This is a genomic window from Pelagicoccus sp. SDUM812002 (genome assembly GCF_031127835.1).
Taxonomy (GTDB): Bacteria; Verrucomicrobiota; Verrucomicrobiia; order Opitutales; family Opitutaceae; genus Pelagicoccus.
In genome coordinates this window covers 631,152-858,826 of sequence record NZ_JARXHX010000001.1, presented here as the reverse complement: position 1 = coordinate 858,826, position 227,675 = coordinate 631,152, and the positions used below count along the sequence as shown (strand labels likewise).

Below are 227,675 nucleotides of genomic sequence, written 5' to 3'. Positions count from 1 at the left end.
TGGGCCTTGGCCATGTTCACCAGTAGCATATTTTCGATCCCCCTCCTTCCTTGTATCGTAGTGATTGGCTGCGTGGTGGTCTTTTACTCGTTAACAGGTGGCAAGTGGGCGGTCATGGCGACTGACTTTGTGCAGAGCTTGATTATGATTCCGGTGACGATTTTGGTGGCGGGGCTGTCGCTTTGGCACATGGGCGGATGGGATGCATTTGTCACCTCATTCTCAGACCCTCGTTTCGCGTCGGATTTTAGTTTCGTGAAGGACTCGGATCAGTTCCCAGATGCCAAGTTTTCTTGGTCATGGATATGGGCGATCTTTTTCATGCAGATCCTGTCGCAGGTTGGCTTGGGATCGGCGAGTCGCTATTTTTCTGCCAAAGACGAAAGAGAGGCGAGTAGAGGCGCGTTACTGGCATTTTTCCTTATGTTCGTGGGGGCAGCGTTATGGTTTTTGCCTCCCATGGTGGCTCGGTTTCTTTATGAGGAGGAGGTGTTGGCAATGGATGTTTCAGACCCCGCTGCTGCTTCCTATGCCTTCATGGCGTTAAAGGTTTTGCCGCCCTCGATGGTCGGTATCATGGTCGCGGCGATGTTTTCTGCCACCATGAGCAGTATGGATTCCGGGTTGAACGAGCAGACTGGTATCATTGTACGTAACCTACTGCCGCGAGTTAGGGCTCGCTTAGGAATGGGGAATATGGGGGATCGAGCTAACCTGTTAGCCTGCAAGCTAGTGACTGCGCTTTTAGGTGTATTGGTTGTTGGATACGCAGGAGCTTTATCACAACAAACTGAAATTCGTCTCTTTGACATATTTTTCTTCTTGGCTCCGTTGATTAGCATGCCGATGGCCTTACCCTTGCTCGCAGCACTCTTTATCAAGCGAATTCCGTATTGGTCCTATTTTGTGATATTCGCTTTTTGTGCAGCTCCTTCATTGTGGTCCCTTGTTGACGCAGAGTTAGGCGGTGAGGCGTGGTCGGTGCAGGAGCGCACGCTTGGCGTCTTCGTAGGGTTCGGGCTTTCTCTAGTGATCTGCCGTCTCGGCTACCGGGGTGACAAGGTGACAAACTACTCGAAGCGTTCCGACGCTTTTTTCGATAAGCTATCGAAACCTGTGGATTTTAAGGATGAAATCGGGGCATCGAAGGATAAGGATCAGCTAACTTTGATGGGACGGGTTTGCTTGTTAGCAGCTGGACTTTTGTGTTTGTTATTCTTTGGAGCGGGAGAATGGGCCGATGTTTTTTCAGTCACGTTTTTGGTCGCTTCTGTTGCTGCGGTGGGTGGCCTCCTACTGCTGGCAGCGGGGCGGGAGCCATCGAGTGAATGAGGTGCATGGCCCCACTCAAAGGTGACTTTTTTAGCTGGGCCTTTATTGGATTCGACGCCATTCCAAATGGCTTGGATCTATCCGGTGAGTCCAAGTCCATCTGGCTCAGAAGGATCAAGCTCTATTTGGGGAGCACCTTCGGTATCGATTTATAAGGTTTGATCTCAATTCCCTCTGACTAAGACATCCTCTATCGCTGAGTTCCCATCGATCGATGGTAGATGGAATCAATGTATGTCGTATTTTTTATCGAGCGTTTCGGCGGTCCAGAATCCTGCCTTTCCTTGGCTGCTAGCTCGTACTTTGGCGACCTGCTCTGGAGTGACAACGGAGGCCTGGTTTCCGAAGGCGTTGCGAACATAGGTAAGCACTGCCGCTATTTCTTGGTCGTCAAGTAAGCCGTTGAATTGGGTCATTGGAACATGGCCAGCGTAATTTGTCCCCTTCACTTCAATGGGTCCCATCAAGCCGTGGAGGGTGAGATCGATGAGACGCTCAGGATGTCCGTTGGTCCACTCTGTGCCGGCGATCGGGGGGAAGGAAGCGGCGGGCAGACCTCCGCCATCCTCTTGATGGCAGGTAATGCAATGTCCCTCTCGGCGGTAGATTTCGTACCCGATTTCCCAACGTTGTTGCTCGGTATTAGTAAGATGTGCGGGTGCTGTTACTTCTTTGTTCTCAATTTTGACCTCTGGAGTCCCTCCTAGATTGACCAAGGCTTGGCTGTAGGCTTGTCGTGTCCATTTGTCGAGCGGTTGTGAACCGGCCAATTCGACGATGCTTTTTGATTCGGGAATATCGAGACGTGAGGCGGCTATCAGCGCTTCAAGTCGAACGCGCGGATGCGTGTCTGAGGCGGCGCGCGCTAGCAAGTCGGCATGATCTTCGAGCATATGGCTGTTGTAGCGCAGAACTCGAACGGTTGCAGAACGGATATGGTGGGAGTCTGAATTGAGAAGCTCTCGGAGGAGGTCGGTGTTTGTTTGATTGAGTCCCCAGCTGGTCCAGAGGGCTTCGAGTTTGTGATGTCCTTCACGCGGGTCGTTTGTATCCAAATTTACAATCCAGTCGATCAAGACAGGCAGGACCTGCTCGGGCGGCCTGCCTCTGAGCTCTCTCCTGATTCTATAGCGGGTGCGTAGTTCCGGGAGAGAGAGGCTTTCAACGAGTTGGGTAACGCTGGCTTCGGTTAGATTGAAATTAGGAACGAGGGGGCGATTTTTGTGGGTGATGCGATAGATACGTCCATGGGCGTGGTCGCGCAGGGGATCGCGAGCGTTATGCTGCATGTGCCCTATGAGTTGATTGTGCCAGTCAACGACGTAAAGTGATCCGTCGGGAGCAAATTCGAGATCGACGGGACGAAAATTAGGATCGGTCGATTGGAAGAGGTCCTGCCGGAAATCGCTTATGTAGCCGGCCCCCGAGTCGGAGATGCTATGTTGCTTGGCGCCGAGGAAGCCAATGCAATTGTTGAGTAGGTAGTCGCCTTGTACCTGCTCTGGAAAGTGTCGACTGGATACAAACTCGAGTCCGGAAGTGGGACGAACCCGGTGGGTGTCTGGAACGATACTCTCGGTGCCGACGATGAGTTGGCCGTAGCTGGGTTTAACTTGAACGGGCAGCATCCAGTACATATCTGGTTCCGAGGTGCTAAGGAAGAATTCTTGGCCCCACTGGTCATGGGCGATGCCCCATGGATTTGAGGTATGGGTTTGGACTATTCTTTCCAACTTTTGCCGTTGGGGACTGAATCGGTAAAATCCGCCGTTGACGGAACGGATGGGGCCATAAGCGGTTTCGACATTGCTGTGGAGGAAGACGCCTTCACCCATATAAATGGCTCCGGAAGGATCAGCAGTGAAGGCTGAGATAGCGTGGTGGGTGTCGTGCGTATCAAATCCGGACAGGAGTATTTCTCGATGGTCGGCATGGTCGTCGCCGTCGCGGTCTAGCAGCCGCACGAGGTTCGGAGCTTGCGAAAGGTAGACTCCCTCTGGTCCCAACTCGAATCCGATGGGAAGATGTAAGTTTTCTGCGAATACGGTTTCCTTGTCAGCTTTTCCGTCGCCATCGGTATCTTCGTAAATGAGGAGCTTGTCGTTGGGCTGTGGGTCACCGGGGCGAAAGTGCGGGTAGCTCGGTAAAACTGAGACCCATAGCCGACCTTGGTTGTCGAAAGAGAGTTGGGCTGGGTTTGCGAGGTTGGGGAATTCTTTCTCGGAGGCGAAGAGTTCTATCTGGTAGCCGTCGGCGAGTGTGAAGGAATCGAGGGCATCCTGACCGTAGCGATAGGAGTTATTGGCACGTTCGGGCGCGTTTGATTTTATTTCGCTGAGAGTGCGAGTAGAGCGATCGGCTGAGGCGAGGTCGAATGTTTGACCTTGAAGCAAGGCGTGGATGGCGAGGTCGCGGTTTGCGGTCAGCTGACGGACCTTCTCAACCTCTTCCGGGTAATTCTCTACTCCGAAAGGTTCGAAGCGACGTCCGTAGGCGTGAATGCCATTTGGCATTTTGTAGTCGTGGAACCAATACCAATCTTTTTCGAGGACCAACGCTGTTAGATCGTCGGCGCGGTTCGCCAGCTTTGGGGACCTCTTCGATTCCGGAAAGAGTAGGGATGCCAGCAGCGGCGCGAGCTGTCGGTAGCCGGAATCGTTGAGGTGCGCTCCGTTTACGGTTAAAGGCTCCGAAGTCGAGTCGAAGAGCTCCTTTGTAGGCGTGAAAAGGTCGATGAAGACGATTCCCCTTTCGTCCGCAACTTCTTTGATAGCTTGGGTGTAGATCGCCAAGTTTGCGTTCTCTTTTTTACCGTTGGGCAGGTCGTGAGTATCGCTTAGATTCTGGAAGGCGATTGGCGAGGCAAGTGCAAGTTGCGGTGGCGCGCTGGCGTTGTAGCTTGTGTTCAGGCTGTGATCGACGAAAGCAGAGAGTTCCCGTCGAAATGATTCCAGTCCCTCGGGCCCGTTGAAGGATTCGTTGTACCCGTAGCAAGCTAGGATGATATCAGGCTCTAGCCCGGCGAGCCACTCGTCTTCGGTAGGGTAATGGCCTTCTCCGCTGTGATGCTGAAGGTTTGGGTGGAATTCCGCCGCTCCAGGAAAGGCCCATTGGGAGTTTCGCGAGGGGTGGGGACGGAATCCTGGGGTGGATCCTGAGCGAGAGAGGTTGCGGACTGTTAATCCGCTATTTGGGAAACGGAGGTGTAGTTCTGTCTCGAAATGGCCGTGGTGAAGCATTCGCTCGCTTAGGCCGTTTCCCAAAACGACTAGTCTAGCGTTTTTTTTTACGTCGATGGAAGATGTCGGGTTTGGCGTCTGCTTCTCGAGCGTATCCAGTTCTTCGGGACTCAAAATAGAGCGCGCGGAATGTCCGATACGGTAGTCCGAGACTAGAAGCTTACGTTTTTGAAAATAGCCTTTATCTTGGAATCCGTAAAAGGATGGGTCGAAAGGGTCTATGTAGTCGACGTTCGCTTCTGCGGGTACCGGAAGATCGAGCAGGTCGTAGGCGGCGTTGACGAAGAGGCGTCGGAGGTCCACGTCTTGCAGGTCGTATGCAGCTCCAGCGGTCGTGGCGAAGCAAAGGCCTTTATCATCGCCACTCGGAGTGGGGTAGGACTTCAGCCACGCTAGGGGCATCATGGGATCATTTTTCGGCCCATTGAGGATCTTAGAATCAGGTTCGAGGGTTTCGGTGACGGCTCCACGCAACAGCACGGTCGCAGCTTTTTGGTCGAGGTGGGCAATGCCGTAGATGTCAGACCAAGTGAAGATGTCGCCGACCGAGTTAAGAATCGGGTGTTTGGCATTTTCTGCTTCGACCATGGCGCGGCCGCCTTCGACTTTATGTTTCCCGTGGTGGTTGAGCCAATTCTCGCCTACCACATTTTTGCCGAAATTTTGCCAGTCATACCCTCCGTATTTGTTTTCGTTGTTGAAGGCGTGAGTTGCGGTGCGGAAAGCGATGATTGGTTTGGCTGAATTAAGGAAGTCGAGTATGGGCTGGAGTTGTTCGCCAGGAAGGCGGCGCCAGCGGGTGCCGAGTATCATCAGGTCAGCATCATACAGCGCCTCCAGTCCGGGGATATTCTGAGTGTGGTTGGGATCGATGTATCCATTTGCTGGATCGATTGCGAAAAGAACAGTGCAGTGAAAACCATGACGTTGGCTTAGTATTTTTGCCAGCATGGGACATGACTCTTCCGATCGATATTCTTCGTCGCCGGAAACGAGAACGATGCGTTTACCATTGTCTAACGAAGCGGGCGGCTCGAACACGAGTCGGTCGATGCCATTGGCCAGGCTGAATGTAGCTAAGGAGAGGGCGAAGGCTAAGAGTGAAGTGGCGAGTATTCGGGGCATATTGGGAGCGATTATTGCAATAGCCTCTCAGAATTAGAGCGTTTTGCAAACGAGTTGTTTCTCGTCCTATCGAATGATGCCCGCCTAGAGTCGCCGCTCCCCGGCGTATTTACTGTCTTATTCAGGTCTTCCCCAGCCATACCTTGCCGTCTTCAAACATTAGATACAGGCAGGGGACGAGGATCAGGATGATCGATGTAGCGAAGACGATTCCGAAACCGAGCGAGATGGCCATTGGGATGAGGTATTGGGCCTGCATGGACGTCTCGGTGATGATAGGTATCAAGCCGCAAGCGGTCGTCATGGTGGTTAAGGCGATGGGGCGAAAGCGCCGTAAGCCAGCTCGGTGGATGGCTTCGAAGGGGCTGACGTTTTTCCGCTGCCGGTTGGCGTAGTCTATCATGATGAGCGAATCGTTCACTACGACTCCGGAAAGGGCGATCATCCCCATGAGGCTGATGAGCGAGAGGTCGTAGCCGAGGATGATGTGGCCGATAGCGGCCCCGATCGCTCCGAAGGGAATAGCCACCAAAACGATGAGTGGCTGCACGTAGCTTCCAAACGCGACGGCAAGCAAGGCGTATATGACGAACAAGGCTAATCCGAGACCTCCGTACAGCGCCCCTGTCGACTCTCTCATTTCCGCCTGGCTGCCTTCGAAGGTCCAAGTGAGCCCGGGGAATTCTGACCTGATTTCTGGTAGTACTTCGTTTTCAAAGGCGTTTATCACTTGTCCGAGAGTACGCTTGGGCTCCACGTCCATGGAGACGGTTACGACCCGACGGCCGTCTCTTCGATTGATGGATGAAAAGGCTTCACTGTAGCTTACGTCCGCTACGTCGAGGAGGGGGACCTCAGTTCCGTCCGGGGTTTGGATGACGAGGTCTTCGAGGTTGTGGATATTCTTGCGCTCTGGAAGGGGCAACTTGACGCGGACTTCGAATTCGTTTGTTCCGCGGAGTTGTCGGGTTGCCAGGGCGCCGTAGAACGAGGCACGAATCTGTTCTCCGAGATCGTCTTGCGTGAGGCCGAGGGCCCGACCTTCAGTTCGAAGCGTAAAGTCGATTTGCCGTTTCCCTTTGTTGTAGTTGTCGCTGGCGTCCCTCGTGTTATCGAAACTCTCGGCTCGTTCCACGAATGCCGCGGTTGCCTGTTCGAGCGCAGCGATATCGTTGTGGCTGAGGTCGACGCTGATGTCTTGTCGATAGCCACCGGGACCGCTCTCCGCTTCGAAAGTAACTTGGTCTACGCCCGGGATGTCCCCAATTTCCTGTCTCCAAAGATCAATGACTTCTCGAGCGGTACGGTCGTGTTCGTCGGGAGGGCGCATTACGATTTCGACGTCGACGAAGCTACCTCCGCGAATGTTAGTTTTCACACCTTCGGCCACTTCGTGGAGGTTGTGCTCGTCGAACATACGGAGCGTAGAAGCGGTGACGTCTTGGGCGACTTGCCACGCTTGGTCCGGTGTCACTCCCACAGGGAGGCGGATGCCAGCTTCAATCTCGTCCGCCGAAACTTCTGGCATGTTGATCATGCCCATGTGGGAGCTGGTTGCGTAGCTGCCGACGATAATGAAGAGGCCGACGGCGGCGATAATGGTAATGTATCGAGCTTTCAAGCACAGCTCCAGAAAACGACGGTAATAATTGTTGACGAATCCGTCGAACTTGCGGGCGAATCTTTGCTGCAGGTTGTGGAGTTTGGAGCCGATCTTGGTTCTGGAGCCTTCTTTCGCGTGGGCGAGGTGGGCGGGTAAGATATAGAGTGCCTCAAATAAGGAAACGGCTAGGACGATGATCACGACGGCAGGGAGCGGCCACCAAAAGAGCCCGGTTTCGCCAGGTATGAAAAGCAGAGGCACGAATGCTACGATATTTGTCAGGATACTGAAAATGACGGGGCCAGATATGTCTTTTGCCCCATGAATCGCTGCATCCAAGAAGTTCATACCTTGCTGCCGTTGTTCGTGGATGTTTTCTCCCACCACGATGGCGTCGTCGACAACGATTCCCAGCACGACAAGGAACGCGAACATGGAAACCATGTTGATACTTACGTCTACTAAGGGCAGGAACAGAATACCGCCGATGAAGGAAATTGCCATGCCGGCCATCACCCAGATCGCGAGTCGGAACTCTAGGAAGAGGGAGAGAATGGCGAGCACTATGAAGATGGCAATCGCTCCGTTTTTGATAAGAAGGGAGAGGCGTTGGCGATAGTCGTCGGCTGCGTTGCTGTCGATACGCCAGTTTACGCCGGGAGGCAGCGTAGACTCGAAGTTCGCCATGATCTCGTTGACCGCTTCTGAAATTTCCAAAGGAGATTGGTCGCCTATCCGGTAGATTTCTACTTGAGTGGAAGGCGTTTGGTTAAACTGCGAAGGAAAGCTGCCTTCCTCGAATCCGTCTGTTACGGTGGCGAGGTCCGAGAGCTTAACACTGGTTCCGGATTCAGAACGTAGAATCTCGATCTCGCCGAACTCTTCAGCCCATTGTTTCCGGCCCGAGAGGCGTAGGAGGATTTCACCGGTTTCAGTTTCGACGGTACCAGCGGCTACGTCTTCGCTCGATTGCGAAATGACATCGGCAACCTCTTGTAGTGTGATTCGGTAGGCGCGTAGCGTGGCTCGCGGGATTTCGACGTGGGTGACGTAGTCGTTTGAGTTCTGCAGTTCAATTTGCGTGATACGCGGGTCGCTCAGCATGCGGTCGCGCAGCTGCTCAGCGAGTTTACGGAGACTCCACTGGTCGGTGTTGCCATAGAGGACGATGTCGAGCACGCCTCGTAGGTTGGACTGTAAACTGACCCGTGGTTGGTCGATATCGTTTGGAAAGGTGCGAATGCGATTGATGGCCTGATCAATGTCCTGGAAGGCTTGCATCCGATTCGTTCCCTGTACCAGCTCTATGGATACGGAACCGGAACCTTCGCGAGCTTGGGAGGTGAACTCTTTTATGCCGTCAACGCTACGGATGGTCTCTTCAATCGGTAGGATTATGCCTTGCTCTACTTCGGTTGGCGCTGCGCCGGGATAGCCGACTTGCACCTGCACGATGTCGAGTTGGAAGTTTGGGTTAACCTCCTTCTGGATGTTGAAAGCAGTGAACACGCCTCCGGCGATGAGGATGACCATCAACAGATTCGCGGCGACCGGGTTGCGGGCCATCCATGCGATGGCTCCGCTGTTCAAATCTCTCTCGCTTTGCTCTTCGCTACTCATTCCGAATCGGAGGGAAGGGGTTCATCTTTGGTGCGCAAAGCCGCGCCTTCGACGACAGAGCTGAGCCCGGTCGTGACGATATCGGCATCTTGCATGAGCCCTTCGGAGATGTAGACGTGGCTGGCATCTTGAAAAACGACCGTAACCTCCGTTATGCGGAGTTCTCCGTCTTCTTTGAGCCAGACTGTTGCGTCCTGGCGAAGGTAGCTCCTGTCCATGCGGAAGACGTTCTCGATGGGCTTTCCTTCGATGATGACCTCTAGCAGGGAGTCCAGAATCAGAGGAGGCAGGTCGCTACCGCTCTCCATTGCTAGTGGATCGGCCACCTCGATATTGACGCGGGCTAAACGCGTGGTCGAGTCCAAGGCTCCAATGTATTGATCCACAATTCCACTACGTTTGGTATCGCTAGGCCAGGCGATACGGTTGCGGAGAGTGGCTGCGGACCCGCTTGGTTTATCACTGTCGGAGAATTTGATGTAGTTCAGCTTGTCGAGCGGGACGGTGGCAGTGACCCAGTAGGCATCGGCTCCGACGAGACGAGCGATCGTGGAGCTGCTGCTTATCTGGGATCCGACCGCGACCTCCCGAGATAGAACCTGGGCGTTGAAGGGAGCGCGGATTGTGGTCCTCTCCAAATCGAGGAGTGCCTGATCGACGGCCGCTTGAGCCGCTTCGACTTCAGCCCTGGCAGCCTTTAGTTGCGGTTCCCTAAGCGCTAGGGAGTTGTCCGAATTCGAGACGTTGCTTCCCAGCAACTCGTAGTCTTGTTGGGCGACCTTTTGGTAGCCCGACTCCATGGCGAGGTTCGCCTCCGCTTGGTGTAAGGCACTGCGGCGCTGAGCTACAAGATTTTGATAGTCGATGGGATCGATCTTGAGGAGGATGTCTCCTTTTTGAACGAATCTTCCCGCTTCGAATCTGGGGGCGATCTCTACAATTTCGCCGCTGACGCGGGGGCTAAGGAGTACGTCGTTTTTTGCCCGTACTGTTCCCATTACTACAATTTTGGGACTGAACGTACCGTAATCTGGAGAAACAGTTTCCACCAGCATGGGAGTACGTTTGCTAGCGGTAGTTCGCTGGGCAATGGGCTCAGTGCTAAGGATGAGCCAGCGGATAGCGAATGCGAGCAAGACGATGGACAAGCACACGATAGCGGTTAGCTTCCAGTTCACGGACTTGGAACGAGTGCTCTGTTTTTCTTTCGGACCTGGCATGGCGGATTTTGGCTTAGCGGGCGGATTCTAGGCTATTGACAAGATCGGTAGAGACGGGGCCGGCGAGGGCTCGGTAGAGCGCTATTCTGTATTCGATCTTGATGCGTTGCGCTTCGACGAGGTCGCGTTGCAGGGACTGAAGGTCGATCAAAGCAGTAACGAGATTTAGATAGTCAGAAACACCGTTGGTGTATTCGCTTTGAAGTTGCTGGTAGGCGTTTTGGGCGAGTTCGACTTGTCGACTTTTGCTCGTAATTCTTTTCGATTGCGCGGTTTCGAGAACGAGGGCGTCTTCGACTTCTTGCAAGGCGACGAGAACGCGTTGTTCGTATTCAGCGAGAAGACGCCGGACAGTGGCTTCGCTCTGCTTCACGATGGCACGGCGATTGCCTCCATCGAACAAAGGAGCGAGGACCTCTGCTGCGAGTTCGCGTATCCACGTTTCGAATATATCGCTCCAGTTCGTTGTCACCGAGGAAATTGAAGCACCAATGCTGAGGGTGGGAAACCGGTCCGCGATGGCGCTTGCGAGCTCGCTGTTCGCTGCAGCGACGACCTGAAATACGGCGCGAACATCCGGTCGCTTAGTCACCAGCTCGGAGGGAACACCGGTCGCGGGCAAATCGGGTACGGCCGGGAGGTGAGCTGAGGAATTGCGATCAGTATTGGAGGATTGCTGGGGAGTCTCGCCCAGCAAGATCGACATCGCGTGTTCGTAGACAGCAATTTGAGCCTCGATGACGATGGCTTGCTCAAGGGAGTTTTCCACCAGTTGCTCCTGTCGCAAAATGTCGGAACTGCGAATGAGCCCGCTGTTGAAGCGGTTCCTAAGGGATTCGAGGACTTTTCGGTTTGCCTCGACTTGGCTGGCTATTAGATCGCCTTGGAGATGTTGTTCGACGAGCTGGAAGTGTAGGGTCGCGACCTCGGCGGCGAGGCTCAACGCGGCGCTTTGGTAGTCATAGTAGCTGGCTGTTAGACGTGCCTGCTCTGCCCTCGCGGAAGACCGGACGCGACCCCAGATATCGACTTCGTAAGCAGCCTCGAGAGTCGCTTGGTATGACTCGCGGGCCGGACCGTCTTCCGGTTTAACTTCGGTTGCCGAGACGCTGGCATCGAGGTTAGGGTAGAGATTGGCTCGCGAGCGAGTGACGATCGCTCGGGCTTCTTCGACACTTTGCCAGGTGGCCTCCAAGCTTCGGTTCGCAGCTAACGCCTTTTCCACACGCTTGTTGAGAACCGGATCCGCGAAAGCTGTCCACCAATCCGAGCCCTGAATTTGAGAGCCGTTATGGCTGAAGGACCCGGGTAACGCGAGGTCGCTTTCGAACTCAGACCTAGTGGACGAGCAAGCGCTGGCTAATGCGATGACCAGTAGCATTGATACCGCTTTGAGAAATCCTCTGTGTCTCAGATGTTGCATTCCGCTTGGTTGGATCGGTTCGTCACTATTGGGCAGGTAGATCTCTGCTACCAGTTGTACGCAATGGTCCCCCTGTCGCCTATTCTTAGAAACGGTTGCGAGGTTCGTCTTACGGGATGGTGTTGGGTTCCTGCTAAGCTGACGAAGGAACCGTTCCCCTGATTTTCAGGACCGCCAGATTTGTCCGTATCAGGCTGATTTAGCGACTGAGTAATGAGATGGCCTCACCATTATTTAGGTATCTTCCATGGGGCTAGAAGGAGCGAGGCAGATTCTTCATTCGATGTGTCAAACCGCAATGTGTCCCTACAAAGAGGCATACATTGCTTTGCGAAACGATAGGAAATTCGTGGCGGCGACTGTAAACTCGCAGATCGAGCTATTTTTGAGTGATGTTTGAGTATTGATATTTTCGATACTCACGAGGCGTGCATCCGCAGTTGCGCCGAAAGGCTTCTTTGAAGCGTGACAAAGTGTTGAAGCCGGAGGCCATCGCTACGTCTAGGATTTTGCGATCAGTTGTGACCAACAGGCGCTGAGCATGGGAAACGCGATGATGGGTGATGTAGTCAACCAAGGTGGTGCCAAAGGCTTTTTTGAAAAGGTTCATCGCGTAGTTGGGATGTAAATCAACGGACTTACCAATTGATTCAGCCGACAAAGGTTCGAGGTACCGCTGTGCGACAACTCTGGCAATTCGTTCAACCTTCTGATGTTGAGATTCGATTAAATGGGACTTCGCTGTCTTTGATCTGCTGGGTTTTGAATAGGCCGATCTGAGCGCTTTAGCACTCCTAGCCATGCGGGCGAGCTTAGCCTCCATCTCGAGCAAAACGATGTTTTGGAGCGTAGGTTCTTCGTCGTTAAGATCATCTTTCCATTGCAGGAACGATTTCTCTTCGTGGGTCGATTTTCCCTTCATGCTCTGCTGCACAACTTTCCCGTGAAGGATGGACTGAACGAATTCTTCGGGGAGTCTAAATTGAAGAAACCAAGTGAGTGGAATCGTAACCACGAGATAGTCGCAGTCTTCGCTGAAGCTGAGGACTTGGTGTGGAATGGAAGCCCAGAAGGCGAATAATTGCTCGGATTGAAAACGGATCCTTCTACCTCCGTGCATGTATTCGACCCAACCATTCAAGATTAGGTTTAGCTCTATTTCGTTGTGGGTATCTGGACGCGGCATGCGCTCTGGTTTCCAGCTAACGCAGGTCAGGCCGTAGGGTTCGAAGTGAGAGCGTCTGGGGTCGGAGTGATCCAAGGTCGGTAAAACAGAAATCTTAGGATAGAGTCGGGAAATGTATAGAAACGGAAAGAAAAGTTAGGCTACAATCAAGTTTTATGCTCGGTGGGTAACCAATGCAGCTGGATCTCCCAATTAACTTTTCCCCCTTTGGTTCCTATGAGGTGTATTGCTCTTTTGAGTTTCTTATTTGCGTTTTGCGTGTGTGGTTTTTCGTCAACCAAGCAACGTGTGATCATACTTACCGATATGGGTGCTGACCCTGACGATGAGCAGTCGCTGGTTCGCTTGCTCGTGTATGCGAACCAAATCGATATCGAGGGAGTCGTAGCGACCACCTCATGCTGGCATCGAAACGGAATCCGGCCTGACTTTATCGACACCATTTTGGATGCCTACGAAAGGGTTCAGCCGAATTTGTCGAAGCATGAAGATGGCTATCCAACAGCGAAGGCTCTTCGTGGAGTCGTGAAGCACGGATCGCCCAAATACGGTATGACAGGGGTAGGCGAAGGAATGGACTCGGAAGGGTCGGAATGGATTATTCAACAATGGGAAGCCGACGACGAGCGCCCGCTTTGGATCTCTGTGTGGGGTGGCCCGAATACCTTGGCCCAAGCTCTTTACAAGATCGATCTGACCAGGTCTGAGGACGAAGCGAAACGATTGATTTCCAAGCTACGCGTTTATACGATTTCCGATCAGGACGACAGCGCGATGTGGATGCGTGAGGAGTTTCCCGACTTATTCTACATCGTGACGCCAACGGACGACTATGGCAAAGCGACTTGGATCGCGATCAACAATAACCACGATGGAAGCGATAATGTATTGGTGAGCAATCCATGGCTCGCCGAGAACATCCAGCAAGGGCACGGCCCGTTGGGCACAAAGTATCCCGACACAGCCTGGGGAATGGAAGGCGACACGCCTGCGTTTTTGGGACTGATCCCCAACGGGTTGAACGCTCCTGAGAATCCCGACTGGGGCGGTTGGGGCGGTCGCTACGAACTGAGTATCCCAGATATCGATGACTTTGAGGACGGAGGTTCAGTGGTTGTTCCTTCACCTGAGACACGTCCTATTTGGACGGATACCTCTGACACCTACACTCCGTATCGCGCCAGCGAATACAAACGGGCGATCGAGAAAAGCGAGAATAGTTACAGTGGAAACGCAGTGACACTATGGCGGTGGCGTGACGATTTTCAAAACGATTTTGCCGCGCGTATGGATTGGTGTGTCTTGAGTTTCGAGGAGGCGAATCACCCGCCAGTGCCGCACTTGAATCACCCAGAAGAGATTACGGTAAAGTCGGGACAGGGCGTGACTTTGGACGCTTATGGCAGCAGCGATCCCGATGGAGATAGTATCAGCTACCTTTGGTTTAACTATCCGGAGGCTGGGACGTATAATGGAACCATGACGACGGGAGGAGCGGAAAACGTTGACCGGTTTAACTTCACAGCTCCGCAAGTAGATCAGGTGGTCACGGCTCACTTTATTTTGAGGGTGACCGACAAGGGAAGCCTCGCACTTTCACGCTACCAAAGAGTGATTGTGACCTTCGAGCCGTAGAAGCTGTCAGCCGACTAATTGAACTGTGGTGAAAACGTTACGAGCCTGAACTCGAGCCGATATATAAAATACTTCTTCTAGGCGCTGGCACTTTACGTCGTGCCCAATCCTTGCTGCTGCAAAGCGGCCGTGTACAAGCCGAGTTGGATCCTGATTTAGGTGAAGAGCTAATTTCCCTTTTTGAACATCGGGTCCTCTGGATTGCCGCCTGAAAGAAGGTAGGCGACAAGATCTTGAAGCTCCTCCGGATTTAGTCCGTTGATTAGTCCTTGCGGCATCATAGATTGTTCGTGCGGTTCGATGGAGACGACGCTGTTTTTCCTAACTCCTCTTTTCTCGTCAGGTAACATTGGGTTCGTCATGATCGAATAGTGCGTGCTATCTTCCTCAACGATCCGTCCGATGATGTCAGTGCCGTTCTTGAGAGTGATCCGTTCGAAGCCGTATTGGTCGCTAACGACTTTGGATGGTTCGATGATGCTCTCTAGGAGATCGCGAATGCTGTAGCGATTGCCAGCACCTGATATGTCGGGACCGATTCCACCGCCGACGTCGTTGAACTTATGGCACATCACGCATGCGGTGGAGAGGTACATGGACTTGCCGCGTTCGAAGTCCCTGTCAGTAAGCTCGGATGGAATTTGGGACATGGCGCTGTCGACTGTGTAGATTTGCCCAGGGCCTTCGGGCGGAATCGAGCCTTGAACGAATACGTGGGCTGCTGGCTGGGAAATGCTCTCAAGGTTCGCGTATCGAGCTTCTGGAGCAATTGCTTCGAGAGCGTCATTGCGGATATTCTTGAGGAATCCTGAAAAGCTCGCTCCACCTTTCCATTCGTGGGTAGTGGCGAACCAATTGAAAAATTCCCTGCGGAGTTCGGGCGTCCAGCCAGCTGTCGCATTCTTTATCGCATAGGCTATGAAGATTTGCTGGCGGTCGGGGCTATGCTCTTTGACTCGCTTGATGCTGTTTGAGTAGCGACTGTTGCGGGCGATGAGCGATTCGCCTCCTAGTTCCTCGCTGGTAGCGACCTGTGGTTCTTCTACCCTGAGAAGCGGTACTGCCTTTTCCACTACAGTGGGCGAGTCGAGGTAGACAAGGAGAGATAAAAGCTCGCGGTCTATGTTTCGAGAGTCTTGTGGAAAGAGAGGATCGAGCGTTTCGACGATGTATTCTTTGGTGTTGGCGTCGGGTTCACCCATGCGAGTGAAAGTGAGTTGCCATGCCCTGAGGTAGGGGAGTTTTTGATCTTCCGGTAGCGTCTTAAAATCGAGCTTCAGAAGAGAATCGACGATTTTCCCCTGGTACTGCGTTTCTCCAACGCGAGCTAGGGCAATGAGAGCTTCAATCTTGGCGGTAGGGTTTTCTTCTTCGAGCGCCTGCTTTGCCCAGTTGCTGGTAGGTTGGTGTTCGAGCGAAACGCGGGCTGCCCAGCGGATGAAGCGGTCGGGGTCGGATAGGTGCGGCCATACTTCATCGACGGCTTCGTGGCTGGCGTTTGGCGTATGGTAGGTTTCAAGTTCGCGGCGGAGAATCGCGGCCTTTGTTGGGGCGATCGCTTTCACGGGTGCGGTGCTTTCTATACCAATGTAGGATATGCGGAATAGGGCTGACTGGGTGAGACGACCGCCAACGGCGAAGTAGAGGGCGCCGTCGTGTGGATTGACGATCACGTCTGTGAGCGGAAGTGGTTTTCCAGCGGCGAACTCCTCTTTGATGCCGCGGAAGGTTGCTCCGTCTGGCTCGTGGTGAATGGCATATAGGGTGCCGAAGGTCCAGTCTGCGGCGAAAAGCGCCCGCTGGTATTTGGCCGGGAATTTGGTTCCCGTTCCCATGGTGGTGCCGGTGGGAGAGCCCGGTCCGATGTTGATTGTAGCAGGAAGGCTATCGGCGTAGTAGGCGGGCCAACGTCCGGCCCCGCTTCGCCAACCAAAGTCGGCTCCGTCAACAGCGTGGTTGATGCGAGTGGGCATGTACCATGGCGTCCCTTGATCCCACTCCATATCGGAGTCAAAAGTGAAGAGCTCGCCGTTTTGGTCGAAGGCGATATCGAAGATGTTGCGGAAGCCGTGAGCAAATAGGGTCAGTTCTGAGCCGTCGGGATTGCAGCGAGCGATCCATCCGCCCGGTGCGTAGCGGCCTTTGGCATGCCCGCGGGCGTCCCACATTCGTGGAAGGAGGTGGTCTTCGTCCCACTCCACTCCTCGTTGGCTGCCGAGGGTGGCTGGCGGCTCAGTGAAATTGCCGGCGCAGATGTAGATGTATTTCCCGTCTGGGGATACGACCATAGAGTGAGGTCCGTGTTCGCCACCGCCGACTAGGGGAACGAGAAAGTCAGCTTGGTCGAATTGATCGTCGTTGTTTGAGTCTTTCAGTCGCCAGACGCCTCTCTTCCCGTCGGTTTCGCCCACCATGACATAGAGAGAGTCAAATGCGTATAGGACACCGTGAGCACCTACTTCGCTTTCGGGGATACCCGGGCCGAGTGCGGGTAGCGTTGCTTTGATAGGCTCGACTTGAGTCGTTTTGCCGTCGGCCAAGGTAAGGCGATAGAGCGAACCGTATTGGTCGGCTGCAATGATGCGGCCTTTGGGATCGACGGTGAGTCCGACCCAGGACCCTTGCGTGTCTTTGGGAACTGAATACACGAGATCGACTTTGAAACCATTGGGTACAGCGATGTCGACGGGATCGATCTGAGCGCTGTCGTCGACGTCGTGCTGCGCTTGACCGAGTAGAAAAGAGCTAAGTGTTGACAGCCCTACCAGTACGGTGGCGCTTCGCTTGATAATGGATGTCATTTCGAGTATTTGTTAAATTAGGCCGGTCCAACGAGGGGTATTTAATGCCGGTCGAGTGCTGTCAGAGTGATGTCTCGGAATTGGATGGTCATGGGTTGCCCTTTGTGCAGTTGGAGAGCGATGATGCCGTCGGTCGCAGCTTTTTCGGGATCCGCGTCGAAGACTTCTGCGGTAAGCACCCCGTTCAGATAGTGGCGTAGATGGGCGCCGTCTGCGATGATTTTAAAAACGTTCCAATCACCAATTTTGTAGGCGGCGAGAATTTCTTCTCGGGTAGAAGCTTGCTCCATGACCTCGACGGTTGCCTTGCTCTTAGAGGTGTCTGTTTCAGATTTCGGGAAAATGCGGATCTTTTGCCCAGGCGCCATGAGGAGTCCTCGACCTCTCTCTTCGTAGAGCATGCCGGTATACTTTCCGTTTAGGTCGATGTCAGCCTGGTATCCGCCTACACTGTATCCAGAATCCTCTATACGACGAGCGCGATATTGGATGCCTGAATTCGCCCAACCTGCTTCGTTTTGGCCGGTCAGCTTAAACTGAAGGGAAAGTTCGAAGTTTTCCGGGGCATCTCCTTTCCAGATTAGGAAGGTGTTCGATTCGATGGGTGCGTCAGGCGTTGTTTGTCCGGAAATGAGGCCGTTTTGTACCGACCAGCGGGTAGTATCACCTTCCCATCCAGCTAAATCTTTTCCGTTGAAGAGAGCTTCTGCTTCGGAAGTGGGTTGGTGGCAAGCTACGGTGAGAATGGCGGCGGCAAGGCTGCCCGTCATCGGTTTTCTGATGGATGAAAAGTTCATGTGTTTTTGTTCAGTAAATTTAAGGGGTTAATGGCCAGCAGCGGATATACACTTGCTCAAGTGAGCGTATCCACTTTCTGCGATGTCCCAAGCGAGCGAGAATTCGCGCCAGACGTTTATTGCGTTGGCGAAATCGGGATCGGCACGGCTGAATGCTTCGATGGTCATCCAACCGTCGTATCCGACTGATTTGAGCGTTTTTATGGTTTCAAGGAAGTCAATGTGCCCGGAGCCTGGCGCGCCGCGGTCGTTTTCGCTTAGGTGAACGTGGGCGAGGTGAGGGGCTATGGTCTTGATGGCGTCGGGAAGCGATTTTTCTTCGATGTTGGCATGGTGGGTGTCGAACATGCCTTTTACATGGGAATGGCCGGTGAGTTCGACGAGCTTGACCAGCTGCTCCATGGTGTTGCAGAGGTAGCATTCGAAGCGGTTCAGGGCTTCGGGGCAGAGGATCACATTAGCTTGTTTTGAGTATTCGGCTGCAGAATACAGGACTTCAGCACTGCGTTTGTACTCGTCTTCCTCGATGTTTGATCGAGTGAAGGTGGCGAAGGCGGAGTGGAGTGGACCTGCTAAAATGTTGGATCCGCAGTCGGCGCAGCGATCGATATTCCACTTGATCTTGTCGAGTGCTTTGGAGCGTACACTAGCGTTGGGGCTGACAGGGTTTGCTTCAGCGTCGAGGGTGGTTACGTTGGTGATGTCCATGCCGATCTCTTTGAGATGGGCTCCAAGGTGAGTGTACGCTGCGGTGTCTGCGTTACCGTTATAGATTTCGATCCCGTCGTAGCCGATTGCCTTAAGCCGTTCGATGTGCGGGTAGTGCTCCTCAGTTACGGATGCGGTCCAGTTGAGAAGATTGAATCCTAGTTTTGGCATGGCGATTTATTGGGGAAGGGAGAAGGGCGATGTTGGGGCGTCTCCCTCTTGCGGAAAATGAAGCGGGCCTTAGGTTTTCTTGACCTTTAGCCAGCGACCAGACTTTGCCGAGCGTAGGACTGCGTCGGTGACGTAGTCGGTGGCAAGCCCATCTTTGAAGGTTGGTCCGGCAGGTTTGCGTTTGCTGAGTGAGTCGATGAAATCGGCAACTTGGTGAGTGAATGTGTGCTCGAATCCGATTTGGCAACCAGGTATCCACCAGTTACCTACATATGGGTGTTCACTCTCGGAGAGGTGGATGGAACGCCAGCCGCGAACCTCGGCGTCGTCGCGGTGGTCGAACCATTGAAGTCGGTGCAAGTCATGGAGATCCCAAGCGAGGGAAGCGTGTTCCCCGTTGATCTCGAGTGTATTCAGAGCTTTGTGACCGCGGGCGTAGCGAGTGGCCTCGAAGGTGGCTAGGGAGCCGTTTTCAAATCGTGCGAGGAAGGCGGCTGCATCGTCGATTTTGACTTCTTGCTTTTTGCCGGTGAGGGCGTTCTTGCGCTTTTTGACGAAGGTTTCTGTCATGCCGCTTACGGAATCGATGTTTCCGTTGAGCCATATAGCGGTGTCGATACAGTGGGCTAGGAGATCGCCGGTGACACCGCTTCCGGATACGGATGCGTCGAGGCGCCAGGTGCCTGCGCCGCCTTGTGGGACATCCGCATTGATAGTCCAGTCTTGCAGGAACTTCGCGCGGTAGTGGAAGATCTTTCCGAGCTTTCCGGAGTCGATCAGGTTCTTGGCCATCGTGACCGCCGGGGCGCGACGGTAGTTGTACCAGACCATGTTGCGCACGCCTGCTTTTTCAACGGCAGCGACCATTTTGCGAGATTCTGCGGGGTTCATGCCGAGAGGCTTTTCGCAAATCACCATTTTACCTGCTTTTGCGGCTTCGATCGCCATCTCTGCGTGTACGTCGTTGGTGGCGGCGATATCGACGAGGTCAATGTCGGGCCGCTCGATCATTTTGCGCCAATCGGCTTCGACAGATTCGTAGCCCCAGTTGTCGGCGAAGGATTTGGCCTTCTTGACGTCGCGTCCGCTGACGGCTTTGAGGATGGGCTTTCGCTTGAGGTCGAAGAATTGCGGGGCTTGGCGGAAGGCGTTGGTATGAGCCCGGCCCATGAGGCCGGTACCAATGAGGCCAATGTTAAGTGTCTTCATACGAGTTTTGGTAAGGGGTATTTTGACTTGGGGCTACGCGTGCCAGCCGTGGTTACGACGTACTTCGATCATGGCGGAGAGGATGTCGTTCCAAGTTTGTTGCTGCTCCATGATTGTATTTGGAAACATGCACCCATCCCAGCAGATATGATTGAACGCTTTGGTGACTTGGCCGCTTTCGTCGCGGAGCCAGTAGCCGGAATCGCGAGCGATGTTGAGCTTGCCGTGCGGGTCGGTGGCGACGCAGTGGCGGCCGGTTTTTTCGTGACTGCCGGAGCCGAAGACGGTGCCGTCGTTTTGGGCAACGTGAAAGTCAAAGGTCCACGGACGAAGGGCGTTGGTGAGCGTCTTCATAGCTTCGTGGAAAGGGTCTGGCTCCCAATGGAAATCGCTAGGTACGATGCGGTGCTCTTCCGCGTTTTCTCCCAAGGTGTAGAGGAGGGTGTGCGACATGTCGGCTTGGAAGCCGACGGTCTCTGGCATGCCGACTTCTTCGAGGAGCGCGATCATGTGCTTCCAGCTGTGCATGCCTGCCCAGCAAATTTCACCCTCTGCGGCGAGTCGCTCACCGACGTCCTGCGCGATCTTTCCCGCTTGGCGGAAGGATTCGGCGATTAGCGAGGTGTTGGCTTTCGGATCCTTAGCCCAATCGGTCACCGAGGCAGCCGAGTCGATGCGAACTATTCCGCTACTGCGAACTCCGTGCTCACGAAGTTTGGCCGCGATGTTGATCGACTTGCGCACGTGGTCGAGCCAAGCGTCGCGAGCTGTTTGGTCGCCCATGGCTGATGCGTCGAACCAAACGGGTGCCACGACGGAACCGACGGCGAGTCCTTTGGCGGCGATCTTGTCACCGAGGGCTTTGATGCCGTCGTCGTCGATGTCGATATCGACGTGTGGGTTGTAGAGGAAGAGATCGACGCCGTCGAACTTGACGCCTTCTACTTCTGCGTTGTCAGTGTTGTCGAGCATCTCGTCGAGCCCGATAAGGGGCTCGGAACCGGGACCTTTTCCTACGAGGCCGGGCCACATGGCGTTGTGAAGCTTAGGGAAATTATTTTCGGGCATAATACTGTAGGGAGATTTAGATTACAGGAGTGGGACTCTTCGCACGGTGGGGAGACGAGAGAAGAGCTGGGGTTTGGGGGAGGAGCAGACTAGAACGTGTTGTTTCGATAAGCGCCCATCGCTGGGGCGTCAGGATTGGCTTCTGGGCCAAAGTAACGAAGGCAGACGAGGGGCTCGGTACCACTGGTGTTTTCGAAAGTTACACCTGCCTTGGCTCCCTCCTCCGTACAGAAGTATTCGTCTTCGGTGAGCTCGTGGAAGCGAATCATCTTTGGGCTGACCAGGGGTTCGCCATTGATGGTGCCTTTGCCTTGAACGCAGATGAGGCCGTACGCACCGCTGTCCTTGATGGTGGCTTTGCATTCCGGATCGACGGTGAGTTCTTTAGCGGTGAAGTACTGGTATTTGTCCACCTTGCCGTAGACAATCCAGCGATCGATGTAACCTTGTTCACGTGTGTCTGCGACGGGAACGGGCTCGAGGTAGTGGTTGTCCTTGAAGTTTGGATCCACGTTCTTGTCCCAATCGAGCTGGTCGACGATGAAGTCGATGTCCTGGTGCTTGTCTTCAGGCATGTCCTTGACGAGGAGGCTCCACGGTACTTCGCGACCTTCAACGAGGTTTTGGTACATGCCAAAAACATCACTACCCCACTGCGGCTCGTAGGTACAGAGGCTGCCCGGAGCGTGAAGGATGCAGGGGTCGATCAACCAGCCGGTGCCTGGCTTGAGACGGTAGGCTTTTGAGAGGTCTAGGATGCCGTTGTCGCCTTTGTTCCAATCAGATATACACTTGCGGACTTGCTCCTTGGTCGTACCCGGTTCGAAGCCCATAAAGGTGTAGGGGAAATTGTTTCCAACGTTGTTATGCTGGGGCGGGAAGTAGTAGGACTCTGGCTTTCCTTCTTGGCCAACGAGCTCAGCTTGAGCTGCGTTCTGGTGCATGTGGTGCGGAATTGGGCCCATGTTGTCGAAGAATTTTGAATACACCGGCCACTTCTCGTATTTGTCCCAGATCGCTTTTCCGACGAGGGTCGCTCCGCAGGCGTCGACTGCGTCCTTAAGGGTGAATTTCTCCTTACCCACTACGCAGTAGCTGAGGCCTTCGTCGTCCGCCCGGCCTTCGTTCGCAGTGACGGTAGTGGATGCGAACCAGCGTTCGTCGATACCACCACGGTTAAGCCCGTAGGCGTAAGTGTCGTCCGGATGGAGCTTGATGCGCAGCCCGGGCTGAAGGAAAGATCTTGGGACCCAAGCGGGAGCTAGTCGAAGGAGACCTCCGGTGCGTGAAATTTCTGCTTCGACGACAGATTGCAAGTTGGCTGAGACAGAGCTCAAGTCCTTGATGGTATTGACAGCCATAGGATAGGGTGGGGGTTGAAGTGGGGGGACGTGACACTGCACGTTTCGAAGGTAGCACTCTACCGATTTTAGTGTTTTTCGACTAGAAACGAAGCGGCTTTTTTTGGTAGAGAAACGGCATCAAGGTTTGACCCGAGAAACAAAAATAGGACCGACCTCAATATGACGAGGTAAGTATCCTAATTGTAGGATGGTTTAAAAGCGGCTCCGGTATTGTTTAGGCGTTTCTCCCGTTACCCGCCGAAATTCTTTGCCGAAGTGACTTTGGTCAGAGAAGCCGAATTCGGAAGCGATTTCAGCAATGGACTTGCTGGAGGTGACGAGTGCGGTGCAGCTCATGCGCACGCGGATACGGCGAATGTAGTCATGTGGAGTGTGTCCGTAAACGACGCGAAATTGGCGCTCAAGCGCTCTGACGGAGAGATTGCAGGTCGCGGCGAGCTCTTTGTTGGTGATCGGCTCTTTATAGTGTTTTCCAATGTAACGTACGGCCTCGCCGACTTGAGTACCGGTGGCGCGAGTGGTGGCGTCTTCGCTTTTAGGGCGAGTGATGCCAGCGTTTCCGACGATGTCACCCTTTTCATCATGTAGTGGAATTTTGGATGTGAGGCACCAGCGGGCGGTGTGGTCGAAGCGTCCGACGAGTTCGAGGCGGGAGAGAATGTGTTCGCCACGAAGGACCCGTTCGTCGTCGATGCGGTATTGGTTAGCCAGTGTTTCGCCGCAAAGATCGTAGTCGTTGTGTCCGATAATTTCCGAGCGATGCTTAAAGCCGAAGTTGATAATGAAAGACGAGTTTACCCAGAGGTAGGTGCCTTCGTTGTCTTTGATCCAAAGAGGGGTATCTTCAAGATAGTCGAAGAGTTCGACGATCTCGGGAACGACGATTCCGATGCGGGCCAGCTCACCCCCAAGGGTCTCTTTCGGCTGTGAAGTCGGATTTGGCATAGTCGCTGGAGACTGATTTCTTATATCAAGAGCAAGATCGGGCCGTCGAATCTTTTCTCAAAGCTGAACGGCACCGGTATCAAAGCTTTGAGGTACTTTCTAATATCTCTTCAGTCGATGGTCGTGACCTGAGGCCTGATTTGAGGTTCTGTTGTTCAATCGGTTATGCATTCAAATACTCTAACTAGGGCAAAGTTGAACTCTGGTTGGGCGTCATTCCTCGTTTGTAGCTGAAGCCAGAAGGCGAGACGCTATGAGAAGATGGATCAGACGCACTTAAGGTTGGTTTTGAGAAGATGGGTAGAGTCGGGCTCGACATCATCTCGCTGGCAGAGACAGGTACCTTGAGGCCGTGCTATAATTTGTGGTCGCTTTAAAACCTAAGCTAGGAGATGGGCGGGAATGACAGTTTTCTGGTTTTGAAGTCCAGCGGAAGACACGCTGAATTCAGCGATAAATTCAAAATAGGACGTTGACATCCAGTTATGGGTGGTTGAGTTAAATTTCTTAATTGGATGAAATTGTCCAATAAGAAACTCAACTAGCGACTTTGTCATGAAATACGCGAAACATTGGGCTTTTTTGGCCTTTGTCTTAATCGGCTCGTTCGCCGTCTTGAGCTACTATGGGGTAGAGATCTACCGCAAGGCGCCGCCTATTCCGGAGAGGGTGGTCACCGAATCGGGTGAAACGCTCTTCACTAAGGAAGACATTCAAACGGGACAAATGGTTTGGCAGTCGATTGGTGGCCAAGAAGTAGGGAGTATCTGGGGACATGGTTCCTATGTGGCTCCGGATTGGAATGCGGACTGGGTGCACCGCGAGTTGCTCATGCTGCGGGACGCTTATGCTCAGGACCTGTTTGGCGTGGACTACGAGGCTCTCTCCTTGGAAGATCGGGCGGGCGTCGATTTAAAGGTTAGAAAGGATGTCAGGTCGAATGGATACGATTCGGATACCGATACTCTGGTCGTTTCTGAAAAGCGTGCGGTCGGTATCAAGGCTCAGTTTCGCTATTATGCAGCGGTTTTCGGCAATGCGGAATCGTTCGAAGCGGACGTTGTCCCGTATGCGGATGGAGGGTACAGCCCAGTCGACCTGCGGGACTTTTATGCGGTGGCCAAGAATACGATTAAGAGCGATGAGCGGCAGTTCGCGTTGAACGCCTTTCTGTTTTGGACCTCTTGGTCAACGACTACGGTGCGGGACGAATTTTCTGCGGCGGACGCGTGGAATGATGACAAGGCGATCAGCTATACGAATAACTGGCCGGCGGAACCGGCCATCGGAAACGCTCCGAGTTCAGGCGTGTTAGGTTGGTCGATCGCGAGCGTGATCGTTTTGTTGATCGGGGTTGCGATTCTCGCATGGCGCCTGTCGGTCGAGCATGGCGAAGAGGGGATGGAGCCTACGGCCACCGCGCCGAAGCTTGCGGAACGTATCACTCCATCGATGATGGCTACGGTCAAATACTTCTGGGTGGTCGGTTTGCTCATCCTTTTTCAGGTGGCGATGGGGATTGTGACGGCCCACTACGGAGTCGAGGGAGATGGGCTTTTCGGGATCCCGATCGCGGAGTGGATTCCGTATTCGGTCACGCGTACTTGGCACACGCAGCTGGGTATCTTCTGGATTGCAACGGCTTGGTTGGCGACCGGCCTGTTTCTCGGTCCTGCCGTTTCTGGATACGAGCCGAAGTTTCAGCGGCTTGGGGTGAATTTCCTTTTCGTTTGTTTGCTGATAATCGTAGGGGGGTCGTTCTTCGGCGAATGGCTTGCGACGCGTCAAGAAATGGGCTTGAACATTAATTTCTGGTTCGGGCATCAAGGTTATGAATACGTCGATCTCGGTCGGTTCTGGCAGATCTTTTTGCTGGTAGGCTTGTTCCTATGGTTTGGCTTGATGCTGCGTGCTATCTGGCCGGCGTTTCGCCGCCCGGGTGAAAATCGGCATTTGATCGCCTTGTTCCTGATTGCCTCGGCAGCGATAGCGATCTTCTACAGCGCGGGACTGATGTGGGGAAAGCACACGCACTTGGCGCTGGCCGAATATTGGCGTTGGTGGGTGGTTCACCTTTGGGTTGAAGGGTTCTTCGAGGTGTTTGCCACGGTCGTGATATCTTTTCTCTTCGTGAGGCTGAAGCTGATCGGTGTTGGCTTCGCGACGAAGGCCTCCTTGGCGTCGACATCGATCTTTCTCTTTGGAGGGATCATCGGCACCTTCCACCACCTGTACTTTACGGGGACTCCAACGGCGATCCTGGCACTTGGGTCGGTGTTTAGCGCCTTGGAGGTTGCTCCGCTGGTCTTGATCGGGTTTGAGGCCACGGAGAGCTTGAAGCTGTCGCGGGCCACGGAATGGGTGAAGGACTACAAGTGGTCAATCTACTTTTTCGTGGCGGTCGCGTTCTGGAATTTGCTCGGTGCCGGTGTATTCGGATTCCTGATAAATCCACCTATCGCACTCTACTATATGCAAGGTTTGAATACGACTCCGGTACACGCGCACACCGCATTGTTCGGAGTGTACGGTATGTTGGGGATTGGCTTGATGCTGTTCTGCCTCAAGTCCTTGCGTCCGACGACGGCGGAGGAGGAACGTCCGCTCAAATTCGCCTTCTGGAGTTTGAACGTTGGTCTTTTAGCGATGGTGCTGCTCTCTCTCTTGCCGATCGGAATCTGGCAGGTCTGGGCGAGTATGGAGCATGGCATGTGGTACGCGCGCTCCGCGGAGTTTATGCAGCAACCGGCCATGGAATGGCTGCGTTGGGGCCGCGTGCCTGGGGATGTTATTTTCGCGGCGGGCATTGTTGCCTTGGTCTGGCACGTGATGAAGGTGACGTTTTGGGGAAGGCAGCCGGATTCAGTTTGCTGAGAATTTTTCGGAAAAACGAGTTGCAAGGGGGCAGCCGTAGGGGCTGCCTCCTTTTTTCGCTGACCGCGGCTGGTCAAGGTTGCGTTTGCTCTTGCTTGCCGTCGTGTTGACCTTGTTGCGGAGACGGCGATACTTTCAAGGAAAGATGGGAGAGTATAAAGACGAACGGAAGCCTGAGGCCGCGATTTGCTGCGTACGGTGTGGCGTGGAAATGACGGCAACGGAACGCGAGAACGGTTGGACGGTTTGTGACAATTGCTATTCGGTTCGTGGTTCGTGCTGCCCTGAGTTTGGCCCGGATGATTTGACAGGTTGCGGTGAAGACGGCGGTGTCGAGGGCTCGTGAGCGGACGCGGTTCAGTTTGGAGTCATGTATTCCTGGGAAGCGGACTGCTTTTGATTGGCATGAACCTCCGGCCAGCGATCACGGGGATCGCGCCTTTGGTTGATCGAATGATTGCTGATGGGGTGAGCGTGGAAACGATCGGCATGCAAACAACCTTGCCTCTGGTGCTGTTTGGTGGAGCGAGTATCTTGGCGGGAGCAGTCGGCAGTTGGCTGGGCTTTGCCCGTGCCTTGGCGTTGGGGCTTGTAGTCCTGTCGCTGGGGTGCTTTGCCCGTTCCTGGGGACTGGAAGGAGCGGCCGCGGCCGCTAGAGTGGGCGGTCCGCTGATGGTCGGCTTGGGAATCGCCTTTGGGAATGTGCTTTTGCCGGGCTTAGTGAAGAGTCGCTATCCGGATCATTTGGGCGTGATGACGAGCCTTTACTCGACGGCGATGAATGTGGGAGCGGCGTTAGGCTTCGCTCTCGCGGTGCCTATGGCGGATGCGTTTTCCGGTGGCTGGAGCGCGTCGCTGGGATTTTGGGGGCTTGTGGCCCTGACTCCCTTTGTATTCTGGATTCCGCAGGTTATGCGGAAGCCGGCCTCGCGGGAGTATGTGAATCCGCTCGGACCGTTAGCTCGTCTTGTTCGAGACGCGAGGGCGTGGCAGGTGACGACCATGATGGGGCTGCAGTCCCTCTTGTTCTATTCCAGTTCGGCTTGGTTGCCAGTGGTCTTGCAGACGCGTGGCATGAGTGAGTCGGCGTCGTATGGATGGCCCACGGTGATGCAGCTCAGTGGCTGCGCGGCGAGCCTGACTCTTCCGGCTTGGGCGGGCAGGCTTCGTTCGCAAAGCGTTTGGGCTTCGGCTTGTGGCGTTTTGACGGCCGCCAGCATTTGTGGGGTCTTGTGGTTGCCGCTTTCGCTGGTGGGGATGGCGACGATTGGCCTGGGGGTCGGTTTGAACGCCGGGTTTGCTATGGTGCTTCTGCTGATCGCAATGAGGAGCAAGGACGCGCGGACGACGGGATTTCTCTCGGCGATGGCTCAAACCTTCGGGTATTTGATTGCAGCTCCCTTTCCTTGGCTCCTGGGTTGGTTGAGCGAGGCTAGCGGTAGCTGGGCTGTGGCGTTCGGTTTCTTGCTGCTGCCCGCGGCTGGGGTGGCGATCGCTGGATACCTGGCTGGGAAGCCGGGGAACGTAAGGTAATTTTGGGTACAGGCATTCGCGTACAGCATGTTAGCGACGACGCAAGTCGCGACCGAGATGAGAACCCTTTCAATCTTCGATTTCAGGCATGGAACAGGGCGGGCTGAATGCCTTGCTGGTCTCCAGTGGGGGCGGGGGAAGCTTGCGGTACGCTTCCCGAACAAGTTCCGCGAGTTGGGAGCGGTGGCAGTACGCATCCTCTTGGCAAAAGCATCCAAGGTTGACGCGAGTGGTTTGGCAGGTGGCAGCGAGCAGAGCGATGACGTGCTTAGGCTCGGGGGACTTCATTTCGCCTCGATAGCGGCGAGCGAATTGCGGGTAGCTGATCTCTTTCGCACGGTAGGCTTGGTAGAGCGCTTTGCTGGGTGCCAGCTGAGGCAGCCAAACCTGGAAATAGCCCCTACGCCAGCGATCTTCTATCCGAATGCCCCGAGGCGCTTGGCGAGCGACGCCGATGGATATTCCTGGCAGCTCCGTTCCCTTGCCGTACGGATAAAGATGAAGATTCATTCGGAACGGGTTGATACCCCGCCGCTTGCGGCGAGACTGTTTGGATGAGTCAGTATGTGCACAAGAGCCACAACGTTTCGGTATTGCTCTACCACCTTGTCTTTCCTGCGAAGTACCGGCGAGTGGTGATCGACGATTCGGTGGACCTTGAGCTTAAGGAGGTGTGCCTTGAGATCGAGAAGCGCTACGAGCTCAAGTTCCTTGAGATCGGCAGCGACGGCGACCACATCCACTTTCTGGTGCAGTCTGTTCCTAAGAACAGCGTTACTGCTCTGGTGACGCTTATCAAAAGCCTCACCGCGCGGCGCGTGTTCGAACGGCGTCCCGAGGTGAAGAAGCAGCTCTGGGGCGGTGAGTTCTGGAGCGATGGCTACTTTGCGAGCACGGTGAGCAAGCACGGTGACGAGACGACGATAGCGAACTATGTGAGTTCGCAGGGTTCGGATGAGTATCGAAAGTTGCACGAGGATCATCAGCTCAAGTTGTTCTAGTCTTTTAAATACCCCGCTGCTTGCGGCGGGGATTCTTTATTTCTTTAATAAAATAGCGTAATACGATATAAAACTTGGCAAGTCTGGGTGGGGCGTCAAGCTTAGGCTCCTGATGAGAGGCGAGTATAGTTCGAAGGGAATGGAAACGCGGTGCGCCCACCTAGGGGGACGTCCGGATGGGAATGGGCCGTTCGTGCCGCCCATCGTACAAAGCACGGTTTTCAACCTTGGCAGCGCGGCCGAGGCGGAGGCAATTTTTTCGGGAGAGCGTGAGGGCTATGCGTACACCCGCTTCGGCAATCCGACTGTGGAGAAACTTGCCGAGGCTGTGAGTTCCTTGGAAGGCGGAGCGGGCGCATTGGTGACGAGTTCGGGAAATGCGGCTACCTTGTGCGCGGTCACGATTGCCATGGCGGGACGTAGTAATAAATTGGTGACACATCCTGATGTCTATGGAGGCAGCCATGAGCTGCTTAGCATATTGTCGGAGACTTATCGGTTGCCAGTGGAGGTGGTGGACCCGGCCGACGAGGCTGCATGGCTGAACGCGGTTCGGCAGGCGGGAGCGGTGTTGCTGGAGACGCCTTCCAATCCATTGATGCGATTGATTGATTTAAGAACGACTATCGAGGCTGCTCACGGGAATGGCGCTGCTGTCATAGTCGACAACACCGTGGCCACTCCCTACAACCAGCAGCCCTTCTCCTTTGGGGCGGATTGGGTGGTGCAGTCTACGACCAAGTATTTGAATGGGCACTCCGACGTGGTGGGCGGATGTTTGGTCAAGCGCGACGAGCTGACCGCGCAAGATCGGCGGGTTCATAAAAATTTGGGAGGAACGGTGAACGCTATGGAAGCGTGGATGGTGCTGCGTGGGATGCGAACCTTTGCCCTGCGTATGAAGGCTCACAACCGGAATGGCGCTGCGGTCGCCGAGTGGCTGAGCGGTCATCCGGATGTAACCAAAGTACATTACTCGGCGAGAAGCGAAGGTAGGCAGGGGGATATCTACGAGCAGCAGATGACAGGGGGAAGCGGGTTTATCGCTTTCGAACTCGCGGGGGGAGGCGAGGCTGCGGAACGCTTTCTGGACCGGATGCAACTGATCACGCATGCGGTCAGCCTTGGCGGTATGGAAAGTTTGGCTACGCGGCCTGCCATGTCGAGTCACCGCGGCATGACGACGCAAGCTCGGAAGAAGGCGGGAATCGCGGATGGCTTGATTCGGCTATCGGTCGGAACGGAGGCTGTCGAAGATTTGACAGAGGATTTGCGGCAGGCATTGGGACGCTAGCGGAATCTTCGATGAAGAGGATGAAAACGCTCGAATTTGTTTCGTTGATCCGAGCGTTAAGAAAGGGATAAAATGAAATTGAAAAAATGGTATGTTTCGCAGGGAGCAGGTTCGGTGCGCAAGCGAATCGCAAAGCGCGTTGAAGAGCTGGAATCGTTGTTGGCCAACGAACCATGGCTTCCATTCAGTTTGAGGGGATTGTTGGCGACTGAATTGCCTCAGATCTTAAAGACGGTTCGTTCGGGCCGGATGACTTGGCGAAAGCGAGTTTCGAAACAGCTGCTAGTGGCATCGTTAGCAAGCTGGGTCTATGGACCTAGCCCTTTAGAATCTAAGACGATTGCGGGTATTCAAGCGCTGGAGTTGGAGATAAACGGCTCTGTGTCGCTCGAACGAAAGAATGAGCCTTCTGAAGGGGACGATTTGGGCGAAACGCATGCCTCGCTTTAAAATGGGTTAAGCTGTTCTCCGCGTCTGGCTCAGCAGCAGGGCCACGGTGAGCGCGGTGAGTCCCGCTAGGATCGCTAGGAGCGCGGATAGGTGCGGTAGGGCTGGCCATCCCGATAGGGATGCTAGGGGCGGGTAGAAGAGCGCTGCTTCGCTAATAAGGAAAGCGACGAGATAGGCGGCGATTCCTGCATAGCTGGTTCGCGAGCGACGTATCCAGTTATTGGAGAAACCCCAAGCGATGAGAGCAGGGGTGACAACGCCGAGAAAGACCAAATGCATGAATCCGATGGCGGCGGAGCGATGAACCGCGATGGAGTCGAGACCTGGCAGGCTGCCCGCGAATTGGAATGCGAATTTTAGGATGAGGCAGACGAGAGCGACTCGAAGGAGGAGTCTTTCCCGTTGTGGAAGGGGTGAAATGTAGTTTGCGTCCAGATTGTGGATCCGCGAGAGGACGATGCCGCAGCCAACAAGTTGGAGGATGGAGCCGAGCAGTGAAGCGAGATTCACAAGGTATGAAAATTCGGCCCAGATGGCAGCTTGGGCGAGGGAAAGCAGGCAGCCTGCGGTCAAATAGGGATAGGCCGCGGCGAAGGCGTACTCGACATTTGCCCTGTGCTTTGCATTTGCGAGGGATACTACGGTTGCGAGCAGAAAAAAGATGAACCAGCCATTGTACTGGAAGTGCATGTAGAAATAGATGGAAAGCGTATACCAGGGGGAGTCACGCAAATCGAGGGCGCCTAAGGGGCCGAGCGAGAGGGGGCCGAGGCTGGAGATCACCATGAAAACCAAGGCGGTCCGCAGGTACCGGGCTCCGAGCCGTGGCAGCGTGTTTTCTTGAAAAATCTTCCAGCCGAACACGAAGGTGGTTGCCATGTGGAGTGTGGAAAAAGCGATGCTCCAAAGGGCGTAGCCTTGGAAGGGGAACGAAAGGAGCATGCCGAGGTTGGCAACCTGAAGCAGGTAGAATACTTTCCTAAGGGTGGGGATCTGCCGGTCGGTGGCGAAGTGTTTAAGGGTGATGGCGAGAAGGGCGTTAAAGACCCAGGCCAGGAAGGCGGTGTGCGAGTGAGCGTGCAGGAAGTGACGGTAGTTCACCCCGTCAAGCGGATCCAGGACTTGGAGGCGGAGGAATAAACCGAGGGACGCAGCGACTAGCAGGAATGCGAGTCCGGTGATGAATACAGTGCGGGCAAGCTTTTCGCGGGCGGAGTGATTGCTCATCTGTCAGGCTAGGATTCGAGCGAGCCTCGCGACGGTTCCTTGGCTGGAAACGAAAGCAAGCGGAGGTCGTTGCCCGTCGGGGACTCGTGGATACGTAGTCCGAATTCAGGGATGACGGCAAAGATGTGGTCGAAGATATCCGATTGGATGTCTTCGTACTCGACCCATTTTGTGGTTGCCGTGAAAGCGTAGACTTGGATGGGGAGTCCGTGGCTGGAGGGCTCGAGCTGTCGCACAAGAATGAGCATGTTCTGGGCGATTTGCGGGTGGTTCTTCAGATAGGACTTTAGGTAGCCGCGAAAGGTGCCGATATTGGTGAGGCGTCGCCCATTGAGCGGGGAGGAGAGGTCGAGCTCAGTTTCGGAATTCGACTTTTCCAGTTCGGAGAATTTTTCCTCGAGGTAGGGCGCAAGCAGCTTTGCTTTGCGGAGACGTCGTAGCAGCTCTTCGTCGAGGAAGCAAACGCTAGATGTATTGATGTGGATACTACGCTTTATTCGCCGCCCACCCGATTCCGACATGCCCCGCCAGTTTTTGAAGGAGTCGGAGATTAAGGCGTAGGTGGGAATGGTGGTGATTGTCTTGTCCCAGTTTTGCACTTTGACGGTGGTGAGGCCGATGTCGATGACATCGCCGTCCGCGCCGTACTTGGGCATTTCGAGCCAATCTCCCACGGAGAGCATGTTGTTGGCGGACAGTTGGATGCCGGCGACCAGTCCGAGTATCGGATCTTTAAATACGAGCATGAGGACTGCAGACATTGCTCCGAGTCCGCTCAGCAGGATGACGGGAGATTCTCCCATCAGGATAGAAATCGCTACGATGACAATAACGATGCTAGCGACAATCTTTAAGGTCTGTGAAATGCCGCGCAGTGGAAAATGAATCCGTTTTCCGCTAGCGAGTACGAGGCTTTGCATCGCGTCCAGGAGCGCGTAAAAGGCTAGCAACCCAAAGAGTAGCATCCAGAGTTGGAGGCTGGTTTGCAAGGTGTTTGCCAAAAGTGAGGTCTCGGGAAACCAAAGGCCGACTTGTATGTGGGCTACTGCTCCTTGGAGCACGAAGGCCATGCGAGACAAAACGCCGTGGCCGTAGAGCGTCTTTCGCCAGCTCCTGCGTTCCCGTGACTTAATCTTTTCAACAAGCCTGAGGACAAAACGATGCAGCAAGAGGTGTAGAATGACGCCTACTGTCAAAATCCAAGCTAATACGATCCCATTGTAAAGGAGCGCTGAATACTCGGGAGCTTGGCTTTCCAGCCAAGAAAGCAGGGTTTCTCGTAAGTTGGTTCGAAAGGTGTCCATCTGAAAGTTCGTTTACTGCAGCAGATGCTCAGCGAGGTTTGCGAGAAGAAAGCGCTGGCGAATGCGAGGGTGACTTCAACGGTATTCTAGCGTTTGGAATGGAGCCGCGAGGGGGGGCTTTGAGTGTGTGGCAAATGGCATTCGACGGAGTCATTGCGCTTCCGCCTGAGAGCGGTTGGAAACTGTTAATGGGCTTGCCTTTAGAATGCCGCCACGAGGCTTGGGTAGCGCCGGCTCGGGTCGTTTGCGACGATGCAATCCGCCGCCTACGTATCGTAGCGAGGGGCGCGAGCCCTTCGAAGCGACAATTTGAGTCCTATTCGATGAATGAAATTCTGGAATGGAACGATATCCATTTGGCAGGTTACTTGAAGCAATTAGGATATGCGCTAGTTTATGGCTCTGGTGGCGTTGAAGAATCGTTCACCGCAGGTCTTCTCATGGTGTACCGCCAAGTCGATCGTAACCCCAACTCCTAAGTATTATGAATCCGATTGCGTTGCGATACAGTAGCTGTGGCTTTTCAGCCCTTGCATGCTCCCTCTTTGTTTGCTTGGCATCACCAAGCGTATCCGAAACTTCAGCGCAGGAACTGCCAGTCGAACAAGCGGTGTTGACGAGCGCTCCCCAAGTGCCACCTCCGATTGAACGGGATCATCCCGCGAAAGTGGTTGTGGAGTTGGAAACAAAAGAGCAGGTGGGGCGGCTTGCGGATGGAGTCGAATACACCTTTTGGACCTTTGGCGATTCGGTGCCGGGTTCTTTTATCCGCATCCGCGAGGGGGACACGGTGGAGTTTCACTTGAACAACCATCCGGACAGCAAGATGCCGCATAACATCGACTTGCATGCTGTCACGGGTCCGGGAGGTGGGGCGGAAAGCTCGTTCACTGCTCCCGGCAAGTCCTCCACGTTTTCCTTCAAGGCCCTAAATCCGGGACTGTATGTTTACCATTGCGCGACGGCACCGGTGGGCATGCATATCGCGAATGGAATGTATGGTCTGATCCTTGTCGAACCGGAGGAAGGGTTGCCGCCAGTGGACCGCGAATACTACGTCATGCAGAGTGAATTCTATACCAAGGGTGACTATGGCGAAGCGGGCTTGCAGCCTTTCGACATGGAAAAGGCCATCGAAGAGGACGCAGACTATGTGGTATTCAATGGTTCTGTAGGGGCCCTGACTGGCGACAATGCAGTGACTGCCGAAGTGGGAGAGACGGTGCGGCTTTTTGTGGGCAACGGAGGGCCTAATCTTGTATCCAGTTTCCACGTCATCGGTGAAATCTTCGACAAAGTTTATGTGGAAGGAGGAACCAAGTCGATCAACGAAAATGTGCAGACGACGCTCGTTCCTGCCGGAGGCTCTGCGATCGTGGAGTTCACGCTAGAGACCTCGGGGAATTTCATCATGGTCGATCACTCTATTTTCAGGGCCTTCAATAAAGGGGCGCTCGGCATCCTGACAGTGGGTGGCGAGGAGGACCATGACGTTTATTCGGGGAAACAAGAGGAAGGGATTTACCTGCCAGAGGGTGGCGGTATCCAGGAAATGCCTACGAAAGAAGCTGGGGGAGTCGCCAGTATGACGTTCGAAGAAAAAATGGCGATGGGCGAGCGGGTCTATTCACAGAACTGTCTGGCTTGTCACCAAGCCAACGGACAAGGGATTCCGCCCGCATTCCCGCCTTTGGCAAACTCAGACTACATCGCGGCTGACCCGAGTCGCCTGTATTCTGTAATAAAAAATGGACTACAGGGGGAAGTGATGGTTAATGGTGTGAAATACAACGGGATCATGCCGGCCGTCAGGCTCAATAAGCAGCAATTGGATAGTGTGGTAGCTTACGTGCTGAACAGCTGGGGCAACGAATTCGGAGAAGTCGAAGCCTCGGAATAGGGGTACCGAGTTTTCGTTTTATTCGGTTTGCCGGGGGACCCAGTTCGCTTGCCTTCTGGTTAGCGAGCTGGCACTGTTCTTCTCTATTGTTTCTGTCCTTTGCGGGCGGCTTCGTTGAGTAGGCCAATGAGGTCTGGTCCGACGAGTCCGAGTTCGTCTTGATGGACTCGGATCAGCTTGCTGAGAATTTTTAGGCCTTTGGGGGTCAACCTGATCTGGGCCACGCGGCGATCCTCTTCGGATGCCTTCTTGCGTACGAGCTCTGAGGCCTCCATGCGACGTATGAGGCCACCAGCGGAGTGGTGTTCGATTTGCATCTTTTCCGCGAGTTCTCCAACCGTGACCCAGTCGCGAGCTGGGAACCCGTGAATGGAGAGCATGGCCTGGTATTGCTGGGGAGTGACTCCGTGTTCGATGGCTGCGGCTTCGCTGAAGCCAAGAAACTTTCGCAGGCGGTAACGAAACTCCGACAGGAGTTCGTAGTCTTCTTTTTTCAGTTTGGCGGCTTGCTTGCGTTTTGGCATATCCAGTTCGAGTACTAGCGAGCCATCGTTCGTTGTCTAAACGAAACGCGCGTACTGATTTGTGAAAAATGGGTAGAGCCAAACGTTTCATAAATCACCGGCAGCGCTTAAGAAGGCAATGTACGCGGTTCGCCTGGCGATTGCGGCTGGCCTCACTCGAATCCCGAAATGGGGTCTCTTCGTCTGCAGGAAAAGAAGTTTCGAAGTAAATAGGATATTGACATCCAGTTATGAGCGATGGCAGATATGAAGAGTAATAGGATAAAGAGATCCAAATTAAAGATGCTAAGATTATGAGTCACGTACCGAATGTATTTTCGCCGGAAGGCACAGCGCTAATTGACCGTACGGTCGGGGAGTTGGTGGCGGAGCGTCCTGGGCGTTCGCGCGTTTTCCAGGGTTTGGGGATGGACTTTTGCTGCCAAGGCAACAAGACGCTGGCGCAGGCTTGCGAGAAGAAGGGCTTGAAGCCGGAGTTTGTCGCCCAGTTGCTCGACGAGGAAGGCAAGGGCAAGGCTGACGAAGGGGACAATCCCGCGAGCCTGCCGCCTGCGGAGTTGTGCAGCTACATTGTAAGTACTCACCATCAGTTCTTGAGGGACGAACTGCCGCGTTTGTTTGCCATGTCGCAACGAGTCGCTCACGTGCATGGTGGCCACACGCCTTCTCTCGTGGAAGTGTTTGAGGTGTTCGCTGGGCTTGCCAAGGAATTGGAGGACCACATTGGCAAGGAGGAGAAGGTTCTCTTCCCGGCTGTCGAAAACCTCGCTTCCGCGGAAAAGGCAGGACAGGTTTCGTTGAATGCTCCAGTAGAGGCGATGCTGCGCGAGCACGACGACGCGGGAGAGGCCCTGGCCAAATTGAGGGAGTTGACCAATGGGTTCACGCCTCCGCCAGATGCGTGTAACACCTATCGGGCTTTGTTCGCTGGGCTGGCAGATCTGGAGGAAGACCTGCACAAGCATATCCATCTGGAGAATTCTGTTCTGTTTCCGCAGGCTCTTGCCCTAGCGAGCTAGGAATTTAAGAAGGTAGGGATGCTAACCGAGTTGCACGACGATGAATTTGTATGGCACGTTGATCGTTCTGCACCTGCTGGGGGCTAGCATCTGGGTAGGCGGGCATTTGGTGCTCGCCTGCTCTGTATTGCCCAAAGCGTTACGAACGCGCGATGCCGGCGCGGTCCGGCGTTACGAAGAAGGTTACGAGAGGGTTGGCATTCCGGCTTTGATCGTCCAGGTGATCACCGGAATCTGGCTGTCGCATATCAAGCTGCCGGATCCTAGCCTGTGGTTCGACTTTTCGAACCCTGTGGGGCGATTGATTGGGATCAAGTTGATCCTGCTCGCCGCGACGGTGGGCCTGGCCATCGACGCTCGTTTCCGTATTATCCCGAAGCTTAGCGACGAGAATCTTGTGTCGCTCGCGTGGCACATCGTGCCTGTGACGTTGGTCGCTGTGCTATTTTTGATCGTCGGCGCTTCGTTTCGAATCGGCTGGATGTATTGAGTCCGGAGAAGGCTTACTGATTTCCTCATGCTTTTCGTTTAGCAAGGTAGATAGCGATTGGATAGTCGTAATGGTAACGCTCGCCGGCGCAGCGCGAGCGGATTGCATAGGAGTCGCGGCCGATGTCCTCGATGACGAGGCTACGGAAACGTTCGCCGTCCTTTTGATTGGGAAACGACGATTTGAGTTGTTCGTCCAGGTCAACGGTTACGTCGTAGGTCTCGATAGCTTGAAGTTCGAATCCGGCGGTTTCGATGAACTTTTGCATTTCGGTGTCGGTAAAGGCAGACTGAGGGGAGGGGTCGCGTAGTCGCTCCAGTTCGTTGAATGCTTGCTTTGCTCGTGCGGGAGGCTGCATGTCGGCGAGTACGATCTTGCCGCCTGGTTTGCAGACTCGAGCCATTGCGGCAAGGCATTCGTCCGGAAATTCGAAATGGTGAATTGAATACCGAGTCACGACCATATCGAATTGGGCTTCTTTGAAACGTAGCTTCGCTGCGTCGCCGATCTCGAAGGTGGTGTTGCTGGAAGCGTTTCTGTTTGCGAGGTCGACCATGGCCTGAGTCAGGTCGATGCCGGTTACGTGGGCCGCCTTTTTCGCGAATGCGTTGCTTACCAATCCAGGCCCGCAAGCGATGTCCAGAACGTGGTCTAAGGGGTGTACTTTTGCGATCTCGACGAGCCTGTCGATGGCGTCCGAGTGTGCGGGCATCCGAGTGAATGGGACCGCTTGCCGCGTGAATTGGTCAATCGTAGTCGCGTGAGCGGAGTTTTGAGCTTTCTGCTTGTGCATGTTTGTTTCGGTTCTAGTTGGACTTGATGATAGCGAGTTGGCGTATTTGTTTCAACTTGTTGGTTGATCAAATTTATGCTATTTCCGGCCAAGACTCTCTATGGAAAACCGCGTAAATCAGGCGCATCAATTGTCTCATGACCGAATCGACGCTGCGTCCGGAGTCGGCTTCTCCTTCTTCGACTCGAGCGATCGAAGGAACCGATTCGTATGGCATCGGCATGCAAAGCATCAGTTGCTCGTTGTAACTTCGGGTGTGTCGATGTTGCAAACGGAGCGTTGCACGTATCCACTGCACAAGACGCGCGCTGCTTTGATCCCCGCCGGTATCAAGCATGAAACTACAGTAAACGTGGGCTGCGAATTTGGGAGTTTTTTCATCGCTCCCGAGTTGGCTCCCGGATCGGACGAGGAGTGTTATGCGATACGGGTTACTCCTCTATTGAGCACGCTCGTCGATGAAGGGCGGAAGTGGAACGAACTGGACTGTTCGGGTGGCGAGGCGAGCCGGTTCTTTGCTTACTTGTCGGATGTCGTTCGCGGGTTGAGTTGCAAGATGGAGGGGCTTGTATTGCCTTCGCCGCGAGACAATACGGTAAAGGATCTCGTTTCGTTCGCCTTTGAGCGGCTTGAGACGGTGGTTTTGCCCGATGTGGTTGAGACGTTAGGGGTTCGGGAAAGGACCCTTCGGAGGAAGGTGCAAACTGACTTGGGAATGAGTTGGAGGAGCTTTATTCGCTTGGCTCGAATCGTAAAAGCGTCTCAGATTTTGGATACGAGTAGCGCTTCGATTTCGGACGTAGCTTTCGGGGTTGGGTTTGGAAGCTTGAGCGCCTTCAATAACGCTTTTTCGGATTTGACGGGACATTCTCCTTCCCGGTGGCGGAATCGTGGCGGGAACCCCTAGTGGGCGCACATTTCGCGAGCTTAGCGGATGTTGGGAAGGACGGCTTTGACTTGGGCAACAAGCGGTTCGCTTTCCTTCGAAGGCTCGGCAGGTATCAGGTGGAGGCTTTGCGTTTCTGTGGGGGTCGCCTCGGAAGGTCGATTCCGAGGGGGATGGACTTCGACTGTGTCTTGAGTAGATCGGCCACGAGAGTATTGGCAAATGCGGATTCGACTGTTTTGACAGCATCGTTCAAGCCGCTGTGCATAGGGCACAGGCAATTGCCGTGTTCCTTCAGGCCGAGCGGGCAGCTATGAATGCGTTGTATCGGGTCGACGGCGTTGATGACATCGAGGACTGTCAATCCTTCGGGGGGAACATTGAGGCGAATGCCCCCACCGGTTCCGCGTTGGCTCTTGGTGATGCCCGATTTCGCGAGGAGCTGCAGGACCTTGGATTGATAGTCGAGCGGGGTCCGAGTGCCTTCCGAGATCTGCCGAGTGGTTTGAGATTCGTCAGGAGTTTGCACGAGCCAGACAACGGCTCGAAGGGCATACTCGGCAGTATCGGAAATGACTTTCATAGATTTTGTAACTGGATGAGATTATCCGAATGAGCAAGTTTTACTTTCAGGGTACGTCAATGCGGACGGTCTCGGCCAGCTATCCCCAAGGATCGAGTTCTAGAAACAGCAGCACCGATTTTGGTGATATCGGTTGTTGTAGCATCATGAGGACAGACCTTGTTGGTTTGGACCGTGAAGGTTTGGCAATTTCAGAGGAGCTGAATCTCGATAACGTTGTTTGAATTAATTGTGTGTCGTGGTGAAGGGCGTCTGGATCCGACCGTGCCTTGATCTAGATCAAGGTAAGTTTTGGGAAAAAGCCGTATCTTGTGCGAGAAGCCAGTAATTAGGCGAACCCCTTCCTCATATGAAACTATCCGAATTAATTAGTAAGTCCGTTGTCGCGGGCGCCTGTGCGCTCGCTAGTGTTGCAATGGCTCAAGATGAACTACCGGTTGAAAACGCGGTACTAACGTCTGCACCGAATGTGCCTCCGCCCATCGAGCGCGACTATCCCGCGAAGGTGATCGTCAACCTGGAAACGCTCGAGCTAAACGCCCGGCTGGCGGACGGGGTCGAGTATACCTTTTGGACGTTTGGGGGAGAAGTACCCGGATTGTTCATACGCGTTCGCGAAGGTGATTTTGTCGAATTTCACTTGAACAACCACCCGTCGAGCAAGATGCCGCACAACATCGATTTGCACGCGGTTACGGGCCCTGGCGGAGGCGCTGCGTCTTCATTCACGGCGCCCGGTAAAACGACCCAGTTTTCCTTTCAGGCAATAAATCCGGGCTTATTCGTTTACCACTGCGCGACCGCTCCGGTGGGCATGCATATCGCGAATGGAATGTACGGATTGATCCTCGTGGAACCTGAAGAAGGCCTTCCTCCTGTGGACAAGGAATACTACGTGATGCAGAGCGAATTCTACACGAAAGGCGCTTATGGCAATGAAGGCCTGCAGCCCTTCAGCATGGAGAAGGCTTTGACGGAAATCCCCGACTACGTGGTCTTCAACGGGTCTGTGGGAGCAATGGTGGGTGACAACGCCATCACTGCGAGTGTGGGGGAAACGGTACGTCTCTACGTTGGAAATGGCGGCCCGAATCTTGTATCCAGTTTTCATGTCATTGGTGAGATATTTGACAAGGTCTACATCGAAGGCGGCACGAAATCAGTAAACGAAAACGTGCAGACGACGTTGGTTCCGGCTGGCGGGTCGGCGATGGTGGATTTCAAGTTGGAGACGACGGGTACCTATATTCTGGTAGACCACTCTATCTTCCGCGCCTTCAACAAAGGCGCGATCGGTATGCTCAAGGTCGACGGGGAAGAGAACAAGGACATCTACTCCGGTAAACAAGAAGAGGGCATCTACTTGCCGGAAGGTAGTGGGATCCAGACGATTCCAAATGGAGGAGACGCCGTTGCCACGGGGGCGTTGAGCTTTGACGAAAAGATGGCTTCCGGCGAGCGTATCTATGCGTCAAACTGCGCGGCTTGTCACCAGCCGAACGGTTCGGGTATTCCAAGCGCGTTTCCTCCACTGGCGAATTCTTCCTATTTTAACGAAGCTCCCAAGAAGGTAATCGATGTAGTTGTGAATGGATTACAAGGGCCGATTGAGGTTAATGGAAAGAAGTATAACGGGGTGATGCCTGCGGTTAACCTGAGCGACCAGCAAGTCGCTAGCGTCGTGACCTATGTGCTGAACAGTTTCGGAAACGATCTAGGCGAAGTTTCGAGCGCGGATGTGATGGAGGTGAAGAGCGCTCACTAGCGCAGGAAGTGATTTTAAGTCGGATAAACAAGTCGAAAGGCGGTCCTGTCAAAGGGCCGCCTTTTTCTTGGTTCATCTGAAGATTCCAGCGTAGCTTGCTCTCGCAGACGGTCGCCTTGCGAATAAAGCAGCCTGCTGCAAGCAGACGGGGTACATATACTCAATCAGCAATCGAAAGACGCCCCTTGCCGCTACTGTAGGACAGGGCGCCTATCTGCCAAACTCATTTGTCGCCTCGTCGCAGCGACCAGCAAACCCCGGCAAACTACGGGGAATTTAACCCCGAGAGATTTAATGTGAGTCCCCGTAGGTTTGTTTTTATAACCGCGAAGGCCGCAAAGAATCTAGCGAAGCAACTTGCTTCTATCTCCTTCCCGTACTTCGCGTTCTTGAGCGCAGCGGGCGGTTTGTGAAATGCTCCGCGCTACGTTGTCCAACCGAGGCTCGATTAGAGTTCTTGGAGGTAGGACGCTAGGCCGTCGCGGTCTTCGATAAGGATCTCGCTGGTGTTGACCGTGATGAGGCCTTCCTTGCGGAAGCGAGCGAAGGCGCGAGAAAGGGTTTCGCTGGTGACGCCGAGGCGGCTGGCGAGCACTTTTTTGGAGAACGGAAGGTTCACGGTATCGCTCTCGCTTTCGAGTTGGCGAAGCAGCCAGTTGGCGAGGCGGCACTCGATTTGCTTGAACTTAAGGTCCTCGATCATCTGCACGAGGTGCTTGAGGTGCAGGCTCATAGAGGCGAGCATGCTCATGGCGAGGTCCGGGCGTTCGGCGATAAACGAGCGAAATGAATTTTTGGATACGAGGATTACCTGAGTGGATTCGAGGGCGGTGGCGGTCGCGGGGTAGGTCTCGAGAGTCGACAAGGTGGCTTCTGCGAAGCAGTCGTGTGGACGGAATAGACTGATAACCTGTTCCTTCCCCTCCCTGCTTACGCGGCTAAGGGAGATGGAGCCCGTGTGCACGATGTAGAAGCCTTTGGCGACTTCGCCTTCGTGGAAGAGGATGCCGTTTTTAGCCAGCTTCACGATGCGGCAAAGTTGGGCTAGCTCGCTGAGCGATGGCGAGTCGAGGCGCTTGAAGAGTTCGCTTTGCCTTAGGCTGTGGGCAATGGCTGTGAGGACGGCTTGGTTCGAGGGCTTTTCTTCGACTGGAGGTGTTAGGGTAGAGGTAGGCATTGGGCTAGGGATTGAGCTTTGCTAGTTTTTCGAGGGTCGGTTTGTCGTCCGCTCCGAGCCCGTTCTGCTGGTGGACGATTTCGCCTTGGGCGTTGAGGAGTGTGATGATGTTGGAGTGTGTGTAGTCGCCGGTAGGCGTCTTGGCGTAGCGCACGCCGAGCAGGTTTGCCAATTCGAGCACGTCGCCGGGAGCTCCGTGCAGAAGGGTCCAACGCTCGGTGTCGAGCTCTTGCTCCGCAGCGTATGCGGCGAGGCGTTCCGGGGTGTCGCGTTCGGGATCGATGGATACGATCACGAAATTGGCGTCGGAGTCCTTCGGGAGTTGCGCTTCGATGGATTTGAGGTCAGCGAGCAGGCGGGGGCACGCGTATTGGCAATGCGTATACGCGAGAGCAACAAACTGTGGCTTTCCGGCGAGGTCTGCGAGGGCGATGCTCTTTGCGTCCTGGGTTTGCCACTCCGAGGGAACTTGGTAAAGGGAGAGGTCGGTCGGGGCGATCTTGGCGAGTTCGGCTTCCCATTTTTCTTGGGCGATGCGACAGCAGGCGTGGTTCGCCTGAAGCTCGGGCGGGGCGTCCGGGTGCATGGGGCAGCTCGCCTCGAGCGCGAAGGGAACGGTGAGGGAGATCGAAAGGGTGAGGTATTTTAGGAGGTTCATTGTGGGGCGGAGTTGTTTGCTTGGGGGAGGTCCTTGGCGCAGCGAAAGCCGAGGTTGTTTACGGAGTATTTCGCTTGGAGGCTGCTGCGGAAGCCATAGCGCATGAAGGCGGCGTAGTCCTTGAAGTCGGAAGCGCCTACGGATGCGCTGCCGCAGAAGAATTTCCGCTCGAGGCTGGTGTCGCCTCTCGATTCGCCGGTGGTGAGGGAGGTATTAAAGTCTTCGACCCATTCCCAGACGAGACCGTGCAGGTCGTAGATGCCGTGTAAGTTTCGGAAATTTCCAGGGGTTTGGTCCGCGTATCCAAGGTTTGGGCGCCCGTACCATTCGAGGATGCGTTGGTGGTACCCGGGATCTTCGCGTCCGTTGGCGGAGGTTTCGCTGGCGAGCGCCGCGTACTCCCATTCTGCTTGGGTGGGCAAGCGTTTGCCCGCCCAACGAGCGTAGGCGCGGGCGGCGTACCAGGGAATATTGACCACGGGATAGTCGGCGTAGGGCTCCAACTCCGTTCCGAGAGCCGTGTCGCTTTTCCAATGATGCAAGTAGGTTTCGTCGGCGAAGAGGAGAGCGATTCGCGATCGTTGCCAGCGAGGGTTTTCGATGACGAACTCCAGGAATTGGCGATTGGATACGGGACGCTCGTCGAGCTGGAAGCCTGCGACGCTCACTTGCTTGGGTGTGTCTGGAGCGCTGAAGAGCGGTTCGTATTCCCCGGCTGGAATGGAGCGCATGGGCGTGGGATCGCTGGGACCGGCGCCTGCTTGCGCGGTTGCCGTATTCGCCGAGACGAATCCGAGCAGACAAAGGACGGCGAAAAGTCGAGCTAGTGGGAACATGGGGTGTCGTCGGGGTCGGGAGTCCTAGTTTTGGGGGCGACGAGGGCTAACCAGGCCAAGGCTACGGTTAGCCAGAGGGCGGCGGTTGTATAGAGGTCTATTATACGCGAACCGGGAGTAGTGTCCATCAGAAGCCTGCTTATGCTTCCAACGATAAGGAGAGCGATGCCAAGCAGCAGCGGTTTGACGCTGCTGCGCGCGAGCTGGACGCTGCCGCTGTGCCCGAAGACAACGCGAGTGGAGACGAGCAGGATGGATCCGGTGAGGCCTACGATGAAGAAGATGTGCAGTGCAGCGGTTCTCAGGTGAGGGTAGAAGGCGACTAGCAGGAAGCTCGCGATTAGCGACAGGCTGCAAAGGACGAGATGAAGCCGCTGGCTGGAGGGAGCTTTTGAGGGTTTGAAGACAGGCGTTTCAAAGACGATGTAGAGCCCGCAGGCGACTGCTCGCAGGGAATAGGCGATACCCGATTGGCCTCTCAGCTCGAGGGGGATTGAGATGAGGAAAAGGACAATCGTGGCAAGGGCCCAAGCGGCTCTCTTTAACCAAGGAAGACTGGGGCGAACGCTTTCGGGGAAGTCTTGCGGGTTGTTTTCGGCTCCGGTGAGTTTGGGAAAGAAGAAGGCGCCGATGCCGACGAGGGGCAACGCTGGGAAGGCTTGGAAGAGCAGGATGCGAGAGAGCGCGTAGGAAGTCGCTCCGCCATTTCCGAGCGAAAGTTGAAGCAAGAAGGCGCTGCCGACCGCCGCGCTTATCAAGCCAGCCAAGCCAAGCAGGAAGCCCGGCGGCGGCAGGTCGTTCCGTTTGGCGAATCCGTAGCTTGCGGCGGCAAAGAGAGTCGCGAGTTGCAGGAGAAAGGCGCTGTCGGCCAGGGACGGGTTCAGGAATGAGAGAAGCGAAGCTGCCAAGCTCAAACCTAGCTGAAGATGGATGAGGAGCCGTGTCGGCCCCGGGCACGATAAGAGTCGAGGGCCTGCGGTAAGAAGGAAGCCAATGACGAAACACCCAAGAAAGCCGTAGCACATGAGGCGAATGTGGGTGTCCAGCGGGTAGCTCGTGACGATCCCGAGCTCGAACAGGGGCCACAGTGCGACTCCAACGATCCCGAGAGTCATGCCAAGCGGGAAGAAAATACGAAATGGCTCGGCGTGGGCTAGGTCGCAGAAACGGGGTTGGGGGGATTCCTTGCTAGGTTGTGGCTCTTTCATCAAACGTTGTCCTCCTGTGGCCCTTTAAAATGGACAAGTTTATCCAAATTGAAAGAAAAAAGATGTATTGGAGGAACGTCCAAAGAGACATGCCAATAGCAATAGCCGCAAAGGAACCTTACTGCACAAGAATCTCTGGGTGGGCTTTTATGAATTTCAGCCACGCCTTTTCGATGGGTGTCTTAGGTGAGGTTTCGCCGTTGCAGACTTGGATGAAATGAGTTTGCTCCGGGTGGATTGGTTCGAGCTGGCCACGGGATATGGCGAGCATATAGTGTCCGTAAGCTTCAATGGAGTAGCGCGAAATCGGGTCGTAGCGCTCCTCGTCGGGAACGGAAAATCCTCCCTTATCCAGCACCGCAAGGTGGTCTTCTGGGAAAACGTTAGCGACGGTTGAGAGCTGGCGGCGAAAGAACTCCAGGAGAATGGGATCGCTCAGCACCCCCGTATGGGTATTATTGATACCGATTTGCTCGCAGGATTCCTGTTGTGCTTCGACGCGGAGCTGGCTCGAGACGCTGACGACGCCGTCACTGTTTTCACCGAGATTGAGAAGGCCGTCGTTACGATACGCGTAGATAAGCTGGTGTCGTGTCTGCTCGGGTAAAGGCAAGCGGAAGAGTTGAGCGATGTATTCGTTTTGTGGATTAAGATCTCGCCAGGCGGGCAGCACGATGAAGCCGCGCTTTTCTCCGATGGCACTGGCGGCATGGCCATTGAATGGGCTTGCGATGGTTACGAAGAGATCAACCTGGTTTTCCTGATCGTCGCCTTGATAAAGGTTCAAAGCTTCGCGAACGACGATTCCGCCCATGCTGTGGGCGACAACGATAAACGGCTGCTGTGTGGTTTGCACGAGCTTGCCGGACAAAAAGATGCGGTAGAACATATCCGCCTGCTGATTGAGATCGCCTCCGGAAGGATAATAAAAGAACCAAGGGCGGTAGCGAGTACGGTCGAGGAGAGCTAGCAGCGGTTCAAAAGAACGAGGCGTACCGCCAATGCCGTGAACGAATATAACGGGAATCTTATACGATAAATCCTCCTCAAGCGTATAGAAGAGTGTGGGAGCCGATTCTAGGAAGGCCGCCGGATCGTACATGCCCAAAGTCGCCATACCAGGATCGAAGATCGGGTCGTCCAGAATGCGGATGGCGTTGCCAGGATAAAACACGGACTGGCGGGCAGGCGGCGTCGCAGAGAGAGGAAAGTCCTTTACCCAATCGACGTGCCGAGCCTCGCCGAGCTGGAGACGAACGTGGCTCAAAATATTTTGCGGGGCAGTCTGCTCATCCAGCGAGACGGAGACGCGGCCCACCGTCTCGTGCGCTTCGAAAAGGCCGTCTCGGTCCAGGTCCGCGAGGGCAAGGAAATCGTACTCCCCTTCCGGAAGGTTAAGTCCGAAGTGGGTTCCCGAGCTAACGAACTGCATGGTGTCCACGCGCTCGTGCGCTTGGTACTTGCTGGAATACGCCGCTACCGCCAAGTCGTGCGACTTGTAACGGTTGGATGGATCCGCGGTGTCGCCGATCACATAGAAGCCCTGATTATCGATCATGTGCTTCAAGTTGAGCTGGCTTGGATCCGAACTTTGGATACGCTTGTAACTCTTGTGTACGGAAGTGTATTTTAGGTAGGTGCAGGACGTTAAAAACGCGACGAGCAGGCCGCCCGTCAGTAGTGGGAAGAACTTTTGGAAACGCGCTTTTAGCGAAGAAGGGTACTTTGTCATGAATCAGAAACCGGATTGTCGGGATCATTTTAGAAGCGCAGAATGATCCATCCCCTTCACACTTCAATCCGATTTCCGGAGAGTATAGATGTGCACCGATAAGCCGCAAACGGATTCAGTCCGATGGGGGTGTCGCCCGTGCACGGAAACGATTCTTTATCCCGGTAAATAGTATCGAATTTCAGTCACTGTATTGGAGCTTTTCGATAGAAGTAGCTATTTGGGGCGGGTGAAAACAGCATTTGAATCAACTAATTATCCGGAGTACGTAGGCCAATTCCATATAACTGCTTCTCTGGTTTACCTCCGAAATCAACCCTATCCAAGGTCAGTAAAAAATCGTTCTTGGTCACCAATGCACCACCTCGACGTTAAATAAGTTACTCTTATAGAGTGACTTAAGTGGTGGGTCGAGATTGGAACATAGCATTTATAAGCAATGATTTAAAAGTAGGGAAGGTGTCGGCAGGTGTGTTTAGCTGGCTGAGAATTTATTCGTCGATACGAGGCTACATCCAGAGCCTTGCGGGCCTGCTCTGACGTTACCTCAATTGATTTCATTTCCCGACAATATTCGTTCAACAGTTTATAAAGCCGCTCCTTCAGGTTTTGAGTCTGATTGGTGTTGTAGGTTTTCAGTGGCTTACAGTTTGAATAGTCCAAGCTTAGTCAGGTTTAAACTCCTGTTTGCTGCCTATCTACGTTTCCAACCTCAGCAGTTGTCGGATCAAGGCGTCTGCTATCGCAACTCTGAGAAAAACAGGATTGACTAAATATTCAAATAGTTGAATATTCTAGCGTATGAATTGCATTTCCGTGTACAAGTGTCTTTGCGATGAAACTCGATTGCGGATCTTGAATTTGCTGAGGGAGGGACCGCTTTGTGTTTGCCACGTACAGGAGGCTTTGCAGCTGCCCCAGTCGAAGATCAGCAAGCAGCTCGCCTTCATGAAGCGGAACGGGTTACTGCAGTCGCGCCGGTACAACAACTGGACGGTTTACGAGATTCCCGAGGAGCGGAATACCTTGCTGGAGGAGAATCTTCGTTGCCTGCAAGACCTGCTTTTCAGCGACGCCCAGTTCAAGCGGGATCGCGGCCGACTTTCCAAGATCGACACCTCCGTCGCTTGCGTGGCTGCCGAGCAGTGCTGCGAGTCGAAGATCGATTGAAAATTGCCTGTCTAACTTCAAATCTCCGCAACTCGATATGGACAAACTGAAGATCCTCTTCCTCTGCACGGGAAACAGTGCCCGCAGCATTCTGGCTGAATACATCCTGCGCAAGCGAGACCCGATCCGCTTCGCTTCCTTTAGTGCTGGAGCGACTCCGAAGGATCAGCCGCATCCAATGGCCCTGAAGGTGCTGAAGGAGCAATTTCATATGGATGTGTCGGAGGCTCGCAGCAAGTCGTGGGACGAGTTCAAGGGCGAGCGTTTGGACATCGTGATCACGGTTTGCGACAACGCCCGCGAGAGCTGTCCCGTTTGGCCGGGGCAGCCGATCGTTGCTCACTGGGGTTCGCCTGATCCCGCCGCCTTTGTCGGCTCGGATGAGGAGACGTATCGTTTTTTCAAGGACGTTGCGATTCAGATCTCTCGCCGCATCGACCTGCTGACCGCATTGCCTTTCGAGAAACTATGGCAGAATTACCGCCTCAAGTTCGAAGAGGACGTGAAGCGGATCGGCGAGCAGGAGACGTTCGAGCCAGCCGAGTAGCTGGATCTAGTTTCTGGCAAGGAGAGCCTTTTGCAGTTCGAGCTTGCCGAGGCTGAGCTTGTAGCAGTCCTCGAAGCGTTAGCAGTGGGTGCAGGCTTCCCACTACTCGTCCTTCACGTCAACGGCTAGCGTGGGTGGCTCGAAGGCGATTGTTTTACCGACTTCCAGCGGAGAGCGTGTCCTTCTAGCGTGCCGACTCGGCTCACAAGGAGATCTGGGAAAAGGTTTCCGTAGCAATAGGAATTTGTATTAGATTTCATGTTACACTCCTATCGTTGATGGTTGTGATTGAGCGGCGAGCCAGCGTTCGCAGTCGATCGCGGCGCGGCAGCCCATGCCTGCGGCGGTGATGGCTTGGCGATAAACGGAGTCTGAGCAATCGCCTGCGGCGAATACGCCTTCGACGTTGGTGGCTCCGGTTTCAGGGACAAGATTGAGGTAGCCAGCATCGTTCATATCGAGCTGCCCTTCGAAAAGCTTGGTGTTGGGCACGTGGCCGATGGCGATGAAGACGCCGTGGCAATCCAGGACGCTTGTTTCGCCAGTGACCTTGTCCCGTAGGCGCACGCCGAGGACTTCCTCATCGCCAAGGATTTCATCGATCTCGTTGTTCCAGATAGGCTCGATCTTTTCGTTTCCGAGGGCTCTTTCCGCCATGATGGGCGAAGCTCGGAGGGTATCGCGTCGGTGTACGATATAGACCTTGGAACCAAATCGGGAAAGGTACATCGCCTCTTCGCAAGCGGTGTCTCCACCGCCGACGACTACGAGGGGCTTGTTTCGGAAGATCGGCAAGGCCCCATCACAAGTCGCGCAGTAGGTGACGCCGCGGTTCTCTAGTTCCTTTTCGCCGGGAACGCCGAGGTGGCGGTGGCCCGCTCCGGTTGCGACGATTATGGATTTTGCTTCGAGCGTCTTGTTGCCGGTCTTAACTTTGAAAGGACGTTGCGATAGGTCGACGCTTTCAACTGTCGCAGCCAATTGGATACGCGTGCCGAAACGTTTGGCTTGCTTTTGCATTTCCTGCATCAGCTCAAAGCCGTCGATTCCTTCGGAGAATCCGGGAAAGTTTTCCACGACGGTGGTGGTCGTGAGCAAGCCGCCGGGCTGCTGACCAGTGAGCATAAGCGGTTCGAGGCCTGCTCTGGCGGTATAGACCGCGGCAGTCCAACCGGCGCAGCCAGATCCAATGATGATGACGTTTTCCGTTTGAGAGGAATTGATAGGTTTTACTTAGGGGAAGAGTTTCTTGCGGAACCAGAAGGCGACATTGACTAGAGCAATCATTACGGGGACTTCGACTAGCGGACCGATCACTGCGGCGAAGGCGACGCCGGATCCGATGCCGAAGACCGCGACGGCGACCGCGATGGCGAGCTCGAAGTTGTTGCTCGCGGCCGTAAAACTGAGCGTTACGCTTTGGCGATAGTCGGCGCCGACCATCTTCCCCATGAGGAAGCTGACTACGAACATGATGAGGAAGTAGATGGTCAACGGGACCGCGATGCGGAGCACGTCGAACGGAAGCTCGAGAATGGTGTCTCCCTTGAAGGTGAACATGAGCACGATGGTGAAGAGCAAGGCGATCAAGGTGATGGGGCTGATCTTCGGGATGAACACGGTTTCATACCAGTCGCGACCTTTGAGCTTCACGCCGATGAAGCGGGTCAGCATGCCGCCGAGGAATGGGATGCCCAAGTAGATGAACACGCTTTTTGCGACATCGCTCATGGTGATCGCAACTACGCTTCCTTCGAAGCCCAATATATCGGGTAGCCAAGTTATGAATACCCATGCGTAAACGCTGAAAAAGATGATCTGGAAGACGCTATTGAAGGCGACGAGTCCGGCGGCGTATTCGTTATCGCCTTCGGCGAGTTCGTTCCAGACGATGACCATCGCGATACATCGGGCGAGGCCAATGAGGATCACGCCAGTCATGTACTCTGGGTGTCCGCTCAGGAAGGCGATTGCCAAGCCGAACATGAGCACTGGACCGATTACCCAGTTTTGGATAAGCGAGAGGCCCAGTACCTTCACGTTGCGGAAGACCCGCGGCATTTCCTCGTAGCGAACTTTGGCGAGGGGCGGATACATCATGAGCACGAGTCCGATTGCGATTGGGATGTTGGTGGTGCCGACTTGGAATTGATCCAGGAAGCTGGTGGCTCCGTCCCAAGTCGCTCCGAGGGCGACTCCGGCGGCGATGGCGAGGAAGATCCAAAGCGTTAGGAAGCGGTCTAGAAAACCGAGTTTCTTGCGGGTTGGAGAGCAGGCTCCGGGTACTGTTTGGCTGGCTGGCTTCATTTTAATTGCTAGGAAATTATAATCAGAATTACAATACGGACGCGACGACGATCAAGGGGACCACTAGTATCAGAACCGTAAGTTCGGTGGGTGTGATTTTCATTGGCCAGTTGTGTTTCATGTCCGTTGGCGGTTGGGAGTTTACAGGTATTGGCTCAAGGCGTTCAGCAGGTAGCCGGTCGCGATGATGGCGAGAGTGGTGATTCCGAAGAAGACGGCGATAAGCGGGAGACGCATGGTGCGGCGGAGCATGATCGCCTCCGGCAGGCTGAGGGCTGCCATCGCCATCATGAAGGCGAGCGCCGTCCCGAGCGGAATGCCTTTCTCGAAGAGCACGACCGCGACGGGCACGATGGCGGCGCTGCTGCCGAACATCGGAACGCCGAGCACGGTCGCGATGGGTACGGAGAAAATGCCGGTCGCATCCATCAGGCTGTGAATCGTGTCCTGCGGAACGTAGTTGTGGATGAAGGCTCCGATGGCCACGCCGACGAGCACCCAGATCCAGATGCTGCGAATGACGCTGACCGCTTCGTCGACGCCGAACTTCAGGCGCTTGGCGAAGGTGTATTCAATCTCGTCGTCGGTATCATGGGCGGACTCGATGATGTCGGTTTCGAGATGACGTTCGAGTTTGAGGCGACCGAGTATCACGCCGGCGAATACGCCAATGAGCAGTCCGCTGGTTACGTAGGCGACGGTTACGGGAATGCCGAACTCGCTCGCCATGAGGATCACTAGATACTCGTTGATGATTGGCGAGGTGACGAGGAAGGAAAAGGTGACTCCGAGCGGCACGCCCGCCTTGAGCAGGCTGATGAAGATCGGGATAGAGGAGCAGGAACAAAAGGGGGTTATAGCTCCGAAGAGCGCGGCGACGACGTTTGCCCAAACGCCGCCTTTGCCCATCCAGAGCTTGAGCTTTCGCTCGGGAAGCCAGGTGCGCAGGATGCCGATGGTGAAGATCATCACCGCGAGCAGCAGGAAGATCTTGACCGTGTCGTAGAGGAAAAAGTGGACGGCCGCGCCGAAGCGGGACTCGGGGTCGAGGCCGATCCACTGGTAGACGAGTGTGTCTATGCTTTTTAGCAGCACCTTCCGCCCTTGCCGTCGCTATCGCAGCAGCCTTGCTGGGACTTTTGGTCCGCCTTCTCCTTCATGGCCCCGTCGAGCTTGTTCACGATGCGGGTGAAGAAGCCTTTCTTCTCGGGGGCTGGTTGTTCGGCCTTAGGCGGTTGCGAGGTCGTTTTGTTTTCGCTCATGATGCTTGTCTCCTTTGTTGGTACTTACTTTTTCGCGGGCTCGGTGAGTCCGGCTGCGTAGGCTTCGAAGACGAGCTTGATCTCGTCGCGAATCCGCCGGAAGGCGTCGATCAGCTCCTCGCCGTCGCGCTGGGCGTGTGGAGGATCTTCGAAGCCCCAGTGGTAGCGATTCACGTTGCCCGGGAAAATGGGGCAAGCATCATTGGCGTTGCCGCAGACGGTGATGACGGTGTCGATACCTGCATCAAGAAAGCGGTCGAGGTGCTTCGACTCGTGGCCGGAGACGTCGATGCCGATTTCGGCCATGACTTCGATAGCTTGCGGGTGGACATAGCCGGAAGGTTTCGCTCCTGCGGAGAAAACGTCATGCGCATCGCCGAGAGCATTGCGAAGGATGCCTTCAGCCATGTGGCTGCGACAGGAATTGCCAGTGCAAAGGATAAGAATCTTTTTCTTGGACATGTGTGTGTGTTAGTTGGAAGGAACGCACCCGAAGCAGGCTCGCTCCCCGATACAGCAATCCACACCTAAAAACACAGTCAGTCAATGGCATATTCTGATAAATGAATATTCAAAAGTCTGACTTCTAGACCTCTTCGCTTCAGCTAACGCTACCTATCGATCTTTAGCGGCTGCGCCTCTTCGTAGCGTCCGCTGGTTTGACGTATTTTGTTGGATGCGTGTGGGAAGGTTGAGAACATTGCCTTTTCCAGTTCCAAGCCTGAGGGCGCTGGACGGGGCTATTTTCGCTTTACGCTCCCTTCTGCTGTTAGGTGGCCGGGCAGTGGCGTGTGTGTAACGAGTGGGTTTCCTACGGATCTAACATCTTCCACGGTGTAGAATGGTTTGGGCTCTCGTTTGCTGAGCAAAGAGATTAGGTGTCCAAGTTTCTTACGTTTGGAAATTGCAATTACGATACCGACCGAACCGCGAGATCCGTTCGCGTCGACGACTGTTACGCCATAGCCTTCGGAGTTGAGTTGCTGGGCGATTGAAGTGGCATTTCCTTGGGCGATGATTCGCACAAGTTGGTAGCCAAGGGCAAGTCGTTCTTCGATGATCATTCCGAGGTAGGTACCTGCCGAGAAGCCGAAGGCCCAGGCGAGGACGCTGGCAACGTTACTCAGGTTGTTCATGACTTGAGTAATTGCTAGCAGCCAAATAATCACCTCAACGAAGGCGAATACGGGTACGATCTTCTTATGTCCGCGGAAGATGAGGATGTGGCGTAGGGTCGCGAGTGATACGTCTGCGAGTCGAGCTGTAAATATTAGCAGGGGTATGATTACCCATGCCATGTAGTCAAAATGTTCCATTGATATAGGATGGCTGCATGCAGCCAATTGATTTCGAATTTGATCTTACGGAAGAATTGCGTTGTTTTTTATAAAAAGAATGAGCGACAGTGTTCTGTCGCTCGTCGTTCCTTTTTGTACTGAGTTTCTAAATTCAAGCGGTAGTTAGCTTTCGCAGCTCTGCAGGAATGCGTGCGGATCGTCTCATCCGGCTGAAGATTTGTTCTCGCTTAAATCGTGCGAGGCGAACGCGACGGCGTAACTGGCGTTCCGCTTTTCGCAGTGTAGCACCGAGCGCGGTATATGGGTTCTCCGATTCCGACGCGGCAACGATATCGGGACCTCTTTGTTTGATGATCGCCCTCGCAAGGAATCGCTTTTCGTGGGCGCCTCCAGAGTCGAGGTTCAATTCGATTCGAATACGTATAATATCGCCGTAGTGAGGAAAGAGGCGTCCGAATTTAGAGTTTACGAAGGTTGTAATGGATTCGCTCGTTTCAAGGTGATTACAGGTTATTATAATTTTTTTCATTTTTTAGTTATTTTGGGTTTTCTGGAATGATTGATTGATTGATTGGATGTGGCGCTTGATATGCGCCTTTGTTTTCTGTCTTCCAGTGATCGATATCGTTAGCGCTTTTGTCATCGGCGCATAGTGAGTCTGTTGGTTGCACGTAGCTGTGCCTCCGGTTGTTGTATTATTTTTGCGATTATGTAGGTTTGTTTACCAATAGGAGATTCTATTTCGAACTCATCGCCTACCCGGCGACCCAGTAGGTCGCTGCCGATGGGGTCGAGTACTGAAAACTTGTTCAATTTGAGGTTAGTGTCCTTGGGGAAAACGAGTGTGAATGTCTGCCGCTCCGAGGTGTATTGGTTGATAATGGCGATTCGGCTGTTCATTGTGACGACATTCCTTGATATGTTGTTCGAGGCGACGATCGTAGCGTTATCGAGTGCTATAATCAGCGGGTTGGACTCGTTTTCATTGATTTGCTCGATGTAGCTATAGCGCTCATCGATCAGTTTTCGCAGATTTCGTGCGTCGTAGCGAGTTATGCAGATCGGTGAAGCATTTTCTATTGTCATTGGTTTTCCTATTGTTGAGTTGATATTTCCATAATATCTCCTTTTCGGATTTTCGTCTATGACTAAGAATTGAATGAAAACATAGTATTTTACTATGTAATGTTTTTAGGTTACATCCACCGCACTTCTACGAAGTAGGCGCGAAAATGGGGAGATGTTGATTGCAACTGTAGAAGAGCTTGGACTTTTATGCGGGGGCATCGCAAAGCCCGCAGTTTATGCTTTTGGCGGTCTCTCCTTGGCGGAGAAGTCGTACGGGAGGATGCGATGATCCCTCGCGGATCGCAGGCGATGCTTGGCAAGTGAGTCAGGGACGAGCCGCCACGCGATTGGCATCCTCGAAATAAAGTTCTCCTGATCAACCGTCTTCGTGCAGCGTCCGTTAAGGGATCTGACGCTGCGTTAGATTCCTTCTGGCAGGCTCAGGTTCTGCGGCAAGCTCGGAGTGTTGGCGCCAGTGGGAGTAGATTCGTTCAACCTAGCGAGACTATCCATTGATTGGGAGTATCGGTTCGTCTCGTTTTCATCTTTCTGAAGATTTAGGGAGAGGTCGTGCCAAAGAGCTGCGCGTAGACGTGTTCCGTTATCTTGGCAGCCAGTGGATTTTTAACACGCCGCTCTCCTGTGATCGCGTAAAAATCGCTTCCACATTCCTCGACCTTTGCAATGACCCTCAAGCCGAAGTGCTTGAGCGCAGCATCTTCGACAATGGTGTGGACCGTGGTAAAGGCGAAGCCTCCGGAAGAGGCTACTTGCATCAAGGAATAGTCTTCGAATTCACCGACAATGCGCGGGCGGATTCCCACCTTGTCGAACCAGGCTTCCAGGGTCCACCGCATCCCCATGTTTTCGCTGGGCAAGAAAGCGGGCGCGCCATTGAGGGATTTGGGGAAGTTTCGTCGCAGTTTTGCCGAAAGCTTCGGTGCCGCGCAAAAGGTCACGCCGGAGCGCCCAAGGAGGTGATTGTAGGTTTTCGCTTTCATACTGCTCGTGGCCGGTTCATCCGCAAGAACCAGATCGAGTCGGTGCGCCTGCAGTTTTTCGATCATCACGCTCAGTTCGCCCTGGCGAGTGACGACATGGGTAGGGCTGGAGTGTTCGTACACGGGTTTGAGGCATTCGAACGCAATAAGTTTAGAAAACGAATCGGTCATACCCACATTCAGGCGGAGCGCTCGACTGCTCGTCCCTTGGCTGATTGCGTTGGTCAACTCTCTGCCCGTCGCGAAAATCTCGTCGGCGTAGGTCAAGGCAAGCTGTCCCTGTTCCGTGAGAACAAGGTTTCGTCCTTTTCGGTGAAACAGTTTTTCTCCTAGCGAATCCTCCAAAAGCCGAAGCTGGGCACTTATCGAAGGCTGAGAAACCCCAAGCTCCTCAGCTGCGATTCGAATGCTACCTGTTTTCGCGACCGCCCAAAAGTAGCGTAAGTGGTGATAGTTGAGGAAGTCCATGGAAAAAATCACTAGTAGGTAAAAGCTAACTAATCAATAATATTATAGTTATAGACTAATTGAGTGAAATCGAATAGGATAGCGAGGTAGCAGAAAATCGAATAGAAAAATGAGAATAATAAATAGCCCAACTTGCCCTTCCATTCATGTAACAAGTGAGGACAAGATCCGATTACAGAAAGTGATCCAATCGCTCAAAAGCGAACGCATGAGTTGCGATGATTGTTCCGCTCTAGAGCTTGAACTGAAAAGGGCCATCGTGATCGAATCCAGGCACGTGCCGCGCAATATTGTGACTATGCATTCCCGCGTTGGGCTCATCGATTTGGATACCTCAGAGAGGATGGTGTTCACTCTGGTCTATCCGGAAGAGTCCAATGTGGAAGACGGTAGGATATCGGTGGTCGCTCCGCTAGGATCGGCAATGCTTGGATGCCATACAGGTGACGAATTTGAATGGGGGGCTCCAACTGGCTCTAGGCGTTTCATAGTCGAAAAAGTGATGTATCAACCTGAATCAAAGAAACGGAGGCGTGTCAAAAATCGCCCCTGATACAGTCGTTGAAGTGCGAGCCTAGAGCGAGCAAGTGAAGCCGAATATTAATTTTAAATATAATGGATAGAATAGTTATAACATGCAATAATCGACCGGTAGGCGAATTGGTGACGACGTTCGTTGAATCTAAGTTCGTAACTTTGTTTGATCGCTATGACGAGATTGTCCGTGTTCGCGTCGAGTTGAATTTGGATTCTAGAAATGCGAGCAAGCTACATTTCAGATCTAGAGTCGTCGTCGAATTGAGAGAATTCGACATTGTTGCGGAGTCAGAGTCTGAGGACGCCCATGTGGCGATTTATGGTGTGTTCCGGAAAGCGGAAAGCCAATTGCATCTTCGATCTCGGGAAACGCTTTTCGAAAGAGACGAAGGTTTCGCTCGAGGAGAAGTGGACTTCGAGGCTATGGAGTTGCCGGGAGTGTCTTTAAGTGTCGCCTTTAATTCCCATCTGTATGGCTGGCGCTTGCGCCACGCCGCATTTGCCAGGGCTTTTCTTGCAACGCGGAGCGGCGCAAGCGCCGTCCCAACAAGGCACTATTGCGGCGGGGAGCGACACTTTAAAACACACCCGGAGTTGCCGGGAGAGCGGTTTTCGTCGTGGACTATTTTATGATTTGAGCAGGGAGCTTGGAGTGGTCATTTTTCCCATTTTCATATTCCGGCTTTCTGTCGTTTGCACTCGGCTAGAATCGTTTTCGAGAAAAAGTAAAGCTGTTCGATGATTTTTTCTTTTTATATAATGAGTTTTATTGGCTCTCGATATCTATCGAGGCGGCCGATGAAAAGCTGTAAGGAATAGGTGCATGATAGTGAAAAGGATTATAGAACGAGATCGCCGAGTTGCTGCATTGCTGGAAGCGAAGGGAGATGGCGAAAACGTTGGAGCGATCACGGGTGACCGTGGCTCAATTGGTTACGTTTTATCGAAGCGCGGTCAGTCGTTTGCTTCCTTCGCTCTTCGTTAGGTACAGCGAAACTGAGATACTTGCGCCCACTTACCTCTTCATTGAAAAGAAGCAGCTCCTTGCGGTCCTCGATGAGATCGGTGGCTATCTGCATGACAATTCGGTTCCATTGATTCATCGAAAAAGCAAAGGGCTTGGGCAATTGCTGGATCTATCTCTCACTACGTACGATAAGTTGGTCGACGAGCAGGGTAGCGTTGAGCGGGAAATAACGCAGAAGGCGAGATATAGTTCTGGATGCTTATCTGTGTTCGCCTTTTGTGGGATCTCTCTAGCAACGTTCGGATATTGGTGTGTCTAGGGCATGCCTCAGGCAGGATTGACAAGCTGGAAGTAGGGTGAAGCTGGCCGCCCGCTACTGGACCCCAAGCAGCCCACCGGTCGCAAGCTACTTAGTTTCCGGACTTGGAAAAGCCTAATCCCTTCAGTAAATTATTATCAGCCACCTGCTCAAATTATGATAAACACTCCATCTATTCATCCGGAAGTTCGAATCGGCCACGTTCATCTCAAGGTCGCCGATTTGGAGCGTGCCCTGGCGTTTTACTGCGACGTTATCGGCTTCCAGTTGACGCAGCGTTACGGTCGCGACGCAGCCTTCATTTCGGCGGGTGGATACCATCATCACATCGGATTGAACACGTGGGAGAGTCGCGGCAGCGCTCCTCCACCGCGCGGTAGCACGGGCCTCTTCCACCTCGCAGTTCTTTACCCGACACGCGCTGAGCTTGCGGACGCTCTGCTCCGCCTGAAACGCACAAGCGTTCCGCTGGATGGTGCGTCGGATCACGGCGTAAGCGAAGCACTCTATCTACGCGATCCTGATGAGAACGGCGTCGAACTTTATTGGGACCGATCGAGAGAGCAGTGGCCGCGGACAGCCGATGGTGGATTGGAAATGATCACGCGTCCGCTCGATCTCGATAATCTACTCGCCCAAGCAAAGACCCGCTCGCCGCAAAATAGAAGCTCATGAGTGGACAATGTAGATTCATCAGGACTCTTCAGTAGGCAACCATTGATGAGGGCACCGCTTTTTTCGTTTACGATTCGCACCTAGCGAGATCAGGTGACGATTTTCGGTAATCGTTGAGAGTCTCTCTAGAGTCGATACATAGGATAAAACTAACAGATCTATCGATTAAGAGTCATAGACAATACTTCTAAAAAAGTATATTGTATGAACGTAAACATGATTCGAATGGAGGAAATGGAAACTGTACATGCTCTAGCTCGTAGTTCTGTGTGCGAACGTATGCAAATCCACCAGGAAGTCGTTACGTCCAACTCCCAGATCACGGGCATCAATATAGACACGAACGCGAGGCAGGGATTCTGTATTGCTCTACAGGGTAATGATGAAAGGAATTGGGACGAAATCTCTGCGTTCGATCAGATATGTTTTCAGATTTTGGGATGTCGAGTTGGCGACGAGTTTGACTGGCCTATACTGGGAGGGTTTCGTCGGTTTTCCATCGCAGGAATTCGTCTCCCACTCAAGTTCGGAGAACATTCAGTCTGTTGAGATGATAGTCAGCGAAGTTGGATTTCGCCTCAAGGTGCGTTTTAGAAATTTCGTCTTGCATGACGGTTTCGTTTTGGCGTGTCCGGATTGAGACTGTTGGTTGCCATAGGCAAAGGACTGACGGTTGCAGGTGCGCGTCTAAATGATGAGGCGTATTCGTCTGCGTGTGTTTTTATATAAATTAGAATAATAATAACAATGAGCATGGGTACGTCGAATTTTCTGTCACTGTCTTTTGGAGTTTTCTTGTTAGGAGGTTTTGGAGATGCGGAATTAGTGTTTTCGAACGGTGTTTTTATGCCGCCTACTATGCCGGATAACTTCGTTCGTGTTTTACCTCTTTTGTATGGGAATTTTGTGGGGATTGAATCCCGTGAAATGCCTTGGGGCGGGGGAGATTCCTGTCCGAAGGAATTCCTAGTAGGGGTTCTATGACCTCCAGGAAGGAGGCTCAATCGTTTGATATGGAACTTTAATATATAATATAATGAAACAAGTAGCAGTAAATATAAATAGTAATGACATCGTTGTAACGAATTCGTTGAGGCGTTTTGTGGAAGAGCGAACTAAGTTGATTCTTTCTCGAAATTCGGCTTTGATCGACTTGAAGGTAGAGCTTGGTTTGGATGAAGAGGCCGGACCTGAAGCAAGTGTTTTCGCGCTGGGATTCGCTGTACTTCCCGATCAGGAGGTGATCGCTTCTAGTGTTTCCAAAAATACTTACTCCGCTCTTGGTTCGATGATTCATAAGCTTGAGTATGAGCTGCGCGATGTACGGCGATTGAAGCAGTTTCAATCTAAGCCTATCGATAGAATAAAATTCGGTTCTAAGATCCCGAAAGAAAGGTTTTCGCGACCTGGTTTTTCGAATGATAGAGAGTTGAATAATTCCAACTCGTTTCCAGTGAACCAGGAAGCCCATTAGTTCATCGCCGTATTCGAACGGCATTCCGAATTCGCAAAAATGGCTACTGGATCTGGAGGAGGTCCAGTGGCTTTAATTTTTATACGTTGGATTTCTGTAATTCAAAATAGCTGTTTGTCGTACCAGTGGTCGCAAGGCCTTTTGCGGCAATATATTACCATAACCTATCTGAATAGATATAGCCCCTTTCTTGGAAGAAGTATAGCGGGTTTATCCGCCCAAAATTGAAATAGAAATGAATGTTAACCCAAGTATCTTCTTGTCTAAAAATGATTATCAAGCTCTAAGCCTATTGCTTCGGGCTATTAAATTTTCGCAGGGTTCTGCGCTGAAACTCAAGGAGGAGCTCGCACGAGCGATCGTGCTCGGTAGTTCCGAAGTTCCTGCCGATTCGGTGGGTTTGAATAGTGAAGTTCATCTTAAAGACCTCGATCGCGGAGAGGTGGAAACCTATATCCTTACTCTGCCTTCGAAGGCCGACCCCGACCGGAATCGAGTCTCAGTTCTGGCGCCTCTTGGAGTTGCTTTGCTCGGCGTTAGGGCGGGTGATTTGTTTGAGTGGTATACGCCAGGTGGCTTGCGTCGGTTAAAGGCTCTCGAGGTCTGCCGGGAACAGGAAAAAGTGGAGACGCATGGGCCTTACAGCCTCACTTCCTAGCCCTTGGCGTTTCCGGATGACTACAATGAAAAAGAAGCAATTTGGTAGGACGGACTTAAGAGTGTCGGAACTTTGCTTGGGTACTGGCAGGGTCGGGTACTTTAGTGAAAGGGCGAACGCGTTTGAGGTTTTGGATACGTTCGTCGAGAATGGAGGTAACTTTATTCAAGCAACATCTCATGCTTACCTGCCATCTCTGGAGTGTCATCCTGACAAGTCGGAATCTTTGGTCGGGGAATGGTTGAGGGCTAACTCCTCATTGAGGGGTGAGCTTGTAGTGTGCGTAAAGATACGTTGCCCACACGGTCTCGGCGGACTAGATCTAGAGAATTCGATTCGTACTCAAATCGAACTCGCCTTGCGGCGAACCGGCACGAGTTATATCGATGTTGCCCTGTTGGACTGGTCGAATGGCTTCTTTCCGACTTACGAGGTCATGTCGGTATTGGAGAGGCTTTCTGGTTACGGGCTGCTTCGTTACGCAGGATCGATCGGTTTTCCCTGTTGGAGGATTGCGGAGTGGTTGGGGAGAGGCACGCAACCTTGGCGGATGAGGCTCGAGTCCGCACACCTAGACGGGCCGTTCACGCAGTGTTGCTTGGAAGAACTTTCTCGCGAGCATAGGATTTCGTTGGTCGTTCGATGGCCTTTTGTAGACGGGTACGAGCCTTTGTTCGAAGTGGCGAGGAGAGTATTTGGCATAACTTCGTTTCAAGTAGGGATGGCGTGGTTATTTTCAAGGCCGAGCATTTGTTCCGTTCAATTTAGCCCGAAAGTAAAGTCGCAGTTGCTTGCTGCGATCGATGCCACTAGAGTGGATCTGAACGAAAGCGAGTTAGGTGTGATTCAGGAGGCGTACCTGCAGTGCGCTTTGCCTCCTCGTTGCCCGCGTGTCGAAGAGTTTATCCTTGATGATAGTGGCGATTCCAAAATGCCCTATTCGTTTACGAAATTGGACAGCCTATGACATTTAGACACTAAAGGACCGAAGGCGGTATTTCCTTCGGCTAAAGTGGTGGGATCTTTAAGGTTCCGCCGACGCTAGATCAGGTGTCGATTGGTATTGTTTTCGTTGCGTTTGACGAAATCTATACTAAGGTTACTCACAGGTTTCCGGTTTGCTTTGGGAACTGGAAGTTTTGGGTCAGCATGCTTTTGAGGGATTCGGGCAGTCGCTCTTCGAGTCCCTTCATGCACCCGATCACCGCGTTCTGGAAGTCGCGTATCTTTTCGTAATACTTTTTGTAGAGGCATTGATTCTTGACCCACTTCCAGACTCTCTCGATCAGGTTTAGGTTAGGCGAGTAGGCGGGCAGGAACAGCAATTCGATATCCAGCACCTTGGCAAGGAACCGGTGGCGCTCGCAGGCTTGGTATCGGGCGTTGTCGAGCACTACGGTGATCGCCCCGCTGGGATGCTTCTCGCGCAGCTTGTAGAGTGTGCAGGCCGCGGTCAGCGGGTCGAATTTTCCGTCCGTGGCAATGAACTCGAGATCCTCGCCTGCCGAGTCCAAGGCCCCGAGCACGCTGAGCCTGCCGCCTCCGCCGGAGGTGCGTATCCGCAGTCTTCCGACCGACCAAAGTCTCATTCAGGTAGGGCCCGCGCGCGAAATGCGAGGCGTCGACGAAGTATACCTTGCGAAGGCCCTTGCGGACTTCCTCAAGCTTCGGGCGCAGGCTTTGTTCGAAAAAATCCATCTGCAGCTGGGGATCGCTTTTTCCTGGGACCGACCCCGGTTTGAGGCGCTTGAAGCCGAGCCTGCCCATCACGTTCCTGGCGTGGCTTGGGCAAAGGTTACGCCCCGAGGTCGCAGCCATCCTGGCAGCCGCTTCGTTTGAGGTGGAAGGCGGCGATTGCTTGAAGGACTCGCTGATCGCCTCGTAGGACGGCTCCAAGAAACTCGACGGGCGGTATTGACGATCCTCGACGACCGACGCGATGCTGAGCTCGCGGAACTCCTTGCAGTAGGCGCGGACCGTCCTTTCGTTGGCATCGATAACCTTGGCCGCATCGGATTGGGTCAATCCCTTGGCGACCATAAGAAGCGCCGTGAGCTTCTTTCGCGGCAGGGACTGCAAGCCTTCGATCGATAGGGCTTCCTCGATGTCTTCGTATTGCGACTGCGTGAAACTGATCTTATTCATTTTATCTCTGGTTGCTCGTGTATCCACATCGCAGCTACGATTCAATGTTTTAGGGTGATTCAAACCGGAAATCTGTGCATGTCTTCAGTATAGGTAGTCCCATTTTTTGTATTATAATATTTATTGTTTTGGTTAGGCATGACCGCCGAAACGGACAAAGTCGTCTAGATCTAGATACTCGAAGAGCGTACTCACATCGGGGCGTGCTGGTTCGAGGGATTGCGAAAACTCTGCAAACCAGGCACGCGCTTCTGGACTCAGTCCGGGGAGCGTTTCGAGCCACTGACTCCAGGCTTGGATCTGGAAGGCTTGCAGGGGCCGATGGCTATTTGCTTGCACCCACTGGAGGATAGCCCAGTCGCCAGAGCCATCGCGGACCTTGTCGAGAAAGGCTTCGGGGCTGATTCCTGTGAGGTCGAAAAACTGCTGGTCGAGCAGGCTTTCCGAACCGTAAACGTAGACACCGAGCTTGCCGGCCAAAGTTGCCCTTGCCTTGTCGATCAGGCGCGGTAGGTGAACGAATCCGCCTAGACGGACTCGAGCGCTGCGAGGCGGGACCTGAGTCAAGTCGTTCCCGATATTGAATTTTCGTGATGTATTCATAGATATTATACAGTTGAATTGCGCGGGGCAGTGGCTAGGCCGTAGCATTTATCTTCGGTTCGTTTTTGAACCTGTCTTTCCTTAATCATTGAGCGTGCCAAATTCTTCTCAAAATTCATAAGTAAAAGACTGGCAAAGGGTTATTACGTTCTAGGTTGAGCGTTGAAGTGTCGAAATATTGGGTAACACGAAATATAGAGCCGTAGTGGCACGAAATGTCGTGAAGTATTAGGTAGCGGAAGGTGAGATTGCCGAAGTGTTGGAGGATTAAGCAGACCCCATTGGTGCCGTGTGCCTTGTCGGAGAGAATAGGACTGCCTTCGACCAATCTCGGTTGATTATCCGTATATATGGTAAGGGAAGTAGATCCGGTTATGTCTTATGGCGTTTGATATTGATTGCAGCCCAAACTGAAATCTCCGCGTTCGAAGAGAGAAAACGCAGGAAACTATATAAGGAATCCAGGATCATGAAAACTCTGCTCGTCATCATCGCTAGAACACGGACCACGCGGTCACTCACCCGCCACCAATCACAACATTTTATCGACGATTGGCTCTCCCGTCGGCCGGATGATTATATCATTCACCGCGATCTGGCGAACGACCCGCCGGCGCATATTACAGAGAAATGGATTGCCGCCGTTTTCACTGACCCGATCAGCTGACCGACGAGATGAAACGGATGCTTGAATGGTCCGACTTGGCGATTGCTGAACTGGATTCTGCGGATATAATGGTTTTGGGTGCTCCGATGTATAATTACGGAATGCCGAGTGCTCTCAAGGCGTGGTTTGACCAAGTCGTCCGCATCGGGAAGACCTTTACGTTCGACTTGGCACGAGGGGGATGACCGCTGGAGCCAGTTATGAAGGGCAAAACGCTCGTGGTCCTGAGTTCGCGGGGTGAGTATGGCTTTGCCTCGGAAGGAATACGCCATCCCATGAATCATCTTGATCCCCATATCGCCACCTGTGCCCATTACGTTGGCGTCGCACCAGATGCCATTCGGACGATTTCAATTGAGTATCAGGAATTTGGTGATGAACGGCATCGCCAATCTCGAATCCAAGCCGAAAGACAGGTCGAAACTCTGGTATCTAAGCTTGGGTAGTTTTAACTAAACTCTAATGCAGGGAAACTCACCCGATCAAAAACAAGACCGAATAACAAGTTAGTTGGCATAATTCGGGTAATCGCTGCCACTTTCGTGGCGAATATGACCACGAAAACCGTCAAACCAACAGCAACCGTTGGTAGAGTGCCTTGCGTATTACATCAATGTGTTCTTTGGTTGTTGTTGAATCCGTGTTCATTATTTGGGGACAAAGTATGATTTTCTTATCGTAGCTGTGCCTGAAGACATGGGCGGCTACGCGCTTTTTATGTAGGACCGGCATGGTTGGTGCACAGTGCTCACACTCGATTCGTCGACGTGGTAGCGTCGCATCTCGTTGGAAGAGGGAACATGGGTCAGCATCATCGCGGGAAATAGAGACCGCCACCTTGGCTGTTTCGAGGCACTGACGGATCTTCGTGACATGGCGTTTGGGATGCGGCGGGGGCGTGCGTTTCAGTTGATCCACAAAATCCGTGATATCAACGCGTACTTGCCAAACTGCCGACGAATGACCCCAGTCGCCTTGGTTCTTTGTGTTACAATAACGGAGGGCGATTTCCAAGCCACGGCGTGCTCATGCTTCTCGACCCAACGACTTGACCCTTGAATTACGGGTTGAAAGCCAGCTGTAAATACTTAGCCTTTCGTACTCCAACTGTAGACGATGCCTCTTTCATCTTTAATCTCCTCACCGAAACGCCTCGAGGTCCTTTCCCGCTACAATATCGTAGGTGCGAATTCAGAGCCGGGGCTTGATCGTATCACAAAACTTGCTGCTACCATCTTCAAGACCCCGATAGCAGTCATCAGTGTTGTCGACGATCGGCGTACTTGGTTCGTATCGAGGCATGGTATCGATATCACGCACTTGGAGCATGAACCAGGTTTGTGTTTATCCGTAATTGAGAACGAAGGCGTTTATGTCGTTCCAGATACGCATCGTGACAAGATCGCTTGTAATCATTCTTTGGTGACAGGGAAACATGAAGTTCGATTCTGCGCAGCGGTCCCGTTGACAAGTCCAGATGGATCTATCCTTGGCGCGCTGGGTGTCCTTGATCGTATCCCGCGGTCTTTCGAAAAGGATGATATCGAACAACTGGAGAGTCTCTCTAGATTGGTTATTAGCGAGTTGGACTTTCGACTCTCGTCGCGCAAATTACAAGAGCTGGAAGATAAGCAACAACGCCTTGTTTCGCGACTGCACGAAGCTCGAGATGCCGCAGAAGAGAGCGAGGAGCGATTTCGAGATTTGTTCGATGAAGCTCCAATCGCCTATGTTTACGAGGATTTGGAGTCTCGCTGGGTTAGGGCCAATCGGGCGGCTCGCCGAATGTTGGGAATCAAGGCTGAGGAGGTAGCTGGTTTTATTGGCAAGACTCTGGTCGCCGATACCAAGGAAAACCAAGCTCGACTGCTCGAAGCGTTCGATTCCGTTGGCAAAGGCAACGACCAGGCGGGGGTTTTGATCGAGCTGCGCCGCAATGACAATGGAGAGCCTGTCTGGATCGAATGGTGGTCTAGGCCGGACCCCAGCGGCAAGTTTTCCCGTTCTATGGCCATAGACGTGACCGAGCGAGTGAGAATGCAGCAAGTAAAGGAACGGCTAGAATCGGAGAATTTGTACCTGCAGGAGGAATTTCAACGAGAGCACAATTTCGGTGAAGTTGTTGGCAGTAGCCGAGCTCTCTGCGCAGCGCTGAATCAAGCGGAACAGGTTGCGTCTACCGACTCTACCGTGCTAATTCAGGGTGAGACCGGGACAGGCAAGGAGCTTGTAGCCAGAGCGATTCATCAGCATAGCGAACGGGCCAGCCAAGCTATGGTAAAGGTCAATTGTGGAGCGATCAGCTCTGGTTTGGTAGAAAGTGAACTTTTTGGCCATGTTAAAGGCGCCTTCACCGGAGCAGTGAAAAACCGGGATGGTCGATTCAAGGTCGCAGACAAGGGCACGCTTTTCTTAGACGAGGTAGGTGAGTTGCCATTAGAGACTCAAGTTAAACTGCTGCGTGTTTTACAGGAGCAAGAATTCGAACCAATAGGATCAAGCGAAACCGTAAAGGTGAATGTTCGTGTCATTGCGGCAACCAATCGCGATCTCGCCGAAGAAGTTGAGAAAGGCTTTTTTCGTCGCGATCTCTACTACCGTTTAAACGTAGTTCCGATCCGGATACCGCCTTTGCGGGATCGAGTGGGCGACGTCCCACTGCTTGCTCGCTTTTTTCTAGAGAAGCTAGCGAAAAGTCTCAATCAACCGGTCAAACGCGTATCTATAGAAACGATACGCCGCCTCGATGCGTACGAATGGCCCGGAAATATTCGCGAACTGCAAAATGTTTTAGAGCGAGCCGTCATCCTATCGCGTGGTCTCGAAGTAGAAATCGGACCTGGATTCCTCGGCGACGCTGTGCCAAAGCGAAGCGACTCGCTTGTTTCGAATCATTCAAATACTGGGGAGTCTTTGACGCTGAAGGATATGGAGCGAAGGCATATCGAAGCGACTCTTGAAAGAACTGGTTGGCAAATCGAAGGCGCGCGCGGTGCGGCGAAGGCGCTGGGAATTAATCCTAGCACTCTTCGTAGTCGCATGGCGAAGCTAGCTATTAGCCGTCGCTAAGGTACCAAGATCTTTCCTCGATATTTCGCGGATCCCGCGACTATTGGCGGGTTGTATCAGCTTCGCGAATTGGAAGGAAACGGAGATGTTTTTTATCTCGTTGCCAGTATGCTGCTTACCTCGTCACCGAGGCGATTGGTACGGAATCTGGTTATACTGCGATGAACAGCAATCCGCTGATTCGAACTTAACAATTCAAATATGATCAGAGTTACTTCAATCACCGAAGAAAACACGGTAACGCTCAATGTAGAAGGCGAGCTGACGACTGCGACTATGGACCCCTTGAAATGGGAACTCGATCAAGTCGGCCGCGGAAAGGTTATCCACGTTGACCTAGCAGCTGTCGATCACGTCGATCGGCATGCGATCAAGTTCCTGTATTCCTTGCGAGCGCGGGGCATACCCCTTCGCAACTGTCAGCCCTATTTGTCGGAAGCTCTTCTTCGTTTTTAGAATGCAACTACAAAACCCGCGCTACAATGAACCTCCAGGAGGACGATCGAGAAATGAACGAGCAAGAAGCTGCTAAACGGAGAAGAAGACTTCACCCACAGTCGGAGAAGGTTTGCTTGCCGGGTTTGGAGCTACGGAACCAGCAGCGTGCAATAGATGATTTTTGCTTTTTAAAATAGCAGGTTTTAGAACAGTCAGAAAAACTCAATACAACCCGACCACGATGCTGACCGAACGATATAGGCCTTTTACTGTGGAGTTGCCGGACCGTTCGGTTCGAGACTGCTACTCGCCAGCGTCAATTGCACAGCAATACTTCACGAACGGAGAGGTTTTAACCGTAGAGGAATTTGTATCCAAATCACGAAACGCCCTACAGGAAGCCTCCTCCAAAGTAGAGGAACAATTTGGCTACGTATGCAGTGGGGCTGCTGCTTCGATCGCGAATATCGAACACTGGAGCGCAGCGTTGAAACCGAATGCGAAACTGAGAATAGTAAAGGTCTAGTTTTTGCTTTGCTCCTACGCGGTTCTTGAGGCGTGCTTCGGACGAACACCCAATCTGTAATCGGGGTGGAAAGAGGCCTAGGAAGGATAGTCTTTTTGAGATCCTAGAGTTTGGATGAATAAGCAGCAGCTATTTTTGGAACGGATCCTCGAATGGCGGGCAATGGGAACATCCAGCCCGTTCGTCAAGCAGCCTGAAGAAATAGCGGAGAGCTCGCTGGATAAGTGATCGGAGCTTGGTACTTGGGGTAGGACTTTGGTCTTTGTTTGCTTTCATATTTTCGACTTACCTAAGCAATCATGTTTTTGAGGTCTGAGCTGTAAGTCGGGTAGGCCCAGAGGACAGACTTCAAGTCTTCAACGGTGAGGTTCTTTTTGATCGCAAGCGCAAAAAGGTTGATCACTTCAGCAGCTTGGTGACGCAGTAAATGGGCTCCTAGGATACGGTTGCTTTCGTTTTCGATCAGGACTTTGAAATAGGAATGGGATTCGCCGATACGCAAGGAGGAGGGCCAACTCGTTGTGGCGCCCTTTTGGATACGAAAGTCGAATCCTTGGCTGCTAGCTTCTTCTTCGGACAGCCCCACTGTTGCTAGATTGGGAATCGTGAATACAGCGCTGGCGACCGCATTTAGGTCGAGCGGCGATCGATTGCCATGCAGTATGTTTTCTGCTGCTACGATTCCTGCTTGATCGGCGACGGTCGCGAGTTGGTAACCGGTATCTGCTACGTCGCCGATGGCGTAGATATTCGGGTGGGAGAGGCTTTGCAGGTAGCGGTTGACCGCGATTCCGCGCGCCGTGGTTTGAACGCCGGTGCTGGCTCGGTCAAGGAAGTCTAGATTGGGAATACGGCCGCTAGCGTTGATAATGCAGTCGGCTTCAATGGTAGAGCCGGAAGTGGATGTGAGTTGCAAGGCGTTGGCGGTCTTTTCGATGGACTTCGCGACTTGATTGGGAAGGAAGCGAATTCCTGAGGCGGCCGTTGCTTGCAGGAGAGTAGCAACAGCGTCGGAATCGAAGGATTTGAGGGGCTGCGAGCTACGGTGCAGAATGGTCACTTCGCTCCCAGCTTGAGCGGCGACATGGGCGAACTCGAAAGAAATGTATCCGCCGCCAATGAAGAGGATGCGGTTGGGAAGAGAGGGAAGCTCGAGGAAAGTGTCGCTGGTTCCGGCTAGCTCGGCCCCGGGGATGTCAAGGGGGCGGGGAGAGGAACCGGTAGCGATAATTATGTGGTTGGCGACTAGGATTGAATCATCAACTTGAATGGTACGCTCGTCGATTAGATGGGCAGTACCGCGAATGGGGGTGACGCCTGCTTGGCGATATCCGTTGAACGATCCTTCGGGTATGCCGTCCAGGAATTCGTTCTTCAGCGATTGCAAGGCTGCCCAGTTCGTTTGCGGGGAAGCGACGATACCTTTTCCAACGAGGTGACGAGCGCTTGCGACCGCTTCCGCATTGGCGACTAAATATTTTTTGGGTTGGCAGCCGCGCAAGGCACAGGTGCCGCCGAATTCTTGACGGTCGACGACGGCGACCTTTTGTCCGCCAGCTTGAAGTCCGCGTGCGGCGTAATAGGCGGATGTTCCCGACCCGACTATAACGGTGTCGAAGGTGAAGTCTTTCATTGAAATTTTTTAGTTTAAGCGCTTCCCGTTATTAACATTGGTGCGTATAGAAATTTAGAATACGGATGAGCCTTTTTATTTTATAGAATGGAAAGCCGTGCCCTTGGGTTGAGGCAGGGCACGGCGAGGTTGGGGTTAGCGTTCCCAGCGGAACTTTCGGTCGGATTCCTCAATTTCGACGTCGTTGATGCTGGCTTCGCGGACCTTCATCAGTCCGTTCTCTGAAAACTCCCATTGTTCGTTGCCGTAGGCCCGAAACCATTGGCCCGCCTCGTTGCGGTATTCGTATTCAAACTTCACTGATATGTGGTTTCCGGTGAAGCTCCAGAGTGTCTTCTTTAAACGATAGTCGAGCTCCCGTTCCCACTTGCGTGCGAGGAAGGCTCGGACTTCGTCGCGACCATTCAGGAAGTCGGAACGGTTACGCCAACGAGTATCCGGCGTGTAGGCGAGCGATACCTTTTCAGGGTCCCGGCTGTTCCAAGCATCCTCTGCGGCTTGAACCTTCGCGAAGGCGCTCTGTTGAGTGAAGGGCGGCAACGGTGGCCGCGATATGGTTTCGTTTTGGAAGGTCGTTGTCATGGTAGCGGATTCTCCTTTCGGTGTTTTTCCGAAGCCTGGCTTAACGCTTTTTGCGTGCTGGGCTCTTGGTTTCTGGGCGGAAGGGAGTGACCTTGGGCTCGCCCGTTGCGGTGCGGATCTTTTCGAGGGCTTCCTCTGTTGACCAGATGGTGTTGGCGATCATGCGGTAGTTGATGTAGGCTGCTTTGAATCCGTCGAACTCGTCAACGATTGCAGCGCCTGTTGCATCGGGTACGACAGCCACTTGAAAGCCCTGCTCCATGAGTTCACGCATGTGGGACTCCGTGCAAAGGTTGGCCGACATGCCACCGAGAATGACTTTACTGATGCCACGTTTGCGTAGTTGTAGCACGAGGTCATTGGATTCTGGGCCATAGACTTTGTGGGGACTCGTGACCAGGGTGCTCTCGTCTTCGATGTAGGGCTTGTAGTGTTCAAGCCAATCCGCGCCGGATCCTTCTACGCCGTCGGTAACCAGCGGGCCTTCGCGATCGAACATGCCGATTTTGTGCATGAGCGTCTCGAGAGTGCCCTCGTGCTCCCAAACGTGGTCGTGTGGGTAGTAGTAGTGTGGCGAAATCGCTACCAGCATGCCGCGAGCCTTGGCACTGGCGAAGAGTTGTCCGATGTGTTCGACCGTATTGTTCTCAGTCACATTCTTTCCGACGACTCCCCAGGTTACTCCGTCAGGACTCAGGAAGTCGTTTTGCGGATCGGTGATGACAAGAGCCGTGTCGGATAGGTCTACGTCCATCCCTAGATTAGGGAGCTGGGCGTGGGTCGTTTGAGTTATGGCGACTCCGGATAGAATCGCGATGAACGCGTATAGATTTTTCATATTGATGATGTTGGTTATGTGTTGTGGTTGTTGGTTGCCTTTATTGAATGGCGGAAAGCCTGAGTCGCTAGGTTCTGCATTGAGTGAAGTCGGACGCCTGGTTTCTTTTGGCGATCCAAGAGGCGAGTTGATCTGAGTCACCGTCTGATTCCCAAACTTTGCGAAGGAATTCTGCGGCATGGATATCATATTTTCGGAGGAACTCTCTGTCGGTAGATGACGGATACATGATTTCGCTGCCGCGTTTTCCTGTCAGTTTGCAGTGCACCTCCAGGGCAATTCGAGGTAGGTCAGGAAAGGCTTCGCATGTAGCTTTTGGCGAGGGGAGGGGTGGTTGTCCGGTTGCTGAATGTTCTTGGGCCGAACCCTGAATTTCTAGGAAATATGATCTCCGAATATCTTGTATAAGCGCGACCGTCGGGAAGTCTGGCTCGCCTGTGCGACCGAAGTCGTTGGCGTAGTCGAAAAGCTCTTTTTCGTTGCTCCCGATTGATCGTAAGAACCTGATTTTGATTTCGTTGAAGAAAAAGTTTGGATCGCGAAATCCTTGAGAGTAGAGATCGATAGCGTTTGTCCAAATCTCCTGTAGTCTCTTGTGGTAGCTGTAATGGTGCATTGCTCGATTGCCTCCTTGGGGCTCGAGGAGCGGTTTGATTCTTTGATTTTCTTATGAAAATTCTAAACGTTCTCCAATTCATGGATACGTTGCTTGAGGCCTTCGATGATCGGGGACATTTCCTCCTGCGAGTATCGAGGCGTGATGTACTGCGGGCAGTTCCAATCGTAGGATACAATGTCTATGACGAAGACGCGTTCGGTTCTCCCGAGCGAGGTGTTGCCTATTTTGTTCAGGATCTCTTGTGGGGCTTCGGAAATCTTTTGAACTTGAGCGGTCCCGAGAATCTTAAGTCGAGTGCGTGATGGGTAGTCCATCAGGAAGAGGGAAACGCGACTGTGTAGAGACAGATTGCCGGCGCTGATTAGTTGGCGGTTTCCCTTGTAGTCCGCGAATGCGATTTGCGAAGGGCTGATGACTTTCAGAAATCCCTCAGGTCCTCCTCGGTGTTGGATATAGGGCCAGCCGTCTTCGTTAACACTAGCCATGTAGAAAGAGTTACGTCCTGCGATAAAGCTTTGCTCGTTTTCTCCCAGAGCATCGCTGTCTGGTCCGCTTTCGACCTGTTGACGACGGCCATAGTACGTTTCTTGTGTATGCTGTACGGACGGTGTGAGAGCGATTTCCATGAATTTTCTGGCCATTGTTATTGAGTTGTTTGTGCGGCAGGGACAGTGGATGCCCCTGCCGCAATTGGTTGGGTGTTAGGTTGGAAAGAGCCTTGTCGCTTTAGGCTGTCTGACGGGCGCAAGCTTCCACTGCCGGGAAGTCATTCTCGGTCTGAGCGAGTCGGTTGAAGTAGTTGGTGTAGATGCTGACAGCCACATTGAGCGCTACTTCTGCGATTTCTTCATCGCTTATTCCCGATTGCCGAGCGACGAAGAAGCTCTCGTCGCTTACTGCTCCTCGAGTGTCGAGGATGTCTTGAGCTAGGTTGAGCAAGGCTTGTTCCTTCGCATCTGGAGCTACGCCACAGCGTGCGTCTGTGATCTCCTCGCTCGGGATTTTCAGCGATCCGCTGATCGCCGTATGGGCGCGGAGGCAGTAGTCGCACTGATTCGCTTCGGCGAGGAGCAATGCAATCTTCTCACGCGTCGATGGACGTAACATTCCTTTGGATACGGCGCCGCTCAGGGCTAGGTATCCCTCGAGTGCGACTGTACTGTTGCCCAAGGCCTTAACCATGTTTGGAACGAGTCCGAGCTTGGACTGCACTGCTTTGTAGAGTGAAGCCGTGCTGGGTGTTGCTGAGTTTTCTTCGATTAGTTTTATTCTATTCATGTTATTGTATTTTTTGCTAGATGATGGGTTCGTTCTTTTGGTGGAACTGTATCTTTCTATAGGATTCGTGATAGGAACTCCTTGAGATAGATCTTCCTGAGCTCTCGAGTTCGACTTGGGGCGGGTTTCGAGCGTTGGAATGCTGCGGTTGCGAGATTCGGTTTCGAATATCTATGGCGGCATGCGGCACGGCAGTTCGGCGTGAATTGTTCGAGCGTATTAGCGAGAGTAAGGAACTCTTAGGCTGCCTCGCAGGTTGGCGTGCGTGGCATGTCAGCAAGGCTGTGGCTCTTTGGATTTGCCTAGGATCGAGAAGAATTTTCCCTCTGGGTTTAGCATGAGCGCGAGAGGCACCATGTAAGCGTAGTGGCGTACGAGCGTAATGACGGGTAGAGCTTTATTGAGATCCCATCCGGCAATGCCTGCTCCGAGCAGAGGCAGCATGAAGAACCATACTATGAGTACGGTCTGAGCAGTTGTGTAGGCAAACGCTCGAAACCATTCCGGTCCGAAGAGCGATGGCCGCAAGGCTGCATAGATGACGGAAAGGGCGATGCCGTTTCCGTAGTGCACAGGGAGTCCGGCTACCAAGCCAAAGCCGAGCTTTTGGCCGATAAGTCCGGGAATGTCCCACCAGCTTCCAGTCATGAGGAAGCCAGAGATGTCGAAGAGAATCGTGCCGAGAATTCCAGCGACGATTGAGTTGTTCCAGTTTATCTTCATTGTGTATTAGGTTTATGGTTACTTGAAAAAGTGCTATCTAGAGCCGGTCTCGAATTTCCTGGGCAGGCGGGTGGTCGAGCGGCGTATTTGCCAAGTTGTTGAGCAAGGCGGTAAAGTGCATCTGGGCAACAGCGGCGACGATCTCCACGATGGTCCTCTCGCTCCGGACGTGTAGGCGAAGCTCTTCGAGTTCGGTTGCCTTTAGGTGCCCGTGCCTGTTTACGAGCCGTCGAGCGAACTTGAGCGCGGCTTCGTGTAGTGGAAAATCGGATAAGCCACAACGAGCTCGCTTGATTTCCTCGTCGCTAATTCCGAGCGACTTAGCTCGTGATGAAGCCGCCGACACGTCGTAGGAGCTGCTTGTCAGTTCTCCGATCGCGAGAAATAGCTTAGCCTGTAGCTCGGGCGTGAGGCTGCATTTGTCCAATGCGTTCCCGAAAACGAGAAATGCTTCCAGGATTAGGGGAGCGTTGGCGAGTATTCGCAAGAAGCTCTCGAGGCTACGATCTCCGCCCATCAGGCTCTGCAATTCCAAACGTAGCGGAGCAGGGAGGCTGTCGATAGTTGCGGCATTTATGGTTGGTCCGTTTTCGAACATGCCACCCATTTATCATAGGCCGCGCCAAGTTTTTCTTCGTGTTTATAAGTTGCTGGTTAACAGCTGCTAAAGGATTTTTGTGAGAGCTATTGTGGGCCGGAAATATTAGGTACCACGAAATGTTGGGTTGTGAATCCACGAAATATGGTGACTCTTGGGGCATGAGAGACGCACTTGCAAAAGGCTTGGAGTCGTTGGCGGACTTGTTGCTGAAACTGCCTCAGGAGCACAGTCGCGAGCGGCTGTTAAGCATGGCTGCTCGGGAAATTTCCGACTGGGACGAAGTGGCCTTAGTCCGCGTCTGGCAATTGCGCGACGGCGATATCTGTGAGCGTTGCGCTCTCTCGAACGAGTGCCCGCAAAACGTAAAGTGCATGCACCTGGTGGCGAGCAGCGGTCGTTCATTAGCCAATCCAGGCGAGGTATGGAATCGTCTAGATGGGCGATTCTCCCGTTTTCCGATTGGCGTTCGAAAAGTTGGGCACGTGGCTCAAACCGGGCAGTCGATTACGGTTAACCTCAGTGAGGATCGCAGCTGGGTGGTAGATCCAAAGTGGGCAATTGACGAAGGCGTAAGAGCGATCAACGCGCAGCCATTGCTGTTTCGCGGAGAGATACTAGGTGTACTCGGAATCTTCGTACGTCGCGAAATCGACAGGGACCTTGCCCGGTTCCAGAGGATGGTGGCGGATCATTTGGCCATGTCCATTTCGAACGCGGAGGCATTCGAAAAGATCCGGGAACTACAGGGACGCATGGAGTTGGAAAATGAATACCTGCGCACAGAGGTCGAAGAGATTCGCAGCTTCGGCGAAATCGTAGGACGCAGCGAACCGGTGCAGCAAATCGTATCGAAAATCGAGCTAGTGGCTCGCACGGATGCCAGCGTACTGGTTACTGGCGAGTCGGGTACAGGCAAGGAGCTTATCGCTCGAGAGATCCACAGGCGGAGCCAGCGTAAGGACGAGCCAATGATCCGTGTGAACTGCGCCGGGATCCCCGCCAGCTTGTTCGAAAGCGAGTTGTTCGGCCACGCCAAGGGCGCGTTTACTGGGGCCTTGCGCGATCGGCCGGGGCGCTTCGAGGCGGCTGCAGGCGGAACGCTCTTCCTCGACGAGATCGGAGAAATGCCCTTCGATCTTCAAGCCAAACTTCTCCGCGTGCTTCAGGAGGGGCAATACGAGAGAGTGGGTGAGGACCAAACCCGTCACGTGGACGTGAGAATAATCGCTGCCACGAATCGTGACCTGAAATCCGAGGTCGAGGAGAAGCGTTTCCGCGAGGACCTATTCTACCGTTTGAACGTGTTCCCGATAGAGGCGCCTCCGTTACGGCATCGCCGGGAGGATATCCCCGCCCTCGTTGCTCACTTCGTCAAGCACTTGTCGAAGCGACACGGCATGAAGAGCCCAAGCGTGCCGAAAGCGCAGCTGCAAGCACTGGCTTACTACAGCTGGCCTGGCAACGTGCGAGAACTGCAGAATCAGGTGGAGCGAGCTTTGATTACGAGCGTGGGCAAGAGCTTGCGTTTCGAGGTGTCGGGGATGGGGAATGCCGGTGCGGGAAACTCAGCTGGAGTTGATTCCGATGCGGAGATCTTGAACGAAAGCCAGATGGTCGAGCTGCAGCGCCGCAACATCTTGAAGGCTTTGAAGCAAGTGAATGGACGAGTATACGGAGACGACGGGGCTGCTGCGATGCTTGGGCTGAAACCGAGCACTTTGGCGTCCCGAATGAAGAAGCTCGGAATAGAGCTGAGGGCGAAGCGGCGACCGTGGGACGAGTAGCTCAACTGTATCCAGGGCAGCGTAATGTGAACTGGATACAGTTGCGACAAGCTCACCAGAAGGTGTAGCGTATCGTCCCGAAGGTTTGCGAACTCGCTTGCCCTTCGAACTGCCGGCTCCGTCGAGTCACGCTAACGGCGAGGCGACCGAACTTCATGGTACGCTCGAGTCCGAACTCGAACTCAGAGACGATACTCGACTTCCTTACGCTATCGTATCCAGCGGGGAGAGGGCCGTTGAGGGTCCTGTCCCTGCCCACGTGCGACGCCGTGACTCGGGAGAAGTACCGCGTGGACGCTTGCTTCGAGCGACTAGTGCCTTTGCCCAGACTGGCGACGAGTCCAAGCTTTAGATTCGTGTTGGCCGTCCCCAAGGTGGCTTGCTGCGAGCTCGACAAGGTGAACCGGTAGTCGCGGGCAACCCGTCTAGTGTAGATTCGGCTTTCCCGTTCGAGGGTTAGGTCGATGGCGATTTCGTTCTCTATCTGGTGATCCCAGCCCCTTGGCTCCTGGCTGCTGATCAATTTGTGGAACGATCGCTGCAATTCTCCAGCAAGCGAGTTTGGGCCGAACGTTCCTGCGGTGATTGCTACCCTATTTCTTCTCTCCGTTGAGGCTCGCTCGTGGGAGAGGCGTATGTAGCTCCAACCGGCGTAGGGGCGGTCGTTTGGAATATAGCGGGTCTCTGACAAGTCGGATGGCGTATAGATTTTCTGGCCGACCGCGACACTGTTGAATATTGAAATGTGCTGGCTATTGAACCCCAGGACTCCGGGTGTTGGTGGATTGTAGACTTCATCACCAGAATACTCGGTAGCGTAAGAAGAATACGATCGTATCCACTTGGATATGACTACCTCCAAACCGGAGCTGTAGTTTTCGTCCGTTCCTGCAACTGCGTCGTTTTGCAGTTGCACTGATACCAGTTTGCCCTGGGAAGCGTCCAAAGGTATCCGCGCGAGCGATACGAGCCAGAGAGCCAGTAATAGATATGCCGTTTTCATCGCTGTAAGGGCGTTAGGCCGTTTGCGCTTTGCGGTACCCAAGCTCTTGGCCGAAGGCCTCGCGGAGCTTGTTCCTTGCGCGGGACATGTGGCTAAGGACGGTGCCGCGCGGCATGCCCAATTTCTTGCCGATCTCGATAGCCGTATAGCCTTCGAGCACGTTCAGCTGGATGGCGGCGCGTTCGGATTTGGAGAGCGTCGAGAGCGTAAGGTCCAGGTCCAACCCGTATCCCGGCGTTTCGCTGCGTGAAGGCTCCGGAGCGTTTTCCAGAGGGCTGAAGCTGACGACTCGGTTGCGTCTTACTTGATCGATGAACGTGTTCTTGATCGTTCTGAAAAATACGTTCTTTCCGTCCACTTGACCGTATTTTCGGGAGAGCTTCATCCATGCTGATTGGGCGATGTCCTCAGCGTCCGCCTTGTTCCTCGTGAGGGACAGGGCGAAGCGAGTTCCTTCGTGAAGAAGCTCCTTGTCGGTGTAGGTGGCGCGAGTTGGCTTGCGTGTGTTCATGTTTCTTAGGTGGCGTTGATTTCTCGTGGTTTCCCTCGGTTCGTTCCGAAGGAAATGATTGCCCTCCCTTTAACATGCGATGCGCCAACCCTGACGCTAGTTCTGTAAGTAACTGACAGTTAGTTGTTAAAGAATTAACTGGGGTCCAACTCGACCTCGCGAAATATCGTGATAATCGAATTGCTGTGGATTAGGGGCACGAAATATCGAGGCGTGGAGCGTTCTATCGCCTCTACCTATTTTTCTCGAGATCCAGTGAGGGGTGTTGAGCCTCGCAAGCGTTTCCGCTTGGCTTCGGCTCCCGCGCAGCCAGGAGATTTCCAAACCAAAGACGGCAGCCCTCGGAGGAGGACTGCCGTCTCGTATTCCATGTATCCAAAAGGTGGATTAACTCGATTCTCGACCCATGCGTTTCCTGGAAAGGATTCGAAAACCGACGATCGCAAACGCTCCCAGAAACCCGATGTATTGAGTGGAGTCAGGTACCTGCTCGACGGATATGCGGGCGATCTGATCGCCTGCGAACAGGTTGTTCGACAGGTTCGTTCCGGTGGCGAGGGACCTCCCCGAGAAATTGTCCAACCCCTCTTGGCCTAGAAGGGAGATAGAGCTGCCAGTCGTATCGGTGCTGATGCCTCCGAGCGCGGAAAGCGGAGCGCCGAGGAAATCGTTTTCCTCCGTTCCAGCATCCCATATGTCGGAACCGAAAAGGTTGATTTCGAATCCATCCTGGAACTCCCCGAAAATACTGAAAAGTTCGAATTGGGACGGCGACGGGTTGCCGAAGAAAATGTCGTTCGAAGGAACGAGCATCGTGGCGAAGCTGAGGTATCGATTGAGGGATGGGTCCAATTCGATCGTGAAGGATTGGGATTCGCCCGGCGCGAACAGGACGCCCGGGGGAGCTCCACTTCCATCTTGAAGAAGGACGCGTGACTTGCTGCCGGAAACGTTAGAGATACTGGACACGAGGCCACTTGCATCTCCTCCCTCGGCGAGCGCTTCGATGCTGTCGGGGGCAGACAGGCCTGAATCGAACGTATCGTAAGACCCGTCGTGGAATCCGAAGAACACGGGCGTGAACCAGAGCCCGTCGGGCTGGCTCACGTTCTCGACGTTTACTCGGACCGTTAAGGCATGAGCGCTGATTCCGGCCAATGTGAATGCGATAGCGATGCCGCGTATAGCGACACGACTAAGATAGTTTAGCTGTGTATTCATTATTACATTTATGAGACAAGGTTTTTAGACCGGTCGTTAAGGAGGGCATCTTTGCCCGGCGCCGCGTTTCCATACGGATAAGCTCTCTTGTTGGCTCAAATAAAAATAAAATTTGTTCAAGGCGGGATAGAGCGAAGAAAGAAGGAGGCTGTTATGCAGCCTTTTGGAGGCTGGCACGTATTGTAGTGTATCTAAAAATACAGTACAAATGAAGAAAAGAACGATAATCTATACGGCCCTAGCTGTTGCAGTAGGGCATAGTAACTTAATAGCGGAACAATACTCCGCTCAGCTATCTGGAGGCCCCAAGTTGAGGGAGGGAATCGCCGCCAGCGCTACGCTTCCACTTTATTCCGGTTCGCCAGCGTATGCCCGCCAGCACTCGGAAATAGTCGCGAAGGGCAAGGGGCGCAAGCCTTCCAGGATCGTCGAGGTCAGCCAAGGACAGAGAGGTGGCCGACCTCGGAAAGAACGGTGCGCGCCGCGAACAAACGGAGGCAGTGCCAACCCGAAAACACGCTCCCGTATGGGTTCCTAGAATACGATATCAGAAATCATGGAACAGACATTGCTTGTAATAAACGCCAGCGCGCGATCATCTCGTTCGCTTTCTCGAAGGCTGACCCAGCGTTTTGCTGATGCTTGGCTTTCGAGACTACCGAATAGCGAGGTTATTCATCGCGATTTAGCGGAGAATCCTCCGCCTCACGTAACGGAGGATTGGATTGCGGCTGTCTTTACGGCGCCCGAAAAGCGAACTGACGAGATGAAGCGAATCCTGGCATGGTCCGACGAGGCGATTGCTCAGATAGATGCGGCTGATATAATAGTTCTCGGTGTCCCGATGTATAATTATGGAATGCCCAGTGCACTGAAAGCGTGGTTCGACCAGGTTATTCGCATTGGCAAGACTTTCACTTTCAATCTAGCGCGCGGAGACTATCCTTTAGAGCCAATCATGAGCGGTAAGAAGCTCGTCGTTTTAAGCTCGCGAGGAGAGTTCGGCTTTGGGCCTGGAGGAATTCGCGAGCAAGTGAATCATTTAGATCCGCACATCGCAACCTGCGCTCACTACATCGGAGTTGCGAGGAATTCCATCGAAACGATATCCATAGAGTATCAGGAATTCGGTGACAACAGGCACCGTCAATCTTGCAGGGATGCCGAAAGTCAAATTGACGATCTTGTATCCGACTTAGCGCGAGAATCCGAATAAACCGAACTGCTGGCCTTTGGTGAGCTGCTCGAAGAGTTCAGGGTCTTTCAAAAATTCGGCTGCATCCTTTGATAGGTCACTCAGGGAATTAGAAAATGCTTTCAGCCTGTTGATCTCGAGCTGAATTCGGTTACGTTGGAGAACAAGAAAATCGATTTCCTTTTGACAACTTTCGACCGACTTCAGGTCCATGGTTTTGAGCGAAGTATGGATCATGTCGTTGCGTTCCTTGATCAGCTTGCGGACGCGATCCATCCATTCCGCTTTCGCTTTCTCTTCAGCGGGATGCGAAAGTTGAATTCGAATTTTAAATGGTTGGATTTATCGCCAGCTTGGATTGGGTCCAACTCAGATACGACCTCTTCGAAAAAGCGGGTCGATATCCCGCCAGAGTTTGTTGGTCGGTCTGAGGCTGTTTAGCGGAATTGAGAGTTGCTTCTATTTTGGATTTGGCGACCAGGTCTTTCAGTAGCAGTTCGAAGAGTTGGAATCGCAGCAAGTTTCGACCGATCTCTTGGCAGAGGCGGTCGTGAGCCTTATCCAATTCAACTGATTCCAACTTTCATATCGGTCACGCCCGGCCCGTTTATGGTTTTGCGGTCGGAGGGGTAGGTGCAATTTTGGAAATCGGGCTCGGGGCTGTACACGGTATCAAGGTGCCCATGGAGCAGGACGCGCGGAGTCTGCGGTCGTTCCTGCTTCCTGAGCAAGGCGAGCAGGGACTGGCTTTGCGGATCTCGTAGGACTCCCGCGTCGACAGGAAGCTGGGAGTCGAGGGTATCGGTTAAGGTTTGGGCGGCTTGCTCGAGACACGCGGGGTTGTGTGAGCCTGAATTGAGGTTTGCCCATTTGATGAGCTGCTCTTCTAGTTCGGAGCGATATCTGCCCGTGCCTTTTGGCAGGCGAGGTGTTCGCTGAAAGTCGCCTTGTCGCAATGGCGGATCATCGCCCCAGCTTTCCCACAGTCAAATTTGCGCGACAAGCTTAAGCGGTCGCGAGGAGAGGTGTTTACAGCTTAAGTTGTATGTTTGGCTTCTAGCTCCCGGACTAGCTATCTGTATGATTGGAGTTCGCCTACGAGATACTCCACAGGAACGCAGTGCGTTTCCAAGTATTAAGGGGAGTAGTTTCTAGGGCACTTAGGATGAATTGAGGAGAACCTGGTTTTTCCACTCCGATTGTACGAATCTATTCGAGGTGGAAGGATTCGGACATTAGATCTCCAAACTTGAAGTGACGACCCCGAAAGGGAAGGTTTTGTGGTGATAGGAGCGGCAGAGTTGGGCAAGGCTTGGTTTCTGTCGGCTATCCGGGGCCGCATGGCTTTTGTGAGTGCCTTTACCTTAGAGGGTGAAATCTATTTGGTTTGATGACTGCGTTTTCGGTCCAATGGATGGTGGAACGTCAAAGGTTGGTGCTGCAATTTCTTTATTCGGACTTTGTCCAAAGCCTCGCATTGCCACTTTCGCTACACGTCGGCAAGCTTTGCTCGTTGTGGTGACCTCTGGTATCTGGAAATGAAAAGACTGAAGGTGGTATTTCCTTCGGTTTGGTGGTGGAATCTAGAAGATCCGGACATCGCTTAAAAGAGGTGTCGATCGGTGTTGTTTTCATTACTTTGAATGAAAAGAAGATTGCCTATTGTGGTAGTTTAAGTTACTGTCAGTGAGTAACTTAAATGGTGGGAGATCCGAGGCTCGATCATAGCGTTGATAAGCAATGGTTTAAAAGTAGGGAAGGTGTCGGAAGGTGTTTTTAGTCGGCAGAAAAAATATTCGTCGATGCGAGGCTACATCCAGAGCCTTGCGGGCCTCCTCTGACGTTTCTTCAGGCAATTAGCTTTAAGGTGATAGCGTAGGCTGCCATGGTCGCGAGGCTGGAAAAGGCTAGGGAGGGCCAGAAGTTGAGGCCTCTTTGGAGGAGGATCGGTAGGAGGATGAAGAAAGCTAAGGATGGCAGCACGAGCCAGAAGATGTCTTTGCTGAGATCGAAGATTTGAGTGGTATCCTTTTTTTCTGTGTAGATCCAGATGATCGACAGCAGCGAAACGAGAGGCAGCGATGCGAGGGTTGCCGCCCAAATGCTGGAGCGTTTTGAAATCTCGGAGATCACGGCGATGAGAATCGCTGAAGTGAAGACTTTGGTGAGAAAATAAATCACGGTGAGTCGGGGCTGATTATTTCAGATAAAAGCCGCTCCCGGCTTATCGGGAACGGCTTTGAACTTTTTCTTAGCTCGCGGCGGCTTGCTTGCCGAAGCGGGCGTAGAGGCTGGGAACGACGACCATGTTGAGGAAGGTCGAGGTGATTAGGCCTCCGAGGATGACGATGGCCATGGGAGCTTCGAGCTCCTTGCCGGGTTCCCCGACGCCGAGGGCGAGCGGGATGAGGGCGAGAGCGGCGGTCAATGCCGTCATGAGGATCGGGTTGAGCCTTTCAAGCGAGCCTTGCTTCACGGCTTCGGCCAAGGGCTTCCCTTCGCTCATGAGCGTCTGGTAATGCGAGATGAGCAGGATGCCGTTTCTCGCCGCGATGCCGAAGAGCGTGATGAAGCCGACGAGCGAGGCGATGCTCACGATCCCGTCCGTCAACTGCACTGCCCAAACGCCGCCGATCAGGGCGAGCGGTAGGTTGACCAAGGCGAAGAGCGTGTCGCGGACGTTGCCGAACTGATAGTAGAGTATCAGGAATATGGCGACGAGTGACACGAGCGAAAGAATCCCGATGGCGCGACTGGCGGCTTGCTCGCTTTCGAACTGGCCGCCGTATTCGACGTAGTAGCCTGCGGGAAACGTCACGTTGTTGCCAACGCGATTTTGGATGTCGGCGATGACGCTGCCGAGATCGCGTCCGGCGACGTTGGCTTGCACGACGAGCTTGCGTTGGGCGTTTTCGCGGCCGATCTGGTTTGGCCCCATGTCGTATTCAACTTGAGCAAACTCAGAGAGCGGCAGCATGTCCCCGCCTGGCGTATTCACCAGAGCGTTACGGATCGTCTCGATACTGTCGCGGCTGGAGCGCTCGTAACGGACGACGATGTCGAAGGCTTTTTGCCCTTCGAGAACGCGTCCGGCGACTTCGCCGTTGAAGGCCACGTCTATCATTTCGCCGAGTTGGCCGGAGGTCACGCCGTGCAGGGCCATGGCTTCGCGGTCGAAGCGGATGGCGATTTGCGGGGTGTTGACCATGGGCTCGACGGCGAGGTCGACGATTCCGGAGACTTGCTCCATCTCGCCTTCGACGAGACCGGCGACGCGACGCAGCTCATCGAGTTCAGGCCCGAAGAGCTTGACGGCAATGCTGGCTCGCGTGCCGGAGAGCATATGGTCGATGCGGTGGCTGATCGGCTGACCAACAGTGAACTGGGCTCCTGCGATTCTGGCCAAGGCTTGCCGCGCTTCTTCCATGGCGACTTCCCGGTCGACGGCTTCGATATCGAGCACAACTTCCATCTCGCCCGCGTTGACCGGCTGGGCGTGCTCGTCGAGTTCGGCGCGTCCGGTGCGGCGCTGCACACTGAGCACGCCGTCCACTTCTAGGATCGCCTTTTCCACCATACGTCCGAGTTCGTCCGACTCGTCGAGCGAGGTGCCTGGAGCGGTGACGTAGCTGATCGTTAGGGCTCCTTCGTTGAACTCAGGCAGGAAAGAGCGCCCCAGAAACGGAGCGATGGCGAGGGCGCTGACGAAAAGAGCCAGCGAAGCGAGAATCGAAAGCCACGGCGCTGCGAGAGCGATGTCCAAGGTTTTTCGATACATGGGCTTGAGCAGTCCGGCGAGCCACCCTTCGCTTTCCTTGCTAATGTTTCGGGCGGAAGGAAGCATCAAGGCGGCGAGCACGGGCGTCACCGTCAAGGCGATGACCAAGCTCGCGAAGATGGAGATGATATAGGCAAATCCCATCGGCTGCAGCAATCGTCCTTCGACTCCGCTCAGGAAGAACAAAGGCAGGAAGACGATGGTGATGATGAGCGTGGCGCTGACCATCGGCTTTCGAATCTCCTTGGACGCTTGCAGGACGACCGCGTTGACGGGCTGCTTCTTTTCCGGAGGCAGGCGGTGGTTTTCGCGTAGGCGGCGAAACACGTTTTCCACGTCGATAATCGCGTCATCCACGAGGGCACCGATGGCAATGCCGATGCCGCCGAGCGACATGGTGTTGAGCGAGACGCCCATCCAACGGAAGACGAGAAAGGTAGCCGCGATGGAGAGCGGAATCGCAAGGACCGAGATGAGCGTGATGCGGAAGTTTCCAAGGAAGAGAAACAGGATCACCACCACTAGGATCGCCCCGTCTCGCAAGGCTTCCAGCACGTTGGCGACGGCTACGTTGATGAAGTCGGCTTGGCGAAAGGAGTCTTGTTGGATAACGACACCTTCGGGCAAAGACTTCTGGATATCGGCCAAGGCGGTTTCGATGCCTTCGGTTAGGGTCAGGGTGTTCGAACCTGGTTGCTTCGTTATCGAGAGCACGACAGCGGGTTCGCCGTTGGCGGAGGCCGTGCCGAAACTTAGCCCGGGGCCAACTTCGACGGTAGCAATGTCTTCCATGAGAATGGAGGCTTGTCCTTGTCTAGCCACTACGGACCGCGCGATCTGGTCGACGGTGTAGGCGCGGCCGAGTCCGCGGATCTGGTACTCTTTGCCTTTTGAGCGCAAGACGCCGCCGCTGGCGTTTTCCGAAGCTTCGGTTGCCGCGTGGTAGGCTTGCTCGAGCGTGATGCCGTAGGTGGCGAGGCGTTCGGGATCGATGTTGATCTGGTACTCCTTGACCTTGCCGCCGATAGGCACGACTTGAGCGATGCCGGGAACGGCTAGTAAGCGACGGCGAATCGACCAGTCAGCCAGCGTGCGTAGTTCCATCTCAGATACATTTTCTCCGTCCGCGTACAGACCGATGAGCATGATCTCGCCCATGATCGAAGCCATGGGAGCCATGACCGGTTTGGGAATGTCAGGCGGCAAGGCGCCGAGGGCGGCCTGCAGTTTTTCCGATACGATTTGCCGGGCGGCGTAGACGTCCATTTCCCAGTCGAATTCCACGTGCACGATGCTGATCCCCGGAGCGGAAAAGGAGCGAACGCGGCGAACGCCGGTGGCGCCGTTGACGGCGGATTCCAGCGGAAAGGTTACGAGGGCTTCGACCTGCTCGGGAGCCATGCCGTGGGCTTCGGTGAGAAGCGTGACGGTCGGCGCGTTGAGGTCGGGGAATACGTCGATAGGAAGTCGGAAAGCGGTGAAGAAACCGCCCGCCAGCAGAGCTATCGCGGCGATGAGCACGAGGGCTCGGTTCTTTAGCGAAAAGCCAATGATTGCGTCAAACATAGGTGCAAGGTCTCCTTAGTGCGCGTGGCCATGGCCCATTTCGCTGGTTGATAGCGTGGCGAGACGGATGAAGGTCGCACCCTTGGTCACGACTCGCTCGCCTGCTGCTATATTAGAGAGAGCTTGCACGTAGCTGCCGTCGCTGGCTCCAAGTTTTGGATACCGTTTCTCGACGGTTTCGCCTTCGGTTTGCACGTAGACGATGGGAATGCCTTCCTCCTCTTGGATCGCGGCGACCGGTACGGCCACACCTTCGCCTGCCGCTTGGCCTCCGAGCAATTGCGCGGCGACTTTGCTGCCGTCCACGAGTTGGCGGTTCGGGTTGTCGATCTGGAAACGCACGCTGGCGAGGTTGCTGCCTTTGACGGATAGCGGGGTTTGGGAGATGAGCTTGCCATTCAACTCGGACACACGATAGCTGTGCGAATTGCTGGAGCTGCGGAAGGTGGCGTCGACGATTTGGCCGAGCGTTTCGAGGCGCGATGGAAGCACGTGCGCTTCGAGCACGAGTTGGTCCGGATTGCTGATGAGCGCCAGCGCTTGCCCTGCTTCGACGCGTTGGCCGGGCTTGACGTAGATCTCGGAAATCACGCCTGCGATGGGCGATTTGGCGATGGCTCGCAAGCTCGATGGGTCGCCAAAGGCCGTTTCGCCTCCGATTTGCTGGAGTGCTGTTTTGAGGGTTTGGAGGCGGATGCTTGCTTCCTGTACCCGTCTTTCCGATACGGCGTTTTGCTTTTGCAGCGCAGTGACGCGGTCGAGCTCCGCTTGGGCGAGTTGATAGTCCTCGCTGAGCTTGGCCAGTCCCGCTTGCCAGGACGAGTCGGGCTCGATGACGAAGAGCGTGGCGTCGCGGTTGGTCTCGGCTCCGACTTCGATTGCCGCTCCGTCTTTAAGGAAGCGAACGATGCCGCTCGCTGGAGCGGGCAGGAGGGCCTCGCCCGAGCTTGGGAGCGAGAGCGTCGCGGTGGCCGCAGTCGCTTGGTAAACGGTGCGGGCTTGGACTTGCTCCAGGGCGTAGTCGATTTTCCATTGCTGTTCCTTGAGGAAGGAAATGGCGTTCGGGTCTTCGGCATCTTCCTCTTCCTCGTGAGGCGGATGGTAGCCCGGCGCGTGAACCTCAACTCCTTCGAGGATTTGCACGTCTTCAAGCTGAGAGCTTTTGAGATGCAACTCCATGCTGGCTGTATCTGCAAACGGCACTGTGATGATTGGCAGGAAAATGCCGTCTCGAGCGGGAGCGTCCTCGATTTCCGAATACGTTTGGCCGCTAGCGGAGATTAGTCTGACTTCGAGCGATCCTTTGGTGATAGGAGTGAAGTCGGAGGTTCGCGTGAGGTGGATGATGAGTTCGGTTGGAATGCCCTTAATCAAGGGCTCGTATTCCATGAATAGTTCGGACTTTTCCGTGTACTGGGTGACGGCGATAGCGGCTCCGTGTCCGTGCCCATGGTCGTCGTGGTCGTCATGCCCATCGTGGTCGTCATGTCCTGTATGATCGTCGCGCGCAGCCTGCGAGGCGCTTCCGTGATCGTGTCCGTGGTCGCCATGATCGTGTCCGTGGTCGCCGTGATCGTGTCCATGACCGCCACAGCCGGAGAGAAAGGCGAGAGTCGCAATGGATAGAGGGGCGGCGACACGAGCGTGTTTTAGTTTGAAAAATTGAATGTGTTTCATTTCGAAAATAATTGTTTTGTTTGTAGTGGTGTCGCGGTGACGCTCGCCAATTCGATGGCGGCGAGGCGGAGGTCGCGCTGCAGGTCGATCTCGTGCTCGGCGGCTTCGAGATAGGCTTCGACCGTATCCAGGTACTCGAACAGGCTTGATTCGCCCGCTTCGAAACTGGCTTCGACTGAGACGAGCAAGGCTTCGGCATTGCGGGTGACCGACAGAGTCTCCGCGAGGCGTCGCCAGTTTTCGTCGCGCGCTTTCCATTGGAGGAAGGCAGCGCTCGCTTGGGCTTCGACCTTGCGTTGGATTTGCCGGTAGGCGACTTCCGCTCGGAGCGATGCGGCGGCGGCGATGTTGCTCGCCCCCTGTTTTCGGTCGAAGATTGGCAGCTCTACGGACAGCCCGAGGTAGACGCCGTCGCGACCGATGTTGTCCTCCTTCTGCGCGGCTTCGATCGACACGTCAGGCAACCCTTCGCGTCGAGCGGCCTTTTGCTCCGCCTGTTTCCAACTGACGAGGGCTTGAGCTGCTCTTAAGTCGGGGCGGTTCTGCAGGGCGGTTTCCTTGGCTTGGGATTCGGAGCTGATGCCGCTGCCCAAGCTCGCAATCGAATTAAGCGCTGGGCTCGCAGTGGAGTCGCCGAGCAGAGCCGCAAACCGGCTGCGGATGGAGAGCTGGTCGGATTGGAGCCTGCTCTCCCCGAAGGCGTGACGAGCGATCGCCAGCTCCACGCGTTGCAGGAGCGTAGGTGGAGCGTCGCCGGTTTCGACGGACGCTGTGGCCACTGCTTTGGCTCGGTCGAGCGCGACGTGCACTGCTTCGTGTCGCTGTGATTCGAGTTGGTTGGCTTCGTACTCGACGAAGAGCGTGGCAACCTCTTGAGACAGCTGGCGACGTTGGTCCTCGATCTGGAGTTGAGCCAATTCCCCGCGCAGCTCGGCGGCTTCGACGCGGGAGGCGCGTTTCCAGATGAAGTCCAGGGGTGCGGCGATACCGAAGGTCGTTTCTCGAGAGTCCGAGGTTGCCCCCGATCCGTCCAAGGTTTCCCGCTCGTAGAATAGCGATGGGTTTGGCAGGGCGGCCGCTGCTTGGCGGTAGCTCTGAGTTTCGCGTCGGGCGGCCTCGCTGAGGTCGCCGACCTCGGCGGTTTCGATCGCTTGATCGATTGCCCGGTCGAGTGGAATATCCGCAGCATTGGCAAACGGAGTCAGCAGGAGCTGAGCGCAGGCGATGGCGGCTAGTTTAGCGCGGCGTTTGGAACGGTCTTTCCGATCCGACTCGCCACAGGTGAGCTTTTCTAAGTGCATAAAATTTGAAGCGTTGTTTCGTAATGAGAAAACAATGACAGCGATTCTTTCGGCTGTCTTTGTCGGGCGAGTTTTCGGCCGAGCTTGCTAAGCAAGCACGAGCGGCCGATCCCGTTTAGGATACGAAACGAAGCTTCAAACTGTGAGGCGAATGCAGGTGGCGAATCGCCTGAGCGGGTCGTCTAGACCCGGCGGACCTCGGGTATGGGGTTCCCAGAGAAGAGAGGTGTTGCTCGGGGCGGAAACGCTGGGCGTCCACTGTTCGATCGGCAGAAGAGTCGCTACCAAACCCGGAGCGACGCTGGCGAGCGGCTGAGCCTTTGCAAGGTCGTCGCCGGTTGAAATAGTCTCGTGCGTACAGGGCTCATGGTGTTCGCCCGAAGAGGCGTGCTGGCTGTGCTCATCCGAATGGTCGTGCCCATGGTCGTGGTGGTGACCATGTCTGTGCTTGCTGTGAGGATCGTTCCCGTGTTGGCCGTGGGAAAGCGTACCGTCGCAAAATCCCCCTGCAAATACATGAATCGGACCAGACTCATGTTTGCAAAGCTGCACGACCTGCCCCGCCGGGAAAGCGAGCAAGATGGTCAGTATTGCGGAGAACAGCCAGTTTATAGGAATGACAAGGTCGTAGGTGGGGTCACGAGCGAGGTCAAGCAGGACCGTCTCCGGGAAACCAACGGGAGCGAGCAACGATTTCTTCGGAAATCCCGCTTTATCAAAACCCAGTCGAGGAAAACGTTAAGAAGATTTCAGGCCCGCGTAGGCTTTGCAAAACTCTTGCGAACGGAGTTAAATAGGGTCGATCGCAATACCCTTGCGATTTTAGTAGGCCTCTATCCCCTGCAGATCACTCGTTTTAACGGGATTCATGCTTGAGGGGAAAGGACTCGAACTTAGGGCGGATTTTGCCCGGCTTCTCTGCGATACGCCGTGGCATTTTTTCGATTCTCGAAAAAATGGTGGGAGATCCGAGGCTCGAACTCGGGACCTCTACCATGTCAAGGTAGCGCTCTAACCAACTGAGCTAATCCCCCATTTATTTGGACTTCTGAAATTGCTCCCAGTGGCCCGAAATTTGAAGGCCAGAAGTTGGTATTGATCGAATTCTTGGGCAAGAACAAATTTCGCTAAATTTCAGGCGTGATTTTCGGGGGTAGGACAGCCAATTTCTGAAGTGTCCCTATAAACTACCGCCATGCTTCAATACCTGAAAATCACCAATCTCGCCTTGCTGGAATCCGCTTCGATTGATTTTGAAACGGGATTCACCGTGGTGACGGGGGAGACGGGCGCGGGCAAGAGTGTCTTGTTGGGTGCGTTGAGCCTGCTCTCTGGGGCTCGCACGGACAAATCGGTGATTCGCTCGGGGACGGAGCAGTGCGAGGTGGAGGCGGCCCTTTGGTTTGAGGAGTCGAAAATGATCGATTCGATGCTCGAGCGGATGGATTTGCCGTTATGCGAGGAGGGAATGCTCGTATTAAAACGTTCCTTGCACGTTTCGAAACCGTCCCGCATTTCGATAAACGGAAGCTTCGCTACCCTTACGAATTTGCAGGAGCTGGGGGAATTGTGGATCGATTTCCACGGACCGGGAGAGCCGCAGCGCCTCCTGAAGAGTGAGTGCCAGCTTGAGTTGATCGACCTTTACGGTGGGCTCGAGGATGACGCTGCGGCGTACGAGAAACGTTATCGGGAATGGCGTTCGATTTTGGGAGAGATCGAGGAACTGCAGGGAGCCTCGCAATTGGCTCCGGACCAGATCGACTTCATCAAGACGCAACTGCAGGTCATCGATGCCTTGGAGCTGTCACCCGATTCGATAGAACAACTGGAACAGGATTTTAACCGTGTTTCGGGAGCTCAAGAGCTCTTGGAACTGACTGCTGAGCTGAGCAACGGTTTGAGTGGGGATGAAGGCGCATTGAACCTGATTTCCCAATTGTCACGAGCGGCTGAACAAGCGGCGGAGCTCGACCCGAGTTTGTCTGACTTGGCCGAGCGATTGAATGGGCTGATCATCGAAACTCAGGAGTTGGGTTCGGAATATGAGCAGCTCGGTTCCTCGTTGGAGTTCGAGCCAGAGTTTGCCCAAGAGGTAACGCAGAAGATGAACGACTGGCAGGACCTGCGGCGCAAATATGGTCGTGATGTCGGCGCGGTTCTCGCAGCCCGCGACGAGATGGCGAAGCGGCTGGAGTCGCAGGGAGATATACAGGGAAGCCTAGTGCGTTTGAATGCGGAGGCTGACAAGGTCGAGAGCGATTTGAAAGGTCTCGCTTCGCGTCTCACTCAAAAACGACTGAAGGCAGGCAAAGAGCTCGCGAAGAAGGCGGAAAAGAAGCTGCTGGAGCTCGGTTTTAAGAAAGGGCGATTCGGTATCCAAATGTTGGACCAACCCAGCCTGAAGTCTCACGGAGACAGCTTGCCCGACCTTCTCTTTTCACCAAATGTGGGCGAGCCGATGAAGTCCCTTTCCGATGTAGCGTCCAGTGGCGAACTTGCACGTGTGATGTTGGCCTTGAAGACTATTCTCGCTGACGTCGATAGCGTGCCCGTGCTGGTCTTTGACGAAGTGGATGCTAATGTGGGTGGCGAGATTGGTCGCATTGTCGGCCAGAAGCTGAAAGGGATTGGAGATAACCATCAGGTAATTTGTATCACCCACCTGCCGCAGGTGGCAGCTCTTGGGAAGCAGCACTTTCTGGTGGAAAAAGACCAGAGCGGAAATCGGGCGACGGTAAAGATCCGCAGGATGGATACGGAATCCGATCAACGCGTTGAGGAGCTCGCTCGTATGTTGGGAGACCGACAAGCGAAGTCCGCCTTGTCGCATGCTCGGGAGTTGTTGGCGCTGTAGCGATGATGGGTGTCGATATCAGCTATCGCGGACGAGGTGAAACTCGTCCCTCCACGATCTCATGAAGCTTGCAGGTAAAACGGCTTTGGTCACGGGGGCGAGCCGGGGGATCGGGCGAGCGATTGCAGAGTCTTTCGCGGAGGCGGGTATTCACGTTTATGGGACGTCGAGAGATCCTGATGCAGTTGATTGGCCGAGTGGCATTTCTCCGATGCGAATGGATATTTCTAGCCCTGAGACTGTGCAGCAGGGTTGGGACGTCGCGCAGCTGCGCGAATCGCGGTTTGATATCGTTGTCAACAACGCTGGAGCAGGGGCTTTTGGCTCGTTTGCGGATTTCGATTTCGACCAATGGGAGGAACAGGTAGCGACCTTACTGCTGGGCTCCATGAAGGTGGCTCATCTTGCCCTGCAGCAGTGGACTCCGGACTGCCCGGGAACGCTTGTGAATGTGAGCTCTCTAGCGGTAGAGTATCCGATTCCTTACATGAGCGGCTATAACGTTGCGAAAGCAGGCTTGGCAGCGTTTTGCGAGTCGCTGCGGCTGGAGTGCGATTCGTCCGCGGTTCGTATATTGGAGCTTCGTCTTGGAGATGTGAATACAAGCTTCAACGAGCGAATGCAGGGAAAGGCCAAGGGAGGTCGCCAAGAGCGCGTTTGGGCTGCTATGTGTCGCCATGTGGCGAACGGGCCGAGCTCTGATCACGTGGCGGAGCAGCTCGTGAAGTATTTGCGGAACGATAGGAGTGGAGTCGTGCGGGTGGGAAGCTTTTTTCAAGCGTTCCTATCTTCCGTTTTTGGCAAATTCGTCTCGCAAGGCATAAAGCGTGCAGCCAACCTTTCGTACTACAGCTTAGGGAACGATCGATAGTGGAAGGATTGCGGATACTTGTTTTAACATCGAGTACTGGTGGCGGACACGACGCCCGTGCGACGGCTTTTCGACGCTGGGTGCGTGAACTCTACGGTTGGGAAGTGGACGTTCGAGTGGAGAGTATGTTAGAAGACTCCTCCAAGATCGCTCGCTTCGGAGTCAATTTCTACAACTTCATTCAGCGGCATGCGCCGTGGCTGCATCACCCGTACTACCTCTTGGTGGAGGGCTTGAGTTTTCTCAATAAGAACGAGGTTTCGCTGGGGCGGCATTATTACGATCAAGTATTGAGGAGCTATCGGCCGCACTTGGTCTTTAGCGTTCACGATTGTTTGAATCGAGGCTACTTTCAGCATGCTCGCAAGGTGCTGGATGGAGGCGTGCGTTGCGCGACCTATTGCTCGGAGTTTTCTGGCGGTTATGGATACAGCCGTAATTGGGTGGAGCCGACGGTGGACCTTTATATTTCGCGAACGGAGACCGCGAAGGATTACGCGGTAAAGAAGCTGAAACTCGACGCCGAGAAGATCGCGGTACGCGGACAGTTTTTGATGCCACGCATCTACCGTGAGGCGCTGACGCCGATCGAGCGGCATCGTTTCATCACGGAGCGACTCGGGCTACGATCGGATCGACGTATTGTTTTTTTAACGACAGGAGGAGCTGGGGCGAACAACCATATAGCTTTGCTGGAGATTTTGAAGCGGCACAGCGACAAGTATCAAGCGGTGGTCGTTTGCGGGAGGAATCAGAAGGTATTCTTGGAAGCATCTCGCTGGAAAGAGCAGAACCCGGACTTCAGCTGCAACATCACTGGCTACACCAACGAAATCCATCTTTACATGCAGGCGGCTGACTTCGTGGTAACGCGCGGTGGAACGACCACTTGCGCAGAGGCATTGCACTTTGAATGTCCCATCGTATTTAACGGATTCGGAGGTGTGATGCCGCAAGAGAAGCTCACCGTGAAGTATTTTATGCAGGACGATGCGGCGGTGAAAATCAGTAAAGCTGAAGATTTCGAATCGCTTTTGGCGGACTGGTTTCGCTCGAACGGCAAGTTTACGGAATTGAGGCGGAGATTTTCCAAGATGCGATTCTATGATGATCCGAGAGATACGATTCGCCTGCTGGTGGAGCTCGCTCGAGATGCGGCGAAGGGCCAGGAACGGCCCTCTTTAAAGGTTGTCGGAGATTAGGTTGCGCCTAGATTCGCCGCTTTGCCATTGGTGCCATGCGAATCTTTTACGTCACGACTAGCTTCCCTGTCTACTCCGAGACTTTCCTGCAGCGGGAAGTTCGGGCTATGATCAAAGCGGGCGTCGAGATGGAGATCCTCTCCCTTCACCGAGGCGAACCGGATTTCGAAGGTCATCCAGTTCAACGTTTTTCCAAGTGGCAGCTGTTGAAGCTGTTTTACCTTTTACCTCTCGCTTGTTGGAGAAAGGGAAGCGTCATGATGGAGTTTGTCCGGGAGATGAATGCACATCGCCCGGCATCGGCGCTCAACTTGTTCGAGAACTTGCTGGGTTTCGGAGCGGCGATCGTATTGGAAAAGCGTATACGCGATTTCGAACCCGATATCGTACACTGCGTTTGGGCCAGCGCTCCCGCAGCCTTTGGTATGATGGCCGAAGGGTTGGTGGGAACCCGCTTTTCAACAGGTGCGCATGCCTACGACATCTTTGAGCATGGAGGGGATTGGCTTATCGACATGAAGTGCGAGCGTGCCTGTCTCGTGCATGTTTCTACGGAGGTTGCGAAGCAGAGGGTGCAGTCGCTGTGCGACGCGAGGAAAGTGCAGCTCATTCGCAGAGGCCTGAACGAGTTGCCAGCGATTAGAGATCCTAGGGACAGTTGTGAGCGATTGAGAATCGTATGCGTGGCACGCCTAGTGGAAAAGAAAGGGTTTCCGTTTCAATTGGAAATCTATCGTCGCTTGAAAGCGACGGGCTTGGACTTTGAGGCGAAGATCATCGGAGATGGTCCGATGGAGGAGGAGATCCGATCCCGAATAGCTGAGTTCGGACTTGAGGAAGAGGTCCGATTGGAAGGATGGCTTTCGGAAGGTGAGGTGTTGCAGCGATTAGCTTGGGCGGACTTGCTTTTTCACACAGGTGTTGTAGCTGCCAGCGGCGATCGAGATGGCCTTCCAAACGTCGTGCCCGAGGCCATGGCGAGCGGAGCGGTGGTGATCGGGTCTCCAGTTTCCGGAGTGGTCGAGGCGATCGAGGACGGCGAAACTGGTTTTCTTTGCGCTCCTTGGGAACCGGAAGCGTGGGTGAAGCGTTGCGAGCAGTTGCAGACCGACGCTGCGTTGAGGATTAGGTTGTCGCAGTCCGCCCGAGCTTGGGTGGAGCGTGAATTCGTGGCCGATAGAAATACTGGGTACCTTCTTGAGTGCTTGGAAGTTGCCCGTGGGGGATGATTCGCAGTGCGTTTCGTAATTTATTGGGGAAGTAGCTCATTTTCGCCTAGGTCTGCTTAATCGAACGCCTTGAGGCCGAATGGCTGGGTATCGTGCGCAAACCAACCCTTCTCTTAGCCGTTTTCCTTATTTGCCTCGCGACGCTTTCTCTTGCCGATGACCTGAGCCCACTAAGCGATGAGTTTGAGAATGCAGCGAGTCTGAGCAACTGGAGCCGCGTCTTCCGAACGGAAGGTTGGGGTGCCGACCAAATGCAGTCGATCGACGTGAGCGAGTCGCGGAGCGGTTACTTGACGATGATACCGAAGACGAGCTCCTGGTATCGTGATTGGCGGGGTATCTTAATGTATAAACAGGTTTCTGGAGACTTCGTGGCGACCATCGATGTCGAGCCGCGGAATCGGGCGCTCGATGGCGCTCCCGGCTCTTCTTATTCGCTGGCGGGCATCATGGCACGGACTCCGCGCAGCTCGATCTCGCAGCCATCAGATTGGACGGCTAGTGGCGAGAACTACATCTTCCTCTCTTTGGGTACGGGCAATAATCCGGGGCATTACCAGTTCGAGGTTAAGTCCACGGTGAATAGCTCTTCCAGCTTAGAAATCGACGACGGTGCCCCACGGGCGATCATACAAGTGGTTCGCTTGGGGGAAGTCTTTCTAGTGCTGCGAAAGCTTGAGGATGGCGATTGGGAGGTGCACCGCCGGTATCGACGTAGTGACATGCCAAATACGCTGCAAGTTGGCGTAACCGTTTACACGGATTGGGGCCCGGTCGAACTGATGGATCCATTCGAACACAACCAAACCTCGATCGATGGGTACAACCCCGACCTTAATGCAGCTATCGATTATTTCCGATTTAAACGTCCCCGTGTACCTTCTGCATTGGCTGACCTAGACTTTACCGATCCGCTAGGGGTACCGGATAGCCAAATTATAGGACTTTTTGGTGACCGAGCTAATCGCGACCCCTCTGCTCTCGCAGTGGTCGACGTGGAAATTACAGGTAAGGACTACACTCCGGGATTGGGATTAGCAGTCGAATTCGAATCTGTCCCAGGCGTCTTCTACCGCATTGAGAAAAGTGAGGACCTAAAAGCGTGGACGTTTGTCGAAGATGCGGAAGCGGTCGCAGGTCGATTAAGCTTTCTTGTCCCTGATGAAGACGAATCTTCAGCTCTCTTTCTCAGAGTAGCTGAAGACTGATGGAAATATTTAGGGTAGGGGCTTGAGACTTTCTAAGGCTAGCTCATGTTGAAGGTACGCGGATCGACCTTTTGTTAATACCTATGTCTGGACGACTATTATTTGACGTAACTAAAGCGAGCAAGCAATCCCACTACTCAGGTGTCTTGCGTGTCTCTCATTGCCTGAAGACAGAGCTCAAAAATGCTTTGGGTGAGGACTTGGTCGAGGTCGTCTGGAGCGAACGGAAACAGACCTTCAAGGCTCCCTACTTAGGACGTGGTTTTTCGGTCGAGGCTGACGATGTTTTGCTGACCGCGGAATTGTTCAACGATTTCGAAAGGCCCGGGATCGAAGCGTTTCTGCGCTCCTCGACCTGCCGGGCGTATGCGATTTTCCATGACGCGATCCCATTGCGCCATCCCGAGTTTACCTGGCCGCATAGCGTTCAGCGTCATCCGAGTTACATGAAAATGCTCAGCCTCTTCGACGGAGTATTCGGAGTCTCTCAGCACAGCTCAATCGTTCTCGAGGAATATTGGGAGTGGCTCGGTTACGAGTATTCCCCATCGGTTAAGTCTATCCAGCTGGGCGCGGACGGACTTTTTAAAGAACCGTTGAAACCGGAAGGAAGTGGCGGGGATGGGTTCGACGTGCTGATGTTGGGAATCATCGAGAAGCGCAAAGGGCAAGACTTCGCTCTCGATGCTTGCAGCCGTCTTTGGGACGACGGATTGGAGTTCAACTTACACATTGTAGGCCGCGCAAATCCGTATTTCGGCAAGGACATCGAGCGTCGAATCAAGCGGATGATAAAGGCCGGACGCCCGATCACTCTCCACGGGCATTTGGAGGACGAAATGCTGAAGAGCCTGATTCCCGCAATGGATTTGCTGCTATTCGCATCCCGTTCGGAAGGCTGTGGACTGCCGGTGTTGGAGTCCTTGTGGAGTGGTCTCCCAGTGCTGAGCGCAAAGTTAATGCCAGTGCGGGAAACGTCTCGCTTCGGAGGTGTTGCATTCTTCAATCGCGAAGATTCTGAGGATTTGGCGGTGCAATTGCGGCGCTTGGTCGAAAACCGAAATTTGGTCGAGGACCTGAAAAACGGTATCCAGTCTTCCATGCTGCCGACCTGGGAGATGACGGCTAAGGAAGTCCTTGATACGATCAAACCTAGGATTCCTATAGCGGTGTGAGACGTCTCTCGAACGCGAAATCCCTCCGCCAATCGGTTAGCGGAGGTATCGATCAGTCGTTTTCTCTGACTTACTAGATTTTCTTGTTGATCGAAATAAAGGCGAAGCGGCCTTCCGAGGAGTAGAGAAATCCAGAATAACCAGTTGAGTTGTTGCCCCAAGACGATACGTAGGGAGGTGCCTCGTCCAACAGGTTGCGAATGCCAACCGTGATCTTGGTATCACCCAGCCAGGTTTCTTGGCCTTCCCAGAAGTTGTGGCTAGCGGTGATGTCCCATAGGATCGTGGCTTCGACTTGGTTGAAACCCGCCGGGTCGTTAGGATTGCCGGGATCCCAGTCGAAACTGAAGTCGCGGTAGCCGTCCGTGTAGTTGCCAACGAGGTTGACGGAGGTGCCAGCCTTGCTCCAAGTAGCTGCGAAAACGCCCTTCCACTGAAGGAAGGCGTCGTCTCCTGCTCCGGGCGAAGGGTCACCGGTGGTGTTGTCGAAGAGGACGTCTTCGGTCCAGCCGACGTATTCAAAAAATGGAGCGCTAGGGAACTGTTGAATTTCGTATGAATCCAAGTAGGAAGCATTGACTGAGAAGTCCCAGCGTCCGAAGTCCGTATCCACAAAATAGCTCGCTCCGATGTCGAAGCCAGTTGCGTCTTCGTTGCCGAGGTTGCGGAATATTCCGTCGACGAGCACGATCTGGTCGCTGGCATCAAGTTGGACACCCTCTCCCGCAAGCAGAGTTTCGTTTGCGAAGAAGCGATTGACGACGTCCTGATGGTCGACAGTCACGTTTCCATTTCGTTCGATGCTCCAGTAGTCGAGGTTAAAACTGGCGGCGCTGTTGTCCGTGGCGAGAAAGCTGGGTGTCCAAATCAACCCCAAGGATTGGTTCGTAGACTCTTCGGCTTTGAGGGTGGGGTTGCTGGCTATGGAAGCGTCCTGCTCCGGTTCGTTGACGCTGGTGAGTGGATTGGTCACGGGCGTTAGCGTGTAGGTAAGACCTTGGGCGTAGAGCTCATACATAGACGGTTGGCGATAGCCTTCGCCCCAAGAAGCCCGAATGGCGAAGCTGTCGTCGAACGGGAGGTATCTCAAAGATGCCTTTGGCACGAAGATGCTGTCTTCTTGAGTGACGAAGTCTTCGTAGCGTCCAGCCAGATTCGCAGTGAAGGAGTAGGCCCAAGAGGCATCATTCTCTGGTAGGACGATAGGCATGTTCATTTCGAAGTAGAGGGATCCGATTTCTCTTTCCGCGTCGGTGATGTTGGATGTCGACGAACCGATGACGTCGCCGGTGGAAGCTGCAGCGTCGGGCGACTGGCTGAGAGTTTCCCAACGGTACTCGTATCCTAGAGCGAAACCTACAGGGTTGTCGTTGATACGAAAAAGGTCGTTTTTGCTGATTACAACCTGAGTACCGTAGAGGGATGATTCGTTGGTGTCTTTCAGATCGACCTTGGCGTAGGGGGCGATCAAGGCGTTGTTTTCGATCTCATTTTGGTAGTAGCCGAACGGATTGTAAGGTATCGTAGTTCCGATGTATTCGTCACTGGTTTCGTCAAAGATGGGATCGGCGGCATTGCTGAGTCGATTGAACCTGGAGATAGATACCAAGGTGTTTCGGGTTGTATTTTTGATGCTGCTGTAGCTAAGCGATGCATCTAGGTTCCACCCTCCGAGAAACGAGTCGGTGCGTAGTCCGAGCGTCGCGTTGAGGGCGTCGTTCGTGTCCCGGTATATGCGATTACCAAACTCTGCCAGGCGCGCTCTTGTTCCGCCTGAGAAGTCTTGGTTGAAGGGATTGAAGGGGTTGAAGGCGCCAACTGCGGCTGAGCGACTTCCGGCGGCGACCTCATCAGGGGTCAGGATAGGGGCGTCGGTGCTGGCGGGAATGACCAGCGAGATGCCGCCGGGATTACCGAAGTTTCCGGTAGCGGAAGGGGCGAGCTCATTTACGGAGTAGGTGTTTTGATAGAAAAGGTCCCCGTAGAGAAAGAGACTTTCCGTTCCACGCATTTTCTTGTCCCATGAGAGGAACCCACCTTTGCGCTCGTATTCTGGATACGAGCCGGCGGTTTCGTTGAAGTTGTATGACGAGCTGCGACCGTCTGAATATTGATAGTCGGTCGCGGGAAGCGTGCCGTCGTTGCTATCTCGATTATCGAAGGTCGAGGTGAAGAAGAGGTCTTCTCGATCCTCGACAGCTACCCCGTCGTCCAGGCCTGGGATCGCGTCGCCCGGTCCGAGTCCGAGCGCTTGGAGAGCCGCCTCACGTGTGATTTGGAAATTGAGTGGGCTGGCATTGGAACTGAGGAAAGGGGGAACTTCCGAGTATTCGCGATCCCGGTTAAAAATGGCGTTTCGCTTGTAGTAGTTGGCTCCTACTGTGACGCTTCCGTCTTCGTCTGACATTCCACTAACGAGGTTGACCGTGAGGTCTCCTGCGTCAGCTGATGTGGTGTTGCCGTACTTAACAGTCAGCTCGGTGCCTCGGAAATCGCGTTTGGTCACGATGTTCACTACTCCGGCTACGGCGTCTGCGCCGTAGAGAGCCGACGCTCCGTCCTTGAGGACTTCGATGCGGTCGATCGCTGCGAGTGGAAAGGAGTTTAGGTCAACGAACGCGGTAGTTCCGTCCGTGCCGACCGGGAACGGGGCGACCCTTCGCCCGTTAATCAGGACCAGCGTCGCTTCTGGGCCGAGCCCGCGTAGCGAAACAGAGGAGGCGGATGGCGTAAACCCGGTGGCGTTGTTGGAGATTGGGACAGAACCTCCATTATTGACGGAGAGCGACTGTAAGGCTTCGGAGGTCGTCGAGAAACCTCTTGCGTCAAAGTCTGCGGCCATCACGACCGAAACGGGTGTGATATTCGAGCGGTCCGCCATTTCAGTCACTGACAGGTGGGAGCCGACGACTTTAAATGGTTCCAGCTCGAAGGGCTCTTCGGTTTCCTCCTGTGCTGCGGCGTTGGTGGCGAGCAGCCCTGAGGCAATAAATAGGACTGTGACTTTGGCCCGAAGGGTACGTCTTTGTAATGTAGCCAATTGCTTCATGTTAGTATCGGTTGGTAGTTGAGCTTAATAGGGTTGGTTTGCTCAATTCTGAGCTCCCTCCGGATAAGCAAAACTTACACTAGATTTAAACATGAGCTGGCCTCCTAGGTGTATTAGCTCAAATACGGGCGCAACTATTACGGTGGCTGATAGAGTCTGTAAGTTATGGTTTAGAGCTTTTTACACGCGTAGCGCAGTGCGGACTCTATTTGTTCAAAATCTTGCTCTGAGTGTCGAGCGGAGACAGCGGTACGGACAAGGTCCTTACCTGGAGGAACACCGGGAGCGGTCGAGATAACGGTAAAGATACCTTTTTCGCGAAGGTGCTTCCAAAAATAGTAGGCTCTTTCCCTGTCACCGAGGACTATGGGGACTGCTGGGGTTTCGCTATCCCAAATGTCGAGCTCGAGCTCTTTGAGGAGCGCCTTATATCGTTTGGTATTGGTCCACAGTTGCTCGTTCCACTCTGGCTCATCTTGCATGACCTTGAGAGCAGCTCGAGCGCAAGCAGCTTGCGCAGGACTAATGGCAGCGCTGAAAATGGATTGCTTACAGTGCGTGCGTAGAAACTCGATGGAGGTGGCGGCACCTGCGACAAAACCGCCGGTACTCGCAAGGGACTTGGAGAGACTGCCTGCGATGATGTCGACCTCGTCGGTCAGGCCGAAATAGTTGGCGGTGCCGCGACCTTGTTTTCCCAATACGCCAATGCCGTGTGCATCGTCGAGGGAGACGAAGCATTGGTATTCCTTGGCGACTTCCATCATTTCGGGGAGGGCGGCGATGTGCCCCTCCATGGAGTAGATACCTTCGATCGAGAGAAGCTTGGGCGCTTGAGGATCGAGTTGTTCAAGGATGGCGCGTAAGCGAGCGGGGTTGTTGTGGCTGAAGCGCTCGACATCCGCCATGGAAAGGCGGATACCGTCCCAAATGCTAGAGTGGAGGTTCTTATCGGCTAGGATAATATCTCCGCGCTGAGCAAAGCCGGTGATGGAAGCCATGCAAGCGAGGTATCCGGCGGCGAAAACGTGGCAGGACTCCTTTCCGAGAAAGGCGGCGATCTCTTCCTCTAGCTCTCGGTGGAAGCGGCGCCCTCCGTTTGCGGATCGGGCGCCCATGGTGCCGCTGCCCCATTTTTCGAGGGCGGCCTTGCCAGCTTCGATGACCTTGGGGTGAAGGGAGAGGCCGAGGTATTCGTTGCTGGCCAGCATGACCAAGTCTTGGCCCTCGATGGTGATGTGGGTGCCGCTTTGTTCCTCGGCTATTTCGTAGTAGAGATCGTACTTTTGACGAAGCGTGGTGAGCTTGTCGTCCTCGCACCGTTGAGCGATGGGAGTGAGGGCCTTGGAATTGAAGAATTTGCGAATCATCGAGCGGTGGAAGTGTCAGGGAGCTGTAAGGCTGAGCGGTGGAGCTTGCGCACTTGCTTGGCTTATTGAAGGCAAAAGCGATTCAGCTTCGTCCTGTCGCGAGGAGGACTAGCGCCTTGGCAGCGAGCCGTGGATTCATCCTCCACCAGTAGCGGGCGTAACGGCGGTAGTACTCTTTTGGCCACTCTTGCTGGCCGTATTTCGATGACTGCTTAGCCCATTTCTTGCGGAAGATCTGAGTGTTGTAGTCGTTATACTTATTTCGACCGGGGGAGACGCTTATGTGGTGGCGGACGATGCTTTCGAGGGCGACGTAGAGATGGTAGCCCTCGCCCTTCAGTTTCATACAAAGGTCCACATCTTCACATCCGTTGCGGTAAGTCTCGTCGAAGCCGCCAACTCCAAGGAATATCTCTTTTTCGATGGCCATACAAGCGGCGGTCACAGCGTTTCGCTGGATGAGCGTGCCGCTGGGCGGATTGCGACGGTTTTTGTGGGCGTGAGTGGGGAGACCGTCTAAGTCAAAGAAGATGCCCGCGTGATCGACGAGCCCGGTAGCGAAATTTCGCTGAACGTTCCCAACGGCTCCTGCTTTGGGGGCGTTCTTCAATGCGTCGAGCATGGGAGGGAGCCAGCTACCTGAAAACTCAAGGTCATTGTTTATGAATAGGAGAATTGGGTGCCGAGCAGCGGCGACGGCGATGTTGTTGGACGCTGCGAAGCCGCGATTTTCCGCATTTTCGATTACGGTGATTTCCGGTCGCTGGGCGAGCGTTTGGAGGAAATCAGGCGTGCCGTCGCTGGATGCGTCGTCAACGAGGACGAGTTGGTGGTTGGCTAGGTCGACAGTAGCGGCAAGGCTGCTCAACATGGCTCGCGTGTGAGGCAAGCAGTTGTGTAATGAAGAAATGAAGGTTACCGAAGGGACCGGCATCGTTTTGGGCCTCGAACTTAGGAGAGCATCTTTTGCTGTTGAGGCTTGTCGCGAGCGATAGCCCTACATGGCAGGGAGACGTAGGCGGCTGGTTTAGTTGAGGCGATTCTCGAGGTAGCTAGCCAGGCCGATTAGGAACTGGGTGTCGCCCGGTAGCGTAGAGCAGATGCGGATGGCTTCTCGGGTGCGTGCATGGGCCAACTCGCGCGACTTCCCTAGACCGTGGAGTTTAACATAGGTCGTCTTGTCGAGCTCAGCGTCTGAGCCGATGCTCTTGCCCATCGTTTCCTCGTCGCTGGTGGCGTCTAGGATGTCATCAATGATTTGGAAGGCGATTCCGACTTCGCGACCGTAAGCCCGCAAAGCGGCTATCTCCTCCGTGCTTCCGTTGCCGATGATGCCGCCCATGACGAGACAGCATTCGATGAGAGCAGACGTTTTATTGAGGTGGATGAAGTTGAGAGTATCCTCCGACAGTGGAGCTCCTTCGCCGAGAATGTCCTCCATTTGGCCGCCGATGAGGCGTTCACTGCCGGCAGTTTCGCTGAGTTCTGAGACCAGTTTGGAGCAAACTTCTGGAGCCTCTGCGTAGTGCCGGGTAAGCAGCTGGAAGGCGTAGGTGAGGAGGGCGTCGCCCGCGAGAACCGCGGTGGCTTCGTCGAACTCCTTATGGCTGGTGGGCTTGCCGCGTCTCAGATCGGCGTTGTCTATGGAGGGCAGGTCGTCGTGGATGAGCGAGTAGGTGTGAAGGCTTTCAACCGCGATTGCGGCGGGCATAGCGTTGAGCTCGCCCTGGAAAAGGCTGTTGGCTGCGAGCACGAGAACGGGACGTAGGCGCTTCCCTCCTGCGCGCATGCTGTAGCGCATGGCATCGTGGATTCGGTTAGGGCGTGTTCCCGCTGCCGGTAGGTATTGCTCTACAGCCAATTCAACTTCAGCTTGGTAGCTGCGTAATTTCTCTTTGAACTCCATCTTAAATGTGCGTATTACAGGCAGTTAAAGAACCAAAGCATCCGGAATGCCCACAATCGAGCAAGTATCTAAACGAGTCTTTTCAGACAATAATTGGCTTAAGAAGTGCGCCCTTGGCGGAGTCTTAAGCCTAATCCCGATTGTGAACATCATCGCGCTCGGTTACCTCTATCAGATCTTCCTGCAGGGTCGCAGCGAGAAGGGGATCTCCTTGCCGGAGTGGGATGACCTCAAGGGGCTCTTCCTTGACGGGCTGCGTTTTCTAGTGGTGGGAATCATTTTCGCTGGTTTGCCGATTGGTTTAGTTACCCTCTTGGCGGAAATAGCTTTCGACGGTATGGTGGCTAGCATCCCACTGATCCCGGTGCTCTTCATGGCAGGGCCACTCATGAGCTCGGCGCTTTACCTGTATTCGGTCAAGCAGGACATATCCGATTGCTTCAATACCGAAGCCTTGGGCATCATGCTGAAAAAGGCCGCAGTTAGCTATACGGTGCCGACCCTGGCCTATTTGGGGCTTTGCATGCTGGGGCTCGTGCTGCTCCCGTTTCCCTTTTTCTTCGGGGGAGTCTTCTATTTTTATTTGATGGGCTGCGCTTTCAAGGATCTCGAAAAGCGAGCTCGCGCCTAGAGTCATCTTCAGACCTTTCGTATGAAAACACTTAAGCCCAAGGAACCAAAGCTTTCCTCTCTTATCTTAACCTCGGCATCGGGAATTGTGCTAGGTGTGTTGTTAGGCGTCTCCATCTTGCTATCCAAGCCGGTGTCGATTGTTTCGGCTGTGCCGGACCAGGAGTTATTGTCTAAGCCTGGCAACTACAACACTTACTACCGTTCCGGTAGAGTCGATAGCGGGGAGTCGCCTAATCTGCGAAGCGGTGTGGGTCGAATCCAGCGCCGCACGGCCGGACCGGTTTCTTTCTCTGAGGGAGAGGTGAATCATTTTTTCAAGTCGCTTAACGTTGGAGAACCTGTAAACACTTCCGAGGACTCCTCCGCTAAGATTGGGCCTTTCAATGTCCGTATAGAAGGGGATCAGATCTACACATCTCTCAAGATCGTGCTAGACCCGAATGGAAATCCCTTCGAAATGATGGTGATGGCGAATGTAGGTTTCGAGAATTCAGATGAAGGCCCTCAATTAGTAGTGAACTCAGTTCGGATAAATTCTTTGCCTATTCCTGGCTTGGCAGGGATTGTTTCATCCATGATAGAGACTTCGATAGCAGAAACGGCATGGCCTGAAGAGGTGCTGGAAATGTGGCAAAATATTCGGGCGATCGAAGTGGAGTCCGGAAAACTGATCACTGAGGTCGGTTTGCGTCGCGCTTAAACTCTGAATACGCGGCGAATCTCGAAAACTATCAATAGGTTCGCTTTCACCTAATGGCGGCACTCGTTAAACGTATCGGCCTGGTTTCAGCGTTCACCATGATCTCTCGGGTGGTGGGTCTGCTGCGGGACATGACCACAAGCTATATGCTTGGCGCTTCGGTCTGGAATTCGGCGTTTATCACCGCCTTTACCTTGCCGAATCTATTCCGCAGGTTGTTAGGCGAAGGAGCGCTGACAGCGGCACTGATGCCGAACCTGAGCGAGGAACTGGAGGCGCGAGGGCGGGCTGCGGTTCACGATTTGGTAAACAAAACGCTGAGTTGGCTGATTGTCGTCTGTTTCGTAATTACCGTATTGGTGATTGGCTGCTTGGAATTTCTGCAGACGGTGGGCGTATCGGAGAAATGGATGCTGGCAGCGAGCCTTGGGCAAATCCTCTTTCCGTACGTACTCTTGATTTGTGTGGCAGCAATCTTGTCGGCAGCCTTGAACTTGTTCTCCAGATTTGGAATACCCGCCCTTACAGCGGTTTGGCTCAATACGAGCATGGTGGTTTCCCTCGGAATAGCAGGTTGGTATCTAGGTGGGGACATAGAGACGAAGACCTATTGGCTCTGCGGTGGGACGATGTTGGGTGGAGCACTGCAAATGGTGGTGCCGGGACTGGCCCTCTTGAAGGAAGGTTGGAAGCCTTGCTTCGATCTGGGAGTTTCGCCTCGCGTCAGGGAAGTGGCAATTCTGACGATTCCTGGTGTTTTTGGAGCGGCGGTGTTTCAGATTAATATCATGGTCAGTCGCGGATTGGCATTTTCGGTTAGCGACTCTGCGGCGGCCTTACTTTACTACGCGAACCGCCTTGTTGAACTTCCGGTGGGCGTTTTCGCAATCGCTATATCGACCGTTGTTTTCCCAAGCCTAACGGCTGCCGTAGCGAGTAAGCGGATGGGTGATTTTTCCAAGACTTACCGGCGCGGGATTTTGCTTTGCTTACTAATGTCGGTGCCATCCGCAGTTGGATTATGCGCCCTCGCACCTGAGATCATTCGGTTACTCTTCGAGCGGGGACTCTTTACTGGGCAGGAAACAAGCGCGACAATTCCGCTGGTTTGGGTTTTCGCCATAGGCATGCCATTCTATTCTTTCGTGTCGGTGGAAACGAGGGCTTTTTACTCGCTCAAGGATACCAAGACACCGGTCAAGGCCGCAGTGGTTGCGTTTGTAATCAATGTGATACTTAGCATCGTCTTGATGAGATATTACGGAGCGGTGGGCCTTGCCATCGCAACAAACGCAGCAGCTGTGGTTCAAACAGGAATGCTTCATTTTTCACTTTGTCGTAAGAATTTGGATACTAGCTTAAAAGAACTCGGCGGTGACGTTCTTCGAATCGCAGCGGCTTCAGTTTTGATGGGGCTCGTTGTGGTGGGCGTTTTGGGTTGGCTGTCGGCGCGTTGTGGCGAGGGTATTTTATGTTCAGCTTTACTTGTAATGGGTCCAATTACGGCTGGAATCGGCGTTTACTTTGGGGCACTGCATCTCCTAGGCGCGAAGTTAAAGCGTCTGCTGAACTAGACGATTGCGATTCTCCCTGTGTCTGCTCTATTGCTGCGGGATTATGGCACGGATCTCAAAGACACGTCAGCAAGCGACTGATCAACTCCTCGATACTCTGGGTTCGCGGAAAGTGAAACTCGAAGGCAACGCAAAGTACATGGCTTCTTTCGATAGCCTAAAGCTTGCGTTTGCATACGATGCATTGGTGCTGGCTCAATCAGAGAAGGACGTGGGCACTACGCTCAAGCTCGCTAATGAGTTTGGCGTGCCGGTCACGACCCGTGGTGCGGGCACATCTCTGACGGGGTCTGCTGCTCCAGCTAAAGGAGGTTGGGTGCTGGATGTTTCGAAGATGAACCGCATCAAGATTGAGAAAACGAAATCGATGGCGATAGTCGGCCCGGGTGCGGTGGTAGGTCAGATCCAGGCCGCGGCGGAAGAGCTCGGGCTGTTTTACCCACCGGACCCATCCTCGCTTAAGTACAGCACGATTGGCGGCAACATCGCTTGCAACGCCGGTGGCATGCGTTGCGCGAAATATGGCGTGACACGGGATTTTGTTCTGGCTTTGGAGGGATTTCTGCCAACGGGCGAAAAAGTGTCATGGGGCGGCGAATACAAGAAGTTTGCCACTGGCTATAACATTCGCGATCTATGGATCGGTAGCGAGGGTACGCTTGGGGTCGTTACAAAGGCGGTGCTACGATTGTTGCCGAAACCTGAAAAGAAGTGGACGATCCTGGTGGCCTTCGACTCTGATATTTTAGCCCTTGAAGCGGTGCAGAAGCTCTTGGGCGAGGGACAAAATCCGTCGATACTCGAGTTCTTGGACAGCAACTCCGTGTTTTGCGCGGAAGAGATCGCAGGTGTAAAACTCTTCAAAGGTCTCTCTCTGAAACCGCTTCTGCTCGTTGAGTTCGATGGAAATGCCTCCCAGCTGCGGACTGACAAAAAGAGAGCCATCGAGTGGGCAAACGAGAATGGATTGGCTTATCGCGAGGCAAAGACGGAAAAGGAAACCGAGGTGCTGTGGTCAGCTCGGCGAGCTTGCTCGCCGGCGATGTTTTCCATGGGCGATTCCAAGATCAACGAGGACATTGTAGTTCCGCTCGAGAGCCAGGCCAAGTTTGCCCGCTTCTTGAAGCAGATGCAAAAAAAGTGGAAGATTAATGCCCCGACTTTTGGGCACGCGGCGGACGGCAACTTCCACGTTAATATCATGTACACCCGCAGCGATAAAGAAGAGTGCGAGCGTGCGAAGGGAGCCGTGTCAGACTTGATGAGCAAGGTCTGTGAATTGGGGGGAACGATTTCTGGTGAGCATGGGATTGGCCTAGCGAAGACGCCGTTCATGACAGTAGCTCGGAACGAAGCCGAAATGGGTGCGATGAAAGCGATCAAGAATGCTTTGGATCCCAAGGGTATCTTGAATCCTGGAAAGATTTTTCAACCTTATGAAGTTTGGGATAAGACGCTCGAAAAAGTTAAGCTACCATGGGATAAGAAGCCGATCGCTAAGAGAGATTCTTAGTCGATGAACCAAGTCTCACCGAAATGCATTTTATTAGGCGGCTGTATTTTGGCATTTGGAGCTGCGTTTGTGAACGTGGGCTTTCTGCTTCGTACGGGTGCGTCTGCGAGCCATTTAACGGGCGATATTTCTCGGTTAGCAACTGAGGTTGTGATTAATGATCCCGTTTACAGACAGAACTTTTACATGGTCTGTGCGGCGACGGTTGGATTCGTGCTCGGAGCTCTCGTCTCTGGTATGTTGCTTCATCATCCGCAATTGGAGCTAGATAAACCGTATGGACGGATCGTATCGGGAATTGGGATACTTCTAGTGGGTTCGTACTTGCTAGAGCCGGTAAGCGTGACGAGCTCTATTGGCGTGGCGGGCTTTGCTTGTGGTCTTCAGAATGCGTTGGCGACGAAGTACAGAGGTTTGGTTCTTCGCACTACGCACCTAACGGGGCTTTTGACCGATTTTGGAGTGATGACTGGAATGTGGCTGAAAGGACATCGACTGGATGGTTGGCGAATATCGGTGCCGTTCTTCCTTTGCCTATCTTTTTTTGTTGGTTCGCTGCTCGGAGCGTTTGCGGTGCTGAAATACGATCTTCCGTGGTTAGCGATTGCTGGCTGCTCCTATTTCGCAGGTGGAGTAGTGTGGAGCTTGTTGAAACGAAGGCTTTGGAGAATCGAATAGAAAACGGTCGTTCTCACGAACGACCGCTTTAACTTTGAAACTGCTATAATTCGTAGCGCTTTAAGCGCCCGATTTGACTTGGGCGTAAGCCCAGTCGAGCCACGGTAGCAATGCTTCGATGTCGGCGGTGTCGACGGTAGCTCCACCCCAGATCCGGAATCCGGTAGGTGCGTCTCGGTAGGCGCCAAAGTCGAAGCCGACACCTTCTGCGTCGCAGAGGGAGACGATCTTCTTGGCAGCGGCAGTTTGCTCGTCTGCAGGGAGCGATGTGAACCATGCATCCGTGATCTTGAGACAGATGGACGTGTTGGAGCGGATAGCCTTGTCTTCCGCGAGGAATCCAGCCCAGTCGCTTGATTCGACCCACTTCTCGATTGCGGCGAGGTTGGCGTCGGAGCGTTTGATGAGTTCTGGGAGCCCACCTATTTTTTCAGCCCACTTGAGACCGTCGACTGCGTCTTCCACGCAAAGCATGGATACGGTGTTGATGGTGGCTCCGGTGAAGATGTCCGCGATGAGCTTGCCGCCCTTGGTGAGACGGAAGATCTTTGGCAGGGGCCACGAAGGTGTGTAGGATTCGAGGCGTTCGATAGCGCGAGGGCTGAGGATGAGCATGCCGTGAGCCGCCTCGCCGCCCATGACCTTTTGCCAGGAATAAGTAACCACGTCGAGTTTCTCCCATGGTAGTTCCATGGCAAATACGGCAGAAGTCGCATCGCATATGGTAAGGCCTTCGCGGGCCGCTGGGATCCAGTCGCCATTTGGCACTTTGGCCCCGGAGGTTGTGCCATTCCATGTGAAGACGACGTCATTGGAAAAATCGACCTTCGATAGGTCAGGGATTCCCCCGTAGGCGGCCTCGTGCTTGTTTACGTTTTCGAGCTTAAGCTGCTTGATGACATCGGTGACCCAACCCGAACCGAAGGATTCCCAAGCCATCATGTCGACGCCGCGAGCGCCGAGTAGAGACCAGAGAGCCATTTCAACAGCTCCGGTGTCGGATGCTGGAACGATACCGCAGACGTAGCCCTCGGGAAGACCGAGGATCTTCTTGGAGAGGTCGATGACTTCTTCGATGCGGGCCTTTGCGTTTTTGGCGCGGTGGGATCTGCCGACTAGAGCGTTTTCGAGGGCGGAGAGGCTCCAGCCCGGACGCTTCGAGCAAGGGCCCGATGAGAAGTATGGACGATTCGGTTTGTTTGCGGGTTTCATTCGCGTGTTAGGTTAAAGGAGCGGCTTGTGTAGGCGCGGCGGACCGAGCTGTCAATGGCAGGCGGAGGAGGTGGCTTTTTTTCGTAAGTCCACGAAGGTCGCCCCCACGGCGACAACCGGAAGCTAGAAATTACGGAACCGGAGTGGACGCTCTTAGTCGGTGCGGAGGGGCGTGTAAGCCATCCGCTTGCTTGGTTCGTCTGATCGAATCTGAGCGACGGAAACTCACGCTATCTGCAACACCTAAAACTAATTAACGAAAGATTGTACAATGTTGACCAAATCGAGAAGGAAAACGCCCATGAGGGTTAGTCGTTTAACAAAAATTGCAGGCCTTACTGCTGCAACACTCGCATTGCTTGCGGGCTCTGCCGTGGCTCAAGGCGTTGAGGAAAACGAGACAGAACGGTCCGTAGCTGAATCGGAAACGGAATTGTCGAAAGTTAGTCGCCAACTCGTAAAAATCGATCAACGGATCAATGCAGTTGAGAAACAGGCCATGTTGGATTCGGAGCCGATGGAGGCTGAAGCGACGTACGTGGAGGAACTGAAGAAGGCTGCGATCGAGAAGCATCCAGAGGTCCGCGAAAAGCTGGAACGCCAAGAGGAATTGATTTCCGAGTTAAAAGGGGATCCAGAACTCAATATGCCTCCAGAGAATCGTAGCGAAGAGTTTGCTGAAAAGCTTGATGAATTTAAAGGGCTGAGGGACGAGATTAACCCAGTCGTCCAAAGTGTGAGCTCTGATCCTGAAGTGAGGGAGAGCTACCAAGCTTTTCAAGAAACGGTGGTAAAGAAGATGAAGGAGTTAGAACCGCAAACCGAAGAGTTGCTCGCTCAAAGAGCAGAGTTAGCAGATCGATTCCAAGAGTTATCGGGAGGAGCTCGCTAGCAGGCTAGGCCTCGTTCAAGGTTTACTAGCGGCACGACGACGCTCAGCCGCGTGCCGCTACTTCGCGATTGCCACGGTATACGAGCCGGCTTGTCGGATGCTGGCGGGAGACACGGTTCCGTCTGCGTGGAGCTTGTTCATTGAGTAACCAAGCGACACGAGATAGGCTTCGATACGATCGAAGTTGTCCGCTTCAGGTCCGGAAGAGAAGCGGCTGAGGGTTTCGAAATAAATTGTGGGCTTGAATCTCTGGAGGGCGTTCTCAGCGCCTTTGAACACCTGTAATTCCATGCCCTCGACATCGACCTTCATGAAGTCGATCTTCCCGATGGCGTTTTGTTCGCAGTATGAATCGAGGGTGATGACCTTGGACTCGATGTCTCCTTGTTCGCCGAGCATCCCGTTGCCCGGATTGCCTGGGTCCTCGCTCCAGTAGAGTGTACCCGGTTGGTCTGAAATGCCGACATTGTTGAGGGTGACGCACTTTTCGAGTACCGGATTGAGAGCTAAGTTGGCGGATAGGCGTCCGAAGTTGGTTGGGTTGGGTTCAAAGGTGTGAACGCGTCCCGTATCGCCCACTTTGTCAGAGAGGGCGATGGTGATGGCTCCGACATTGCCTCCCACGTCGAAGCAAACGGAGCCCTCTGTGACGCGTTTGCTGGCAAGGGCCACGAGCTTTTCCTCGAACTTACCGGTCCACATGATGCGCTCGACCTTGTACTTAGTGTCGATGTTGACGGAGTACTTACCCAGGTAGCCGTCGAATACGAATTGCATTCCCTCCGGAGCAGCTTTGCGGGCGTTTGGGTGCTTTTCGAGGTAGGCAAGGCGCTTGGCCTCGGGCATCAGATTGAGGAAAACTCTTTTAAGGGCGCGGGTGACTTGTGGCATGGTCCGTGGGAGGATGGAATTGCCGCTAGACGATGCGTCCGAGCTGCGAGAAGTCGAGGCGCGAGTAGCTGATCTTACCAGCGATGAGCGTTTCTCGGTCGGTGGGCGTGGCGGATTCATTTTCGCCGAGTTCACAATAAGCGAAGCCGTAGGCGTTTCCCTTTTGGGCGAAGAAGCTGCCTGCCTCGGTGCGAGCGGGATTGGAGCGGATGATCTCTGTTGTTTCGTCGATGACAGCAGACGGGAAGTTGATTTTATGCACGACACCGTAGGCAGGTTCCTTTGCGGCAAGGGTTTGTTCGGCGAAGTCCGTCAGTATTTTGGCTGCCAAGTTTGCCTTGTCGCCGAGGGATTCGCCGAGCGCTTGGGGATTGTCCTTGAGGCGATCGTAGTCGCCGCGGTCGAGACCGAGTGAGGCTGCGAAGGATGGGATTCCGTGCAAGGCACCTTCGAGGGCAGCTCCGACGGTGCCGGATGAAAGGAGGTAGGCAAGGCCGGCGTTGTGGCCGACGTTGATACCGGACACGACGCAGCGCGGACGCTCAGGCAGGAGATGCCCGAGGGCTAGGTTGACGCAGTCGGCGGGGGAGCCGGAGATGGAATAGGCTTCGCAAGGAAGGTCTTTACGTTCGATGACGTCGATGTCCTTGAAGCGGCTCATGCATTTGGCGACCCAGCTTTGCTCGTAGCGCGGGGCGGCGACGACGACCTCGCCGAGTCGTTGGAAACTGGATACGAGGGCCAGGAGAAGTGGAGAGTCGATTCCGTCGTCGTTTACGATGAGGATTTTTGACATTTTTAAAGAAGTTAGATTTTGAGTATTTAGGCTGCAGGTTTGATCGCGCGCGAGCTCACTCCTACAAAAAAAGCGCCCAAGGCTTGGAGCCTTGGGCGCTGTAATTGTTTGAAGACTACGCCTCAGTCTTTTCTTCGCTTGGCTCTTCGGACGCTTCCGGAGCCTTTGGCTCTTCAGCTGTGTCTTCCGCGGCGGGAGCGTTTTCGGCTTCCTTGGCGGCACGGCGGGCTTCGAGTTCTTCGAGAGCAGCCTTGCGAGAGAGGCGAACGCGTCCCCGCTCGTCGACTCCGAGGCACTTGACGACCATTTCGTCGCCTGGCTTGCATACATCTTCGGTCTTGCGAACGCGGAAGTCGGCGAGCTCGGAGATGTGCACGAGACCTTCTTGGCCGGGAAGCACCTCCACGAAGCAACCGAATTCCTTGGTCGCCTTGACGATGCCGCGGTAGATCTTGCCTTCTTCGATTTCGCCGCAAACGAGGTCGATTTCGTTGAGGGCGCGCTTCATGGCTTCCTCGCTGGTGGCGTAAACGTTAACGCGACCAGAGTTGTCGTCGTTGATGTCAACCTGAGCACCGGTAATTTCCACGATACGACGGATGTTCTTACCGCCAGGACCGATAAGGGCACCGATCTTTTCTGGGTTGATTTGAACCGTAGTGATACGTGGAGCGGTGGCAGCGACTTCTTCGCGTGGCGCTTCCAGTGCGGTTGCCATGTTGGCGAGAATTTCCATACGAGCTTCGCGGGACTGAGCGACGGATGCCTTTACGATGTCAAAAGGAAGGCCGTTGATCTTTAGGTCCAGTTGGAAACCAGTGATGCCGTTCTTGGTACCAGCGATCTTGAAGTCCATGTCGCCGAAGTGGTCTTCTTCGCCGAGGATGTCGGTAAGGATGTGGTGCTTGCCTGGCTTACCGTTTTCGTCGAGCTCGGAAACGAGACCAACGGAAATACCGGCGACTGGGTCGCTGATGGGTACACCTGCGTCCATGAGAGAGAGGCAGCCGCCACAGATGGATGCCATGGAGGTGGAACCGTTGGAGGCCATGATCTCGGAGCTAATGCGTATCGAGTATGGGAATACGTCTTCGGATGGTACCACTGGAAGAAGCGAACGCTCAGCGAGGGCACCGTGTCCGATCTCGCGGCGACCAGGGCTGCCGAAGCGGCCTGTTTCACCAACGGAGAAAGGAGGGAAGTTGTAGTGCAGCATAAAGGACTTAGTGGTCGGGCCGCCGGTGATGGCGTCGAGGGACTGAGCCTGGTTTGCTGGGCCGAGAGTGGTGAGGACGAGGCCTTGGGTTTCGCCTCGGGAGAAGAGAGCCGAACCGTGTACGCGAGGCACTACACCGACCTTTGACTTGAGTTCGCGCAGCTCGTTGGGCTTGCGGCCGCCGGAGCGAACTCCGTTGTCGAGGATGGACTTGCGGTAGGTGTGCTCGAGAAGCTCCTCCATGGCCATGTTGAGTTGGGCAGGATTGTAGGCGTCGCCGTACTTTTCCTTGAGGGCGCCTTCGGCGAGAACCTTGAGCTCGTCGATCTTGGCGTTGCGCTCTTGCTTGTCGCCAGCGGCGCAAGCTTCGCCGATGCGGTCGCCAACGAGTGAGTTGACGATTTGGCGTACGTCGTCTTCGAGAACACAGAGCGGGAAGGTCTTCTTTTCCTTGCCAGCTTCTTCGCGGAGCTGAGTGATGCCAGCGATGATGGGCTGGATGGCCTCGTGAGCGAACTGGAGGGCTTCGAGGAAGCGTTCTTCTGCGATTTGGTCGGCAGAGCCTTCAATCATGAGCATTTCGTCCTTGGTCCCGACGTAGATGAGGTCGAGATCGGAAGCGTACTGCTCTTCGATAGTTGGGTTAGCGACGAAGTGACCGTCGATTTGGCCAATACGAACGGCGCCGATTGGGCCGTTCCAAGGGATGTCGGAAATAGCAAGCGCTGCGGAGGCTCCGTTGACCATGAGAATGTCCGCGTCGTTGACTTGGTCAGCCGAGAGAACGAACCCGATGATTTGTACTTCGTTGAGGAAGCCTTTCGGGAAGAGCGGACGGCAAGGACGGTCGCAGAGGCGAGATGTCAGGATTTCCTTTTCGGAAGGGCGGCCTTCGCGTTTGAAGTAGCCGCCTGGGATGCGGCCTGCTGCGGTGTACTTTTCGCGGTAGTCGACGGTGAGCGGGAACCAATCTTGGCCTTCGCGTACGGTCTTTGCTACGGTCGCTGAAACGAAGAGGCTGGTTTCGCCGGTGGAGACAGTCACGGCACCGGAAGCGAGGTTCGCTACGTCGCCGGTGGAGAATGTGATGTCTAGGTCGTCTACGGTGATGCTATGTTTTTGTATCATTTATTTCTTTTGCGTCTTTGTATGTGACGACTCGGCGAACGGGATCTGCCTAAAACTGAAGAGATTTCGGGATGTGGCGTCCTAGCTGGTAAGCGAGGCGCAACATGCGGAAATTTCCTCAAACGGATCGGGTTCTGCCGGGTCGTCGCGGGTGTTTTACTGGTTGGTTTGCAGACCGCTAAACGCAGCCCGCACGAAAAATTAGAAAGCGAAAAAGCCCGCGAAGGTAAATTCGCAGGCTTGAAAGGGGATCATCATCGCTGAGTTTGCAATGTCTGACCAGTAGTTTGAGTCCTCGATAGAAACCGCAACTATTTGCGGAGGTTGAGGCGTTGGAGAAGTTCGTTGTACTTCTCGAGGTCGTTCTTCTTTAAATAGTTGAGAAGCTTACGGCGGCGAGCTGCCATTGCAAGGAGACCACGGCGTGTGTGGAAGTCCTTACGGTTTGAGCGAAGGTGCTCGGTCAGGTGGTTGATACGAGCCGAGAGTAGGGCGATCTGAACGTCTGCAGAACCTGTGTCTGAGTCGTGTGTTTTGAAGTCGCCGATGATCTGGGACTTATCGATTGATTTGCTGTTAGCCATTTGTTTTTCGTTGAGTTTCGAATGAGCACGGAAGGACGGACTAGCAGTTTGGCTGGTCCCTAACCAAGTTTTCGCTGGATTAGACGCTGGACTTCTCGGTTGAGAAGCTTCCGTGGAGAAGAGCGGTGTAGCCGCTAGACTCTTGCGTGAAAGCGGTCTAAAAGAGGGGAATTCCCACTTGGCGCAATAACAAAATGCGCTTCAAGCCTAATGGGCGACCAGTTCCTTTTCCAGCGCGTGCAACTTGGACTCGAAATCGCGGAAGGTGAAAGGCTTTTCTAGGTAGCGGGAGCCTTGACACGAGGGCTTTTGTACTTCCCTTGGACCGATCGGGTTTCCGGACATGACAATGAATTTCTCGCAGATACCTCTGGCCTTGGCCTGTTTGATGACGGTTTCGCCATTCGCTTTTGGCATTAGCAGATCTGTAACGACCAAATCGAAGAAACCCTTTGTTTTATCGCGGAGGATTTCGAGAGCAATAGCCCCGTTCTCAGCTTCGACAACTTCATAGCCCAGCTTCTTCAAGTAGTGCGCTACAAGCTCCCTTATCAGTGAATCATCTTCGGCGAGAAGGGCTTTTTGACTTTTCGTTTTAGAGGAAGTTTTTAGCGTCACTTGTAAAAGGGTTTTTCGTTTAGTGGATGGCTAGAAGCAGTGCATCCGCATCGCGTACCGCATGAGCTCTTGCGGACTGTCTAGACGGAGCTTCGCCTTAATCCTAGATCTATGTGACTCTATCGTCTTTACGCTAATTTGCAGCGCCCGTGCTATTTCTTTATTGTTTTTTGACAGGCCAATTTGCTCGACGATCAGCAGTTCTCGATCGGATAGGTTGTGAAATGAGGCAGAGGTCTCTTGTGTCGAGATATTTGCAAGTCGATTAATCATCAGCGATTTAACGTTCTCGCTGACATAGAGATCCCCTGCGGTCACAATTTCGATCGCGCGCTTCAAATCGGAGAGTGGGGCGGACTTCATTATAAATCCATTTGCCCCAGCTTTGAGGCAACGATCTGCGTAGATGCACTCGTCGTAGCTGCTGAGCACAAGGATACTAGCTTGGCTGTACTTTTGTCTCAGCTCTCGCACTGCCGCTATTCCCTTCGGCTGAGTAGAGGTGATCTCTATGATCGCGAGATCAATTGAAAGAGGCAGGTCTCTGTCGTCTGTGCTTCTGGCGGAATGGACGAGAAGGTGGCTTGGACTCGATTCGAAAAACGTTTGCAGCCCCGTGTGGCAGACGGGGTGTTCGTCGATGTAGAGGATTTCTTTGGGAGGATGGACTGAGATCATATCGCGCTTGTTGAGGTGCGATAGAGTAGCATTTTACGGATTATTTATACAATCGGGCAGTCGCTGCGGTTTCGATGGGAAAAGGGCGTGAGTATGTGATGGTAGAATGGAGTGACTGCTTGATTTGCCCTGAGGATCCCCCTGAGGGATTATTGCTAAGGCAGCGCGTCGAGTAACTGCGGCTAGTCTGTCTTTGAAGTGACAAAAAAGGACGACCCCGCTTGGGTCGTCCTGAACTTTGGAGTGGGCGCGCGTGTGAGAGTTAGGCTTCCTGTTGGTCAACCCATTGCACGGAGAATTGTACCAGCTCGGTCGCGTTACGGAGGTTGAGCTTTTCCTTAACATGGGCTCGATGGGACTCGATCGTTTTAACCGAGAGGTGGAGGCTTTCTGCTATTTCTCGAGTTGAGAGGCCGCGGCCGATGAGTTGCACAACTTCAAGTTCGCGGTCGGTCAATCGGTCGACTGGAGACGCGCTCGAATTGCTAGGTCCATTAACAATCTGGTGGAGTACCTGGTCGGCGACGCGCGGGCTGACGTATATTTCTCCTTTGAGGATCTTGCGAATAGCTTCGATGATCTTCTCGGAAGACTCTTTCTTCATCACGTATGCCTTGGCTCCGGCACGCAAGGCACGCTGGGCATAAATCGACTCGTCGTGCATGGAAAACACGAGGATTGGCAGCTTTTCGTGGATGGCCTTCAGGTTTTTAATAAGCTCGAGACCGTTATTCCCCTGTAGTGATATGTCGACTATGACGACGTCGGGATTGCTTTTCTCGATACCTCTCATCGCAGAAGAGGAATCTTCGGCTTCTCCACAAACTTCGAAGTCTTCCTGGCCGCCGATGATTTGGGTGAGTCCCTGTCGGACTAAGGGGTGGTCGTCTACGATGAATACTCTTATCGACATGATTTAGGTTCTCGTTTGGAGGAAGGAAAAGGATCGGTCTGAACGTTTGACAGCGGTTTCGTTCTATCTGTTTTTCAGCTGAGTTTTAAGTGTTTTACAACTTATCGGCTCAGTCGACCTTTTGTTAAATGCCGTCCCTACGTGAGTACACTTAATAAGCAATCGTAGTCGAAAGGGTAACGCGTGTCGTATCGTAGTCACTAATAGCTTCGTTTGAATCGGACATGCGATGGTCGAAGTTCAGGTTGGCGAACCAATTGGTCCGGATCGTGTAGCGAGTATCGAAAGTAAAGGTGACGATGTCGTCCTCTCGTCCATCCTGATCATAAATGAATTCATTGCTACGCAGTCCCAGCGCGGTAGCGAACTGGAGCTTCTGGTTAGGTGTGTAGTCTGCCCCGAAGTCGATTTCTGAGCTTTCTACAGTCCGGTCGTCGTCCGTTACATTGAGGTTGCGCCGGTATGTCAGCGTCACGTTCGTTTTTGTGCTGGCAGGATAGGCCAACCTACCGTCGAGAGTGAGACGCTCCCGGCTGCCACTGTTCGCGCCTGAATTGAAACGATCGCCGGCGCTTGAGGATGTGAAGCCAAACGATAAGTCCGCTTCGAGTTTTGGGAAGAGTCTTTCAGGGAGAACCTGTCCCGTAATGCCAAAGTTCAAGCCGCTTTCACTCGCGTCGACGTTTTGATTGATTGCTCCGCGATCGGTTTCTCGGTCTCGGATTTGGTACTCTGCGTACAAGCCAATACGGCCGCGAATTAGCTCTCTCGCATGCAAGCCGGCAGCGAAGACAGTTGTGGTGTTCGCATTGGTAAAGGCGGAATCGACACCTGTGCTAGAGCGGTCGCTGTACATAGCGCGAGTGCGGAAGCTAAGTCGATTTTTGATGATGTAGTCTGCGTACGCGTTCAGATGGAGATGCTCTGAATTCAGGTTGTTATTCGTGAAGTAGTTTTGTCTGATTCCGTCAAAGAAGGTTACGCCCCAGGTTCCCGACAGTTTAGGGCTAGCTCCGAAGGGTATTTCTCCGTTAAGATTGAAGTCTATTGAATCTGAATCGAGGGCGTCGGTTTCATCATACCTCCGCATCGGAAAACTCAAATTAGCATTCAGATTCATACGGTTTGATTCCCGGAAATACTGTATCGCAGGAGTAAAGGTGAAGTATGTGTCACCACCAGCATTTGCGTTTGGGCTAACGCGGTTGCTATCCGTTGCAGAGGCGGTTCCGAGGAAGGTAAGATCGCCGCCGGCGAAACGCGGGCCTGCTTCTGTGACGATAGCTGTGGTAAGGCAGGCTCCTGAAAACAAAAGCAGTGAGATGGATTTAGGTAACTTCATATCGGGATTCATTTTATGTAAGTAAATGTGGTGTATGGCATTGGAATGCAAGTCTGGGCTCGGTTATTAACTTCTGTCGCCTCTCTCTCACAAAGCAGTAAGCAGGCCATTTGAAAGGATGCCGATCAGAGCTCCGAAAACGCCGCCCCACACAACCAGCCAGCCGAGGTGCTCGCGGATTAAGTCGGAAAGGAGCTGCTTGACTTGGGGAGCTGTGAGCTCGTCCAGTTTTCCTCGAACAAGCCCTTCGATCATTGGCTGGATTTTCTCGAAAGAACCGTGTGAATGGCTGATATCCAGAGTCTCGACGATTTGCTCTAGGCGCCTCCGAAATTCTTCCTTGAACGGGGCTCGTAGGGGCTCGAGAGCCTTGATGCCTCCAAACATGGAAAGCATGCCGCCAAACTTGGATTCCGAGACAACTCTCAGGAAACCTTCGAAGAGTTCGTCCATGTCGATATTCTTCTCTATTGTTTGCACATCTAGACCTAGATGGAGGGCGGTATCAGCGAATTTCATGAAGTTCTCCTCGGTGAAGAAGCTTTCCATGACTAGTTTGTGGATAGCGGCTTTAAATTCCTCGAATCGGGCGGCGATGACTCCCGAGCCGTAGAGCCCAGGTACTTTTTCGAATAACATGTGTACCGCGATCCAATTGGTAATGGCTCCAGCGAGAGCAAAAACGCCAGCGTTGAGAACGTACGGTTTCACTGATGAATCGGGCAGGGCAATGCCGACGGCGAGCAGTAGGATACATGCTAGGTTGGTCGTTAAACTTTTGTTCATTGGATAAATCAAAAATGGATCGTTAAACCTTTTTCGGGTGGACTAGCGGGTATTGGTTTCCATCTCCAATTCCTTCAGCGGTAGCCATTTCAAGACGCGTTGGATATTTTCATCCCAGTAGCCCCACTCGTGGGAGCCAGGGCCCTCTTGGTAGTCGACGGGCAGGCCGATCTTGCGTGTATGCTGCAAGAAGCTCTGGTTGGCCGGGTAAAGAAAGTCATCCGTGCCACAGCATTGGAAGAGGTTGGGATTGGGGGTCTTCAAACTTACGAGCTGTGTCGCGAGGTGCAGGAGGTCGTCTTCACTGCCTTTGATTTCGCTGTCCGGACCGAAAATTGAGGGCCATTCCGGAAGGCTTTCCTCTCGCTGTTCAGCGAGTCCAGCAAGGTCTAGGGCGCCGGACAGGCTGGCCGCTGCCGCGTAGTTGTGGGGGGCGGATAGCGCGAGCTTGAAGGCCCCGTAGCCGCCCATGGAAAGTCCTGCGACAAAGGTTTGCTCGCGCTCCTCGGAAATCGAGAAATAGTTGCGGCAAAGCTCTGGAAGTTCCTGAGCAACGTAGTCGTAGTAGCGGTGACCGGCGTAAGTGTTGCGATAAAAGCTACGATGCACGGCGGGCATGACCACCACTACGTCATACTTTTCGACATAACGCTCGATATTGGAGCGGCGTGTCCAGGCGCTGTGGTCGTCGGAGAGACCGTGCAGCAGGTACAGAACAGGGCTTTTGTGACCTGCTCCTTTTTGCTTTTTGATTCGCTGGCTGAAGGCCACCTTGATAGAGGAGGCGAGCTTCAGTGTTTCTGAAAAAAAATCGAAATGGATCAACGCCATGCCGTGAACCTAGGAGAGCTTTTGCAGATATCAATGGCGTTATCTTCCTGTTTGTCATCCTTACTTGGCAATGTAGTATCAGTTTTTCACTGAGGGTGTGTTACCGGATTTCGGGTGGATACACTACGTAAGGTGCGGGGAGAGTTCCTGTAGAAATGCGGTCCCACTCTATTTCATTTGCGAGCGGCTTCGGTTACTATCGAGTTCCGTTGGCGTGCCGGCATGCGATCTGGCATCCATCAATCCAAGCGACTCTAATGCAAACGACAAACTCAGCATCAATTCTCTCGCAACGCGGTCTTCCGCAACCGCGGAACTGGAAAAGTGCATTTATTGATCGTATCGATAAGTTCCCTACGCGTGCGAGTGCCTGCCGCGCTCTCTACTTTTACCTACAACACCGCCACTCGACGACGGAAGGTGCTACCGAGCTCGTCGAGGCAGATCCGCTCCTTACCGTCGAAATAGTGCGGAGTTCTAAATCGGCAATTTACGGTGTGAGGGGGGCGAATTCGGTAAAGGATGCGGTCCAAGCTATCGGGCTCGAGAGATTGGGGCGCATTGCTCTCAGGCTTTGGTTGCGAAATCTGATTCCCCAGCACCTGACAGCTTACAATATCGATGGGGGCAACTTCATCCGGCGCTCGTTTGCTTGTGGAGCCGCCATGAGGTTCATCTACCAGGGAGATGCTGAATTGTCCGAGATCGCTTACGCGATAGGGCTTTTGCATTCGATTGGAAGGGTGATCGTCAATGAAGCGGTCAGGCTCAGCGGTGAAGATGACCTCCTGTTTTTAGATCGGACATCCCGTCGGCTTGCCGAGGCTGAGCTAAGCGAGTTTGGAATTACCCACGCGGAAGTGGGTGGACTTGCGTTAAAGGCCTGGGGATTCTCCAAGCATATTTATGGCCCGATCTCCGCTCAATTCGCCCGGGAGACAGCAACGGACCATTTCGATTGGACGCAAAGCCTAGCCATCGCCCGTTTCACCTCGGATCGTATCATGGAAGCTCTCAAGGGCGTTACGGATCCGCTTCGAAGGGAAGGGCGTGCGGTTTACCGGCGTAAAACCTTGTCTGAGATATTTGAATACACCTTGGCGATGGTCGAGGATGAAGCGGGCTCCGATCTAGCGAACTAAGGGTCGGCTAGGCTCGTCTGGCGTCGGGTAGAACGGTGCGAGAACCGTACCCTGTTGGCAGGCTACTGTGCGTAAGCTTCAATCGGCAGGCAGGAGCAGACCAGGTTTCGATCGCCGTAGACGTTGTCCACTCGGCTAACCGGTGGCCAGTACTTGTATTCGCGAGTCCATGACGCAGGGAATGCCGCTTCCTCGCGGCTGTAAGGCGAGGACCACTCTGTAGCGGTAACCGATTGGCTGGTATGTGGAGCGTTTTTAAGAGGATTGTTGTCTTGCGGCCACTCGCCTGCGGCGACGCGAAGCATCTCCCCCTTGATGGCGATGAGGGCGTCGCAGAGACGATCGAGTTCGCCTTGGGATTCACTCTCTGTGGGTTCGATCATCATGGTCCCAGGAACGGGGAAGGACATCGTTGGAGCGTGGTACCCATAGTCCATGAGTCGCTTTGCAACGTCTTCAACCTCGATTCCAGATAGCTCTTTCCAGTCGCGGAAATCGATGATGAACTCGTGAGCGACCAGTCCGTTCTTACCGCGGTAAACGATCTCGAAATCCGACTCTAGGCGTTTGGCCATGTAGTTCGCATTGAGAATCGCGATCTTGGTAGACTGGGTAATGCCGGTGGCTCCCATCATGCGAATGTATGCCCACGATATTGGCAGAATGCTGGCGCTTCCGTAGGGGGCAGCCGAGATGGCTCCGATGCGTTGATCGCCCTCTATGGAGTCGCTGAGTCGGTGGCCAGGCAGGAACGGAGCAAGATGCGGCGCCACGCAAATCGGACCGATACCCGGACCTCCGCCTCCATGAGGGATGCAGAATGTTTTGTGCAGGTTTAGGTGGCAGACGTCCGCCCCTATTTCGCCGGGACTCGTCAACCCGCATTGGGCGTTCATGTTGGCGCCGTCCATGTAGACCTGCCCGCCGTGCTCGTGTATTGTCTTGCAGATGTCGCGTATCGATGCCTCGAATACACCATGAGTCGATGGATAGGTGACCATCAGGGCCGCAAGATGCTCGGAGTGCTCCTCGGCTTTGGTCTTGAGGTTGTCTACGTCTATATTGCCCTGTTCGTCACAGGCGACGGTCACCACCTTTAGCCCAGCCATCGCGGCGGATGCAGGATTCGTTCCGTGGGCGGAAAGTGGAATCAAGCAAATATCACGTCCACTATCATCGCGGCTCTCGTGGTAAGCGCGGATTGCCAGGAGACCCGCGTATTCGCCTTGGGAGCCCGCGTTAGGCTGCAGGGAAGTGGCATGGAAACCGGTGATTTCTGACAACCAATCCTCAAGTTGCTCGATAAGCTCCAAATAGCCGGTCGTTTGATCTGCCGGGGCGAAGGGGTGCATATTGGAAAACTCGGGCCAGGTAATGGGAAGCATTTCCGCAGCGGCGTTGAGCTTCATGGTGCATGAACCGAGCGGAATCATCGAGGTAGTGAGCGAGAGGTCCCTGTTTTCCAATCGCTTAAGGTAGCGCAGCATCTCAGTCTCGGTGTGGTAGGAGTTGAAAACTGGATGGGTGAGATAGTCGAGTTCGCGAGAGAGTCCGCTGGCGTTTGCTGGCTCTAGGTCGGCCGCTTTTTCGATGAGTGCCTCGGGGCTTGTTGACACTTCGAAAACCGCTAGCAAAGCGACAAGATCCTCCGGCGATGTTGTTTCGTCGAGGGAGAAGGCAACCGCATTTGGCGAGAGGGAGCGGAGGTTGATACCCGCTTCGTAAGCTCTGGCGATTGTGTTAGCTGTTTCGCTCTCGGTTAGCTCAACTACGACTGTGTCAAAGCGTTTTCCTTCGGAAATGTTGTATCCAGAATCTTGTAAGGTTGTGACGCTGAGGTTTGTCAGGAGCTCGATTCGACGGGCGATTTGCTGCAAGCCTGTCGGACCATGATAGACCGCGTAGGCGGCAGCTATATTGGCTAGCAGGGCTTGAGCGGTACAGATGTTACTGGTGGCTTTGTCGCGGCGGATGTGCTGCTCGCGAGTTTGCAGGGCGAGGCGCAGGGCTGGATTGCCGGAACGGTCCTTTGATACTCCGATGAGTCGTCCAGGGATCTTACGTTTGTATGCGTCTCGGGTGGAGAAAAAGGCGGCGTGCGGGCCACCAAACCCCATGGGAACGCCGAAGCGTTGGGCGCTGCCAATGGCGACGTCTGCGCCGAGGCTAGCGGGCGACTTTAGGATGGTGAGGGCAAGCAGGTCGGTTGCGACGATGGTAAGGACCTTGTTCTCCTTGGCTTGAGCAGCGATGGCGGAGAAGTCTTTGGCGATTCCGTCGGCATCTGGATACTGTAGCAGGACTGCGAATACGCCGTCCAAATCGAGGTCTTGCTCGAGATCTACGATTTCCGTGTCGATCCCGAGAGGCTCGGCTCGGGCGCTTACGACTTCAATGGTTTGGGGAAAGCAGGTTTTGGATATAAGAATCTTCTGCTTCTTGCCGGCGCGGCCGACTTGCGAGTAGGCCAGCCCCATGGCCTCGGCGGCGGCGGTGCCTTCGTCGAGCAAGGAAGCATTTGCTATTTCGAGGCCAGTTAGGTCCGAGACCATGGTTTGGAAGTTTAGGAGACCCTCCATACGACCTTGGGAAATTTCGGCTTGGTAGGGCGTGTATTGCGTGTACCAGCCGGGATTCTCCAAAATGTTTCGCTGGATGACCGGAGGGGTGATCGTGGGGTAGTAGCCGAGTCCGATGTAGCTCTTGTTGACCGTGTTTTTGGAGGCTATGGCTTTGAGCTCAGCCAGCATGTCGTGTTCACCGATCGGTTCCGGAAGCCCCTTGAGGCTGTCGATGCGGATTGATGCCGGAACGGCTTGGTCGACGAGGGCGTCAACTGAGTCGTAGCCCACGGTGCGGGCAAGCGCATCCGCGGCGGGGCCGCACGTGCCGAGGTGGCGGGGAGCAAACTGGTCGAGCTTGGCTAGCGGGTTGCTGGGGGCTTCTTCAGAAGCGCTTCGTGATGGTGTGGCCGCGGTGCTGTTTGGCATGGGCGGGAGAGTAGAAATCGAGCTGCGCAAATCAATGCGGCAATTCGGTTAATTTTCTGTGGGAGCTTCGCGCTACGATTTTGGGTTGTGTTTCGCGAGCAAGCTCGCTGCTACCTCTCTCATGACGAAGAAGGAGCGTGCTGCCTATGTGGATCTGGAATTGGAACGGCGATATCCGAACCCACCGATTCCTTTGGACCATGTCGACGCCTACACATTGTTGGTGGCCGTTTTACTTTCGGCGCAGTGTACGGACGAGCGTGTCAACAAGGTGACGCCGGCTCTTTGGAAACTGGCCGACAATCCTGAGGATATGCGTCTGGTGCTGGTGGATACGATTCGCGATGTGATCCGTCCTTGCGGGTTATCGCCGCGCAAGTCGCAAGCGATTCGTGACCTATCGCAGATCCTAGTGGACAAGCATGGTGGCGAGGTTCCGCGGAGTTTCTTGGAACTGGAGGCCTTACCGGGAGTAGGCCATAAGACAGCGTCGGTGGTGATGTCCCAGGCCTTCGGACATCCGTCTTTTCCGGTGGATACCCATATCCATCGTTTGGGGCAGCGATGGGGACTGACAAGCGGAAAGAACGTGGTCCAGACGGAGATGGACATGAAGCGACTTTTTCCGGAAGCGCGCTGGAATCACCTTCACCTTCAGATCATTTATTACGGCCGTGAATTTTGTACGGCCCGAGGCTGCGACGGAACGATTTGCCCGATCTGCAGAACGCTCTATCCGGATCGCAAGCGAGCGAAGCTGACGCGAAAGGCTTAGGGCACAAAAAAAAGCCCCAACCGTGGTAGGTTGGGGCTGGGAAAGTTATTCGTCGATTCAGTGGTTAATCGCTATCAGTTGCGCCAGCACCTCCCGTTGGGGTGCCAGCTTCTCTGATCTCAGTGTCGGTCTGTGGAATTGCTGCTTCGATTGTGTCGACGGCGGCACCGTCAGGACTGATAAGGTTGTTGGTTAACGTTGTGTACCAACTGACGTTTCCCCCCATGAACGCTACGTGGCCTCCGTCTGCGCCGTAAGGGTCGCCATCTACCCATTGACCGCTAGCTCCCGACTGCCGCGTGAATGCGACTGGTGTATTTGAAGATGCAGAGGTCCTCAGCCCTGTGACGTAAGAAAATGAGAAATCATCTGGTTCGTAATTAACCGTAACATTTCCACCAGAGAAGGTATATAAGCCGCCTTTTGAAGGAACCGTCTCATTGGCGCTGACCCACGCCTTGGGATCCTCTAATTCTCCACCAAAAGCGAGTACTGCAGCCACGTCAGCGAGATCGTTTGCGTTCGCATCGGGATTCGGGTACAAATTGTCACCGTCTACCGCCAGCTGCTCTGTGGTCCCCACCAGTCGCTCTCCGTATTGAGCGGCGAATAGCTGCGAGGCTTGGACGATGTTTCTCAGGTCGTTCGAGTCGCTGGTTTTCTTGGCGAGGGTACGGAATTGTCCGACGGTCGGAAAGATGATGGCTCCAAGGATGGCGAGGATCGCGATCACGGTCAGGAGCTCGATGAGCGTGAAACCTCTTTTGGCGCTAGCTGGTTTGTGCATGTTAAAGCGTGGTTGGTGGGTCGTAATTCTTGGTTGTTTTGGGGATCTATTGATCTCTAACAGATAGGTCACCGGATTACTTCTTCAAGTTACAATAGCGCATAATCGATATCAGCGGATTTGCTACTAGGTCGCACTCGTGGTGAACATTAGGCTCGCGTAATGGATTCCCTGATGGGGTGGGGTTTTTCTCGTGCAGCTCGAAATGGGGACCGGTTTTGTCTTCGCTGTCAAAATTTAATTGCCAGCGAGGAAGGGGCTTACAGATATACGCGGCCTATGAAGATATTTTTGGACGGAGAGTTTGTTGAGAAGGAGGAGGCGAAAATTTCGGTATTTGACCATGGCTTGCTCTATGGCGACGGGATTTTTGAGGGGATCCGCATCTACAAAAGCTGCGTCTATCGCTTGGACGAGCACCTGGAGCGGCTCGAGTACTCCGCCAAAGCGATCCTGCTGAACATGCCTTGGACGCGTCAGGAATTGTCTGATCTCGTGTGCGAGTCTTGTCGAATCAATGGACTGAGCGACGGATACATTCGGCTCATCGTCACCCGGGGTGTGGGCAGCCTAGGGCTGTCTCCGAATTCCTGTCCGAAGCCCTCGTTGATTATCATTGCGGACAAGATCGCTTTGTATCCGGAAGAGTGTTACACGGAGGGCTTGAAGATCGTGACGGTACCGACGCGTCGGACCAATGCGGCAGCTTTGAATCCGGGGGTGAAATCCCTCAATTATCTGAACAATATCATGGCCAAGGTCGAAGCTGCCCAAGCGGGGGCGCTGGAGGGCATCATGCTCAATGACCAAGGCAACGTGGCCGAGTGTACGGGCGACAACCTCTTTATCGTGCACAAGGGCGTCATTTTTACGCCGCATGCTTCCAATGGAGCGCTGCGCGGCATCACGCGCCAGGCGGTTATAGACCTAGCGAGCTCCGAAGGGCTTCAGGTAAAGGAAGTGAACTTGACCCGCTACGAGATTTGGAACGCGGACGAATGTTTCCTGACAGGCACGGCGGCAGAGCTGATTCCCGTCGTCGGGTTGGATTCTAGAGCGATCGGCGACGGCTCTCCCGGTCCAATTACCCAGAAACTGCATGCGGCCTTTCACAAGGAAGTCAGCACTCATGGGACGATGATCTAACGGGGGCTCAGTCCTTGAGGCTACTTCGGAGAAAAGCCTACCCATCTTAATTGCAAAACGGACCTGCAGTAATCTGCGGTAGCTTCTCGTAAAAATTGAGGAAATCGTTAGGCTTGCTTTGAGACCGAGCGATTCGTCATGCATTAATGTTGGACAGTATGCAAAGCATGCAGCAAACATGGCATGGCGTTTGCACTGTACGACCCGTGCTCGAGCGGGTGGAGCAATCTGCCTAGTTTAACCAAACCCAACCACATAATTTACTAAATGGCGAAGCCACTGAAATGCGATGTCTGCAGCGAGCCTGCCACGGTGCACTTGACGCAGATTATCAACAATCAGATCCACAAGATCGACTTGTGCGAGAACTGCGCGGAGCAGAAGGGCATCACGGATCCGAGCGGCTATTCGCTCGCCGACCTTCTCGTGAAGCCCGAGTCGCAGACCGCTCCGGAGGTCGCTGCTCTCTCGTGTCCAGAGTGTGGGTGTACACAGCGGGAGTTCAAGAAGACGGGCCGTCTCGGCTGTGCGACCTGCTACGATACCTTCGCTAACCTGGTATCCCCTGCTTTGCTTAACATGCACAAGGGAGACTCCCATCGGGGAAAGGTGCCCCAGCGAGCGTTGGAGCGAGCTACTTACGTCGACAGACTGGGAACGCTGGAGGATGGGCTCAAGGAAGCGATATCCAGCGAGCGTTATGAAGACGCAGCTCGCATGCGGGACGAGATAGTAGAATTGAAAAAGGCGATGGAAGCCGCCGCCCTCGAGGAATCAAAGTAGATGTTAATCAAAAGCATATTTGGCGGAAAGTCCGAGATGACCGAAGCAGGCTCTAAGAAGTGCCCGGTTGTCTTGATGACTCGTATCCGCTTGGCCCGAAACATCGCTGACACGCCTTTTCCGGGGTGGGCCAAAGAGACCCGTCGCAAGGAAGTCCTTGAGACATGTTTACCCTCTGTCGCATCGCTCAGCCAGATGAAGCGCGGCATCAGCGCGGAAATTTCTTCCCTGTCGGACCTTGAACGTCAGATCTTGGTGGAGCGTCACCTAATCAGCCGTGAGCTTTCCAGCAACGCAGAATCAGCAGGTGTGGTCATCAGTAAGGATCAGTCGATCTCCGTGATGATCAATGAGGAGGACCACCTTCGCATTCAGGTCATTAAGTCTGGATATCGGTTCAAGAGCACCTGGAACGTTATCGATGCCATCGATACAGCTCTGGAGGAGCAGCTCGACTTCGCCTTCTCTTCCAAGCTCGGTTACCTGACCGCTTGCCCTACGAATGTGGGGACCGGAATGCGGGCCTCGACTATGATGCACCTGCCGGCATTGGTGATTTCCAGCCAGATGGAGAAGGTCGTGCGAGCGGTCAACCAGCTTGGCATCGCGGTTCGCGGATTGTTCGGCGAAGGTTCGGACGCGAGCGGCAGCATTTTCCAGATTTCCAACCAGACGACCCTTGGAGAATCGGAAGAGGAGATCGTGAAGCGGCTTTCCTCGGTCTTGCGCACTATCATCGATCAGGAGATGAACGCTCGGGAAAAGATCTTGGAGAAGGACCCGAACAAGCTTTTCGACAAGATCGGGCGTGCCTACGGCATTTTGCAGAACAGCCATTTGTTGACTTCCTCGGAGTGTATGAATCTCGCTTCGCTGGTGCGATTTGGCGTCGATTTGGAGATGTTTCCGGAGAAGACGCGGAACATAGTGGACCGTATGTTCATCGAATGTCAGCCTGGACACGTACAATACCATGCCGGCGATGAAATCGAGTCGAACGCTCGTGACGAGTTCCGAGCGGAGTACATGCGCAAGCAGTTCGAAAACGTAGCCCGTCCCCTTTTTAACATTCACGAAACGTCCGCTGAGGACGATACCCCCAAACCAGATCCCGAACAGGAGGCAGAATAACGCTTTATGGAACCTATGAACAATTTCACTCCGCGCGCACAGCAGGTCCTTGCTTTGGCTCGTAAGGAGGCAGACCGCTTTCACCACAACTATGTAGGAACGGAGCACATCTTGCTCGGCCTGATCAAACTCGGCCAAGGAGTAGCGGTAAGTGTTTTGCAAAAGATGGGCCTCGATCTCGAGACGGTCCGCAGCGCGGTCGAAAAGCAGGTCGGCTCTGGCCCGGAAGGTAAAGCTGCTGGTAGCATACCTTACACTCCCCGCGTCAAGAAGGTCCTCGCTCTCGCTGGCAAGGAAGCGAAAGCCCTCAACCACAGCTACGTCGGCACCGAGCACATCTTGCTCGGACTGCTTCGCGAAGGCGAAGGCGTGGCAGCCCGTGTTCTCAAGTCGCTAGACGTCGATATCGAGCGCACTCGCAATGAAATTCTACGCGAGCTCGATCCTCAGTTTTCAGGTGAAACCGAAGAAGCGGTGTCCCCGGGCCGCAGCCAAAGCCAGGAGGAGAAGAAAGAAGCTAAGACTCCGGCTTTGAAGGCATTCGGTCGCGATTTGACGGAACTGGCTCGCAAGGGCGACCTCGACCCGGTGATCGGACGCAAGTCGGAGATTCGCCGCGTCATCCAAATCCTTTGTCGCCGCACCAAGAACAATCCCGTCCTCATCGGTGAAGCGGGTGTGGGCAAGACAGCGATCGTGGAAGGCCTCGCCTTGGAAATTTCGAGCGGAGTAGTGCCCGAGATCCTGCTAGACAAGAAAGTCATCACTTTGGACCTCGCACTCATGGTCGCGGGTACCAAATACCGCGGTCAGTTCGAAGAGCGTATCAAGGCGGTCATGGACGAGATCAAGCGTGCAGGAAACGTGATCATCTTCATTGACGAGCTTCACACCATCGTAGGTGCAGGAGCAGCAGAAGGCGCTATGGATGCGTCCAATATCTTCAAGCCAGCTCTCTCACGTGGGGAGTTGCAGTGTATCGGAGCCACTACGCTCAACGAATACCGCAAGTTCATCGAGAAGGACAGCGCCCTCGACCGCCGTTTCCAAAGCGTCAAGGTCGAAGCTCCTAGTATCGAAGATACCGTCCTCATTCTCAAGGGCATCCGTGGCAAGTACGAGGAGCACCACAAGGCTGTTTTCACCGACGAGTCTTTGGTTGCCGCTGCAAAGCTCTCCGAACGCTACATCACCTCACGCTTCTTGCCTGACAAGGCGATTGACGTGATGGACGAGGCTGGATCACGAGCGCGCATTGCATCCCTCAACCGTCCACCGGAGATCGAGACCCTCGCTAAGGAAGTGGACGAGGTTTGCGCCAAGAAGGAAGACGCGATCAGCAAGCAACATTTCGAAGAGGCGGCGAAGTTCCGCGACGAGGAGAAGCGTCTGCGCAAGGAGCAGGAAGACGTTCTCGAAGCTTGGAAGACCAGCCGCGAAGAGAACCGGATCACGATTGACGAAGAGGACATGCTTAAGGTCGTTTCCGACTGGACCGGCGTACCGCTGCAGCGACTCGAGAAGAAGGAGACCGAGCGTCTGCTCCAGCTCGAGAAGGAACTTCAGGAAACGGTTATCGGCCAAAACGAGGCTTGTGTGGCGATCTCTAAGGCCCTGCGTCGCAGCCGTGCAGATCTGAAGGACCCGAAGCGGCCTATCGGTTCGTTTATGTTCCTCGGCCCAACCGGTGTCGGTAAGACTTTCCTCGCTCGCACTCTTGCAGAGAAGATGTTCGGCAATCGCGACGCGATCATCCAAGTGGACATGTCTGAGTACATGGAGAAGTTCTCCGTATCTCGAATGATCGGCTCGCCTCCGGGTTACGTTGGCCACGAAGAAGGGGGACAGCTCTCGGAACAGGTTCGCCGCAAGCCGTACTCGCTGGTTCTCTTCGACGAGATTGAGAAAGCCCACCCGGATGTCGTGCAGATCATGCTGCAGATCTTCGAGGAAGGGCATCTCACCGACAGCTTAGGTCGAGTAATAGATTTCCGTAATACGATCATCATCATGACCACTAACGTGGGCGCGAGCGTAATTCAGAAGCAAACCACCATGGGCTTCGGAGCGGTGACAAACCTTTCGGACGATTTCGAAGGTACGAAATCTAAAGTGATGGAAGAGGCGAAGAAGGTGTTTAAGCCTGAATTCCTTAACCGCATCAACGACCTGATCGTCTTCCATAGCTTAGCTCGCCATGACCTCGTCAAAATCGTAGATCTTGAAATCGCCAAGCTGCAAAAGCGCCTCGATGACAAGGAGATAAAGATGACTCTCGAAGACGACGCCAAGGAATTGCTTATCGACGAAGGCTACGACGAAAAATACGGTGCACGCCCGTTGCGCCGCTCTATCGAGCGTTTCCTGGAAGATCCGCTTGCTGAGGCGCTTCTCGGTGGCCAAGTAGAAGAAGGTGACAGCATACTCGTCATCCGAGATGGCAAGGAGCTGAAGTTCACCAAGGCGGCTGACAGCGAATCTGAAGAGGTACCTTCCGAGACGGAGAATTAGCGTCCCTTTAACGACACGTTTTACGAAAGATCGTAACCCCATGCTGGGGCTACGGTCTTTTTTTTGAATACGAGAGTGCTCGTCGCGTCGTAGATACAGGAGGCAGCCCTGCGATGATACTCAGTTCGCTAAGCAGCCATATATTCGCATGTTCAACTGTCGCATAGTTACTGTTTTCGCTGCTTTGGCGCTGCTGCTAGGCAGTGTTTGGGTCGCGAAGCGGGTAGATGACACTTCTTCGGAAACTCAACCCAGAGACCAGCAGGTACAGAGGGATTCGAACGAGCGATTGCAAGGGGGCGAGTCGAGTAGGAAGTCGAAATCGGGGGAATTGAGTGCGAAGTCGGTCCCCCAGCTAACGGATCTCGCCGAGATTCAGAGTTCTTGGGCTGATCGATACCCACAGGCGAAGTTGATTGATTCGAGATTGGTTTCGACTGCGAGAGGCTACCCCCGCTTGCAGTATCTATTGAAGCGTGACAGCGGGCGAATCCGTTGGGTTGTTTGGGAGGAAAAAATCCAGGTAGATGAGAATGGACGGTACACCAGCGTCGGTTCGATTGCCCATATGGGGAATGTTTTCCTAATCGATGCCGATCCAGATTTGGTGGGCGCCGAGGAGCTTGAATCATTTGTTGCAGACAATGCGCTTTTTCGGGAGCGGGAATCAGTCGTTGCGGATTACCTTTGCCTCGGCTTCAAAGAACCAGAGTTGGGGAAAATTGAAATGCTGATCGCCGCATTCCAGAAACGTTTCCCCGGGGCGATCGCTGAATTTGATACTTTAAGCTTTCCGAGCACTACTCCGAGTGATTGGGATCCGTCCCGAATGTGGGGTTTGGACCAAATCGATGCGGAAGAGGCTTGGCAGTTCGAAACGGGTGATCCTGACAATGAAGTTGTCGTCGCTGTCATTGATACGGGGATGCAGCTAACTCACCCAGATCTTGTTGAGAACCTTTTCGTGGACCCAAGTGGTTCGTCGGCTGTATGGGATTTTGTCGATAGCGACGAGAATCCTGAGGACGAAGATGGGCATGGAACCCACGTTGCTGGAATCGCAGGGGCGGTAGGCAACAACGGCAGCGGAGCAGTGGGGGTCAATTGGGGCGTGCAGATACTTCCATTGAAAGTCGGTGAACGCGATGGTTTGCGGAATTCTGCCATTAACGATGCTCTCGCTTACGTTGGCCTCCTGAAAGAGAGCGGTATCAACATTGTGGCGACAAACAACTCCTATGGATCGGGTGGTTCCAATTTATTGACTCGGCGAGAAATTGAGAACCACGAGAGGTTGGGAATACTGTTCGTAGCAGCCTCTGGAAACGACGGGAAGAATTTGGACGCATCTCCTGAATCGTTGGAATTCCCTGCCGGATATGATTTGGAAAATATCATATCGGTGGGAAGCTCGAACCAAGAGGATGCGCTGAATGCTAGCTCGAACTATGGCGAGGTGAGCGTAGATATTTCAGCTCCAGGAAGCGATATCTATTCAACGTATCCAACGAATTCGTACAATTTCCTTTCGGGCACCTCTATGGCGTCACCTATGGTCGCCGGGGCTGTGGCTTTGTTGGCGCAGGCGAATCCCGGTATGACAGCGGAGCAATTGAAAACGCGGATCCTAGAAACGGGCGATCCTCTCTCCGCGCTGGGTAGGGGCACGCTCACGGGAAAGCGTCTCAACCTGTTGGCTGCGTTGAAGCCTGAACTGAGCGGCCACTTCTTAGAGGTAGCTAATGTCAAAGATGCAATAGTGCTCGTTGAGTCAGCAGGGCCGGAAGTCACTTTCGAGTTGGCAGCTTTGGATGGAGCCGTCCTTGGAGCCGAGGTGTTGTCGGGTATAAGTGTTGGCGAGGTCAGAGACCTCGGTCAGGGCATTTTTCGCTTTCGGACCAAGGAGAGTGGGCAGGCGACGATCAGATTTTCGGCAAGTTTGAGTGGTACCACTCGTACCGTTGATAAAACGGTTGTCGTGGGTCGCTCGGCTGCCGTGAAGTCAGGACTCAAGCATCATTTCGCCTTCGAGGGAAGCGGTAGTCTCGAGACTGATTTGGCTGGCAGCAGCAATGGTTCGATAGCTGGAGCGACTCGATCGCAGGCTGAGTACGGAGGAAGTCTTCTGCTCGACAATGCGAATGAGCGGATGACATTTGAAGCAGCGTTTAGCGACGTGGTGACAATAGCAGCGCTGGTCCGCTCAAACGATATGAGCGTGAGCCCGCATCCGCGTATCGTGAACTTGCCATACTATTACCTCTACTTTTCCTCGGGAAACGGTTCGGCGTTTCCGGATGGTAACCGCCAAACGTTGAAGTTTTTTTCCAACTACGAAAGCTTTGGTGTTTGGAATACGCCGCCGCGATCAGTCCAGGATAGCGAATGGTATTTTGTGGTTGGTACGTACGATAGTACTAATATTTCGAATACGCCTAATCTATATATTAACGGCCAGCGTCAGGAAGTGCTCTTACAGCAGTCACCCATCGGTTCGATCGTAAGATCTCAAGGCTCGTCTTATGTTGGGAATAACGATCTCGGCGACCGTGCGTTTGATGGCCTCATAGCTGATATTCGGATTTACGATCGCGCTTTGAATCACGATGAAGTGATACAATTAGGGGCATCTTTGATGCAGAGTCGATGGGATGGGGCGTATATTGATCTACCTGAATCGGCGGCTCGTGAGGAGCGCGTTTCGCTGAATATCCTTGGGTTGGATTATGACGACAGTCTGAACGTGGATTGGTACTTTGAGGGAGATGGGCAGGTGGCCGTATCGAATAGCAGTGGCACTAGCTCGGTCGCGATCTTCAGATCAGAGGGCCCCCACACGATATGGGCTCAAGTCTCAGACGGGGTTGCTACGCGCATCGTTGAGAGAAAGGTCAACGTCTTGGACGGACGCTTGTCGGCGGGACATTATTTGGGAACGTCCTCGAATGGTGGGCAGGCTTGGCTGGAAGTTGAGGACACTCTTGAGTCCGGCTATGTTACAGTATTTGATCTTGAGACTGGGTTCTACCGTATCCGTGAATTAGTTACGCTTGAAAGTGCCGGGACTTTTCAGTCAGGTGAAACCTCGGCAGGGGCCATTAGAGGAGTGGCATTAAGGAAGCTGCTCTTGGAAGTTCCAGGCTATGGGCTTGAGTTCGTGGGGGAATTGCAAGTCGCTCCCAGCTCGGAATCTTCCTATTCCGGGTCCTACGAGGGCGGCGGGGTTGGCGTACCAGGAGATTCTGTTTATCTGAAGGTATTGCCCGATGGTAGGGCTTTCCTGTGGCGTGAAGGTCCTTTTGCAGACTTGGCCATCGGTTCACATGGCCTGGATGGCCGAATCGTGATTACCTCATTTACTGGGAAGAGTGTGGATGTTTCGATTGATCCGGAATCGGGGTTAGCAAATGGACGCTGGGGGGAGCAGCAGGTCTTTTTGAAAAGCGATAGAGCATCGAGCGATTCGCGACTGAAAGCAGGAGCGGCAGGAGGGTACCCAAGCAGTAGTGGGGCGAATGGACTGTTTGCGGAGTTTATCGGAATCGGCGAGGCGCCGAGCTTGACGCTGAGTGAAGGAAGGTTTTCCGAGGACGGGAGGCCTCCATCAGACAACGGACCTGTTGTGCTTTTAGGAGCTGGTGGGGGATCGCTGCAGATAGAACGCAGCAAGAGCGACGATGGTATCGCAGATGCGGTCGCTGCAGCAGTGTTTGCGGGAACCCTCGACTTGGATTCTAAGGTTGTTCGAGGGATTCGCGCTCAGTCCCCGGTGACTGCTGATAGTAGTGGCTTGCTCGCTTTTTCGATCGAAGGTGACGAACCCTTGGAGGTTCTCGTTCGTGGACTGGGCCCTTCATTTTCAGATTCGGGAGCTGAAGATCCGAAAATCGTGATCTATCATCTTGTCGAAGGAGTCGCTGTCGATCTTGAGCCTAACGACAATTGGCGCGATGATGCGTTGTTCACCAGTGCAAACGAGAGTGGCCAAGGAGCGTTTCGAAGATTGGCGAGTGGGTTTGATGCCTTGCAACTATCGCCGCTCTCCGACGATGCTAAAGACGCCGCCCAGCGTGTTTGGCTGGAGGCAGGAGATTATCTGGTTCTGATTCAGCTGGCAAACGGTGCGGGCGGAAGCGGACTGATCGAGGTTTTAGCACTGTAGAAAGCGCTAGCGCGGCGATGTTGCATTCTTTGAGCTTAGCCGTATGGGTTTCGCTGCATGTTCGTAGACGAAACCAGAATCATTGCCCAAGCGGGCGACGGCGGGAATGGCTGTATCAGCTTTCGCCGGGAAAAGTACGAGGCCTTCGGCGGCCCGAACGGAGGGGACGGCGGCAAGGGTGGCGACGTGATTCTCGAGGGGACCAACAACGAGAACAACTTGATCAAGTATCGCTTCCAGCAGCATTGGAACGCGGAAAAAGGGCAGCATGGTATGGGCTCCGACCGGATCGGCAAGTGTGGTAAGGACTCTATCTTGCTGGTACCGTTGGGCACTATCGTCATGGACAATCAGACTGACCAAGTCTTGGCGGAGATTTTGGAAGTCGGCCAGCGCGTGCGTCTGCTCAAGGGAGGCAATGGGGGCTGGGGCAATACCAAGTTCAAGAGTTCGGTCAACCGCGCTCCCCGTCGGTCGAACCCCGGAGATCCAGGGGAAAAGGGCGAATTCAAGCTCGTTCTCAAGAGCATCGCGGACGTCGGACTGGTGGGTTACCCGAATGCGGGCAAGTCGACCTTGACGAACATGATCACAAACGCGCGCCCGAAAATGGCGCCGTACCCATTCACGACCCTGCATCCTGGTATCGGAGTGATCGAGTATCCCGATCGTTACGAGCGACTGCAAATGGCTGATATTCCGGGTATTATCGAAGGAGCTAGCGAGAATAGAGGTTTAGGCCATAGGTTTTTGCGCCACATCGAGCGTTGTTTCGTACTGACCTTTATCATCGACATGTCCGGTATCGACGAACGGTCCCCATGGGACGACTACTCCCAGCTAGTGGCTGAGTTAGGGGCTTACGACAAGAGCTTGTTGGATAAGCCGCGTATCGTATTGGCCAACAAGATGGACGAGGAATCCTCTGAAAAGAACCTTAAGGAATTTCGTAAGCGCCACGACGTGGTGGTACAGCCGATCTCCTGTTTAACGGAGGAAGGCATTCCAGAATACAAGGAAGTTCTCTGGGAAAAGGTGGCAGAAGCTAAAGCTAGTGAGAAAGAAGCCGAGATAGTGGAAAGCGAATCCGCGAACGACGACTCGGAATCACACTAGTATCAGTTTCTCCCACCCACACAATGGCCAGTCTTAAGCCTCTCATAATGCGTGCAAACCGCCTGCTCGGAGCGAGCTTGGTGGAGCGTGGCCTCGTAAGCATCGAGGCCCTCGACGCCGCGAATGAGCGCTTTCTCGAGCTTCTTTCGAACGCTACGGGAGAGATGCGCTTGAGCTTGCTGTCGATTCTGATTAACGAGAAGCAGAGCGTGCATGAAAGCAAGCTCATGGAGCATCTTGTTGAAGAAGAAGGGCTTGGCATTATTGACGTTCGGAACATGGAGGTGCCTGAAGAGCTTACCGCCGCTACCGACCGTTCTGAATGCTGGGCCACTTGGTCTGTACCATTCGATTTGGTTGAGGACACCCGCTACATCGCGACTGCCTACTACATGAGTCCAGCCGTTCGCACTTTTTGGGAGCAAAAGATTACGGGCAACATTGTCTGGTTTGCAGCTCCTTTGGAGACGATTTCGGACTATCTGGAAACTCAAGAGGCAGAGGAGGCCAAGGCCGCGATGATTGCGAGCTAGTCCTAAATGGCGTTGGGTCGACTACAGGCAGGGATTGTAGACCATTTGCACGAGCTCAAGTATCTCGATGCAGACCAGTCCAGCGTGCTCAAAGCTCGTGAAGAGGAGCTTAACGGTAGCGCTTTCGATGACCTTCTCCTGGTTGACTACCGGATATCGCCGCACCAACTGAACGTTGCCAAGGCTAAGACCTACGGAGTCACCCCGATCAATGTTAAGAACGTAGCGATCAACAAGGGGACTTGGGAGCTGCTCGACCAAGATTTTTGCGAGAAGAATCAAGTAGTTCCTGTCAGCGCCTACGGACGGTTCATTGCAGTCGCCCTAGCTAACCCTTTTGAGTTGACCGTCACTTCTCGGATCTCCGAGCTGAGTAAGAAGACGGTAGTCGCTTTGCTCGCTCCAGAGAGCGACATCAAGGAAGTCCTTAAGCAGGACCAGAAACGCGAAGAAACCCATTTCGAAGATGTCGTCGAAGCCGTCGGCATGGAGTTCGACGATGGTGAGATAGAAGAAGATGAAGAAGGGCTCGATAGTGAGGAATCCGCTCCAATCATCCAGCTTGCCAACCGAATCATAGAAGACGCCTACTTCGCTGGAACTTCGGACATTCACATTGAACCTCGGGAGAAGGAGCTTGTCGTTCGCTACCGCATCGACGGGGTTTGCCAAGAGAAGCTGAAGCTGCCGCCAAAGGTATCTGGTTCGTTGGTAGCTCGCTTGAAGATCATGTCGAATCTCGACATCGCGGAACGTCGCTTGCCGCAGGATGGGCGTATCGTCTTCAAGCAATTTACGAAAAAGAATGTCGATATCGACCTTCGTGTCTCAACTGCTCCGCTTAATCACGGCGAAGGCGTTGTCATGCGTATCCTGGACAAGCAGAAGTCGACCTTGCCGATGCCAGCCCTTGGTTTCTCGGAGGAGAACCTGACTCGCTACCGAGAAGTGATCAAGCAGCCTTATGGCATGATCTTGCACTGTGGACCGACCGGCTCCGGTAAGTCCATGACGTTGTATTCGGCACTCAACGAAATCAACGATCCCAGTTTTGTAATCCGCACAGCGGAAGATCCGATCGAGTACACGCTCAACGGCATCAACCAGATGCAGATGAACCGCCAGATCGGACTCACCTTTGCGAGTGCGTTGCGAGCCTTCTTGCGTCAAGATCCTGATATCATCCTCGTGGGTGAAATTCGTGACCAAGAAACAGCGAATATAGCGGTCGAAGCGGCCCTGACCGGTCACTTGTTGATAAGCACGCTTCACACGAATGATGCTCCAAGCACGGTAGCTCGTCTCACCGACATGGGTATTGAGCCGTTCATGATCTCCTCTTCGTTGCTCTGCGTTTGTGCTCAACGGTTGATGAGACGCGTGTGTAAGACCTGCCGTATCCAATACGAGCCAGAAGGTCGCGAGCGTGAAGTTCTTGAAGCCGGCGTAGGTTGGAGCGGACCCATTTTTAAGCATAACCCCAAGGGTTGTCCCCGCTGTTCGAATACTGGGTACAAAGGCCGAGTCGGTATTCACGAACTCATGACAAGCAGCGAACAGCTTATCGAAGATATTAACAAAGGCCGGGAAACGGCAGACCTGAAACGCACTGCGGTAAAGTCTGGCATGAAAACGCTTCATCAAGACAGCCTGCTGAAAGTGAAGGACGGGATTTCAACGCTTGCAGAGGCACTGGCCACGGTACCTGTGGACATGTTCTAGGGCCTTGCCAGCTGAATGAAATAGACTCTAGTTTCGCTCCATGAAGTTTTCCCCCGCCGTCGCCCTCTTTGCAGTACTGCTATTGTCAGCCTGTGGGGGCGGTCCCGAACCGGAATACTTGCAAGGCGAAGAAGATGCCGCGTCAGTCGTGTCCGCTTTCTTGACCGCCTTGCAGCAAGGAGACGAGGAGAGAGCGAAGGCTTTAACGCATCACAAGCCAGACTATATCATCCGCGATTTCGAACGCTGTCGGGAGTACTTTTTCGAGCGCCGTCCTACGGGTAAGAATGTGATCAAAGTAGGTTACGAGCACTACGCTCGTGAGTGGCAGATCTATGTGGATATGCAGATTAACTACGGATCCCAGATGAAGCAGCTACACTTCGTGCTCGGTCCCGGAGAGGTGCCGAAGGTACGGGGCGTGATACCCATCATACCTGATCTCCGTGACCAGAATTGATTGTTCGTCAACAGCTAGGCGAAGTCTAATTCTTGATCGCTTTTGCTGCGGCTAGTAGGAGGTCTCCCGGAATGCGGTCCTTGTAGTTAGGGTTGACATACGAAAACGCGATCTGGTTATCAGGCGTTACGATGAACACCGCGGGAGCAGGGAGGCGATCCTTGTTCAAGCCGCCTGAGTTCTTTCCTAGGTCAATTCCGAAACCCTTGTACTTGAGCAGAGTCGCCTTATTGAGCGTGAAATCGATACCGAAACCTTCTATCGCAGAAACTCCACTATCTGAATACAAAGTGTATGGTAGTTCGCCGTCTTTTTCGATGCTCGCGAGCAATTCCGGTGAGTCAGGACTAATTCCCACTATTTGATATCCGAGCTCTAGGAATTGCGACTCCACCTCAGCGAGTTCTTGCATGTGAGTATTGCAATACGGGCACCATCCGCCGCGGTAAAAAACGAGGATACTGTGTTTTCCTTTCAATAGTGCAGGCAGGAATTGCTTGGTCCCAGTTTCATCGACCACGTCTACCTTCGGTGTCTTTTGACCGATGAGCAGAGGAGTGACCTCCTCCGCGGAGCGAGATAGGGCGAATTGAGCTGCGAATACGCAAAAGATCAGGGCGGCTAATTTTTTCATATCAGTTTTCTTTCGGAAGATAGAACGAACTAAGCCCCAATTTATTCCAAATTAACTCGGTCTGCCGCTCGACCGTACCTGTCGATTAGGATCGTAAGCAATCGAGACGCTGGGCTATCTCCATGAACTTGTAGATCAAGTTAGCCACTAGGAAATTGGGAGCGTGCTGACCCGGTTGAGGGGCAAGTTCCACGAAATCTGCACCGAGAAGTTTCCTTCCTTTCAGAGCCCTTTCGAGGCCATCTACAGCTTGGTACCAGTTGAGTCCGCCGGGGACTGGGGTTCCAGTGGATGGCATTATGGATGGGTCGAGACCGTCCACGTCGAAGGTTATGAACACATGCTCCGGGAAGTCATCTGGCAGGAGCTTCTCTGGATATCCTTTCCAATAGAGATCCGCTGCGTCTAGGTAGGTAACGTTTCGCTCGACTCTGCGATCTGACTCTTCTTTGCACAATGCGCGGACCCCGATTTGGTGAAGTGGTATACCTAGGTCTGTGCAGCGTTCCATCACGCTTGCATGGCTGTAAAGATTCCCCTGGTACGCGTAACGGAGGTCGGCATGGGCGTCGAATTGGATGATGCCGAAAGGGATGTCCAGCTCCCTGCAGGCCTGCACGGGGCCGAGGGTCATGGAGTGCTCACCGCCGAGTAGAATGGGACATTTGTCGATGTTGAGTGCAGCTCTGGTCGCTACCTTAATGTTCTCGATTACCGTAGAGGCAGGACCTTTGCAATTGACTGGGGAAGCGGTGAATATGCCAGCGTCCCCGGGGAAAGATCCATCAAGCCAATGCTCAAGCTGCACCGAGGAGTGGAGGATCGCGTTAGGGCCGTTCGCTGTTCCACCACCGTAGGAAACGCTAGTCTCCCAAGGAACGGGTATGATGTGAAATGCTGCGTCGTGCTGATTGGACGGCGCAATGTCGTCCGAATGGAAAGCAGGTGGATTCTCGTATCTGTCGGTGGCCATGTGGGTGCAAATGAAACGTTAAGAGAGACGATCGCGATAATCTGTGTATCCGAATTTTCTGACGATAATTAGCTCCTGTTTAGTCGGGTCCCAGGTAGCAATCGCGGGATGCTTGATTCCGTTGAACGTACTCGTTTTGACCATCGTATAATGGGCCATGTCGAGGAAGTAAAGCTTGTCGCCAGGGGTCAGCTCTGTGCCGAAAGAATAATGTCCAATCATGTCACCGGCGAGACAAGAGAGTCCACCGAGGCTATAGGTGTGAGATTTAGCTCCAGCTTCTGCGGCTCCGACAATTTCTGGTCGGTAGGGCATTTCCAGCACGTCTGGCATGTGACACGTTGCGGAGAGGTCGAGAACTGCAATGGGAGGGGCTTCTTCAATTATGTCGAGTACGGTTGCGACGAGGACTCCGGTATTGATCGCCATCGCTTCACCCGGCTCCAGGTAGACTTCAAGGTGCGGGTAGCGGGCTTTGAAGGCTCTCAGAATTTTGACTAGGCGATCGCGATCGTACGTGGGGGAGGTGATGTGGTGGCCGCCTCCGAAATTGACCCATTTCATCTGCGGGAGCAAGTCACCGAATTTTTCCTCGAAGTGCACAAGTGTACGTTCGAGTGTATCCGAATTTTGTTCACACATCGTATGGAAATGCAGACCTTCAACTCTCGACAGGTCTTGTCCCTTAAGAGCTGAACGTCGAATCCCAAGGCGTGACCCAGCGACGCAAGGATTGTATATATCCGTTTCGACTTCGCTGTATTCAGGATTTACGCGCAGCCCGCAGGAAATCTCGCGAGAGGCTGAGGCTAAGGCCGTTTGGTGCTTTTGGAATTGGGATATGGAGTTGAAGGAAATGTGGTGAGCGAATTGAAGGACTTCTTGCATATCCTCCTCTGTGAAGGCGGGAGCGAAGCAATGCACCTCCTTGCCGAACTCCTCAGCCCCAAGCTGTGCTTCCCAGGGGCCACTGGCGCAAACGCCAGCAACGTAGTCGCGCATGAGCGGGAAGACGCTATGCATGGCGAATCCCTTGAGTGCGGCGAGTATTTTAGCTCCGCTTTGCTCTTGGACAGACCTAATGATCTCCATGTTGGAGCGTAGGCGAGCGAGATCGATCACGTAGGCTGGCGAGGGTGTTTCCGGCGGCAGCTCCGGGTCGTAGTGGATGATGTGATCCATGAATTGAGTTGGTCTACGAATCTCTTGAATGGGCACGAACAGGACTAGGAATTGAATCGTTATCAGCTTGGCCCGGGATTCGCATGAAATCGCGATATTCGCAGGCGGGGAGTTAGACCAGGACCTCGGGTTTAGCGTCGAGCCATTGTTCGGTCCAAGGGAGGCCTTGGACATTGAGCTGTTCCATGAAGGGGTCGGGGTCGAATTGCTCGACGTTGAAGACTCCTTTTCCTCTCCATTGGTTGGTGAGCATCATTTTGGCCCCGATCATCGCAGGAACTCCGGTCGTGTAGCTAATTGCTTGGGAATTGACTTCCGCAAAACAGGCTTCGTGGTCGCAGATATTGTAAAGATAGTAGTGCTTGCGCTCACCATTTTTATGGCCGTCGGCCACGACGCCGATGCAGGTGCGACCTTTTGTCGATTCGCCTAGGGAGCCGGGATCGGGAAGGACTGCTTTGAGGAACTGTAGTGGAATGATTTCTTGGCCATTGTAGATAACTGGGTCGATGCGAGTCATGCCTACGTTTTCCAAAACTTTCAGGTGCGTGAGGTACTGCTGGCCAAAGGTCATCCAGAAACGCATTCGTTTAATTTCTGGGAAATTCTTTGCAAGCGATTCCATTTCCTCGTGGTACATGAGATACATGTCCTTGGGTCCGATGCCGTCAGGGAAATCGAATACACGTTTCTCCGAGAGTGGAGGCGTTTCTTTCCATTCGCCGTTTTCGAAGAAGCGACCGTTGGCGGTGACTTCGCGAATGTTGATCTCGGGATTGAAGTTCGTAGCGAAGGCTTTGCCGTGATCGCCAGCGTTACAGTCTATAATATCGAGTGTATCGATGGTGTCGAAGTGGTGCTTCTCAGCGTATGCCGTGAAGATGTTGGTTACCCCAGGATCGAAACCGGAGCCGAGCAGGGCCATTATTCCAGCATCTTTGAAACGTTCGTGATAGGCCCATTGCCAGCTGTACTCGAACTTTGCCTCGTCACGCGGCTCGTAGTTGGCAGTATCCAGGTAGTCGGTACCCGTTTCTAGGCATGCATCCATGATCACCAGATCTTGGTAAGGTAGTGCTACGTTGAGCACTAGGTCAGGTTTGAAATCCTTGATGAGGGCGACTGTCTCGGCGGTATTGTCGGCATCGACTTGCGCGATATGTATTTCGCTGTCTATTTGCTCTGCTATCTTTTCGCAGCTGCTTTTGCGGCGACTGGCGAGGCAGATTTCACCGAATACGTCGCGATTCATGGCGCATTTGTGAGTGACTACACTTCCGACGCCGCCGGCGCCGATGATTAGGACTTTTTTGCTCATAGTGGAGAGAATGTTTGGTATAGGAAATGCACCGGTGCTTTGCGGGCAAAGTCGGGCTGTTTCTCAGGGAATGAGGCTTCAGGAGCAAGCGCTTTGTGTCATGCAGAGCTCTATCACTTGTCAACTCTCCTCACACGAGGACTTGAAGGGATCACTCTAGCCGCGAGCAATACCTTGGAGGAACTTTTAGCGTTCGAAGGTCGATGGACTCTATTTACGTTGGGACTCGTAAAATGTTATTATCCATGAGTCTCGCAGGCAATTGAAACGCCGACACCATTCATACCAATTCAAGAAGCACTATGGATTATCCCCCAATCAGCAAATTAGTGAGCGCAACGTTCGATGGGTTGAACCAGTTGAATCCAGCCAATCTCCCGAAGGTTTCTCGTGAAGCGCCCAAGGCGATCGCGAACGATCCGGGCATCGGCAGCGAGACTCAGCGTTTAGGGCTCAACTCAGCAGCCACTAGCGGTACGAACCAGGTGGGGACGATCATTGATACCTTGGCGTAGCCTCGTGAAGTCTTTTATCCAATGAGCGAGTCGCCAGCTCTTATTGCTGGCGGCTCAATATCTACAGGCTGGAAGTTGCCCGGCCGGAACGACCCTTGGAAGGGGCTATTCCAGCCCAAGTTTTTGCAGCTTTGGGGTGATGACAGCTCGGCAGTAAGGGTAGGTCTTGTTCAACTCGTAGAACTCTTGGTGGTAGTCCTCTGCCTCATAGAAGGGGCCGGCAGCGGTTATTTCGGTCACGATTGGGCGAGAGAAGTTTTCCGAAGCCTCCTTCCTAGACGTTTCAGCTATTTCCCGTTGTTCTTCGGTTTCGTAGAAAATGGCAGAGCGGTACTGCGTTCCGACGTCAGCTCCCTGGCGGTTGAGTGTCGTGGGATCATGGGCCTCCCAGAAAAAGTCCACTAGGGTTTTAAAGCTGGTTACGGATGGATCGAATTTCACTTGTATGACCTCTGCGTGACCAGTCTTTCCAGTCGTGACGGCCTTATAGGTCGGATTTTCAACGTGGCCCCCCATGTAGCCGCTGACGGCAGATTCGACGCCGTCCAGTCTCTGAAAGACGGCTTCAACACACCAGAAGCAGCCAGCTCCGAAAGTGATCGTTTCGAGTTCCTTGAATTCTGTCGGGTCGTTTGCCATAAGATGGGTCGCTAGAAATTGAAGTCCGACGGCGAGAGCTATTCGTTTTCTCATAATAATTTTAGTTCAGGTCTTAAGGGCTAGAGCGTCTCGTCGCGTTCCTTATTCCGATAAAACGAATCCCGGGCGATTTTCATTGCCACAAATTCGCATGCCGCAAGTCTCAGCGATTCCCCGGTATTAGCAACTAGAGTATCTAGAATTTAACTACATGAACTTGCAGCGAATCGCCCTCGATCAGATCGACATCTACTCCGGCACGCAGACGCGTGTCGCCACTAACGACGAAGCCGTGTCCGGCTACGCAGAGGACATGAAACAGGGTGCCCAGTTCCCTCCAATCGTGCTCTTTTACGATGGATCTAAGTACTACTTGGCGGACGGTTTTCACCGCTTTCTCGCGGCTAAGCGTATCGAGGAGCGAGACATCGAGGCCCAAGTGCACGAAGGGTCCCGCACTGACGCTCTCGTCGCAGCCTTGGGGGCCAACGCGACCAACGGTCTCTATCGGACCAACGCGGATAAACGTCACGCGGTCGAGATTGCCCTCGAGGAATGGACCGGCCATTCGAATGCCTATTTAGCCGACATATGCAAAGTTTCGATTGAGCTGGTAAGGCGGGTTCGTAAGGCAATGGGCTTGGACCATCCCGACAAGGTCATCGGTAAGGATGGTAAGACCTACCCAGCCGGGATTGAGAAGACTGCCCGACATGGGGGCGAAGAGCGCGAGAAGAATGACGGCAGTGCAGCAGAGGGCGCCGGAGAAGGCGGCGGCGGCGGTGCGCCTTCCAAGAAAAACGCGAACTACTCCGATACCTCCGGAGGAACACGGAACGAAATCGAAGAAGAGGCCCGCAGCATGATCCGCAATGGCGAGATGGATCCTCGCGAGCTTGATACGCTTCCGACCGCGATTCCGAACGACTATGCGGTCGCTGCCATCGGCATTTTGGATCGCATGAAAAAGGAGGATCCTAAATACCCCGCAGCCATCGAACGCCTCGAAAAATGGGTGATGCAGCGGAAGGCTGAATTGCTCGTTGGCACCGGCTCCTGATTTTAACGCAAGTTTTTCGCATTAGTTGATGCAATGGGCTTGCGTTAGAATCGATTTCGTTGGATTGGGTTAGTCTATGGAAGCGGCTATGCAGACAGTGGAGACAAGGAAATGGGACGTGGCGGGCATCGGATTGTCTGTGCTTTGCGCGATCCATTGTCTCTCCGTACCTTTCTTGATGGGTGTGTTGCCTCTGGTCGGGCTGGATTTCGTAGCCGATCACGGATTTGAGTGGGTCATGATGAGCCTCATTTTCGCAGTAGCGGGCTTGAGCTATTTTAACGGTTACCGACGTCATGGGCGGAAAGCTATCTTCACCTTTCTCGCGGTTGGAATGATCATATTCGCGGGAATTCGGCCCGTTTTGGAGGAAGGTTTGCATCCGGTCGCAACGATCCTCGGCGGATGCGTCTTTGTACTAGGGCACTGGAAAAATTGGCACTGGCACAAACCAAGTTGCCGGAAGCCGTGCTGCTCTCACGACTAGCATCCCGTGCTCGCCGCTGTTACCGCTGGGGCGATTTTCGATCTTGCTGAAAAGCGATAGTATCGCTTCTTGTTGGGTATCGCTTAAGGGTTGCTCACATGAATTCAGTACCGCTGGACTTTTCTATCGAAACGGAGCGTTTAAAGCTTCGTATGTCTCAAGCAGAAGAGACGGAGTTCGTCTGGGATGCTACGCGCCATGCGGGTTTCAATGACGGGATGATGTGGAATAAGCCCGAGTCCAAGGAGGAGCTGGTTGAGTTCGTGGGCAACGTGGCCGAGCGTTGGCAAAAAGGGGAGGGTTATCTGTTCACCTTTCAAGACAAAGTCTCAGGAAACCCGTTGGGAAGGATCGTCATTGATCAGAGGTGCGGCAGTTGGAACACGGGCTTTTGGACCCATCCTAAGTATCAGGGAGCTGGATACGCTAGTGAAGCGTTAGCGAGTGTGCTCAAGTTCGCTTTCGAAGTTCTCCAAGTGAAGGTCGTGAACGCTTGCCACGCCGACTGGAATATTGCGAGTCGCACTGTCCTAGAGCGAAACGGATTTCGCTTCAAGTTGCACATTGAAGAAGGATTTGAAAAGGATGGTGAGTGGATTGCCCAAGACAGCTTAGCAGTGTCTCGCAACCAGTGGCTTGCTGTCGCTGGAAACGACTTCTAGCCCTACCGTCTCTTTAAGATACGGTCTATTATTTCCCGGATCTCACGGGCGATATCTGGAGAGAGGTTTTCCTCGGGAATACCCGCTTCGTCAGCGTACTGCTTGGCCGTGGCGATCGCGGCGAAAAGCTCTTCGTCTGAAATATCGGAGCGGAATTGTAGGTCGCGGTATTCTTCGTCTGTCCCGCGATTCAGAATGAAGGGGTCCATTATTTCTTCGATTGCTGTCTCAGATATGCGTTCTTCGAATACACCGTAGATAAAGCGGCGGATCGTGAGCATAGCTGACCTTCTTTGCTCTGGAGATATAGAGCTGCGATCAAGCGGATCACCTTCAGTTTGGTAGTAGCGGATGACGCTCATGGCTGGGCTTTGTTCGAGCCCTTCGATGATTTCGATCAACTCCTTTATGGAAATTTCTCCTCGCTGGAATTGTTCGGTGAGTCGGTCGATTTCCGATTTGAGAGCGGCTTGCTGGGTCTCGGACAACCCGGAGCGTTCGATTTCAGACACGACCTGTTCTCTGATTTCGTCGGTAATCACCTTTTTGCCGGAAGTGAATAGCCAGTAGAGCCCGCCACCAAGCAAAAGCGCGAAAAGCGCTAGGATGCCGACGCACCCGATAAGGATGGGACGGCTGAAGATGCTTTTCTTGGGTTCGGCGGCGGAATGGGATCTCAGAGGCGAAGACATAGGTTAAGGATCAAGATGAGACTTTCTTGTTCCAGGGACCGGTGATCGCAAGGGTTTGTCCCGGGAGTCTTTGAACGTTTACGAACAGGGTGCTGCCGTCCGGAGAGAAACAGGCTCCAGCGAGTTCGCTCGCAATCGCAACATGGCCTATGTGGTAAAGCTGTCCCTCGGGGGTTATGCCAACGATGGCGCTGGATTCGTTGTCGTCTTCCACTATTACCACGTCTCCCCAAGGCGCCACGGTGAGGTTGTCGCAAGCCTGCATGAGTTGGCTGTCGTGAGACTCGACGAAGAGCTCCAGTTGACCTGGTGTCTTTGACTCGCCTTCTGAGCCTTCCAACGGGCTGGGCGTGTATCGGAAGATTTGGCCGAACTTTTGCGGGCCGCCGTTGGTGCATGCAAAGTAGATGGAACCGTTCCCGTAATGCATCCCTTCACCACGGGCAAATCGAGCAGCTCCAGTTACGAAACCGCGGTAGCGCAAGTCGTCTTCTGGTGCCTCCACATCCTCCATGTCGATCCAAGTTGTGGATACAGGAGTGTTGGCAGGGAATTCTGGCTGGTTTTCCTCAGGCCAATTGCGGGTGTCACGTGAGCTTTCTCCGACGATGGCCAGCGCTTGCAGTTTACCTCCGTTGACGAGCCGACCTCGTTCGTTGGGAATGTAGCGGTAGATGAGACCATCCCAGCGATCCTCGGTGAGGTATACGATACCAGATTTCGGGTCGACCGCCACTGCTTCGTGGTTGAAGCGCCCCATGCCTTTTATCGGCACTGGAAGGGCGAGTCCCATTTGGTCGCTTGCCGGCACTTCGAAACAATAACCATGATCCTTTTCGAAGTCCCCCCCTGTGCGAATGTTTGTTTCCTCGCAGGTGATCCAACTGCCCCAAGGCGTAGGACCGCCCGAGCAATTCCGCATACTGCCTAGTAGGCTGAGGGAGTGTTGCTCGAGTGACTGTGTTTTGGTGTTGAAAATAAGAGTTGAGGTGCCGCCACTGCAGTTACCGGTGTCGCTCGCTGCATCGTAGTGTTTATCGTGGTACTGTTTGATCAGTTCAGGATCCCCTTTGAAGGGGCCATTCTCTGGATTTCCGGGGCCCATCTCGTGATTTCGGACCAGAATGACGCGGTCGGAGTCGAGAGGGAAGGCTGCCATGCCGTCATGCGCTCCTGGGACGAATAGCCCGTCGTCCATGAGCTCACCTGTTTTGGAAAAGCTAGAGTAGGTGAATCCTTTTGGCAGTCTCATCAAATTGTTGGGATCTTCCAGTAAGGGACCGTATCCCACGCTGGTCGGCTTTGTGCAACCGGTCATGTAGGCTTGGAGTCCTACGAATCCAACTGCGAGAGCAGTGTCTTTGATGAATTCTCTACGTGATCTTTGAGATGGCATGGGGGGTGTCTATGCTGCGACTAGCGGGGAGTCGATTTTTGTTAAGCTACGTTTTAATGACAAATGTTAAGGCTTCAAAACGAATGGCTCTATCAAGCCTGACAGGGAGGGTGGGAAGATGCCTTCGATATGAACCCCGTCGTCTTCTGTTTTCTGTTCACGGATACCGCCACTGCTGTGCAGTTTCGAAATAACATCGTAGCGTTCGTGAGGAATGACGAGTAGGGTGGACTTGTACTTGGCGTTCAGGTGGTGAGCTATGGTCGCCTTGAGCTCGGGAATGCCTTCGCCAGTGCTGGCGCTGAGGTAGAGCGCGTCTTTGTGGGTGAACAGGAAACGTTCTTTGTCGCTCTGGTTTTCGAGGGCGTCGATCTTGTTAAAGACAACGAGCATCGGATTCTTGTCGGCTTCAATTTCCTTAAGCACTTCCATCGTGGTTTCGAAGTGCTTTTCGGCGTCAGGATTGGTGACGTCGACCACGTGTATCAGTAAATCGGCTACGACCGCTTCTTCGAGAGTTGCCTTGAATGCCTCTACGAGTCGGTGGGGAAGGCGGCGAACAAAACCCACTGTATCGGTGACGAGCACATGCTGGCTGTTGTCTAGCTCAAGACGTCGAGTGGTGGGATCGAGAGTGGCGAAAAGTTTGTCCTCGGCCAGCACGTCGGAGTCGGTCAGAGTGTTGAGCAAAGACGACTTTCCGGCGTTGGTGTAGCCAACGATGGCTACCGTGGGGACAGGCTTGCGCAAACGCTTAGCACGTTGCACGTGACGGTGCTGGATGACTTCCTTGAGCTCCTTTTTGGTGAGAGCGATGCGGTCGCGAACCATGCGGGAGTCGGCCTCGAGCTGGGTTTCGCCTTGGCCGCGAGCACCGGTGCCGCCGCCTCGTTGACGAGACAAGTGAGTCCAAGCGCGACGGAGTCGTGGGAGCGAGTACTCCATGCGGGCGAGTGCGACTTGGAGCGCTGCCTCTTTAGTGTGGGCTCTCTCGGAAAAAATATCGATGATGATCTCCTGTCGGTCGATAACAGCGATCTTGGATTCCTCCTCCCAATTTCGTTGCTGGGCGGGGGATAGCTCGTCATCGAAAATGATTACGTCAGCTTCGAGTTCCTTTGCATGAGCGATGAGCTCTTGAACCTTGCCGGTTCCGAGCAGGAAAGCAGGGTGCGGTTTGCGCAGTTTTACAACCACGCGATCGACCATCGGGATGTCGAGGTTGGCGGTGAGCTCCTGGAGCTCGTCGAGCAAGTGCTCGGCTTCCTCGCTCGACATCTTGGAGTCTTGGATGCCGACGAGTAGGGCACGCTGGACTTTTTTTCTGTTATCTTCGAGATCAAACATACGTTTTGGGTTCCGGGTGACGGGTGTCAGGTCCCGGGGAAGGTAGGAGCGAGCTTGCTCGTGATTGGGTGTTGATTTCGCGAGCAAGCTCGCTCCTCCAGGTAAAGAAAAGCCCTGCCTCCGAGTGTCGGAAGCAGGGCTGAGTAATTAGTTATCGGATACGATGATCACTTACTTGGCACGCTTCGCTTCGATGGCTGCTTGAGCAGCTGCAAGGCGAGCAACAGGAACGCGGAATGGCGAACACGATACATAAGTGAGGCCAGCGTTGTGGCAGAACTTAACGGATGCTGGATCGCCGCCGTGTTCACCACAGATACCGAGCTTCATGCCAGGACGAGTCTTGCGGCCCTTTTCGATAGCAGTCGTAACCAGCTGGCCAACGCCAGTTTGGTCGATCGATGCGAATGGGTTGGCCTTGAGGATCTCAACTTCCAGGTACTTGCCGAGGAAGGAACCGGTGTCGTCACGAGACATGCCGAGGCAGGTCTGGGTGAGGTCGTTGGTTCCGAAGGAGAAGAACTCAGCTGTTTCAGCGATCTCATCAGCTGTGAGGGCACCGCGTGGGACTTCGATCATTGTACCAACGGTGTAGGAGAGCTTTACGCCCTTTGCTGCTTCAACTTCCTTAGCGACGCGATGAACGATCTCGGTTTGGATATCGAGTTCCTTCTTGAAACCAACGAGTGGGATCATGACTTCTGGCTGTGCTGGGATCTTCTTCTTCACGCACTGGGCAGCGGCTTCGAAGATGGCGCGAGCCTGCATCTCTGCGATTTCTGGGTAGCTGATCGCGAGACGGCAGCCACGGAAACCAAGCATTGGGTTGAACTCGTGGAGGTCCGCGACGCGCTGCATGATCTTCTCGACCTTGATGCCGAGGGTGCGAGCGAGGTCCATCTGCTGTTCCTTGCTGTGAGGAAGGAACTCGTGGAGAGGTGGGTCCAGGAGGCGGATGGTGGCGGGCAGACCCTGGAGAGCCTTGAAGATGCCGAAGAAGTCCTTGCGCTGGTAAGGTAGGAGCTTCTTGAGCGCTTTCTGGCGACCTTCGAGAGAGTCGGCGAGGATCATTTCGCGCATAGCGTCGATACGGTCGCCCTCGAAGAACATGTGCTCGGTACGAGTGAGTCCGATGCCTTCCGCGCCGAATGCGATCGCGTTCTTGGTTTGCTCAGGCGTATCCGCATTGGTGCGAACCTGGAGGCGAGTTGCCTTAGCGCACCATTTCATGAGCTGGACGTAGTCTTGGTACTTCTGAGTCTTTTGAGCGGTTTTCTTGCCGTTGATGAGACCGTCGATGATTTCAGAAGGAGCAGCCTTGATTTCGCCTGCGAAGACTTGGCCAGTGGTACCGTCGATGGAGAGGAAATCACCTTCCTTGAACTTGTTTTTTCCAACGGTGAGGGTCTTCTTGTCGTAGTCGATCTGAAGTTCAGCCGCGCCACAAACGCAAACCTTACCCATTTGGCGAGCAACGAGAGCTGCGTGGGAAGAAACGCCACCGCGAGCAGTGAGGATGCCTTCCGCCGCGATCATACCGCGAAGGTCTTCTGGGGATGTTTCAACGCGAGTGAGGAGAACCTTCTCGCCGCGAGCTTCCGCCTCAACGGCGCGTTCTGCGTTGAAGTAGATCTTACCGGATGCTGCGCCTGGACCTGCTGGGAGGCCAGTTGCGAGTACCTTTGCCTTCTTGACCTCAGCAAGGTCGAAGATTGGAGCGAGGAGCTGGTCGAGCTGGTCAGCTGGGTTGCGGAGGACCGCTGTTTCCCAGTTGATGAGACGCTCCTTAACCATGTCGATGGAGAACTTGAGAGCGGCAGCGGCGGTGCGCTTACCGTTACGAGTCTGCAGCATGTAGAGCTTGCCTTCCTGGATGGTGAACTCGACGTCCTGTACATCTTTGAAGTGCTTCTCGAGCTTTTTGCGAACCTTGAGGAGCTCGGCGTAAGACTTTGGCATTACGTCCTTGAGCTTTATAACAGGCTCTGGAGTACGCACTCCGGCAACAACGTCTTCACCCTGGGCGTTCACGAGGAACTCGCCGTAGAATTCGTTTTCGCCGTTAGCTGGGTTACGCGTGAAGGCAACGCCGGAACCGGAAGTGGTGCCAGTATTTCCGAATACCATGGCCTGAACGTTGACAGCAGTACCCCACTCAGCGGGGATGCCGTACTTCTGGCGGTAGACGATAGCGCGGTCGTTCATCCAAGAACCGAATACAGCGCCGGCTGCTCCGCGGAGCTGATCCCAAGGGTCTTCTGGGAATCCCTTGCCGGTGCGGTCCTTGACGAGCTGCTTGAAGCGCTTGACGAGCTCCATCTGGTCTTCCGCTGTGAGTTCGGAGTCGATGATGTCCTTGCCGTAACGCTCGTGCTTGAGGTGTTCGATAACTGCTTCGAATGGCTCGACGTCTTCGTTTGGTCCTGCTTGGACACCGAGAACAACGTCTCCGTACATCTGGATGAAGCGGCGGTAGCAATCCCAAGCGAAACGTGGGTTGTCAGTTGCCTTCGTGAGGGCGTCGACTGCTGCGTCGTTGAGGCCGAGGTTGAGGATCGTGTCCATCATGCCTGGCATAGAATCACGAGCGCCGGAACGAACTGCTACGAGAAGCGGCATGCCATCGGTCGCGCCGAACTTTGTGCCCATTTCCTTTTCCATCTTAGCGACGGCAGCTTCCATTTCCGCTTGGAGGGAATCTGGGTAGGTGCGGCCGTTGTCGTAGAAGTAAGTGCAAAGCTCTGTACTGATAGTGAAGCCCGGAGGAACTGGGAGGCCGATGTTGGCCATCTCAGCGAGGTTCGCACCCTTACCGCCGAGGAGGTTTCTCATAGTAGCGTCGCCGTCAGTCTTTTGACCGAACGAGTAAACGTACTTTACGTTCTTCTTTGCCGCTGCTTTACGAGGAGCCTTCTTAGCTGCCTTTTTTGCGGGCTTACGTACAGCCTTCTTGGCTGCTGTTGCGCGTTTCGCTGTGGTTTTGGATGCCATACTTCGATAGCTTGGGTTATGCGATGTTGTTGAGTGAAAGACGCGGAGTTGCCTCTTCCCAGTTTCGAAAAGGGGTTCCTCATAGTGATGCTACTGCGGGTGTCAACGGGAATGCTGCTGAGGCACTCCCTTGCGCAGGACGGCAAGTCGGCGCGATTTGCGATTGCCCGACGCCTTTCAGTCGCGCAATAAGGTCCGCTTTCAAGCGAATGCTATGAGCGATATCGTCCCCAAAGATCCAGAAGAAGAACCAGAAGAGGAAGACCACGACTGGGCGGATGACCCAAAGAAAATGGGGTTCCTCGACCACGTGGAGGAGTTGCGTTGGACTCTCATCAAGCCTCTAGCTGTTTTCTTCATAGCATTCGTGGTGACGATCGTCTTCATCCAGCACGTGAAGGACGTGCTGATGTATCCGTTGGACATGCACTATTCCGAGGCCCAGCTGGATGTTTTCAATGGCTTGGCCACTCGCAACCCGACCGGCGTATTCACAGCCATGTTACATATTGGCTTGTTGACGGGAATCACCGTCGCCTCCCCAGTGTTTCTTTTCTACATCGGGCGCTTCCTGTCACCCGCTTTGACGAAGAAGGAGAAAAAGTTGCTTTTACCGGGCTGCTTCAGCGCTTTTTTGCTTTTCATGATGGGGTGTTCGTTTGCCTTCTTCCTTCTTTTGCCGAAGGCGATCGACGTGACTATGGCGTTCAACAAGATGATGGGATTCCAAATCATCTGGTCGCCGGACAGTTATTTCGGGTTCATCACTTGGATTGTGATCGGGATGGGCGTTTCGTTCCAGTTTCCCTTAATCGCGGTGGTTCTCGTCTACCTCGATGTCATTAGCTTGGAGAAGCTGCGCTCGCTCAGGCGCGTTTTCATCATATCCTTTTTCATCGTGTCCGCAATTCTAACACCGCCGGATCCCGTGACCCAGATCATGATGGCCGTGCCGATGATGGTGCTTTATGAGGTGGCTTTGCTGGCAGCGGGGATCTTGCTACGCAAGAAAGCGAAGCGTGAAGCGGAAGAGGGTTGGTAGGCACCGCCCGGCCTCTGGCGAAAGCTGATGTCCCTCAAGCTCACTCCTAATGTACGAGAAACAAATAGGCTCACCTGCCTGATTACATGAAGGTGAGCCTAGATTTTGAAAAAGCTATCTTTGATTCTTAGCTGAGTATCCAACCTTCCGGATACTCTTTCTTAAGGTACTGGTTTGCATCCGGAACGTTGGTAATCTTCATCGCTTTAGCATCGTACTCGATACGACGCTGGGCGCGCATGGCGACGTTTCCGAGCAGCGCCATTTCGGTAAGTCCGGAGGCGTATTCGAAGTTTGAGCACGGGGTCAATTCGCCGCGAATTCCGTCCGTCCAATTCTTTTGGTGGGAACCTTTGACGCGCGGAATGGTGCGCGGTGGGAGGCTGGGCTTTAGTTCTTCGAATTTCGAATCCGGATAGATTCGCACGTTTTGTCCGTAGGTGTCCGAGTACAGATACGCCTCCGAACCGATGATGATGGTTCCTCCGCCTTTGTCGTCGTACACAGAAGGATCGAGACCCTTTGGTATTGGCGGTAGAAGCCCGCCTTCGAACCATTTGTAAGTGACCGGAGCGAACTTGCCTCGTTGTGGGAACTCGAAGGTGACCACGGCAGAAGATGGGGCGCTGTAGTCGTTGAAGCTCGTGGTGATCGCTTCGATCGCTGTGGGCATCCCGAGGTCGAGCCCCCAGTAGGCGACGTCCATGATATGGCAGGCCATGTCGCCGACGGCGCCGCAACCGTAGTCCCACATGCCTCGCCAGTTAAAGGGGCAGATTGATGGGTCGTAGGCGCGACGCGGCGCGATCCCCTGCCATACGTCCCAATTCAAGGTATCGGGTTTGACGGGGATCATCTTGGAGTGATCGGGTTCTGAGATACCCTGCGGCCAGATGGGGCGATTTGTCCAAGAGATGATTTCTTTGACTTCGCCGATCACGCCGGCCTGCAGCCATTCGCGTGCGAGACGCTGGCCAGCGTTGGAATGGCCTTGGTTGCCCATCTGGGTGACGAGTCCTGTTTTGCGGGCTGCTTCGTCGATCCAGCGGGCTTCTTGAACCGTGTGGACTAGAGGCTTTTCGCAGTAAACGTGGATTCCGAGATTCAAAGCACTGCGAGCGATCGGGTAGTGCATGTGGTCTGGCGTCGAGATGACCACACCGTCGATCTTGTCGGCCATTTCTTCAAACATCTTGCGGTAGTCAGTATACCACTTGGCTCCATTGGCTTTCACTTCCTCGAGCACCTCTCCGAAGATTGGTGGCGTCCACTTATTCGTAATCGTGCGCTCGACGCTCGCCATATCGACGTCGCAGAGGGCGACTATGTTTTCGTCGCGTAAAGGAACGATGGAGGAAGCGCCTTTTCCGCCTACTCCGACGAACGCGAGGTTCAGTTTTCCATTGGGAGATCCTGCTTTTTTTGTCTTGCCGATGGCGAAGTGTGGGATGGCGAATAGGCCAGCTGCTGAAGTTGCTCCTTTGACGAAGCTGCGACGGTTCATTCCAGAGAGATCCACTAGAGTTTTTTGGGTTGGGGTTCGTTTAGTCCTGCGTGCGGTAATAGTCTATACCGCAGCAGACATGCTAAGGAATGATGGCTAGCGCCAACTCGCTAGCGAATCAACCCGTTAAGTTGACCCTACCCCTCATACTAAAGAAGGGTCCTCCAAATCTAAGTTTTGTCGGCCTCCCTTGCTCTAGCGCTTAAAGTTCCCGTAAGGTTTGGGTGAGAATATCGGTCGCTTGATCGATGGCGCCTTGCTGGTGAGCAGTGGAAATGAAGTTCGCTTCGTACTTGGAGGGTGGTAAGTAGACGCCTTTATCGAGGCAACGATGAAAGTACTTGTTGAAGCGTTCCGTATCGGTCGCTATGGCGTCGTCCAAGTTTGCGACGGTTTTTTCGCTGAAGTAGACGCAGAACATGGAACCGACCTGGGGAACTTGTACCGGCATGCCCAGCTCCTTCGCTGTATCGGCGATGGCGGTGGCGATTTGCTTACCCATCTTTTCGAGTGAGGCATATGCGTCGGTCTCCAGCAGGAGCTTCAATGAGGAGATGCCTGCTGCCATGGCGAGCGGATTGCCGCTTAAGGTTCCTGCTTGGTAGACAGGGCCGAGTGGAGCGAGGTAGTCCATGATCTCAGCCTTGCCGCCGAGAGCGCCCACGGGGAGGCCACCGCCGATTATTTTGCCGAGTGCGGTCAGGTCAGGCGTGATGCCGACGTGCTCCTGTACTCCTCCCGCGGATACGCGGAATCCGGTCATTACCTCGTCGAAAATGAGCACGCTGCCATATTTTGTACACAGGTTGCGTAGACCTTGAAGGTAGCCGCTCTCCGGGAAAATGAGTCCCACGTTGGCAGGAAAAGGTTCAAGAATGATGCCGGCAATTTGTTCGCCGTAGTTGGCGAAGGCTTCTTCGACTTTGGAGAGGTCGTTGAAGGGCAGGACTATGGTTTCTTTGGCGAGGCTTTCTGGAATACCGGCGGAGTCAGGCTTGCCGAGGGTGAGAGCTCCGGAACCGGCGGCTATCAGAAGGCTGTCGACGTGTCCGTGGTAACACCCTGCGAACTTGATGATCTTGTCCCGCTTGGTGTAGCCGCGAGCGAGGCGAATTGCAGTCATGGTTGCCTCTGTACCCGAATTTACCATACGTACTTTCTCAACGGAAGGAACCATCTTGGCGATGAGTTCCGCCATCTCGACTTCGTAGGGATTGGGTGTTCCGAAGCTTGTGCCCTTGAAGAGCGCGTCGGAAATCGCTTCGCGGATGATCGGGTTGTTGTGACCGTGAATAGCAGGACCCCAGGTACAAACGAAGTCGATCAGCTCTTGGTTGTCAGCTGTAGTTAGAGTAGCTCCGTGAGCCTTCTTAGTGAAGAAAGGGGCTCCACCGACGGAACGGAAGGCGCGGACTGGGGAATTGACGCCACCGGGGATGAGTTCTTGGGCGCGGGTGAAGAGATCGGAAGAGACAGTCATGACGGAATTATTAAAGTTTGTAGGAAATACGCTACGAGACGTAGCGCTGAACGATGGGGATGCGGCGGCCGACGCCGAAGGCGAGCGGGGTGAGTTTGAGTCCGGGAGCAGCTTGCTTGCGCTTGTATTCGTTGAGGTCGACTTTGCGTATCATGTCTTTCACTACAGTTTCGTCGTAGCCTTGCTCGATCAGCTCTTTGGTAGACATGCCTTTCTCGACGTAGCCTTCGAGAATACCGTCGAGGATGTCGTAGGGTGGTAGGCTATCTTCGTCTTTTTGGTCCGGACGAAGCTCAGCGCTAGGAGGTTTTTCGATTGTGTTGACGGGAATCGTGGGCCGGTCGCGATTCATGTGTCGTGAAAGTTCGAATACCTTGGTTTTGGGTAAATCGCTGATAACTGCCAAGCCACCGCACATGTCGCCGTAGAGCGTGCAGTAGCCGACTGCGAGTTCGGACTTGTTGCCTGTGGTGAGTAGCAAGGCCCCGAGCTTGTTGGAAAGGGCCATGAGGAGCAGTCCGCGGGCGCGGGCTTGTATGTTCTCTTCAGTCACGTCTCGTCCGTAGCCGGCAGTTAGCGGGGCGAGCGTTTCCTCGGATGCGGAAACGATATCGGCAATAGCTACCGTATGGAAGGCGATGCCGAGGTTGTCTGCCAAGTCTTTGGCGTCGCTTTTAGAGTGGTCGCTCGAAATGGCGGAAGGAAGGCTGACTCCGGTGACGTTTTCCGGGCCGAGGGCTTGAGCGGCGATGGCGGCGACGACGGCAGAGTCGATGCCACCCGAAAGGCCGATAAGCGCTTTCTTGAAACCTGACTTGTGCACGTAGTCGCGCAGACCGAGGACGAGCGCTTGCTCGATGTTGTGGAGGAGCCCTTGGCGGAAGGAGCCGGCTATCTTCGCCTCGGACGCTGCTAGGTCGACCACAGCTTCGTCAGATGTGAAGGCGGAGAGGCCTGCTACGATGTTGCCTTGGGAGTCGGAGACCATGCTGCGACCGTCGAAGATGAGCTCGTCGTTTCCACCGACCGCGTTGACATAAACGGTTGGGCAACCGCAGGCTTTGGAGGCAGCCGAGACGAGGCCTTCGCGTTGTTCACCTTTTCCCCCCCAATGCCAAGGACTGGCGGAGAGGTTGAGGTGCAGGTCGAGGTTCTTTTCCTTTAAGTACTCGACGGGTGCATGCGGGTAGCGTTCGCGAGACACGTCCGTGTTTCCCCATATGTCTTCGCATATTGTTACGCCGACGCGCTTGCCCTGCCATTCGAAGACGAGAGGTAGGTCTGCGGGCTCGAAGTAGCGATCCTCGTCAAAGACGTCGTAGGTGGGGAGGAGGCTTTTGTGGCTGACTTGCTTGATCTCGCCGTCGAGGCAGAAAGCGGCGGCGTTGAAGAAGTCGCGGCCAGATTTTGAGGGGTTCTGATCTACGAAGCCGATGACCGCAGGAACGGTTCCAATATGGTTAGCGATGGTGTTAAGGCTCTCCAGCTGGTCGGGCACGAAGCGGCGCTTGAAGAGTAGGTCTCGAGGCGGGTAGCCGCAAACTGCGAGTTCGGGAAACACCACGAGCTCAGCTCCTTGCGAGACGAGCGATTGGTAGGCGTCGAGAATGAGCTTCTGGTTTCCGGCGAGGTCGCCGACGGTAGTGTTTATTTGCGCGAGTCCGATCTTCATGGGTGCAAGGCGAGAGACTTCAACAGACGCGAGCGAAAGGGCAAGCGCGGCGTCGCGTTTTTAGGGGTTGCCATGGCGGATGCGGGGACTTTGCGTGGGAGGTATGTCGACACAACAAGTCATCAGCTTCAACTACACCTTGCGCAACAAGGCCGGCGAGGTCTTGGATCAGTCTCCGAAGGGACGTCCTCTCGAGTTTCTATCCGGCGTGGGCCAGATCATCGAAGGCCTGGAAGAAAATCTCCTGCAAATGGACGAAGGTAAGAGCGATGAAGTGATCGTGCGTCCGGAAAAGGGCTACGGCTTCCGCGACGAGTCCCAGATCGACACGATCAACATTTCTCAACTGCCGGTAGACCAAGTGAAGGTGGGCGACTATTTCCAAGCTGGTCAGGATCGCCATTCCCCGATTGTTCGCGTGGTCAAGGTCGAAGGCGACCAGGTGACCCTCGATGCCAACCACCCACTAGCTGGTGAAGACCTCGTGTTTTCGGTAGACTTGGTAGCTAAGCGGGAGGCAACTGAAGAAGAGTTATCTCACGGTCACGTACACAGCTCCGGCGGATGCTGTGGCGGCGGTGGGGGCGGCGGCTGCGGGTGCAGCAGCGAGGAGCCGGCTCAGGAAGTGGCGGCTGAAGAAGGCGGTTGTTGCGGCGGCGGTGGACACGAACACGCCCATGATCACGGGCATGGAGGTTGCGGCTGCAATCATTAGGCGAGTCACCTAATTTCGATTTCAAAAAAGGACCGCCTCTTCGGCGGTCCTTTCTATTTATAGAAGACTAAGATCGCCTACTTGAAGTCGATCAACTCGACATCGAAGACGAGGATTGAGTTCGGCGGTATGACAGGCGGGCTGCCGCGGAGCCCGTAGGCGATTTGAGCGGGCAGGATGAGTTTGCGCTTTTCGCCTTTCTTCATGCCTAGGAAGGCTTCGTCCCAGCCTTTGATGACTCGACCCTGGCCGACCGGAAATTGGAAAGGTGAGCCACGTTTGACTGAGCTGTCGAAAACTTCGCCGTTGAGGAGTGTGCCATGGTAGTGGGCGGTGACCATTTGGCCTTTTTCAGGTGTTTCTCCTTCGCCCTCCTTTTCTACGATATAATGGAGTCCGCTCTCAGTCGATTGGGCGGATGGGTAGAGCTTTGCTATCTCCTCGACCTGGAAGCCGTGGGACAGGGTGGGCTCCTGCGTTTCGAGGTAACGAACGCGTTCTTCGAGATCGGCGACCTGTTTATCGTTTTTGCTGCAGCCCGCCAGTAGGGCGAGCACGGCCGCGGCGGCTGCAAAAGTGAGTTTTGAACGAATCTTCATTTGATTTTCAGGGTTCTGGGACTTTGAAATGAAAACGTATCCGAAGTCCTCGGACACGCTCAAGTCCTATGTCTCTTTTCCCATTCGCCAAGTTCCATCGAGATTCCATTCCGCTCAAGCGGAAGGACGTCGTATTCAGAAACCATCCGAATGCGAAGCGCTACCTCGCGAGGGTCGACAAGGAGGGGAATATCGTGCTGACAGTTCCACGTACAGGGACGCAAAGAGATGCATTGGCTTTCGCCAACGAGAATCGAGAATGGCTTGAGGGACAGAGGACGCTGGCACTGGAGCAACTGGAGGAAGCCAAGCGAAATCAGGGCCTAAGACCGGGAGAGTTGATTTGGTTCCGTGGCAAGCGGGTTCCGTTAACTGTCGAGAAAGATATTGGCCGACCGGTACTTCGTTTCGCGGACGAACGCGTATTCATCGCGGATGAAGACATGGACCTTTCGCGGCCGCTGAAGGCTCACCTAAGCGAAATGGCGAAAGTCGAGTTTCCGAAGCGAGCCTACCGTCTCGCCGAAAGGGTTGGTGAGACGGTCACGAAGGTCGTCGTACGGGACCAAAAAACGCGCTGGGGATCTTGTTCAACGAGCGGAACCATTTCCTTGAACTGGCGCCTGCTCTTAGCCTCTGAGTCGACGCGAGACTATGTGATCATCCACGAACTGATGCACATGAAGCGCTTCGACCATTCAGCGAAGTTCTGGGCATTGGTCGCGAAAGCCTGCCCTGCTTACCAAGAGCATGAGGCTTGGCTAAAAGCGCACCAAGATGAGCTCAATTGGTGAGGCTTCCTGCGATGATAGGTGGCTCGCAGGTCTTCGCTCGTATCCCCTCGTTCGGTTTTCTAGAGGTCGATGCGGGTGATCGTTCCGGCCAGCATGTCGGGAAGCAGAATCATGCTCTCTTCTTCGTTTAGATAAAAGTCGGCCGCGGATTGGAGTCCTTCGATGAGGACGGTGACATCCTTGGTTGATCCGTCGATCTTCCAGACTTTTGCGAACTTCCAGCTAGAAACGTAGTAGTTGCCTTTGGAGTCTTGTTCGACGGCGTCGGCACCGCGGAATCCATCAGCTATGACATGCAAGTGGTCACCGTGGGCTTCCAAGAAATTGCCCCGGAAAAAAGCGCCGATCAATAGTTGCCCGTCCTTGCCGAAGCCCACGCCGTTAGGGCAGGGCATAAGGTCATTTGCATCGACGGCGATTTCTATCCCCGAGCTCGACAGGTCTATTTTGAATACGCGGCCGATGACGGGAATATTCTTCGCTTGCTCGCTATCGAAGGGCCAGAAGCCGTCAGGGCCGAACATCTTGTCGTTGGCCCCCATGTCCGTGATGTAAAGAGAACTTCCGTCAGGCGAAATCGCGGCATCGTTGAGATAGCTGATAGCCACTGGGAAGTCTGCTTCGCCGACGAGTTCGCTCTTTTCTCCGCTAGCGTCTATCTTCCAGACCCTTCGCAAATCCGTCGCATATAAGTGAGTACCGTCAAATGCGATCCCCTTTGGTTCGTCCATTCCCTCGGCGAACTTCGATATTTCTCCGTTTTGAATGCGAGCAATGTATGCGTCGCCTGGCTCTTTTTCACCCATGACCGTTACGAAGTAATCTCCATCGAAGCCTTTGGTGATACTTTCCGGACGAGTGCCTATTGCTAAGGTTCCAGGAAATTGAGTGGATTTGCTGTTGGGGCTGCAAGCGCACAAGAAGACCAAGGAGATCGTAATTATGAGGGAAGGCGTGGAAGGTAAGATCATGGTGGCGTTACAATTGGGGTGTAGGAAGGGTGATTCCCGGGCTGATACGCTTCAGAAAGCGTGTGAATCGATCCAACTGCGAAAAGCAGGAACTATCGAACCAAGAAACGCTGCTTACTTCCGAACTGTTTGGACACAGAAAAGCTCCGTTGTCGGCGAGTTGTTTGGAGCCGAAGAACGGAGCTGTCCGTTTGTAATACAGGTATGACGTATCGACAGGGTCGATACAGAAAGGTCTTAAATCATGCAGGTCGTTTCGCAGTCGGTTGCGAGCATCAGGTACTCGTCTAAGCTGACCATTGATTCCGATACGACGCGAGGCATGTAGTCGCCGCGGATGAGCCGCTTCTTCGCGTGCAAAATGATATCTAGGACAGGGTCCATACCGATGTGCGCGTAGCGAGGATCATCCAACTGAACCTTAATATAGGTTTCTAGATCTCTCAGCGTAAGTTGCGTGTCGATGCACAGTGTCATGATATCTCCTTGTCGTTTGTTGTGTGGGAAACTCTGTCGGTTTCGTTACGAAGAGTATCGTCCAAGTTGGCCAATTTGTTAAGTGCGAGGACAACGAAATAAGAGCGAAGTTCGATTTGTATCCAATTTTTTGATCTTTCCTTACAAGGCTTTTACGAACGAAGCGCCAGTGGAGGATTCATCTAGTTCCACTTGTTAAACGAATGTGAAGGAAAGTATGTATTTGCCGATCTAGGTATTCTTGAACCGTGTGGCTGCTTTCTCGAGCGTTTCGTTCACGAATTCCTGATCCTAGCCGATACTGATCGCTAGATATCCTCACGAATGCGCATGATTGACAAGTCCTACCACATCACACCGCTGGAAATGAAGGCGGCGATCCTGAAAATCCCTGCTTCCCCCGAAATTTTTATGAAGTTGGGGCGCATGCTAAAAGATAAGGATTCGGAGATGGCAGATGTTATACGTCTGGTTGAAATGGATCCGTCCTTAGTAGCCCGTGTTTTTAGGCTTTGCAACACCCCCTATTTCAACACGGGTGAACCGATTGGTACTCTCGAAGTCGGGATCAATCGAATCGGTTTTCAGGAACTCCATCGTATTGTGGGGGTTGCTTCGATCGCGGGCGTTTTCAAGTTCTGGAATCTCGCATATAAGATTTCCGGCGACGCGATTTGGCATAATGCCTTGGCTGTCGGTATTGCCATGGAGCAATTGGCTGCAGCGAATGGCGAAGACCGAGCCGACGCTTACACGGCGGGCTTGCTCAAGTCACTCGGTAAACTCGTTATCGACAATTGTGCGAAGAGCCACTCCAAGCCTCCGATCTACGACCACGAAGCGGACCTGCCGCTATTGATGTGGGAGCAGGATATTTTTGGGGCGACGAATTCTCAAATGGTTGAGCATGTAATGGAGTCCTGGGGATTTTCGGAGCGTTTGCTCGTCGGGATCCGCTACCACTACCAACCGGATCTGGCGCCAGATGTGAATCGCTATGCGTACATGCTGAACTTGGCCGGAGGTATGGCAGAGAAGATAGGCAAGCCACTGCCAGGCGAAAGCAGCTATTGGAACGACGAAGAGGAAAGTTTGGACGCTGCTGGTGTGAGTCGTGGCCAATTGAAGACCGCCACCGGCGCTTCGTCCGAGAAGCTCAAACATTTACTCAAGGCTATGGGCGAGTAGCTTGGACCGTAGCCGCGGTGCTACAGCCCGCGACCACGAAGGCTGGATCTTAAAATGTGGCCGCGATCTAAGGCTCCGCGCTACCGGACTAAAGTTCTGTGCTAAAGAAGGTGCGGACGGTTTTGACTGCGTATTTGGTGAGCATGTTTCCTTTGCTCGCGCGACCTTTGACCGTTAATTCGCCGAGATCGAAATCGAATTCTTTCACGCGGGCGCTGCAGCTTGGCGTGAGGCGAACCTTTATGGGCTTCGTCTTACCGTCGGGGTTGGCTTTGAAGTAGTGGACCTTGGAGCCTTTTGTTCCCTTGGTGAGATCGTACTCCTTGTCGCGGGTGACGGCGTTGACCATGAAGCGCTTCACGTACGAAGCCCCGCGAGGGCCGTCGCGATAGACCATGTCGTAGATCGTTTCTTCGTCGCCCTTCTTCCAGAGGTCGACGTGTACGATGTCCTTGCCCATGAAAACCTTGTCGGCGGCACGGGAGACGCGAAAGGTTCCGTCGGAACAGAAGGCGATGAGCTCGTCGAACTGGGATGCTTCGCAGAGGAATTCGTCTTTCTTGAGGGAGAAGCCGATGAAGCCGTCCTCGCGGTTGACGTAGAGCTTTTGCGTGGGCAGGGAAACTTCTGCGGCTTTGATTGTCTCGAAACTTTCAATACGGGTGCGGCGTTCGCGGCCTTTGCCGTACTTTTCCTTGAGCTCTTCGAAGTAGGCCGTGGCGTATTTGGTAAGCGACTTGAGGTTGCGTTTGGTCGCGCGCATCTCCTTCTCGGTCTTCTTGATTTCGGCGTCGGCCTTGAAGGAGTTGAACTTGGAAATGCGCTTGATGCGGATTTCCGTAAGGCGGGTGACGTCGTCGTCGGTGACTTCGCGTTTGAGCTGAGGCTTGAAGGGGTCGAGTCCGAGATGGATCTCGGAAATGACGGCGTCCCAAGTCTCGCATTCTTCGATCCGGCGATAGATGCGTTCCTCGATGAAGATACGCTCGAGGGAGTCGAAGTGCCATTTCTCTTCGAGTTCGGCGAGCCTGATCTCGAGCTCGCGCTTGAGTAGGGCCTTTACGTTATCGGCGCTGCGACGAAGAATTTCGCTGACGCCGATGAATTGCGGCGTATCATCTTGAATGATACAGGCATTTGGGGCGATCGATACTTGGCAGTCGGTGAAGAGATAGAGAGCGTCGATAGCGTCGTCCGCTTCGGTACCGGGCGGCAGAGTGATGATGATCTCGGCCTTGTCGGAGGTGTTGTCCTCGATCTTCTTGATCTTGATCTTGCCCTTGGAGTTGGCGGAGAGGATCGAGTCGATCAGAGAGCCGGTCGTGCAGCCGAAGGGAACCTCGCGAATCGCGAGTTGGTACTTAGATTGCTTTTCGAAGACAGCGCGGACGAGGACTCTTCCGCCGCGAAGGCCGTCGTTGTAATTGGAGAAATCTGCTATTCCGCCGGTTTCGAAATCTGGATACAATTCGAATTCATCGCCGTTTAGGTGGTAGATGGCGGCGTCGATGATCTCGTTGAAGTTGTGGGGAAGGATCTTGCAAGCGAGGCCGACAGCGATGCCTTCGGCTCCTTCGGAGAGAAGGAGAGGGAACTTAACGGGAAGGTTGATGGGCTCTTTGTTGCGGCCGTCGTAAGACTGCTGCCATTTGGTTGTCTTGGGATTGAAGACGACGTCCCGAGCGAAAGGTGAAAGGCGGGCTTCGATGTAACGAGCCGCGGCAGCGCCGTCGCCGGTGAGCGTATTTCCCCAGTTTCCTTGGGTGTCGATGAGCAGGTTGCGCTGGCCCATGCCTACCATGGCCGAATAGATGGAGGCGTCGCCGTGCGGGTGGTAGCGCATGGAGTGGCCTACCACGTTGGCGACCTTGTTATAGCGTCCGTCATCGAGCTCCCGAAGCGAGTGCATGATACGTCGCTGCACGGGTTTGAGTCCGTCGAGCAAGGCGGGTACGGCGCGGTCGAGGATAACGTAGGAGGCGTATTCGAGGAACCAGTTCTGGTAGGAAGTGGCCAGCGGGGCTTTAGCGTTGCCGGATTTTTCTTCGGCTTCTGCGGGGACGAGCTCGGTGGAGGAGGGCTCGTCTTCTGGCTCGTTGTCGAAATCTAGTTGGTCTTGGGTGTCGTCGGACATTTGGGAGGGAAAATGGCTGGTGGTTCGTATCGCGTGCCAAGCACGCTCCCACGGAAATTAGCTGGCTTCTTCGTCGATGACGTCCTTCTCGATGTGAAGGTTGCCGATGATGAACTCTTGGCGGTCGGGAGTGTTCTTGCCCATGTAGAAGGAGAGCAGCTCGTCGATGTTGTGGAGGTGGGCCATGGTGACCGGCTCGAGTTTAATGTCGGGGCCGATAAAGGTGGCGAACTCGTCTGGCGAGGCTTCGCCGAGTCCCTTGAATCGAGTGATTTCTGCGGCTTTGCCGAGGTTCTTGAGGGCCTGCTCCTTCTCTCTTTCGTTGTAGCAGTAGAGAGTCTTCTTCTTATTGCGGACGCGGAAGAGGGGAGTCTGCAATATATAGAGGTGGCCGAGGCGGACGAGGTCGGGGAAAAACTGCAGGAAGAAGGTGAGCAGCAGCATGCGGATATGCATGCCGTCGACGTCGGCGTCGGTGGCGATTACGACCTTGTTGTAGCGGAGCGTATCGAGCCCGTCTTCGATATCGAGCGCGGATTGAAGGCAGTTGAACTCGTCGTTTTGATAGACGATTTTCTTGCTGAGTCCGAAGGCGTTGAGCGGCTTTCCCTTCAGGGAGAAAACGGCTTGGGTATTGACATCGCGGGTCTTGGTGATGGATCCGCCTGCGGAATCACCCTCAACGATGAAGAGGGTGGATTCGTCGGCTTGCTTGTGCTTTGTGCCTAGGTGGACGCGGCAGTCGCGCAGCTTCTTGTTGTGCAGATTGACCTTCTTGGCCTTTTCCCGTGCGAGCTTGCGGATGCCGGAGAGTTCCTTGCGCTCCTTTTCGGAAGCCACGATCTTTTGCTGGATCGCCTTGGCAGTTTCTGGGTAACGGTGCAGGTGGTCGTCGAGCTCTTTCTTGATGAAGGTGTTGACGAAATTGCGGATGGACTGGCCCTTGGGGGCGACGTTTTGGGAGCCGAGTTTGGTTTTGGTCTGAGACTCGAAGACGGGTTCCTGGATGCGTACCGAAATCGCGGATACGATGGAAGTGCGTATGTCGGCGGGATCGTAGTTCTTATTGAAAAATTCGCGGATGGTTTTGACGATTGCCTCACGGAAGGCGGCTAGGTGGGTGCCGCCCATGGTGGTGTGCTGGCCGTTAACGAAAGAGAAGTAATCCTCCCCATAGTGCGTGCCGTGGGTGATGGCGACTTCGATGTCGTCGCCTTTGAGGTGGATAATCGGGTAGAGGATGTCGCCGGAAAGGTTGTCCTGCAGGAGGTCCTTGAGACCGTTTTCCGACTTGAAGGTTTCACCATTGAGGCTGAGGACGAGGCCCGTGTTCAGGTAGGCGTAGTTCCAGAGCATGACCTCGACGAACTCGAGACGGTACTTGTAGTTCTTGAAAATGGTACGGTCCGGGATGAATTCGACGAAGGTGCCGTTCTTTTCTTCGGTCTTGAGCTGGCGGCTTTCGTTGGTGAGCTCGCCGGTTTCGAAGGTGGCCTTCTTGGTTTTGCCTTCGCGGTAGGCAGATGCGATGAAGGATTCGGAGAGGAAGTTGACGGCTTTGGTGCCGACGCCGTTGAGTCCGACCGACTTTTGGAAGGTCTCGCTGTCGTACTTGGCTCCGGTGTTGATCTCGGAAACACAGGCTACGACCTTGCCGAGGGGGATGCCGCGACCGAAGTCCCGCACTGTAACGGTGTCGCCCTGTATGGTGATGTCGATACGCTTGCCGTGTCCGGAAGTGTGCTCGTCGATCGAGTTGTCGATGATCTCTTTGATCAAGACGTAAATGCCGTCGTCTGGGGAAGAGCCGTCGCCGAGCTTGCCGATATACATGCCTGGACGGAGGCGGATGTGTTCGCGGGGGCTAAGGGACTTGATGCTCGACTCGGTGTAGTTCGATTCTGCCATCGCGGCAGATAGGAACGAGAGGCTAGGGTGAGTTCAAGCGCGAAGTCCGAGATTTTTACGGAGAGCCAAGTGGCGGCTCAAGGTGGCTCCCTAGCTCTTGAGACGCTTCACCATGGGGATTTCGTGCTCTTCGTTTTCGTCGATCGAGCAGCTTGAACCGGCGTCGAATTGGAAGCCTTGGCTGAGGTAAAAGCCGACTGCTGAACCGGTTGGCTCGGTGGAAACAAAGAGTTGCTTGGCGCCGGCGGCCTTGGCGGAATCTTCGAGTTCGAAATAAAGGGAGCGGGCTATACCGCTGAGACGGTACTCAGCGCTCACGTACATGGCGATGATTTGGTCGACCCCATCGCGGATCCCGTGCTTGATCATTGCGATGCCGGTGAGGGTCTCCCCGTCGAAGGCTCCGAAGGCGTCCGCGTTGCCTTTCAGCTCGTCCTTCCACCAGTTGAGAAGGTTTTTCCAGAAGGCAGGATCGGAAGAAACCTCCACAGAATCGTCGTAAGCTTCGAGTTCGTCGCCGGAAGGGCGGTACATCTTGTCGACGCTTTCAGATCGGTCGATTTGATAGACCTGTTCGAGGTCGCTGCTCGAGAGTTTCGTGATTTCGATTTCGAACATATCGGGATTCCGGCACACAAGATGCAGCTCGGACAGTGCTTGCAAGAAGATTAACCTGACGGTAACGCAGCCCTATGATTCTTCCCGTAGAAGACGAATTTAGTGATGTTTTAAGCAAGGCCCAGAAGGGCCAAGGCGCCAGCACTGAGGATCTGGCGGCTCGATCGGGTGTGGACGAAAACGAGGTCCGCTCCGCTCGCAGAGGCGAATTTGACGCTGCCGTGGCCGAAGCTCTTGGCAAGGAATTAGGCTTGAACGTGCCGGCTCTTCTCCAGCTCGGAAAAGGCGAATGGCGTCCGAACGATATCCCGGAGATTGAGGGCTTTGGCATGGCCTGTAGCCCGTTCTATGACTGGCAGGTGAACGCTTTTGCGGTTTGGGATGCAAAGAGCCGCAAAGCGATCGCTTTCGATACGGGAACGACCGCGTCGCCCTTGATCGAGCTCCTTGAGGGCAAAGGGCTCGAGCTTGACACGCTGATTTTAACACATGCTCATTGGGACCATTTCGACGGAGCTCCGGACTTGGTCAAGCGTTGGCCCGAGGCCAGCGTTTTGCTCGGTGAAAAGGATGGAAAAGTCTCGGTCCCGACGCAGCCGATGCATGAAGGAGTTCGATTGGAGCTGGGCGATATAGAGGTGCTCGGCTTCGATACGCCGGGGCACACCGAGGGCGGCATGAGCTTCTTGGTGAAGGGGCTCGCTCGTGAAATTGCCATCGTGGGCGATGCTCTGTTCGCCGGATCGATGGGCGGGGCTAACGTTTCTTACGACGACGGTCTGGTCTCGTTGCGCCGCATTTTGGACTTGGACGTACAGACGGTGCTGGCCCCAGGACACGGCCCGCTAACCACTGTGGCTGAGGAGCGGAAGATGAATTGCTTCTACGTCGGTTAGACCGGATCTGCTTGGCGCTTCGTCCTTGCCTTGGAAAAGGTGCGAAACCTAGATACGCGGATGTCAGACGCAAAGCGTACTCCTCTATACGATTTTAACGTCGCTCATGGCGGGCGCATGGTCGATTTCGCGGGTTGGGAAATGCCGGTGCAGTACGCTAGCATCGTGGAAGAGCACAAGGCGACTCGGGCTGCTGCTGGCTTGTTCGACGTCAGCCATATGGGAGAAGCGACATTAGAAGGTCCGGACGCGGAGTCGTTTCTCAACTCCGTTTTGACCAACGACGTATCCGGGATGGATGACGGGAAAGCGCTCTACAGCTTGATGTGTCATCCAAACGGTGGAGTGGTAGATGACTTGCTTGTCTATCGAAAAAGGGAGGGCTCTTACCTACTCTGTCTCAATGCTTCCAACGTGGACAAGGATATAGCTTGGCTCGAGACGGAATCGAAAGGCTTCGATGTCAGTTTGGTAGACGTTTCTGACAGCTACGCTCTTCTCGCTCTGCAAGGGCCAAAGTCGTTCCAAATCCTCGGAGCAATCAGCTCCGTAGACCTCTCCGGGCTCGATTACTACCGTTTCGTGGAAGGTGAAATAGCCGGTGTAGCGTGCATCATCAGCCGCACCGGCTATACTGGTGAGGTGGGCGTCGAGCTTTTCGTAGCGTCGGAGCGTGGAGAGGAATTGGCCGAAACCCTGCTCGAAGCGGGCTTACCTCATGGGCTCGTATTAGCGGGATTGGGAGCGCGCGACAGTTTGCGGCTCGAGGCGGGGTATTCACTATATGGGCACGAGATTGACGACGTCGTTGGTCCAGTCGAAGCTAACTTGATGTGGACGGTGAGTCTCAAGAAAGAGGGAGATTTCATCGGGAAGGCTGCGATCCTATCAAAAAAACAAAACGGTCCGGAGAAGAAGATCGTCTTCTTCAAGACCGGAGGGCGTCGCATCGCTCGACCCGGTACCGACATCGTCATAAGCGGGCAAAAAGTTGGGACAGTGGTGTCTGGAACTTTCTCCCCGATTCTTAACGAGGCGATCGGTGCTGCTTTGGTTGACGCGAGCGCGGCCAAGTCGGATGAGCTAGCGGTCGAATTGCGCGGCAAGTCGTACCCCGTCGCACGGACGCGTCCCCCGTTTTTGCCTCTCAATCCCCAAGCCTGATTTCCTGGATTTGGAACTTGTCGGCATGCAAATCGCGGTCGATGATCCGCCATTCCATACTATTTCTCCTCTAAGCATTAAGAAAGAACTTCGATCCGAAAATGAGTATTCCCGCAGACCTCAAGTACACAAAAGACCATGAATGGCTGAAGCTCCTCGATGGAGACGAAGCTCTGATCGGTATTACCGATTTTGCCCAGAACAGCCTAGGAGACATCACCTTTGTCGAAGTACCTGAGGTTGGCGATAGTTTCGATGCAGGGGACAGTTTCGGAGTAGTGGAGTCCGTGAAGGCAGCATCCGACCTCTACATGCCAGTTGATGCGGAGGTAGTCGAAGTGAACGAAGCTCTCGAGGATTCTCCCGAAAGTGTGAACACCTCGCCCTACGACGAAGGATGGATAATGAAGATCAAAGTCAAGGATCCTGCCTCCCTCTCCGAGTTGCTCGACGCTGCGGCCTACGAAGAGATCGCAAAAGACTAGGATTGTCTTTCAACCATTTAAAGGAAAGCCCGAGGCATCTAGCCTCGGGCTTCGTTGTTTCAGAATAGCGGTAGCATTATTTTCTGAATACAAAAGCTTGCGATAGCTTTATCTTAACAGGCTTTCGGTTTTTGGTAGGGGGCTCGAATCGCCATTGGGAAATCGCGTCTTGAGCGGCGAGTAGCATCGCTAGATCGGGCTCACCATCCGTCGCGCTGAGCACGGGGATCCTGACTAGGCCAGCTTCATCCACGTAAAATGTGAACACAGCCCGCGTACCGTCGAACTTGTCGATCAGTTCTTTCGGGACACTGGGCGGAGTCTGTACAATGGGATAGGGAAATGTATCGAGTTCTTTGATACTGGACAGTTTTTGGGCGTTAGTTCGGAAGCCAGTGATTTCATTGTAGCGTAACGTGCTCGCCGCTGCTCCGGTGGACAGGCTTACTACGTTGCCACTTGATCGGAAGTTGAGTTCGATCTCTGTGACGATGGATCGATTTTCGCCGTTCACGAAGGGTGCTGTGAATCTCCAGTCTTTGATCACGCCTTCGAGGGATTGGATAAAGCTCGGATGGCTCGACTCGAGTACGAGCCAATCTCGTAATTCCCCAGCGTAGTCGATATCGAGGGCTACTTTGAGATACCCTTCCATGTAGCCTTCATTCGACAGAGATTGAGGGAAGCTCGGAAGCTTCAGCGACTTGAAATGGAAATCGATTCCTTCGATTTCGCTGAAGGGAGTGGAGGGGGCAGCGCTTGTTTCTGCGATGCTGAGCGATGCCAGTAGACACGCTGAGAGTAGTGATTTCGCCAATTTCATTTTGTCCTGCGGGTAAAAGGTTTCTATTGAATGTAACTGGGCCCATCTAGTGTACGTCGTTGCGATATGGCCTACTTCAAATCCTTTGGGGAAAGTTAGCGAATTTAGCGTCTGGCTGAGAGGGATACCCATCCGAAACGTAACTATTTTCACGGAGACTTCGATTCACATCGCGCTGGTAACGGGACAACCTCTTAGCTGTCCGGCCGAAGCGCGCACCGAGCGAGCGTACCAAGATCTAAGACGAGATCTCTTAGTTGTTTGTGCTTTTCAGTTCGCTTTTCTTGAAGCGAAAAGGCTGGGCTGCTCTCGCGACCACGGGGCGTCGATGGCTCAGAGGCGGTTCAAATTTCCACTGTAAGAGCGCTTCCTGCGCGATGACGAGCAGTCGCTCGTCGATTCGATCGTCGGCTTCTCGAAGCGTGGGGATGCGGACGTTTCCAGTACTGTCTATGTAGAATTCGAAGACTGCGTTAACGATGTCCCGCTCTTCTAGCATGTCGTCGTGGAAACTCGGTTTCTCGACGTGCTTAGGGATAGGGATACTATCGAGCTCGTCCAGATTGTATACGCGATAAGTTTCTCTGTTCAGCAGTTCATCCTGAAAGGCTGGTAGTGCAGTTTGGTATCCGATAGTTTCATACACAACTCCTCTGCCTCTGGTGAAGTTCACGCGTATCTTGCTGGTGATCGAAGCGATTTCTCCATCGATCAACGGAACAGAGTAGCTCCATTCCGGGATAACGCGTTCCACTGATTTCGCAAAGTCCAAATGATCTGCTTCTAACAGGAGGAAGTCTTCCAGCTCGCCGAATTGGTTCACGTAGATTGCGAATACAGTGCTGCCATTTGCGATCCCACGGTTTTTCAGCGAAAGTGGGTAAATGGGGTCTTTGGTTGGATGTATTTTAAATTCGAAGTTCGGCTGCGCATTTGCCCGGTAGCGCACGATTTCCCCTTCGGAATTCGCAACTAAGGTTGCTGTCAATCCCATGGCGAGGACTAGAAAAGCTACTATTTTAGCACGGTTCATCGAATATTGTTGGTGCTGGATCAGCGGTGGGCCTGAAATCTTATCGTCATACGAGTTACTCCGCGGAAAGCGGAATCCCTTCAATCCAATTTTTTCCTGAAGGGTTGCGAGCTTTGCTAGGGTATGTGAGTGTGACGTACCCCGTGTTTCGAGGTCCGACTTCCCCAGAAAAAAGAGCATGTCAGACGACGATAAAATCGACGAAATTCTTAACCGTTGGGATGACGGTTACAGTGTAGACTCCGAATTGGCAGAACGAGTTCGAGCTCAGGCGGAAGCTCCGTCGCCCGGCGAGGAGATCGTCGTCTGGATTGGCAATGCCCTGTTGCGACCGGGGCTGGCTGCCAGCTTTGCTGCGGTTTTCGTGCTCGTAGGCATGGGGCTTTCTCAATTGATAACCGGTGGAGCACGCGATTCGAGGGAAGAGCTCACGCTGAGCTACCGGCTTTCGATCGACCCGATCTATCGTCTCCAAGCCATGACAGGGGCTGATCAGTTCGCGCATCAAGGCGGAGTCGCTACCCCACGTAAACCGGTTGAAGCTTCCGTGTTGTTAGCTGGCTTGGGTTGGTTGCAGGGAGCTCTCGATTTGTCTGAGCCACAATACCGAAAAGTGAGCGCCCTGCACAATTACTACGAAGTAGCTTTCGATGAGCTATTCACGGAGTTGGTTGAGAGTCATCGCGAGTTTCAAGCGCTGGATCGGAAGCGGATGGAAAATGACGTGATCGACTATTTCAAACTCTACGAGCTGTTGCAGAACCAGAAGCGATTGAGTGAACGCTCCACTCAGCTGACGGAGGAGCTACTGAGCAAAGTCGAGCAAGTTATCGAGCCCGCACAGCGAGCTCGATATAGGAAGCTGCTCGATAACATCTACCCTCGTCCTTCTCACATGGACGAAGAAACCACGGATGCCTAGCGATTCGGCAAACGATCAAGAGCTCATGCGCGGCCTGCTCAAGGACGCTCCCGGATCGTTGGAGCGTATTATTGAGAGATGGCAGCGCCCTTTGTATTCATTTATCTATCGTTACACGCAAAACGAATTTGCGACACGCGACATCTTGCAGGAAACCTTCGTGCGAATCTACACGAAACGGCACAAGTACAGGTTCAGCTACCCATTGTCTTCATGGGTGTTCACCATAGCGGCCAACCTCTGCAAGAACAAGGCACGCTGGCATCAGCGACACCCGGAAACTTCGATTGAGTGTCTGAGTGTTAAAGGTGAAAGACGGAGCCGTCCAAATTTGCTGGAGGTGCTGCCCTCGGAGGATGATCTTCCAATTGATGCTATTGAGCGTGATGAAGATTTGGGTACATTGAAGAACGCCGTAGCCGGCCTGCCTCATGATCTTCGAACGGCGGTCCTGCTGCACCACTACCAAGATCTGAGCTACAAGGAAATTTCAGACATCGTTGGCTGCTCGACTCGCGGTGTGGAAACGAGACTGTACCGAGCTCGAAAACTGCTTCGGACTCGCTTGGCGGAAGCTCGCTCTCTAGAAGAATCTGCTCAAAAAAAAACGGCCCAGCCTAAGGCTGAAACCGTTGGACCCACGTGCGCGTCAATCGCTCTTTAGTTAAAATTTCGGGATGAACCCGAGTCTTACCTTTTTACGTAGTACGATACACTCGGCCTCGATTTGAGTATCCGTTGCAATGATACGCTTTTTAAGCGAATTGTCGCCGCTGCCATGGTTGAGTAGATTGGCGATACTCTCATCTTCGACCCGGAAGCGAGACTCGTCGTCGGACGAACCCTTGAAGCAGAAGCGAAAGCTGAGGCCATGAGAATGGGGAGCAGCTTCGATCTTAAGTTCCTCAAGAGAGCGGCAATAGCCGGCAATCAAAGTGAGGTCGTCGGCGAACTCCACGAGCTTAAGGGGTGCTGTCTCGTCGAGATTTGTCTGGATCGCGTCCTGATCGATGCGGTTTACAAAGCCGTAGGACAAATTTAGACTCGGTAGACGTTCGGCTGCCCAAGCTTTGAGAGCGTGCGCGCTCGAGAGGCTGGCGATGCGTGTGGCGTTAGCGTAACGCTCGTGTTCTTCGAGAAAAAGCTCCAAAGTCTCGTCGATAGTTTCTGAAGCTTCGATTGAGAGTCGATCGGCGAGTCCACGCAAGACTCGGCCGAGCGGCACTGAGTCCAGTTTGGGGCTGGATGAGGTTAGGGAGGCGAAACCTCCTGGTTTTGGTAAGTCGACTATCATTGGATGTTCGTTGGTTTGGATTCGAGCTCTATCATTTGGTTTCCCTGACGGAGTATTCGTCGAGGATACGCATTCATGAATGGCCGAGGCCGTACCTTCTCATATCGGCTACGATCGGGCTAAATCGCTGTGGTGTCCTCTTAAAAAAAGAGCTAAATGTTGCCAAATAGGGGCGTGCAGGGGGCGTAGGAAAAGGTGGTTTGGGTAAAGACTCCCGGCATCTGGGAGGGATGGAGTTCCGCTTGCGGAAATCGCTCATCCGCCATGCGAAGAGCGCCTAAGAGAATCTTATTGCTCTCTCGAGCAAATATCCGGTCACACGGCTCAACGAGCAAAGGTTTGGCGCGATTCTGAAACTGTGCGCCAGATCGCGTTAATAAGGCCGGAGCTAGGCCTCCATTGTTACGGATGGGTGAGGATTGTTACGCGGGCGAGGCGTGAATGTTAAGAAACTGCGCACTTGATGGCGCTCGGTTGACAGCGGCTTTTCGACCTCCCAGCTCCTGACCAGTGTCACAGCATTTCAAACTACGAGCTTATATAACCATGAAACCTTGTTCAATTATTGGAGGCTCCTGTCGCCTCCTCACTATCCTTTGCCTTAGTGCATCGGTTGTCTACTCGCAGAGCGCGAAGATCGTAGGCCGGGTGACGGATGAAGTCGTCGATTTAGCTCTTGGAGGAGCGCTCGTCCAAGTTCTGAACTCGGAGGTAAAGTCCTACACGGACGATCAAGGTAACTTCGTTCTTGCGAACGTTCCTGCGGGTGAGAGAGCGATCCGTGTATCCTATCTTGGATACGAAACAACCGAAACGTTTGTCGAGGTGCCCTCTAGCGGGACTGTTCGTGCGGATGTTGCATTCTCCAGTGATGTCGTCGAGTTGGACGCGTTCCAAGTGCAGGGAGCTTTAGTGGGAACGGCTCGAGCCTTGAATAGCCAAAGGGCGGCAGATTCCCTGAGTAACATAGTTGCATCGGACGAGATCGGGAACTTTCCTGACCAAAATGCGGCAGAATCGCTACAGCGTATACCTGGTGTGGCCCTCTACCGTGACCAAGGTGAAGGGCGCTACGTGGTGCTGCGTGGATTGAACTATACTTTCACTTCGGTTGAACTGGACGGAGCTTCGTTCGCGGGAGCTGACCTAGGCGAGCGAGCGACTGCATTGGACGTAGTTTCTTCCGATATGCTTTCCTCTATAAAAGTCACCAAGGTACCGACTCCCGATATGGATGCGGAGGGCATCGCTGGCAAGGTGAACATTAAGACAAAAAGTCCCTTCGACGGCGACGTCTACAATTCGCAAGTCGGTTTGCAAATGACTTATTCCGACATCACCGGGGACTGGAGTCACAAGTTCAATGGCGAGACCAGCTGGATCTCCGACGATGGCAATTGGGGCTTTCTCGTCGCACCTTCTTTTCAAAGCCGTGAGTATGGATCACACAACTACGAAGTCGCTGATGCGTGGTCTGAAGAAGACTCTCCGAGCGGTGGCGAATTTTACTTTCCGGAAGAGGTTCAGTTTCGAGAATACGAAATCAAGCGCGAACGCAAAGGTGTGACCGCAACGATCGAAGCTCGTCCGAATGACGAAACCAAGCTGTATCTGAGAACTAACTACAACAACTTTGCGGACACAGAAAATCGTTACCGTACGATTCTACCTTTGGAAGATGGAGAGATCACTGCACTCAGCGCTGAGTCTGGAACGGTTGAAAACGTGGAAGGCGTTTCACGTCGCCTCCGCCAACGCGAAAAGGACCAGGAAGTCTTTGGGGTTATCGCTGGCTTCGAAAAACTGGTGGGTAGCTGGACCCTAGACGGTTTCGCAGGTATGTCGAAAGGGGAGGAGACACGCCCCAACGAAACCTCGACCCGGTTTGAGCGCGGTGATGGTGATGTGAGCTTCAACTACAGCTTTACCAATCCATACGATTTCACGATTAATCAAACTGCAGGTCCTAGTATTTCGGAAGCGGCTACCTACAACGAATTTGACAAGTTGGAACTCGCTAACGAATCGGGCGAGGAAGACTCCTTGGATTTGGCGCTCAACGCTCGCTACGACTTTGCTGGTGACAGACAAGCCTACCTCAAGTTCGGCGTTCGCATGAGAACGAAGGAAAAGAGCAGTGAAATTGAGCTTATCGAATTTGAAGATGGACCCGATTCATTTTCCTTCGCCAACTTGGCCGGTGAGACCACAAGCTATCCATTTCTGAGGGCTCCACGCATTGATGCGGCCAAGGTAAATGCTGCTTTCTTCGGAAACGAAACTTCTTTCGATTCAGAGCGTGTCATTGAAGACAGCACTTTAGACGACTGGAGATCGGAGGAAGACATCCTCGCAGTTTACGGCATGGCCGGTTGGACGCTTGGCAAGTCCAGCTTCATCGCTGGCGCTCGCTTCGAGCAAACGGACTTCGAAACCAACGGGTTTGAATACCTTGAGGACTCCGAAACAGGTTCGCCAATTTCAGCTACGAGGGACTACGATAATTTCCTTCCGAGCTTTCAGTACCGCTACAATGCTACTGAAAATCTCGTCTACCGCGCATCTTGGTCAAACTCTCTCGCACGTCCTGGTTTCGGTGATACAGCCTATCGTAGATTTATCAACGATGACGCTGACGAAATGGAGATTGGAAATCCGAATCTGGAGACCCTAGAGTCTACCAATTGGGACGCATCCGTTGAGTACTACCTGCCTTCCCTTGGCGTCGTTTCGGCAGCGGTGTTTTATAAGGATATCGAAAACTTTGCCTTCGAGCAAAGCTACGAGCGGAGCGATAGTCCGGAGATCTTCAGAGAAATCCTAGGCACTGATCCGGCCTTTGAAAGTATCGAGGAAATCACTACATTTAGCAACGGAAGCAAAGGAGATATCAAGGGTCTTGAATTGGCGTACCAGCAGGAACTCGCTCTTTTCGGCGACGCGTTCAAAGGTTTTGGCGTCATGGCTAACGTGACCTTTCTCGACAGTGAGGCGACTTATCCGACCCGTGAAGATGAGAATGTACCGTTCATAGGACAGTCCGATACAGTCGGAAACCTTGCCTTCACTTACGAGAAGGGGAAGTTCTTCAGCCGTGTCGCCATGAACTGGCGTAGCGAGCGCCTGCGCGAAGACGAGGCGATTGGAGGAGATGTTTTCGAAGACCTTTATGTAGATGACTTCAGCCAGATCGATCTGACCTTCCGCTATCGCGCGTCGGACCATTGGACTTTCTACACTGAAGTTCTGAACATCACGGACGAGCCATTTCGTGTGTTCCTCAAGTCCCCAGATGGCGCTCCTGCGCGTAACGGACAAGTTGAGGAATATGGATGGAGCTCAAACATCGGTTTCCGTTGGCACTACTAAGCCTGCTGTCGCTCTCCTACTTACATAAATCTTAAACTGCCGTCGACCGTATCTCGATACGGTCGGCGGCCTTATATTTTTCTTCTTATGACTAAACAGTTTTTAGCTCTTTTTTTCTGCCTTTCCTCACTCTCCATTGGAATGTCGGAAACCAAAAGGATAGTGGTAAAAGAAACTTTCTTCACGACTGATCAGACCCGTGAGAATATCGACTCGCCAGCGGTGTGGCATGCTCCGGACGGGCGGAATTTGCTTTTTGCCACAAGCAAGGCAGGACACTCGGTCAATGTTTTCGATGCTGAAAATGGGGCTATGATTCGCCGCCTTGGTGGACTGGGCTCGGAGCTCGGGCAATTTAATCGTCCGAACGGCGTTTGGGTGGTCGATGACTATATGCTCGTGGTTGAGCGCGACAACCGTCGCGTGCAAGTGGTGTATCTCCCCACGATGGTTGGGATCGCGAGCTTCGGCGAAGAGCAATTGGGCAAGCCGTACGGTTTGTACGTCAAGCCTCTGGGACAGGGGGAGTACGAAGTGTATGTAGCAGACAACTACGAAACTTCAGAGGGAGAGATTCCGGCTGACAAGGACTTGGGCCACCGGGTGAACCGATACCTATTGGAAACGGCGGGCTCGACTGCGGATGCAGAGTGGGAATCTGCGTTTGGGGCGGTCTCTGGCGATGGTCGCTTATACGTTGTCGAATCAATTTACGGTGATCCTATCCACAATCGTCTGCTGGTCGCTGAGGAATTGGAAGACAGCAAAAAGGGGCGCCAAGTCAAAGTTTACGATTTGGATGGGAAGTTCACTGGCACGACATTTGGACAAGGCATTTTCAAGTACCAGGTCGAGGGTATTGCATTGTACGAAATGTCAGATCGCACAGGGTATTGGATAGTGACCGACCAAGGGAAAGTCGAAAACTGGTTCCATGTTTTTGATCGTGAAAGTCTCGAATACCGAGGGAGTTTTTCGGGCGAGAGAACTCTCAATACGGATGGGATTTGGTTGAGCCAGAAGCCGTTGTCCCGCTTTCCTCACGGTGTTTTCTACGCGTGCGATAACGACCGAGCTATTTCTGCTTTTGATCTGGGCGAGGTGATTCAAGGCCTTGGATTGAAAGTAGAAGAGTAAGCGGTCCCGAGTTAAATTTCGTGTTGCCGTATCCCGACGAAGGATACGGCTTGTTTGTCTTCCACGGAAAGGGGCGTGGTAACTCTATAGTCGAAAAGGTGTAATTGCGGATACCGGTCTGTCGCAGGCAAGGAGCTTCATAAGGAGGATGCGGCATCGAAGAATTCCCTTACGGGAAAAGCCTTTACAAGGCATGTGATCTGCTAGCAGGTTGCTTTCGTGCTCGTGATTTATCAGCTGGGCTGCTCCTTTTCCTCAACAACATATCCCCACATTTATGTCTGAACCCCAATCCGATAAGGCGAGTAACGACACCGCCTTGAGGTTTTATCGCGACGTACTCGGTCTCGAGCGTCTTCACTACGGAATTTGGAACGACGATGATGAGTTGACGTTCGATGCGCTCAAAGAGGCGCAGGCGCGATACGAGAATTATCTGCTGGATAGCATACCCGATGGAAGCTCGAAGATTTTGGATGTGGGCTGCGGAACGGGTGAGATGTGCGTGAACCTGCAAAAACGTGGTTATGACGTGGAGGGACTTTCTCCCGACAGGAACCAGAAGGGTTACTTTGCGGAGAAGCTGAAAGTGCCGTTCCACCACTTCAAGTTCGAGGACTTCGAGCCGGAAGCGGGCAAATATGACTGCATAATCATGAGCGAGTCTTGCCAGTACATCCCAGTGAATCGAGTTTTTGAGAACGCCGCCGTGGCTCTCAGACCGGGCGGCCACCTCATGGTGTGCGACTATTTCGTAGTTGATCATGAGGCCGGGATTTTGTCCAAGAGTGGACATGATCGAGCGGCTTTTCTCAAGGCAGCCGAAGGCAACGGCTACAAGATCGTGAAACAGCGCGACATCACGCATGAAGCGGCCAAGACCCTCGACATGGGCAAGCTGATCGCAGATCGCATCCTGATGGCTGCGGACATGTTCACCGAGCGGTTCCGCAAAAAGCACAGCTGGACTTTTGGTTTCGTGAAATGGCTAGCCCGTAAGAAAATCAAGAAAATGGAGGATCAGCTTCCATTGCTCGATGCCAAGCGCTTCAGCGAGGTGAAGCGGTACGAGTTTTACCTCTTTGAAAAGGCATAGTAGTGTTTGAGATCGGCGAGAAGGCGGCTAGGCTTGCAGCATGATTATCCCGAAGTCTCCTAAGCTCACTGACGCCCAAGTTAAGGAAATCCACTCCATTGTAGAGGATTTCGCCTGCTCCATCCAGGTTATCGAAGGAGCGGGTCAAAACGTGTATGCAATCGTTGGAGACGAGCGGCATGAACTGATGATCAACCGTCTCGAAGGCTTGGAGTATGTGGACCGAGTGGATACTATCCAGTCCCCACATAAGCTCTTGGATATTCGCTCGGAGTTGAAGCACCATCGTGTTTTGTTCGGTGGTGTCGAGTTGGGCAAAGAGCTCTTGCTGATCGGGGGGCACTGTACGGTTGATCCGAACGAACCGAATAAGTTTTTCGAAACGGCAGATGCCTTGAAGGATGTGGGCGTACAAGCTCTGCGAGGTGGTGTTTGGAAGCCGCGCACTAATCCTTATTCGTACCAAGGCGATGTGAAGGCGCTCGACATCTTGATGGAAGCCTCGCGGCGGACAGGGTTGCCGGTGAATGCGGAAGTTATGGAAGAGCAGCATCTCGATATCGCTCTGGATGCGGGAGTGCACATGCTGCAAGTGGGTACGCGAAACGCTCTGAACTATTCGCTGCTGCGTCAAATCGGAAAGAAAATTTCCGGCCGCGATACGGTCGTATTGCTCAAACGGGGCCGGCACCTTGGGCCGGTGAACGAATTCATTTCCGCCGCGGAGTACATCGTGAATTTCGGGAACCCCAATGTGATCCTATGCCCGCGAGGAACTTTGCCTGGGTTGGAAGGGTACCGCAATCATCCAGACGAAAGCATCACACCATTGCTCAAGGAAAAGACTTGGGCTCCGGTGGTGGTCGATCCATCTCACTCGGTCGGAAAGTCAACCTACGTCGAGGCGTGCAGCATGGCGGCGGTCGCTTACGGAGCCGACGGATTGTGCATCGAATCAAATATCGATCCGATGGGAGGCTTGGGTGACGATCCCAAACAAGCAATCACGCCCGAAGCCTTTGGGCGTTTGGCCAAAAAATGCCGGGCGATCTGGGATTTGAGGCGGAGCTAGTAAGGACCAGTCGAAACGAGCGAATCGCTGCACGGTTCCCCATTTCTGAGCTGAGAATGACCGGTGTCTCAGAAGCGAAAGGTTCCGCCCACTTTAGCGCTAAGTTCTGAGCGGGTGTATTCCCATCGGTCGTTGTCGGTATCGATACCTTGATTAAAGACGAGGTATATGTCGCTACCCGGGTCGTAGGTCCAGCGCAGGCGCGTGTTGAAACCGATGCTAGCGCTGATGTTGTCGTATTGACTGAGGGCGGACCATACGAGTTCTTTGGAAAATTGCACGGTGGCCGCTAGCTTGATCAGCCGAACTGGGAACTCAGCGTAGGGCAATTTCACGGCGGTGTATTCGTAACCGGTATCAAGGTTGAAGACGGGGGAGGGGCGCCAGGTGATCTCGCTGTTGTAAGTATCTTGCGTCCCCCCGTAGTACGGGATTTGGGTGTATCCAACAGTGGCGGATAGTGGACGAGATTTTGAAAAAGCGAGCTCGGTCTGAAAGCGGTTCCCCGTAAAGTCACCTGGTTTAACAAACAGGCCTTTTCCGACGACGAAAGGCTGCGGCAATCGTTCGCGTTCCAGGCGGTAGCGGACAAGCAAAGTGTCCCCCGCTGGGTTTCGGCGGTGAATTCCGCGCCGACGGTTTCTTGCTCGCGATCGTTATAGATCATATTGTATCTACGAACATAGGACAGGTTTGGGACGAAACTCTTGAGAGCTTTAGGGTTGAGCTCATAGTCAATTTTCCCGGTTACGGTATAGACGCCAGTTTGACGTACGCTCCCGAGTGCAGGGTAGTAGTCTTCGCCCACTCGATCGAGGTAGCTGACGAATCCCCAAGTCGGGCTATCGTAGATAAGGCCCCAGTCGTATGCGTCACTGTCTCCGTCGAGACTGGTGGCCCCGGTGCGCTGGAAATATAGGGAGCTGTCGAGCAGGTTGGCGTTTCTCCCGAGGAACTGGCCTGTGGTGTGGTTAAGATCGAATCCTACAAGCCAGGCGTCGCCGTTGGTGCGAGGATCGCCGTAGGTGGCTATGGTGCCGATATTGGTTTCGTCGGTGAGCGTCCATTGCACTCTCGCTACACCGAGTTCCTTGGCTTCAATGTCGCCCGATGCGTCGGTGGATACGCCGAGTATGCCAAAGTTAATAGGGCCCTCTCGTCCTGAGATGCGGGCTCCAGCGTTGATGTCGACGACCTCGCCCCGCGGACCCAAACCGATCCTTCGAGAGTAGTAGGGTAGCGGATTATTATTGATCAAGCTGTAGGAGAACACGCCTGCGTCCTGCAGGAAAAAGGCACGCTTTTCGGGAAAATTGACGGGAAATCGAGTGAGGTTGACCACGCGATCGTCGACCTCTGCATCTGCGAAGTCGGTATTTATGGTGAGGACGGCTGTGGTCGATTCCGTGAGCTTGTAGAAGAGGTCGAATCCAGGATCGAAGCGGGTTGTCTCCGCCCCGTTGGTACGATCGTTCGCGTAGGTTACGGTGGTAAAGGGGCGAAGCTCGATACCCGAGGCTCGTCGAAGATCGCTCAATCCGATTAAACGCCCCGTGTTAGCTAGATTGTTCACGAGGTATTGCCTTTGTGTCCCATTCCAGCGGATACGCTCACCCGTCCTTGCGATGACGCGTTCGATGTTCAGTCCCCAAGCGGGGGCTTGGGAATCGAATGAAATCGTTGAAATCGGAATAGAGCCTTCAGTGATCCAGCCGGTATCCGAACGTTTGGTTACTACATCCCAGATCCCATCCCAATCGGTATTGAGAGTAACGCCACCTCGTATCAATGCGTCTTGTCGGGCTCCGAGAGCGTTGAAGGAAAAGTAGTATCCGTTGCGCTTGTCGAGAAAGGGATCGATTACGAGCACGACGTTGTCGTCGCCGCTGAGGTCCGCATCCCGTTTCAATTGGGTGGCGACGATCGCTTCGGGATCGCTGTCGTTAGCAACCATCGCGAAGTAGAGACGGTTCGAATCGTAGGCGAGGTAGAACGCAGTGCCTTGGCTTGGCTCTTCCCCAAGGGTTGGCTCCACTTGGCGAAACTCTGTAATCGCCGCTTGGTTTAGCCAAATCGGTTCGTCGAGAATTCCGTCGATCTTTGGGGCCGTATAGGTTCGAGAACTCTTCCAAGTCGCAGCCTGTTGGGAAATTACTGTGTTGCAGCAGAATGCGAACGAAAACCCGAGTGCCAGTCTCCGGAGCGGACAAGTTGAACGGGCCGACTGGCGCGTCGGATTATAGATAGACATCTTTTCGGTGTAGTAAGTTTTCCGGATTAGCGACTTTCGCGCCACTGCACCGTTGCGCTTGATATCGAGCTGAGCCTTTTCCACCTGCCTGAGAAAAGGCTCTTTTGTGGGCGTTGCTACGCTAGCTCAAAAACAAAAAAACGCTTGTTTGGATTTGGGGTCGGCGTGAAGGCTGGCTCACCTGCTTAAAGCTCGATGTGGTATGGGACGGAGCTCAGGGCTGGTGTTCGGACGCCCCTAGTCGGTTCGGCAGTAGACTCGATGGCGTCGACTTGACGTTTCTAGCCTGGTGCGTTGCGAGCTTTGTGATCTGGTCCGCTGATGGTCCACACGGTTGCATTCTGCGGTAGTTCGAGACTGCTGAAGTCTAGGGTCGCCGCTTCATCGGTTGACGACGCGAATAGTGAGGATCTTGCCATCGGTCGACTTCGCTTCGTCGCTGTCCTCTTTGGCGGTATATGTGTAGGGGAATTTTTGATACGCTCCTTCCGTTGCCGTGAAGGTCGATCTTTGGGCGTCGCTGCGCTCGGCGCTCGCGGAGAAGCTGACCTCGATGGTGCGTCGCTCGGATCCGCGATTCGTAGCCAAATATAGCCGTCGTACGACTTGCCGGATACGATGGAGAGATCATTTTGGCGGATTGCGGTTCAAGCGGCGATTGACGGCGTGTATTCGCCTACGAATGATTCGGAGCGATTTTTGCAAGCCCGAGGCATTACCGATGATTTCCATGGAGGGCACATACAACGGGTTAGTCGGTGTCAAGGAGGTCCTTTTACGGGGCGTTGTCCTCTGTGAAGGGGAAATAGAACCTACGGTCCCCGTGCGTTTCTGTTCAAATTCCACCGAAGACGCAGCGTCAGAGGCGCTTGATAAACTGCCCGTAGTCGAAAGGATTTATCTCATGGCCTGTTTGGTCGAGATCGATGGTGAGAGCGTGGGGGACTCGTGGTAGTTCGTATAAGCTATGGGGCTAAGTGAGGCCACTCCAAGAACCGCTAGGGTCCGGGTCAGTCGGTTCGTCTATTTGGGTATTACGGGTTAAGGGTATAAACGTGCGGATTCCCTCGCGAACGTCCAACCGTACCGAATAAACGCTGACTCGATGCTGAGTCCAATTTAAGAAGGGCTTTACTGTTAAGTAATTCTCGGATTGGATGTAGATACTGGCCGAAGCAAAGTGACCCCTCGTCGTCGATCTAAAAACGGCTGTCTATCCCCCTGATTGATTAGCAAACCCTGACCTTCAAAAAATGAAATCTTATTCATCCCAATTCATGACATTGTTCACTCGATTGGCTGCTCCGGCGATGTTGCTGGCGAGCGCCCTTCTTACCGGCTGTGGTGGCGGCGGTGATGCTGCTAACGAACAGTTAAAGATCGGTTTTGCTCAGGTGGGCGCTGAAAGCGTTTGGCGCACAGCGAACACCGACTCCCTGCAAAACGAAGCGAAGAAGCGTGGCGTCGATTTCAAGTTTTCGTCTGGCGAAGGAAAGCAGGAGAATCAGATCCGAGCTATCCGTAGTTTCGTGGCGCAGGGCGTTGATCTGATCATACTCTCTCCGATCGTCGAGACCGGTTGGGACCCAGTCCTCAAGGAAGCGAAGCGCGCCGGAATCCCAGTTCTTCTCATGGATCGCGAAATCGACACTGCTGACGAGTCTCTGTACGCGGCATTCATCGGTTCTGACTTTGTGGAAGAGGGTCGTTTGGCTGCCCAATGGATGGTCGAAAACGTCAAAGGTGATGAGGTGAAGATCGTCGAGCTAGAGGGCACACCAGGATCCGCTCCGGCTATCGACCGCCAAAACGGTTTCAAAGAGGTGGTCGACAAGCACTCCAATTTCACAATCATAGAATCCCAGAGCGCGAATTTCCGCCGCTCGGACGGCAAGGACTTGATGGAGTCTCTCCTCAAGCTGCACAGCGACATCGACGTGGTATATTCTCACAATGACGACATGGCTCTGGGCGCAATTCAAGCGATCGAGGCTGCGGGTCTCAAGCCAGGCACAGACATTATCATCATATCGATCGATGCGATCAAGGAAGCCTTTGAGGCGGTCGTAGCTGGCAAGATTAATTGTATCGTGGAGTGTACGCCTCTTTTCGGCCCACTCGCTTTCGACATGGCTGAGAAGATACTCAACGGCGAGCCGTACGAGCGTCGCGTCGTGATGAAGGATGGTGTTTTCGATCAGACAAACGCGGCCGAGGTAATCGATTCGAGAAAGTATTAAGCTTTAGGATACACGGAGGCGATTTGGTACTATTAGCATTCCCTTCGAATCTACCAAGCGGATGAGAGTATCGCGGTGCGATGCTCTTCCCCGCGGAGTCTACGATCCGGATAAAAAGTATTATGAGTAACGACTCGACTCCACTTCTGAAGGTCAGAGGGCTTTCCAAGCAGTTCGGAAGCGTACAGGCACTGTCTGACGTGAGCTTCGAACTGCGGGCAGGGGAGATACATTCCTTGCTGGGCGAAAATGGTGCCGGTAAATCGACGACCATCAAGTGCATTACTGGGGTACATCGTCCCGAAACGGGAACCGTGGAGCTGAATGGTCAGCTCATTGCTCCGCGGAGTCCGCGCGAGGCTGAATTGATAGGGATAGGCACTGTTTACCAAGAGGTTAATTTGCTGCCGAATCTCACTGTTTTGGAGAATATCGTGCTCGGGCGCGTCAAGACGAACGCTTTCGGCAAGATCGATTGGAAGGACGCTCGCAATCGTGCGAAGTCAGCTCTCAGTAAGCTGGAGATGGACATCGATCTGGATGCCACGCTCTCCACTTTGCCAGTCGCCATGCAGCAGCTGGTGGCATTGGCACGTGCTTTGGAGGTTGATTCCAAGGTCTTGATCCTCGACGAGCCGACCGCGAGTTTGGACGAAGCGGAAGTGGAAAATCTTTTCCGCGTTATGAACCTGCTGCGGGACAAGGGAATTGGTATCGTCTTTATTACCCACTTCTTGGATCAGGTTTTTCGAATGAGCGATCGCATGACGGTACTGCGCAACGGGCGTTACATCGCGACGCGTGACGCCAAAGAATTGAGCAAACAAGACTTGCTTCAGGACATGCTCGGAAAAGCTTTTGAGGAAATGCAGAGCCGAGCGGGCGAGCTAGACGCTATAGCCGCGGACCGAGCTGGACGGAAGGTGCAGCTTGAAGTACGCGGGTTGGGTGCGCCTGGAATGATTGATTCTGTCGATCTCGAGCTCAGGGAAGGCGAGGTCGTTGGACTCGCTGGATTGCTCGGTTCGGGGCGTACTGAGTGCGCACGACTAATATTTGGCGTCGACAAAGCTACCACTGGAACAGTGGACCTAAAAGACAAGCGCGTAAAGCAGGGTGTACCCAGTGAGTCGATACGTGACGGTATCATGCTTGCTTCAGAGGACCGTAAGGCGGAAGGCATTTTTCCGAATCTAACCGTACGCGAGAATATTGTGATCGCTCTCCAATCCCGTCGTGGACCCATGAATCCAGTTCCAAGGGAAGAGCAGGACGCTTTGGCGAAAAAGTATATTGCGGCGATGCGCATCAAGACTTCAGGTCCTGAGGCGAAGATCAGTGAGCTGTCGGGAGGAAACCAGCAAAAGGTGTTACTCGCTCGTTGGCTGGCGGCTGAGCCCAAAGTATTGATTTTGGACGAACCGACGCGCGGGATTGATATCGGTGCCAGAGCGGAGATCGAGAAGCTGATCGAGTCGCTCAGTGAGGATGGTCTTAGTATGATTATGATTTCTTCGGAGATGGATGAGGAGGTCCGTTGCTGTCACCGAGTATTGGTGTTGCGTGACCGAAAAGTGATAGGCGAGCTGCAAGGTTCGGCTATCACGGAAAGTGCTATTGTAAGGAAGATTGCGGACCATGAGTAAGGCAGCAGAATCTACTGTATCGAAAAAGTCGTTACGCGACAATCCGCTGATTTGGCCATTAGCAGGCCTGGCTCTTGTCATCGCTTTCAACCTCGTGACGGGCCCCGAGTTTTTCTCGGTCAGCGTGCGGGATGGGCATCTTTACGGAAATCTAGTGGATATCTTCAGCCAAGGAGCTCGAGTTATGCTGTTGGCTCTTGGGATGACCCTCGTGATTGCGACTGGAGGTGTAGATCTATCAGTGGGTGCGGTGATGGCGATCGGCGGAGCCTTGGCGGCAACGTTTGTAACGCAAATGGGCTACGGGCTATATGTCGCGCTTCCGATCACACTAATCATCGTGGGCACCCTGGGCTTCTTCAACGGAGCTATGGTAGTGTTCGGCAAGATCCAGCCGATCATCGCGACCCTTATCTTGATGGTTGCAGGGCGTGGAGTTGCCCTACTCATAACAGACAGCGACGTGGTTAAGATCCAAGATCCAGCTTTCTTGTATCTGGGTAAAGGTTACATCTTGGGAATTCCTTTTTCGCTCTGGTTGGTCGCAGTAATCTTTCTAGTCATGGCGGTCTCAATACGAAAGACGGCGTTGGGACTCCTGATCGAAGCGGTCGGAGACAACGAACACGCCAGCCGGTTCAGTGGAATCGAGGCGGGTCGACTCAAGTTGATCGTTTATGCAGTGTGTGGCGCCCTTGCTGGCTTGGCGGGCGTGCTTGATGCGGCTTCGGTAAGTGCAGCCGACCCTATGCGAGTGGGCGAGCTCAAGGAGCTCGATGCAATCTTTGCCGTGGTTATCGGTGGCACAGCTTTAACGGGCGGACGTTTCTTGCTCTTCGGCTCCATTCTGGGAGCGATTTTGCTGCAGGCGCTGACTTTGACTCTCTACAATGCAGGCGTGTCCGCGGCGGTGGCACCGGTGCCCAAGGCGATAGTGATCGTGGGTGTATGCTTACTGCAGTCGGAACGATTCAGGAAACAAATTACTAATATCACCAAATTTGGAGGGAAGGCGTCATGAAGGTTTCGCTACGCGCTAATCCACTCTACGCAACCATCGGTGTCCTCGCGTCGCTATTTGCAGTCGCGTCGTTCAGTTACGAAGGGTTTTTCTCGCTTCGCGTCGTTGCGAACCTTTTCACGGATAGTTCTTTCCTTGGCGTTACGGCCCTAGGCATGACCGTTGTTATCCTGTCCAAGGGCATCGACCTTTCGGTGGGCTCAGTGATTGGATTTACTACCATCTTGGTGGCGTACTTGGTGCAAGACGCTGGCGTGCCGGTGCCTGTGGCATGGGGAATCGCTTTGGTTATCGGAGTAATTTTCGGAGCGGGCATGGGTGCTTTGATCGTGTTCTACGATCTGCCGTCTTTTCTTGTAACTCTGGGAGGCCTCTTTTTCGCGAAAGGAATGGGCTTCGTGATCAGCAGTAGCTCGATCGGTATCCAAAACGGCTTTTACGATGCGGTACTGGATTTTCAATTACAAGTGGGTCCCGGCGCTTACTTGGGCGCGGGTGCATTGGCATTCATCGTCTTCTTCGTTTTTTGTGTGTGTCTGCTGAAGTGGTCCCGTTTCGGACGCTATGTTTATGCAGTTGGAGGAAACGAAGACTCGGCCCGACTCATGGGCTTGCCAGTTGATCAGGTGAAAATCGGCGTATACGCCTTTAACGGGTTTTGCTCAGCCCTTGCGGGTATCTTGACAACCCTCTACATGGGAAGCGGAAATCCGCTGACGGGTGTGGGCATGGAGCTCGATGCGATCGCGGCCGTCGTGATTGGCGGCACTTTGTTGACCGGCGGTATCGGCGGCGCGACTGGCACGCTGCTAGGCGTGCTGACCTTTGCAGTGATTCAGACTATTCTCAATTTCGATGGGCGTTTCAAACCAGCGTTCCTTCGCATTGCGATCGCAGCTTTGCTGCTAGGATTTATCCTGACCCAACGTGCTTTGGCTCGCGGCAAGGAGTAGCGAGCGAGTGTGCGGTTAGGTCTTTTGGGGAGAGCTTTTTATGTGGAGTGGGCGGCTGGGAAGCCATCCCTCCGTTGAAGTTCGCCTGTGGTTGCGGATCGGTTGCTTTAGGATTGCGGGTTAAGAGACAGCGCAACAGAAAGGAGCCCCGATGGACATGCTTTTGACGCTTCTTCGGGCTTTGGTGGGGATAATGGGACTACTGGCTTTGTGCTGGTGGCTGAGCGAGGATCGCAAGAGAATCGATTGGAAGTTTGTCGGGATTGGCATAGGCCTGCAGATTGTGCTCGGATTGTTGATACTGAAGGTTCCGGTGGTGCACGGAGCGATGTCAGGTGTATCAGGATTCTTCAATCGATTGGTCGGATTCAGCGACGAGGGTGCCGCCATGGTCTTTGGTTCGATGCCGGCAGATGTCACGGTATTCGGTTTAGCTTGGACGGTGCTTTCGGCTATTGTCTTCTTTTCCGCTTTTTCCGCAATTCTCTACCATTTGCGTATACTGCAAGTGATCGTCTACGCGTTTGCTTGGATGTTGAGTAAGACCTTGAAGCTTTCCGGAGCGGAGTGTTTGGCCACAGCTGCGAATGTCTTTATCGGTCAAACGGAAGCTCCTCTTGTGGTTAAGCCGTACCTGAAGAAGATGACTCGATCTGAGATTAACGCCTTGATGACAGGTGGCATGGCAACGATCGCAGGTGGAGTGCTCGCCATTTACATGAGATTATTGGGGGGAGATGACGAGCTGGCCCGCATTGCTTTCGGCAAGCACCTATTGACAGCGTCTGTACTGAGCGCACCTGCTGCGTTGATCGCGGCCAAGATTATCTCGCCCCAGACCGAGGGAGTGGATAGTCAGTTAGCTTTTCCCAAGGAGAAGGAGTACGATAGCTTACTCGATGCGGCGACGAAGGGAACGACGGACGGTTTGAAGTTAGCCTTGAATGTGGGTGCTATGCTTGTGGCCTTCACTGGGGTGGTGGCACTTCTGAATTATGCAGTAGGAGCTTGGATCGGCGAATGGACTGGCCTGAATGCTTGGGTTGCTGCTGTGACTGATGGACGTTTCGATGCTTTTAATTTCAGTTTTTTGATGGGAGCAGCGAGCGCTCCATTTGCCTGGTTGCTGGGTGTACAGAATTCGGACTTGCTGGTAGTCGGCCAGCTACTCGGGGAACGCCTGGTGTTCAACGAGTTCTTCGCTTATTTTCATATGTCTGAGTTGAAGGCCAGCGGTGCTATAGATGATGGCAAGACCTTGCTGATACTGACTTATGCTTTGTGCGGTTTCGCTAACATAGCCTCTATTGGAATCCAAGTGGGCGGTATTTCGGCATTGGAAAAGAGCCAACGACCGAACCTTCTACGCTATGGATTCAAATCTCTGGTGGGTGGGATGGTTGCTTGCTACATTACTGCGATCGTGGCCTCCACGATTCAGGGGAAAATTTGAAGTTAACGGAGTTGCAAAAGGTCGGATCTATCGCTTCGAATTGTGCAACCCATATGTTGCTCTAGAATTATGGATACAAAAAGAGTTTATTTAGCAGGTTGTTTGTTCGATCTGAGACACTTGAGCGGAAATGCGTTATTGGGCGATGGAATCAACCGCTGTTCAGGTGGGCGATATTCCTTGTATCTGCCGCAAGACTACGAAGCGGAGTCCATGGATGCGAAAGCGATTCGAGATGGCGATTTTCAAGGTCTGCTAGACTGCGACGCTGCCATTTTTCAGTACGATGGTACAGAGCTCGATTCGGGGACGGTGGTGGAATTTATGGCGGCTAAGTTTGCTGATATACCAAGTGTGCTCTTGAGGACGGATTTCCGTAAAGGGGGAGATCGAAACGATGATCCTTGGAATCTAATGTGTAGTTTCTACCCACGAACAGTTTCATTAGTAGTTGATTCTATGAAAATGTATGTGGAATCAGGATACGGTGAAGGTCAGGGCGTAAAGGCTTCTTCCGACGCGATCGGTCGATTGAGTGAATTGGTAGTTCAAAAGTTGGATGAGGTTCTTTCGAAACCGCCTGTGGTTGAGCCACGAGTGGAACGGCGCGTGGAGCTGGAAACATTGCTAGGGATGTAGTCATGGAACTCCTCCAATTATCCCGATCAGACCTAAGCAGAGAGAGGGCGATGCAAATGCACGCTTTGTGGGAAGAAATTTGGCCAAATACAGACGGATTGGGAATCGAAGAGCGAGTTGAGGCATTCTTTCTGGGAAGCTGTCCGGAGCATCGCGCTGAGGCAGGTAGCGAGCGTTTCCACGTACTCGAGGGCGAAAATCGATTAATGGGCGTTGCTTGGACTTACGTGAGGAAGATCCACTTCGCTGCCTTGCAACGAGAGGAGCCGGTGCTGGCACTAGCGGGAGTTTGCAGCTCGCCTTGCGATCGTGGCAGGGGATTCGGTCGGCAGATTGTTTTAGATGCTTTTTCCCGTCTGTGCGATGAGACACCGTGGTGCTTATTCCAGACGGGGGTGCCAGAATTTTATAAGCGCTTAGGCGCGTTCACGGCTGAGAACGAATTTGTTAATCGGTACGCTGAAGATCCTCAAGTCAATCCGTGGTGGGAGAAGTCGGTCATGGCGTATGGTTTCAGCCGGAAATGGCCGGAGGGACGGGTTGACTTGTGCGGTGTCGGCTATTGATTGGGGTTATGGGGCGTAACTTTATAGAAAAGCGTATTATCAACGCTGGAATCGAATTGTGCGAAAGGCGTATTGAGATGAAGGGTACACCTATTACCGCCGACGACTTGAAAGATATCGAAGTTAAGACTTTTTCGCCTGTTTTGCAGGGCTTCTACTGTTTGGTTGGTCTTGCATTCGCTGTATTCGGAATTTGGGTGCAGATTGAGACAAGGAGCATGGTTCAGTCAATCCTACCAGTGCTCTTTGGCGTGGGCAACATAGCTTTCGCGTTGCACGGCCGTCCGCGTAAAGTTCGTGAAATGGAGAAGGAGCTAGATTTGATGGACTTGACTGCGGAAATCGTGCGTCGCTTCGTGGACAAGATGCAGCCGAGCGGCAAGGTCTAGTTCGGTTAAGGGGGTTGCAATATAGAGTTGGGTGACTTTGAGTTTCGGTAAGTCGTTTTATGAAGGTTCACACCATTGAGATTGCGAGTGCGATTGAGCAAGAGCTCCAGGGCTTTTTGAAAGACTGGGGTGGCGGCTATCCGATGAAATTCACTCGGTTTATCGACACTGGAGGGCGCCAGACAGACCTTTACGTTTATACCTCGGAGCCAGGAGCTTCACCTTGGCTGATTGCACGCATCAAGTGTGTGATGAAATCCGAGCAAGGAGAGTGTATCCAAGTCTTTGTTAATATCGCAGGCAAGCAGAAGCCCCACGAGGAAACTCTGGTTTCGCCCGAAATTTGGAAGCTGCCCGCCTTGGCTGACCGCATCCTGACCTTCGCGAAAAACGATATGCTAGTAAAAATCGCTGAAGGCGGCGCTTTGCCGGAAGGCGGTGATGGGTCCGACCTGAGATCTGGCTCGAGCGGCGAGTTGGGCTCGGGTGGTTCAGACGACGATGATGACTACGAGGACCTCGACACCTCTGGTATCCTAGCGGGCGACGGTGGAGGAGCCTCGATGGATTTCAATCCTGAGGATGTGATCGCTCAAGCCAATCAAGACGGTGACGATCTCGATCCGAGCGACCTGATAGCGCAAATGAATGCAGAAGGATCGGAAGACGACGAAGAGATCGTGGATCCGAGTTCTTTTATTCAGCAAGCGAACGAGGAGTCCGAAGAGGACGAAAAGTAGGACTACCGATCTATTATCTGTGAAGACGAACTAGCCTTCAGAATGGTCTGTCGCCTGCTCTAGAAGTTGGCGATGACTCGATCTACGGAACTCTTGATTTCTTGCAGGCTCTCGTCGAATTCGGTACTCGAGAGTCCGGTGCGAGGGAGGTGCTCTTCCCAATTGCTCCAGTAGTTCGATTCCCCGCGGAGTCCATTCCCGATGCGCTCTGCTATTCCGTTGGAGAGGTTGAGCAGGTGAATGTGTGGAAAGTGGCGTTGCGCTTGGTTAGGGGTATACTGATGCTGGATGGTTTGCGCTGTTTCCTCGGTGAAGTGCCAAGACGTGAGGATGAAACCGGCTACTGTTGGATTTGTGATGCCGAAATTGTTTTGTTCCCAATCGATTAGCGGCAGGTTTGAGACAGTGTTGTAGCTCGGGTATTGGGGATCGTCTTTGACACAGTAGTCCAAGACCATCTTGCCCAGATTACGCAGTAGCCCGATGGTGTAGGCTTCCTGATCGTCCAAGCCGAGCTTACGGGCCAAGATTTCCATGGCGATGCCACAAGTGAGAGAGTTTTCCCAGAGTTGGGCTCCGGATATGTCGTAGACGCGATTGTGTTCTGCGAAGAGTTGCTTGGACGCAGCCAAGCCGACGAGTTTGAAAAGTTCACGGAAACCGACGCGGTTGATTGCTTCGTCGAGAGTGTCCACAGGGGTGCCTAGAGAATAGAGGGCGCTGTTGCTGAGGCGCAGGACGCTGGCGGTCAGAGCTGAGTCGGCGTTAACCAATTCCGTAATGTCGGTGAGATCGGTTGATGGGTCGCGAAGCAACTTGTTGAGTTTGCCGAAAATTCGAGGAGAAGAAGGCAGCTGTTGTGCAGCCTCTTTTAGTTCGGCAGGAGAAATGGTGTTCATCGGTGGCACTTAGGCTGATTTATCGGATGGGAGTAGAGTATCTGTAGGCGAAGAAGGGGTAGATTGTCGCCTGAACCATCAATGCCTGCGGGTATTTACGAGCTCTTTGAAAGTGGCTAGGCAATGCAGAGGATGGCCTTGAGTTTTGCTACGGAGAGGGGATGCTACTCGGCTATGGCTTTCGACTACGTGCTGGAGCGGGAACTTGCTTTCCATGAAACAGATATGGCGGGCATCGCCCATTTCTCGAATTTCTTTCGATGGATGGAAATGGCGGAGCATGCGTTCCTGAACTCGATCGGTATCGCTCCTGTTGTGCAAGAGAGGGACAAGTTTTGGGGTTGGCCGCGGGTGAGAGCCAGCTGCGAGTACCATTCGCCTTTGCGGTTTGGGGACGGATTTGAGGTGCATTTGTTCGTGAAGGAGATCAAGCAGAAGTCGATCGTCTACTTTTATCGTTTTCGAAAAAAGGAGTCGGATGGCTGTTTCACAGCTGTAGCCAGGGCTGAGATGACTTCTGTATACGCCGGTTTCGATGTGCCGACCCAAACAATGGGCGCTTTGGATTTGGAGAGTGACTTGATAGCGAAGCTGGAGGAAGCCCCTGCAGATCTCATGAAAGCCGCTAGAAACCAGAGGCCTTTCTAATATGGCCGCAAGCGGAAAAGTCTCTGGCGCGGTGAGCCTCTTCTCTCTGATTAGCGCTTGGAGCTTGATCGTTTTCGGCGGGCTGAGTCTTCTGATCGCTGCGTTTTCGTGGTCTTGGGCAGGTGCTTTTATCGGTCTTGCCTTGCTTATTCATGGGATTCTTGAAAACCGATTTCGCGGAAGTTTCCTGCCTCAAGGAGAGCGATCGTTCGGAAAGCGTTTGGCATGGAATCAAGTAGGCTTAGCGGCAAGCGGGCTGCTCTACTTCAGTTGGCAACTAGCCTCGTTTGATCGAACAGCACTGGATGCGATGCTGGCGAGGGACCCGTTGCACACCTTGCTCGAACAGTCTCCCCCGGAGGTTAGCGACATGTTCTATCGAGATTTTCCGAAGCTATTGGCCGGAGCCTATGGTATAGCCGGAATGCTGGTGCTCCTCGGCTGCTTGGGCATGGCTTTCATGTACCTCAAAGCTAGCCGGAAATAATTAGGCTAAAACTTTCGACCGCGGGCTTGGATGACCTTCAGATGTTGGGCCTGGACTTTTCCGCGTTGGAACTTGTTTTCCGCGAGTTCGTTGACGGTATCCCAATCCTCGACAGACGGAGTGAACTCTTCCCACTGCTCGAAACGGCCGGCCTGTCGAAAGAAGGTGAGCTTGTTTCCGAAGATTCGGGCTTCGATCTTGAGCTTGCCCAGCTCTGGGTCTCGTTTGTTCCATCCGATGGCTCGTGGCATGCGGGCGATTGAGCGCGAGACGTTTCGCTAGCTCAATGTCAAAATCGCACGAAATTTGGTCGCTTTTTATAAGTCCCCTTTCGAGTTCGAAGGAATCGCTTCGGAGCGAAAGGGGAGAGAGTTTCTAAGTATAATATCTTAGCTTGAAATTCAAAGGCTTCCGGGAAAGCTGGCGGAGCGTCGAACCTTCCCCAGCCTAGTTTGAAGTTGACGCTCTTTATTTGCGGTTTCGTTGGCTCTATATTCAGCAACTTGTCGGCAAATGATTTCGCCGTCAATTGGCCGGAAGTAGCGCGAGGAGTTGATTTATGGCTCGAAAGCGATTCACGGGAACTCCAACTCTCGAGAGAATTCCAGCTATCGTTTTTCGGAGGGGCTGAGAAGATTTTTGGTAGAGCTTAATTTTCTGAGGCCGGGAAGTGGTTGCTGTGGAGCCGAGATGTTTCGTTTGTTGCTAGCAAAACATTTATTAAGGAAGGGGGCAGGATCCTAGTAACAAACTACCACAATCAACATCGATCGGGCGTGGTGGCTGTGCAGTTGCTGGATGCTAAAGATGGACGACTCGTCGCTCAAATAGAAAAGGTGCATTACGCGAAATCGGCTCCTCTCAAGGGAAGTCGGTCAGACGACGGGAAGCGGTTTGTCTATTCGTCGGCAGAAGGTATCCTAGTCGTGGATACGAACAATGATGAGTTCGATTGGGTGAACGCGATCGTGCGAAATGACGGATACCTACCTCCAGATGGGCGATACTTCGCATTTACCTCTCGTTTATTGAAAGCACCAGAGAAGATCCTCGATCTAGCCGGCAAGCATTCGACAGTCGAACTAAAAGATTTTGTGGGCTTTCGAGGCGGGTGGGTGGGCGCATTCTACTTACTTTTTAGTCAGGATGGTCGGTCTTTTTATGCTATCTCCGAAAGAAACGGGGTGGAGCGCTGGGATTTTCTATGTGGTGAGAAGCTGGCTGACTACGAATTCGAGCCGATGCTATCATTGAGAAGGGTTTGAGTCATTTCATTCTAGGAAAACTTCCTGCGACGTTTCCGGGGCCGGTTGGCTCTTTACCCTTGGGTGGCGAAGAGCGTATCCAGTTTTTGAAGTTAGACGCAATTACCGGTGAGGTCGTAGTGGAAAAGTCTTGGGTAGCTGTAGAGTGCTCAAGCAGTGGAAGCTTCGGATTTACGAAAACAAGATTTGGTTTTGGCATGGATATTTCGCAAGACGGTCGTTCGCTCGAGCCATCAATTAACGGTAAGAGGTTAAACTGGTGCTTCGACAGCCAAAAATTTGTCGAGCCGGTCGCTACAGAAGCGAAGAGAGCAATTGCAGCGTGCTACTCGAATAGTAAGGGAGTGTTTAGGGTCGTTTGGGCGGATGGATCCGTTAGCGTTTTGGATGGGAACAGATTGGAAGAGACGGTGATTTCTTGGATAAAGCCAATCGTAGGAATGGGAGATCGAGTAATGATTGATCCTGTAACCGGGCATGTAGCGATTCGAATTCTATGTGATGTCCTTGTTTTCGATGCGGATACTGGAGAAGAGATCCATACATTCGACGAAACCTACGATATCGAATCAGTATCCGAAATTCGTGGAGGAGGGACGCGACTTCTTCTGGAGAAGGAATTAGATGGGGAAGAAGTTTTCGGAGTCTATGACCTTGTTTCCGACAAGTTTATCCTTCGAATGGCCGCTGGAAGGCTTCTCGCAGGAAGTGACTCTTTCAGGATCCGGGGAAAATTTGGTGGTGTTCGCTTCCTCTCAATTCGAACCGTGGCGAAATGTTGAACTGAATGTATTCGATGTAAATTCAGCTAGTCTTTTGAGCCGAACCGATGGAATTAGCACTGGCGGAGCGGTCGCGTTTTCCCCTTGTGAAAGCCGAATTGTATTCGCTTGTCGAAATGCGGATGGCGGTGACTCGGCTCGCTTGGCTTTGATGGAACTCGATCTCGGTACAGGAGAGGTAATTAAGATCGACCTGACGAACTTGGGAGAAATTGCAGAGCCTAGCGAAATTAGTTTTTTGAAAGCGAGTAACTCGGTTCTGGTGCGGTCGAAGTATGATTACCTCTACGTTGTAGATTTGAGTTCCAATTCGTATTCGCCGATCAAGTACATGAGGTTAGGGCCGATCGCAAAAGACGAAAGGTCGCTAAGAGATCAAATCATCGCCGTGTCGGACACTTGTTTTGCGACGTTCGATGGGAGGGGGCGCATTGAGCTAGGGAGTCTCCTTGTGTCGCAAACTGGGATAGGAAACCCGGTGACGCTCGGTGAGTCTGGCTTGTTCATTAGAGAGGTACCTGAGGTTTCGTATCGTCTTTTGCGGAGCGAGGATGGATCCGTGTGGATCGACAATGGATTCCCTGGCAACGGCGAGGCGATCGATCTTAGCGATCTGGCTGGGCGTTTAGTGCGTGTTGCTTGGCAAGAGGCTGATTGAGGGAGGAGGAACGGCATAAAAAAGCGGCCCCTCTGTTGAGGAGCCGCTGAAAAGTGCAAGAGTGTGTCCTGAGCCGTTCGGCTTTATGCAGTTGGGACCTCTGCGATCGTCTTGAGAACGCGAGAGCAGATCTGGTACGGGTCGCCTTGCGAGTTTGGACGGCGGTCTTCGAGGTAGCCCTTGTAGGCGTCATTCTTGACGAAGCTATGCGGTACGCGGATGGAAGCGCCACGGTCAGCAACACCCCAAGAGAACTTGTCAATGGACTGTGTTTCGTGGAGACCGGTCAAACGCATGTGGTTGTCTGGACCGTAGGCGGCAATGTGCTCGTCCTTATTCTTTTCGAACGCGTCCATGAGCTTGAGGAAGTAGTCTTTTCCGCCCACTTCACGCATGTACTTCGTTGAGAAGTTACAGTGCATACCGGAGCCATTCCAGTCACCGCGAATTGGCTTACAGTGGTATTCGACGTCGAGTTCGTACTTTTCGCAGAGACGTTCGAGGAGGTAGCGAGCAACCCAGATTTCGTCGGCTGCCTTTTTGGAGCCTTTGCCGAATACTTGAAATTCCCATTGGCCCTTTGCCACTTCGGCATTGATGCCTTCGTGGTTGATGCCGGCAGCCAAACAGAGGTCGAGGTGCTCCATCACGATTTCGCGAGCGATGCCGCCTACGTTCTTGTAGCCAACGCCCGTGTAGTACGGACCCTGTGGCGGTGGGTAGCCTTCGGAAGGCCAGCCAAGTGGGCGACCGTTTTCGTAAAGGAAGTATTCTTGCTCGAGGCCGAACCAAGTATCTTCGTCGTCTTCGATGGTAGCACGGTGGTTAGTTGGGTGTGGAGTGACGCCATCTGGCATCATAACCTCACACATTACGATAAATGAGCTGTCATCGCGGGAAAGGTCAGGGTAGAATGCTACAGGCTTCAGCACGCAATCTGAGCTTTTGCCTTCCGCCTGTTTCGTCGAACTACCGTCGAAACCCCAAAGAGGAAGATCATCAACACTTTTCGGTATCGCGTCACCGATGCGTGTTTTTCCACGAAGATTTGGCACAGGCGAGTAGCCGTCTAGCCAGATGTATTCGAACTTATATTTAGCCATAGATTATTGATTGTCGTATAGGGTTTGGAAGTCCCGGTTAGGATTGGCAATTCCGTAGGAGTGGCGCCGCCATGGGACGGTTTCCGAAATCAGCAAAAGGTATGCCTAGTTTCAACAAATTTTACTTTTACCTTTCAAATAATCATGCGACTTCTAACTTTTAGTACTTAAGCTCAATTTCGATCATGCAAGAGATCAAAGATACGCAGAGGGCGGAAGTCCATATAGGATTCGACGGCCGAGTCCACAAAAAGTACAAGGGACACTTTTCCAAAGAACGTTACGAAAACGAAGTGCGGATGCTTAAGTACTTGGAGGAGAAGGGGTGCGACTTCGTTCCGAAGCTAATGGAGGAGCATCCGGAGCAACTCTACATTGTGACCACAAACTGCGGGAACATCGTTCACAAGATCAGTTCGGAGAAGGTGAAATCAATTTTTGACGCCTTGGAATTTTTCGGAGTACGGCATGACGACGCGTTTATGAGAAATATCACCTATAGTCCGCATTTGGGGAAGTTTTGCGTGATAGATTTTGAATTTGCGGTGATTTTGGAAACGGGCGAAGGCTTAACAATCAAGGAAGCCGAAGAAGCAAAGGGCGGCGATCATGAGCGAAAAACCGAAGACTGAAAAAGGGAAAGAAACAGGCGAAGAATATTCGCTATCCTGGACGGGACTAACCCATCCCGGCAGGTACCGGCAGAACAACGAGGACGCTTTTTTGGCCGTCACTTTCAACTTGGAGGGCATGCAGTATCTGGGTAAGAGTGGTTCGGCTGGAATGGACCGTGGCGACTTCGTATTTGCGGTGAGCGATGGTATGGGTGGAGCTAACGCTGGCGAATTCGCGAGCCGTGTGGCTGTGCAAAAAATCGCCGAATTGTTGCCAAAGACTTTCAAACTGGGGGCTTATGGGATGCAGCGAGGTTTCACCGATATTTTGACGGAGCTCTTTCAGCGTATCCATAAGGAAATGACGGAAATGTCGATCTACTACGAGGAGTGTCGTGGCATGGGAGCGACCTTGAGCCTTGGATGGATTTCACCGGGCTGGCTGCATTTTTGTCACATTGGAGACAGTCGGATTTATTATATTCCGAAGGATGGCGGTAGCCGGCAATTGACGGAAGACCACACCCATGTGGGGTGGCTATTTCGCTCTGGAAAAATCAACGAACGCGAAGCTCGCAACCACGGTGAGCGCAATCTGCTCCAGCAGGTTCTTGGGGGAAAGTGTTTGAAGATAGATCCGCAAGTCGGGTCCGTTGGTATAGAGCCGGGTGACCGTTTCGTCTTCTGTTCGGACGGCGTTACGGAAGGGGTTTGGGATCGTCGTGTGGAAGAGTTGGTACGAAACCCTCCGCCACGATTTGCGGAACTTTGCCCTGCTAATCGCCTCGTTCAGGATGCCTTGGAGGAGTCGGGACGCGATAATATCACGGCCGTGGTGGTCGAAGTTCACTAGCCTAATGAATCAGGTAGAAGTATTTGGCAGCAACCTTTGCCCATACTGTCACAAGGCGAAGGCTTTCCTTAAAAAGAATAACATCCCATTCAAGTGGAAGGAGGTCGCTATGGTTGCGGGCGTGAAGCTACCGACCAGCAACTTTAAGGAAATGAAGCGCCGCTCGGGTGGAGAAACCACTGTGCCACAGATCTTTGTGAACGGACAACACTACGGTGACGAAGATAGGCTTTTTGCAGATGAGCGTAGCGGACGGTTGGATACGATTTTTCGTTAAGTAGGAGTACGCTCTCACCTGCAAGAAAGCCGCCCCCAATATTGGAAGCGGCTTTGAAAATTGGATTCGCTAGTTTTTCTTAGCGAACGATCATTTGATCGACGGTACCTCCCGCCGGGATCATTGGTAGGACGTGTTCGTCGTATGGCGTGATGACGTCGAGAACGAAAGCCTCCTCGCTGTCGAGCATTTCTTGGATTGCGTCCCTCAGCTCGCTCTTCTGGTGGACGCGACGGCCAGGGAGACCGAATCCTTCGGCAATCTTGACGTAATCGGGGTAAAGCCCGCCGAGATTTTCGGGGGTACCGATGTTCTTCTCGTCGCCGAGAACGGTGTTACCACGGACGCTGTTGTAGAAACGGTCCTCCCACTGTACCACCATGCCAAGATGCTGGTTGTTCAGAATCATGGCCTTGGCAGCGATCTTTTCAATCTTTGCGGTCGCGAGTTCCTGTATGTTCATGGCGAAGGAGCCGTCACCGTCGATATCGATTACGTGACGGTCTGGGCAAGCGACCTTGGCGCCCAATGCGGATGGATAGCCGTAGCCCATGGAGCCAAGTCCGAGAGACGAAATGAGGCTGCGTGGGTGGTTGAAATTGTAGAACTGGGCAGCGAACATTTGGTGCTGTCCGACTCCAGTGGTGATGATGGCGTCTCCCTTTGTGAGTTCGCAAAGGACTTCAACAGCATGCTGCGGCACTATGTGCTCGCTCTCGTTGTACGAGAACGGGTAGTCGCGTTTCCACTCGTCGCACTGTTTTTGCCACGGTTCGAGGTTTGGCTTCTTGAAGCCTTTGGAGTCCATCAGCTCGTTCATACGGCCGAGGGCGTGCTTGATGTCGGAAACGATCGGGTGGTGGACGATCTTGTTCTTGTTGTGCTCGGAAGGGTCGACGTCGATGTGGACGATCTCCGCCTGCGGTGCGAATTTTGTTACGTCACCAGTGATTCGGTCGTCGAAGCGAGCGCCAAACGTGAGGAGGAGGTCGCTTTGGTGTACGGCCCAATTTCCGTAAGCGGAACCGTGCATGCCAAACCACTTTAGGGAAAGCGGGTGTGTCTCTGGGAAAGATCCCGCTCCCATCAATGTGGATGCGACGGGGATGCCTGTGCGCTCGGCGAATTCTGTGAGTTCCTTGCTCGCCTCAGCCGCTACGACACCGCCACCGAAGTAAATTACGGGACGCTTCGCATCTTCGATAAGGTTAAGCACGTTTTCCAGTTCGCGGTCGGAAGCTTTCTCGGGGAGCTTGGATTCGCGGTAAGGAACTTGTTCGTCAGTCAGCCAGACGGGGTCGACCTTCGCCTGCTGCACATCCTTAGGGATATCGACCACAACGGGACCAGGGCGTCCTGTGGTCGCGATCTTGAAGGCTTCCTTCATGATCTTAGGCAGGTCATTTACATCGAGCACGAGATAGCTGTGCTTAACGACCGGCAGTGTCATTCCGAAAAAGTCGGTCTCCTGGAATGCAGCCTTGCCGATGAACTTGGAATAGACCTGACCGGTAATGCAGACCAAAGGGGTGCTGTCCATGAAGGCGTCAGCGATCGCGGTCATCAGATTAGTGGCGCCCGGACCGGAAGTCGCCATGCAAACGCCAGCTTTGCCGGTTACGCGAGCGTAGCCCTCAGCCGCGAAAGAACCGCCTTGCTCATGGCGAGGCAAGATAGTGCGGATGTCCTCTTTGCGCTTAGCGAGGGATTGGTGCATCTCGAGCGATGCTCCGCCGGGGTAGGCGAAGATGACGTCGACGCCTTCGCGAACCAGTGCTTCGACGACGACGTCGGCACCATTCATTTGTTGCGTTGCAGCTGTCTTGGCAGGGGTCGGTTTGAGATCTTGATTTGCGCTCATTGTTGTTAATCCGGCTGTATTAGGAAAATGGATGCACCTTAAGAGGCGGCTTCGTTGATTGGCACTATTTTACCGTCAGATACGTCTTCGTCGGTTACTCCGATGTTGCGAAAGCGTTGGTACCTCTGCTCGATGCGTTCTTTTGGGGTGAGTTTCTTTAGTTCGGCGAGTTGGGCTTCGATTGCTTCCTTCAGGGAGGCCGCAGCCGCATCGGGATCGTTATGTGCTCCGCCTACCGGTTCTTTGATAACGCCGTCAACGATACCGAGCTTTTCGATTTCGTAAGCTCCAAATTTGAGGGCTTTGGCTGCTTCGGGAGCTTTGGCCCGGTCCTTCCAGAGGATAGCGGCGCAGCCTTCAGGAGAGATGACCGAGTAGTAGGCGTTTTCGAGGATGAGAATCTTGTTGGCGACTGCGATACCGAGCGCTCCACCTGAGCCGCCTTCACCGATGACCGTGGAAATGATGGGGCACCCCATGAGGCTCATCTCGCGCAGGTTGACCGCAATGGCTTCAGACACGTGCCTCTCTTCGGACGCGACGCCGGGATAAGCTCCTTGGGTATCAACGAAAGTGATAATGGGCATGCCGAACTTGTCGGCCATTTTCATGAGGCGAAGAGCCTTGCGGTAGCCTTCCGGGTAGGGGCTGCCGAAGTTGTGCCTAAGCTTTTCGCGAGTGGTTCGTCCTTTGTGCTGGGCGATGACCATAACGGACTCGCCATTGAGAAATGCCGTACCGCCGATGATGGCGCGATCGTCGCGAAAGGCGCGGTCTCCGTGCAATTCCTGGAACCCGGTGAAAATCCGCTCAATGTAGTCGTAAGCGTAGGGGCGTTGCGGATGGCGAGCGAGTTGAACGCGCTGCCACGGAGTGAGGTTTGTATAAATGGACTTCTTGGTCTCCGCGATCTTCTGTTCAATAGCGCGGATCTCCTTAGACAGGTCGATATTGTTTTCAGCGGACAGTTGGTGCAAGTGCTCCATCTGCTCGATAAGTCCGCGAAGCGGCTGTTCGAAGTCTAGTGCGTAGTTGTTGTCCATAGGCCTATCCCGTGAAAAGGGGTGGAATGTGGTAGTAATCTCGGTAATGTCGAGGCTTTAACGATGGTCGTTTAGGAGGGAAATTTTGCTGATTTATGCAGTTTATGCGAGGTCGGCCTGCCCTTGTTGACCGTCTGGATTTTGGATTTGATCCTTCCAGCTGGCCATGCGCGCTTGGGCTCCGAAATGCTCGGCTTTTTCCTTTGATCCCTTTTCGAGCCATATTCTTGAAAGGCTGGTATTTACGAAAAGATCATCGGGTCGAAGCGCATGAGCCTTTTCGGCGGCATCGAGTGCCTCGTCGTAGCGTTTCTCAGAGTAGAAGATCTCGCACAGGGCGTGCCAGGCTTCGAAGGCTTCCGGCGACTCGGCGAGTGCAGCCTGGAGTTTGGAAATGCCAGTCTCGGCGTCACCCATAGTGAAGTCGAAGGTCGCGTCCTCGACGATGTTGCTGATCGATGCTTTTTGAAATTGGCCCATAGGGATGTGTTTTCGTTAGAATTGAAAAACGTCGAGAGACTACACGAAGCGGAATCGCTTGTCAAAGGATGAGCATGGCGTCTCCGTAGCTCAGGAAGCGATACTCCCTCTCAATCGCCTCTGCGTAAATCTCTTTGAGCCAATTAATTCCGTCCATCCCTTTGGGGTCGAGGAATGCGGAAACGAGACACAGAAGAGTCGAATTGGGTTGGTGAAAATTCGTGATTAAGGCATCCACGCCGAGGAAGCGGCGGGGAGGATAGATGAAGATGGCAGCTTCGCTGACGAAGCTTCCGGAAACGATGACGTCGCTTTTGGCAAGATAGTCTTCTACGCTGCGTACGCTGGTAGTTCCTACGCAAACCTTGCGTCGGCAGCTATCGGCGCGGAGGGCGCTTTGGGTGGCTTCGGAGATTTCGTAGATTTCGCGGTGGATTTGGTGGTCTTCGATCTTCTCGGTTTGGAGGGGCTTGAAGGTGCCCATCCCCACGTGGAGGGCGAGATCGTGGAAGGTGGCTCCTTGCTGGGTGAGCTTTTCGACGATTTGCGGTGTGAAGTGCAGGCCTGCGGTCGGAGCAGCTGCAGCGACAGACTTTTCCGAAGAGGCATAGATGGTTTGGTAGCGCTCCTTGTCAGCGTCGTCGCGAGCGTCGGACTTCTCGCGAGCGATATAGGGCGGGAGCGGCATCTTTCCTAGCTCGTCGGCGAGGCTTGCCACGGAGCTATAATAGTTCGTGAGATCGAAGCGTACACGGTATTCTGCCTCATCGTTTTTTTCCAAGACCGTAGCGGAAAAGTAGCCCTCCCGTGAGAAAGTAGAGCCGACTGGTAATTTCTTGCCCGGACGCAGCAGGGTCCACCATTCCAGGCCCTCGTTGGAAGCAGGGCGAAGCAATAGACACTCGGCGGCGCCTCCTGTGGGGCGCTGGGCGAAGAGTCGAGCGGGAAGGACTCGTGCGTTGTTGCGGAATAGGGAATCGCCCTCGCCGAGGTAGTCGGGCAGGTCGGAGAAACGTCGATGCTCGATCCTGCGTTCTGTGCGGTGAACGACGAGCAGTCGCGAGGCGTCGCGAACCGCTGCCGGTTCTTGGGCGATGCGTTCGTCAGGCAGATGATAATCGAATAGAGAGCTGTCCATGTTCGGGTGTTGGCGACTGGTGGTATCCAGACACAAAAAAACGACCAGGGCCTTGGTCGTTCTCTTCTAAAAATTGATAGGATGGTGGGATCAGGATTGGCTGCTTGCTCTGCGAGCAGGTCCTTCGGACCCATGCTTCGCATGTCCCATCTCCGCTCGCGTTATTCGCATCGTCGAACCTGTCGGTTCTCATCCTGTTCCGTTGGCCTTTCTGGAAAGAACTTTGTTTGGAACTTGGTCGGCATTTCCCAAGATTGGAAAATGGTGGTGGGAACAGGATTCGAACCTGTGTAGGGTTTCCCCAGCAGATTTACAGTCTGCCCTCGTTGGCCGCTTGAGTATCCCACCGACCGGTGAAAGGTCGCCTAGAGTCCCCGTTTTGAATTAAAGATCAAGTGTAAATTTGAGAAAAATTCATCTGGTGTTTTCGGGGGCCTTGGGTGCCTGAAGTAGCTGGATGCGAACGGCTAGAGCAGTCCCGATTCTTGGAAGCTATAGTACCCGCGGGAACACGGGTCGTGTGCCGCATTTCCAACTACGACGTGGTCGAGCAGGTCGATACCAATTATTTTAGCGGACTCGCGGAGCTGACGGGTGACCTTGATATCGGCTGCGCTGGGGGCTGGATCGCCGCTGGGGTGATTGTGCACGCAGATGACGGCTGAGGCGCCTTGGCGGATAGCCTCTCGGTAGACTTCCCGTGGATGCACGAGGCTGTTACTGGCGGTGCCGGAGGTGATTTCAACCCTCTTAATGAGGCGGTTCTTGCGATTGAGGCAGAGTGTCCAGAATTTCTCTATTTCGAGGCCTTGGGCGTCACGTCTCATAAAATCGAATACGAGATCAGGGCTGTCTAGGATGGGGGCGGTCACTGGCGACCGCTCTCGCACGCGGCGACAAATTTCCACGATGGTTATAAGCTGCAGGGCTTTGACTCTTCCAATGCCTTTGATGGCTCGGAATTCGGCGTCGGTCCATTTTAGCAATCCATTAAGTGAGCCTGACTCTTGAAGGATTTCGGAGGCGACGCTGAGAACGTTGCGACCCTTACTGCCGCTACGCAATATCATGGCTATGAGCTCTATGTCGCTTAAGCTTTGGGGCCCTTGGGCTTCGAGACGTTCTTGGGGGCGTTCGCTCACCGACAAGTCGGCTAGCCTCGGGGTGAGGTAGGTTGAGGGGGGCATTGAGAGTTGGGAGGTAGGATTAGCTACAGGGTGCTGGTTCTGGGGATGGGATTTTGAGGAGGTCGGAAAGTAACAGATCCAACGGGGCTAAGTAGAACTGCTAAGGGGTCCTGTGACAAGCACGCTCCCGCTTTCGGATGTGAGAATATCCAAAAAAAACGCGAGCCGTGTGGGGCTCGCGTTTCGGAAAGTGTTTTTAGCTCTGGCGCTTAGTTGAAGCGGCGAACGTAGCCGTCGCGGCGCAAGCGTTCTAGGAACTTGGCCTCTGCCTCACTGGCCATTTGCGATATGAGGATGTCTTCGATGTCCTCCCGAACGTCGGGTAATGGGAGATATCCTTCGGGGCGATGTTCCTCGCTGTATAGGATGAAGAGATTGTTCTTTATGAAGATCGGTTTGCTGAACTCGCCTTCTTTCAGAGCGAAAGCTGGTCCACTGAGTTCCTCAATGAGGGAACCTCGAGTGACCCAGCCCCAGTCGCCGCCTTTTTTTGCTTTGGAGTCATTGCTGTACTTGGCGGCCAGTTCGTCAAAAGCGAAGCCCATTTCCAGCTTTTCGTAGATCTCGTCCGCAGTCTGCTCGAGGACCTCTTCACTCTCGTCGGCGAGCTTCGTGAGACGGATCAGGCGAAGGTGCAGAGCTTCTTCCTGGAAAAACTCCTGCTTGTATTCGTCGTAAAATTTCTCGATGCGGACAGGGCTGACGATAGATGCGGACTTGCGCATCTTGCTGCGCATGTAGTTTACGATGATCTCTTCTTTGATCATGCTACGGTGCTCTTCTGGTGTCTTGCCGATCGACTTTAGGTAGTCGAGGTAGAGCGAGCGTTTGCCTTCGAATTTGGTGATGATCGTTTCCTCGATTTCATTGTCGACGAAGCTCGGAGGAATTTGGCCCTTATCTTCATAGAACTGCTTTACGATGAGGACGTTGTCGGTGAGGTTCTGGATAATCTCTGCCTCCATCTTCTCGATGGATTGGCGAAACTTCATGGGGTCGCCTCCTGAATCCTTTTGGATGGAGGGAAGGTATGGCTCGAGCTCGCGACGGACTTCTTCGACGGTGATAATCTTGTCCTCGGCGATGGCGGCGATGCTGTTGGCGAGGCGTGCACCCTTCGGAAGCTTTTGGGCGACGGAGAAGGCGAGCGGTACGGAAAGGGCTAAAAGGAATATCGCTTTTTTGATCATATGACGTGGGATCGGCGTGGGCCTAACGGGGGTCTCTAGGCAAATTGTTCAAGAAGACAAGGATTTCGTTCAAGCGCTTCAAGGCATTATTCGCATTGAGTCGGGGGAATCGACTCCCGAGCTTGATGTAGTCTGACTCTCGGCCGCGGTAGATGCGGCACTTGAGACGGTTCCCTAAAGTCTCGACCGAGTGGATATGCCTTTGTTCCGCGAGGCAACGAACTTCAGTGAGTCTCAGCAGCGCTTCTACTTCGACGGGAAATTTGCCGAAGCGGTCAGTGATGGCCTCGCGAATTTCCCGTACTTGTTTAGGACTGCCGGCGAGGGCGAGCTGCCGGTAGAGGTCGATGCGAAGACGTGTTTCGCTGATGAAGCTAGCAGGAATGCGGGCTTGGATGGGCTCGCACATACCCTCTTTCAGGTCGAGTTGCTTCAGTACAGTGTAGCCATCCTCGTGCCGATTGGCGGCCTGCATGCTTCCTTCGCCTTGGTAAACGAAGTCGAGTTTCACGCTGGCTCGGATTTGTGTGGCGGAAGCGTCGCCTTTGAGTCGGGCCACGCTTTGTTTGAGCAGTTGACAGTATAGCTCGAAACCCACCCCGACGATGTGGCCGGACTGTTCGCTGCCGAGTAGATTGCCCGCTCCGCGCAGCTCTAAGTCGCGCATTGCGAGACGGAAGCCTGCGCCGAGCTGGTTGTGTTGGCGGATGGCGGCGAGTCGCTTCCGGGCGACATCCATGAGCCGCTTGTGCTTGTGGAGAAGGAGGTATGCGTAGGCTTGGCGCTTGAAGCGACCCACGCGCCCGCGCAATTGGTACAGTTGGGACAAGCCGAAGCGGTCAGCACCTTCGATGATGATGGTATTGCAGTTTGGGATATCGAGCCCCGACTCGATGATGGTGGTACATACCAGCATTTGGTACTTCTGGTTGACGAACTCGATCATAACCTTCTCGAGCTTTTTCTCGTCCATTTGCCCATGTCCTACGGCGATGGATACGTCAGGCACTAGGGCTCGCAGTTTGGCTGCGGTGCTTTCGATGGATTGGACTTGATTGTGCAGGTAAAATACCTGACCACCACGGGCGATCTCGCGACGGACTACTTCTGCGACGAGAGCATCGTCGTAGCTTTTGACGATCGTTTGTATCGGTTTTCTCTCTACGGGTGCGGTTTCGATGACACTCAGTTCCCGCGCTCCGGTTAACGCCATGTAGAGGGTGCGGGGGATAGGGGTGGCGGACATGGTGAGGATGTCTACGGTGGACCGCCATTCCTTGAAGACCTCCTTGTGTTTGAGGCCGAAGCGCTGCTCCTCATCGATGATGACGAGTCCGAGGTCTTTAAAGGAAACGTCCTTTTGCAGTACGCGGTGAGTTCCGATGAGGATGTCGACTTTGCCGGCAACAGTGGATTGGAGTATCTTTTTGATTTCTGCCGGTTTGCGGAACCGGCTCACTAGTTCGACCACGATTGGATAGCCCGCCATCCGGTCGCGGAAGTTGAGGAAGTGCTGTTGGGCTAGCACAGTGGTTGGTACAAGGATGACCACTTGCTTGCCGTCCATTACTGCTTTGAAGGCGGTGCGTATCGCGACCTCTGTCTTGCCGAATCCCACGTCGCCGCAAATGAGACGATCCATGGGGATCGGCTTTTCCATGTCGGCCTTTGACTCGACGATGGCTTTGAGCTGGTCTGGCGTTTCTTTGAAAGGGAAGGAGCCTTCGAACTCTTGTTGCCATTCGGAGTCGGCGGCGAAGGCGTGTCCGCCTCCGCTGTCGCGTTTTGCTTGGAGTTCAAGGAGCTTGGCGGCGAGATCGAGGGTGGCGCGTTCGGCGGCTTCGCGAGTCTTTCCCCAGCGGTTGGTACCGATGCGGCCGAGTTTGGGGCGAGCCTTGGAAATGCCAACGTAGCGGCTGATGAGGTGCGACTCCTGTAGTGGAATATGCAGTACAACGCCTTCGTCGAATTCGAGGGAGAGGACTTCTCGCTGCTGCCCTTGCATGTCCACGGTGGTGATACCGCGGTAAAGGGCGATGCCGTGCTGCAGGTGTACCACGAACTCTCCGTCTACGAGTTCCGCGAAGTCGAGAAGCTGGTCGACTTGGGATTGGGTGACGAGGGCTTTGGAACGTGTGGGTGGTTTACGGCCGCGGCGGCGTCCAAAGAGTTCTGTTTCTGTTATAAGGACGCAGCCTTTGCTTTTTTTGAGATGCGGCCAGGAGAGTCGTCCTAGCTTAGGGCGGTGATGGATGCGAAAGCCTTGTGTGAGGTCGCCTTTCCAGAATGTGAACTTGATGCGTTTCAGTTCCGCGGACTCGTCGATGATTTCTTGGATACGGTTCTTGTCTGACTCGTTGGGGAGTACGACGATGATTTCCTCACCAGCGTTGCTCCATTTGCTTACCTGATCCAAGAATTGGATACGAGCTGACTGTTCATCTGCTAGTCGTTCGTCCGCTAGTTTAGCATTGTCGGGAATGGGTCGGTAGAAGGAGAGAGATTCCGCTTCGAAGATACAGGTCGTCGCGGACGGGTCATCTCCGGTCTCGAGGTCGAGGTCCGAGAAGGTTGCCCACTTGTCCTTGTGTTTCGAGCGAAGGTCTCTGAGTTTTATCCATGCCTTGCCGACAGTGTGATCGTGAGCTTGCTCGAGGGCGGAATCGAAGGATTCAAGTAGTTGATCTGGCTCGATAATCGCCCATGCGGTCTCTTTAGGGAGATGGTCGGCAAATCCATTGGTAGCGATTGACAGCTCAAGGGTGGGGGAGGCGTCGATAGCGACGCTCTCTACCGTTTCACCCGAGCGTTGGGTGACGGGATCGAGTTCTTTGATAACGTCGATTTCGTCGCCGAAGAAGTCGATTCGGTAGGGTCTATCAGCGGAAATTGGATACACGTCGATGAGTCCGCCGCGACGCGCGAACTGTCCAGGGGCTTCGCAGAGGCCTTCGCTGTCATAGTCGAGCGCTTCAAGCGTCTCGATCAGCTTTTCGAAATTGTGGGACTCGCCCGTCTTGATTGTAAGCTGCGAGGAGGCGAGCTCCTTCGCGGCGGGGACGGCCTGGGCGAGGGCTTTCGCTGTGGTGGTGAGAACGAGCGAGCCTTTATTTTGGCGAATCGCCGCGAGCGTAGCGATACGTTCGCTACCCGTTTCGAAGCGTTCGACCGGGCTATCTTCGTCGGCACTTAGCTCAGATTCTTCCGGGTAGTAGATAAAGCGTGTCTGTTGGGAACCGCTGCGGACTTGTGCGTGAAAATAGTTGAGGTCAGCATTTAGCTGCTCGGCGACTCTCGTGTTCTTTGCGACCACGATCGTGAGGTCAGACTTGTTGGAGTGTATCCAGTCTTCAATTATGGGTGCAATGGCTTCTTCACTGACGCCGATGATCTGTTCCCACCTACTTAAATCGGGTGGCAAGAGAATGGAGCTTCGGCTACTGTAAGAATCGTGCACGGGGTAAGAGACGATGGCGGCGGCGGTTGTATTGCACTCTGCGGAGGTGTCCGCTGGGCGAGCGGAGCTCTAGCCCTTGGGGTTGCTCGCGATTTGAACAATTGCTTCTAGCGCAGCTTTTTCGGCGGCTTCCTTTTTTGTACGGCCGGTACCCAAGCCTAGTTTCTCGTCGTTGCAGAAGACAGCGATTTCGAAGATGCGCTCGTGGGCGACGCCTTTTTGGCTAATGGTTTCGTAGCGGAGCGCATTATTGCCGTGAATCGGCTGAATGAGCTCCTGGAGCTTTCCTTTAGGATTGGATATGACACCCTTCGCAGTGGGTGCTGTGTCCAGATAGTTGTAGAGACTGAGCACAATTTTGCGTGACGTCTCAAAATCGGAGTCGAGGTAAATCGCTCCTACGAGCGCTTCGAAGGCATCGCCGAGGGCAGAGTCGCCCTCTGCTACGCCAGCTTGTCGGTCCTTTGGCTTGAGTATGAGGTAAGCCCCTAGGTCGAGCTCACGAGCGATTCCGGCCATAAAGTCGCCGCGGGCGTAACCGGAGCGGATTGCCGTGAGTTTGCCTTCGCGCAGGTTAGGGAATTTTTCGTAGAGCTTTTCAGTGAGGACAAGTTGGATTACGGAGTCGCCAAGAAACTCGAGGCGCTGGTTGTTCTTCAACTGGTCCTTGGAGTTGAGAAGAAAGGAAGGGTGGGTCAGAGATTGGTAAAGTAAGCCTTTGGTTTGGAAGACGTAGCCGAGCTTGCTCTCAAGTTTTCGAACCTTGGCATCCGAAAGCTCTACTGCATGTATACTCTTGCGGGCGGCTTTCTTGTCAGAATCTTTGGATACGGACTTGATAAGGCGTTTCAGCTTGGAGGCGACCATGGAGGAGTGGGGAGTGAGGGGCGAGGCGAGTCTAAACCCCTCGCTGCGCACGGAGGGAGGCTTGGCTTACTTTTTCAGATTGAAGCGTTTAGCGATCTCTTTTGCCAGATTGCGGTATGCGGTGGCTCCAGGATTTGATTTGTCATACTCGAAAATGGTTTGCCCGAAGGAAGGGGCCTCACTGAGCCGGACGGTGCGCGGAATGACCGTGTCGAATATCTGCTTGGGGAGGTTGGTGCGTACTTCCTCGACGACTTCTCGGGAGAGGTTAGTGCGCATGTCGAACATAGTCATGATGATGCCGCCGACTTCGAGATGGTCATTTACTCCAGCGTCCTTGAGACGATCAACGACCGACAGGATTTGACCGAGGCCTTCGAGTGCGAGGTATTCGCACTGGAGAGCGACTAGCAAGTAGTCTGCGGCTGCGAGGCTGTTCATGGAAAGCATACCGAGGGCGGGCGGGCAGTCGATCACCACAGCACGGTACTTCCCGGAGTCGAAGAGAGGCGCGAGCGCTATCTTAAGCTGGAGGAGATAGTCCTCTCTTTGGGCCACCTCGATTTCGGCCGCTGCCAGGTCCATCTCGGAGGTGAGCAAGGAAAGGTTTTTGCGGCCGGTATCGACGACCATGTCTTCTATTTGGCCTTCGCCAAGGAGGACGGGATAAACGCTACGTCCTTCGACTTTGTCGATGCCCAAGCCGCTTGTTGCGTTGGCCTGTGGGTCGAGATCAATGAGGAGGGTTGGAATCTTTAGGTCAGCGAGAGCTGCGGAAAGATTTACTGCGGTGGTGGTTTTGCCAACGCCACCTTTTTGGTTGGCGATGGTGAATACGGTAGTGGAAGCCATAGGATTTGTTGCCTCTGTATGAGGCAATTTTCTCCAATGGCAATTGTTTAGCAGAGAATAGCAGCTTAGTCCTCGCGAAGGTGAACCGCGCTAAAATCACAAGACTCGAGTCATGTCATTCCCATCGGCCATTGTGAAACCAATGCGATTTCTGCGCTGCATTTTGCACGGGCCATTTGGCGGGTAATAAATTGGAGCTGTCACTAGGGATAGGATACAAAGATATTGACCCAAACCCGGCACCTAGGTTCAGCTATCCGCCGTGTAAGGGCCTTCGTCTCGGACTGTTTAGTCAAACGTCTGGCTCGTCGATCAATGCCTACGGCTCACCAACATCTGCTTCTTATACCTATGACGTTTGACCCTGAGAAATTCGATTTCGAAAAATGCGAAGATGAACCCATTCATCGGCCGGAGGCGGTCCAAGGATTTGGTTACCTGATTGCAATTTCGCTCGAGACGCGTAAAGTTGAAATCCATAGCGAGAATATAGGCTCGCTGTTTGCGCTGGACGACGACGCTGTTTTTCTCGGTTTGGATTTCGCCCAAGCGTTGGACGCTAGCGTGGTCTCCTGGGATTTCTTGCTCGAGTCTTACGCGAGAGCTAAGTCGGAAAATGTGCGTTTACCCGTAGAGTTGCGATTCCACGAACACTTCATGTGTGACAGCAAGCGACTGGAGTTCCATGCCGTGGTCTTTTCGAGTCGCGGGTTGATGGTGATCGAGATCGAGCCCGCTTCCCTGTATTCGGAATCGGTCTCCGCTCGTCAGTACGGCAAAATTTACGCTACGAACGTAGCTCCCACTTTCGGCAAGCTGAAGTCGGTCGACGAGGTGACGCAAGCGATCGCGAAGAGCATTCGCAAACTGACGGGGTTCGAGAGAGTCTTGATTTACCGTTTCAACGAGGACGATACGGGGACGGTCATCAGCGAATCTAAGGTGGACGATATCGATTCGTATTTACATTTTCATTATCCCGCTACTGACATCCCCAAGCAAGCGAGAGAGTTGTATCGGAAAAATTGGATACGTTTGAACCCTGACGTTGATACCCCGCCTGTCAATTTGGTGCCTGCGATCAAAGATACGGGGCGTGAGCCCTTGGATCTTACGCAGTCGATCATTCGGGCCATGTCGCCGATCCATCTGCAGTACGTGCGTAATCAGGGGATTCGGTCTGTCATGTCGATTTCGCTGATCAATCAGGACAACCTTTGGGGTCTGATCTCCTGTCACCATCGCGACCCTCATTACGTGGCGCAGAACATCCGCTTGGAGTGCGAGAGTTTGGGACACCTTTTCGGTTGGCAAATTTACGCTAAGGAAGAGGAGGTGCAGGCAATCGCGAATGCCGAGACCGAGGAAACGATTAATTCGCTGATCGAAGGCTTAGGCGAAGGGAAGGATATTGTGGAAATATTTAAGTCGAAGGAGCCCGACGTGCTCAAGCTCATGGATGCCACGGGTTTCGTTTTCTGCTCAGGGGATGAAACGGTCCGGCTGGGGCAGACTCCAAGCGAAGAGGCGATCGAGGCTCTCGCTCAGCGGGCTTCCGAGGGATTTGGCGACGACCCGTATGTGAGTGCAAGGTTGGCTGACGATCTAGGCATAGAGCCCGACAAGGCTGCTTGCGGAGCGTTGGTCATACCGATCATCCCGCGTGAAGGGTACTTCACTATCTGGTTTCGCCCCGAAGATCGGCGAGTCATCAAGTGGGCAGGGAAACCGGAAGAAAAATCTTTTGACGCCAGTAAGAAGGATCGGCTCACGCCACGCACCTCTTTCAAGTTGCATGAGGAGATTATCGAAGGTGAAAGCCGTCAATGGCACGAGTCGGACATAGAGATCGCCCGTCGCTTCAACCGACTCTTTTTACGGCACGCTTTGCAGCGAAAGATCGAAATGCAGGAGAACATTGATAGGTTAGAAGTGCGCGACCAAGTAAAGAACGAATTTCTGGCGACCCTTGCCCATGAACTCCGCAATCCACTCTCGCCCATTTCCAATGCGCTCACGGTCCTGAAAATGTCCAACGATCGAGAGGACCAGGAGCTGGCCTTCGATATCGCGGACCGACAGTTGAAGAACCTTGTGACGCTCGTGGACGACTTGCTCGACGTTTCGCGCATCACACGCGGTAAGATCCGTCTAAAGATGGAAGAGCTTGATCTGAAAAAGGTTCTCGTTAGCGCGATTGAGATCAACCAAACGCTAATCAAAGAGGAAGGACACGAGCTCGTTTATGAGGTTGCAGAAGAGCCGTTGCAGGTCCGGGGCGACTTTACGCGTCTTTCTCAATGCGTCGGGAATATTCTCAACAACGCTGCCAAATATACCGGCTCAGGAGGACGTATCCGCGTAGCTGCGAGACTGGACGACAGGCGAGTCGTGGTCGATATCGAGGACAATGGCCTGGGCATCCCCAAGAGCTACATCGACAAAGTGTTCGATATATTTGCCCAGGTCGATGCCGGTTCCACGCAGACGCGAGGAGGGTTGGGCATCGGGCTCACCTTATCAAAAAAGCTAGTCGAGCTGCAGGGTGGAACGATTTCTGTCGAGAGCGAGGGCGCTGGGAAAGGGAGCAAATTCACCGTTTCGTTCCCAGCCATCTTGAAAGAACCTTCAACAAGCGGGTCCAGTGAGCCGAGAAGCGCCGCTGTCTCCTCAATGTCTGGAACGGGTAAGCGCGTAATGCTCGTGGAAGACCAAGTCGACGTGGGAAGAATGCTTGCCCTGCTGCTCCGCAGAAAAGGTTATGATGTGGTGGTCTGCCGATCAGCCGCAGAAGCCTTGGAGCGCTTCGAGGAATTTAAACCTAGCGTAGCGTTGCTGGATATAGGATTGCCCGAGATCGACGGCTATGAGCTTTGCCGCCGTCTCCAGAAATTGGAAGGCGGACAGGATGCAGTGTATATCGCCCAAACTGGTTGGAGTCAGCCAGAGCGCCAGAAGCTCTCGTTCGAAGCGGGCTTCCGTTATCATTTGGTCAAGCCTTTGGACGACAGCATGCTCGACGCAACGCTAAAGGAGGCATTCGCCGAGAAAGGCAAATAGACCTATCTGAAAATAACTTAAGTTAAAGCAAAGATGACGTGTAGTCGAAATGCAGATACAGTTCGTGGTCGCTTGAAATCCGAGACGATCAGTGTGCACCAAGAAGTGGAGGGTGCTCTGGAAAAGCTTAGTTGCTTTGAGACGCCGCAAGGGTTCGCCGTTTACCTTAGGGCGATGCGAGATTGTCACCAGCGATTCTCCGCCACCGAGCCGCATGTCGCGAAGCGGTGTGGATTCCAGCCAAGCTCAGTCGAGGTGGTCAATGCGATCGTTCGTGACTTGAAGCGACTCGAGGAAGGGACTCACGAGGCTGAAGCCGAAGTGCAGCTGTCCGCATCCGCTGACGAAGCTTGGGGAATTCAGTACGCGTTGCAGGGTTCAGCGATGGGAGCACGCATGCTCAAGCCCCGTTCCGTAGCATTTTTTGCGGACGGCAAGCCCAGCGAGTATCTTTCGATATTGGTCGATCTAGGATCCGAGCGCTGGTCGCGCTTTGTAAAGGAGTTGGGACTCGCGAACCCCAATCCTGCCTTAGCGATCGCGGGAGCCAGAACTGTTTTCGAGACGGTTCTGAGTAACCTGAACCGCCAGAACTAATCGATACGAATAGTTTTAGGAAACTGGCGTCACGCCTTTTTTGAGGATGATGTTTCCGTATTTAGCGGTCTCGCCAGTCATGACGACTGCATAGGCGTTCTTTGCCCGTTCGTAGAAGGCGAAGCGTTCGATTCGCTCGGAATCTTTGGTATCTGGCCACGTTTTGCGGATGGCAGCCAAATAACCTTTTTCGACAGTTGGATCGAGTTCGTCTCCAGAGACGGCGGCCATCATGCCGAGTGGATTGTCGACGTAGGGATCGAGCACGAAGAGCGGGCTGATAGCTGCCAGTAGATCGGCGATCTTGAGCCCGTCGGCCCGAAGGACGTTAGAGTTGAACGACTCACCGGGAAAATGGGCGTCGGCGAGCACGATTTCGTCACCGTGTCCCATGCGGTAAAGTGCGTTGAGCAGATCGGGACTGAGGAGGGGAGAGATTCCGATGAGCATTTTTTTGAAACGATTGAAATTAAGACAGTCTAGGCGAGTTTTCGGTGACGCAGGCGGTCGATCGCTACTGCGAGGATGATGATCCCGCCGATGACCATTTCCTGTACCCATTTGGGCCAACCCATTTGCTGGCCACCCATGTAGAGAATGGTGATGATCAGGGCGCCGACGATGGTGCCGAGAATGGAGCCTTCTCCGCCCGAGAAGCTGGCTCCGCCGATAATGACCGCTGCGATGACGAAAAGCTCGTACATCACGCCGGTTGTAGGCTGGCCGACGCCTCCGATGTAGGAGAATTGCATGAAGCCAGCTAGGGCGCAGAAGAAACCGGTGAGGGCGTAGACGATGAGTTTGGTGCGGCCGACTGGGACGCCGCAGAGGCGAGCCGTTTCTTCGTTTGAGCCGACGGCGTAAACGTGGCGACCGAAACGGGTGTATTTCAAAATGAACGACGCAACTCCGATACAAAGAACCAGGATCCAAACTCCGGCCGGGAAGATCATCCAGCTGTCGTGCTGGCTGGTGAGCGTTGGGTCCATGAGGCCGCCGATCCAGGTTTCTTCCGGCGGGTAGATGTCACGTTCGTCAGCGATACCTTTAGCGATGCCGCGAATGATGCCCATGGTTCCGAGGGTCACGATGAAGGGAACCATCTTGAGGCGAACGATGAGAGCTCCGTTGAAGAGTCCGCCGAGAGTTGCGGCGATGATCGCGAGCAGGCAGGCGAGGAGCGGGGCTGCAACAGGATACTCGTGCACAAAGTAAACCCCGTCCGAGATTTCAATATTCAAAGTCCAGGCCACAACCACAACTGCTAGGGCGATGATGGATCCAACGGAAAGGTCTATACCGGCGGTTATGATAACGAACGTCATGCCAAGCGCGGCAGTCGCGTAGACTGCACTTTGGCGAATGATGTTTTCCAGATTCCTGAGGGTGTAGAATTTACCGTCTTCGACAAAGATGGCGAAGAACAGGAAAACGACGACGAGGGCCATGAAGCGGGCACCGATGTTAACCCAGGCCGTGTTCTGGAAAGCGCTGAATGCGGACGGTTTAGGTGAGGTCATTGGGAACGTTGCGAATCTATTGAATAGGGAAAGGGTAAGTTAGTCTTGGCCAATGGCCGCGGCCATGATGCTGTGTTCGGTCCAGTCTGCGGTGGGCTTGGCTTCGCTAAGATGGCCTCGGCACATGACAGAGATGCGGTCGCAGACACCGATAAGTTCTGGGATGTAGCTGCTGATGATGAGAACCGCCTTTGGCTCGATGCCTTTCTCTATATCGCCCCTCGCGAGAGCATCGATGAGTTTGTAGATTTGAGCTTTCGAACCGACGTCGATGCCGCGAGTCGGTTCGTCAAGCAGCAGTATGTCGACGTCCGCGTGGAGTAGGCGGGCGATGGCGACCTTTTGCTGGTTGCCCCCGGAAAGATCGCTGATCGGCTGCTGGGCGGAGCGGCACTTGATTGGGATTTGCTCGATCCAAGGGTCGCAGGCTTTGAGCTGTCGAGCCGGCATCACGAGGCGTCCGGGGCCGAGGCCGTCGAGCTTCGGCAAGGTCAAATTGTCGGCAATGCTGAGCCCGAGGGCGAGTCCTTGGGACTTCCGGTCCTCGCTGACCATTCCCATGCCTTGAGACCATCGGAGCGCTGGCGTGGCCGGGCCGGGCTGGCCGGCAACGGTAACGCTTCCGCTGGTGATAGCTTCCAGACCGAAGATGGCTTCGAATAGCTCGGTGCGTCCTGCTCCGACGAGGCCGGCGATGCCGAGAACCTCACCTTTGCGGAGTTGGAAACTTGCGTGGCGAGGCTTAACGGTGCGGGCTACCGAATCGGCTTCGAGGACGATTTCACCCGGCGTGTGGTGATTGCGTGGATACAGGTCGTCAACGTCGCGCCCGACCATGAGGGAGATGATGTCCTCCTCGGCAGCGTCTTTGGTGATCCCACCACCCACGGTTTTTCCGTCGCGCAGTACGGTGAAGCGTTGGCTGAGGGCTTTGACCTCTTCGAGAAAATGGGAAATGTAGACGACTGAAATGTCTTTGGAGGCGAGGCTACGAACCAGCTCGAAAAGTTTTTCGATATCCTTGGCGGTGAGCGAACTGGAAGGCTCGTCGAGGACGAGCACCCGACAATCGAGTGCCACGGCGCGAGCGATTTCGACCAGTTGTTGCTGGGCGATGGAAAGGCGGCTGACCAGCGTTTCCGGTTTAACGAGATGAAGCCCCACGATCGCCAGCGCTTCAGCGGCTTTGTCTTTCATCTCCTTCCATTTGATCAACCCGCGGCAGCAAGGTTCGATGCCCAGCAATATGTTCTCCATGGCGGAGAGGTGCGGAGCGAGCGAGAGCTCTTGGTAGATCATGGCGACTCCGCTTTCGCGAGCATGCAGCGGATTGCCGGGAGTGTAGATTTCGCCGTCGAGCTTGAGCTGGCCTTTGTCCGGGGCGTGGGCTCCGGATAGGACCTTCATCAAGGTACTCTTGCCGGCACCGTTTTCGCCGACGAGGGCCATGACTTCGCCCGGCATGACGGTAAGCTCGACATCGCGCAGGGCATGCGTGGCGCCGAAGCTTTTGCAGATGCCGCGCATCTCGAGACGCGGGGTTACGGGACGTTCTGTAATGGAGGAAACGGGTTGAGTTTCTGCCGCAAAAAGAGAGGATATTATGTATTCGTAATAAGGATACCTATTTTTTAGAGTCCAACAAGAGCTCGGATTGCGGGCTCGGTTTCGAGGCGTTCGCGAGTGACGACTTGCACTCCGGTGTCGATGCGCGATTCGAGTGCTTCTCCCTTGCTTGCGGAGTAGGCTGCTTTCACGGCGAGGTAACCCATGCGTTTAGGATTTTGCACAACGAGAGCGTCTATCTTGTCGTCTTGGAGTTCCCTGACGAGTTTGGTGGAGCTATCGAATCCGACAAAGGTAACGTCTACGGTGATGCCGGAGGCCCTGAGATCGTCGAGCGCCGAGGCGACTCCTAGAGTGCTGGTCAAATTGGCAGCAAAGATTCCATCGATGGCCAGCTTTCCGTCGACGATGTAGCGTTCCAGAGTGTTGGCTGCGACGCTCTTTGAGCCTTCAAGTGTGCCGGACTCGGAAAATGGGTCGGCGAGTATTTCCAGACCTTTGCCGCGAGCTGTTTCGATGAAACCGTCCGAGCGTCTGGTGGTACTGGCGGTGCCTTGCACGTAGCGGAAGACGACGATTTTCCCTTTTTCGCTGACATTTTCGGCCATGAAATTGGCGCCGAGGGATCCGCCTAGCTTATTGTCCGTAGCGACGAAGCTCGAATGGGCATCTCCGTCGATCGACGAGTCGAAGATAACGACTGGGATGCCGTTGTCTACCGCTGTCTGCACCGGCTTGCGTTGAGCTTGGTTGTTGAGTGGAGCGAGGGCGATGGCGTCCACGCCGAGGTTGATCATGTTCTCGATGATCTTGGTTTGCTCCGCGATTTCGGTTTCCGTGACGGTGCCCTCCCACTTGAGCTCGACGCCGAATTCCTTGGCAGCTTCGCGGGCTCCGCTTTCCACAGTTTCCCAGAAATCGCCACCGGTGGATTTGGGGATCGCTGCGATAACTACTTTGTCAGACCCAGCTGCTTCTGGCTCGTCGGAGGGAGAGCAGCCTGCGAGCAGCGAGAGTAGTGATAGAATGGAGACAAGGGCGACTTTAGGGTATTTCATAGTCGAATCTGGTTTTAGGCGGGTAGTGGGGATGGGTTGGTTCCGCGACGCACTCGTCGCGGAACTTGGGATAATGGGTCTGTGATTAGAGGCGTCGAATGAAAAGAGCTTTACTTAGACTCGCAATTCTTCGTCGAAGCAAACGGCGACCTTACCGCACTTGCCGGAGGCCATAAGGGCGTAGGCATCGCTAACATTCTCCAACGCGAAACGGTGCGTGACCAAGTCGGCAGGATGAACTCCCCAGCGTACGAGACGTTCGATGAGCTCCTCCATTTTCCAAGTGGAAGTGACCCAAGATCCGAAGATGGTCTTTTGGTCGTGGATAAGGTCGGGCGAGGGATTCAGCTCCATAGAACCGCCTTCTCCTATAAGTACGATCTTACCCCATTTACGGGTGGCTTGCACTGCGGTCTTGCGGGCGGTGTGGTGAGCAGAGCAATCGACGGCACGTTCGACGCCGTGTCCGCCAGTGAGAGCTCGGATTTGCTCGACGTTGTCAGGGCCAGCCTTGAGCACGTGGTCGCAGAGCCCGAGGTCCTTGGCGATTTGCAAGCGTTCGTCGAGGGCGTCAGTTCCGATAACGAGCTTGGCACCGAGGGCTCGGGAAAGCACAGCTGCTGCGAGGCCGACTGGACCGAGTCCCGTAACGAGTACAGCGTCGTTTCCGCAGATTCCGATCTTCTCAAGGCCTTCGTAGACAGTGCCGAATCCACAAGCGACTTGTGCTCCGTCGACGTAGCTAAGTTCGTCTGGCAGGGCGAGTAGGTCCTTCTCCTCTGCTATCATGTAGGGAGCCATGCCGCCGTCGCGTTGCCATCCGTAGGCGCGACGGTACTTTTCGTTGGTGCATGAGATCATGTATCCGCGGCGACAGTCATTACATACACCGCATCCAGAAATATGATACACGATTACGCGATCACCGCTTTGGAACTGACGACAGCCGGGGCCAACCTTTTCGATTTGTCCGGAAGGCTCGTGTCCAGCGATGACACCTTGGTAGCCCTCAGGTCCCTTGCCGAGATGTTCGTGATAGATGCAACGGATGTCGGAACCGCAAATTGTGGATGCTTTTACTCGGATAAGGACTTCGCCGTGCCCGGGCTCCGGAACTTCGAATTCCTTGAGCTGAGTTGAGCTATCGCCGGGCAGAATAGCGCCTTTCATAGGAGTGTGGGTACAGGTGTTTGTTGAGCACATGTTTTAGTTGAGATAGGGTTTTGAGAAAGAGGGTTATTGAGCGATGGTTCCGTCAAGGTCCCAGAGGTCCTCCCAGGTTTGTTCGTCTTTCCAGAGGAAGACCTGACCTTTGATAAGGCGGCAGTTTTGGTCGATTTGGGATATGGCTTCCATTTCCGCGACGGTAAGTTTCTCAATCGTAAGGGACTCGAGGTTTGCGTACATATTTCGAGGGTTGGTTGAGAACGGAATGGGAATTTGACCGCGTTGCTCGGCCCACTTCACGCAAAGGGTAGCGGGATGGAGGCCATGTTTGGCCGCGATCTCCTGGAGGACCGGATCTTCAGTATCAACCGTGTCATCGCTAGACTTGTCGCGCTCGGGTCGAGCGGGGGAGCCTATGGGGCAGAAACCAACTGGCTGGATACCTTGGGAGACGACGTAGTCGTAAAGTTCCGCTTGTTGGAAGTGAGGGTGCAGCTCCATCTCGTTGATGGCTGGTTTGATCGCTGCGTCGGCCAAGACGAGCTCGAGCTTGGCTTTGGTCATGTTTGAGGTGCCGATGTTTTTGACGAGGCCCAGCTCCACAAGTTTTTCCATCTTTCGCCACGTTTTCATGAAGTTCTCGTGGATGTAAGGTTTGGCGTCAGGAGAACGGGAGCTCACATCGCAGCCTTTGGCGTGGAAATTGGGAAAGGGCCAATGGACGAGGTAGAGGTCGAGATGGTCGAGCTGCAGGTCGGCCAAGCTTTTTTTGCAGGACGCGATAACGTCCTCCTCGGCGTGTTTGTCATTCCAAAGCTTGGAAGTGATCCAGAGCTCTTCGCGGCTGGCCAAGCCACTGGAAATCGTCTCTTTTAGTGTGGCTCCGATCTCAACCTCGTTTCCGTAGACCGAGGCGCAGTCGATGTGGCGGTAGCCAATTTCGATGGCTGTTTTGACAGCTGCAGCCACAGTTTCGTTGGTGACATGGTCGGAGCCGAAGGTTCCGAGTCCGATAGCCGGCATCTTGTCTCCGCTGTTTAGGGTGCGGCTGGGAATCCTTGAGGGGTCGATCTTCTGTGTGGTAGACATGTTGCTGATATTTGATTCCGATTTTCGCTTACGACGGGCGCTAGTTGTGCGAGTCGGCTAGGTGATCGGGGCGGGTAGGTGGGGCTAAAGCAACGAGTGTAGATGATTCTTGAGTGGTAGGGAATGGTCGCTTGTGACCAATCCATGGATATTTTTGATTTATCCCATTGCGAAAATTTGGAGGAGTGGGCTAGCCTGTGGTGATATGGTCAGTTCACTTCCAAGCTTCATTTCTCGCCAAGTCTTGGATGCTAACTATTTCTTCCTCAATCTGAATCCCAACGATTCAGCTGAATTTGGGGTGAGTTGTGGTGGGATGGAAAAGTGTTCGCCCGACTATGAGGTTGTTCGCTCGGATTTTGGTTTCGTAGGAATTGAGTATGTGGTCTCGGGGCGAGCTCGTGTGTCCATGGGAGGTACTTCTTTTGAACTCAGGCCCGGGAGCTTGTTCGGGTATTTACCGCATACGGAGATCAAGATCGAGAATAGCGGACTGTATCCGTTGACTAAGTACTTCGTGGATTTGCATGGAGAGCAGGCAATCTCGCTTTTCGAGAATAGTCCATTGGGCGAGTTACGGGTGCTCGAGTTCGCTGGGGTACGCTGGGTAGAGGAAGTCTTTCGGCAGATGGTGAAGTTTGGATCTCGAGGCGGGAGCAAGGCGGAACGGTCGTGCTCTTTGCTCGCGGAGCACTTGTTGTTGCAGATCGAAGAAGTGGAGAGCGAGGGAGAGGGCGGCGGGTCAGCGGCGTATCACAGCTACCGCAGATGTCGCGATTTGATCGAGAAACGGTTCGCGGAGATGAACTCGGTAGGAGAGTTGGCAGGGCTGGTGAGATTGGATCAAGCGTACATATCACGGCTCTTTAGCCGTTTCGACGAAGAGTCGCCGTACAAAAAACTGATCCGCTTGAAAATGAACCAGGCGGCTCGGCTTCTCTTTCGCGAGAGTGTCATGGTAAAAAACGCAGCAGAGGCCGTCGGATTCGAAGATGCGGCGCATTTCTCGCGCGTATTCAAAAATACTTACGGGGTGTCGCCTTTGCACTTTGCGAGCTCGGTGGGTCGAGGAAAGCTCAAGACGCGAGAGGCACAGGAACATCCCGCGAAGCTTCGTTTCAAAGGAGCAGAATTATGAGAACGACCCTCCTAACTCTGGCAATAGCCACAATGCTCCCGTTTGTTTCGCAAGCGGAGACCTTGCCGGACCCATGGGAAAGGCAAATCGTGGCGGCCTGCTTGATACTTGAAGCGGCCGATCAGGGGGAAACCGGTATGCAGGCGGTGGCCGCGGTGATCGCCAATCGCGGAGGAAAAGACCCAGCTAAGTATTTGGACGTGGTGAGGAAGCCTTACGCTTTCAGCGCTTTGAATGTCTCGACCTCTCGAGGAAAACCGGGGCAAGGCTTCGCTGTGCTCATAACCCGTGCTTCGAAAGACATCAATTGGGCGAAGGCTTTAGGAATCGTGGATTCTCTTTACGCGGGAGAATTGAAGGATAATACCTTTGGAGCGGACCATTATTCGCGGCGAGACAAGTTGCCGAGCTGGAGCCACGGAATGCGGGCGACGACGGTCATTGGCGACCACCTCTTTTTCAAATCTCCCTAGCGAATAGGTGTGGATTCGTATTTCCTTAAAGTTTCTACTTGAAACTCGAAACCAAAGCGCAATCGTGACGGCCTCATCAACGGAGGGCGTGGTAGCCAAGTGGTAAGGCCGAGCTCTGCAAAAGCTCTATCGCCGGTTCGATTCCGGCCCACGCCTCCAATATTTTTTGTGAAAGCCCTGTCTCGCGACGGGGCTTTTTCACGCCCTGTCGAGTCGGTATTATGGAACTGCAAAATTTCGAGCAGCTTTTCTGGACTTATAAGGCGCGATTCTGGCTAGATACGAGCTGTATGATTACGATACGAAAAGCTGAACAAGCTGACATACCTTCCCTCGCATACCTGCTTGGGCTTCTTTTTGAGCAGGAGAAAGAATTCTCTGCTGACTTCATGCGACAAAAAATTGGCCTCGAAATGATCATTTCCGATCCTGCGATAGGCGAAGTGCTGGTGGCGGAACGGCCCGACAAAGGGGTTGTGGGTATGGTCAGTTTACTGTTCACGGTGAGCACTGCGATCGGTGGTCGAGCGGCTCTTCTGGAGGATATGGTGGTTGCTCCCGATGAGAGGGGGCACGGCTGCGGTTCGTCTTTAGTAGCTGCAGCCATAGATCTCGCTCGCGAACGGGAGTGTAAGCGTATCACTCTCTTGACAGACTTCGATGACCTAGCGGCTGAAAAGTTCTATCAAAAGCACGGTTTCAAGCTCTCCCCGATGGTGCCACTACGTCAATTGATCGACTAGAAATAGCGGGCCTAACCTGTGAAGCGGAATGCTGTGGGAGCTGGTACCGTCTCGACGCTCACTACGAACACCCAAAGGTGTAAGTAAGCAATTTTTGCCCCTCTGGTGTCGCGTCATAACCTCTAACGTTGTTGGACGAGACTTAGTTTGTACCGTCTGATGAGTCCTTTGCATTTCGAGCGATTTTGAAAGTTGCGTCGGTGACCCATCTGGCGGGAGTCGGAATTTGGGTCTCTGCCCGTTTTCGCGGCATGCGGTTGAGAACTCACTCTTTACCGATAACGACGGTGGAAAACGGAGAGACGGTTTGGATGTTCGCTTCCTGCACGCCCATCTCGGAAGAGAGCGGGAAACGTGATGAAGGTGATCAAGCTTGCCTATGACATAACGGATCGAAAGATGGAGAATACCAATTCCCAAGGGCAAATCGGTGCAGTAGGGAAAGCGCAAGCGGTCATCGAATTTGAGCTCGATGGCTCGATTACTAAAGCAAACGAGAATTTTCTCATGTTGACTGGTTATAAGCTCGCTGAAATCAGGGCCGGCATCATCGGATTTTTGTGGAACCCGATTATGCCGAACGCGTGCCGGATACTAATTTTTTTTGTCAAATTTTAAGACGGGTGAAAACGAGTCAGGGCTTTACAAGATCAGAGGGAAGCAGGGTCAGTAAATCTCAGGCTGTAATCGAGTTTGAACTCGACGGGCCGATTATAACCGGCGACGACAACTTTCTGGCCGCAATGGGCTTTGAGTTGGAGGAGATTGTCGAAAAACAACACCGGATTTTCACGGAACGGGAGTATGCGAGTTCCGAGGAATACCGTAAGTTTTGGCAGCGCCTAAATGATGGCGAGTTCAATGCTGGACAATGCAAGCGTATCGCCAAGTCGGGTGATGAGGTCTGGATAGAAGCGTCTTACAATCGGATATTCGATTACGGTGGAAAGCCCTACAAAGTGGTGAAATTTGCTTCGGTAGTAACCGAGACAGTGAGGATGGCGTAAATCTCCAAATTGGTGGAGGAGGCTCAGCTCAACAAGATCATGGCTAATCGTGATTTGAGGATAAGCTACGCCAACCCTTCCGCCGTTTAGACTCTGGAAAGTGCGAGCGTGGTGGTCGGCGAGCTAATCCGACATTCTGTAATTAAGACGACGCGGAAACCGAGCTCAATCAAGTTTCGCGGACGAGTTGCTCGGTATCGATTCCTCAACGGGTGGGCCTTTCGCATTAACACTCCTTCTTAAGGAATTCGGGAAGGATCTGCTGGTGCCAATTCTCATCACTTATCATAATGCCTCCTATGTTTCGCGATGCTTTTGAATTGTAACAAAGGATTGAATACAGTTTAATTTTACGAGGCTAACGACGGGATGCTGGTGGAGGAGGGACATGTCAACATCGCGCCCGGAGACAAGCACATGACGGTAGTTCGATGTAATGGATCGCTAAAGGTTAAGCTTAACGAAGGCCTGCCGGAGATCTCTTGTTGTCCTGCGGTAGACGTGATGCTACGCAGCGTTGCAAATTGCCTGGGCGGGGGTTCGTGACGACGGAAGGTATCGCAGACAAGGTCCTCCCGTTAAATAATATTTCTCCCGAAATTCACGAGGCCTTCCATTGCCCAATTCCCATAGCGAAAGTCTAGTGAATACGTTTCGACATTGATCGACAGATGAGTCTAACCAAGCAAGAATCTGTCTACACTAGGAATTGGGCGAAAGAGCGTTCGGTGATCGTTTTGGAAGACGACAAGGAATACTTGGTTGCTTCTCGACTAACGCCGGTCCTCAAGCGGCGAGGTATCGGATCGATGTCCGAGTTGATCGGGCAGCTACCTCTACTGAAGCCAGCAGCGGATCTGGAAGACGAGGTAGTCGATGCAATGGCGACCAACGAAACTTTCTTTTTTCGAAATAAGCATTCTTTCGATCTGATCCGAGAACATTTGTTACCCGATCTACAGGCTAAGCTATCGAGTGAGCGTAAGTTGAGCATCTGGTCCGCCGCTTACTCGTCGGACTAGGAGATATATTTGATCGCAATGCTCATCCGTGAGCACTTTCCAAATCTCTTGGGTTGGGATCTGCATCT

General features: G+C 53.7%; 207 protein-coding genes, 3 tRNA genes and 2 pseudogenes (2 of these 212 cut by a window edge). 97 read left to right on the top strand and 115 right to left on the bottom strand.

What is annotated here, in order from left to right; all coding sequences use genetic code 11:
• Both QEH53_RS03610 and QEH53_RS03605 read left to right on the top strand, forming a co-directional pair.
• Positions 1 to 1,332, top strand: partial view of a hypothetical protein gene (locus tag QEH53_RS03610; protein ID WP_309021762.1) — the 3' portion only. The gene continues 402 nt to the left of window position 1, outside the view; 1,332 of the gene's 1,734 nt are visible here — the last part of the coding sequence; the start codon falls outside the window, past its left edge; the stop codon is at positions 1,330 to 1,332.
• A 5-nt stretch (positions 1,333 to 1,337) separates the two neighbouring features.
• Positions 1,338 to 1,487 (top strand): hypothetical protein, encoded by a 150-nt coding sequence (locus QEH53_RS03605; RefSeq protein ID WP_309021761.1) that lies wholly within the window; start codon positions 1,338 to 1,340, stop codon positions 1,485 to 1,487.
• 72 nt (positions 1,488 to 1,559) lie between these two features.
• On the opposite strand, the gene QEH53_RS03600 is transcribed toward QEH53_RS03605, so the two are convergent.
• From QEH53_RS03600 to QEH53_RS03580, 5 genes are all read right to left on the bottom strand, one after another.
• Entirely contained in the window at positions 1,560 to 5,696 is a 4,137-nt protein-coding gene (locus QEH53_RS03600) for a PVC-type heme-binding CxxCH protein (RefSeq protein WP_309021760.1), read from the bottom strand.
• 121 nt (positions 5,697 to 5,817) lie between these two features.
• A complete protein-coding gene (locus QEH53_RS03595) occupies positions 5,818 to 8,919 on the bottom strand; it encodes an efflux RND transporter permease subunit (protein ID WP_309021759.1) in 3,102 nt (1,033 codons plus the stop codon).
• On the bottom strand, positions 8,916 to 10,139 hold the full coding sequence (locus QEH53_RS03590) for an efflux RND transporter periplasmic adaptor subunit (RefSeq protein ID WP_309021758.1): 1,224 nt from the start codon (positions 10,137 to 10,139) through the stop codon (positions 8,916 to 8,918). Before QEH53_RS03590 ends, QEH53_RS03595 begins: the two co-directional genes overlap by 4 nt.
• A gap of 13 nt (positions 10,140 to 10,152) precedes the next feature.
• Entirely contained in the window at positions 10,153 to 11,520 is a 1,368-nt protein-coding gene (locus QEH53_RS03585; RefSeq protein WP_309021757.1) for an efflux transporter outer membrane subunit, read from the bottom strand.
• Positions 11,521 to 11,941: 421 nt separating this feature from the next.
• Positions 11,942 to 12,823 (bottom strand): helix-turn-helix domain-containing protein, encoded by an 882-nt coding sequence (locus QEH53_RS03580; protein ID WP_309021756.1) that lies wholly within the window; start codon positions 12,821 to 12,823, stop codon positions 11,942 to 11,944.
• A 141-nt stretch (positions 12,824 to 12,964) separates the two neighbouring features.
• Here QEH53_RS03580 and QEH53_RS03575 point away from each other — a divergent pair, with 141 nt between their 5' ends.
• On the top strand, positions 12,965 to 14,383 hold the full coding sequence (locus QEH53_RS03575) for a nucleoside hydrolase-like domain-containing protein (protein ID WP_309021755.1): 1,419 nt from the start codon (positions 12,965 to 12,967) through the stop codon (positions 14,381 to 14,383).
• A gap of 167 nt (positions 14,384 to 14,550) precedes the next feature.
• Here QEH53_RS03575 and QEH53_RS03570 read toward each other — a convergent pair whose 3' ends face one another.
• The 7 genes from QEH53_RS03570 to QEH53_RS03540 all read right to left on the bottom strand — a co-directional run bounded on the left by QEH53_RS03570 (position 14,551) and on the right by QEH53_RS03540 (position 23,446).
• The gene (locus QEH53_RS03570; protein ID WP_309021754.1) at positions 14,551 to 17,184 is read right to left on the bottom strand and encodes a c-type cytochrome; all 2,634 of its coding nucleotides are present in this window, start codon (positions 17,182 to 17,184) and stop codon (positions 14,551 to 14,553) included.
• Between the two features lie 41 nt (positions 17,185 to 17,225).
• Positions 17,226 to 17,981: a DUF1080 domain-containing protein gene (locus QEH53_RS03565; protein WP_309021753.1), complete on the bottom strand. Its 756-nt coding sequence runs from the start codon at positions 17,979 to 17,981 to the stop codon at positions 17,226 to 17,228.
• 27 nt (positions 17,982 to 18,008) lie between these two features.
• On the bottom strand, positions 18,009 to 18,860 hold the full coding sequence (locus QEH53_RS03560; protein ID WP_309021752.1) for a sugar phosphate isomerase/epimerase family protein: 852 nt from the start codon (positions 18,858 to 18,860) through the stop codon (positions 18,009 to 18,011).
• Positions 18,861 to 18,929: 69 nt separating this feature from the next.
• Entirely contained in the window at positions 18,930 to 20,069 is a 1,140-nt protein-coding gene (locus QEH53_RS03555; RefSeq protein WP_309021751.1) for a Gfo/Idh/MocA family oxidoreductase, read from the bottom strand.
• 33 nt (positions 20,070 to 20,102) lie between these two features.
• Positions 20,103 to 21,137 carry a TIM barrel protein gene (locus QEH53_RS03550; RefSeq protein WP_309021750.1) on the bottom strand — a complete coding sequence of 345 codons (1,035 nt, stop codon included), beginning with the start codon at positions 21,135 to 21,137 and terminating at the stop codon, positions 20,103 to 20,105.
• A gap of 89 nt (positions 21,138 to 21,226) precedes the next feature.
• Positions 21,227 to 22,498, bottom strand: coding sequence for a hypothetical protein (locus QEH53_RS03545; protein WP_309021749.1), 1,272 nt, complete (start codon positions 22,496 to 22,498; stop codon positions 21,227 to 21,229).
• A 195-nt stretch (positions 22,499 to 22,693) separates the two neighbouring features.
• Complete coding sequence (locus QEH53_RS03540) at positions 22,694 to 23,446, bottom strand: AraC family transcriptional regulator (protein WP_309021748.1); 753 nt, start codon at positions 23,444 to 23,446, stop codon at positions 22,694 to 22,696.
• A gap of 555 nt (positions 23,447 to 24,001) precedes the next feature.
• On the opposite strand from QEH53_RS03540, the gene QEH53_RS03535 reads away from it, so the two are divergent.
• Together QEH53_RS03535 and QEH53_RS03530 are read left to right on the top strand one after the other, a co-directional pair.
• Positions 24,002 to 26,320: a nitric-oxide reductase large subunit gene (locus tag QEH53_RS03535; RefSeq protein ID WP_309021747.1), complete on the top strand. Its 2,319-nt coding sequence runs from the start codon at positions 24,002 to 24,004 to the stop codon at positions 26,318 to 26,320.
• 405 nt (positions 26,321 to 26,725) lie between these two features.
• Complete coding sequence (locus QEH53_RS03530; protein ID WP_309021746.1) at positions 26,726 to 27,853, top strand: MFS transporter; 1,128 nt, start codon at positions 26,726 to 26,728, stop codon at positions 27,851 to 27,853.
• Positions 27,854 to 27,922: 69 nt separating this feature from the next.
• Here the strand turns inward: QEH53_RS03530 and QEH53_RS03525 are convergent, their stop codons facing one another.
• Positions 27,923 to 28,363 carry a DUF488 family protein gene (locus QEH53_RS03525; RefSeq protein WP_309021745.1) on the bottom strand — a complete coding sequence of 147 codons (441 nt, stop codon included), beginning with the start codon at positions 28,361 to 28,363 and terminating at the stop codon, positions 27,923 to 27,925.
• Positions 28,364 to 28,407: 44 nt separating this feature from the next.
• On the opposite strand from QEH53_RS03525, the gene tnpA reads away from it, so the two are divergent.
• The 3 genes from tnpA to QEH53_RS03510 all read left to right on the top strand — a co-directional run bounded on the left by tnpA (position 28,408) and on the right by QEH53_RS03510 (position 30,598).
• The gene (tnpA, locus tag QEH53_RS03520; protein ID WP_309021744.1) at positions 28,408 to 28,854 is read left to right on the top strand and encodes an IS200/IS605 family transposase; all 447 of its coding nucleotides are present in this window, start codon (positions 28,408 to 28,410) and stop codon (positions 28,852 to 28,854) included.
• Positions 28,855 to 28,993: 139 nt separating this feature from the next.
• Positions 28,994 to 30,148, top strand: a complete 1,155-nt coding sequence (locus QEH53_RS03515) for an aminotransferase class I/II-fold pyridoxal phosphate-dependent enzyme (protein ID WP_309021743.1) — start codon at positions 28,994 to 28,996, stop codon at positions 30,146 to 30,148.
• Positions 30,149 to 30,220: 72 nt separating this feature from the next.
• Entirely contained in the window at positions 30,221 to 30,598 is a 378-nt protein-coding gene (locus QEH53_RS03510; protein WP_309021742.1) for a hypothetical protein, read from the top strand.
• A gap of 6 nt (positions 30,599 to 30,604) precedes the next feature.
• On the opposite strand, the gene QEH53_RS03505 is transcribed toward QEH53_RS03510, so the two are convergent.
• On the bottom strand, positions 30,605 to 31,825 hold the full coding sequence (locus QEH53_RS03505) for a hypothetical protein (protein ID WP_309021741.1): 1,221 nt from the start codon (positions 31,823 to 31,825) through the stop codon (positions 30,605 to 30,607).
• An 8-nt stretch (positions 31,826 to 31,833) separates the two neighbouring features.
• Positions 31,834 to 33,129, bottom strand: a complete 1,296-nt coding sequence (locus QEH53_RS03500) for a mechanosensitive ion channel domain-containing protein (protein ID WP_309021740.1) — start codon at positions 33,127 to 33,129, stop codon at positions 31,834 to 31,836.
• Positions 33,130 to 33,167: 38 nt separating this feature from the next.
• Here QEH53_RS03500 and QEH53_RS03495 point away from each other — a divergent pair, with 38 nt between their 5' ends.
• Complete coding sequence (locus tag QEH53_RS03495) at positions 33,168 to 33,608, top strand: hypothetical protein (RefSeq protein WP_309021739.1); 441 nt, start codon at positions 33,168 to 33,170, stop codon at positions 33,606 to 33,608.
• Between the two features lie 5 nt (positions 33,609 to 33,613).
• Positions 33,614 to 35,029: a copper-containing nitrite reductase gene (gene nirK, locus QEH53_RS03490; RefSeq protein WP_309021738.1), complete on the top strand. Its 1,416-nt coding sequence runs from the start codon at positions 33,614 to 33,616 to the stop codon at positions 35,027 to 35,029.
• An 83-nt stretch (positions 35,030 to 35,112) separates the two neighbouring features.
• On the opposite strand, the gene QEH53_RS03485 is transcribed toward nirK (QEH53_RS03490), so the two are convergent.
• Positions 35,113 to 35,553: a MarR family transcriptional regulator gene (locus QEH53_RS03485; protein WP_309021737.1), complete on the bottom strand. Its 441-nt coding sequence runs from the start codon at positions 35,551 to 35,553 to the stop codon at positions 35,113 to 35,115.
• 293 nt (positions 35,554 to 35,846) lie between these two features.
• Here QEH53_RS03485 and ric point away from each other — a divergent pair, with 293 nt between their 5' ends.
• A complete protein-coding gene (ric, locus tag QEH53_RS03480) occupies positions 35,847 to 36,572 on the top strand; it encodes an iron-sulfur cluster repair di-iron protein (protein ID WP_309021736.1) in 726 nt (241 codons plus the stop codon).
• A 46-nt stretch (positions 36,573 to 36,618) separates the two neighbouring features.
• Positions 36,619 to 37,062: a CopD family protein gene (locus QEH53_RS03475; RefSeq protein WP_345785700.1), complete on the top strand. Its 444-nt coding sequence runs from the start codon at positions 36,619 to 36,621 to the stop codon at positions 37,060 to 37,062.
• A 25-nt stretch (positions 37,063 to 37,087) separates the two neighbouring features.
• Here QEH53_RS03475 and QEH53_RS03470 read toward each other — a convergent pair whose 3' ends face one another.
• On the bottom strand, positions 37,088 to 37,855 hold the full coding sequence (locus tag QEH53_RS03470) for a class I SAM-dependent methyltransferase (RefSeq protein ID WP_309021734.1): 768 nt from the start codon (positions 37,853 to 37,855) through the stop codon (positions 37,088 to 37,090).
• Positions 37,856 to 37,955: 100 nt separating this feature from the next.
• Here QEH53_RS03470 and QEH53_RS03465 point away from each other — a divergent pair, with 100 nt between their 5' ends.
• Complete coding sequence (locus tag QEH53_RS03465; protein WP_309021733.1) at positions 37,956 to 38,762, top strand: helix-turn-helix transcriptional regulator; 807 nt, start codon at positions 37,956 to 37,958, stop codon at positions 38,760 to 38,762.
• Between the two features lie 94 nt (positions 38,763 to 38,856).
• Here the strand turns inward: QEH53_RS03465 and QEH53_RS03460 are convergent, their stop codons facing one another.
• On the bottom strand, positions 38,857 to 39,324 hold the full coding sequence (locus tag QEH53_RS03460; protein ID WP_309021732.1) for an Rrf2 family transcriptional regulator: 468 nt from the start codon (positions 39,322 to 39,324) through the stop codon (positions 38,857 to 38,859).
• A 349-nt stretch (positions 39,325 to 39,673) separates the two neighbouring features.
• Here QEH53_RS03460 and nirK (QEH53_RS03455) point away from each other — a divergent pair, with 349 nt between their 5' ends.
• Positions 39,674 to 41,089 (top strand): copper-containing nitrite reductase, encoded by a 1,416-nt coding sequence (nirK, locus tag QEH53_RS03455; RefSeq protein ID WP_309021731.1) that lies wholly within the window; start codon positions 39,674 to 39,676, stop codon positions 41,087 to 41,089.
• Between the two features lie 448 nt (positions 41,090 to 41,537).
• Here nirK (QEH53_RS03455) and QEH53_RS03450 read toward each other — a convergent pair whose 3' ends face one another.
• The 5 genes from QEH53_RS03450 to maoP form a co-directional block, all read right to left on the bottom strand.
• Complete coding sequence (locus QEH53_RS03450) at positions 41,538 to 42,266, bottom strand: Crp/Fnr family transcriptional regulator (protein WP_309021730.1); 729 nt, start codon at positions 42,264 to 42,266, stop codon at positions 41,538 to 41,540.
• Positions 42,267 to 42,270: 4 nt separating this feature from the next.
• Complete coding sequence (locus tag QEH53_RS03445) at positions 42,271 to 42,924, bottom strand: SCO family protein (RefSeq protein ID WP_309021729.1); 654 nt, start codon at positions 42,922 to 42,924, stop codon at positions 42,271 to 42,273.
• Complete coding sequence (locus QEH53_RS03440; RefSeq protein WP_309021728.1) at positions 42,921 to 43,760, bottom strand: formylglycine-generating enzyme family protein; 840 nt, start codon at positions 43,758 to 43,760, stop codon at positions 42,921 to 42,923. Before QEH53_RS03440 ends, QEH53_RS03445 begins: the two co-directional genes overlap by 4 nt.
• Complete coding sequence (locus QEH53_RS03435; RefSeq protein ID WP_309021727.1) at positions 43,748 to 44,968, bottom strand: NnrS family protein; 1,221 nt, start codon at positions 44,966 to 44,968, stop codon at positions 43,748 to 43,750. The genes QEH53_RS03440 and QEH53_RS03435 overlap by 13 nt, the downstream gene beginning before the upstream one ends.
• Positions 44,969 to 45,086: 118 nt before the next feature.
• Positions 45,087 to 46,700, bottom strand: a complete 1,614-nt coding sequence (gene maoP / locus QEH53_RS03430; RefSeq protein ID WP_309021726.1) for a DUF413 domain-containing protein — start codon at positions 46,698 to 46,700, stop codon at positions 45,087 to 45,089.
• Between the two features lie 801 nt (positions 46,701 to 47,501).
• Between maoP and QEH53_RS03425 the strand changes: the two genes are divergently transcribed.
• On the top strand, positions 47,502 to 47,870 hold the full coding sequence (locus tag QEH53_RS03425; protein ID WP_309021725.1) for a metalloregulator ArsR/SmtB family transcription factor: 369 nt from the start codon (positions 47,502 to 47,504) through the stop codon (positions 47,868 to 47,870).
• A 37-nt stretch (positions 47,871 to 47,907) separates the two neighbouring features.
• The gene (locus QEH53_RS03420) at positions 47,908 to 48,417 is read left to right on the top strand and encodes an arsenate reductase ArsC (protein WP_309021724.1); all 510 of its coding nucleotides are present in this window, start codon (positions 47,908 to 47,910) and stop codon (positions 48,415 to 48,417) included.
• A 125-nt stretch (positions 48,418 to 48,542) separates the two neighbouring features.
• Here QEH53_RS03420 and QEH53_RS03415 read toward each other — a convergent pair whose 3' ends face one another.
• From QEH53_RS03415 to QEH53_RS03370, 10 genes are all read right to left on the bottom strand, one after another.
• Complete coding sequence (locus tag QEH53_RS03415) at positions 48,543 to 48,677, bottom strand: hypothetical protein (RefSeq protein ID WP_309021723.1); 135 nt, start codon at positions 48,675 to 48,677, stop codon at positions 48,543 to 48,545.
• A gap of 1 nt (position 48,678) precedes the next feature.
• A complete protein-coding gene (gene trxB, locus QEH53_RS03410) occupies positions 48,679 to 49,641 on the bottom strand; it encodes a thioredoxin-disulfide reductase (RefSeq protein WP_345785699.1) in 963 nt (320 codons plus the stop codon).
• A 9-nt stretch (positions 49,642 to 49,650) separates the two neighbouring features.
• Entirely contained in the window at positions 49,651 to 50,724 is a 1,074-nt protein-coding gene (arsB, locus tag QEH53_RS03405; protein WP_309021722.1) for an ACR3 family arsenite efflux transporter, read from the bottom strand.
• A 141-nt stretch (positions 50,725 to 50,865) separates the two neighbouring features.
• On the bottom strand, positions 50,866 to 51,819 hold the full coding sequence (locus QEH53_RS03400) for a permease (RefSeq protein ID WP_309021721.1): 954 nt from the start codon (positions 51,817 to 51,819) through the stop codon (positions 50,866 to 50,868).
• On the bottom strand, positions 51,810 to 51,986 hold the full coding sequence (locus QEH53_RS03395) for a hypothetical protein (RefSeq protein WP_309021720.1): 177 nt from the start codon (positions 51,984 to 51,986) through the stop codon (positions 51,810 to 51,812). Before QEH53_RS03395 ends, QEH53_RS03400 begins: the two co-directional genes overlap by 10 nt.
• Before the next feature lie 24 nt (positions 51,987 to 52,010).
• Complete coding sequence (locus QEH53_RS03390; RefSeq protein ID WP_309021719.1) at positions 52,011 to 52,448, bottom strand: arsenate reductase ArsC; 438 nt, start codon at positions 52,446 to 52,448, stop codon at positions 52,011 to 52,013.
• Between the two features lie 278 nt (positions 52,449 to 52,726).
• The gene (locus QEH53_RS03385) at positions 52,727 to 53,302 is read right to left on the bottom strand and encodes a DUF2179 domain-containing protein (protein WP_309021718.1); all 576 of its coding nucleotides are present in this window, start codon (positions 53,300 to 53,302) and stop codon (positions 52,727 to 52,729) included.
• Between the two features lie 133 nt (positions 53,303 to 53,435).
• A complete protein-coding gene (gene raiA, locus QEH53_RS03380) occupies positions 53,436 to 53,813 on the bottom strand; it encodes a ribosome-associated translation inhibitor RaiA (protein WP_309021717.1) in 378 nt (125 codons plus the stop codon).
• A gap of 110 nt (positions 53,814 to 53,923) precedes the next feature.
• Complete coding sequence (locus QEH53_RS03375; protein WP_309021716.1) at positions 53,924 to 54,370, bottom strand: GreA/GreB family elongation factor; 447 nt, start codon at positions 54,368 to 54,370, stop codon at positions 53,924 to 53,926.
• A 539-nt stretch (positions 54,371 to 54,909) separates the two neighbouring features.
• On the bottom strand, positions 54,910 to 55,821 hold the full coding sequence (locus QEH53_RS03370; RefSeq protein WP_309021715.1) for a LysR family transcriptional regulator: 912 nt from the start codon (positions 55,819 to 55,821) through the stop codon (positions 54,910 to 54,912).
• 109 nt (positions 55,822 to 55,930) lie between these two features.
• On the opposite strand from QEH53_RS03370, the gene QEH53_RS24400 reads away from it, so the two are divergent.
• Both QEH53_RS24400 and QEH53_RS24395 read left to right on the top strand, forming a co-directional pair.
• Positions 55,931 to 56,374: a GreA/GreB family elongation factor gene (locus tag QEH53_RS24400; RefSeq protein ID WP_369426407.1), complete on the top strand. Its 444-nt coding sequence runs from the start codon at positions 55,931 to 55,933 to the stop codon at positions 56,372 to 56,374.
• Between the two features lie 62 nt (positions 56,375 to 56,436).
• The gene (locus QEH53_RS24395; RefSeq protein WP_369426405.1) at positions 56,437 to 56,991 is read left to right on the top strand and encodes an HPF/RaiA family ribosome-associated protein; all 555 of its coding nucleotides are present in this window, start codon (positions 56,437 to 56,439) and stop codon (positions 56,989 to 56,991) included.
• Between the two features lie 275 nt (positions 56,992 to 57,266).
• On the opposite strand, the gene QEH53_RS03365 is transcribed toward QEH53_RS24395, so the two are convergent.
• Complete coding sequence (locus QEH53_RS03365; RefSeq protein WP_309021714.1) at positions 57,267 to 57,461, bottom strand: hypothetical protein; 195 nt, start codon at positions 57,459 to 57,461, stop codon at positions 57,267 to 57,269.
• Between the two features lie 339 nt (positions 57,462 to 57,800).
• Between QEH53_RS03365 and QEH53_RS03360 the strand changes: the two genes are divergently transcribed.
• The 4 genes from QEH53_RS03360 (at position 57,801) to QEH53_RS24390 (ending at position 61,418) form a co-directional block, all read left to right on the top strand.
• The gene (locus QEH53_RS03360) at positions 57,801 to 58,319 is read left to right on the top strand and encodes a VOC family protein (protein ID WP_309021713.1); all 519 of its coding nucleotides are present in this window, start codon (positions 57,801 to 57,803) and stop codon (positions 58,317 to 58,319) included.
• A gap of 1,036 nt (positions 58,320 to 59,355) precedes the next feature.
• On the top strand, positions 59,356 to 59,793 hold the full coding sequence (locus QEH53_RS03355) for a hypothetical protein (protein ID WP_309021712.1): 438 nt from the start codon (positions 59,356 to 59,358) through the stop codon (positions 59,791 to 59,793).
• A gap of 235 nt (positions 59,794 to 60,028) precedes the next feature.
• A complete protein-coding gene (locus QEH53_RS03350; RefSeq protein WP_309021711.1) occupies positions 60,029 to 60,451 on the top strand; it encodes a GreA/GreB family elongation factor in 423 nt (140 codons plus the stop codon).
• Positions 60,426 to 61,418 carry an aldo/keto reductase gene (locus QEH53_RS24390; protein WP_369426404.1) on the top strand — a complete coding sequence of 331 codons (993 nt, stop codon included), beginning with the start codon at positions 60,426 to 60,428 and terminating at the stop codon, positions 61,416 to 61,418. The genes QEH53_RS03350 and QEH53_RS24390 overlap by 26 nt, the downstream gene beginning before the upstream one ends.
• Positions 61,419 to 61,554: 136 nt before the next feature.
• Here QEH53_RS24390 and QEH53_RS03345 read toward each other — a convergent pair whose 3' ends face one another.
• Positions 61,555 to 62,040, bottom strand: coding sequence for a transposase (locus QEH53_RS03345; protein WP_309021710.1), 486 nt, complete (start codon positions 62,038 to 62,040; stop codon positions 61,555 to 61,557).
• Positions 62,041 to 62,305: 265 nt separating this feature from the next.
• On the opposite strand from QEH53_RS03345, the gene QEH53_RS03340 reads away from it, so the two are divergent.
• The gene (locus QEH53_RS03340; protein WP_309021709.1) at positions 62,306 to 62,545 is read left to right on the top strand and encodes a hypothetical protein; all 240 of its coding nucleotides are present in this window, start codon (positions 62,306 to 62,308) and stop codon (positions 62,543 to 62,545) included.
• 183 nt (positions 62,546 to 62,728) lie between these two features.
• On the opposite strand, the gene QEH53_RS03335 is transcribed toward QEH53_RS03340, so the two are convergent.
• The gene (locus tag QEH53_RS03335; RefSeq protein WP_309021708.1) at positions 62,729 to 63,199 is read right to left on the bottom strand and encodes a DUF5069 domain-containing protein; all 471 of its coding nucleotides are present in this window, start codon (positions 63,197 to 63,199) and stop codon (positions 62,729 to 62,731) included.
• Positions 63,200 to 63,668: 469 nt separating this feature from the next.
• Here QEH53_RS03335 and QEH53_RS03330 point away from each other — a divergent pair, with 469 nt between their 5' ends.
• From QEH53_RS03330 to QEH53_RS03310, 5 genes are all read left to right on the top strand, one after another.
• Positions 63,669 to 63,866, top strand: coding sequence for a hypothetical protein (locus tag QEH53_RS03330; RefSeq protein WP_309021707.1), 198 nt, complete (start codon positions 63,669 to 63,671; stop codon positions 63,864 to 63,866).
• 8 nt (positions 63,867 to 63,874) lie between these two features.
• Positions 63,875 to 64,051 (top strand): NAD(P)H-dependent oxidoreductase, encoded by a 177-nt coding sequence (locus QEH53_RS03325; protein ID WP_309021706.1) that lies wholly within the window; start codon positions 63,875 to 63,877, stop codon positions 64,049 to 64,051.
• 931 nt (positions 64,052 to 64,982) lie between these two features.
• Entirely contained in the window at positions 64,983 to 66,935 is a 1,953-nt protein-coding gene (locus QEH53_RS03320; protein WP_309021705.1) for a sigma 54-interacting transcriptional regulator, read from the top strand.
• A 201-nt stretch (positions 66,936 to 67,136) separates the two neighbouring features.
• Entirely contained in the window at positions 67,137 to 67,391 is a 255-nt protein-coding gene (locus tag QEH53_RS03315) for a hypothetical protein (RefSeq protein ID WP_309021704.1), read from the top strand.
• A 223-nt stretch (positions 67,392 to 67,614) separates the two neighbouring features.
• Positions 67,615 to 67,899: an MSMEG_0570 family nitrogen starvation response protein gene (locus QEH53_RS03310; RefSeq protein WP_309021703.1), complete on the top strand. Its 285-nt coding sequence runs from the start codon at positions 67,615 to 67,617 to the stop codon at positions 67,897 to 67,899.
• 289 nt (positions 67,900 to 68,188) lie between these two features.
• On the opposite strand, the gene QEH53_RS03305 is transcribed toward QEH53_RS03310, so the two are convergent.
• The 8 genes from QEH53_RS03305 to QEH53_RS03270 form a co-directional block, all read right to left on the bottom strand.
• The gene (locus QEH53_RS03305) at positions 68,189 to 69,532 is read right to left on the bottom strand and encodes an NAD(P)/FAD-dependent oxidoreductase (protein ID WP_309021702.1); all 1,344 of its coding nucleotides are present in this window, start codon (positions 69,530 to 69,532) and stop codon (positions 68,189 to 68,191) included.
• A 135-nt stretch (positions 69,533 to 69,667) separates the two neighbouring features.
• Complete coding sequence (locus QEH53_RS03300) at positions 69,668 to 70,114, bottom strand: nuclear transport factor 2 family protein (protein ID WP_309021701.1); 447 nt, start codon at positions 70,112 to 70,114, stop codon at positions 69,668 to 69,670.
• A 40-nt stretch (positions 70,115 to 70,154) separates the two neighbouring features.
• On the bottom strand, positions 70,155 to 70,952 hold the full coding sequence (locus tag QEH53_RS03295) for an isochorismatase family protein (RefSeq protein ID WP_309021700.1): 798 nt from the start codon (positions 70,950 to 70,952) through the stop codon (positions 70,155 to 70,157).
• Between the two features lie 67 nt (positions 70,953 to 71,019).
• A complete protein-coding gene (locus QEH53_RS03290) occupies positions 71,020 to 71,568 on the bottom strand; it encodes a hypothetical protein (RefSeq protein ID WP_309021699.1) in 549 nt (182 codons plus the stop codon).
• A gap of 62 nt (positions 71,569 to 71,630) precedes the next feature.
• Positions 71,631 to 72,212 carry a pyridoxamine 5'-phosphate oxidase family protein gene (locus QEH53_RS03285; RefSeq protein ID WP_309021698.1) on the bottom strand — a complete coding sequence of 194 codons (582 nt, stop codon included), beginning with the start codon at positions 72,210 to 72,212 and terminating at the stop codon, positions 71,631 to 71,633.
• A gap of 85 nt (positions 72,213 to 72,297) precedes the next feature.
• Positions 72,298 to 72,849, bottom strand: coding sequence for a carboxymuconolactone decarboxylase family protein (locus tag QEH53_RS03280; protein WP_309021697.1), 552 nt, complete (start codon positions 72,847 to 72,849; stop codon positions 72,298 to 72,300).
• A 273-nt stretch (positions 72,850 to 73,122) separates the two neighbouring features.
• On the bottom strand, positions 73,123 to 73,572 hold the full coding sequence (locus QEH53_RS03275; protein WP_309021696.1) for a hypothetical protein: 450 nt from the start codon (positions 73,570 to 73,572) through the stop codon (positions 73,123 to 73,125).
• 37 nt (positions 73,573 to 73,609) lie between these two features.
• Positions 73,610 to 74,170: a hypothetical protein gene (locus QEH53_RS03270; protein ID WP_309021695.1), complete on the bottom strand. Its 561-nt coding sequence runs from the start codon at positions 74,168 to 74,170 to the stop codon at positions 73,610 to 73,612.
• Between the two features lie 161 nt (positions 74,171 to 74,331).
• Between QEH53_RS03270 and QEH53_RS03265 the strand changes: the two genes are divergently transcribed.
• Positions 74,332 to 75,957: a sigma 54-interacting transcriptional regulator gene (locus QEH53_RS03265; protein ID WP_309021694.1), complete on the top strand. Its 1,626-nt coding sequence runs from the start codon at positions 74,332 to 74,334 to the stop codon at positions 75,955 to 75,957.
• A gap of 52 nt (positions 75,958 to 76,009) precedes the next feature.
• On the opposite strand, the gene QEH53_RS03260 is transcribed toward QEH53_RS03265, so the two are convergent.
• The 3 genes from QEH53_RS03260 to QEH53_RS03250 all read right to left on the bottom strand — a co-directional run bounded on the left by QEH53_RS03260 (position 76,010) and on the right by QEH53_RS03250 (position 78,692).
• Positions 76,010 to 76,960: a lipid A deacylase LpxR family protein gene (locus QEH53_RS03260; protein WP_309021693.1), complete on the bottom strand. Its 951-nt coding sequence runs from the start codon at positions 76,958 to 76,960 to the stop codon at positions 76,010 to 76,012.
• A gap of 13 nt (positions 76,961 to 76,973) precedes the next feature.
• The gene (locus QEH53_RS03255) at positions 76,974 to 77,471 is read right to left on the bottom strand and encodes an RNA polymerase sigma factor (protein ID WP_309021692.1); all 498 of its coding nucleotides are present in this window, start codon (positions 77,469 to 77,471) and stop codon (positions 76,974 to 76,976) included.
• A 387-nt stretch (positions 77,472 to 77,858) separates the two neighbouring features.
• On the bottom strand, positions 77,859 to 78,692 hold the full coding sequence (locus QEH53_RS03250) for a spondin domain-containing protein (RefSeq protein WP_309021691.1): 834 nt from the start codon (positions 78,690 to 78,692) through the stop codon (positions 77,859 to 77,861).
• 556 nt (positions 78,693 to 79,248) lie between these two features.
• On the opposite strand from QEH53_RS03250, the gene QEH53_RS03245 reads away from it, so the two are divergent.
• The gene (locus QEH53_RS03245) at positions 79,249 to 79,908 is read left to right on the top strand and encodes an NAD(P)H-dependent oxidoreductase (protein WP_309021690.1); all 660 of its coding nucleotides are present in this window, start codon (positions 79,249 to 79,251) and stop codon (positions 79,906 to 79,908) included.
• On the opposite strand, the gene QEH53_RS03240 is transcribed toward QEH53_RS03245, so the two are convergent.
• The 8 genes from QEH53_RS03240 to QEH53_RS03205 all read right to left on the bottom strand — a co-directional run bounded on the left by QEH53_RS03240 (position 79,888) and on the right by QEH53_RS03205 (position 89,243).
• Positions 79,888 to 80,163, bottom strand: coding sequence for a hypothetical protein (locus tag QEH53_RS03240; protein ID WP_309021689.1), 276 nt, complete (start codon positions 80,161 to 80,163; stop codon positions 79,888 to 79,890). The two genes, QEH53_RS03245 and QEH53_RS03240, sit on opposite strands and share 21 nt — an antisense overlap.
• 290 nt (positions 80,164 to 80,453) lie before the next feature.
• Entirely contained in the window at positions 80,454 to 80,843 is a 390-nt protein-coding gene (locus QEH53_RS03235) for a hypothetical protein (protein ID WP_309021688.1), read from the bottom strand.
• Positions 80,844 to 81,735: 892 nt separating this feature from the next.
• Positions 81,736 to 82,068, bottom strand: coding sequence for a DUF3147 family protein (locus QEH53_RS03230; protein WP_309021687.1), 333 nt, complete (start codon positions 82,066 to 82,068; stop codon positions 81,736 to 81,738).
• 70 nt (positions 82,069 to 82,138) lie between these two features.
• Positions 82,139 to 85,231 carry an efflux RND transporter permease subunit gene (locus QEH53_RS03225; protein WP_309021686.1) on the bottom strand — a complete coding sequence of 1,031 codons (3,093 nt, stop codon included), beginning with the start codon at positions 85,229 to 85,231 and terminating at the stop codon, positions 82,139 to 82,141.
• Between the two features lie 15 nt (positions 85,232 to 85,246).
• A complete protein-coding gene (locus QEH53_RS03220; protein WP_309021685.1) occupies positions 85,247 to 86,908 on the bottom strand; it encodes an HlyD family efflux transporter periplasmic adaptor subunit in 1,662 nt (553 codons plus the stop codon).
• Positions 86,905 to 88,209, bottom strand: a complete 1,305-nt coding sequence (locus tag QEH53_RS03215; RefSeq protein WP_309021684.1) for a TolC family protein — start codon at positions 88,207 to 88,209, stop codon at positions 86,905 to 86,907. Before QEH53_RS03215 ends, QEH53_RS03220 begins: the two co-directional genes overlap by 4 nt.
• Before the next feature lie 135 nt (positions 88,210 to 88,344).
• Entirely contained in the window at positions 88,345 to 88,899 is a 555-nt protein-coding gene (locus QEH53_RS03210) for a hypothetical protein (RefSeq protein ID WP_309021683.1), read from the bottom strand.
• A gap of 267 nt (positions 88,900 to 89,166) precedes the next feature.
• Positions 89,167 to 89,243 (bottom strand) — tRNA-Val (locus QEH53_RS03205).
• A 161-nt stretch (positions 89,244 to 89,404) separates the two neighbouring features.
• Between QEH53_RS03205 and recN the strand changes: the two genes are divergently transcribed.
• From recN to QEH53_RS03175, 6 genes are all read left to right on the top strand, one after another.
• Positions 89,405 to 91,066, top strand: a complete 1,662-nt coding sequence (recN, locus tag QEH53_RS03200; protein ID WP_309021682.1) for a DNA repair protein RecN — start codon at positions 89,405 to 89,407, stop codon at positions 91,064 to 91,066.
• A gap of 61 nt (positions 91,067 to 91,127) precedes the next feature.
• Positions 91,128 to 91,937 carry an SDR family NAD(P)-dependent oxidoreductase gene (locus tag QEH53_RS03195; protein ID WP_309021681.1) on the top strand — a complete coding sequence of 270 codons (810 nt, stop codon included), beginning with the start codon at positions 91,128 to 91,130 and terminating at the stop codon, positions 91,935 to 91,937.
• A gap of 80 nt (positions 91,938 to 92,017) precedes the next feature.
• Positions 92,018 to 93,139, top strand: a complete 1,122-nt coding sequence (locus tag QEH53_RS03190; protein ID WP_309021680.1) for a glycosyltransferase — start codon at positions 92,018 to 92,020, stop codon at positions 93,137 to 93,139.
• 35 nt (positions 93,140 to 93,174) lie between these two features.
• A complete protein-coding gene (locus QEH53_RS03185) occupies positions 93,175 to 94,368 on the top strand; it encodes a glycosyltransferase (RefSeq protein ID WP_309021679.1) in 1,194 nt (397 codons plus the stop codon).
• 92 nt (positions 94,369 to 94,460) lie between these two features.
• Complete coding sequence (locus tag QEH53_RS03180; RefSeq protein ID WP_309021678.1) at positions 94,461 to 95,576, top strand: hypothetical protein; 1,116 nt, start codon at positions 94,461 to 94,463, stop codon at positions 95,574 to 95,576.
• Between the two features lie 83 nt (positions 95,577 to 95,659).
• A complete protein-coding gene (locus tag QEH53_RS03175; protein WP_309021677.1) occupies positions 95,660 to 96,751 on the top strand; it encodes a glycosyltransferase in 1,092 nt (363 codons plus the stop codon).
• 73 nt (positions 96,752 to 96,824) lie between these two features.
• Here the strand turns inward: QEH53_RS03175 and QEH53_RS03170 are convergent, their stop codons facing one another.
• The 4 genes from QEH53_RS03170 to QEH53_RS03155 form a co-directional block, all read right to left on the bottom strand.
• Positions 96,825 to 99,800 (bottom strand): TonB-dependent receptor, encoded by a 2,976-nt coding sequence (locus QEH53_RS03170; protein ID WP_309021676.1) that lies wholly within the window; start codon positions 99,798 to 99,800, stop codon positions 96,825 to 96,827.
• A gap of 170 nt (positions 99,801 to 99,970) precedes the next feature.
• Complete coding sequence (locus tag QEH53_RS03165; RefSeq protein WP_309021675.1) at positions 99,971 to 101,170, bottom strand: aminotransferase class I/II-fold pyridoxal phosphate-dependent enzyme; 1,200 nt, start codon at positions 101,168 to 101,170, stop codon at positions 99,971 to 99,973.
• Between the two features lie 82 nt (positions 101,171 to 101,252).
• Positions 101,253 to 102,104: a glycosyltransferase family 2 protein gene (locus QEH53_RS03160; protein ID WP_309021674.1), complete on the bottom strand. Its 852-nt coding sequence runs from the start codon at positions 102,102 to 102,104 to the stop codon at positions 101,253 to 101,255.
• A 93-nt stretch (positions 102,105 to 102,197) separates the two neighbouring features.
• Positions 102,198 to 103,076 carry a farnesyl diphosphate synthase gene (locus QEH53_RS03155; protein ID WP_309021673.1) on the bottom strand — a complete coding sequence of 293 codons (879 nt, stop codon included), beginning with the start codon at positions 103,074 to 103,076 and terminating at the stop codon, positions 102,198 to 102,200.
• Positions 103,077 to 103,122: 46 nt separating this feature from the next.
• Between QEH53_RS03155 and QEH53_RS03150 the strand changes: the two genes are divergently transcribed.
• From QEH53_RS03150 to QEH53_RS03130, 5 genes are read left to right on the top strand one after another with little or no spacing between them, the layout of a single operon-like run.
• Positions 103,123 to 103,707: a DUF4013 domain-containing protein gene (locus QEH53_RS03150; RefSeq protein WP_309021672.1), complete on the top strand. Its 585-nt coding sequence runs from the start codon at positions 103,123 to 103,125 to the stop codon at positions 103,705 to 103,707.
• 21 nt (positions 103,708 to 103,728) lie between these two features.
• Positions 103,729 to 104,409 carry a hypothetical protein gene (locus QEH53_RS03145; protein WP_309021671.1) on the top strand — a complete coding sequence of 227 codons (681 nt, stop codon included), beginning with the start codon at positions 103,729 to 103,731 and terminating at the stop codon, positions 104,407 to 104,409.
• Between the two features lie 53 nt (positions 104,410 to 104,462).
• On the top strand, positions 104,463 to 105,983 hold the full coding sequence (murJ, locus tag QEH53_RS03140; protein WP_309021670.1) for a murein biosynthesis integral membrane protein MurJ: 1,521 nt from the start codon (positions 104,463 to 104,465) through the stop codon (positions 105,981 to 105,983).
• Positions 105,984 to 106,026: 43 nt separating this feature from the next.
• Positions 106,027 to 107,496 carry an FAD-linked oxidase C-terminal domain-containing protein gene (locus QEH53_RS03135; RefSeq protein ID WP_309021669.1) on the top strand — a complete coding sequence of 490 codons (1,470 nt, stop codon included), beginning with the start codon at positions 106,027 to 106,029 and terminating at the stop codon, positions 107,494 to 107,496.
• A 3-nt stretch (positions 107,497 to 107,499) separates the two neighbouring features.
• On the top strand, positions 107,500 to 108,174 hold the full coding sequence (locus tag QEH53_RS03130; protein WP_309021668.1) for a YoaK family protein: 675 nt from the start codon (positions 107,500 to 107,502) through the stop codon (positions 108,172 to 108,174).
• Between the two features lie 60 nt (positions 108,175 to 108,234).
• Here the strand turns inward: QEH53_RS03130 and QEH53_RS03125 are convergent, their stop codons facing one another.
• Positions 108,235 to 109,386 carry a phosphoserine transaminase gene (locus QEH53_RS03125; RefSeq protein ID WP_309021667.1) on the bottom strand — a complete coding sequence of 384 codons (1,152 nt, stop codon included), beginning with the start codon at positions 109,384 to 109,386 and terminating at the stop codon, positions 108,235 to 108,237.
• Between the two features lie 301 nt (positions 109,387 to 109,687).
• Between QEH53_RS03125 and QEH53_RS03120 the strand changes: the two genes are divergently transcribed.
• Positions 109,688 to 110,278: a hypothetical protein gene (locus QEH53_RS03120; protein WP_309021666.1), complete on the top strand. Its 591-nt coding sequence runs from the start codon at positions 109,688 to 109,690 to the stop codon at positions 110,276 to 110,278.
• Positions 110,279 to 110,335: 57 nt separating this feature from the next.
• On the opposite strand, the gene QEH53_RS03115 is transcribed toward QEH53_RS03120, so the two are convergent.
• From QEH53_RS03115 to QEH53_RS03070, 10 genes are all read right to left on the bottom strand, one after another.
• A complete protein-coding gene (locus QEH53_RS03115) occupies positions 110,336 to 111,169 on the bottom strand; it encodes an FkbM family methyltransferase (RefSeq protein WP_309021665.1) in 834 nt (277 codons plus the stop codon).
• Between the two features lie 25 nt (positions 111,170 to 111,194).
• The gene (surE, locus tag QEH53_RS03110) at positions 111,195 to 111,965 is read right to left on the bottom strand and encodes a 5'/3'-nucleotidase SurE (protein ID WP_309021664.1); all 771 of its coding nucleotides are present in this window, start codon (positions 111,963 to 111,965) and stop codon (positions 111,195 to 111,197) included.
• 115 nt (positions 111,966 to 112,080) lie between these two features.
• Positions 112,081 to 114,309, bottom strand: a complete 2,229-nt coding sequence (gene pnp, locus QEH53_RS03105) for a polyribonucleotide nucleotidyltransferase (protein WP_309021663.1) — start codon at positions 114,307 to 114,309, stop codon at positions 112,081 to 112,083.
• Positions 114,310 to 114,620: 311 nt separating this feature from the next.
• Positions 114,621 to 114,893 (bottom strand): 30S ribosomal protein S15, encoded by a 273-nt coding sequence (gene rpsO / locus QEH53_RS03100; RefSeq protein WP_309021662.1) that lies wholly within the window; start codon positions 114,891 to 114,893, stop codon positions 114,621 to 114,623.
• Between the two features lie 207 nt (positions 114,894 to 115,100).
• A complete protein-coding gene (locus QEH53_RS03095) occupies positions 115,101 to 115,511 on the bottom strand; it encodes a response regulator (RefSeq protein ID WP_309021661.1) in 411 nt (136 codons plus the stop codon).
• 30 nt (positions 115,512 to 115,541) lie between these two features.
• Complete coding sequence (locus QEH53_RS03090; RefSeq protein ID WP_309021660.1) at positions 115,542 to 116,189, bottom strand: response regulator transcription factor; 648 nt, start codon at positions 116,187 to 116,189, stop codon at positions 115,542 to 115,544.
• Between the two features lie 262 nt (positions 116,190 to 116,451).
• A complete protein-coding gene (locus QEH53_RS03085) occupies positions 116,452 to 117,102 on the bottom strand; it encodes a response regulator transcription factor (protein WP_309021659.1) in 651 nt (216 codons plus the stop codon).
• A gap of 151 nt (positions 117,103 to 117,253) precedes the next feature.
• Positions 117,254 to 118,444 carry an outer membrane beta-barrel protein gene (locus QEH53_RS03080; RefSeq protein WP_309021658.1) on the bottom strand — a complete coding sequence of 397 codons (1,191 nt, stop codon included), beginning with the start codon at positions 118,442 to 118,444 and terminating at the stop codon, positions 117,254 to 117,256.
• 87 nt (positions 118,445 to 118,531) lie between these two features.
• Complete coding sequence (locus QEH53_RS03075; RefSeq protein WP_309021657.1) at positions 118,532 to 119,230, bottom strand: hypothetical protein; 699 nt, start codon at positions 119,228 to 119,230, stop codon at positions 118,532 to 118,534.
• Between the two features lie 42 nt (positions 119,231 to 119,272).
• Positions 119,273 to 120,061 (bottom strand): alpha/beta hydrolase family protein, encoded by a 789-nt coding sequence (locus tag QEH53_RS03070; RefSeq protein WP_309021656.1) that lies wholly within the window; start codon positions 120,059 to 120,061, stop codon positions 119,273 to 119,275.
• 257 nt (positions 120,062 to 120,318) lie between these two features.
• Here QEH53_RS03070 and QEH53_RS03065 point away from each other — a divergent pair, with 257 nt between their 5' ends.
• A complete protein-coding gene (locus tag QEH53_RS03065; RefSeq protein WP_309021655.1) occupies positions 120,319 to 121,203 on the top strand; it encodes an HDOD domain-containing protein in 885 nt (294 codons plus the stop codon).
• 62 nt (positions 121,204 to 121,265) lie between these two features.
• On the opposite strand, the gene gcvP is transcribed toward QEH53_RS03065, so the two are convergent.
• On the bottom strand, positions 121,266 to 124,193 hold the full coding sequence (gene gcvP, locus QEH53_RS03060) for an aminomethyl-transferring glycine dehydrogenase (RefSeq protein ID WP_309021654.1): 2,928 nt from the start codon (positions 124,191 to 124,193) through the stop codon (positions 121,266 to 121,268).
• 121 nt (positions 124,194 to 124,314) lie between these two features.
• On the opposite strand from gcvP, the gene nth reads away from it, so the two are divergent.
• Positions 124,315 to 124,968, top strand: coding sequence for an endonuclease III (gene nth / locus QEH53_RS03055; protein WP_309021653.1), 654 nt, complete (start codon positions 124,315 to 124,317; stop codon positions 124,966 to 124,968).
• A gap of 64 nt (positions 124,969 to 125,032) precedes the next feature.
• Here the strand turns inward: nth and QEH53_RS03050 are convergent, their stop codons facing one another.
• Positions 125,033 to 125,755 carry a type II secretion system protein gene (locus tag QEH53_RS03050; protein WP_309021652.1) on the bottom strand — a complete coding sequence of 241 codons (723 nt, stop codon included), beginning with the start codon at positions 125,753 to 125,755 and terminating at the stop codon, positions 125,033 to 125,035.
• A 279-nt stretch (positions 125,756 to 126,034) separates the two neighbouring features.
• Between QEH53_RS03050 and ilvE the strand changes: the two genes are divergently transcribed.
• From ilvE to QEH53_RS03005, 9 genes are all read left to right on the top strand, one after another.
• Entirely contained in the window at positions 126,035 to 126,901 is an 867-nt protein-coding gene (gene ilvE / locus QEH53_RS03045; protein ID WP_309021651.1) for a branched-chain-amino-acid transaminase, read from the top strand.
• Positions 126,902 to 127,168: 267 nt separating this feature from the next.
• Entirely contained in the window at positions 127,169 to 127,684 is a 516-nt protein-coding gene (locus QEH53_RS03040; RefSeq protein ID WP_309021650.1) for a UvrB/UvrC motif-containing protein, read from the top strand.
• Complete coding sequence (locus tag QEH53_RS03035) at positions 127,685 to 128,815, top strand: protein arginine kinase (protein ID WP_309021649.1); 1,131 nt, start codon at positions 127,685 to 127,687, stop codon at positions 128,813 to 128,815. It abuts the gene before it with no gap.
• 6 nt (positions 128,816 to 128,821) lie between these two features.
• Complete coding sequence (locus tag QEH53_RS03030; protein ID WP_345785694.1) at positions 128,822 to 131,326, top strand: ATP-dependent Clp protease ATP-binding subunit; 2,505 nt, start codon at positions 128,822 to 128,824, stop codon at positions 131,324 to 131,326.
• A 457-nt stretch (positions 131,327 to 131,783) separates the two neighbouring features.
• Positions 131,784 to 135,488, top strand: coding sequence for a S8 family serine peptidase (locus tag QEH53_RS03025; RefSeq protein WP_309021647.1), 3,705 nt, complete (start codon positions 131,784 to 131,786; stop codon positions 135,486 to 135,488).
• A 57-nt stretch (positions 135,489 to 135,545) separates the two neighbouring features.
• A complete protein-coding gene (obgE, locus tag QEH53_RS03020; RefSeq protein ID WP_309021646.1) occupies positions 135,546 to 136,604 on the top strand; it encodes a GTPase ObgE in 1,059 nt (352 codons plus the stop codon).
• A gap of 23 nt (positions 136,605 to 136,627) precedes the next feature.
• Positions 136,628 to 137,137: a hypothetical protein gene (locus tag QEH53_RS03015; protein WP_309021645.1), complete on the top strand. Its 510-nt coding sequence runs from the start codon at positions 136,628 to 136,630 to the stop codon at positions 137,135 to 137,137.
• Positions 137,138 to 137,143: 6 nt separating this feature from the next.
• A complete protein-coding gene (locus QEH53_RS03010) occupies positions 137,144 to 138,859 on the top strand; it encodes a GspE/PulE family protein (RefSeq protein WP_309021644.1) in 1,716 nt (571 codons plus the stop codon).
• 40 nt (positions 138,860 to 138,899) lie between these two features.
• Entirely contained in the window at positions 138,900 to 139,319 is a 420-nt protein-coding gene (locus tag QEH53_RS03005; RefSeq protein WP_309021643.1) for a hypothetical protein, read from the top strand.
• 25 nt (positions 139,320 to 139,344) lie between these two features.
• Here QEH53_RS03005 and QEH53_RS03000 read toward each other — a convergent pair whose 3' ends face one another.
• The 4 genes from QEH53_RS03000 to QEH53_RS02985 all read right to left on the bottom strand — a co-directional run bounded on the left by QEH53_RS03000 (position 139,345) and on the right by QEH53_RS02985 (position 143,426).
• The gene (locus tag QEH53_RS03000) at positions 139,345 to 139,953 is read right to left on the bottom strand and encodes a peroxiredoxin-like family protein (RefSeq protein ID WP_309021642.1); all 609 of its coding nucleotides are present in this window, start codon (positions 139,951 to 139,953) and stop codon (positions 139,345 to 139,347) included.
• 85 nt (positions 139,954 to 140,038) lie between these two features.
• The gene (gene speB, locus QEH53_RS02995) at positions 140,039 to 140,926 is read right to left on the bottom strand and encodes an agmatinase (RefSeq protein WP_309021641.1); all 888 of its coding nucleotides are present in this window, start codon (positions 140,924 to 140,926) and stop codon (positions 140,039 to 140,041) included.
• A gap of 18 nt (positions 140,927 to 140,944) precedes the next feature.
• Entirely contained in the window at positions 140,945 to 142,108 is a 1,164-nt protein-coding gene (nspC, locus tag QEH53_RS02990) for a carboxynorspermidine decarboxylase (RefSeq protein WP_309021640.1), read from the bottom strand.
• A 112-nt stretch (positions 142,109 to 142,220) separates the two neighbouring features.
• A complete protein-coding gene (locus QEH53_RS02985; protein ID WP_309021639.1) occupies positions 142,221 to 143,426 on the bottom strand; it encodes a saccharopine dehydrogenase family protein in 1,206 nt (401 codons plus the stop codon).
• 302 nt (positions 143,427 to 143,728) lie between these two features.
• Here QEH53_RS02985 and QEH53_RS02980 point away from each other — a divergent pair, with 302 nt between their 5' ends.
• The gene (locus tag QEH53_RS02980; protein ID WP_309021638.1) at positions 143,729 to 143,941 is read left to right on the top strand and encodes a hypothetical protein; all 213 of its coding nucleotides are present in this window, start codon (positions 143,729 to 143,731) and stop codon (positions 143,939 to 143,941) included.
• Between the two features lie 105 nt (positions 143,942 to 144,046).
• Here QEH53_RS02980 and msrA read toward each other — a convergent pair whose 3' ends face one another.
• Positions 144,047 to 144,634, bottom strand: coding sequence for a peptide-methionine (S)-S-oxide reductase MsrA (gene msrA / locus QEH53_RS02975; protein ID WP_309021637.1), 588 nt, complete (start codon positions 144,632 to 144,634; stop codon positions 144,047 to 144,049).
• A 157-nt stretch (positions 144,635 to 144,791) separates the two neighbouring features.
• On the opposite strand from msrA, the gene QEH53_RS02970 reads away from it, so the two are divergent.
• From QEH53_RS02970 to QEH53_RS02960, 3 genes are all read left to right on the top strand, one after another.
• The gene (locus QEH53_RS02970; RefSeq protein ID WP_309021636.1) at positions 144,792 to 145,640 is read left to right on the top strand and encodes a ParB/RepB/Spo0J family partition protein; all 849 of its coding nucleotides are present in this window, start codon (positions 144,792 to 144,794) and stop codon (positions 145,638 to 145,640) included.
• 88 nt (positions 145,641 to 145,728) lie between these two features.
• Positions 145,729 to 146,127: a MerC domain-containing protein gene (locus tag QEH53_RS02965; RefSeq protein WP_309021635.1), complete on the top strand. Its 399-nt coding sequence runs from the start codon at positions 145,729 to 145,731 to the stop codon at positions 146,125 to 146,127.
• A gap of 98 nt (positions 146,128 to 146,225) precedes the next feature.
• Positions 146,226 to 146,789 (top strand): GNAT family N-acetyltransferase, encoded by a 564-nt coding sequence (locus tag QEH53_RS02960; RefSeq protein WP_309021634.1) that lies wholly within the window; start codon positions 146,226 to 146,228, stop codon positions 146,787 to 146,789.
• 2 nt (positions 146,790 to 146,791) lie between these two features.
• Here QEH53_RS02960 and QEH53_RS02955 read toward each other — a convergent pair whose 3' ends face one another.
• The 4 genes from QEH53_RS02955 to ppdK form a co-directional block, all read right to left on the bottom strand.
• Positions 146,792 to 147,481, bottom strand: coding sequence for a hypothetical protein (locus QEH53_RS02955; RefSeq protein WP_309021633.1), 690 nt, complete (start codon positions 147,479 to 147,481; stop codon positions 146,792 to 146,794).
• Between the two features lie 10 nt (positions 147,482 to 147,491).
• Complete coding sequence (locus QEH53_RS02950) at positions 147,492 to 148,877, bottom strand: alkaline phosphatase PhoX (RefSeq protein ID WP_309021632.1); 1,386 nt, start codon at positions 148,875 to 148,877, stop codon at positions 147,492 to 147,494.
• A gap of 66 nt (positions 148,878 to 148,943) precedes the next feature.
• Positions 148,944 to 150,224, bottom strand: coding sequence for a GTPase HflX (hflX, locus tag QEH53_RS02945; RefSeq protein WP_309021631.1), 1,281 nt, complete (start codon positions 150,222 to 150,224; stop codon positions 148,944 to 148,946).
• A gap of 171 nt (positions 150,225 to 150,395) precedes the next feature.
• Positions 150,396 to 153,215 carry a pyruvate, phosphate dikinase gene (ppdK, locus tag QEH53_RS02940; protein ID WP_309021630.1) on the bottom strand — a complete coding sequence of 940 codons (2,820 nt, stop codon included), beginning with the start codon at positions 153,213 to 153,215 and terminating at the stop codon, positions 150,396 to 150,398.
• Positions 153,216 to 153,429: 214 nt separating this feature from the next.
• On the opposite strand from ppdK, the gene tatC reads away from it, so the two are divergent.
• The gene (gene tatC / locus QEH53_RS02935; protein ID WP_309021629.1) at positions 153,430 to 154,257 is read left to right on the top strand and encodes a twin-arginine translocase subunit TatC; all 828 of its coding nucleotides are present in this window, start codon (positions 153,430 to 153,432) and stop codon (positions 154,255 to 154,257) included.
• A 127-nt stretch (positions 154,258 to 154,384) separates the two neighbouring features.
• On the opposite strand, the gene QEH53_RS02930 is transcribed toward tatC, so the two are convergent.
• The 3 genes from QEH53_RS02930 to QEH53_RS02920 form a co-directional block, all read right to left on the bottom strand.
• Positions 154,385 to 155,776 (bottom strand): Gfo/Idh/MocA family oxidoreductase, encoded by a 1,392-nt coding sequence (locus QEH53_RS02930; protein WP_309021628.1) that lies wholly within the window; start codon positions 155,774 to 155,776, stop codon positions 154,385 to 154,387.
• Between the two features lie 187 nt (positions 155,777 to 155,963).
• Positions 155,964 to 157,241: a glutamate-1-semialdehyde 2,1-aminomutase gene (gene hemL / locus QEH53_RS02925; RefSeq protein ID WP_309021627.1), complete on the bottom strand. Its 1,278-nt coding sequence runs from the start codon at positions 157,239 to 157,241 to the stop codon at positions 155,964 to 155,966.
• A gap of 31 nt (positions 157,242 to 157,272) precedes the next feature.
• Positions 157,273 to 158,913: an NAD+ synthase gene (locus QEH53_RS02920; protein WP_309021626.1), complete on the bottom strand. Its 1,641-nt coding sequence runs from the start codon at positions 158,911 to 158,913 to the stop codon at positions 157,273 to 157,275.
• A 103-nt stretch (positions 158,914 to 159,016) separates the two neighbouring features.
• On the opposite strand from QEH53_RS02920, the gene QEH53_RS02915 reads away from it, so the two are divergent.
• A complete protein-coding gene (locus QEH53_RS02915; RefSeq protein WP_309021625.1) occupies positions 159,017 to 159,628 on the top strand; it encodes a peptidylprolyl isomerase in 612 nt (203 codons plus the stop codon).
• 77 nt (positions 159,629 to 159,705) lie between these two features.
• On the opposite strand, the gene QEH53_RS02910 is transcribed toward QEH53_RS02915, so the two are convergent.
• Positions 159,706 to 160,227 carry an FKBP-type peptidyl-prolyl cis-trans isomerase gene (locus QEH53_RS02910; protein ID WP_309021624.1) on the bottom strand — a complete coding sequence of 174 codons (522 nt, stop codon included), beginning with the start codon at positions 160,225 to 160,227 and terminating at the stop codon, positions 159,706 to 159,708.
• 68 nt (positions 160,228 to 160,295) lie between these two features.
• Here QEH53_RS02910 and QEH53_RS02905 point away from each other — a divergent pair, with 68 nt between their 5' ends.
• On the top strand, positions 160,296 to 161,021 hold the full coding sequence (locus QEH53_RS02905) for a SprT family zinc-dependent metalloprotease (protein ID WP_309021623.1): 726 nt from the start codon (positions 160,296 to 160,298) through the stop codon (positions 161,019 to 161,021).
• Positions 161,022 to 161,080: 59 nt separating this feature from the next.
• Here QEH53_RS02905 and QEH53_RS02900 read toward each other — a convergent pair whose 3' ends face one another.
• Positions 161,081 to 161,992: a hypothetical protein gene (locus QEH53_RS02900; protein WP_309021622.1), complete on the bottom strand. Its 912-nt coding sequence runs from the start codon at positions 161,990 to 161,992 to the stop codon at positions 161,081 to 161,083.
• 237 nt (positions 161,993 to 162,229) lie between these two features.
• The gene (locus QEH53_RS02895) at positions 162,230 to 162,469 is read right to left on the bottom strand and encodes a hypothetical protein (RefSeq protein ID WP_309021621.1); all 240 of its coding nucleotides are present in this window, start codon (positions 162,467 to 162,469) and stop codon (positions 162,230 to 162,232) included.
• 330 nt (positions 162,470 to 162,799) lie between these two features.
• Here QEH53_RS02895 and QEH53_RS02890 point away from each other — a divergent pair, with 330 nt between their 5' ends.
• Positions 162,800 to 163,657: an HDOD domain-containing protein gene (locus QEH53_RS02890; RefSeq protein WP_309021620.1), complete on the top strand. Its 858-nt coding sequence runs from the start codon at positions 162,800 to 162,802 to the stop codon at positions 163,655 to 163,657.
• Between the two features lie 88 nt (positions 163,658 to 163,745).
• Here QEH53_RS02890 and QEH53_RS02885 read toward each other — a convergent pair whose 3' ends face one another.
• The 3 genes from QEH53_RS02885 to QEH53_RS02875 form a co-directional block, all read right to left on the bottom strand.
• Positions 163,746 to 165,791, bottom strand: coding sequence for a DNA gyrase/topoisomerase IV subunit A (locus tag QEH53_RS02885; RefSeq protein WP_309021618.1), 2,046 nt, complete (start codon positions 165,789 to 165,791; stop codon positions 163,746 to 163,748).
• Between the two features lie 57 nt (positions 165,792 to 165,848).
• The gene (locus QEH53_RS02880; protein WP_309021617.1) at positions 165,849 to 167,699 is read right to left on the bottom strand and encodes a DNA topoisomerase IV subunit B; all 1,851 of its coding nucleotides are present in this window, start codon (positions 167,697 to 167,699) and stop codon (positions 165,849 to 165,851) included.
• 90 nt (positions 167,700 to 167,789) lie between these two features.
• Positions 167,790 to 168,317: a GNAT family N-acetyltransferase gene (locus tag QEH53_RS02875; protein WP_309021616.1), complete on the bottom strand. Its 528-nt coding sequence runs from the start codon at positions 168,315 to 168,317 to the stop codon at positions 167,790 to 167,792.
• Positions 168,318 to 168,391: 74 nt separating this feature from the next.
• Between QEH53_RS02875 and QEH53_RS02870 the strand changes: the two genes are divergently transcribed.
• From QEH53_RS02870 to gcvH, 3 genes are all read left to right on the top strand, one after another.
• Positions 168,392 to 169,213: an MBL fold metallo-hydrolase gene (locus tag QEH53_RS02870; RefSeq protein ID WP_309021615.1), complete on the top strand. Its 822-nt coding sequence runs from the start codon at positions 168,392 to 168,394 to the stop codon at positions 169,211 to 169,213.
• 60 nt (positions 169,214 to 169,273) lie between these two features.
• Positions 169,274 to 170,377, top strand: coding sequence for a glycine cleavage system aminomethyltransferase GcvT (gene gcvT / locus QEH53_RS02865; RefSeq protein ID WP_309021614.1), 1,104 nt, complete (start codon positions 169,274 to 169,276; stop codon positions 170,375 to 170,377).
• A 101-nt stretch (positions 170,378 to 170,478) separates the two neighbouring features.
• Complete coding sequence (gene gcvH, locus QEH53_RS02860; RefSeq protein ID WP_309021613.1) at positions 170,479 to 170,862, top strand: glycine cleavage system protein GcvH; 384 nt, start codon at positions 170,479 to 170,481, stop codon at positions 170,860 to 170,862.
• A gap of 76 nt (positions 170,863 to 170,938) precedes the next feature.
• Here the strand turns inward: gcvH and QEH53_RS02855 are convergent, their stop codons facing one another.
• Together QEH53_RS02855 and QEH53_RS02850 are read right to left on the bottom strand one after the other, a co-directional pair.
• A complete protein-coding gene (locus QEH53_RS02855) occupies positions 170,939 to 171,685 on the bottom strand; it encodes an energy transducer TonB (RefSeq protein ID WP_309021612.1) in 747 nt (248 codons plus the stop codon).
• A gap of 253 nt (positions 171,686 to 171,938) precedes the next feature.
• The gene (locus QEH53_RS02850; RefSeq protein ID WP_309021611.1) at positions 171,939 to 172,718 is read right to left on the bottom strand and encodes a hypothetical protein; all 780 of its coding nucleotides are present in this window, start codon (positions 172,716 to 172,718) and stop codon (positions 171,939 to 171,941) included.
• Positions 172,719 to 172,896: 178 nt separating this feature from the next.
• On the opposite strand from QEH53_RS02850, the gene QEH53_RS02845 reads away from it, so the two are divergent.
• Both QEH53_RS02845 and QEH53_RS02840 read left to right on the top strand, forming a co-directional pair.
• Entirely contained in the window at positions 172,897 to 173,640 is a 744-nt protein-coding gene (locus QEH53_RS02845; RefSeq protein ID WP_309021610.1) for a hypothetical protein, read from the top strand.
• Positions 173,633 to 174,304 carry an RNA polymerase sigma factor gene (locus tag QEH53_RS02840; RefSeq protein WP_309021609.1) on the top strand — a complete coding sequence of 224 codons (672 nt, stop codon included), beginning with the start codon at positions 173,633 to 173,635 and terminating at the stop codon, positions 174,302 to 174,304. Before QEH53_RS02845 ends, QEH53_RS02840 begins: the two co-directional genes overlap by 8 nt.
• Here QEH53_RS02840 and QEH53_RS02835 read toward each other — a convergent pair whose 3' ends face one another.
• A complete protein-coding gene (locus QEH53_RS02835; protein ID WP_309021608.1) occupies positions 174,305 to 174,934 on the bottom strand; it encodes a hypothetical protein in 630 nt (209 codons plus the stop codon).
• Between the two features lie 546 nt (positions 174,935 to 175,480).
• Here QEH53_RS02835 and QEH53_RS02830 point away from each other — a divergent pair.
• The 4 genes from QEH53_RS02830 (at position 175,481) to QEH53_RS02815 (ending at position 181,608) form a co-directional block, all read left to right on the top strand.
• Positions 175,481 to 178,303, top strand: coding sequence for a TonB-dependent receptor (locus tag QEH53_RS02830; protein ID WP_309021607.1), 2,823 nt, complete (start codon positions 175,481 to 175,483; stop codon positions 178,301 to 178,303).
• Positions 178,304 to 178,465: 162 nt separating this feature from the next.
• A complete protein-coding gene (locus QEH53_RS02825) occupies positions 178,466 to 179,440 on the top strand; it encodes a phytase (RefSeq protein ID WP_309021606.1) in 975 nt (324 codons plus the stop codon).
• Between the two features lie 277 nt (positions 179,441 to 179,717).
• Complete coding sequence (locus tag QEH53_RS02820) at positions 179,718 to 180,536, top strand: class I SAM-dependent methyltransferase (RefSeq protein ID WP_309021605.1); 819 nt, start codon at positions 179,718 to 179,720, stop codon at positions 180,534 to 180,536.
• A gap of 40 nt (positions 180,537 to 180,576) precedes the next feature.
• Positions 180,577 to 181,608, top strand: coding sequence for a hypothetical protein (locus tag QEH53_RS02815; RefSeq protein ID WP_309021604.1), 1,032 nt, complete (start codon positions 180,577 to 180,579; stop codon positions 181,606 to 181,608).
• Between the two features lie 68 nt (positions 181,609 to 181,676).
• On the opposite strand, the gene QEH53_RS02810 is transcribed toward QEH53_RS02815, so the two are convergent.
• The 3 genes from QEH53_RS02810 to QEH53_RS02800 all read right to left on the bottom strand — a co-directional run bounded on the left by QEH53_RS02810 (position 181,677) and on the right by QEH53_RS02800 (position 184,447).
• The gene (locus QEH53_RS02810) at positions 181,677 to 181,943 is read right to left on the bottom strand and encodes a hypothetical protein (protein ID WP_309021603.1); all 267 of its coding nucleotides are present in this window, start codon (positions 181,941 to 181,943) and stop codon (positions 181,677 to 181,679) included.
• Complete coding sequence (locus tag QEH53_RS02805; protein WP_309021602.1) at positions 181,940 to 183,859, bottom strand: DUF5916 domain-containing protein; 1,920 nt, start codon at positions 183,857 to 183,859, stop codon at positions 181,940 to 181,942. Before QEH53_RS02805 ends, QEH53_RS02810 begins: the two co-directional genes overlap by 4 nt.
• Positions 183,860 to 184,240: 381 nt before the next feature.
• Positions 184,241 to 184,447: a hypothetical protein gene (locus tag QEH53_RS02800; RefSeq protein ID WP_309021601.1), complete on the bottom strand. Its 207-nt coding sequence runs from the start codon at positions 184,445 to 184,447 to the stop codon at positions 184,241 to 184,243.
• Between the two features lie 665 nt (positions 184,448 to 185,112).
• Between QEH53_RS02800 and QEH53_RS02795 the strand changes: the two genes are divergently transcribed.
• The 9 genes from QEH53_RS02795 to QEH53_RS02755 all read left to right on the top strand — a co-directional run bounded on the left by QEH53_RS02795 (position 185,113) and on the right by QEH53_RS02755 (position 193,506).
• On the top strand, positions 185,113 to 186,099 hold the full coding sequence (locus QEH53_RS02795; protein WP_309021600.1) for an ABC transporter substrate-binding protein: 987 nt from the start codon (positions 185,113 to 185,115) through the stop codon (positions 186,097 to 186,099).
• Positions 186,100 to 186,221: 122 nt separating this feature from the next.
• A complete protein-coding gene (locus QEH53_RS02790; protein WP_309021599.1) occupies positions 186,222 to 187,745 on the top strand; it encodes a sugar ABC transporter ATP-binding protein in 1,524 nt (507 codons plus the stop codon).
• Positions 187,738 to 188,766: an ABC transporter permease gene (locus QEH53_RS02785; protein WP_309021598.1), complete on the top strand. Its 1,029-nt coding sequence runs from the start codon at positions 187,738 to 187,740 to the stop codon at positions 188,764 to 188,766. The genes QEH53_RS02790 and QEH53_RS02785 overlap by 8 nt, the downstream gene beginning before the upstream one ends.
• Positions 188,763 to 189,719, top strand: coding sequence for a hypothetical protein (locus QEH53_RS02780; protein ID WP_309021597.1), 957 nt, complete (start codon positions 188,763 to 188,765; stop codon positions 189,717 to 189,719). Before QEH53_RS02785 ends, QEH53_RS02780 begins: the two co-directional genes overlap by 4 nt.
• A 151-nt stretch (positions 189,720 to 189,870) precedes the next feature.
• The gene (locus tag QEH53_RS02775) at positions 189,871 to 191,172 is read left to right on the top strand and encodes a nucleoside transporter C-terminal domain-containing protein (protein ID WP_309021596.1); all 1,302 of its coding nucleotides are present in this window, start codon (positions 189,871 to 189,873) and stop codon (positions 191,170 to 191,172) included.
• A gap of 69 nt (positions 191,173 to 191,241) precedes the next feature.
• A complete protein-coding gene (locus QEH53_RS02770; RefSeq protein WP_309021595.1) occupies positions 191,242 to 191,811 on the top strand; it encodes a nucleoside 2-deoxyribosyltransferase in 570 nt (189 codons plus the stop codon).
• Between the two features lie 2 nt (positions 191,812 to 191,813).
• The gene (locus QEH53_RS02765) at positions 191,814 to 192,377 is read left to right on the top strand and encodes a hypothetical protein (protein ID WP_309021594.1); all 564 of its coding nucleotides are present in this window, start codon (positions 191,814 to 191,816) and stop codon (positions 192,375 to 192,377) included.
• 77 nt (positions 192,378 to 192,454) lie between these two features.
• Positions 192,455 to 192,766 carry a hypothetical protein gene (locus QEH53_RS02760; protein ID WP_309021593.1) on the top strand — a complete coding sequence of 104 codons (312 nt, stop codon included), beginning with the start codon at positions 192,455 to 192,457 and terminating at the stop codon, positions 192,764 to 192,766.
• A gap of 59 nt (positions 192,767 to 192,825) precedes the next feature.
• Positions 192,826 to 193,506: a hypothetical protein gene (locus tag QEH53_RS02755; protein WP_309021592.1), complete on the top strand. Its 681-nt coding sequence runs from the start codon at positions 192,826 to 192,828 to the stop codon at positions 193,504 to 193,506.
• A 59-nt stretch (positions 193,507 to 193,565) separates the two neighbouring features.
• On the opposite strand, the gene QEH53_RS02750 is transcribed toward QEH53_RS02755, so the two are convergent.
• On the bottom strand, positions 193,566 to 194,405 hold the full coding sequence (locus QEH53_RS02750; RefSeq protein WP_309021591.1) for an HDOD domain-containing protein: 840 nt from the start codon (positions 194,403 to 194,405) through the stop codon (positions 193,566 to 193,568).
• Positions 194,406 to 194,579: 174 nt separating this feature from the next.
• Between QEH53_RS02750 and QEH53_RS02745 the strand changes: the two genes are divergently transcribed.
• Both QEH53_RS02745 and QEH53_RS02740 read left to right on the top strand, forming a co-directional pair.
• On the top strand, positions 194,580 to 195,053 hold the full coding sequence (locus QEH53_RS02745; RefSeq protein ID WP_309021590.1) for an acyl-CoA thioesterase: 474 nt from the start codon (positions 194,580 to 194,582) through the stop codon (positions 195,051 to 195,053).
• 1 nt (position 195,054) lies between these two features.
• A complete protein-coding gene (locus QEH53_RS02740; RefSeq protein WP_309021589.1) occupies positions 195,055 to 195,540 on the top strand; it encodes a hypothetical protein in 486 nt (161 codons plus the stop codon).
• Positions 195,541 to 195,545: 5 nt separating this feature from the next.
• Here the strand turns inward: QEH53_RS02740 and QEH53_RS02735 are convergent, their stop codons facing one another.
• On the bottom strand, positions 195,546 to 195,791 hold the full coding sequence (locus QEH53_RS02735) for a hypothetical protein (protein ID WP_309021588.1): 246 nt from the start codon (positions 195,789 to 195,791) through the stop codon (positions 195,546 to 195,548).
• Between the two features lie 525 nt (positions 195,792 to 196,316).
• Between QEH53_RS02735 and QEH53_RS02730 the strand changes: the two genes are divergently transcribed.
• From QEH53_RS02730 to QEH53_RS02720, 3 genes are read left to right on the top strand one after another with little or no spacing between them, the layout of a single operon-like run.
• Entirely contained in the window at positions 196,317 to 196,805 is a 489-nt protein-coding gene (locus QEH53_RS02730) for a hypothetical protein (RefSeq protein ID WP_309021587.1), read from the top strand.
• Positions 196,802 to 197,587: a hypothetical protein gene (locus tag QEH53_RS02725; protein WP_309021585.1), complete on the top strand. Its 786-nt coding sequence runs from the start codon at positions 196,802 to 196,804 to the stop codon at positions 197,585 to 197,587. Before QEH53_RS02730 ends, QEH53_RS02725 begins: the two co-directional genes overlap by 4 nt.
• A 34-nt stretch (positions 197,588 to 197,621) precedes the next feature.
• Positions 197,622 to 198,245 (top strand): hypothetical protein, encoded by a 624-nt coding sequence (locus tag QEH53_RS02720; protein ID WP_309021584.1) that lies wholly within the window; start codon positions 197,622 to 197,624, stop codon positions 198,243 to 198,245.
• An 83-nt stretch (positions 198,246 to 198,328) separates the two neighbouring features.
• Here the strand turns inward: QEH53_RS02720 and QEH53_RS02715 are convergent, their stop codons facing one another.
• Complete coding sequence (locus QEH53_RS02715) at positions 198,329 to 199,348, bottom strand: glutamine synthetase beta-grasp domain-containing protein (protein ID WP_309021583.1); 1,020 nt, start codon at positions 199,346 to 199,348, stop codon at positions 198,329 to 198,331.
• Between the two features lie 185 nt (positions 199,349 to 199,533).
• Here QEH53_RS02715 and QEH53_RS02710 point away from each other — a divergent pair, with 185 nt between their 5' ends.
• Genes QEH53_RS02710 through QEH53_RS02700 form a run of 3 tightly spaced genes read left to right on the top strand, consistent with a single transcriptional unit; the run spans position 199,534 to position 201,092 of the window.
• On the top strand, positions 199,534 to 199,980 hold the full coding sequence (locus tag QEH53_RS02710; protein WP_309021582.1) for a serine/threonine protein phosphatase: 447 nt from the start codon (positions 199,534 to 199,536) through the stop codon (positions 199,978 to 199,980).
• On the top strand, positions 199,958 to 200,815 hold the full coding sequence (locus tag QEH53_RS02705) for a protein phosphatase 2C domain-containing protein (protein ID WP_309021581.1): 858 nt from the start codon (positions 199,958 to 199,960) through the stop codon (positions 200,813 to 200,815). Before QEH53_RS02710 ends, QEH53_RS02705 begins: the two co-directional genes overlap by 23 nt.
• A gap of 4 nt (positions 200,816 to 200,819) precedes the next feature.
• Positions 200,820 to 201,092 (top strand): glutaredoxin domain-containing protein, encoded by a 273-nt coding sequence (locus tag QEH53_RS02700; RefSeq protein WP_309021580.1) that lies wholly within the window; start codon positions 200,820 to 200,822, stop codon positions 201,090 to 201,092.
• A gap of 79 nt (positions 201,093 to 201,171) precedes the next feature.
• Here QEH53_RS02700 and ilvB read toward each other — a convergent pair whose 3' ends face one another.
• The 10 genes from ilvB to QEH53_RS02650 all read right to left on the bottom strand — a co-directional run bounded on the left by ilvB (position 201,172) and on the right by QEH53_RS02650 (position 213,167).
• Positions 201,172 to 202,953 carry a biosynthetic-type acetolactate synthase large subunit gene (ilvB, locus tag QEH53_RS02695; protein WP_309021579.1) on the bottom strand — a complete coding sequence of 594 codons (1,782 nt, stop codon included), beginning with the start codon at positions 202,951 to 202,953 and terminating at the stop codon, positions 201,172 to 201,174.
• Between the two features lie 38 nt (positions 202,954 to 202,991).
• Complete coding sequence (locus tag QEH53_RS02690; RefSeq protein WP_309021578.1) at positions 202,992 to 203,996, bottom strand: acetyl-CoA carboxylase carboxyltransferase subunit alpha; 1,005 nt, start codon at positions 203,994 to 203,996, stop codon at positions 202,992 to 202,994.
• A gap of 102 nt (positions 203,997 to 204,098) precedes the next feature.
• Complete coding sequence (locus tag QEH53_RS02685) at positions 204,099 to 204,476, bottom strand: tetratricopeptide repeat protein (RefSeq protein ID WP_309021577.1); 378 nt, start codon at positions 204,474 to 204,476, stop codon at positions 204,099 to 204,101.
• 61 nt (positions 204,477 to 204,537) lie between these two features.
• The gene (gene queA / locus QEH53_RS02680; RefSeq protein WP_309021576.1) at positions 204,538 to 205,614 is read right to left on the bottom strand and encodes a tRNA preQ1(34) S-adenosylmethionine ribosyltransferase-isomerase QueA; all 1,077 of its coding nucleotides are present in this window, start codon (positions 205,612 to 205,614) and stop codon (positions 204,538 to 204,540) included.
• Between the two features lie 262 nt (positions 205,615 to 205,876).
• Positions 205,877 to 205,962, bottom strand: a tRNA-Tyr gene (locus QEH53_RS02675).
• Between the two features lie 119 nt (positions 205,963 to 206,081).
• A complete protein-coding gene (gene radC, locus QEH53_RS02670; protein WP_309021575.1) occupies positions 206,082 to 206,801 on the bottom strand; it encodes a DNA repair protein RadC in 720 nt (239 codons plus the stop codon).
• Between the two features lie 209 nt (positions 206,802 to 207,010).
• A complete protein-coding gene (locus QEH53_RS02665) occupies positions 207,011 to 207,991 on the bottom strand; it encodes a peptidylprolyl isomerase (RefSeq protein ID WP_309021574.1) in 981 nt (326 codons plus the stop codon).
• Positions 207,992 to 208,013: 22 nt separating this feature from the next.
• Positions 208,014 to 211,412 (bottom strand): transcription-repair coupling factor, encoded by a 3,399-nt coding sequence (gene mfd, locus QEH53_RS02660; protein WP_309021573.1) that lies wholly within the window; start codon positions 211,410 to 211,412, stop codon positions 208,014 to 208,016.
• 105 nt (positions 211,413 to 211,517) lie between these two features.
• Positions 211,518 to 212,315 (bottom strand): ribonuclease III, encoded by a 798-nt coding sequence (gene rnc, locus QEH53_RS02655; protein WP_309021572.1) that lies wholly within the window; start codon positions 212,313 to 212,315, stop codon positions 211,518 to 211,520.
• 66 nt (positions 212,316 to 212,381) lie between these two features.
• Positions 212,382 to 213,167, bottom strand: a complete 786-nt coding sequence (locus tag QEH53_RS02650) for a ParA family protein (RefSeq protein WP_309021571.1) — start codon at positions 213,165 to 213,167, stop codon at positions 212,382 to 212,384.
• A gap of 351 nt (positions 213,168 to 213,518) precedes the next feature.
• Between QEH53_RS02650 and QEH53_RS02645 the strand changes: the two genes are divergently transcribed.
• Positions 213,519 to 216,227 (top strand): ATP-binding protein, encoded by a 2,709-nt coding sequence (locus QEH53_RS02645; protein WP_309021570.1) that lies wholly within the window; start codon positions 213,519 to 213,521, stop codon positions 216,225 to 216,227.
• 33 nt (positions 216,228 to 216,260) lie between these two features.
• Entirely contained in the window at positions 216,261 to 216,824 is a 564-nt protein-coding gene (locus QEH53_RS02640; RefSeq protein WP_309021569.1) for a hypothetical protein, read from the top strand.
• A 15-nt stretch (positions 216,825 to 216,839) separates the two neighbouring features.
• Here QEH53_RS02640 and fucU read toward each other — a convergent pair whose 3' ends face one another.
• The 6 genes from fucU to QEH53_RS02610 all read right to left on the bottom strand — a co-directional run bounded on the left by fucU (position 216,840) and on the right by QEH53_RS02610 (position 223,158).
• Positions 216,840 to 217,274: an L-fucose mutarotase gene (fucU, locus tag QEH53_RS02635; RefSeq protein WP_309021568.1), complete on the bottom strand. Its 435-nt coding sequence runs from the start codon at positions 217,272 to 217,274 to the stop codon at positions 216,840 to 216,842.
• A 29-nt stretch (positions 217,275 to 217,303) separates the two neighbouring features.
• On the bottom strand, positions 217,304 to 218,344 hold the full coding sequence (locus QEH53_RS02630) for an ABC transporter permease (RefSeq protein WP_309021567.1): 1,041 nt from the start codon (positions 218,342 to 218,344) through the stop codon (positions 217,304 to 217,306).
• 39 nt (positions 218,345 to 218,383) lie between these two features.
• Positions 218,384 to 219,871, bottom strand: coding sequence for a sugar ABC transporter ATP-binding protein (locus tag QEH53_RS02625; protein ID WP_309021566.1), 1,488 nt, complete (start codon positions 219,869 to 219,871; stop codon positions 218,384 to 218,386).
• 104 nt (positions 219,872 to 219,975) lie between these two features.
• Entirely contained in the window at positions 219,976 to 220,968 is a 993-nt protein-coding gene (locus QEH53_RS02620) for a substrate-binding domain-containing protein (RefSeq protein WP_309021565.1), read from the bottom strand.
• 114 nt (positions 220,969 to 221,082) lie between these two features.
• On the bottom strand, positions 221,083 to 222,138 hold the full coding sequence (locus QEH53_RS02615) for a zinc-binding dehydrogenase (protein WP_309021564.1): 1,056 nt from the start codon (positions 222,136 to 222,138) through the stop codon (positions 221,083 to 221,085).
• Between the two features lie 66 nt (positions 222,139 to 222,204).
• Positions 222,205 to 223,158 carry an aldo/keto reductase gene (locus tag QEH53_RS02610; protein ID WP_345785698.1) on the bottom strand — a complete coding sequence of 318 codons (954 nt, stop codon included), beginning with the start codon at positions 223,156 to 223,158 and terminating at the stop codon, positions 222,205 to 222,207.
• Between the two features lie 271 nt (positions 223,159 to 223,429).
• On the opposite strand from QEH53_RS02610, the gene QEH53_RS02605 reads away from it, so the two are divergent.
• From QEH53_RS02605 to QEH53_RS02575, 8 genes and pseudogenes are all read left to right on the top strand, one after another.
• Complete coding sequence (locus tag QEH53_RS02605) at positions 223,430 to 224,362, top strand: AraC family transcriptional regulator (protein WP_309021562.1); 933 nt, start codon at positions 223,430 to 223,432, stop codon at positions 224,360 to 224,362.
• Entirely contained in the window at positions 224,359 to 224,835 is a 477-nt protein-coding gene (locus QEH53_RS02600; RefSeq protein WP_309021561.1) for a cell wall hydrolase, read from the top strand. Before QEH53_RS02605 ends, QEH53_RS02600 begins: the two co-directional genes overlap by 4 nt.
• Before the next feature lie 85 nt (positions 224,836 to 224,920).
• A tRNA-Cys gene (locus tag QEH53_RS02595) sits at positions 224,921 to 224,994 on the top strand.
• 131 nt (positions 224,995 to 225,125) lie between these two features.
• Positions 225,126 to 225,578 carry a GNAT family N-acetyltransferase gene (locus QEH53_RS02590; RefSeq protein ID WP_345785697.1) on the top strand — a complete coding sequence of 151 codons (453 nt, stop codon included), beginning with the start codon at positions 225,126 to 225,128 and terminating at the stop codon, positions 225,576 to 225,578.
• A 357-nt stretch (positions 225,579 to 225,935) separates the two neighbouring features.
• Positions 225,936 to 226,196: a hypothetical protein gene (locus tag QEH53_RS02585; protein WP_309021559.1), complete on the top strand. Its 261-nt coding sequence runs from the start codon at positions 225,936 to 225,938 to the stop codon at positions 226,194 to 226,196.
• A gap of 5 nt (positions 226,197 to 226,201) precedes the next feature.
• Entirely contained in the window at positions 226,202 to 226,585 is a 384-nt protein-coding gene (locus QEH53_RS02580; protein ID WP_309021558.1) for a PAS domain-containing protein, read from the top strand.
• Between the two features lie 366 nt (positions 226,586 to 226,951).
• A pseudogene (locus QEH53_RS24385) lies at positions 226,952 to 227,131 on the top strand (chemotaxis protein CheB); the annotation flags it as partial.
• A gap of 125 nt (positions 227,132 to 227,256) precedes the next feature.
• Positions 227,257 to 227,675 (top strand): annotated as a pseudogene (locus tag QEH53_RS02575) (protein-glutamate O-methyltransferase CheR) (it continues 142 nt past the right edge of the window).

Excerpts from the sequence above, each read along its gene's own strand:
- QEH53_RS03005 (WP_309021643.1), top strand. The coding sequence starts at position 138,900 with ATGAAGTTTTCCCCCGCCGTCGCCCTCTTTGCAGTACTGCTATTGTCA.
- pnp (WP_309021663.1), bottom strand. The coding sequence starts at position 114,309 with ATGATACAAAAACATAGCATCACCGTAGACGACCTAGACATCACATTC.
- ilvB (WP_309021579.1), bottom strand. The coding sequence starts at position 202,953 with ATGAGCGCAAATCAAGATCTCAAACCGACCCCTGCCAAGACAGCTGCA.
- queA (WP_309021576.1), bottom strand. The coding sequence starts at position 205,614 with ATGGACAGCTCTCTATTCGATTATCATCTGCCTGACGAACGCATCGCC.
- QEH53_RS02625 (WP_309021566.1), bottom strand. The coding sequence starts at position 219,871 with ATGCGCGGCATCTGCAAAAGCTTCGGCGCCACGCATGCCCTGCGCGAT.
- QEH53_RS03135 (WP_309021669.1), top strand. The coding sequence starts at position 106,027 with ATGGCACGGATCTCAAAGACACGTCAGCAAGCGACTGATCAACTCCTC.
- QEH53_RS03415 (WP_309021723.1), bottom strand. The coding sequence starts at position 48,677 with ATGAAATCTAATACAAATTCCTATTGCTACGGAAACCTTTTCCCAGAT.
- QEH53_RS03050 (WP_309021652.1), bottom strand. The coding sequence starts at position 125,755 with ATGCACAAACCAGCTAGCGCCAAAAGAGGTTTCACGCTCATCGAGCTC.
- QEH53_RS03295 (WP_309021700.1), bottom strand. The coding sequence starts at position 70,952 with ATGAAAAATCTATACGCGTTCATCGCGATTCTATCCGGAGTCGCCATA.
- QEH53_RS03245 (WP_309021690.1), top strand. The coding sequence starts at position 79,249 with ATGGAACAGACATTGCTTGTAATAAACGCCAGCGCGCGATCATCTCGT.
- QEH53_RS02900 (WP_309021622.1), bottom strand. The coding sequence starts at position 161,992 with ATGATCTTACCTTCCACGCCTTCCCTCATAATTACGATCTCCTTGGTC.
- QEH53_RS03085 (WP_309021659.1), bottom strand. The coding sequence starts at position 117,102 with ATGTCGATAAGAGTATTCATCGTAGACGACCACCCCTTAGTCCGACAG.
- QEH53_RS03440 (WP_309021728.1), bottom strand. The coding sequence starts at position 43,760 with ATGTTCCCACTAGCTCGACTTTTCGCCGTCCTTTGTCTGCTCGGATTC.
- QEH53_RS03575 (WP_309021755.1), top strand. The coding sequence starts at position 12,965 with ATGAGGTGTATTGCTCTTTTGAGTTTCTTATTTGCGTTTTGCGTGTGT.
- QEH53_RS03195 (WP_309021681.1), top strand. The coding sequence starts at position 91,128 with ATGAAGCTTGCAGGTAAAACGGCTTTGGTCACGGGGGCGAGCCGGGGG.
- QEH53_RS03265 (WP_309021694.1), top strand. The coding sequence starts at position 74,332 with ATGAGAGACGCACTTGCAAAAGGCTTGGAGTCGTTGGCGGACTTGTTG.
- QEH53_RS03080 (WP_309021658.1), bottom strand. The coding sequence starts at position 118,444 with ATGAAGTTACCTAAATCCATCTCACTGCTTTTGTTTTCAGGAGCCTGC.
- QEH53_RS03010 (WP_309021644.1), top strand. The coding sequence starts at position 137,144 with ATGGCGTTGGGTCGACTACAGGCAGGGATTGTAGACCATTTGCACGAG.
- QEH53_RS03290 (WP_309021699.1), bottom strand. The coding sequence starts at position 71,568 with ATGCACCATTACAGCTACCACAAGAGACTACAGGAGATTTGGACAAAC.
- QEH53_RS03355 (WP_309021712.1), top strand. The coding sequence starts at position 59,356 with ATGAAACAAGTAGCAGTAAATATAAATAGTAATGACATCGTTGTAACG.
- QEH53_RS02965 (WP_309021635.1), top strand. The coding sequence starts at position 145,729 with ATGCAGACAGTGGAGACAAGGAAATGGGACGTGGCGGGCATCGGATTG.
- ppdK (WP_309021630.1), bottom strand. The coding sequence starts at position 153,215 with ATGGCATCCAAAACCACAGCGAAACGCGCAACAGCAGCCAAGAAGGCT.
- QEH53_RS03075 (WP_309021657.1), bottom strand. The coding sequence starts at position 119,230 with ATGAACAAAAGTTTAACGACCAACCTAGCATGTATCCTACTGCTCGCC.
- QEH53_RS03335 (WP_309021708.1), bottom strand. The coding sequence starts at position 63,199 with ATGAATACATCACGAAAATTCAATATCGGGAACGACTTGACTCAGGTC.
- nth (WP_309021653.1), top strand. The coding sequence starts at position 124,315 with ATGACGAAGAAGGAGCGTGCTGCCTATGTGGATCTGGAATTGGAACGG.
- QEH53_RS03585 (WP_309021757.1), bottom strand. The coding sequence starts at position 11,520 with ATGCTACTGGTCATCGCATTAGCCAGCGCTTGCTCGTCCACTAGGTCT.
- QEH53_RS02815 (WP_309021604.1), top strand. The coding sequence starts at position 180,577 with ATGATTATCCCGAAGTCTCCTAAGCTCACTGACGCCCAAGTTAAGGAA.
- QEH53_RS03320 (WP_309021705.1), top strand. The coding sequence starts at position 64,983 with ATGCCTCTTTCATCTTTAATCTCCTCACCGAAACGCCTCGAGGTCCTT.
- QEH53_RS02600 (WP_309021561.1), top strand. The coding sequence starts at position 224,359 with ATGAGAACGACCCTCCTAACTCTGGCAATAGCCACAATGCTCCCGTTT.
- arsB (WP_309021722.1), bottom strand. The coding sequence starts at position 50,724 with ATGAAGCCAGCCAGCCAAACAGTACCCGGAGCCTGCTCTCCAACCCGC.
- QEH53_RS03350 (WP_309021711.1), top strand. The coding sequence starts at position 60,029 with ATGAATGTTAACCCAAGTATCTTCTTGTCTAAAAATGATTATCAAGCT.
- QEH53_RS03330 (WP_309021707.1), top strand. The coding sequence starts at position 63,669 with ATGAAAACTCTGCTCGTCATCATCGCTAGAACACGGACCACGCGGTCA.
- QEH53_RS02650 (WP_309021571.1), bottom strand. The coding sequence starts at position 213,167 with ATGGCTTCCACTACCGTATTCACCATCGCCAACCAAAAAGGTGGCGTT.
- QEH53_RS03165 (WP_309021675.1), bottom strand. The coding sequence starts at position 101,170 with ATGATTCGCAAATTCTTCAATTCCAAGGCCCTCACTCCCATCGCTCAA.
- QEH53_RS03310 (WP_309021703.1), top strand. The coding sequence starts at position 67,615 with ATGCTGACCGAACGATATAGGCCTTTTACTGTGGAGTTGCCGGACCGT.
- QEH53_RS02715 (WP_309021583.1), bottom strand. The coding sequence starts at position 199,348 with ATGGCTAAATATAAGTTCGAATACATCTGGCTAGACGGCTACTCGCCT.
- QEH53_RS03160 (WP_309021674.1), bottom strand. The coding sequence starts at position 102,104 with ATGCCGGTCCCTTCGGTAACCTTCATTTCTTCATTACACAACTGCTTG.
- QEH53_RS03485 (WP_309021737.1), bottom strand. The coding sequence starts at position 35,553 with ATGCCAAAACGCAAGCAAGCCGCCAAACTGAAAAAAGAAGACTACGAA.
- QEH53_RS02590 (WP_345785697.1), top strand. The coding sequence starts at position 225,126 with ATGATTACGATACGAAAAGCTGAACAAGCTGACATACCTTCCCTCGCA.
- QEH53_RS03035 (WP_309021649.1), top strand. The coding sequence starts at position 127,685 with ATGTTAATCAAAAGCATATTTGGCGGAAAGTCCGAGATGACCGAAGCA.
- QEH53_RS03250 (WP_309021691.1), bottom strand. The coding sequence starts at position 78,692 with ATGAATACACAGCTAAACTATCTTAGTCGTGTCGCTATACGCGGCATC.
- QEH53_RS03515 (WP_309021743.1), top strand. The coding sequence starts at position 28,994 with ATGGAAACGCGGTGCGCCCACCTAGGGGGACGTCCGGATGGGAATGGG.
- QEH53_RS03370 (WP_309021715.1), bottom strand. The coding sequence starts at position 55,821 with ATGGACTTCCTCAACTATCACCACTTACGCTACTTTTGGGCGGTCGCG.
- QEH53_RS02610 (WP_345785698.1), bottom strand. The coding sequence starts at position 223,158 with ATGCCGGCTATCGGACTCGGAACCTTCGGCTCCGACCATGTCACCAAC.
- QEH53_RS03465 (WP_309021733.1), top strand. The coding sequence starts at position 37,956 with ATGGAAAACCGCGTAAATCAGGCGCATCAATTGTCTCATGACCGAATC.
- QEH53_RS03545 (WP_309021749.1), bottom strand. The coding sequence starts at position 22,498 with ATGGCTGTCAATACCATCAAGGACTTGAGCTCTGTCTCAGCCAACTTG.
- obgE (WP_309021646.1), top strand. The coding sequence starts at position 135,546 with ATGTTCGTAGACGAAACCAGAATCATTGCCCAAGCGGGCGACGGCGGG.
- QEH53_RS03030 (WP_345785694.1), top strand. The coding sequence starts at position 128,822 with ATGGAACCTATGAACAATTTCACTCCGCGCGCACAGCAGGTCCTTGCT.
- QEH53_RS02685 (WP_309021577.1), bottom strand. The coding sequence starts at position 204,476 with ATGGGCCAATTTCAAAAAGCATCGATCAGCAACATCGTCGAGGACGCG.
- QEH53_RS02805 (WP_309021602.1), bottom strand. The coding sequence starts at position 183,859 with ATGTCTATCTATAATCCGACGCGCCAGTCGGCCCGTTCAACTTGTCCG.
- QEH53_RS03150 (WP_309021672.1), top strand. The coding sequence starts at position 103,123 with ATGCCCACAATCGAGCAAGTATCTAAACGAGTCTTTTCAGACAATAAT.
- QEH53_RS03145 (WP_309021671.1), top strand. The coding sequence starts at position 103,729 with ATGAAAACACTTAAGCCCAAGGAACCAAAGCTTTCCTCTCTTATCTTA.
- QEH53_RS03570 (WP_309021754.1), bottom strand. The coding sequence starts at position 17,184 with ATGACATCCATTATCAAGCGAAGCGCCACCGTACTGGTAGGGCTGTCA.
- QEH53_RS02665 (WP_309021574.1), bottom strand. The coding sequence starts at position 207,991 with ATGATCAAAAAAGCGATATTCCTTTTAGCCCTTTCCGTACCGCTCGCC.
- QEH53_RS03445 (WP_309021729.1), bottom strand. The coding sequence starts at position 42,924 with ATGAACCTCCTAAAATACCTCACCCTTTCGATCTCCCTCACCGTTCCC.
- QEH53_RS03130 (WP_309021668.1), top strand. The coding sequence starts at position 107,500 with ATGAACCAAGTCTCACCGAAATGCATTTTATTAGGCGGCTGTATTTTG.
- QEH53_RS02980 (WP_309021638.1), top strand. The coding sequence starts at position 143,729 with ATGGATTATCCCCCAATCAGCAAATTAGTGAGCGCAACGTTCGATGGG.
- QEH53_RS02895 (WP_309021621.1), bottom strand. The coding sequence starts at position 162,469 with ATGACACTGTGCATCGACACGCAACTTACGCTGAGAGATCTAGAAACC.
- surE (WP_309021664.1), bottom strand. The coding sequence starts at position 111,965 with ATGTCAAAAATCCTCATCGTAAACGACGACGGAATCGACTCTCCACTT.
- QEH53_RS02910 (WP_309021624.1), bottom strand. The coding sequence starts at position 160,227 with ATGAAGATTCGTTCAAAACTCACTTTTGCAGCCGCCGCGGCCGTGCTC.
- QEH53_RS02735 (WP_309021588.1), bottom strand. The coding sequence starts at position 195,791 with ATGCCACGAGCCATCGGATGGAACAAACGAGACCCAGAGCTGGGCAAG.
- QEH53_RS03420 (WP_309021724.1), top strand. The coding sequence starts at position 47,908 with ATGGACAAACTGAAGATCCTCTTCCTCTGCACGGGAAACAGTGCCCGC.
- QEH53_RS03285 (WP_309021698.1), bottom strand. The coding sequence starts at position 72,212 with ATGGCCAGAAAATTCATGGAAATCGCTCTCACACCGTCCGTACAGCAT.
- QEH53_RS02795 (WP_309021600.1), top strand. The coding sequence starts at position 185,113 with ATGAAATCTTATTCATCCCAATTCATGACATTGTTCACTCGATTGGCT.
- QEH53_RS03600 (WP_309021760.1), bottom strand. The coding sequence starts at position 5,696 with ATGCCCCGAATACTCGCCACTTCACTCTTAGCCTTCGCCCTCTCCTTA.
- QEH53_RS02740 (WP_309021589.1), top strand. The coding sequence starts at position 195,055 with ATGGCCGCAAGCGGAAAAGTCTCTGGCGCGGTGAGCCTCTTCTCTCTG.
- murJ (WP_309021670.1), top strand. The coding sequence starts at position 104,463 with ATGGCGGCACTCGTTAAACGTATCGGCCTGGTTTCAGCGTTCACCATG.
- raiA (WP_309021717.1), bottom strand. The coding sequence starts at position 53,813 with ATGAAAAAAATTATAATAACCTGTAATCACCTTGAAACGAGCGAATCC.
- QEH53_RS02920 (WP_309021626.1), bottom strand. The coding sequence starts at position 158,913 with ATGAAGATCGGACTCGCGCAAATAAACACTACCGTCGGCGACCTCGCC.
- QEH53_RS03070 (WP_309021656.1), bottom strand. The coding sequence starts at position 120,061 with ATGGCGTTGATCCATTTCGATTTTTTTTCAGAAACACTGAAGCTCGCC.
- QEH53_RS03170 (WP_309021676.1), bottom strand. The coding sequence starts at position 99,800 with ATGAAGCAATTGGCTACATTACAAAGACGTACCCTTCGGGCCAAAGTC.
- hemL (WP_309021627.1), bottom strand. The coding sequence starts at position 157,241 with ATGACTGTCTCTTCCGATCTCTTCACCCGCGCCCAAGAACTCATCCCC.
- QEH53_RS03300 (WP_309021701.1), bottom strand. The coding sequence starts at position 70,114 with ATGACAACGACCTTCCAAAACGAAACCATATCGCGGCCACCGTTGCCG.
- QEH53_RS03530 (WP_309021746.1), top strand. The coding sequence starts at position 26,726 with ATGAACCTCCGGCCAGCGATCACGGGGATCGCGCCTTTGGTTGATCGA.
- QEH53_RS03500 (WP_309021740.1), bottom strand. The coding sequence starts at position 33,129 with ATGGACACCTTTCGAACCAACTTACGAGAAACCCTGCTTTCTTGGCTG.
- QEH53_RS03555 (WP_309021751.1), bottom strand. The coding sequence starts at position 20,069 with ATGAAGACACTTAACATTGGCCTCATTGGTACCGGCCTCATGGGCCGG.
- QEH53_RS02640 (WP_309021569.1), top strand. The coding sequence starts at position 216,261 with ATGACGTGTAGTCGAAATGCAGATACAGTTCGTGGTCGCTTGAAATCC.
- QEH53_RS03065 (WP_309021655.1), top strand. The coding sequence starts at position 120,319 with ATGCAAACGACAAACTCAGCATCAATTCTCTCGCAACGCGGTCTTCCG.
- QEH53_RS24390 (WP_369426404.1), top strand. The coding sequence starts at position 60,426 with ATGGGCCTTACAGCCTCACTTCCTAGCCCTTGGCGTTTCCGGATGACT.
- QEH53_RS02905 (WP_309021623.1), top strand. The coding sequence starts at position 160,296 with ATGTCTCTTTTCCCATTCGCCAAGTTCCATCGAGATTCCATTCCGCTC.
- QEH53_RS03215 (WP_309021684.1), bottom strand. The coding sequence starts at position 88,209 with ATGCACTTAGAAAAGCTCACCTGTGGCGAGTCGGATCGGAAAGACCGT.
- QEH53_RS03390 (WP_309021719.1), bottom strand. The coding sequence starts at position 52,448 with ATGTCCAAGAAAAAGATTCTTATCCTTTGCACTGGCAATTCCTGTCGC.
- QEH53_RS03435 (WP_309021727.1), bottom strand. The coding sequence starts at position 44,968 with ATGAAAGAGCCACAACCTAGCAAGGAATCCCCCCAACCCCGTTTCTGC.
- tnpA (WP_309021744.1), top strand. The coding sequence starts at position 28,408 with ATGAGTCAGTATGTGCACAAGAGCCACAACGTTTCGGTATTGCTCTAC.
- hflX (WP_309021631.1), bottom strand. The coding sequence starts at position 150,224 with ATGTTTGATCTCGAAGATAACAGAAAAAAAGTCCAGCGTGCCCTACTC.
- QEH53_RS03590 (WP_309021758.1), bottom strand. The coding sequence starts at position 10,139 with ATGCCAGGTCCGAAAGAAAAACAGAGCACTCGTTCCAAGTCCGTGAAC.
- QEH53_RS03175 (WP_309021677.1), top strand. The coding sequence starts at position 95,660 with ATGTCTGGACGACTATTATTTGACGTAACTAAAGCGAGCAAGCAATCC.
- QEH53_RS03305 (WP_309021702.1), bottom strand. The coding sequence starts at position 69,532 with ATGAAAGACTTCACCTTCGACACCGTTATAGTCGGGTCGGGAACATCC.
- QEH53_RS02755 (WP_309021592.1), top strand. The coding sequence starts at position 192,826 with ATGAAGGTTCACACCATTGAGATTGCGAGTGCGATTGAGCAAGAGCTC.
- QEH53_RS02745 (WP_309021590.1), top strand. The coding sequence starts at position 194,580 with ATGGCTTTCGACTACGTGCTGGAGCGGGAACTTGCTTTCCATGAAACA.
- QEH53_RS02770 (WP_309021595.1), top strand. The coding sequence starts at position 191,242 with ATGGATACAAAAAGAGTTTATTTAGCAGGTTGTTTGTTCGATCTGAGA.
- QEH53_RS03240 (WP_309021689.1), bottom strand. The coding sequence starts at position 80,163 with ATGGATCGCGTCCGCAAGCTGATCAAGGAACGCAACGACATGATCCAT.
- QEH53_RS02835 (WP_309021608.1), bottom strand. The coding sequence starts at position 174,934 with ATGATAGTCGACTTACCAAAACCAGGAGGTTTCGCCTCCCTAACCTCA.
- QEH53_RS03000 (WP_309021642.1), bottom strand. The coding sequence starts at position 139,953 with ATGAAAAAATTAGCCGCCCTGATCTTTTGCGTATTCGCAGCTCAATTC.
- QEH53_RS03385 (WP_309021718.1), bottom strand. The coding sequence starts at position 53,302 with ATGGAACATTTTGACTACATGGCATGGGTAATCATACCCCTGCTAATA.
- QEH53_RS03450 (WP_309021730.1), bottom strand. The coding sequence starts at position 42,266 with ATGCCTACCTCTACCCTAACACCTCCAGTCGAAGAAAAGCCCTCGAAC.
- QEH53_RS02880 (WP_309021617.1), bottom strand. The coding sequence starts at position 167,699 with ATGGCAGAATCGAACTACACCGAGTCGAGCATCAAGTCCCTTAGCCCC.
- QEH53_RS03185 (WP_309021679.1), top strand. The coding sequence starts at position 93,175 with ATGCGAATCTTTTACGTCACGACTAGCTTCCCTGTCTACTCCGAGACT.
- QEH53_RS03220 (WP_309021685.1), bottom strand. The coding sequence starts at position 86,908 with ATGAAACACATTCAATTTTTCAAACTAAAACACGCTCGTGTCGCCGCC.
- QEH53_RS02830 (WP_309021607.1), top strand. The coding sequence starts at position 175,481 with ATGAAACCTTGTTCAATTATTGGAGGCTCCTGTCGCCTCCTCACTATC.
- QEH53_RS02705 (WP_309021581.1), top strand. The coding sequence starts at position 199,958 with ATGAGCGAAAAACCGAAGACTGAAAAAGGGAAAGAAACAGGCGAAGAA.
- QEH53_RS02585 (WP_309021559.1), top strand. The coding sequence starts at position 225,936 with ATGAAGGTGATCAAGCTTGCCTATGACATAACGGATCGAAAGATGGAG.
- QEH53_RS02750 (WP_309021591.1), bottom strand. The coding sequence starts at position 194,405 with ATGAACACCATTTCTCCTGCCGAACTAAAAGAGGCTGCACAACAGCTG.
- QEH53_RS03605 (WP_309021761.1), top strand. The coding sequence starts at position 1,338 with ATGGCCCCACTCAAAGGTGACTTTTTTAGCTGGGCCTTTATTGGATTC.
- QEH53_RS03255 (WP_309021692.1), bottom strand. The coding sequence starts at position 77,471 with ATGAACACACGCAAGCCAACTCGCGCCACCTACACCGACAAGGAGCTT.
- QEH53_RS02615 (WP_309021564.1), bottom strand. The coding sequence starts at position 222,138 with ATGAAAGGCGCTATTCTGCCCGGCGATAGCTCAACTCAGCTCAAGGAA.
- QEH53_RS03525 (WP_309021745.1), bottom strand. The coding sequence starts at position 28,363 with ATGAATCTTCATCTTTATCCGTACGGCAAGGGAACGGAGCTGCCAGGA.
- QEH53_RS03540 (WP_309021748.1), bottom strand. The coding sequence starts at position 23,446 with ATGCCAAATCCGACTTCACAGCCGAAAGAGACCCTTGGGGGTGAGCTG.
- QEH53_RS03315 (WP_309021704.1), top strand. The coding sequence starts at position 67,137 with ATGATCAGAGTTACTTCAATCACCGAAGAAAACACGGTAACGCTCAAT.
- rpsO (WP_309021662.1), bottom strand. The coding sequence starts at position 114,893 with ATGGCTAACAGCAAATCAATCGATAAGTCCCAGATCATCGGCGACTTC.
- fucU (WP_309021568.1), bottom strand. The coding sequence starts at position 217,274 with ATGCTCATCGGAATCTCTCCCCTCCTCAGTCCCGATCTGCTCAACGCA.
- gcvT (WP_309021614.1), top strand. The coding sequence starts at position 169,274 with ATGTCAGACGCAAAGCGTACTCCTCTATACGATTTTAACGTCGCTCAT.
- QEH53_RS02760 (WP_309021593.1), top strand. The coding sequence starts at position 192,455 with ATGAAGGGTACACCTATTACCGCCGACGACTTGAAAGATATCGAAGTT.
- QEH53_RS02855 (WP_309021612.1), bottom strand. The coding sequence starts at position 171,685 with ATGAAATTGGCGAAATCACTACTCTCAGCGTGTCTACTGGCATCGCTC.
- QEH53_RS02970 (WP_309021636.1), top strand. The coding sequence starts at position 144,792 with ATGAACTTGCAGCGAATCGCCCTCGATCAGATCGACATCTACTCCGGC.
- QEH53_RS02875 (WP_309021616.1), bottom strand. The coding sequence starts at position 168,317 with ATGTTCGAAATCGAAATCACGAAACTCTCGAGCAGCGACCTCGAACAG.
- QEH53_RS02890 (WP_309021620.1), top strand. The coding sequence starts at position 162,800 with ATGATTGACAAGTCCTACCACATCACACCGCTGGAAATGAAGGCGGCG.
- speB (WP_309021641.1), bottom strand. The coding sequence starts at position 140,926 with ATGGCCACCGACAGATACGAGAATCCACCTGCTTTCCATTCGGACGAC.
- QEH53_RS02690 (WP_309021578.1), bottom strand. The coding sequence starts at position 203,996 with ATGGACAACAACTACGCACTAGACTTCGAACAGCCGCTTCGCGGACTT.
- recN (WP_309021682.1), top strand. The coding sequence starts at position 89,405 with ATGCTTCAATACCTGAAAATCACCAATCTCGCCTTGCTGGAATCCGCT.
- QEH53_RS02620 (WP_309021565.1), bottom strand. The coding sequence starts at position 220,968 with ATGAAATACCCTAAAGTCGCCCTTGTCTCCATTCTATCACTACTCTCG.
- QEH53_RS02710 (WP_309021582.1), top strand. The coding sequence starts at position 199,534 with ATGCAAGAGATCAAAGATACGCAGAGGGCGGAAGTCCATATAGGATTC.
- QEH53_RS02700 (WP_309021580.1), top strand. The coding sequence starts at position 200,820 with ATGAATCAGGTAGAAGTATTTGGCAGCAACCTTTGCCCATACTGTCAC.
- QEH53_RS03510 (WP_309021742.1), top strand. The coding sequence starts at position 30,221 with ATGAAATTGAAAAAATGGTATGTTTCGCAGGGAGCAGGTTCGGTGCGC.
- QEH53_RS03595 (WP_309021759.1), bottom strand. The coding sequence starts at position 8,919 with ATGAGTAGCGAAGAGCAAAGCGAGAGAGATTTGAACAGCGGAGCCATC.
- QEH53_RS03280 (WP_309021697.1), bottom strand. The coding sequence starts at position 72,849 with ATGAATAGAATAAAACTAATCGAAGAAAACTCAGCAACACCCAGCACG.
- QEH53_RS03015 (WP_309021645.1), top strand. The coding sequence starts at position 136,628 with ATGGCCAGTCTTAAGCCTCTCATAATGCGTGCAAACCGCCTGCTCGGA.
- QEH53_RS02605 (WP_309021562.1), top strand. The coding sequence starts at position 223,430 with ATGGTCAGTTCACTTCCAAGCTTCATTTCTCGCCAAGTCTTGGATGCT.
- QEH53_RS03345 (WP_309021710.1), bottom strand. The coding sequence starts at position 62,040 with ATGAGACTTTGGTCGGTCGGAAGACTGCGGATACGCACCTCCGGCGGA.
- QEH53_RS03115 (WP_309021665.1), bottom strand. The coding sequence starts at position 111,169 with ATGCCACAAGTCACCCGCGCCCTTAAAAGAGTTTTCCTCAATCTGATG.
- QEH53_RS03125 (WP_309021667.1), bottom strand. The coding sequence starts at position 109,386 with ATGAAACCCGCAAACAAACCGAATCGTCCATACTTCTCATCGGGCCCT.
- radC (WP_309021575.1), bottom strand. The coding sequence starts at position 206,801 with ATGCCCCCCTCAACCTACCTCACCCCGAGGCTAGCCGACTTGTCGGTG.
- QEH53_RS02790 (WP_309021599.1), top strand. The coding sequence starts at position 186,222 with ATGAGTAACGACTCGACTCCACTTCTGAAGGTCAGAGGGCTTTCCAAG.
- QEH53_RS03535 (WP_309021747.1), top strand. The coding sequence starts at position 24,002 with ATGAAATACGCGAAACATTGGGCTTTTTTGGCCTTTGTCTTAATCGGC.
- QEH53_RS02985 (WP_309021639.1), bottom strand. The coding sequence starts at position 143,426 with ATGAGCAAAAAAGTCCTAATCATCGGCGCCGGCGGCGTCGGAAGTGTA.
- QEH53_RS02950 (WP_309021632.1), bottom strand. The coding sequence starts at position 148,877 with ATGCCATCTCAAAGATCACGTAGAGAATTCATCAAAGACACTGCTCTC.
- QEH53_RS02775 (WP_309021596.1), top strand. The coding sequence starts at position 189,871 with ATGGACATGCTTTTGACGCTTCTTCGGGCTTTGGTGGGGATAATGGGA.
- QEH53_RS24400 (WP_369426407.1), top strand. The coding sequence starts at position 55,931 with ATGAGAATAATAAATAGCCCAACTTGCCCTTCCATTCATGTAACAAGT.
- QEH53_RS03470 (WP_309021734.1), bottom strand. The coding sequence starts at position 37,855 with ATGCACAAGCAGAAAGCTCAAAACTCCGCTCACGCGACTACGATTGAC.
- QEH53_RS02870 (WP_309021615.1), top strand. The coding sequence starts at position 168,392 with ATGATTCTTCCCGTAGAAGACGAATTTAGTGATGTTTTAAGCAAGGCC.
- QEH53_RS02630 (WP_309021567.1), bottom strand. The coding sequence starts at position 218,344 with ATGACCTCACCTAAACCGTCCGCATTCAGCGCTTTCCAGAACACGGCC.
- gcvP (WP_309021654.1), bottom strand. The coding sequence starts at position 124,193 with ATGCCAAACAGCACCGCGGCCACACCATCACGAAGCGCTTCTGAAGAA.
- tatC (WP_309021629.1), top strand. The coding sequence starts at position 153,430 with ATGAGCGATATCGTCCCCAAAGATCCAGAAGAAGAACCAGAAGAGGAA.
- QEH53_RS02845 (WP_309021610.1), top strand. The coding sequence starts at position 172,897 with ATGTCAGACGACGATAAAATCGACGAAATTCTTAACCGTTGGGATGAC.
- QEH53_RS03325 (WP_309021706.1), top strand. The coding sequence starts at position 63,875 with ATGAAACGGATGCTTGAATGGTCCGACTTGGCGATTGCTGAACTGGAT.
- QEH53_RS03505 (WP_309021741.1), bottom strand. The coding sequence starts at position 31,825 with ATGAGCAATCACTCCGCCCGCGAAAAGCTTGCCCGCACTGTATTCATC.
- QEH53_RS02915 (WP_309021625.1), top strand. The coding sequence starts at position 159,017 with ATGTCGACACAACAAGTCATCAGCTTCAACTACACCTTGCGCAACAAG.
- QEH53_RS02645 (WP_309021570.1), top strand. The coding sequence starts at position 213,519 with ATGACGTTTGACCCTGAGAAATTCGATTTCGAAAAATGCGAAGATGAA.
- QEH53_RS03375 (WP_309021716.1), bottom strand. The coding sequence starts at position 54,370 with ATGACAATAGAAAATGCTTCACCGATCTGCATAACTCGCTACGACGCA.
- ilvE (WP_309021651.1), top strand. The coding sequence starts at position 126,035 with ATGAAGATATTTTTGGACGGAGAGTTTGTTGAGAAGGAGGAGGCGAAA.
- nspC (WP_309021640.1), bottom strand. The coding sequence starts at position 142,108 with ATGGATCACATCATCCACTACGACCCGGAGCTGCCGCCGGAAACACCC.
- QEH53_RS02820 (WP_309021605.1), top strand. The coding sequence starts at position 179,718 with ATGTCTGAACCCCAATCCGATAAGGCGAGTAACGACACCGCCTTGAGG.
- rnc (WP_309021572.1), bottom strand. The coding sequence starts at position 212,315 with ATGGTCGCCTCCAAGCTGAAACGCCTTATCAAGTCCGTATCCAAAGAT.
- QEH53_RS03270 (WP_309021695.1), bottom strand. The coding sequence starts at position 74,170 with ATGTTCGAAAACGGACCAACCATAAATGCCGCAACTATCGACAGCCTC.
- QEH53_RS03155 (WP_309021673.1), bottom strand. The coding sequence starts at position 103,076 with ATGGAGTTCAAAGAGAAATTACGCAGCTACCAAGCTGAAGTTGAATTG.
- nirK (WP_309021738.1), top strand. The coding sequence starts at position 33,614 with ATGAATCCGATTGCGTTGCGATACAGTAGCTGTGGCTTTTCAGCCCTT.
- QEH53_RS03225 (WP_309021686.1), bottom strand. The coding sequence starts at position 85,231 with ATGTTTGACGCAATCATTGGCTTTTCGCTAAAGAACCGAGCCCTCGTG.
- QEH53_RS02955 (WP_309021633.1), bottom strand. The coding sequence starts at position 147,481 with ATGTCTTCGCCTCTGAGATCCCATTCCGCCGCCGAACCCAAGAAAAGC.
- ric (WP_309021736.1), top strand. The coding sequence starts at position 35,847 with ATGAGTCACGTACCGAATGTATTTTCGCCGGAAGGCACAGCGCTAATT.
- QEH53_RS03565 (WP_309021753.1), bottom strand. The coding sequence starts at position 17,981 with ATGAACTTTTCATCCATCAGAAAACCGATGACGGGCAGCCTTGCCGCC.
- QEH53_RS02960 (WP_309021634.1), top strand. The coding sequence starts at position 146,226 with ATGAATTCAGTACCGCTGGACTTTTCTATCGAAACGGAGCGTTTAAAG.
- QEH53_RS02785 (WP_309021598.1), top strand. The coding sequence starts at position 187,738 with ATGAGTAAGGCAGCAGAATCTACTGTATCGAAAAAGTCGTTACGCGAC.
- msrA (WP_309021637.1), bottom strand. The coding sequence starts at position 144,634 with ATGAGAAAACGAATAGCTCTCGCCGTCGGACTTCAATTTCTAGCGACC.
- QEH53_RS02765 (WP_309021594.1), top strand. The coding sequence starts at position 191,814 with ATGGAACTCCTCCAATTATCCCGATCAGACCTAAGCAGAGAGAGGGCG.
- QEH53_RS03560 (WP_309021752.1), bottom strand. The coding sequence starts at position 18,860 with ATGCCAAAACTAGGATTCAATCTTCTCAACTGGACCGCATCCGTAACT.
- QEH53_RS03040 (WP_309021650.1), top strand. The coding sequence starts at position 127,169 with ATGGCGAAGCCACTGAAATGCGATGTCTGCAGCGAGCCTGCCACGGTG.
- QEH53_RS03120 (WP_309021666.1), top strand. The coding sequence starts at position 109,688 with ATGAGGGTTAGTCGTTTAACAAAAATTGCAGGCCTTACTGCTGCAACA.
- QEH53_RS03275 (WP_309021696.1), bottom strand. The coding sequence starts at position 73,572 with ATGAAGATAAACTGGAACAACTCAATCGTCGCTGGAATTCTCGGCACG.
- QEH53_RS03550 (WP_309021750.1), bottom strand. The coding sequence starts at position 21,137 with ATGCCCGAAAATAATTTCCCTAAGCTTCACAACGCCATGTGGCCCGGC.
- QEH53_RS02780 (WP_309021597.1), top strand. The coding sequence starts at position 188,763 with ATGAAGGTTTCGCTACGCGCTAATCCACTCTACGCAACCATCGGTGTC.
- QEH53_RS03260 (WP_309021693.1), bottom strand. The coding sequence starts at position 76,960 with ATGAAAACGGCATATCTATTACTGGCTCTCTGGCTCGTATCGCTCGCG.
- nirK (WP_309021731.1), top strand. The coding sequence starts at position 39,674 with ATGAAACTATCCGAATTAATTAGTAAGTCCGTTGTCGCGGGCGCCTGT.
- QEH53_RS03090 (WP_309021660.1), bottom strand. The coding sequence starts at position 116,189 with ATGATCTCAGTCCATCCTCCCAAAGAAATCCTCTACATCGACGAACAC.
- maoP (WP_309021726.1), bottom strand. The coding sequence starts at position 46,700 with ATGACAAAGTACCCTTCTTCGCTAAAAGCGCGTTTCCAAAAGTTCTTC.
- QEH53_RS02840 (WP_309021609.1), top strand. The coding sequence starts at position 173,633 with ATGCCTAGCGATTCGGCAAACGATCAAGAGCTCATGCGCGGCCTGCTC.
- QEH53_RS03395 (WP_309021720.1), bottom strand. The coding sequence starts at position 51,986 with ATGAGCGAAAACAAAACGACCTCGCAACCGCCTAAGGCCGAACAACCA.
- QEH53_RS24395 (WP_369426405.1), top strand. The coding sequence starts at position 56,437 with ATGGATAGAATAGTTATAACATGCAATAATCGACCGGTAGGCGAATTG.
- QEH53_RS03460 (WP_309021732.1), bottom strand. The coding sequence starts at position 39,324 with ATGAAAGTCATTTCCGATACTGCCGAGTATGCCCTTCGAGCCGTTGTC.
- gcvH (WP_309021613.1), top strand. The coding sequence starts at position 170,479 with ATGAGTATTCCCGCAGACCTCAAGTACACAAAAGACCATGAATGGCTG.
- QEH53_RS02885 (WP_309021618.1), bottom strand. The coding sequence starts at position 165,791 with ATGTCCGACGACACCCAAGACCAACTAGATTTCGACAACGAGCCAGAA.
- QEH53_RS03425 (WP_309021725.1), top strand. The coding sequence starts at position 47,502 with ATGAATTGCATTTCCGTGTACAAGTGTCTTTGCGATGAAACTCGATTG.
- QEH53_RS02850 (WP_309021611.1), bottom strand. The coding sequence starts at position 172,718 with ATGAACCGTGCTAAAATAGTAGCTTTTCTAGTCCTCGCCATGGGATTG.
- QEH53_RS03360 (WP_309021713.1), top strand. The coding sequence starts at position 57,801 with ATGATAAACACTCCATCTATTCATCCGGAAGTTCGAATCGGCCACGTT.
- QEH53_RS03365 (WP_309021714.1), bottom strand. The coding sequence starts at position 57,461 with ATGAATCAATGGAACCGAATTGTCATGCAGATAGCCACCGATCTCATC.